Here is a 230,686-nt window from a genome sequence, read left to right as displayed (position 1 = left end):
GTCACCAAGCCGTTCCGGCTCGCCGAGCTGCTCGCCCGGGTCCGGGCCCTGCTCCGCCGCGGCTCCACCGCCGAGCCGCAGCAGCCGCCGGCCACCCACGGCGTGCGGATCGACGTCGAGTCGCACCGCGCCTGGATGGGCGACGAGGAACTCCAGCTCACCGCGAAGGAGTTCGACCTGCTGCGGGTCCTGGTGCGGGACGCCGGCCGGGTCGTCACCCGCGACCAGCTGATGCGCGAGGTCTGGGACACCACCTGGTGGTCCTCCACCAAGACGCTGGACATGCACATCTCCTGGCTGCGCAAGAAGCTCGGCGACGACGCCGCCAACCCCCGGTACATCGCCACCGTCCGCGGCGTCGGCTTCCGCTTCGAAAAGAGCTAGGGGCCCGTGCGCCGCCGACTGATCAACTCCACGCTCGCCGTGGTGCTCGTCGTCATCGCCGTCTTCGGCGTCTCCCTGGTGATCGTCGAGACCCGCACGATCCAGTCCGGCGCGCAGGAGAGCGTGGCGTCCGAGGCGGTCCGGCTGGTCGGGATAGTGGAGAGCCGGCTGGGCAGCGGCGAGAAGATCACCCCGGAGATCCTGTCGGAGCAGATCACCGCGCACCGCTACGCCGAGATCAAGGTGCCCGGCAAGCCGAAGATCGAGATCGGGCAGCGGCCGGTCGGCGACGTGATCGAGTCCGAGGTGCACGGCGACCGCGGCGAGCGGGTCCGGGTCCAGGAGTCCCGCTCCACGGTCAGCGCGGAGATCGGCCGGACCCTGCTGGTGATCCTGGCCGTCGCGCTGCTGGCGATCCTGGCCGCCGTGGTGCTCGCCGTCCGGCAGGCCCGCCGGCTCACCGCCCCCCTCACCGACCTCGCCGAGACCGCCGAACGGCTCGGCTCCGGCGACCCCCGGCCCCGCCACCGCCGCTACGGCGTCCAGGAGCTCGACCGGGTCGCCGACGTGCTGGACGCCAGCGCCGAGCGGATCGCCCGGATGCTCACCGCCGAGCGGCGGCTGGCCGCCGACGCCTCCCACCAGTTGCGCACCCCGCTGACCGCGCTGTCCATGCGGCTGGAGGAGATCACCCTCACCGACGACCCGGACACCGTGAAGGAAGAGGCCACCATCGCGCTGGCCCAGGTGGAGCGGCTGACCGACGTGGTGCAGCGACTGCTGACCAACTCCCGGGACCCGCGCACCGGCTCGGCGGTCGCCTTCGACCTGGACGAGGTCGTCAAGCAGCAGATCGAGGAGTGGCGCCCGGCCTACCGCAGCGCCGGCCGGGCCATCGTCCGCTCCGGCAAGAAGGGCCTGCGGGCCGTCGGCACCCCGGGTGCGGTCGCCCAGGTGCTGGCCACCCTGATCGAGAACTCCCTGATGCACGGCGACGGCACGGTCGCGCTGCGCACCCGCGTCACCGGCAATCAGGCGGTCGTCGAGGTGACCGACGCCGGCCCCGGTGTTCCGACGGACCTCGGCTCGCGGGTCTTCGAACGGACCGTCTCCGGCCGCAACTCCACGGGTCTGGGGCTCGCCGTCGCCCGAGATCTGGCCGAGGCGGACGGCGGTCGTCTGGAACTCCTCCAGCAACACCCGCCGGTCTTCGCGCTCTTCCTGGCCCGGGAGGGCGAGCCCACCGAGGAGTGAGTCGGGTCCCTGTCGCGACGCCCTGCCGCGACGGCGGTGCCTACTTCCGGGAGGCGCCGCTCGGCAGGGGGGAGTCGTCCGTCAGGAACGACTCGGCGGTCTCCACCGCCTCCCGGGCGGGCAGTGCCCGGAAGACCCAGGTGCGGTACGACCAGAAGCGGAAGAGCGTGGCGATCCCGATGCCGAGGAACTTGAAGACGTTGCTCTGGAGCGGGCTGTCCCAGCCGAACCCGTAGGTCGCCGCGTAGAGGATGCCGTTCTCGATGACCAGGCCGACCACGCTGAAGAGCAGGAACAGCGTCAGCTCACGGGTCCGGCCGTGCTTGTCGCGGTCCCGGTAGGCGAAGTAGCGGTAGCCGACGTAGTTGGTGCCGGTGGCGACCACCGTCGCCACGATGCTCGCCCGGACGACGGGGAGCTCGGTCAGGTGCCGGACGAGGTTGAAGACCGCGAAGTTCACCACGACGCCGGCGCCGCCGACGGCACCGAACTTCACTATTTCCCGGGTGAGCGCCTCCAGTCGCGACCGCAGTGCGCTCGGTTCACTCATGGTGATCGTTCAGCTCCCCGTCGTGGGCAATGGGCGGGCCGGCGCCCCGGTAGGCCCCCTCATGCTAACCACGCCGGTTGAACGGCGGTGTACGGGCAGCCCAACGCGCACCGCCGCGCACATAAGCGGCCAGGGCCAGGGCCGGGGCCGCCTGTCAGCCGACCGTGACCCGGAAGTTGAGGACGCCGGCGCCCGGCTCGTCCGCCGCCCCCGTCGCGCACCGCAGGCAGCGCAGCAGCCGCAGGTCGGTACGGCCCGGGCGGACGGCCTCGAAGCCCAGTGCACGGGTGCCGCGGGTGGGGGTCAGGCGCCCGCCCGCGGCGGGGGCGCCGTTCCCCGACGCCCCGGGGGCGCCCGGGGGCTCCCATCCGGTGGTCCGCAGAACGGCCGGATCCGGTCGCGGGGCGGCGATGATCCAGTGGCGGCCGTCGCCGGGGTCGTCGGGCACCTCGATGGTGAAGCGGTCGCCGGCGGACACCACGATCTCGGTGTCGCCGGGGCCGTACACCTCCGGCCCGGTCAGTTGGTCGATCACCGAGTACAGGGCGATCAGCAGGGCGAGGACGGCCATCACGGTCACCAGCGCCCGGGAGTTCCTCGTTATGTCGCCGCTCTCCATGCGGCCTCCCCCTATCGCCGGGCCGGGGCCGGGCGCCTCCCCGGCCACTGCCGGGAGGGCCCTCGGTCCGGTCCGGTACCTCACCGCGGTTGTGGACTCTTCCGATCAACCTCGAACCCCAGCTCTCGGATGATCCTCCAAGCCGGGGTCGGGTGCACGACTATCGGGCGGCTACCCTGGGGGCGTGACGTTCCCGGTAGTCGGCATGGTCGGTGGCGGTCAGCTCGCCCGTATGACCCACGAGGCGGGTATCCCCCTCGGCATCAAGTTCAAGCTCCTCAGTGACACCCCGCAGGACTCGGCGGCTCAGGTGGTCAGCGATGTCGTCATCGGCGACTACCGCGATCTGGACACCCTGCGCGCGTTCGCCCGTGGCTGCGATGTGATCACCTTCGATCACGAGCACGTTCCCACCGAGCACTTGCGGGCGTTGGAGGCCGAGGGCATTCCCGTCCGGCCCGGCCCCGACGCGCTGGTGCACGCCCAGGACAAGGGGGTGATGCGGGCGAAGCTGGATGCCATCGGCGTGCCCTGCCCACGGCACCGCATCGTCTCCGACCCGGCCGACGTGGAGCGCTTCGCGAGCGAGGGCCAGGGCGACGGGTCGGACGGATTCCCCGTGATCCTCAAGACCGTCCGTGGGGGCTATGACGGCAAGGGCGTCTGGCTCGTGCGATCCTCCAAGGAGGCGGCGGAACCGTTCCTCGCCGGTGTGCCCGTCCTGGCGGAGGAGAAGGTCCCCTTCGTCCGCGAGCTGGCCGCCAACGTGGTCCGCTCCCCGCACGGCCAGGCCGTCGCCTACCCGATCGTGGAGTCCGTCCAGGTCGACGGCGTCTGCGACACCGTGATCGCGCCGGCCCCCGACCTCTCCGACGAGCTCTCCACCCACGCCCAGCAGCTCGCCCTGCGGATCGCCGACGAGCTCGGCGTCGTCGGCCACCTCGCGGTCGAGCTGTTCGAGGTCCGGGACGCCGACGGCGCGCCCGCGGTCCTCGTCAACGAGCTGGCCATGCGTCCGCACAACTCCGGCCACTGGACCCAGGACGGCGCGATCACCTCGCAGTTCGCCAACCACGTCCGGGCCGTCCTCGACCTCCCGCTCGGCGACCCGCGCCCGCGCGCCCGCTGGACGGTGATGGCCAACGTCCTCGGGGGTGACTACCCCGACATGTATGCGGCGTACCTGCATTGCATGGCCCGCGATCCGCAGTTGAAGATTCACATGTACGGAAAGGACGTGAAGCCGGGCCGCAAGGTCGGGCACGTCAACACCTACGGCGACGACCTGGCGGATGTGCGTGAGCGCGCCGCACACGCCGCCGGCTATCTGCGAGGAACGATCACCGAATGAGCTCTTCCGCGGCCCGCCCGTCGCCCGACCGCCGCCCCTCAACGACCGCTGACGCGCACCCCTCTTGTCTCGTCGGCATCGTCATGGGCTCCGATTCCGACTGGCCCGTCATGGAGGCCGCCGCCCAGGCCCTGGACGAGTTCGAGATCGGCTATGAGGTCGACGTGGTCTCGGCCCACCGCATGCCGCACGAGATGATCGCCTACGGCGAGCAGGCGGCCGGCCGCGGCCTGAAGGCGATCATCGCCGGCGCCGGGGGAGCCGCCCACCTGCCCGGCATGCTGGCCTCCGTCACCCCGCTGCCGGTCATCGGCGTCCCGGTCCCGCTGAAGTACCTGGACGGCATGGACTCCCTGCTCTCCATCGTGCAGATGCCGGCCGGCGTGCCGGTCGCCACGGTCTCGGTCGGCGGCGCCCGCAACGCCGGACTGCTCGCCGCCCGGATGCTCGCCGCCCACGACGCCGAACTCCTCGCCCGCATGCGGGAGTTCCAGCAGGACCTCAACGACCAGGCCACCGAGAAGGGCAAGCGGCTGCGCAACAAGGTCGCCGGGTCCGCCGGCTTCGGCTTCGGGAGCGGCAAGTGACCACCGGGCGGGAGGCCGCGCTGGAACTGCTCGCCCGCTGGCCGGTCGTCGACGGCCACAACGACCTCCCCTGGGCGCTGCGCGAACAGGTCCGCTACGACCTCGACCGGCGCGACGTCGCCACCGACCAGAGCGCCCACCTGCACACCGACATCCCCCGGCTGCGGGCCGGCGGCGTCGGCGCACAGTTCTGGTCGGTGTACGTACGCTCCGACTACACCGGCGACCACGCCGTCAGCGCCACCCTGGAACAGATCGACGCAGTACGTCAGCTGACCGCGCGCTACGCAGCCGATCTGCGCCCGGCGGCCACCGCCGACGACATGGAGGCGGCCCGCGCCGAGGGCCGCATCGCCTCCCTCATGGGGGCCGAGGGCGGCCACTCGATCAACAACTCGCTGGCCACCCTCCGGGCCTTCCACGCCCTGGGCGTCCGCTACATGACGCTCACCCACAACGACAACAACGACTGGGCGGACTCGGCGACCGACGCACCGCGCCACCACGGCCTGTCGGCCTTCGGCGAAGAGGTCGTCCGCGAGATGAACCGCTGCGGGATGCTCGTCGACCTCTCGCACGTCTCGCCCGACACCATGCGCGACGCCCTCCGGGTCAGCACCGCGCCGGTGCTCTTCTCGCACTCCTCGGCCCGCGCGGTCTGCGACCACCCGCGCAACATCCCCGACGACGTGCTGGCCCAACTGCCCGCCAACGGCGGCGTCGCCATGGCCACCTTCGTCCCGAAGTTCGTGCTGCCGGCCGCGGTCGCATGGACGCTGCGCGCCGACGAGAACATGCGCGCCCACGGCCTGCACCACCTCGACACCACCGAGCGGGGCATGGCCGTCCAGCGCGCCTTCGAGGCCGCCAACCCGCGGCCGATGGCCACCGCGGCCACCGTCGCCGACCACCTCGACCACATGCGCGAGGTCGCCGGCATCGACCACATCGGCATCGGCGGGGACTACGACGGCACCGCCTTCACCCCCTCCGACCTGGCCGACGTCGCGAGCTACCCGAATCTCCTCGCCGAACTCCTGGACCGCAGGTGGTCGGCGGCCGACCTGGCGAAGCTGACGTGGCAGAACGCGGTACGGGTGCTCCGCGGGGCGGAGGACGTCGCCCGGGACGAGCAGGGCCGCCGGGGACCGTCGAACATGACGCTCGGCTAGGACTTTCCGGGTTCTCGGTCGCCCCTCCGGCCCGTCCCCGCCCGTTGCGGGGTGGGAAGCGGGCCGGTGGGGCCGGCCGCGTGGCCGGTCGGCCGGCCGTGGTGGTTATGCGTTCGGGCGGCCCAGGGCCCGGTACGTCCAGCCGGCCTTGCGCCACAGGGCCGGGTCGAGGGCGTTGCGGCCGTCGAGGACGCGGCGTTCGGTGGCGACCTCGGCCAGCACCGCCGGGTCCAGCTCGCGGAACTCGCGCCACTCCGTCAGGTGCAGGACGACATGCGCGCCGCGCACCGCCTCCAGGGCGCTCTCCGCGTACCCCAGGGTCGGGAAGAGGCGCTGGGCGTTCACCATGCCCTTGGGGTCGTAGACGGTGACCTGGCCGCCCTGGAGGTGGATCTGGCCGGCGACGTTGAGGGCGGGCGAGTCGCGGACGTCGTCGGAGTCCGGCTTGAAGGTCGCACCGAGGACGGCGACCCGCATGCCGAGGAAACTGCCGCCGACCGCGTCCCGGGCCAGCTCGACCATGTGGCCGCGGCGCCGCATGTTGATCGAGTCGACCTCGCGCAGGAACGTCAGTGCCTGGTCGGCGCCGAGTTCGCCGGCGCGGGCCATGAAGGCCCGGATGTCCTTGGGCAGACAGCCGCCGCCGAAGCCGATGCCGGCCCGCAGGAACTTCTTGCCGATCCGCTCGTCGTGGCCGATCGCCTCGGCCAGCTTCACCACGTCGCCGTCGGCGGCCTCGCACACCTCGGCCATGGCGTTGATGAACGAGATCTTGGTGGCGAGGAAGGAGTTGGCGGAGGTCTTGACCAGCTCGGCGGTGGGGTAGTCCATCACGACGAACGGGGAGCCCTCGGCGATCGGGGCGGCGTACACCTCGCGGAGCAGCGCCTCGGCCCTCCCCCAGTTGTCGCTGGGAGGTGCCCCCACGCCGGCCACGCCGACCACGATCCGGTCCGGGTGGAGGGTGTCCTGGACGGCGAGGCCCTCGCGCAGGAACTCCGGGTTCCAGGCCAGCTCGGCGTCGGCGCCGGCGGGGGCGGCGGCGGTCAGCCGCTGCGCGAGCCGGGCCGCGCTGCCCACCGGCACCGTCGACTTGCCGACCACCAGCGCGGGCCGGGTCAGGTGCGGTGCCAGCGCGTCGAAGGCGGCCTCGACGTAGGACATGTCGCAGGCGTACTCGCCGTGCTTCTGCGGGGTGTTCACGCAGACGAAGTGGATGTCGCCGAAGGCCCCGACCTCCTCGTAGGAGGTGGTGAAGCGCAGCCGGCCGGTGGAGCCCTCGATGCCGGCGACATGGCGGCGCAGCAGCTCCTCCAGGCCCGGCTCGTACATCGGGACCTCGCCCCGGCGGAGCATTTCGATCTTCTCCGGCTGCACGTCCAGGCCCAGCACCTCGAAACCCAGCTCGGCCATGGCGGCGGCGTGGGTGGCACCGAGGTAGCCGGTGCCGATCACGGTGATCTTGAGGGCCATGTGCGGGGCTCCAGACGTCTGGCGGTTTGCGGTGCTGACCGAGCATATCCGCGCGTGGAACGCGCCCTTCCCGACCGCGGTACGCCCCAAGGGGGGACTGTCGGCAACCTCACCTACCCGAGGCACCGGGATCGCCCTAGAATCCCTTCTCAGTAAGGGTTACTTAACGGTAGTTAGCACTGCCGGCACCTCTGGGGAGTGAGAGACCTTGGCGGGAACCGCTGATTTCGATCTGTACCGGCCGTCCGAGGAGCACGACATGCTCCGCGAGTCGGTGCGCTCGCTCGCCGAGGCGAAGATCGCGCCGTTCGCCGCCGCGGTGGACGAGGAGGCCCGCTTCCCGCAGGAGGCGCTGGACGCACTGGTCGCCAACGACCTGCACGCCGTCCACGTGCCGGAGTCCTACGGCGGCGCCGGCGCCGACGCGCTGGCGACCGTGATCGTCATCGAGGAGGTCGCCCGGGTCTGCGCCTCGTCGTCCCTGATCCCGGCGGTCAACAAGCTCGGCTCGCTCCCGGTGATCCTCTCCGGCGGCGAGGAGCTGAAGAAGAAGTACCTGGCGCCGCTCGCCAAGGGCGACGCGATGTTCTCGTACTGCCTCAGCGAGCCGGACGCCGGTTCCGACGCGGCGGGGATGAAGACCAAGGCGGTCCGCGACGGCGACCACTACGTCCTCAACGGCGTGAAGCGGTGGATCACCAACGCCGGGGTGTCGGACTACTACACGGTCATGGCCGTCACCGACCCCGAGAAGCGCTCCAAGGGCATATCGGCGTTCGTCGTCGAGAAGGGCGACGAGGGCGTCTCCTTCGGCGCACCGGAGAAGAAGCTCGGCATCAAGGGCTCCCCGACCCGCGAGGTCTACCTCGACAACGTCCGCATCCCCGCCGACCGCATGATCGGCGCGGAGGGCACCGGCTTCGCCACCGCCATGAAGACCCTGGACCACACCCGCATCACCATCGCGGCCCAGGCGCTCGGCATCGCCCAGGGCGCGCTGGACTACGCCAAGGGCTACGTCCAGGAGCGCAAGCAGTTCGGCAAGCCGATCGGCGACTTCCAGGGCGTCCAGTTCATGCTCGCCGACATGGCGATGAAGCTGGAGGCGGCCCGCCAGCTCACCTACGCCGCGGCGGCCCGCTCCGAGCGCGTCTCGGCCGGCAGCAAGGGCGAGGACCTGACCTTCTTCGGCGCCGCGGCCAAGTGCTACGCCTCGGACGCGGCCATGGAGATCACCACCGACGCCGTGCAGCTGCTCGGCGGCTACGGCTACACCCGCGACTACCCGCTGGAGCGGATGATGCGGGACGCCAAGATCACGCAAATTTATGAAGGCACGAACCAGGTGCAGCGGATCGTCATGGCGAGGAACCTGCCGTAAGGCCGATCGCTCCCACGAGGAAGGGGCCCCGACCGCACCGCGGTCGGGGCCCCTTCCCGTAGGGCGTCGGTCCGGTCAGTTGCCGGAGACGGTGACCGGCTCGTCGTTGTTGAGCTGCTGGACGAGCTGCTTGAGCTTGGCCTGGTCCCAGACCAGGTTGCCGCCGACGCTGCCGGAGATCGGCATGTTCATGGACTTGCCGTTGCCGCCGGTGACGTCCTTCATCGCGAAGAACATCTGGCCCAGGTCCCACAGGCTCATGTCCTTGTCCACCTTCAGCGTGTCCAGGCCGGCGCCGAGCGTCGGATAGAACTTGAAGGGGTTGAGCAGGGTGCCCGGCGTGGCGGCCTGCTTGGCGACGGCGGCCAGGAACTTCTGCTGGTTCTTGGTGCGCTGGAGGTCCTGCGAGGCGAAGGCGTGCCGGGTCCGGACGAAGGCGAGCGCCTGCGCGCCGGTGAGGGTCTGGGTGCCGGCCTTGAAGTCGGCGCCGGAGTCCTTGTCCTTGAACGCCTGGGGGATGTCCATCTCCACGCCGCCGAGCGCGTCGACGATGTTGGCGAAGCCGGCGAACCCGATCTCGACGTAGTGGTCGATGTGCAGGTGGGTGTTGTACTCGATGGTGCGGACCAGCAGGGCCGGGCCGTCCTCGGCGTAGGTCGCGTTCAGCTTGGTGTGCCGCCCGCGCGCCGGGTACTGCTTGCCGGACTTCGAGCCGACGTACGAGGGGATCTCGACGTTGGAGTCGCGCGGCAGGGATATCAGCGTCGGGCCGTTGCTGCCGTCGTGCAGGATCAGCATCGAGTCGGTGCGCCCGCCGTCGGTGGGGCCGCCGGTGTGCAACTTCTGCTTCATGTCGTCGGTCATGCCTTCACGGCTGTCCGTCCCGACGATGAGGTAGTTGGTGCCGTCGCCGGCCTGGGGGCGCTCGATGACCTTGCTGAGGTCCACCTCGCGGCGCAGCTTGCCGTCCGCCCAGAAGTAGGTGCCGATCGAGGCGACCAGCACCACCACGACCACGGTGATCAGCGTCCACTTGATGCGGCGGCCCCAGCGCGGGCGCGGCCGGGCGTAGCCGTCGTCGCCGTACCCGTCGCTGCCGCGGCCCCGGCCGCCGCCTCCGCCGCCGTAGACCTGCCCGGTGTTGTAGCCGCTGTCGTAGTGGTCGTCGTAGCCCTGGGACTGCTGCGGCGGCACGCTCCCGCCGCGGCGCGGGGAGAGCGACGACGGGAGCGGGGGCTCGTTCCGTCCGTAGCCGGGGCCTGCGTCGCGCCGTACGTGCGGCATGGCGCGCGCACCCTCCGGCTCGCTGCTGCCGCTGCCGCGTCCGTACCGGTTGCCGCTCTGGTCGCCGGACCGTCCTTGGGGCCACTCATTCATACGGGGAAGTGTGCACGCCGCGGGGGCAGCTCCATAGGGCGGGTACCGGATCGGGCCGTGGCTGTTGCAGACCTGATGCAAAGCGGCGGAGCGCTAACGGGCCATACCGCGCAGGGGCCGGCGATTCCGGGCGCCACCAGCGGAATCAGGTATTCCGGATGGTTTCCGGCGGGGGCGGGAGAGCCATCTCACGCCGGCGCCGAGACCCGTGTCACACCGCCCGGGCCCGCTCCCGCCGCCCGCGCCGTACGGTCCCGTACGGCACCGGCTTACGCTGTTCTGCATGACCGACCTCGTCGCCCACGCCCCGGAGGACGCCCCTGCGGGCAAGCCCACCTCCGTCTCCCGCACCACGCTGTCGCACATCATGACCGCCAACGACACCAACCTCCTCGGGACGGTGCACGGCGGCGTGATCATGAAACTGGTCGACGACGCCGCCGGGGCGGTCGCGGGCCGGCACTCCGGCGGCCCGGCGGTGACCGCGTCCATGGACGAGATGGTCTTCCTGGAGCCGGTCCGGGTCGGCGACCTCGTCCACGTCAAGGCACAGGTCAACTGGACCGGCCGGTCCTCCATGGAGATCGGCGTCCGGGTCCTGGCCGAGCGCTGGAACGAGTCCACCCCCGCCCAGCAGGTCGGCTCCGCCTACCTCGTCTTCGCCGCCGTCGACGAGCACGGCAAGCCCCGCACGGTGCCGCCGGTCGTCCCCGAGAGCGAACGCGACAGGCGGCGCTACCAGGAGGCCCAGATCCGCCGGACGCACCGGCTGGCCCGCCGCCGCGCCATCAAGGAGCTGCGGGAGCGGCGCGCCGCCGAGGGGCTCGACGACACCTGAGGGGTCGCCCGCCCGGTCCGCGGCGGGCTGCTCCACGCCGACCCATCGGACAGGTCCTACGCCTCCTCGGGCGCGGGCGCCGCGGCGGCCCGGACCGCCCGGCCGGACCGCGCCCGGCGGTGGAGCGCCACCGCCGCCCCCTTCGCCAGCAGCGCCAGCGCCGCCCCGACGACGGTCCCGGCCGCCGCGCACAGCACATCGTCGATGTCGGCCACCCGCCCCGCCCGCATCAGCAGCTGCGCCACCTCGATGGCGACGCTCAGGCCCACCCCGAGCAGGAACGCGCCGGCCGTCGACCACCGGGGCGCGGCGAACCGCAGCAGCAGCGGCACCGGCAGGAACAGCGCGGTGCCGGCGATCTGCCGCCGCACCAGCAGCGCCACCTCCCCGGGCTCCAGCTGCGCGCCCAGCTCCAGCAGCCCCCCGCCCGGACGCCACCAGAACGTCGCGTCGGCGGAGCCGATCGGCTGGGTGGGGGTGAGGGTCACCACCAGCATCAGCAGCACCCAGGCCGCCAACAGGAACCGGGCCGCGGCGTGCGGGGCGTGCCGGTGCGGGGCCCGCAGCGACCACAGCGCCAGCCCCAGGGCCAGCGCCAGCCAACCGAGCACGAAGAGCACCACCACGGCCGGGGTGAGGGCCAGGACGATCTGCCACATGCTCCGCACACACCTTTCCGGACGCCGGACGGCCCGGCGTCAGTCGCAGCTCCACTTGGTGACGAAGACCGTCGTGGTGTGCTCCATCACGCCCCGGATGCACTCGTCCGGCAGCATCTCCACCCGGCCGCTCAGCCGGAGCGTGCCGCCGTGCGTCCGCCCGGTGCCGAACCAGCCGGGGAACGCGGTGATCCGGGAGTTCTTGCGCTGGTAGCCGAGCCGGATGGTGAGCTCGCCGAGCATCGGTTCGTCCCGCTGGTAGACGGCGGTGTAGCGGCCCGTCGCGCCGACCGGGCCGCGCAGACACAGCCGGCCGCGGACCAGGACGCCGCAGCCGGCCGGCGCGGTCGGGGCCGCCGGGGCCGCCGCCGCGGTCGCCGCGAGCAGCGCCAGCAGCGCGACCGCCGCCGCGGTCCGGCCCGCGCGCAGCCGGCGGTCCGGTCCGGCCGGCGGCGGCCCCGCGGCCGTGCGGCGGGGCGCGGGCACGGTCATCGGCACACCGCCTGGTCGCCGGTGATCGCCGCGAGGGTGCCGGGGGCCAGGGTCGGCTCCTCGGCGCGTACCGGCCGCACCGCCCGGAAGTCCGTCCCGACGGTCACCTGCAGCATCGGCCCGAGTCCGGCCGCCGGGCGCAGCCGGGCACCGGGCAGCGCGGCGGCCAGCGAGCGCGCCGAGCGGTTCCAGTGCGGGTCGTAGTTGATCACCGTGTGCGGTACCGCGCCCGGCGTGGAGCCGCCGGGTGCGCCGGTGGTGGCGAAGCCGGTGGCGTGCAGCTCCCGGGTGACCCGGGCGGCCAGCCCGTGCCGCCCGGTGCCGTTGTTCACCTGCACCTGGACCCGCCCGGGCGGGACGTCGACGAGCGTGGCGGGCGGCGCCGCGCGCTCCGGGCGGGCCGCGAACGGCCGGTCCTCGCGCAGCGCCCGGAACAGCTTCGGCGCCTGTACCGGGTCCCAGCGCACCGTCGAGCCCAGCCCCGGCACGTTCTCGGCCTCGCCCCGCAGCGGCACCGAGGCGAACTCCGACGACGCCGGACTGAAGCCGCGCATCGCCTGCGCCAGATCGGCCAGATCGCCCGCGCCGAAGCCGTCGTCGGCCCGCACGGACCGGAGCATGGCGTCCGCGACCGCCTTGAAGCGGACCGGGTTCATCAGCACCCCGGACGAGGTGATCCGGTCCAACAGCGCGGCCAGGAAACGCTGCTGGCGCTGCATCCGGCCCAGGTCCGCGGAGGCGTCGACGTGCCGCGAGCGGACGTACTGGAGCGCCTGGCCGCCGTTGAGCCGCGAGGTCCCGGCCGGCAGGTCCAGCCCCGAGTAGCGGTCCCGGAGCGGGCGCACCGTGCAGACCTCCACCCCGCCGACCGCGTCCACGGTCCGCATGAAGCTGGTGAAGTCGACCTCCAGGTAGTGGTCGATATGCACCCCGGTCATGTGCTCGACGGTGCGCACGGTCAGGTTGGCGCCGCCCTCGGCGTAGGCCGCGTTCAGCTTGAGCGCGTGCCGGGGGTGGCGCCGGCCGTCGGCGTCCTGGTGGGCGGGCACCTCGGCGTACGAGTCGCGGGGGAGGCTGACGACGCTGGCCCGGCTCCGGTCGGCGGAGAGGTGCACCAGCATCAGGGTGTCGGTGCAGTGGCAGGGCTCGCCGCCCAGGTGGTAGCGCTGCTTCTCCTCGTCGGTCAGCTTCTCCCGGCCGTCGGTGCCGACGACCAGGAAGGTCAGCCCGGCGCCGCCCCCGGGCCGGTCGCTGATCCCCTGGAAGGCGTCCACCCGGCCGATCCCGGTCTCCACGTCGGTGACCATGGCGTGCCCCACACCGCTCGCGGACAGCAGCAGGGCGGTCGCCGCGGCGCTGATCCGCAGCCCCCAGCGCGGCCCCGGGCGACGCCGGCGCTCCCGGCGTCGCAGGGGCCGCCGGGGACGCCGGCCCGGGACGGTGCGGGAGGAGGGGGACGGCGCGGTCACGGGCCACCTCCGCGGTGGACGGGGACAGGGCGGCGGAGCCGGGTGGGACGGGCCCGGGCGGTGCCCGACGGCTGCGGCGCGGGGCCTGTCACGGAACGGACCGGGTCACCGTAATCCCATATGATCTGCATCAAAACGTCACACACCGGGCGAATGTTGCCCGGCCACCCGGTTGCCGTCCGAGGCCGTCCCCCGTTCGCGGTACCGTGAGGCGGAATACCGCAGTCTCCCGGCGGGCGCTGCCGCCCTCCCCATGGCGGCTCGCCGCGGGCCGTACCCCCGAGGAACCATGCCCCAGCAGCAGCTCCCGGCCGTCTCCGTGATCATGCCGGTGCTCAACGAGGAACGTCACCTGCGCAATGCGGTCCGGCACATCCTGGCGCAGGAGTACGCCGGCGAGATGGAGGTGGTGATCGCCCTCGGCCCGTCCACGGACCGCACCGACGAGATCGCCGCGGAACTGGTCCGCGAGGACCCCCGGGTGCACACCGTGCCCAACCCCACGGGCCGCACCCCCGCCGCGCTGAACGCCGCCATCAAGGCGTCCCGGCACCCCATCGTCGTCCGCGTCGACGGCCACGGCATGCTCTCGCCGAACTACATCGCCACCGCCGTGCGCCTCCTGGAGGAGACCGGCGCGGCCAACGTCGGCGGCATCATGCACGCCGAGGGCGAGAACGCCTGGGAGGAGGCGGTGGCCGCCGCCATGACCTCCAAGATCGGCGTGGGCAACGCCGCCTTCCACACCGGCGGCGCGGCCGGCCCCGCCGAGACGGTCTACCTCGGCGTCTTCCGGCGCGAGGTGCTGGAGCAGCAGGGCGGCTACAACGAGGAGTTCATCCGCGCCCAGGACTGGGAGCTGAACTTCCGCATCCGGGAGGCCGGCGGCGGAGTCTGGTTCTCGCCGGAGCTGAAGGTCCAGTACCGGCCGCGCCCCAGCATCAAGGCGCTGGCCAAGCAGTACAAGGACTACGGGAAGTGGCGGCATGTCGTCGCCCGCTACCACTCCGGGTCGATCAACCTGCGCTACCTCGCCCCGCCGACCGCGGTCTGCGCCATCGCGGCGGGCCTGGTCGTCGGCGCGGCCGTCACCCCCTGGGGCCTGGTCGTCCCGGCCGGCTATCTGGCCGCGATCACCGCGGGCTCGCTGCCGGCCGGCAAGGGGCTCCCGCTCAAGGCCCGCGCCCAGATCCCGGTCGCCCTGGCGACCATGCACATGTCGTGGGGCGTCGGCTTCCTCACCAGCCCGCGTGCCCTCGCGCGCAAGGTCATCGCCAGCCGGCGGCCGGCCGTGCAGACCCCGGCCCCGGTCGCGGAGTAGTCGCCACGGGGTGCGCGCCCGGCGGCGCGCACCCATACCGCAGGGCCCGGCGCGTCAGAACGTGTACTGCGGGTTGACCGTCATGCAGGCCGAGGAGTCCTTCTCGGCGTTCAGCGGGTCCGCGCTCTTGGGGGCCTGGTGCGCGGACGCTGCGCCGGACGCCGCGGGGAACTCCGTGCCGGTCCGCCAGTCCTCGCCGACCACCAGCCGCATCGTGCTGACCGAGGACGACTCCCGCACCGAACTGCCGGGCAGCCCCAGCGCCTTGGCGAGCGCCAGCGCGTCGCCCCGCTGGGCGGCGCCCTTGTAGAGCAGGGCGGTGTCGGCCTGACTGGTCAGCCGGGAGTCGGTGCGCGCGCCGGCGTAGCCGAGCGCGACCAGCCGCTCCTGGATGTCGTTCGCCCGGCCGCCGGCCGGTCCGTGCGCGCCGTCGGTGCCGTTCTGGACGACAACGGCCAGCTTGTCCTTGGGAGTTGACGGCGAGGGGGCCGGCTCGGGCTTCTTCTTGGTGTCCTTGCCGTCCAGTGCCACGTCGCTGCGCAGCATCCCGAAGGTGGCCTCCGCGTCACCGGGCTTGGGGACGACGTACCGCTCCCCGGGGCCGTACTGCCAGGGCATGGTGATCATTGTGATCCGCTTGGTGGGCACCCGCTGGAGGTCGCCGCCCAGGTCGTAGAGCTTCTTGACCGAGCCCAGCCCCTCGTCGACGGTGAGCGCGCTGGTCGCGGCCTCCGCCAGGTCCCGCAGTTGCACCGGGTCGGTGAGCTTGGTGCCCTGCTTGAGCTGACGGATCATCGAGTTCATGTACATGTGCTGGGCCTTGGCCCGGCCGATGTCGGTGTTGTCCTCGAAGCCGTACCGGGTGCGCAGCCACTGGAGCGCCTGGACGCCCTGGACGGAGTGGGTGCCCTTGGTCAGCTTCAGCCCGCTGCCGTGGCCCCGGCTGTCGTGCGAGTAGACGTTCCGGTCGACGCAGACCGGCACTCCGCCGACCGCGTCGGCCATGTCCACCACCCCGGCGAAGTCGACCATCATGAAATGGTCGATGTAGATGCCGGTCAGCGCCTTCCAGGTGGCGACCGTGCAGCCCGGACCGCCGTGCTGGAGCGACTCGTTGATGGGGGCGGTGGTCTCCGGGTAGGTGTGGCCGTCCTTGGGGTCGGTGCACCGCGGGATCGCCACCCGGGTGTCCCGGGGTATGGAGATCACCGACATGTTGCTGCGGTCGGCGCTGACGTGCACCAACATCTGGACGTCGGCCAGCGGTTTGCGGTCCGCGTCCTGGCGGGCCCCGCCCAGCTCGATGTTCTTCTCGGTGTTCCGGCCGTCCGACCCCAGCAGCAGGATGTTCATCGGCGTCTGCCCGAACGCGTTGGGCTCCGGCTTCTTCAGCCCGCCCGGGCCGAGGTCCAGCGCCTCCTTGCGGAGGTTGGCGTTCAGGTGCTGGTAGTAGAGGTAGCCGCCGCCGGCCCCGGCCACCAGGAGCACGCCCAGGCCCAGCGCCGTCCAGCGCAGCACCCGTCGGCCCTTGCCGCCCTTGCCGGAACCGTCGGCCCTGGCGCCCTTGTTGGCCTTGTCGGCCTTGCGGCGCCGGGCGCGGCCGCCAGTCGGCTCGTCGTCGGGCGGGCCGCCGTCCGCGCCGGACGCGAGGCTGCCGACGGCTCCGTCGGCGGCCCAGTCCGGCGCGTCCGGCGGCAGCCCCTTGTCCGCGAAGCCGCCGGCCTTCCAGCCCAGCCGTTGCGGCTCCGGCTCCTGGCGCTGCCCGTCACCGCGCACACCGCTCTGCGGCATTCGGCAATCCCCCCGTGTCCGTTCCGGTGCGCTCGGCGCCCGGTGCAAGCAACCGGCTCCACTGGAGCGCCCGGTGCAAGCACCGGCTCCAGTGGAGCGGCTGACGCCGCGCCACTGTTGGCGCCCCTGTTGGCGTTGTGCCTGCTGGCGTTCCCTGTTGAGCGGCCCGCCGGGTTACTTCGCGCAGATGTTCTTGTCATCTGCATTGACGTGCTGAACCCCCTCCGGGGTTTCGGTCGGCGCCTCGATCGGTGAACCCGGTGCGGTGAAGTCCTTGCCGAGCACCAGCTTCATCGGGACCCGCGGACCGGCGTCCGCGCCGGTCTTCTTCAACGCGCTCTTGGGCAGGCCCATCCACTCGGCCAACGTGGCGGCCTGGTCGGCCTGGTTGGGCGCGTACTCCAGCCGGGTCGCGGACAGCTTCTCCGGGGCGTTGCCGGCGTTCGTGGACAGCCGGGCGCCCTTGGTGTTCTGCAGCCAGTCGACGGTCTCCTGGGCCGCGCCGAACGGCCCGCCCCCGTTGGTGACATCGACCCGGACCAGCTCCGGCGGGGCCTTCTTGACCGGCGCGCTCTTGCCGCCCTTGTCCTTGCCGGCGCCCTTGGCCAGCGTGTGGTCCTGCTGCACCATCTTGAACAGCGGGTCGGCCTTGGCCGTGTCCAGGACGACGGTGGCCTTGTCCCGCGGGTTGTCCAACACCGGGACGGTGGCGAAGGTGATCTTGTTGAGGTCGACCTTCTTCAGGTCGTTGCCGAAGTCCAGCAGCTTGCTCGCGGTGCCGATACCGGTGTCCACCGTCAGCGCCTTGGTCGCCGCCTGCGCGACGTCCAGCAGCTTGCTCGGGCTGCCGAACGCACTGGACTTCAGCTTGCGGATCAGCGACCCGATGAACTGCTGCTGGAGCTGAATCCGGCTCAGATCGCTGCCGGTGCCCACCGAGTGCCGGGTCCGGACGAACGCCAGCGCCTGCTCGCCCTTGACGACGTGGCGGCCGGCCGTCAGCTTCAGGTGCGACTTCGGGTCGTTGATGTCCTTGGCCGCGCACACCTCGACGCCGTCCACCGCGTCGGACAGGTCCTTGACGGCGTTGAAGTCCGCCATCGTGAAGTGGTTGATCTTCACCCCGGTCAGCTTCTCGACGGTCCGCCAGGTGCAGCCCGGGTCCCGGCCCTCCTGGCCCAGGCTGGTGTTGAACCGCACGTGCTGCTGGCCCGGGATGACCTTCGTCGAGCCGTCCGGCTGCTTCGTCGGGCAGTCCGGGATGTCGGTGATCAGGTCGCGCGGGATGCTCAGCGCGGTGGCGTTGGTCCGGTCCTTGGACACGTGCATCAGGATCGTGGTGTCCGCGTGCCCGACACTGCCCGAGTCGCCGTAGCCGGTGTCGCCCTTGCCGGTGCGCGCGTCGGTGCCGATGATCAGGAGGTTCACCGGACCGTCGGTGACCGCTGAGTTCTCCTCACCGACGTCGACCTTCTTGATGTTGCCGTCCAGCTGCTGGTAGATCACGAACGCGGTGCCGCAGCCGGCCACCAGGACGAAGCCCACCACACCGGCCGTCCAGTACAGGAACTTCCGCTTGCCCGACTTCTTCGGCTTGGGCTTGCGGCGGCTCGCCGCGGCCCCGGCCGCCACCGCGGTCGCGGCCCGGCCGGCCGCCCGGCGCGCCGCCCGGCCGCCCTCGGTGGGCTCGGCGGGCTCGTCGTCATCCGCGCCCCGGCCACGCTGGACCGGCAGCGGACGGGTGTCCGTGTCACCGCCCCCCGCACGGGGGTTGCGCGCGGAACGTCTGCCGGGCGCCTTGCGGTCGGCGGGCCGAGCCGGGCCCTGACCCGCCGGGTCAAGCCGCAACTCGTAGTTGCCGGTGTTCGGATTGAACACCCACTGATCGGCGGGATCGACGTTGTTGTCGTCCGCCTGCCCACGGCCTTGCGCGTCCACGGTGCCTTGAGTCCTCCGTCGGTACCACGCGGCGCCATCCCCTCAAGGCGCTCGGTCGGTCGATCGTGTCTTAGCTGGTTCGGTGCTTGGTCAACAGTCAATGGACAAGGGTCATCGGTCGGCTGGTCGAGCGGACCGGATCGCTCACACTATCCGTCCAGTTCAACGTCGGGCGACGCCCGTGACAAATTCCACTTCCCTACAACTGGGCAATCCGCCCATTCCCTTCACGGGGCGCCGGCGCCCTTTGCGGCTTTTTTATTGGCAGGCGCCGTGTTCCGCGGTGCTCCCGGGAAAGGCCGGCGGCGAACTCGCGGTGGGCGCCGCCCGGCCGCCCCGCCGGTCACCGGCCGCCTTGTCGTCCGCGGCCCGGGCGGGTGGCTGCGGCACCACCGCCACCGGCTGATCATTGCGCAGCCGCTCGAAGAGCCGGTCCGCGTCGGGCTGCACCAGCTGATCGCGATTCGGGTCGTAGCGGTACTCGGTACGCGGCACGGTCAGGAACTGCACATGTGCGGTGGGAATGCCGCGCATACTGCGGACCAATTCGTACAAACCCCGGAGCGAAGCCAGCCCGGCATCGGTGGTCAGCGAACTCGTCGCGGCATCCATCACCGGATACAGCCGCATCGGATTGAGCAGCACACCATTACTCTGCACTTTCTTCACCAGGGCGCCCAGGAACTGCTGTTGGCGCGCCATCCGCTGGGTGTCGCTGCCGTCGCCCAGGCTCTTGCGGGCCCGCACGTAGCCCAGCGCCGCCTCGCCGTCCAACGTCTGCCACCCGGCCGGCAGCGACACGTGCGCCTCGTCGTCCTCGATCGGCCGGGCCAGGCAGAGCTGCACGCCGTGCACCGCGTCCACCATGTTCTTGAAACCCATGAAGTCCACGATGATGTGGTGGTCGATCCGGATCCGGCTCATCTTCTCCACCGTGCGGATCGCACAGGCCGCCCCGCCGAACGCGAACGCCCAGTTGAACTGCATCGTCTGCGGCGCGGACTCCGACCCGTCGGCGCGCTTGCAGTGCGGCACCTGCACCATCAGGTCGCGCGGGATGCTGACCGCGGTGGCGCTGCTCCGGTCGGCCGCCAGGTGCAGCAGGATCGTGGTGTCCGAACGCTGGGTGCCGGTGTCCGCCCCGTACTCCTCGTTGCCGCCGCCCCGGTTGTCGGAGCCGATCAACAGGATGTTCTGCGCGTTCGGCGGGCCCGCCGGCGGGCGCTCCGACTCGTATTTCTCCAGCTCCCGCTCGGTGGCGCTGTCCGAGCGGATGTTGTGGTTGAGCCGGGTCCACACGGCCCATCCCCACCCCGCCGACGCCAGCACGGCGACGGTCAGCGCCAGTGCCGCGGCCCGCAGCCAGCGGCGGTGGCGCGGCGTCGGGGTCCGCGGCGGCCCCGGCCGGTCGGTCGCCAGCAGCCCTTCGGGCCGCTCCGGCCAGCCCCGGAACCGTGCCCGCCGATCGCGGCCCGGCGTCCCCCGCCCGCGGCCCCCGGAGGGGCGTCGACGGTCGGGCGGGATGTCGGGGCGCTCGGTCACGTGGGCGACCTCCCTCACGGAGTCGGCGGCACGCCCCCGCGCCGGGCACCGCGGGGAGAAGACCACCGGATCCCGCGCCGGGGAGTCCGTACGCGGGCGGCGTACGTACACCGAGCATGGCCCCGGGCCGGCGAACCGGCCCGCCCGGCGGGAATCCCCCTCCGCCGGACGGGGGAGCCGGCGCCCTCCGGGCCCGTCCCGGCCGTGTCAGGACCCCGGCCGCGTCAGGACCCCGGCCGTCTCAGGACCCTGGCCGTCTCAGGAGCGTGGCACGGTGAACGTGACCTTCTCGGTGGCCTCCCGGGCGGCCAGCGCGTCCCCGTCCAGCCGGTCCTGATGCCGGCACAGCACCACCGAGCCGCCCGCCGCCAGCGGCGCGTACAGCCCCAGCGACAGGCCCCGCCAGGTGTCGTAGCCGAGCCCCGACAGCACCCGCGGCGCCGGCGGCAGCCCGGCGGCCGCGGCATCCGCCAGCGCCCGCTCCCCGATCCCGGCGCCGGTCAGCTCCTCGCCGCCGACCGCCAGCGCCGGCGCGCCCGGATCCACCGGGACGAACGGTGCGAACCGGTCGCCCTGGCCCGGCACCTCGACCGCGTAGTCCGCGAAGCCGGCCGGCGGCTGCGGGAACCGGCCGCCCAACGGGCGCAGCGCCAACGCCACCCGCTCCCCGGAGCAGGCCCGTGCCGCGTCGAGGGAATCCGGGCCGCTGACGACGAGATCGGCCGCGGCCGGATCACCGCCCACCTCGGCGACCACGCCCACCGAGGAGCAGGCCACCAGCCAGACGGCGGTCTGCCAGTGCGCGGGCAGCAGCAGCGCGAGCCGGTCGCCGGGCTCGGCGGCCAGGTCGCCCTGGAGGTAGTTGGCGGTCTTCGCCACCCAATTGGCGAAGGTCGCGACGGAGAGTTCCACGCGCTCGCCGGTGGCGTCGTCGTAGAAGGTCACCAGGGGGCGGCCCGGGTCCGCGGCGAGCGCGGAACCCAGCAGGTCGGCGGGGGTGCGATCGGTGGCGTTCATCGCGGCCAGAGTACGCGCGCGGGCCACTGACGGTCAGTCGGGTACGGTCCGCGCCGGCCACCGGTTCGGCCGATGCCCCGTCAGGCCAGCATTGGCGGGCCGCTCCCGGCCGTGTCCAGGATTTCCCATGCGCTCCTTCCTCGCGACCTGCCTCGGCGCCGCGTGCACGGCCGCCCTCGCCCTGCCCCTCGCCCCGGTCTTTGCGGCAAGCGCCGGCGGCGCGCGAGCGTCCGGTGCAGGCACCGGCTCCACCGGAGCGGCGGCTGCCGCGCGTCCCGTCGCCCATGCCCCAGCCGCCGGGCCCGGCACGGCGGGCGCCCGCGACCTGCCGGGCGCCACCCAGTCCCTGCCCCTGCAGGGCCTCGCCCCGACCGCCCGGCGCGGCCCCGTCCAGGACACCGCCCCGCCACAGGCGCAGGTCGTCCGTGAACTGCCGCCCCGCACGGTCCGGCCGTTCTCCCTCGTCGGCGTCGTCTGGGACGACGCCGCGGTCCCCCTCCGCGGCCGGGCCCAGATCCGCACCCGGGCCCGCGGCAGCGGCCTGTGGTCCGGCTGGCAGGACATCCAGACCGACAGCGACGACGCCCCCGACCTCGGTGCCGGGGAGGGCCGAGGCGGCGGCGCACGCGGCAGCACGGCGCCCCTGTGGGTCGGCGCCAGCGACGCCGTCCAACTGCGCCTGACCCCCGCCGACCCGCACCGCGCCCCCAGCGTGCTCCCGCACGGCCTCCGCCTGGAACTCGTCGACCCCGGCCCGGAGACCCCCGCCGTGCGCGGCGGCGGCCCGCCCGGCACCCCCGAGGCCGCCAGCTCCGCCGCCAACGCGCCCCTCGCGCCGGCCGGCGCCACCGAGATCCCCGCCGCCGACCAGGCCGCGACCCAGGCCGACGTCTCCGTCGCCGGCGGCCCCGCCGGCGGAGCGGTGCACATCGGCGCCCGCCCGCGCATCGTCACCCGGGCCGGCTGGGGCGCCGACGAGAGGCTGCGGGAGAACCGCTTCGTCTACACCCACGCCGTCCGCGCCGTCTTCGTCCACCACAGCGCCACCGGCAACAACTACACCTGCGCACAGGCCCCTTCGGTGATCCGCGGCCTGTACCGCTACCACGTCAGGAGCAGCCACTGGCGGGACATCGGCTACAACTTCCTGATCGACAAGTGCGGCACCATCTACGAGGGCCGCGCCGGCGGCGTCGCCAAAGCCGTACTCGGCGCCCACACCCTCGGCTTCAACAACGACAGCACCGGCATCGCCCTGCTCGGCTCCTTCGGCAAGGCCGCGCCGTCGCGCCCCGCCGTCCAGGCGCTGGGCCGCCTCGCGGCCTGGAAGCTCGGCCTCTCCGGCACCGATCCGCGCGCCCGGACCCCGATGATCTCCACCGGCGGCAACCTCTACCGGAAGGGCCTGACCGTCCGACAACACGTCATCTCCGGTCACCGCGACGGCTTCAAGACGGAATGCCCGGGCACCCTCCTGTACGCCGACCTGCCCGCGGTGCGGCAGGCGGCGGCCCGCTTCCAGGGCCGTTGAGCCGATCCCCGCGGGCCGCCGTGAAACATCTCACCCCACCGTTGCGCGGCAGGCGCTCCGGACACTAAGCCGATCCCTAGTTCCGCACGTCCTACAGTCCGCGATACCACCCGTCACCCCGTCACCAAGACCCACCCCGTCCCGGTTCGTCCCGGCGTCCCACCGAAGGAGACCGACGCACCATCTGCCTACACTGGTCCGCCGACCGGCCGACCCCAGCAGGAAGCAGACAAGACCCGTGAGCGTCGCACGTGCAGCCGCCGGGCCACAGTCGACGACGATGGCCGCGCCGCTGTGCTGCGGGGCGGAGAAGCGAACACAGAGGACACAGTGACTGAAGCGATCCTCCTGGTCGGCGGCAAGGGCACCCGACTGCGCCCGCTGACGGTGCACACGCCCAAGCCCATGGTCCCGGCCGCCGGCGTGCCCTTCCTGACCCATCAGCTGGCCCGCGCCCGCGCCGCCGGCGTCGAGCACATCGTCCTGGCCACGTCCTACCTCGCCGAGGTCTTCGAGCCGTACTTCGGCGACGGTTCCGCGCTCGGCCTGCACCTGGAATACGTCACCGAGGTGGAGCCGCTGGGCACCGGCGGCGCCATCCGCAACGTCGCCTCCCGGCTGCACTCGGGCCCCGACGACCCGGTGCTGATCTTCAACGGCGACATCCTCACCGGCCTGGACATCCGCGCCCTGGTCGACACCCACCGCACCAGCGGCGCCGACGTCTCGCTGCACCTCACCCGGGTCGAGGACCCGCGCGCCTTCGGGCTCGTCCCCACCGACGACACCGGCCGGGTCACCGCCTTCCTGGAGAAGCCGCAGACCCCCGAGGAGATCGTCACCGACCAGATCAACGCCGGCGCCTACGTCTTCAACCGGTCGGTCATCGACACCATCCCCGCCGGCCGCCCGGTCTCCGTCGAACGCGAGACCTTCCCCGGCCTGCTCGCCGACGGCGCGCACCTCCAGGGCATGGTCGACTCCACCTACTGGCTCGACCTCGGCACCCCGCAGGCGTTCGTCCGCGGCTCCGCCGACCTGGTCCAGGGCCGCGCCCCGTCCCCGGCCGTCCCCGGCCGCCGCGGCGACCGCCTCGTCCTGGACGGCGCCGAGGTCGCCCCGGACGCCAAGCTCGGCGGCGGCACCGTCGTCGGCCCCGCGGCCCGGGTCGGCGCCGGCGCCCAGGTGGACGGCAGCACGGTCCTCGACGGCGCGGTGATCGAACCCGGAGCCGTGGTCCGCGACTCGCTGATCGGCGCCGGCGCCCGGATCGGGGCCCGCACGGTGCTGGACGGCGCGGTGATCGGCGACGGCGCGGTGGTCGGCGCCGACAACGAACTGCGCGGCGGCATCCGCATCTGGTGCGGCGCCGACATCCCCGCGGGCGCGGTCCGCTTCTCCTCCGACCAGTGACGGCCGGCGGCCGGGCCCGCGGGACGCTCCCGCAGGCCCGCGGCCGCGCCCGCCTCCGGCCCGGCCGCATCGCCTAACCTGGCCGCATGCCCGCCCGCACCTGGGTTCCGCCCGGCCCCTACGACCTGCACCGCACCCTCGGGGTGCTGCGCCGCGGTCCGGGCGACCCGGCGTTCGCGGTGCGCGGCGACGAGATCTGGCGGGCCTGCCGCACGCCGGAGGGCCCCGGCACCCTGTGCCTGGCGGCCCGCGCCGCCGAGGGCCACGTCGCGGCGACGGCGTGGGGCCCGGGCGCCCCGTGGCTGCTGGAACGGCTGCCGGAGCTGCTGGGGGAGTCCGACGACCCGGCGGCGCTGACCGCCCGGCACCGCGTCGTCCACGAGGCGCGCCGCCGCCACCCCGGCGTCCGGCTCGCCCGCACCGGACTCGTCCTGGAGTCGCTGATCCCCTCGATCCTGGAGCAGAAGGTCACCAGCGACGAGGCGTACCGCGCCTGGCGGCTGCTGCTCCAGCGGCACGGCACGCCCGCGCCCGGCCCCTGGGACCGGCTGCGGGTGATGCCCGAGCCGCGCGGCTGGGCGCTGGTCCCGTCCTGGGAGTGGCACCGCGCCGGCGTCGACGCCAAGCGGTCGTCGACGATCCTGCGCGCGGTGCGGGCGGCGGCCCGGATGGAGGAGGCCGCGGAGATGGACCTCGGCGACGCCACCCGCCGGCTGACCGCGATCCCGGGCATCGGCCCCTGGACGGCCGCCGAGACCCTCCAGCGCGCCCTGGGCGCCCCCGACGCGATCACCGTCGGCGACCTGCACCTGCCGAAGATCATCGGCTATGCGCTCACCGGCCGGCGCGGCACGACCGACGAGGAGATGCTCCAGCTCCTGGCGCCCTACGCGGGGCAGCGGCACCGCGCGGCCCGGCTGATCCTGCTCTCCGGCCTGGTCCCGCCGCGCCGCGCCCCGCGCTTCCCGGTGGGCGACATCGCCCGGCTGTGAACCGGGCGGCGCCGCCCACCGTGGGCCTCGGCCGACGACACGACCGGGGATCCGTCAGCGGACGCGGACGAAGTCGTCCACGGCTCGCGCCGGCCGCTCCCGCGGCGCCGACGCCGGCCGTCCGATGGCCACCGCCCCCATCGGCTCCCACTCCGCGGGCAGTTCCAGCACCTCGCGGACCACGTCCCGGCAGAACATCGTCGAGGAGATCCACGCCGACCCCAGCCGCTCGCCGGCCAGCGCCACCAGGAAGTTCTCGATGCCCGCGCCGTGCGCGACGACGAACATCTCGCGCTCGGCGGCGGCCCGCCGGGCGTCCGGGTAGGCGTGCGCGCCGTCCAGCACCATGCACGGCACCGCCAGATACGGCGCGTTGCGCAGCACGTCGCCGCGCCGCACCCGCTTGGCGATGGCCTCCTCCGACCTGCCGTCCGCCCGCAGATCGGCCACCCAGGCGTCCCGCATCGCGTCCAGCAGCCGGGTCCGGGACTGCGCCGACTCCAGCAGGACGAACCGCCACGGAGTGGTGTGGTGCGGCGCCGGCGCGGTCAGCGCCGCGGCCACCGCGCGCCGCACCGCGCCCGGGTCCACCGGGTCGTCGGTGAACTCCCGGACGGTGCGCCGCAGCGTCACCGCCTCCCGCACGGCCTCGGAGGTGCCCAGCCGGAACATGTCGTCCGCGGCGTTCCGCACCAGCGCCCGCGCCCCGGGGTCCACGTCGTCGTCCCCGCTCCCGGGCCCGTCGGCTCCCGCCCGTGCGGACGCGGACGTCACGACGTGCGGCAGCCCGCGCACCACCGCCACCGGCAGCCCGGTCGCCTTGCCCTTCACCAGGTCGCCCGCGGCGGCGAGTTCGTCCGCGGTGGCCACGACGGTGGCGACCAGCGGATTGCCGTACGCGTCGGTGCCGCCGCGCAGGTCGTCCAGCACCCGCACCCCGGCCGCCCCGATGGCGACGTCGGTCAGGCCGCTGCGCCACGGGCGCCCGAAGGTGTCGCTGATGACGACGCCGACGTCGACACCGAGCGTCTCGCGCAGCCCGGTGCGCAGGGCGCGGGCCGAGGCGTCCGGGTCCTCGGGCAGCAACAGGATCGTGCCCGAGGGGGTGTTGGAGGCGTCCACCCCGGCCGCGGCCATCACCAGGCCCCGGTGGTCCTCCACGATCCGCAGGGTGCCGCGGCGGGCCACCACCCGCACCATCTCGGTGTCGATGGCCGCCTCGCGGTCGGCCGCCTCGACGATCCGGCCCTCCGCCTTGCTGACGATCTTCGAGGTGACCAACACCACATCGCCGTCGGCCAGTTGGGGTGCCCCGTCGGCGGTCGCCGCGGCCGCGATCAGCTTGACGAGGTCGTCGCCGGGCCGCACCTCGGGGATGCCCGGCAGCGCCCACACCCGGTACCCGGGTGCCCCGGTCGGTCCGGTCATGCCCGCACCTCCTCGGCGAGCGCCAGCGCCTCGCGGGCCATCGCCGCGGTCGCGTCCACGTCCGTCATCATCAGCGGCACCGCCCGGCAGCGGATCCCCGCCGACTCGACGTCGGCCACCGCGCCCGCGTCCACGTCGTCGACCAGCCAGCCGTCCAGCAGGCCCGCCCCGTAGTGCCGGGCCACCGCCGCCGCGGTGGACTCCACGCCGACCGCCTCCAGCACCTTGTCGGCCATCCCGCGCACCGGGGCGTCCCCGACGATCGGCGAGAGCCCGACCACCGGCGCCGCGGCCTCCGCGACGGCCTCCCGGATGCCCGGCACGGCCAGGATCGTGCCGACGCTGACGACCGGGTTGGACGGCGGGAAGAGGATCACGTCGGCCTCGGCGAGGGCCTCCAGCACGCCGGGCGCCGGCTTGGCCTGCTCGGCGCCGACCGGCACCACGGCCAGCGCCGGCACCGAGGCCCGCAGCCGCACCCAGTACTCCTGGAAGTGCACCGCCTTGCGCTCGCCGCTCTCGTCCTCGACGGCGACGTGCGTCTCGACCCGGTCGTCGGACATCGGCAGCAGCCGCACGCCGGGCTGCCAGCGGTCGCAGAGCGCCTCGGTGACGGCGCTCAGGGGATAGCCGGCGCCCAGCATCTGGGTCCGGACGATGTGGGTGGCGAAGTCCCGGTCGCCCAGTCCGAACCACTCCGGCCCGACGCCGTACGCGGCCAGTTCCTCCTTCACCCGGAACGTCTCGTCCGTCCGGCCCCAGCCCTGGTCCTCGTTGATGCCGCCGCCGAGCGTGTACATCACGGTGTCGAGGTCGGGACACACCTTCAGCCCGAACAGATGGATGTCGTCACCGGTGTTGCCGATGACGGTGATGTCCGCGTCCGGAGCCGCTGCCTTCAGTCCCCGCAGAAAGCGGGCGCCGCCGATACCGCCGGCCAGAACCACAATGCGCATGCCCATCAGTCTGTCAGCCGAAGGCTGATCCTTGAGGGGCGGTGGCCGGGTGACGGGTGGGCTGTCAGCCGAAGGCTGATCCTTGAGGGGCGGTGGCCGGGTGGGGTCAGTGCGGCGCGGTCTCCCGGACGGGTGCGGCGCACCGGGCGCTGTGCGGTGCGACGGGGGCGGCGGCCCCGGTCACGGGCGTCCCCCCGCTCGAAGGGAGTTGAGAGTGGGGGAGCAGCTGGCCCTGCGGGAGCATCGGCATCTCGGTCAGGCCGGGGAAGTACACGTGCAGGCTGACGGCCGGCGCCAGTGCGTCGTTGACGACCTCGTGGGCGTAGCCGGGGGCGAACACCCGCTGGGTGCCGGCGGCCAGGGTGCGCGGCCCGCCCGCGGCGTGTTCGGTCAACTCGCCTTCCAGGACGGTCAGTACGCCCGAGGACGGGCCGTGGTCGTGCCGGCCGCTGCCCTGCCCGGGGACCCAGCTCAACAGCCACACCTCGTACCCGGGCCCGGTGCACAGGCGGTGGTACCAGCGGGTGGTGGCGTCGTAGCGGACCAGCGGGGCCCAGGCGGCGCGGTCGGCGGCGATCGAGCGGGCCAGGCCGACGAAGCCGGCGACGGTGGTGGGGTGGGCGGGGACGGGCGGCAGCAGGTGGGGGATGGCGAGCGGGTCGCCGGCGATCTGGACGTCGCTGTTCATGCGGGTTCCTCGGCGGAAGTGCGGGTGGCGCGCTGGGGGTCCCTCCCGGCGGTGGCCGGGAAAAGGGGTGCGGCACGGCGCGGGCCGTTCCTCGTGGGGGCGCGGCGCGGTGGTCGCGGTGGAGCGGAGCGCTGGCGGGATGCGGCGAGCGCGGGGGGCTGGAGCTCAGTGGCTACGACAGCTGGAACAGCGACAGCGGGCCTGCACAGCGCAGAGCGACCCGTAGGAACGGGTCAGTCGGTGCGCGGAGGTCGCTGGCATGCGGTCAAGGAGACACGGGGCGGCGGTGCGCTGTCAAACGGGGAGCGATGTGGCGGGCGTCGTTCACCTCATCCGGTTACCCCGTCCGGAGAAAGGTTTGTGCAGCCCACGGCGGGGAGAAGCGGTCATCAGTCGCACCCGGGGCCGCCGTTGCGGTCCTGTGATCCGGTTGTGATCTTCCCCGCTCCGGTGCGTGCGGTGCAACGCGCAACCCATGAGTTGACGTCTCACTCGCTGAGAACAGAGCCGCGGGTCAACGGCCCGAGGAAGTGTCCTGGTTTTGGATGATTTGAACACTTTCCGCATACGCTTGGTTCCGCAGAGTGAATAAGAGGCCCAATAGCAGATCTCGGCTTGACTGGCCCGGATCAGCACACTTGTAATTTCACTCGTGTCGTTCAGCCGGATTCGATCACGGCTTGATCACGGGGACGTAAAGACAGACGAGGGGCGCACATGACCGAGCTGTTCCAGGAATTGCTGGTCGAGGAGGCGGACGAGGAGCTCGGCTGGCAGGAGCGCGCACTGTGCGCCCAGACCGACCCCGAGTCCTTCTTCCCGGAGAAGGGTGGCTCCACCCGCGAGGCCAAGAAGGTCTGCCTCGCCTGCGAAGTCCGCTCCGAGTGCCTCGAATACGCCCTCGCCAACGACGAGCGCTTCGGCATTTGGGGCGGTCTGTCCGAACGCGAGCGGCGTCGACTCAAGAAGGCCGCTGTCTGACCGTGACCGGCCAGCCTCCCGCACCAGCCCCCCGCGGTGGCACCGAGCGCGCCGCCGCACCACCCCAACTCCCCATATCCCCCTATAGCGAACACACCGCCTCCAGCGCACTGCCCGCCGGAGGCGGTCTGCTGTGTACGGAGCCGACCGGTGCCCCGGCGCGAACCATTAGTGTGGGGCCCCGTCCGAGACACACCCGCACCGCCGCTACGGCGTGCGCGTGTCCCTCGTAGTCCGTCGCAGTGTTTCCGGGGGCGGGGGCCGTGAGCGACTTCGCCGCGGGCCCTCCAACTCCCGGGTCCGGAGGGCCCGTACCTCGATGTCCGTGCACAGCCAGTCGGCGGCCCAGGCCGCCTCGTATGAAGCCGCCACCCCGGAGTTCCCGCGGCATGTCGTCACGGCCGTGATCGTCTCGCACGACGGCGGCCGCTGGCTGCCCGACGCCCTCGCCGGACTGCTCGGCCAGGAGCGCCCGGTGCAGAACGTCATCGGCGCCGACACCGGCAGCGCGGACGACTCCGCCCAGCTGCTCGCGGAGGCGATCGGCGACGACCGGGTGCTCCACCTCGCCCGCCGCTCCGGATTCGGCACCGCCGTCGAGGAGGCGGTCCGCACCGCCCCCGTCCTCGGCCCCGACGACCTGGCCTATCTGCGCCGCCCCAGCGGCTGGGATCCGGTCAGCCGCACCTGGCACGACGAGGCGTACGACATGCCGGAACTCCCGCACGGGGAACCGGTCCAGTGGCTGTGGCTGCTGCACGACGACTGCGCGCCGGCCCCCGACGCCCTCGCCGAACTGCTGCGGGTCGCCGACGCCAGCCCGTCCACCGCCATCGTCGGCCCCAAGCTCCGCAGCTGGTACGACCGCCGTCAACTCCTTGAGGCCGGCGTCAGCATCGCCCGCAGCGGACGCCGTTGGACCGGCCTGGACCGCCGCGAACAGGACCAGGGCCAGCACGACCAGGTCCGCCCGGTGCTGTCCGTCTCCACCGCCGGCATGCTCATCCGCCGCGACGTCTACGAGCAGCTGGGCGGCTTCGACCGCCGGCTGCCGCTGATGCGCGACGACGTCGACCTGTGCTGGCGCGCCCAGGCCGCCGGCCACCAGGTCCTGGTCGCCCCCGACGCCGTCCTGCGGCACGCCGAGGCATCCGCCCGCGAGCGCCGCCCCATCGACTGCGTCGGCCGCAGTGTGGCCAACCCGCACCGTGTCGACAAGGCCGGCGCCGTCTACACCCTGCTCGCCAACACCCGTGGCGCGCTGGTCCCGTACACCCTGCTGCGGCTGCTGATCGGCACCCTGCTGCGGGTCGTCGCCTACCTCGTCGGCAAGGTCCCCGGCCAGGCCCTGGACGAACTCGCCGGCCTCTTCGGCACCCTGCTCCGCCCCGGCAAGATCCTCGCCGCCCGCAAACGCCGGGGGAGGCCGACGACCGACGCGAGCGAGCTGCGGGCACTGTTCCCGCCGCCCGGTGCCACCGTCCGGGCCACCGTCGAACAGGTCGCCGGCAACCTCGCCGGCCGCGCCGCCCCCGACGTCGCCTCCTCCGGCCGGCACGGCGCCGTGGAGTCCGGACCCGGCGGCGACGACGCCGACTACCTGGAGATCGAGCAGTTCGCGCGGCTCAAGCGGATCGCCCGCCGCCCCGCACCGGTGCTCTTCCTCGTCCTGCTGCTGGTCTCGCTGATCGCCTGCCGCGGGCTGCTCGGCAGCGGCTCGCTCGTCGGCGGCGCCCTGCTGCCCGCGCCCGACGGCCTCGGCGCCCTGTGGTCGTCGTACACCACCAGCTGGCACCCGGTCGGCGTCGGCGACACCGCCGCCGCACCGCCCTACCTCGCGGTGCTCGCCGCGCTCTCCACCGTCTTCCTCGGCAGCACCGGCTTCACCCTCACCCTGCTGCTGGTCTGCTCCGTGCCGCTGGCCGGCCTCACCGCCTACTTCGCCTCCCGCCCGCTGGTCGCCTCCCGGCTGCTGCGGGCCTGGGGCAGCATCGCCTACGCCTTCCTGCCCGCCGCCACCGGCGCGCTCGCCGGCGGTCGCCTGGGCACCGCCGTACTGGCCGTCCTGCTGCCGCTGATGGCCCGCGCCGCGGTCGCCGCCGGCGGACTGCGGCTGGCGCCCGGCACCCGGCCCAGCTGGCGCGCCGCCTGGGCGTACGCGCTGCTGGTCACCGTCACCACCGCCTTCACCCCGATCGTCTGGCCGATCGCGGTGCTGCTCGGCGTGGCACTGCTCGTGCTGCGCCTGCTCGGCTCCGCATCCGCAGACCCGGCAACGGGCGGCGGAGCGAAGCGGGGCGGCAGCGGTGGGCTGATCGTGGCGTACGTGCTGCGCTTCCTGGCCGTGGCGCTCGCCCCGCTGGTGGTGCTGGCGCCTTGGTCGCTGTCGCTGCTCGGCCACCCGTCGCGGTTCTTCCGCGAGGCCGGCCTGGACTACGGCGCCGGCTCGGCCTCCGTCCTCGACCTCGTCGGGCTCAGCCCGGGCGGTCCCAAGGCCGTCGGCGGGCTGCTGCTCCTCGGTATCGTCCTGGCCGCCCTCGGCGCGACCCTGCGCGACACCCGGCAGACCGCGATCCGCGCCGCCTGGGTGGTGGCCCTGGTCGGGCTGCTGTGCGCGGCGCTCGGCAACGGCTCCGGCTGGACCGGCCCGGCGATGCTCGTCTACGGCCTGGCGCTGCTGTGCGCGGCCGCGCTCGGCGCCGAGGGCATCCGCACCCGGATGACCGCGCTCGGCTTCGGCTGGAAGCAGCCGGCCGCCGTGCTGATCGCACTGGCCGCTCTGATCGCCCCCCTGTACGCCGCGGTCAGCTGGATGATCACCGGCGCGGCCGGCCCGGTCCAGCGGCGCGACGCCACCCAGGTCCCGGCGTTCGTCGCCGAGGAGGCCACCACCACCGACCGGGCCCGCACGCTCGTCCTGGACGGCACCCCCGGCCACGTCACCTACTCCCTCGTCCGCGGTTCCGGGGCCCGGCTCGGGGACGCCGACCTGGCCGCCGAGGCCGGCCCGGACAGCCGCCTGGACGACGTCGTCGCCCACCTCGTCGCCGGCTCCGGCGCCGACCAGACCGACCGGCTCGGCGGCTACGCGGTCCGCTACGTCCTGGTCCGCAAGGGCGCCCCGCGCGAGATGGGCCGCGTCCTGGACGCCACCCCGGGTCTGACCCGGCTCAGCCAGGAGGACGGCAGCGCCCTGTGGCGCGTCGACCAGCGGGTCTCCCGGATCACGATCGTGCCCGCCCAGACCAAGGAGGGCACCGCCACCGGCGACGCCGCGGCGCCCGTCCCGGTGGCGGCCGGCCCGGTCGAGGCACACGGAGCCAAGGTGCCCGCCGGCACCGCCGGCCGGACCCTGCGGCTCGCCGACGCCGCCGACGACGGCTGGCACGCCACCCTCGACGGCACCCCGCTCAAGCCCGTCACCGTCGACGGCTGGGCCCAGGGCTTCCAGCTCCCGTCCGACGGCGGCCGGCTCGACCTCAGCCACGACAACCCCGTGGGCCACACCGTCTGGCTGTGGGCCCAGGGCCTGCTCGCCCTCGTGCTGGTCGTGATGGCGCTGCCCGGCCGCCGCCGGGAGATCGACGACGACCTGCCCGAGGAGGCCGCGCCGACCGTCGCCGCGCAGTCCGCGGGCGAGGGCCGCCGGGCCCGCCGGCTGCGCGCCCAGGCCGAGGCCGCCGCCCCGGCCGGCGACGGCGCCGCCGTCCCGGACGCCCGCACCGTCGAGGAGCCGCCGGCCGACGCCCCGGCCCCGGACCCCGTCCCGGTCGCCGACCCGTATGCCGCGGTCCCCGCACAGCCCTCCTACGAGGACTGGCAGACCGCCGGGGAACCGGCCGCCGCGCACGACCCGGCGGCAGCCGACCAGCAGCCCTACCCGCAGGTCGCCGACCCGTACCAGGCCGGCCAGTACGGCGACCAGCAGCCCTACCAGCCGGTCGACCCCTACCAGGACGGCGGCTACCCGCCGGGCACCTACACGCCCGACACCTATCCGCCCGCCGGCTACCCGACCGACCCCTACCAAGCGGGCGCCTACGACCCGTACGGCTACGGCGGGCAGCAGCAGCCCTACCCCGACGCCGGGGCTGACCAGCACCCGCAGCACCCGCAGCCCTACGACGGCACGACGTACCCCGGCGCCTTCCCCGAGCCGCGCCGTGACGGGAGCGAGCAGCAGTGAAGCGCACCATCTTGTCCCTGACCGCCGCGGCCGCCGCGCTGGCCGCGGTCACCGGTGTCGCCGCGGTCGCCGCCCCCGGCGGCACCGGCCCGACGGCCCCCGCGAGCGCCACCCGGCTGCCGGTCCAGCGGTCCACGCTGGTGTGCCCGGCGCCCAGCTCGTCGGAGGTCGCCGAGACCACCTACACCGCCTTCGCGCCCCCGGGCGCCCCGGCCGGCACGGACACCAAGAAGGGCACCGCCCAGCTCCTGCCCACCGGCACCGTCGCCGACAGCCACGGCAACCCCGCCGGCAAGGGCGGCAAGGACGCCAAGGGGGGCAAGGACGGCAAGGGAGCCAAGGACAAGCGCGGCACGGACGCCGGCGGGACGCAGACCGTACCGCCGCCCGACACCAAGCCCGTGGTGCCCCTCCAGGAGGCCGGGAAGCCGGTCCTCGGGACCACCGACAGCGCCGACGCGCCCGCCCTGACCGGCTCCGCCGACGGCGTGCTGGCCCCCGGCTGGACCGTCCAGCAGACCACCGCCATCGCCGCCGGCCTGGGCCGCGGTCTGCAGGGGCTGAGCTGCACCGCCCCCGACACCCAGTTCTGGTTCCCCGGCGTCAGCACCGCCACCGGCCGCACCGACTACGTCCACCTCACCAACCCCGACCCGGTGCCGGCCGTCGTGGACCTCGAAATGCGCGGCAAGGACGGCGCGTTGACGGACAGCGGCGGCGGCGAGGACATCACCGTGCCGCCGCACACCACCGTCCCGGTGCTGCTCTCCACCCTCACCACCAGCCCCGCCGACGGCGCCGCGCTGCACGTCAGCGTCCGCTCCGGCCGGATCGGCGCGGCCGTCCAGGCCGCCGACGCCAAGACCGGCGGCGACTGGCTGCCGCCGGCCGCCGACCCGTCCCCCGGCGCCGTCCTCCCGGGCATCCCGGCCGACGCCACCGACGTCCAGCTGGTCGCCGTCGCGCCCGGCGACGCCGACGCCGACCTCAAGGTCCAACTGGCCACCCCGACCGGCCTGATCACCCCGGCCGGACTCGACACCCTGCACGTCAAGAGCGGGATGACCGCCACCGTCGACCTCAAGGACATCACCAAGGGCGAGCCTGGCTCGCTGGTCCTCACACCCGGCGACGGCAGCTCCACCGCCCCGATCGCCGCGGCCCTGCGGGTCGTCCGCGGCAAGGGCGACAACCAGGAGATGGCCTTCATCCCCGCGACCCGGCCGATCGAGGCCCGCGGCACCGTCGCCGACAACCGCGCCAAGGGCAGCACCCTCACCCTGGTCGCCCCCCAGAAGGGCAAGGACGCCAAGGTCAAGATCACCGCGTCTGCCGGCAGCGGCGGCGGCACCCCGGTCTCGAAGACGTACACGGTCAAGGGCGGCACCAGCCTCGCCGTCCAACCGCCGCAGCCGTCCGGCCTCAAGGGCTCCTACGCGCTGACCGTCGAGCCCGAGCCCGGCAGCGGCCCGGTCCACGCCGCCCGGATGCTGGCGCTGCCGCAGGGCGGGGTGCCCGCCTTCACCGTCCAGCCGCTGCCCGACGACCGCGGCTCCGTGCTCGTGCCGACCGCCGGCCAGGACCTGTCCCTGCTGACCCGCTGACGCCCGCCGCGGGTGCCGCCGCCCGGCGACACCCGCGCATGACCCGCGCTACCGGCTCACTCCTGGCCGTAGCGCGGGTCCACCGACTCCGGGGCGAGCCCCAGCAGCTCGGCGACCTGCTCGACGACGACCTCGTGGACCAGCAGCGCGCGCTCGTCGCGGTTCTTCGTCCGGATCTCCACCGGCCTGCGGTAGATCACGATCCGGTCGCGATATCCGCCGCCGGAGGGCAGCACCCGGCCGAGCGGCACGCCCTCCTCCTCCGCGAGCGGATCCGGATCGCCGTCCAGCCCGAACCCCGGCACCTCCAGCACCAGGAAATCGACCTGCGTCAGCTGCGGCCAGCGCCGCTCCAGCCGGTCCCGGGAGTCGTAGACGAGATCCGTGAACGCGTCGGCGCGGCTCACCGACAGCGGTACCTGGGGAGGCGCGATCGGGCCGCGCATGCCACGGCCGTGGCGGTCGCGGCGGCGGGGCCGCGGTTCCGCGGGACGGGGAGGTACGGGGCTGTCCATCGGATCGAGCGTAGTCCTCCGGGCGCGCCCCGGTCGGCGTTGTGCGACAACTCGCCACTTGTCGTCGGGTGACCGGACCGGCCCGGGTTCGGTTCGTTTGCGACCCCGCATCCGATCGCCCCGCTCCCGCCCAGCACCGCAGAATGACATGAATTGCCCCACCTGAGGGTGGGATTCCGCTCCCGGCGCGGCGCCGCCTATCCCGCCCCCGAGCAGTCCCGGCCGACGGGTGCAGGTCAGACGCATCGGACGAAGCGGGACGACACGGTTGGGTGAGCCGAGGGAGAGTCGTCGCGGCCCGCTCAAGAGTGCGGTACCGTCCAACGTCGTGAGCCCTGTACGTCGCTGTTCGCGCACTGCGTGCGGCCGCCCCGCCGTCGCAACGCTGACGTACGTCTATGCGGATTCGACCGCCGTGCTCGGACCGCTCGCCACCTACGCCGAGCCGCACTGCTACGACCTGTGCGCCCAGCACTCCGAGCGCCTGACCGCACCCCGCGGCTGGGAAGTCGTCCGCCTCGCCATCGACCCCGGTCCCGCCCGCCCCAGCGGCGACGACCTCGAAGCGCTGGCCAACGCCGTCCGCGAGGCCGCCCGCCCCCAGGAGCGCGCCGCCGGCGGCGCCGGCACCCCCGCGCCCAGCGGCCGCGACGGCCACCCCATGGAGGTCGCCCGCCGCGGCCACCTGCGGGTCCTGCGCTCACCCGACTCCTGACCCGTCGCCGCCCGGCCCGCTGCCGTTCACGGCTGGTTCACGGCCCCCCTACGGACCGTACGGGTAGGTTTGTGGCCCCGTAGCGACTCCAGGAGGGCTGGCTGTGACTGATCTGGCGCAGATCGTGAAGGCGTACGACGTGCGCGGCGTGGTCCCCGACCAATGGGACGAGACCCTGGCCGAACTCTTCGGCGCGGCCTTCGTCGAGGTCACCGGCGCCGACGCGATCGTCATCGGGCACGACATGCGGCCCTCCTCGCCCGGCCTGGCCCGCGCCTTCGGCCGCGGCGCCGCCGCCCGCGGCGCCGACGTCACCGAGATCGGCCTCTGCTCCACCGACGAGCTCTACTACGCCAGCGGCGCCCTGAACCTGCCCGGCGCGATGTTCACCGCCTCGCACAACCCGGCCCAGTACAACGGCATCAAGATGTGCCGGGCCGGCGCCGCCCCCGTGGGCCAGGACACCGGGCTCGCCGACATCCGCGCCCTGGCCGAGCGCTGGACCGCCGACGGCGCCCCCGAACCGGCCGCCACCCCCGGCACCGTCACCCGGCGCGACGTGCTCCAGGACTACGCCGCCCACCTGCGCTCCCTCGTGGACCTCCGCACCATCCGCCCCCTGAAGGTCGTGGTGGACGCCGGCAACGGCATGGGCGGCCACACCGTCCCCACCGTCTTCGACGGCCTGCCGATCGACCTCGACGCGCTCTACTTCGAGCTCGACGGGTCCTTCCCCCACCATGAGGCCAACCCGCTCGACCCGAAGAACATCGTCGACCTCCAGGAAAGGGTCCGCGAGGTCGGCGCCGACCTCGGCCTGGCCTTCGACGGCGACGCCGACCGCTGCTTCGTCGTCGACGAGAACGGCGACCCGGTCTCCCCGTCCGCGATCACCGCCCTGGTCGCCGCCCGCGAACTGGCCAAGCACCCCGGCGGCACGGTCATCCACAACTGCATCACCTCCTGGTCCGTCCCGGAGGTCGTCAAGGAGCACGGCGGCGCCCCCGTCCGCACCCGCGTCGGCCACTCCTTCATCAAGGCCGAAATGGCCCACACCGGCGCCATCTTCGGCGGCGAGCACTCCGCCCACTACTACTTCCGCGACTTCTGGAACGCCGACACCGGCATGCTCGCCGCGCTCCACGTCCTGGCCGCCCTCGGCGAACAGGACGGGCCGCTCTCCGGGCTCGTCGCCGCCTACGACCGCTACGCCGCCTCCGGCGAGATCAACAGCACCGTCGACGACCAGGCCGGCCGACTCGCCGCCATCAAGGCCACCTACGAGAGCCGCGACGGCATCACCCTCGACGACCTCGACGGCCTGACCGTCACCGCCGCCGACTGGTGGTTCAACGTCCGCCCCTCCAACACCGAGCCGCTGCTCCGCCTCAACGCCGAGGCCCGCGACCGGGCCACCGTCGAGCGGATCCGCGACGAGGTCCTGGAGATCATCCGCGGCTGATCGCCCGCAGGCCGGGGGAGGGCCGCCCACAGCGCCCCTCCCACCTGCCGAAATCCCCTCCGGGCAGGCCCCGTCCCCCACACCGGCGGTACGCTGGCCACGCCGTAACCACGCCGAAGGAGCACCCCGATGCCGGTCGAAGCCAGCCTGATCCAGATCCTCGCCTGCCCGGCCTGCCACGCCTCGCTGGAGGACCGCACCGCGGCGGACCCGGCCGCGCTGATCTGCACCTCCGCCGACTGCGGCCTGGCCTACCCGGTCCAGGACGGCATCCCGGTCCTCCTCGTCGACGAAGCCCTCCCCCATGGCCCGAAGGGCATGGGCGGTACCCCCACCCCCGCCTGACCGGCCCACCGGGCCCGTCCCGGTACTGCCTGGCACCACCCCGCCCGTACCGGCGATCGGAGGCCGCGCCACCATGCTCGACGAGTCACTGCTCGACGCTCCCGAGGCGCTGGCCGGCGCCGACCGCTTCGGCCTGCTGCGCGCCGTCGCCGAATCCGGCGCCCGGGTCCGCACCGCCGCCCGCGGCGCCGCCGAATCCGGCATCCCCGAGCTGACCCCCGACGGGCGCCCGCGCGCCGTCCTCGTCGCCGGCCCCGGCCCGGCCGCGGCCGGTGTCGCCGACCTGCTGCGCGCCCTCAGCGGCGGCAGCTGCCCGGTCAGCCTCATCCAGCCCACCGGCGTCGCCCCCGTACCCGGCGCGCTCCGCTGGATCCTGCCCGGCTGGGCCGGCCCCCTCGACCTCCTCCTCGTCGCCGGCCCCGACGCCGCCGACCCCGGCCTCGCCGAACTCGTCGAACAGTCCTACCGCCGCGGCTGCGCGGTCGTCGCCGTCACCCCCGCCGGCGGCCCGCTCGCCGACGCCGTCGTCCAGGCCCGCGGCCTGCCCGTCCCCCTCGCCACCACCGCCTACGACGCCGAATTCGACGTCGAGGGCGCCCCGCCCGCCGCCCCCGGCACCCTCTGGTCCGTCCTCATCCCGCTGCTGGTGCTCGCCGACCGGATCGGCCTGATCAACGCCCCCGCGGACGCCGTCGGCAAGCTCGCCGACCGCCTGGACCAGATCGCCGAACGCTGCGGACCGGCCATCCCCACCTACACCAACCCCGGCAAGACCCTCGCCGCCGACCTCGCCGACGCGCTCCCGCTGATCTGGACCGAGGGCCCGATCGCCGGCGCCGTCGGCCGCCACTTCGCCACCGAACTCGCCGGACTGGCCGGCCGTCCCGGCCTCGCCGCCGAGCTCCCCGAGGCGCTCACCACCCACCGCCCCCTGCTCGCCGGGGCACTGGCCGCCGGCGCCGACCCGGACGACTTCTTCCGCGACCGCGTCGAGCAGCCCGCCGCCCTGCACGCCAGGATCATCCTGCTGCGCGAGGCCGAGGCCGGCCCGCTCTCCGCCACCCGCGCCGCCCAGCAGCTCGCCGACGAGCGCGACACCCCGCTCAGCGAACTGCACCCCGGCGCCGGCAGCGACCTGGAACGCGCCGCTGAACTCCTTGCCATCGCCGATTTCGGCGCCGTTTACCTGGCGCTCGCCGGCACCGAGTGATCATGCCTTCGGGGCAGTCGCCACCGCCCCCCGCCGGACCACCCACGCCACGTCAGGAAGCAGCCGCCCGATGGACCGCCTCGTCAACGCCGTGCGCCCCTACGCCTGGGGCTCCACCACCGCCATCCCCGACCTCCTCGGCGTCCCGCCCACCGGCGAACCGCAGGCCGAGATGTGGCTCGGCGCGCACCCCGGCGCCCCCTCCCGCCTCGACCGCGGCCACGGCCCGGTCTCCCTCGCCGACGTGATCGACGCCGACCCCGAGGCCGCACTGGGCGCCGACGCCGTCCGCGCCTTCGGCCCCCGGCTGCCGTTCCTGTTCAAGGTCCTCGCCGCCGGCGCCCCGCTCTCCCTCCAGGTCCATCCCGACCGCGCCCAGGCCGAAACGGGCTTCGCCGACGAGGAGGCCCGCGGTATCCCCCTCGACGCCCCGCACCGCAACTACAAGGACGCCCACCACAAGCCCGAACTGATCTGCGCCCTCACCCCCTTCGAGGGCCTCTGCGGCTTCCGGCACCCCGCCGAGGCCGCCGAACTCCTGGAGGGCCTGGACGTCGCCGACCTCAAGCCGTACGTCGACATCCTGCGTGCCAGCCCCGAGGAGTCCGCGCTGCGCGAGGTGCTCACCGCCGTCCTCGTCGCCGAACCCCACGCCATCGCCGAGACCGTCGAACGCGCCGCCACCGCCGCCGGCCACCTCGCCCCCAAGGGAGGTCCGCACGCCGACGCCTACGCCGCCTACGCCGGCCTCGCCCACCACTACCCGGGCGACCCCGGCGTCCTCGCCGCGATGCTCCTCAACCACGTCCGCCTCCAGCCCGGCGAAGCGCTCTACCTCGGCGCCGGCATACCGCACGCCTACCTCAGCGGCCTCGGCGTCGAGCTGATGGCCAACTCCGACAACGTGCTCCGCTGCGGCCTCACCCCCAAGCACGTCGACGTCCCCGAACTCCTGCGCGTGGTCCGCTTCACGCCCCGCGACGCCGGCGTCCTGCGCCCCGAGGAGGTCGACGGCGAGGAGGTCTACGACACCCCCATCGACGAGTTCCGGCTCTCCCGCTTCGTCCTGGCCCCCGGCTCCGCACCCCGCCCGCTGCCCGCCCGCACCCCGCAGATCCTGCTCTGCACCGCCGGCACCGTGCACCTGACCAGCGACGCCGGCACCACCCGGGAACTCACCCTCACCCCCGGCGGCGCCGCCTTCGTCCCCGCCGGCGAACACCTCACCCTCGCCGGCGCCGGCACCCTCTTCCGCGCCACCGTCGTCGCCTGACGCCGTCCGCGACCCAGCCACCCCGCGCCTTCCCCGGGCCGGGCTGCAACAATGACCGCCGCACGGCATTAAAGGGGCGGTAAAGCCCGGTCTACGGAAGGGACACGGCGCACTCATGAGCGCATCTGGCGGTACCAAGGCGATCGTTGCGGCGCTGGGCGCCAACCTGGCGATCGCCGTGGCCAAGTTCGTCGCCTTCGCCTTCAGCGGCTCGTCCTCGATGCTGGCCGAAGGCGTGCACTCCATCGCGGACTCCGGCAACCAGGGCCTGCTGCTGCTCGGCGGCAAGAAGGCCAAGCGCGCCGCCACCGCCGAACACCCCTTCGGCTACGGCCGCGAGCGCTACATCTACGGCTTCCTGGTCTCCATCGTCCTGTTCACCATCGGCGGCGTCTTCGCCCTCTACGAGGGCTGGGAGAAGATCCAGAACCCGCACCCCCTGGACAACTGGTACTGGCCGGTCGGCGTCCTGGTCTTCGCCGTCATCGCCGAGGGCTTCTCCTTCCGCACCGCCGTCAAGGAGTCCAACGAACTGCGCGGCAAGCAGTCCTGGATACAGTTCATCCGCCGCGCCAAGGCCCCCGAACTCCCCGTCGTCCTGCTGGAGGACTTCGGCGCCCTGATCGGCCTGGTCCTCGCCCTGGTCGGCGTCGGCCTCACCCTCGCCACCGGCAGCGGCGTCTGGGACGGCGTCGGCACCATGGCCATCGGCGCCCTGCTGGTGCTGATCGCCCTCGTCCTCGCCGCCGAGACCAAGTCCCTGCTGCTCGGCGAGGCCGCCGGCCCCGACCAGGTCGCCAAGATCCGCGCCGCCCTCGTCGACGGCGACGTCGTCACCCGCGTCATCCACATGCGCACCCTCCACCTCGGCCCCGAGGAACTCCTCGTCGCCGCCAAGATCGCCGTCCAGCACGACGACACCGCCGCCGAAGTAGCCCGCGCCATCGACGCCGCCGAGGCCCGCATCCGGGAAGCCGTCCCGATCGCCCGCGTCATCTACCTCGAACCCGACATCTACGACGAGAAGGCCGCCGCGACCCAGGCCCCCAGCGGCAGCTGACCGACCACCCACCGCGGGCCCCGCCACCTCCGTGGAAGGCGGGGCCCCCGCATGCCGCCACCCCGCCCACCGGCCCGCCGCACCCCCGCGGCGCACAGAACAAGCCAATGAACAGGCCCCTGCGGGCTGGGGCCGCAGAGCCGATCGGTGTAGATTCGGGGGAAGTGCCAGACGTCGCTGCTGATGGCGGTCGGGCGGCCCGCACCGCGGACCGGCCGAGGGAGAGAGGGCCTCCGACGGACTGCGCTGCGGCAAGGGGAGAGGTGTAACGGCCTCCGCGTAGGCTCGCGTACGCCCGGTCACCACCGGGCCCCCGACCCGCGCCGCAGACTGCCCGAATTGCCCGACCGACCTCGACACCCGAGGAGCAGCCCGTAATGACGACAGCAGCCACCGGCCAGGACTTCAAGGTCGCCGACCTGTCCCTCGCCGCCTTCGGCCGCAAGGAGATCACCCTCGCCGAGCACGAGATGCCCGGCCTGATGGCGATCCGCAAGGAGTACGCCGCCCAGCAGCCCCTCAAGGGCGCGCGGGTCACCGGCTCGCTGCACATGACCGTGCAGACCGCCGTGCTGATCGAGACCCTGGTGGCCCTGGGCGCGCAGGTCCGCTGGGCCTCCTGCAACATCTTCTCCACCCAGGACCACGCCGCCGCGGCCATCGCCGTCGGCCCCACCGGCACCCCCGAGGACCCCCAGGGCGTCCCGGTCTTCGCCTGGAAGGGCGAGACCCTGGAGGAGTACTGGTGGTGCACGGAGCAGGCGCTGACCTGGCCGGGCACCCCCACCGGCGGCCCGAACATGATCCTCGACGACGGTGGCGACGCCACCCTCCTCGTCCACAAGGGCGTCGAGTACGAGAAGGCCGGCAAGGCCCCGGCGGTGGAGACCGCGGAGAACGAGGAACACCACGCCATCCTGGAGCTCCTCAACCGCACCCTCGCCGAGAACCCGCAGAAGTGGACCCGGCTGGCGTCCGAGATCCGCGGCGTGACGGAGGAGACCACCACCGGTGTCCACCGCCTCTACGAGATGCAGCGCGACGGCGACCTGCTCTTCCCCGCGATCAACGTCAACGACGCGGTGACCAAGTCCAAGTTCGACAACAAGTACGGCTGCCGCCACTCGCTCATCGACGGCATCAACCGCGCCACCGACGTCCTGATCGGCGGCAAGACCGCCGTCGTCTGCGGCTACGGCGACGTCGGCAAGGGCTGCGCGGAGTCCCTGCGCGGCCAGGGCGCCCGCGTCATCATCACCGAGATCGACCCGATCTGTGCGCTCCAGGCGGCCATGGACGGCTACCAGGTCACCACCCTCGATGAGGTCGTGGAGACCGCCGACATCTTCATCACCACCACCGGCAACAAGGACATCATCCTTGCCTCCGACATGGCGCGGATGAAGCACCAGGCGATCGTCGGCAACATCGGCCACTTCGACAACGAGATCGACATGGCCGGTCTGGCGAAGCTGCCGGGCATCGTCAAGGACGAGGTCAAGCCGCAGGTCCACACCTGGACCCACCCGGACGGCAAGGTCCTGATCGTGCTCTCCGAGGGCCGCCTGCTCAACCTCGGCAACGCCACCGGTCACCCCTCGTTCGTGATGTCCAACTCCTTCGCGGACCAGACGCTGGCCCAGATCGAGCTGTTCACCAAGCCCGAGCAGTACCCGACCGACGTGTACGTCCTGCCCAAGCACCTGGACGAGAAGGTCGCCCGCCTCCACCTGGACGCGCTGGGCGTCAAGCTCACCACCCTGCGCCAGGAGCAGGCCGACTACATCGGCGTCAAGGTCGAGGGCCCCTTCAAGCCCGACCACTACCGCTACTGAGCCACCCCCGGCCCGCCCGCGGACCGGACACCCGCTCACCCAGCAGCCGCTGGCACCAGGCCCTCGCCCACCCGGCGGGGGCCTGGCCCGCAGAATCCCCGGAAACCCCCGCGCCCCCGGCGCACCGCCCCACCCCCCAAGGACTGCACCACCATGCCCCGCGGCCACTACTCCCTGTACGACCCGCACGACCGCACCCCCCTCGGCGAGGAACACTTCCACTGCGCCACCGGCCCCTCCGGCTGGCGCTACGTCTCCCAGATCCTCAACACCGCCGGCGAGCACACCGGCTCCGTCGACCTCACCCTCGACGAGCTCGGCCGCCCGATCCGCCTGGAACTGCACGCCGCCGCATGGCAGGTGCGCGGCGCCGCCCTGGACGGCGTCACCTGGGTACGCACCGACCCCACCGGCACCCACGCCACCGAGGGCAACGTCCCCGCCCACGCCTTCACCGGCGCCTCCCCGGCCTTCCTCGTCGCCACCGCGCGCCTGCTCCGCCCCGTCCTCGGCGCCGGCGCGACCCGCGTCCGCCTCGTCGCCTTCACACCCCCCGTCCTCGCCCCCCGCACCCTCGACCAGTCCTGGGCGCTGCTCTCCAGCACACCACACGCCACTGACACCGCCCCGCTCGTCGCCGACGCGTACCAGGTCACCGACCTCGAAACCGGCGAACAGCACGCCGTGCACCTCGCCGGCGACGTCGTCCTCGCCGCCCCCGGCATCGAACTCGAATCCCTCGACACACCACCCTCGACCTTCAACTGACCGCCGACGAATCCCCGTTGGCAGGGGTGCGTCGGCAGAGGGGCGGGGATCGCGAGGCGTGATCCGCTCGCTCCCCGTCCCGCCTCACACGGGCGGCGCGAACCCGGTGCTCGGCCGGGCCGGCTGCCCGCCCCCGTCCGCGTCCCGAGCCCCCGGCACCGTCCCCGCAGTCCAGGCAGCACCGCCGCGCCCAGGGGCACCGCCCGCCGCCGCAGACCCGGCCGTCACGGCACCCCCGGGCACCACCCACGTCCCGCCGGCAGCGGTCGTACCGCCCCCGGGAACCCCACCCGAGGACTCCTCCGGCACCGCCCCGGAAGCCGAGGCCGACCCCGCCCCCGGATACACCCCCGCCGCACCGCTCTCCCCGAACGCCCGCCGGGACTCCCGCTCCTGCCGCTCACCCATCACCGCGGCCAAATACACCGCCGGGTCCACGCCCGCCGGCACCGCCGCCCCCGTGAAGCCCCACAGATCACCGGCGAGCCGCCCGGCCATCGCCGCGCCCGCCTGCGGATCCAACTCGCCCAGCCGCCCCAGGTACTGCCGCACGGCCAGCCACCACCCGTCCGGCACCCGGGACAGATCGAGCCCCCCGATCTCCCCGGCCAGCCACGGAGGCGGTGCCGGCAGCACCACGCCCCCGCCCTCCGCCTCGGGCACCCGCTCCCGGATCACCAGCGTCCCGGCGAACACATCGCCCAGCCGCCGTCCCCGGGCCGACACCAGCGACGCGATCGACGCCAGCACCCCCATCGTCATCACGATCTCGATGGCCCCCATGGCACCCCGCACCAGCGCATGCCGGAACCGGATCGGCCCGCCGTCCTCCCGCACCACCCGCAACCCGCAGATCAGCTTCCCCAACGACCGCCCGTGGCTCAGCGTCTCTACCGCGATCGGTATCCCCACCTGCACCAGCACCAGCGTCGCCACCTGCAGGGCCGCCAGCACCGCACCGTCCAACGAGGACGCGGTGCTCACCATCACCAACGTCACCGCGATGTACGTCCCCCAGGCCACCGCCAGATCGACCACGACCGCCAGCCCCCGGCTCGCCAGCCTGGCCGGCCGCAGCCCCAGCACCACGGCCTCGCCCGTCACCAGCTGACTCACACGCCCACTCCCTCTCGACCCCTGTTTCCCGGCCCGCCACCACGGCCGCCCGTCCCACCGCGGTTCCGCCCCGGAGGTCCGGGGCCCCGCGCCCGGCCAGTCTGCCAAGCTGGCCCGGCACCCACCCACCGCGCTGCGAGGAGCGACCCCGTATGGACCTCGATGTCTTCGTCACGGCCCACGGCGCCGAATGGGACCGCCTGGAGACCTTGCTGCGCCGCAAGCGCCGCCTCACCGGCGCCGAGGCCGACGAACTCGTCGCCCTCTACCAACGCACCACCACCCACCTCTCCCTCCTCCTCTCCAGCGCCCCCGACCCGGCCCTGACCGGCCGCCTCACCTCCCTGGTGGCCCGCGCCCGCAGCAAGGTCACCGGCGCCCGCAGGTCTTCCTGGCGCGACGCCGCCGGCTTCTTCACCACCTCGTTCCCCGCCGCCGTCTACCGCCTGCGCCACTGGTGGATCCCCACGGCGGTGCTCTCCCTCACCGTCGCCGCCCTCCTGGCCTGGTGGATAGCCGCCCACCCGGAGGTCCAGTCCACCCTCGGCGCCCCCCAGGACCTCCGCGAGATGACCCGCCCCGGCGGCGAGTACGAGACCTACTACTCCAACCACCCCGCCGCGGCCTTCGCCGCCCAGGTATGGACGAACAACGCCCAGGCCGTGGCCCTCTGCCTGGTCCTCGGAGCCTTCCTCGGCGTCCCCGTCCTGTGGGTCCTCTTCGAGAACATGCTCAACCTGGGCGCCGGCCTGGGCCTGATGTCCTCGGCGGGCCGCCTCGACACCTTCCTGGGCCTGCTCCTCCCACACGGACTCCTCGAACTGACCGCCGTCTTCGTCGCCGCCGGCATCGGCCTCCGCCTGGGGTGGACCGTCATCGACCCCGGCCCCCGCACCCGCCGCATCGCCCTGGCCGAGGAAGGCCGCACCGCACTGGGCGTCGCCGTCGGCCTGGCCGCCGTCCTCTTCGTCTCCGGCCTCCTCGAAGGCTTCGTCACCCCCTCCGGCCTCCCCACCTGGGCCCGCATCACCATCGGCATCGTCGCCGAGCTGGCTTTCCTCACCTACGTCTATGTACTGGGCGGACGCGCCGCACGCGCCGGCGAGACCGGCGACGTCACCGCCACCGACCGCGCCGCCCTCCTCCCCACCGCCGCCTGATGTGCGTACACCCCTCCTGACCTGCTAATCTCCTCTTCGCCCCAGAAACCCGTTGACATGGGTGGCAGGGGGAGGTAGATTCAAACGGTTGCAACGAACTGGACAAGTTCGATCGCGACAGATAGTCTCTCTCCGCTCCAGCCGCACATTCGCAATGGCGGGGCGCACCGATCACTTATCAGAAGCTTCGCTCCGCCATTTGGATCGAATACCTTCTGATAAAGTCGGAAAAGTCGAAAGACATCCCCCTCCGACGGGTAATTCAGAACGGAATTCGAACCAGCCGCCCAGCGGCCTGGAACGGAAAGAAGATCTGATAAAGTCGGAAAGGCCGAAAAGCGAAAGCGAAGCGGCCGGACCCCGCTCCAGCAGGGGGCCAGAGACGGAAACGGATCTGGTAAGGTTGGAACCGCGAGGAAGCCGAAAGGCCGAATCGCACCGGCGAAAATCGGAGCCGAAAGGATCTGATAGAGTCGGAGACGCAAGACCGAAGGGAAGCGCCCGGAGGAAGCCCGAGAGGGTGGCCGAAGGAAGCGTCCGTTCCTTGAGAACTCAACAGCGTGCCAAAAGTCAACGCCAGATATGTTGATACCCCGTCTCCATCTTGGAGATGAGGTTCCTTTGAAAAGTCCTTCCAATAGCTTTGGGAGGCGCACAGCGAGGACGCTGTGAACCGCGAGGATTATTCCTCCTTGTGGTTCCGCTCAACGCGAGTGTTGATACCGGATTACCGGTAAGCATTCACGGAGAGTTTGATCCTGGCTCAGGACGAACGCTGGCGGCGTGCTTAACACATGCAAGTCGAACGATGAACCGGCTTCGGTCGGGGATTAGTGGCGAACGGGTGAGTAACACGTGGGCAATCTGCCCTTCACTCTGGGACAAGCCCTGGAAACGGGGTCTAATACCGGATATGACACGGGGTCGCATGATCTCCGTGTGGAAAGCTCCGGCGGTGAAGGATGAGCCCGCGGCCTATCAGCTTGTTGGTGAGGTAGTGGCTCACCAAGGCGACGACGGGTAGCCGGCCTGAGAGGGCGACCGGCCACACTGGGACTGAGACACGGCCCAGACTCCTACGGGAGGCAGCAGTGGGGAATATTGCACAATGGGCGAAAGCCTGATGCAGCGACGCCGCGTGAGGGATGACGGCCTTCGGGTTGTAAACCTCTTTCAGCAGGGAAGAAGCGAGAGTGACGGTACCTGCAGAAGAAGCGCCGGCTAACTACGTGCCAGCAGCCGCGGTAATACGTAGGGCGCGAGCGTTGTCCGGAATTATTGGGCGTAAAGAGCTCGTAGGCGGCTTGTCACGTCGGATGTGAAAGCCCGGGGCTTAACCCCGGGTCTGCATTCGATACGGGCAGGCTAGAGTTCGGTAGGGGAGATCGGAATTCCTGGTGTAGCGGTGAAATGCGCAGATATCAGGAGGAACACCGGTGGCGAAGGCGGATCTCTGGGCCGATACTGACGCTGAGGAGCGAAAGCGTGGGGAGCGAACAGGATTAGATACCCTGGTAGTCCACGCCGTAAACGTTGGGAACTAGGTGTGGGCGACATTCCACGTCGTCCGTGCCGCAGCTAACGCATTAAGTTCCCCGCCTGGGGAGTACGGCCGCAAGGCTAAAACTCAAAGGAATTGACGGGGGCCCGCACAAGCAGCGGAGCATGTGGCTTAATTCGACGCAACGCGAAGAACCTTACCAAGGCTTGACATACACCGGAAAGCATTAGAGATAGTGCCCCCCTTGTGGTCGGTGTACAGGTGGTGCATGGCTGTCGTCAGCTCGTGTCGTGAGATGTTGGGTTAAGTCCCGCAACGAGCGCAACCCTTGTTCTGTGTTGCCAGCATGCCTTTCGGGGTGATGGGGACTCACAGGAGACTGCCGGGGTCAACTCGGAGGAAGGTGGGGACGACGTCAAGTCATCATGCCCCTTATGTCTTGGGCTGCACACGTGCTACAATGGCCGGTACAATGAGCTGCGATGCCGTGAGGTGGAGCGAATCTCAAAAAGCCGGTCTCAGTTCGGATTGGGGTCTGCAACTCGACCCCATGAAGTCGGAGTTGCTAGTAATCGCAGATCAGCATTGCTGCGGTGAATACGTTCCCGGGCCTTGTACACACCGCCCGTCACGTCACGAAAGTCGGTAACACCCGAAGCCGGTGGCCCAACCCCTTGTGGGAGGGAATCGTCGAAGGTGGGACTGGCGATTGGGACGAAGTCGTAACAAGGTAGCCGTACCGGAAGGTGCGGCTGGATCACCTCCTTTCTAAGGAGCATTTCTTACCGAGCTTTGTGCTTGGTCAGAGGCCAGTACATCAGCGAGTGTCTGATGCTGGTTGCTCATGGGTGGAACGTTGACTACTCGGCCTGTTCGGGTTCATGGCTCGTTAGTACTGCTTCGGCGTGGAACACGGGACTGTGGGTTGAGCTGGTCGGGCACGCTGTTGGGTATCTGAGGGTGCGGACTATGGTCTGAGCCTTCGGGATGCCGGTCCCAGTGAACTCAGCCTTCGGGTTGGGGTGGTGGGTGGCTGGTCGTTGTTTGAGAACTGCACAGTGGACGCGAGCATCTGTGGCCAAGTTTTTAAGGGCGCACGGTGGATGCCTTGGCACCAGGAACCGATGAAGGACGTGGGAGGCCGCGATAGGCCCCGGGGAGCTGTCAACCGAGCTTTGATCCGGGGGTGTCCGAATGGGGAAACCCGGCAGTCGTCATGGGCTGTCACCCGCTGCTGAACACATAGGCAGTGTGGAGGGAACGCGGGGAAGTGAAACATCTCAGTACCCGCAGGAAGAGAAAACAACCGTGATTCCGGGAGTAGTGGCGAGCGAAACTGGATGAGGCCAAACCAGTCACGTGTGATACCCGGCAGGGGTTGCGTGGTTGGGGTTGTGGGATCTCTCTTCTGTCGTCTGCCGGCGGCAGGGCGAGTTAGAAACCGTTGATGTAGGCGAAGGACATGCGAAAGGTCCGGCGTAGAGGGTAAGACCCCCGTAGCTGAAACGTTAGCGGCTTGCTTGAGAGACACCCAAGTAGCACGGGGCCCGAGAAATCCCGTGTGAATCTGGCGGGACCACCCGTTAAGCCTAAATATTCCCTGGTGACCGATAGCGGATAGTACCGTGAGGGAATGGTGAAAAGTACCGCGGGAGCGGAGTGAAATAGTACCTGAAACCGTGTGCCTACAAGCCGTGGGAGCGTCGCGCAGAGACTTGTTCTTTGCGTCGTGACTGCGTGCCTTTTGAAGAATGAGCCTGCGAGTTTGCGGTATGTTGCGAGGTTAACCCGTGTGGGGAAGCCGTAGCGAAAGCGAGTCCGAATAGGGCGTTGGAGTAGCATGCTCAAGACCCGAAGCGGAGTGATCTAGCCATGGGCAGGTTGAAGCGGAGGTAAGACTTCGTGGAGGACCGAACCCACCAGGGTTGAAAACCTGGGGGATGACCTGTGGTTAGGGGTGAAAGGCCAATCAAACTCCGTGATAGCTGGTTCTCCCCGAAATGCATTTAGGTGCAGCGTCGTGTGTTTCTTGCCGGAGGTAGAGCACTGGATAGGCGATGGGCCCTACCGGGTTACTGACCTTAGCCAAACTCCGAATGCCGGTAAGTGAGAGCGCGGCAGTGAGACTGTGGGGGATAAGCTCCATGGTCGAGAGGGAAACAGCCCAGAGCATCGACTAAGGCCCCTAAGCGTGTGCTAAGTGGGAAAGGATGTGGAGTCGCAGAGACAACCAGGAGGTTGGCTTAGAAGCAGCCACCCTTGAAAGAGTGCGTAATAGCTCACTGGTCAAGTGATTCCGCGCCGACAATGTAGCGGGGCTCAAGTACACCGCCGAAGTCGTGTCATTGCAGCATGAGGGCTAACGCCTGTTGTGATGGGTAGGGGAGCGTCGTGTGCCGGGTGAAGCAGCCGTGGAAACGAGTTGTGGACGGTTCACGAGTGAGAATGCAGGCATGAGTAGCGATACAAGAGTGGGAAACTCTTGCGCCGATTGACTAAGGGTTCCTGGGTCAAGCTGATCTGCCCAGGGTAAGTCGGGACCTAAGGCGAGGCCGACAGGCGTAGTCGATGGACAACCGGTTGATATTCCGGTACCCGCTTTGAAGCGCCCAATACTGAATCAGGCGATGCTAAGTCCGTGAAGCCGCCCTGATCTCTTCGGAGTTGAGGGGAGTGGTGGAGCCGACGGACCAGACTTGTAGTAGGTAAGCGATGGGGTGACGCAGGAAGGTAGTCCAGCCCGGGCGGTGGTTGTCCCGGGGTAAGGGTGTAGGCCGTGTGGTAGGTAAATCCGTCGCACGTTAAGGCTGAGACCTGATGCCGAGCCGATTGTGGTGAAGTGGATGATCCTATGCTGTCGAGAAAAGCCTCTAGTGAGTTTCAAGGCGGCCCGTACCCTAAACCGACTCAGGTGGTCAGGTAGAGAATACCGAGGCGTTCGGGTGAACTATGGTTAAGGAACTCGGCAAAATGCCCCCGTAACTTCGGGAGAAGGGGGGCCATTTCTGGTGATCCGTTTTACACGGTGAGCTGGGGGTGGCCGCAGAGACCAGCGAGAAGCGACTGTTTACTAAAAACACAGGTCCGTGCGAAGCCGTAAGGCGATGTATACGGACTGACGCCTGCCCGGTGCTGGAACGTTAAGGGGACCGGTTAGCTCCATTTCGGTGGGGCGAAGCTGAGAACTTAAGCGCCAGTAAACGGCGGTGGTAACTATAACCATCCTAAGGTAGCGAAATTCCTTGTCGGGTAAGTTCCGACCTGCACGAATGGCGTAACGACTTCTCGACTGTCTCAACCATAGGCCCGGTGAAATTGCATTACGAGTAAAGATGCTCGTTTCGCGCAGCAGGACGGAAAGACCCCGGGACCTTTACTATAGCTTGATATTGGTGTTCGGTTCGGCTTGTGTAGGATAGGTGGGAGACTTTGAAGCGCCAACGCCAGTTGGTGTGGAGTCGTTGTTGAAATACCACTCTGGTCGTGCTGGATGTCTAACCTGGGTCCGTGATCCGGATCAGGGACAGTGTCTGGTGGGTAGTTTAACTGGGGCGGTTGCCTCCTAAAGGGTAACGGAGGCGCCCAAAGGTTCCCTCAGCCTGGTTGGTAATCAGGTGTTGAGTGTAAGTGCACAAGGGAGCTTGACTGTGAGACTGACGGGTCGAGCAGGTACGAAAGTAGGGACTAGTGATCCGGCGGTGGCTTGTGGAAGCGCCGTCGCTCAACGGATAAAAGGTACCCCGGGGATAACAGGCTGATCTTCCCCAAGAGTCCATATCGACGGGATGGTTTGGCACCTCGATGTCGGCTCGTCGCATCCTGGGGCTGGAGTCGGTCCCAAGGGTTGGGCTGTTCGCCCATTAAAGCGGTACGCGAGCTGGGTTTAGAACGTCGTGAGACAGTTCGGTCCCTATCCGCTGCGCGCGTAGGAGTCTTGAGAAGGGCTGTCCCTAGTACGAGAGGACCGGGACGGACGGACCTCTGGTGTGCCAGTTGTTCTGCCAAGGGCATGGCTGGTTGGCTACGTTCGGAAAGGATAACCGCTGAAAGCATCTAAGCGGGAAGCCTGCTTCGAGATGAGGGCTCCCACCCACTTGATGGGGTAAGGCTCCCAGTAGATGACTGGGTTGATAGGCCAGATATGGAAGCGCCGTAAGGTGTGGAGTTGACTGGTACTAATAGGCCGAGGGCTTGTCCTCAGTTGCTCGCGTCCACTGTGTTGGTTCTGAAGCCACGAACAGACCAACGGTTGTTCATAGTTTCATAGTGTTTCGGTGGTTATAGCGTTAGGGAAACGCCCGGTTACATTCCGAACCCGGAAGCTAAGCCTTTCAGCGCCGATGGTACTGCAGGGGGGACCCTGTGGGAGAGTAGGACGCCGCCGAACTAAATTTGAGATAGACCCCGTACCGGGATGGTGCGGGGTCTATCTGTTTTGGGCCCGTTCCCAAGTCAAAGCGAGAGCTGCTTTGACTTGGGAACGGGCCCTTTTTGTTTGGTATCGGGGCCGGTTGTCTCCATAGGCAAGGCGGAGGGGGCGGTGGAGATGGACGAGGGCGGACGTTGCTGGGGTGCTCTGGTGCTCTGGTGCGGTGGGGTCTTGGGCTGGTTCGGGGACGGTGGGTGCTTGTGCCGTTGGCTGTTGAGGGTGAGGAGAGGGTGTAGCGAAGCCGACGCCTTTGGGGTGTCGGCTTCGCTGGGCATGTGGGGTCTGTTTGCGGGGAGATGGAGACGGGGCCTGGCATGTTGGTGGGGGATGGTCTTGCTTCTGGGCAGGGCGGAGGGGAGCTTATAGGCGGCCGGCGGCCTTCAGGGAGAGGTAGGCGTCGGCGAGGTCGGGGGCCAGGTGGGTCGGGGTGGAGTCGATGACGGTGATGCCGTGGCGGCGGAGGCGGTCGGCGGTGTGGCGGCGGGCGGCGCGGGTCTGTTCCGCGGCGGCCGCTGCGTAGACGGCCTGCGGGGTGTGGCGGCCGGCGGCCATCTCTTCGATGCGGGGGTCCGCGACGGCCACGACGATCACTTCGTTGCGCTGGGTGAGGGTGGGGAGGACGGGCAGCAGGGCCTCCTCCATGGGGGCCGTGTCGAGGCCGGTGAAGAGCACGATCAACGAACGGCGTGGGGTGTGGCGGTGGATGGTCGCCGCCAGGCCGCGGGCATCCGCTTCGATGAGTTCGGGTTCGAGGGGGGCGAGGGCGTCGGTGAGTGCCGGGAGGAGATCGCGGGCGGTGCGGCCCTGTACGGAGGCGCGTACCCGGCGGTCGTAGGCGAGCAGGTCGACGTGGTCGCCGGCACGGGAGGCGAGAGCGGCGAGCAGCAGGGCGGCGTCCATGGAGGCGTCGAGGCGGGGGGTGTCGCCGATGCGGCCGGCTGAGGTGCGGCCGGTTTCCAGGACGAGCAGGATGCGGCGGTCGCGTTCGGGGCGCCAGGTGCGGACGGCGACGGTTTGACGGCGGGCGGTGGCGCGCCAGTCGATGGAGCGAGTGTCGTCGCCGGGGGTGTAGTCGCGGAGGCTGTCGAATTCGGTGCCCTCGCCGCGGGTCAGGATGCTGGTGCGGCCGTCGAGTTCGCGGAGCCGGGCGAGTTTGGCGGGAAGGTGCTTGCGGCTGGTGAAAGGGGGCAGGACGCGGAGGGTCCAGGGGATGTGGTGGCTCCCCTGGCGGGCGGCCAGGCCGAGGGGGCCGTAGGAGCGGACCGTGACGCGGACGGCGTGGTGGTCTCCGCGGCGGGTGGGATGGAGCGTGGTGGTCAGGCGGCGGCGTTCGCCGCCGGGGATGCGGAGAGTGTGTCGGGACGCGGGGATGTCGTCGCCGGGGCGGAACGAGCTCGGGGGCCAGGCGTCGCGGAGTTGGGCGCGCAGGGGGCGGCGGTCCGGGTTGGTGATGGTGAGGTGGATGTGGGCTTCGCCTGTTAGGCGAACGTTTGTATCACCGGTTCGGGTGAAATGGAGCTTTCGCACTGGCGCGGCGAGCGCGAGGTCGCACAAAATTGCTATCAGCAGGGCGAGTTGGACAGTCAGGATCCCGAGCCAGCTGGGGAGCACGAAGCCCACGACCAGGGCTCCGAGCGCCGAGAGGAGAGCAGTGCGTCCGGTGAGGGCCACGGTCTCGCCTCAGCGGGGGACGGGGAGATGAGCGAGCACGGCGTTGATGACGGAGTCGGCGGTGACTCCTTCCATCTCGGCCTCGGGGCGGAGGTGCACGCGGTGCCGGAGTGTGGGGAGCGCCAGGGCCTTGACGTCGTCGGGCGTGACGTAGTCGCGGCCGGTCAGCCAAGCCCAGGCGCGTGAGGTGGAGAGCAGGGCGGTGGCTCCCCGGGGGGAGACGCCGAGCGACAGCGAGGGGGATTCACGAGTGGCACGGCAGATATCGACGATGTAGCCGGTGACTTCGGGCGAGACAGTGGTCTTGGCGACCGCGTCGCGGGCGGCTTCGAGGTCGGCGGCGGAGGCGACGGGGCGGAGCCCTGCGGCGTTGAGGTCGCGTGGGCTGAAGCCGGACGCGTGCCGGGTGAGGATGTCGATCTCGTCCTGGCGGGCGGGCAGCGACACCGTGAGCTTGAGCAGGAAGCGGTCGAGCTGGGCCTCGGGGAGAGGGTAAGTGCCCTCGTACTCCATGGGGTTCTGCGTCGCGGCGACGAGGAACGGTTCGGGGAGCGGACGGGGCGTGCCGTCGACGGTCACCTGGCGTTCTTCCATCGCTTCGAGCAGGGACGCCTGGGTCTTGGGCGGCGTGCGGTTGATTTCGTCGGCGAGCAGGAGGTTGGTGAAGACGGGGCCGGGCTGGAAGGAGAACTCGGCGCTCCGGGTGTCGTAGACCAGCGAGCCGGTGACGTCGCTGGGCATCAGATCGGGGGTGAACTGGACGCGCTTGGTGTCGAGTTCAAGGGCTGTCGACAGGGCGCGTACGAGCAGGGTCTTGGCGACGCCGGGAACGCCTTCGAGGAGCACGTGACCGCGGCAGAGCAGCGCGACGACGAGACCGGTGACGGCGGGGTCCTGGCCTACCACGGCCTTGGCTATCTCGGTGCGCAGCTCCTCAAGTGAGGCTCGGGCGCTGTCAGCGGTCGGGGTGCTCACGGGGGGCGTGCCTCTCTTGGGAAACGATCGAGTTTTCAAGTGTGTCGAGTTGGTCGGCCAAGTGCACCAGGGCCTTGTCGTCGGCCGGGGCGGGGCCGAAGAGCAGGGCTTGCAGGTCGGGCGAGGCCAGGTCGGAGGTGCCCAGGTGGGTGCGGATGGCCGGAAGCAGGAGGTCGGGGGTGTGGGCGTGCGCGGGAGGCACGCCGATGAGGGGGGCGAGCCGGGTGCGGGTCGCGGAGCGCAGGACGGCTGAGGCGCGGTCGCGGGCGTGGGCCTGTTCGTAGAGGCGGGCGTGGCCCTCGGTGGTTTCGGCGGCAGGCACGGTGACCGGGAGCCGCTCGGGCACCAGGGGGCCGAGCCGGCGGGCACGCCAGAGGGCCGCACAGGCGGCGGCGAGGGCGAGTTGGAGCAGGGCCCAGCGCCAGCCGGAGGGGATGAGGTCGAGGAGGCCGGGCTGGGTGGCCGGTGCGGTGGACGTCGGATCGCTGATGGAGGGGAGGTACCAGACCAGATGCTTGTGCGCACCGAGGAGTTGGAGGGCCAGCGCGGCGTTGCCCTGCTCGGCGAGGTGGTGGTTGTAGAGGAGGTCGGCGGAGCCGAGGAGGACGGTGTCGCGGGCGGCGTCGGTGGCCGGGAGACGCAGCAGGGTGGGGGAGCCGCCGGCGTTGTAGCAGCGGTCGGCCGTGGTGGCGGACGTGGCGTAGCGGATGCCGCCCAGGAGAACGTCGCCCGCGTCGCGGGCGGCGGGGAGCGAACAGCCGGGCGGGCGCGGGGTGTTGCCGATTCGGGGGTCGGCCTGGACACCGGGCGCGAAGATCTGGAGGGGCGCGGTGCCGGGGGCGAGCAGGACGGTGCGGCCGGGGGTGTGGTGTGTCGCGGTGTGGAGGTCGGCGAGCTGACCGGAGGTCAGGACGTCGGGTGTGGTGACGAGGAGCGTGGAGTCCGGGCCGGCCGCGGCGGCGGCCTCCTCGGTGGTGGTCACGACATCGGTGGTGACGCCGCGGGAGGCGAGGAGCTGGGCGAGAGCACGGCTGCCGGTCCGGTCCGCGGAGCGGGGGTCGAGCCGGCCGTGCTGTTCGCCGGACTGCAGGGCGGCGAGGGTCAGCCCTCCGATGACGAGCAGCAGCAGCCCGAGCAGCACGCCCCGGGAGCGCGTCCACAGGCGGTGTGCGGTGCGGCCGGGAGCGGAGGTGGCGGTGGCCGTGGTCATCCGCGGCTCCTGGTCGGTGCGGTGGCCAGATGGGGCTTGGTGCGCTGCAGCTCGCTGTCGAGTTCGGCAAGGAGGGCGTATGCCCGTTGCGTGCCGGGGCGGCCGCCGTATGCGACGTCGTCGAAGGTGCGGGCCGCGGTGTGGAGTTGGTCGGCATGTGAGGGGAGGACCAGGCCGGCTTCGGTGGCGGCCTCGTCGGCGGTGCGGCCGGGACCGGGAGTGAGCAGGGCGCGCTCTTCGAGGGCGAGGACGATGGCACGCATGCGGTCCTGGATCGCCTCGTTCCAGCGCCCGTCGGCCGCGTGCCGGTCGGCGGTCGCGCGGTGCTCGGCAGCCGTCCGGGGGGTATCGGAGAAGAGGGCACCGGTTGTGGTCGGGGTGCGGCGTACCGCACCGAGCCGCAGCCGGAGGGCGATGACCAGCAGCAGGACGAACACGGCGATGGCGATGAGTCCGACCCAGCCGCCCGGAGTGGCGCCGGCGGCCGTGCTGAAGAGCTCGCCGAGGCGGTCCGAGAGCCAATTCAGGGCGCGTTGGAGCAGGTTCGGGTCGTGCTGGTGGTACCGGGGGTCGGACAGCTCGCGTTCCGCCGCCTCACGGGCGGGGACGCGAGAGATCCGGACCGGTATGTCGTCGTCGAGTCGCGCGGTCAGGTGTGCGAGCGCGGCGATCTTCCCCCCTGTGGTCACCGCATCAGCTTCCCGGAGCGTTGTCGGTCGTGCGTGGCCCGGGGATGTCGGGGGAGGCATCTGTGGGTGTGCCGGGGGCGTCGGGCGTCTCGGCGGTGGCCGGCTCGGCCTTCTCCGTCGCCGCGTTCTCCGCCTCGTCGGCCTGAGTCTTCGCCAGTTGAACCTTCGCCGGTTGACGGTCCGTTGGCTGAGTGCCTGTCGGGTCGGTCGGCGCGGCGGCCGACTGGGCGGAGGGGGCCTCAGCGGCGGGGCGGGCGGCGGGCGTTGCACCAGGCGCGGTCCCGGGCGCCGGGGTGCCGCCGGTTGCCGGGGGCGCGGCAGGGGCCTCGGGGCCGTAGCCGGGGAGGCCGGCGGCGCGGGCGAGTTCCAGGTCGAGTGCCTCGCGGCGGATGCGCTGGTCGACGTAGAGGAGCGAGGTGACCCCGGCGCTGATCGGGAAGGTGATCGCCGAGCTGATGATCGCGCCGATGCCCAGCGCGATCAGGAACGGCCAGCCGGTGGAGTTGCTGGTGCCGTCCGCCCAGTCCATGAGGCTCTCACCGCCTATCAGGAAGGCGACGAAGGTGGCCGGGATCTGGATGATGAACTGGATGATGGAGATCAACAGGTAGGCGAGGAGCTGGACGCCCAGCACCCGCCACCAGGAGCCGCGGACGAGCTTGGCGGAGCGGCGCATGGACGCGATGACGCCCTGCTTCTCCAGCATCAGTGCCGGGGAGGCGAGGCTGAAGCGGACCCACAGCCAGATGCTCACGACGCCGGCGGCGAACAGGCCGAGCAGCATGAGTCCGAGTCCGAGGCCGAGCGATCCGGAGCTGGTGATGATGATGCCCGGGGTCATCCCGGCCATGAAGACGGCGCTGATGATCAGGGGCAGCAGGACGAGCAGACCGAGCAGGCGCGGGAGCTGGCCGCGGGCGTCGCTCCAGGCACCCCCGGCGGTCACCGGGCGGCCCAGGACCGCCCGACTGATGACCATGGTCAGCATCCCGGTGGCGATGATCGTGCCGAGCAGCCCGATGAGGGCGCTGATGGCGGAGCCGGTGAGGGAGTTGCCCATCTCGCTCAGGACCTGCCGCAGCGGCGGCCGGGTGCCGTCGTCACGGACGGTGCCAAGACCGGAACTGGGGAACCACAGCCCGGTGACGACCGTGACGGCGGTCTGCGAGATGACCGCGACGATCAGCGAGATGCCGAGCACGGTGCGCCAGTGGGCGCGCATGGTGGCGACCGCGCCGTCGAGGATCTCGCCGACGCCGAGCGGACGCAGCGGGATCACGCCCGGCTTGGCGACGGGCGGCATCGCGCTCCAGCCGCCGCCCCAGCCGGGACCGCCGCCCCAGGCGCCCTGGCCGCCGGGGCCCGGCGGAGCGGTCCAGCCGGCCTGGGCCGATCCGGACGAGGCACGGGTGCGTTCCTCGGCGCCGTGGGTGCTCCGGCCGCCGGGTCCGCTCTGGCCGGGGATGCCGGCCGGGGTCGTCCACTGGCCGGGAGGCGGCTGGTTGCTGGACCAGTTCGGTGGGGTCGGCTGCTGGGCGGCGTCGGAACGGTCTTCCGGAACCGGCGGCTGGATGGGCTGCTCCGGGGTGCCGCGGCCCGGCTCGTCGGAGGGGGAAGATCCGGGCGAGGCCCAGCCCGGAGAGTTGTTCATCGTCGCTCCTTCTTGCTGCCCGTCCGCCGGGGCGGGCGGGGTCCGGGGTCCGCGGTGTCAGTCATCGTGTCATGGCCGGTGGCGCTCTGTACCCGGGCCCTTCGAGGAAGGGGACCTTCTATTCGGCCCGGGATCGGCGGCAGACTGAGGGAATGGCTGATCAATACGAGGTGTCGGAGACGGGCGCTGGGACGCTCGCGATCCCGTCGTTGCGCTGGGAGGAGTTCCCCGAGAGCCCGGCCGTGGTCCTGCTCGACCAGACGCGGCTGCCGGCGGAGGAGGTCGAGCTGGTCTGCACGGACGTTCCGGCTCTGGTGCAGGCGATCCAGACGCTGGCCGTGCGCGGGGCGCCGCTGCTGGGCATCGCGGGCGCGTACGGCGTTGCGTTGGCCGCGGTGCGCGGATTCGACGTCGAGGAGGCGGCGGAGGCACTGGCGTCCGCCCGGCCGACCGCGGTCAATCTCGGGTACGGCGTCCGGCGGGCGGTCACGGCGTACCGCCGGGCGGCGGCCGGAGGCGATGGTGCGGAGGCTGCGGGGGCGGCCGCGCTGGCCGAGGCGCGGGCCGTCCACGCGGAGGACGTCGAGGCGAGCGCGCGCATGGCGCAGCACGGGCTGGACCTGCTGGGCGAGCTGCTGCCGGGCGGCGGGCACCGGATTCTCACGCACTGCAACACGGGTGCCCTGGTCTCCGGTGGGGAGGGGACCGCCCTGGCCGTGGCGTTGGCGGCGCACCGGGCCGGCGAGCTGCGGCGGCTGTGGGTGGACGAGACGCGGCCGCTGCTGCAGGGGGCGCGGCTGACCGCCTACGAGGCGGCGCGTGCCGGGATGGCGTACACGGTGCTGGCCGATGGCGCCGCAGGCTCGCTGTTCGCGGCCGGTGAGGTGGACGCGGTGCTCATAGGTGCCGACCGGATCGCCGCCGACGGCGCGGTGGCCAACAAGATCGGCAGTTATCCGCTGGCGGTGCTCGCCCGCCACCACCACGTTCCGTTCGTAGTGGTGGCGCCGACCAGCACGGTGGATCTGGAGACGAAGGAGGGAGCCGCCATCGAGGTGGAGCAGCGGCCCGGCAAGGAAGTGACGGAGTTCTCCCTGCCGCACATCCAAGGCGGTGGGGTGGTGGGCGGCACCGGGATTCCGGTGGCGCCGCTGGGGGCACTGGCCTACAACCCGGCCTTCGACGTCACGCCCGCCGAGCTGGTCACGGCGATCGTGACGGAGGCCGGGGTGGTGTCGCCGGTGACCCGCGAGCGGCTGGCGGACGTGTGTTCCGTCTCACGATGGAGAAAGTCACGATCAGGTAATGGGATGATGGCCGAATGAAGGGACGCGTCCTGGTCGTCGACGACGACACCGCACTGGCAGAGATGCTCGGCATCGTGCTGCGCGGCGAGGGCTTTGAACCGTCGTTCGTGTCGGACGGCGACAAGGCGCTCGCTGCGTTCCGCGAGACCAAGCCCGACCTTGTGCTGCTCGACCTGATGCTGCCCGGACGGGACGGCATCGAGGTCTGCCGGCTGATCCGGGCCGAGTCGGGCGTGCCGATCGTCATGCTGACCGCCAAGAGCGACACGGTGGATGTGGTGGTCGGACTCGAATCGGGTGCGGACGACTACGTCGTCAAGCCGTTCAAGCCCAAGGAGCTGGTGGCCCGGATCCGGGCGCGGCTGCGCCGCTCGGAGGAGCCGGCGCCCGAGCAGCTGGCCATCGGGGACCTGGTCATCGACGTGGCGGGGCACTCCGTGAAGCGGGACGGTCAGTCGATCGCGCTGACGCCGCTGGAGTTCGATCTGCTGGTGGCGTTGGCGCGCAAGCCGTGGCAGGTGTTCACGCGCGAGGTGCTGCTGGAGCAGGTCTGGGGCTACCGGCACGCCGCGGACACCCGGCTCGTCAACGTCCATGTGCAGCGGCTGCGCTCCAAGGTCGAGCGGGACCCGGAGCGGCCGGAGATCGTGGTGACCGTACGCGGCGTCGGCTACAAGGCCGGGCCCAGCTGAGATGACCCGGGACGGTTCGACCCCGGAGGGACAGCGGGGGCGCACCGTCGACCCGGCAGGCGATATGTCCTTTTCTGATCGGTTGGCGGCGCGGTTGCTGCGCGGCGGGCAGTTGCTGCCCGACGGCGCGGTGAGCGGCCCCGTCCACCCGCTGCTACGGCTCTTCAGCCGGTGGGTGCGCCGGCCCCTGCTGCCCGCGCTGCGCCTGTGGCGGCGCAACATCCAGCTGCGGGTCGTCGCCACCACCCTGCTGATGTCGCTGGCCGTGGTGCTGCTGCTCGGCGTGGTGGTCGTCGGACAGGTCCGCAACGGCCTGCTCACCGCCAAGGCACAGGCCGCCCAGAGCCAGGCCGTCGGCGGCTTCGAGGTCGCCCGGAAGCTGGCTGACGGCGGCGACGACAACCACTCCGACGACAACAGCCGCACCGCCAGCCGCGGCACCCAGGACTCCGCGACCTGGCTGACCAGCCTGGTCGAGCAGCTCGCCAGCGGCGGCCAGGGCGTCTTCTCGGTCGTCGCGCTGAGCTCCGACTCCGACGAGCCGTTCGGCGACTCCACCCCCGGCACCCGGGGACCCCGCGCCTCCGGCGACGTCGACCCCGAGCGCAGCGTGCCCGTCGAACTGCGACGGAAGCTGGACAGCAAGTCCGGGACGTTCCGCCAGTACACCCAGATCAAACGCATCGGGTCCAACGACGGGGTGCCGGCGCTGATCATCGGCAAGCGCCTCAACGACGTCAACGGCAACCAGTACCAGCTCTACTACCTCTTCCCGTTCAGCCAGGAAGCGGAGTCCCTCAAGCTCGTCACCGGGACACTGGCGACCGCCGGCGTCTTCGTCGTCATCCTGCTCGGCGCGATTGCCTGGCTGGTCGTGCGGCAGGTCGTCACGCCCGTGCGGATGGCCGCCGGGATCTCCGAGCGGCTGGCCGCCGGCCTCCTCCAGGAGCGGATGAAGGTCACCGGCGAGGACGACATCGCCCGGCTCGGCGAGTCCTTCAACAAGATGGCGCAGAACCTCCAGCTCAAGATCCAGCAGCTGGAGGAGCTGTCCCGGATGCAGCGGCGGTTCGTCTCCGACGTCTCGCACGAGCTGCGCACCCCGCTGACGACCGTACGGATGGCCGCCGACGTCATCCACGAGGTCCGGGACGAGTTCGACCCGGCCACCGCGCGCTCCGCGGAGCTGCTGCGCGGCCAGCTCGACCGCTTCGAGTCGCTGCTCGCCGAACTGCTGGAGATCAGCCGGTTCGACGCGGGCGCGGCGGCCCTGGAAGCCGAACCGGTCGACCTGCGCGACGTGGTCAACCGCGTCATCGAGGGCGCCGAACCGCTCGCCGAACGCAAGGGCAGCCGCATCGTGGTGCGCGGCGCCGAGCACCCCGTCATGGCCGAGGCGGACCCCCGGCGGGTCGAGCGCATCCTGCGCAACCTCGTCGTCAACGCCGTCGAGCACGGCGAGGGCCGCAACGTCGTGGTGCGGCTCGCCTCCGCCGGCGGACGCAGCGACGGCGCGGTGGCCGTCGCGGTCCGGGACTACGGCGTCGGCCTCAAACCCGGGGAGGCGACCCGGGTCTTCAACCGCTTCTGGCGCGCGGACCCGGCCCGGGCCCGTACGACCGGCGGCACCGGACTCGGCCTGTCCATCGCCATCGAGGACGCCCGGCTGCACGGCGGCTGGCTGCAGGCGTGGGGCGAGCCGGGCGGCGGCTCCCAGTTCCGGCTGACGCTGCCCCGTACGGCCGGCGAGAAGCTGCGCGGCTCCCCGATCCCCCTGGAGCCGGAGGACTCCCGGCGCAACCGCGGCCTGGACGAGCAGGGGCGCCCCCGCCCCGCCGCCGGCCGCGGGGCGTCCACCATCCCCGCGCAGCCCCGCCCCGGCGCACAGCACGCCGCGGCCCGGCCCGCCGCGGCCCCGGCGGTGCTGCCTCCCGGCGGCAGTACCCGCGTGGTGCCGCAGCACACCCCCGCACGGAAGGGCGACGGCGCCCGCGACGACGGCACCGGCGAGGACGCCCGGCCGGACACGGTGACCAACGGCGACCCGGTCACGACCGACGGTCCGGGGGCACGCGGCGGTGCGGCCGCCACCGGCAGCACGCAGCAGGAGACCGGACGCGACGTGGAGCGGGAAGGCGGACGGCGTGGGCACTGAGCACGAGGACGAGCACACGGCGCGCACCCCTCGGTTCCGCGGGCGCGCGCTCCGGAGCACCGGGGCCGTGCGGAGGGGCCGGAAGGCCGTCCTGCTGGGCTGCGCGGGGACGCTGCTGGCCGGCTGCGCATCGATGCCGGACAGCGGCGACGTCACCGCGGTCGACCAGCCCCCGCGCGCCGACGGGGACTCCCAGGTGCGGGTCTACGGCGTGCCCCCGCAGGACGGCGCCCAGCCCACCAACATCGTGCGCAGCTTCCTCGACGCGACCACCAGTGACGAGGCGGACTTCCGCACGGCCCGGATGTATCTGGCCAAGTCGGCGAAGCAGACCTGGCGGCCGTTCCTGGTCACCAACGTGCTCCAGGAGCGGCCCAAGTCCGAGCCGGAGGCCCAGCCCGGCCGCGAGGACGCCGACGGTTACACCGTCACGCTCGCCGGCAGCCAGGTGGCCACGGTAGACGCCAACCACGCCTACACCCCCGAGGAGCGGCCGTACCGCGAGACGATCCACCTCATCAAGGAGGGGGACCAGTGGCGCATCGACCGGCTGCCCGACGGACTGGTGCTGGGGCAGTCCGACTTCCAGCGCATCTACCGCTCCGTCAACAAGTACTACTTCGCGTCCTACAAGTCCGAGTCGGACGACCCCAAGGCGGGCAAGAACGTGCTCGTCGCCGACCCGGTCTATCTGCGACAGCGGATAAAGCCGATCACGTCCAGTGTCGAGGCGCTGCTCGGCGGGCCCACCGACTGGTTGGACCGGGTGACGACGTCGGCGTTCCCGCCCGGCACCCGGCTCGCCGCCCGTGACCTGTCGCTCGACGACTCCAACGCCCTCCAGGTCAAGCTCAGCAAGCAGGCGGTCAACACCGACACCGCCCAGTGCAAGCGGATGGCGGCTCAGCTGTTCTTCACCGTCCAGGACATGACGCGCGCTTCGAAGATCAGCGAGGTGGAGCTCCAGGATCCGAACGGCAACTCGCTGTGCGCGCTGACCCAGGATCAGGCCCAGCGGGACTTCGCCGCACCGGGCCATTCCGGACGCCCCGGCCAGGAGTACTTCATCGACGCCGAGCACCGCGTCGTCACGATGTCGGACTCGGCCACCGAACCGATGCCGGTGCGCGGGCCGTTCGGCACCGGCAAGACCCCGCTGCGCTCGGTCGCCATCTCCCGCGGGGAGACCACCGCGGCCGGGGTGTCGGGCGACGGCCGGTATCTGTACGTGGCCGGCCTGGAGGGCGGCGGCGAACGCGGTGGGCCGCTGCTGACGAGTGCCGGCGCGGCGAAGAACGCCGACGAGGGGCTCACCGCACCGAGTTGGGACGGGCTGGGTGACCTGTGGATCGCCGACCGTGACGCGCACCGGTCGCGGTTGCTGCGGATGCGGGAGGGGAAGGGCGACCCGGAGGAGGTCACGGTGCCCGGCCTCGGCCAGCGGCGGATCAAGGCGATCAAGGTGGCCGCGGACGGCATCCGGATCGCGATCCTGGTGGAGGACAAGGGACGTACGACGCTCCAACTCGGCCGGGTCGAGCGGGACGGCACCTCCGCGCACCCGACGCTGTCGGTGCAGGAACTCCGGCCGATCGCGCCCCAGTTGGAGGACGTGGTGGCGGCGTCCTGGGCGGGCGGCAGCCGGTTGGTGGTCGTCGGCCGGGAGGCCGGCGGGGTGCAGCAGATGCAGTTCATGGAGACCGACGGCTCGGCGTCGGACGCGCAGACGCTGCCCGGCGTCAACGGCGTCAAGGCGGTGGCGGCCTCGGAGGACGAAACCCGCCCGCTGATCGCCGACGCCAGCGAGGGCATAGTGCGGCTGCCCCCGGACGCGAACTGGAAGACGGTGGCGAAGGACGGCACGGCGCCGGTCTATCCGGGGTGACGGCGCCGGGCATCGGTGAAGTGCCGTTGCCGTTGCTGTCGACGGGTGCCTTTGCCGGGTGCCCTTGCCGGGTGGTGGTCGGCGGCCGTGGACGGCGCTTCGAGGCATGGGGCGTTGGTCCGCTGTCCGCTGTCCGCTGTCCGCTGTCCGCTGTCCGCTGTCCGCTGTCCGCTGTCCGCTGTCCGCTGTCCGCTGGGCGTCGTCCGTGTTCGTTGACTGTCTGTGCTTTCTGACACGGCTGTCTGAATCTGCCGTCCGGGCTCGTCAGCTGGGCTGTCCGCGGCGTCCGGGTCCGCTCCGCTGTCTGTCATCCGTGAGGTGTGCGGGGCCCGCCTCGGCGGAGTTATCCACAGGGGTGGTGACGGTGCCGCCCCGGCCGCGACAGTGGAGTCATGCGGGGGGTGTGGCAGGAGCTGGCGGGCCTGGTGCTGCCGGTCGACTGTGCGGGGTGTGGCCGGCCGCGTACGGAGCTGTGCGGGGCGTGCCGGCGGGCGCTGTGGCGGGGCGGACGCGGTGCCGGGCGGGTGCGGCCCTGGCCGGTGCCGGCGGGGTTGCCGCGGGTCTGGGCCGGGGCGCCGTACGCCGACGAGGTGCGTGCGGTGTTGCTGGCCCACAAGGAGCGCGGCGCACTGCGGCTGGCCGCGCCGCTGGGGGCAGTGCTGGCGGGGGCGGTGCGGGGGGTAGGGGGAGGGGGCGGCCCCCTCCTCCTGGTGCCAGTGCCGTCCGCGCGGAAGGCGGTGGCCGGTCGTGGCCATGATCCGGTGCGCCGGATCGCGTTGGCGGCCTCCGCCGAGCTGCGGCGGGTGGGCGTCGGCGCGCGGGTGCTGGCGGTGTTGCGGCAGCGTCGCGCGATGATCGATCAGGCGGGGCTGGATGCCCGGCAGCGGTTGGCGAACGTCGAGGGTGCGCTGGAGGTGCCGGGGGCTGCCGGGAGGCTGCTGGCGGGGGTGCCAGTGGTGCTGGTGGACGATCTGGTGACGACGGGCGCCACGCTCGCCGAGGCGGCACGGGCGGTCAGGGCCGTCGGTGGGCGGGTGATGGGGGCCGCGGTGGTGGCCGCGCCCCGCAGTTCTTTCCTCTTCAACGGAAAGTGAGGGCCACCAGGCCACCGAGGCACCAGGCCGCCAGGCCACCGGGCCACCGAGCCACAGGACAGTGGGAAGGCAGAGGCGGGGCGGGGGCGTGCCCGACCCCGGCAGGGCCGGTCGCGGCCCCGGCCGTGTCACCTGATGGGAGTAGGGGCGGGTGTGTCAGGGGTGTGCCCGGCTGCTGTGGTTCCGGAGGGGTGTCGCGGCCGGGCGTCGGAACGCTCGGTGAGCGTCAGGGGTAAAGGGAACTGGCCGGGACGGGGCGTCGTTGCTGGTAGTGACCGCCGATTTTCACTCAAACGGAGCTGGTCGTGGCGAGGGGGTGCCGACACCCGTCCAGTAGAGCTATGTTCGGTTGTGAGGACTTGGCGGACGCTTTGCCTCGGATGTCGTGTTGCATGCTTTTCGGGGTTTTTCGGCGATCCTGAAAACGTGGGAATGGAGATCTCGTCCCTGGGGGAGGAGGAGGTGAAAGTCGCCAGTCCGAGGCTCCGGTACCCACCGGGGCCTGGTGCAAGAAGGAGCTGCTCCGCTTGCTGAGCGGGGCGATCCGGGAACGGAGTTCTGCGTGGACATCGTCGTCAAGGGCCGCAAGACAGAGGTGCCCGAGCGGTTCCGCAAGCACGTGGCCGAGAAGCTGAAGCTGGACAAAGTCCAGAAGCTCGATGGCAAGGCAATCAGCCTGGACGTCGAGGTGTCCAAGGAGCCCAACCCGCGGCAGGCCGACCGTTCCGACCGAGTGGAGATCACGCTCCGCTCCCGTGGCCCGGTGGTCCGGGCCGAGGCGGCCGCAGCCGACCCGTACGCCGCGCTGGATCTGGCAACAGCCAAGCTGGAGGCGCGCCTGCGGAAACAGAACGACAAGCGCCACTCGCGTCGCGGCAACGGACGCATCCCGGCGAGCGAAGTCGCGATCACCGTCCCCGACGCGGCACGGCTGAACGGCCACGGCCTGACGGCCGCCGAGGAAGCCGCGGAGCGGGAGAAGGTGCCGACCACCCGGATGGGGTCGCTGGAGATCCAGGGCGAAGGGCCCGTGGTCGTCCGCGAGAAGACCCATTCGGCGGCGCCGATGGCGCTCGACCAGGCGCTCTACGAGATGGAGTTGGTCGGACACGACTTCTATCTCTTCGTCGACGCCGAGACCAAGCAGCCGAGTGTCGTTTATCGGCGGCACGCTTACGACTACGGCGTCATCCACTTGAATTCCGACGCGTTCGGAGAGGAATCGCCCGGCGGCGCAGGCGGCGCGCTGGGTGGCTGACCCCCATCTGTTCGGTGCCCCCGGCGCACGCCCGGGGGCACCATCGTGCCTGCGGAGGGCTGGAGTTGAAGCCGTATAGTGTTTGTGCCAGCCGGGGAGTATGTGGGCACGAAACGGCGACATGCCGGGGAGACGGTCGTATGGCATTGATCGGGCCGGCCGCAAAGGGCTGTTGTCAACCAGCCTTATATCCAAGCTCTGGCCCTCGGCCGAGTAGTTGACGGGGAGGAACCATGGGGGAGAGTTTCGGGCCCGCGCGGAATGATGCGGACGGCGACGCGTGCGGTGTGGGGGCCGGCGACGGGGACGGGGCCGCGCGGGTGCCGCGCAAGGAACCGATCCGCGTCCTCGTCGTGGATGATCATGCGCTGTTCCGTCGCGGCCTGGAGATCGTGCTGGCGCAGGAGGAGGACATCCAGGTCGTCGGTGAGGCGGGCGACGGCGCGGAGGCGGTCGACAAGGCCGCCGACCTGCTGCCCGACATCGTGCTGATGGACGTGCGGATGCCCCGGCGCGGTGGGATCGAGGCGTGCACCTCCATCAAGGAGGTGGCGCCCAGCGCGAAGATCATCATGCTGACGATCAGCGACGAAGAGGCCGATCTCTACGACGCGATCAAGGCGGGCGCCACCGGGTACCTCCTCAAGGAGATCTCCACCGACGAGGTGGCCACCGCGATCCGGGCGGTCGCCGACGGCCAGTCGCAGATCAGCCCGTCGATGGCGTCCAAGCTCCTGACGGAGTTCAAATCGATGATCCAGCGCACCGACGAACGTCGTCTGGTGCCGGCGCCCCGGCTCACCGACCGCGAGCTGGAGGTCCTCAAACTCGTCGCCACCGGCATGAACAACCGGGATATCGCCAAGGAGTTGTTCATCTCCGAGAACACCGTCAAGAACCACGTGCGCAACATCCTGGAGAAGCTCCAGCTGCATTCCCGGATGGAAGCCGTGGTCTATGCGATGCGGGAGAAGATCCTCGAAATCCGGTGACGTCGGGGGCGGGCAGCCCCCGGGGTGCCGCCGGTGCCGGGCCGGGTGGGTCAGTCCGTGGTGCCCTCGCCGGCGCGGGTGTCGTCCTCGTCGGTTCGGGTGAGTTCGGTGCGCAGGGCGGCGGCCAGCTGTGCGTCGTCGCAGCGCTCGATGCGGACGGTGTCGCAGTCCACCCATGTTGCGGCCTCGCGGAGGGCCTGGGCCATGGGGCGGACGGCCTTGGGGCCCTGGAGCGAGAGCTGGCGGGCGACCAGGGTGCGGCCCTCGCGGGCCGGGTCGACGCGGCCCACCAGTTTGCCGCCGGCCAGCAGCGGCATCGCGAAATAGCCGTGTATTCGCTTGGGCCTGGGGACGTACGCCTCCAGGCGGTGGGTGAAGTCGAAGATCCGTTCCGTGCGGGGGCGGTCCCAGATGAGGGAGTCGAACGGGGAGAGCAGGGTCGTGCGGTGCCGGCCGCGGGGCGCTGCGGCGAGCGCTTCGGGGTCCGCCCAGGCGGGCTTGGCCCAGCCCTCGACGGTCACCGGCACCAGCCCGGTGCCCTCGATGACGGAGTCCACCTGCTCGCCCTTGAGGCGGTGGTAGTCGGCGAGGTCCGCTCGGGTGGCCACGCCCATCGCGGCGCCGGCCTGGGCGACCAGGCGCCGGATGCACTCCGCGTCGTCGAGGTCGTCGTGCAGCAGCGGCTCGGGGACGGCGCGCTCGGCGAGGTCGTAGATCCGCTTCCAGCCGCGGCGCTCCGTGCAGACCACGTCGCCGGTGTCCAGTAGCCACTCCACGGCGATCTTGGTCTCGGACCAGTCCCACCACTCGCCGCCGTTCCGACCGCCGCCCAGCTGGGAGGTGGTGAGCGGGCCGTCGGCCTTGAGGCGGTCCAGGACGGCGGCGCAGGAGCGCGCGGAGTCCTTCATGACGTGCCAGCGGTGGCCCTTGGCCCGCCGGGCGCGGCGGCGGAAGGCGAAGTGCGGCCACTCCTCGATGGGCAGGATGCAGGCCGCGTGCGACCAGTACTCGAAGCTGTGCGGCCGGGCCGGGGGCTCGCCCTCGGGGCTCGACGACCAGTACGCGGACTCGACGGCGGAGCGGCCGACCGCGCCGAGGCGGGCGTAGGGGACCAGCTCGTGGGAGCGGGCGAGCACGGAGATCGTGTCGAGCTGGACCGCGCCGAGGCGACGCAGCATCCCGCGGACGCCCTCCCGCCGCCCACCACCACCCTGAGTGGAAGCGCTTCGCGCTGCTGTGACATCCCGCCGCCCACCACCACCCTGAGTGGAAGCGCTTCGCGCTGCTGTGACATCCCGCCGCCCACCACCACCCTGAGTGGAAGCGCTTCGCGCCGGGGCGCCGAGCAGGCCCTGGGCCCGCAGTGCCATCCGCCGGGCGTCGTCCGCGGACAGGGTGGTGACGGGGCGCGGGGCGGGCTGTCGCTGCGTGGCTGCGGTCATGTCGCACAGCGTAGGGGCGGCCACTGACAACGCTCCGGACTTCGGGTGTTTGTGCAGGTCAGCGTGGGTGCGGGAGGTAGGGCGTGGGGTCCTGGGCCGGGGCGGTGGCGCAGCCGGCGGGGGCGGGCTCGCGGGGCAGGTCGGACGGGAGCAGGGAGCCGATCCACAGGTCCCGGCGGATGTCGCCGTGCACCAGTTTGGCGCGCAGGGTGCCCTCCCGCCGGAAGCCGACCTTGCGGGCGACGGCCCAGGAGCCCTCGTTGCCGGCCTCGGCGAGCCACTCCATGCGCTCCACGCCCAGTTCGCGGAAGGCCCAGCGCACCACCGCGCCGGCCGCTTCCGCGGTGTATCCCTTGCCGCGGTGTTCCTTCGCGGTCCAGTAGCCGAGCTCCGCCTGCCGCTCCACGGTGCGCAGCCGGTCGAGTCGGACCAGGCCCATGGAGCCGACGAGGGTTCCCCCGTCCCGGGTGGCCACGGCGAAGGTGTAGGCGGTGTCGTTCCGCCAGCCCTCGGGGACGGCCGTGCCGACGAACCGTTCCGCGTCGTCGAGGCCGTACGGCGTGGGGACGGCGGTCCAGCGGGGAATGGCGGGGTCCTGACAAGCGGTGTGGACGGCGGGCACGTCGGAGGGCTCGAAGGGGCGCAGCAGCAGGCGGTCGGTGGTGAGGGTGACGGGTTTCATGCGGTGAGTCTGCGGCGCCGCGCGGTGGGCCGCGAGCCGTTTTCGCCGGGGTGCCGGGAGCGGCGGCGCACGGGCCGCGGGGCCGTTGCCGGGGCTGGTTTCCCGGAACTTCGCCCGAAGGTTCAGGGGAATGTGTGAGGGATCTTTCGGAACCGTTCGAGCAGTACGGCGGAAAGTTTTCCGGCACCTTCTCGCGGGCTCGTGCGTTGACGAGGCGAGGGGTCTGCGGGCTCGACTGCGGCGGACCTCCCGGCCGGACAGCGTCCTCCTTTACGATGGCCGTTGCGGCGGGGCCTGCCCCCTTGGAAACATGCCGCGCCCGCGCACTCGACCGTGCAGGCCCGACCGGCAAGGAGACCAGCCCAAGTGTCCGTCTTGACGAAGATCATGCGTGCAGGCGAAGGAAAGATCCTGCGCAAGCTGCACCGCATCGCGGGCCAGGTGAACTCCGTCGAAGAGGACTTCGCGGCCCTCTCCGACGCCGAGCTGCGGGCGCTCACCGACGAGTACAAGCAGCGCTACGCCGACGGCGAGAGCCTCGACGACCTGCTGCCCGAGGCGTTCGCCACTGTGCGCGAGGCCGCCAAGCGGGTGCTCGGCCAGCGCCACTACGACGTCCAGCTGATGGGCGGTGCGGCCCTGCACCTCGGCTATGTCGCGGAGATGAAGACCGGTGAGGGCAAGACCCTGGTCGGTACCCTCCCGGCGTATCTGAACGCGCTGTCCGGCAAGGGCGTCCACCTGATCACGGTCAACGACTACCTCGCCGAGCGCGACTCCGAGATGATGGGCCGGGTCCACAAGTTCCTGGGCCTGACCGTCGGCTGCATCCTGGCCGACATGACGCCGGCTCAGCGCCGCGAGCAGTACGGCTGTGACATCACCTACGGCACCAACAACGAGTTCGGCTTCGACTACCTGCGCGACAACATGGCGTGGTCGAAGGACGAACTGGTCCAGCGCGGCCACAACTTCGCGATCGTCGACGAGGTCGACTCGATCCTGGTGGACGAGGCCCGTACGCCGCTGATCATCTCCGGTCCGGCGGACTCGGCCACCAAGTGGTACGGCGACTTCGCCAAGTTGGTGCAGCGCCTCAAGCGGGGCGAGCCGGCCAACCCGCAGCGCGGTGTCGAGGAGACCGGCGACTACGACGTCGACGAGAAGAAGCGCACCGTCGGCATCCACGAGTCCGGTGTCGGCAAGGTCGAGGACTGGCTGGGCATCGACAACCTCTACGAGTCGGTCAACACGCCGCTGGTCGGGTACCTCAACAACGCGATCAAGGCCAAGGAGCTGTTCAAGCTCGACAAGGACTACGTCGTCATCGACGGCGAGGTCATGATCGTCGACGAGCACACCGGCCGTATCCTCGCCGGCCGCCGCTACAACGAGGGCATGCACCAGGCCATCGAGGCGAAGGAGGGCGTGGAGATCAAGGACGAGAACCAGACGCTCGCCACGATCACCCTGCAGAACTTCTTCCGCCTCTACGACAAGCTCTCCGGCATGACCGGTACGGCCATGACCGAGGCCGCCGAGTTCCACCAGATCTACAAGCTCGGCGTGGTCCCGATCCCGACCAACCGGCCGATGGTCCGCAAGGACCAGGCGGACCTGATCTACCGCACCGAGCCCGCGAAGTTCGACGCGGTCGTCGAGGACATCGCCGAGAAGCACGAGAAGGGCCAGCCGATCCTGGTCGGCACCACCTCGGTCGAGAAGTCCGAGTACCTCTCGCAGCAGCTCCGCAAGCGCGGCATCGTGCACGAGGTGCTCAACGCCAAGCAGCACGAGCGGGAGGCGTCGATCGTCGCCCAGGCCGGCCGCAAGGGCGCGGTGACGGTCGCCACCAACATGGCCGGCCGTGGTACGGACATCAAGCTCGGCGGCAACCCCGACGACCTCGCCGAGACCGAGCTGCGCCGGATGGGGCTGGACCCGGTCGACCACGTCGAGGAGTGGGCGGCCGCGCTGCCCGCCGCGCTGGAGCGCGCCGAGGCGGCCGTGAAGGCGGAGTTCGAGGAGGTCAAGGAGCTCGGCGGGCTCTACGTCCTGGGCACCGAGCGGCACGAGTCGCGGCGCATCGACAACCAGCTGCGCGGTCGTTCCGGCCGTCAGGGCGACCCGGGCGAGTCGCGGTTCTACCTCTCCCTGGGCGACGACCTGATGCGGCTGTTCAAGGCGCAGATGGTCGAGCGGGTCATGGCGATGGCCAATGTGCCCGACGACGTGCCGATCGAGAACAAGATGGTGACGCGGGCGATCGCCTCCGCCCAGTCGCAGGTCGAGCAGCAGAACTTCGAGACCCGCAAGAACGTCCTGAAGTACGACGAGGTCCTCAACCGCCAGCGCGAGGTCATCTACGGTGAGCGGCGTCGCGTCCTGGAGGGCGAGGACCTCCAGGAGCAGATCAAGCACTTCATGGACGGCACGATCGACGCCTACATCCAGGCGGAGACCGTCGAGGGCTTCGCCGAGGAGTGGGACCTGGACCGCCTGTGGGGCGCGTTCAAGCAGCTCTACCCGGTCAAGGCGACCATCGACGAGCTGGAGGAGGAGGTCGGCGACCGCGCGGGCCTGACCGCCGAGTTCATCGCCGACGCCATCAAGGACGACATCCACGAGCAGTACGCCGCCCGCGAGGAGCAGCTGGGCTCGGAGATCATGCGGGAGCTGGAGCGCCGCGTGGTGCTGTCCGTCCTGGACCGCAAGTGGCGCGAGCACCTCTACGAGATGGACTACCTCCAGGAGGGCATCGGTCTGCGGGCGATGGCCCAGAAGGACCCGCTGGTGGAGTACCAGCGCGAGGGCTTCGACATGTTCACCGCGATGATGGACGGCATCAAGGAGGAGTCCGTCGGCTATCTGTTCAACCTGGAGGTCCAGGTGGAGCAGCAGGTCGAGGAGGTCCCGGTGGAGCAGGCCGCGGACGCCGCCCAGGTGGAGCAGGGTGGTGGGGAGGCCGTTCCGGCGGCGGCCGGCGCGGGGCGTCCGGAGATCCACGCCAAGGGCCTGGAGGCGCCGCAGCGGCCCGACCGGCTGCACTTCACCGCGCCGAAGGTCGACGGTGACGGCAGCGTCATCGAGGGCGACTTCGTCAGCGACGTGGACGGCGACGGCCCGGCCCGTTCGGAGGCCGACGGGCTGACCCGCGCCGAGCGGCGCAAGGCGCAGAAGAGCGCCGGGCGGCGCCGCAAGAAGTGAGCCGCATGACGTGAGCGGTCCGCCGCGCGGCGGAGACGACAGCGCAGGGCGCCCTGGCCATGGCCGGCCGGGGCGCCCTGCGCTGTCGTCCGGGCCCGCTGCGCGCTCTTCAGGGTCGGCCCGGGGCCGGTCCGCCGGGCGGGCCCTGGGGGAGCGGTCCGACGTCGAGGGCGGCGCAGCGCCAGCGGGTGTCGGTGCCCCGTTCCAGGCGGAACGCCAGGGCGCGCAGGCGGACGCCGGTGGTGATGCGCGCGAACGCCTCGATGACGCCGTCGCGGGGGCGGCACAGGCCGCATTCGTGCAGGGCCGGGACGGGGGCGCGCAGGCCCGGGGCGACGTAGGGGCGCAGCGGCGACAGCGGGGCGAGCTCGGCGAGCCGGTCGTAGGCGGTGGGCAGGGCGTGCCCGAGGAGGACGTGGACGGGGCGTTGGCCGCTCAGGGTGAGCAGGAGCTGGTGGGCGAACCAGAGGTGGGGGCGGCTCTCCTGGGCGCGGCGCCGGGCGCCGGGGCTGGGGAGCGGGGTGTCCGGGTGGGTGGTGGGGCGGCGCTGCACGGTGGTGCGGGTGAGGTGTGGGGTGTGGGTGGGGCCGCGGTTGCCGGACGAGCCGGGGCCGCGTCCTGCGGGGCCCGTGGGGCGGCGGGTGCCGCGGTGGGCCGGGGGCGCGGTACGCCGCGGGGCGGCCGGCGTCGGTGCCGGCTCGGCGCGGGTGTCGGCGCCGTGGGGCGTGCGGTCGGTGGGGGAGCTGCGGGGGCGGGGGACGGTCGGGGCGGGTGCCGGGGCGTCGGCGGCGGGCGCGTCCGGTGCGGTGCGGCCGGGGCGCGGGCGCTGCGGTGGCGGGGTGGCCCAGGCCGGGCGGGCGCCCGTCGTGGCGCCGGTCGCGGCGGTGTTGTCGCTGGTCGTGTCGGTCATCGCAGTGCCCCCTCGGCCGGGCCCGGCGTGCTTACCGGGCGGTAGCTTGTGGTCCGGGATCTTGTCGGTGGGGCGCCGGCGGCGGCAAGGCGTCCGGCCGGCCCGGGCGGGGCGGACGAATTTCACCCGTCCGTGGTGCGGGCCCGGGATCACGGGGCGGGGCAGGGCCGGCGGACGCCCCGGAGGCCGGCGGGCCGGGCGGCGCAGCGGCGGCACGAAGGGGGACGCACGGCCGTATGCTGGCTGGGCATTGTTCTGGATCTAGCGAGAGCGGCTGTTATGCGTGTCTACGTCCCCCTGACGCTTTCCGGGCTCGCTGAGGCACACAAGGGCGGCGAGCTGGGGGCCGGCCCGCTGCTCGCGTACGCCGTCACGCCCGCGCTGCGGGAGTGGTACGTCTCGGACGACATCGAGGAGCTGGAGTACGCGGCGCTCAACCGCGCGGCGCAGGCGTCGCTGCGGCTGCTGGCCGGGCACCCGGAGGTGCCCCGGCGGCGGGTCGTGGTGGCGGTGGACGTGCCGGACCGCGGCGCGGCCGTGGACCCGGACCGCGGGCTGGACCCGTCGTCGCTGGGCGAGGTGCGGATCACCGGGCCGGTGCCGCTGTCGAAGGCGGCGGCGGTGCATGTGGACTCCGCGGACGCGGAGGAGGACGTGGCGGCGGCCGCGGCGGCGCTGGGCGCGGCCGATCTCGGCGACGACGACGCCCAGTTCACGGTGGACGGCGCCGAGGACCACGACCTGATGTGGTTCGGGGTGCAGGAGATTCCGCAGCTGCTGGGGTGACCCCGGCGCGGTGGCCCGGCCACCGGCTCGGAGCCGTTGTCAGTGGCGGCGGGTACGGTTTTCCCCATGGCAACCGCACGGGGGAAGGACCGGGGGGACGACATGATGAAGCCCGTCGCACACATCGTGTGGGACTGGAACGGCACCCTGTTCCACGACACCGACGCCGTGATCGCGGCGACCAACTCCGCCTTCGCGGAGATCGGCCTGGAGCCGATCACGCTGGAGCAGTACCGCGAGCTGTACTGCGTGCCGGTGCCGCGGTTCTACGAGCGGCTGATGGGGCGGCTGCCGACCGAGGCCGAGTGGCTGCTGATGGACGCGACCTTCCACCGGTACTACACCGAGCACCGGGCGGGCTGCGGCCTCGCCGACGGCGCGGACGGGCTGCTGGCGACGTGGCAGGCGGCCGGGCGGAGCCAGTCGATCCTCAGCATGTTCGGCCACGACGAGCTGATACCCCTGGTGCGCGGCCTCGGCATAGCCTCGCGCTTCGTGCGGGTCGAGGGCCGCACGGGCCCGTCCGGGGGCTCGAAGAGCGCACACATGGTGCGTCATCTGGCGGCCCTGGAGCGCGTCGACCCGGGGCGTACGGTGGTGATCGGGGACGCCGTCGACGACGCGGTGGCCGCCCGCGACGCGGGAGCCCACGCCGTGCTGTACACCGGCGGTTCGCACAGTCGGAGCAGTCTGACGGCCGCCGGGGTGCCGGTGGTGGACAGCCTCACCGAGGCCGTGCAGATCGCGGAGGACCTCGCCGCCTAGGCGACGGGGACCGGCGCCCGAGCCGCCACGCATACGCCACCCCGGCGCCCCATTGTCCAGAAGGGCCAAGTTAAGGGTGTGGTTTTACGTGCACGGCGCATAACGGGGCACTTGCCGGGAGAGATAGCCTTGCACCGTGATCAGCGCGATAGCCCGCGGGGGTGGCAAGGCCCCCGCCGTGCGCCCGGGACACCACCGTGACCGGGCGAGCGCTGACCGTTGCGGCCGCCAATCCATGTCGACGTCATCACAACTCGTCGACAACGGCACGGCCTCCCCCCATCGCGGCATAGCGTCGACAGCGACAGGACACCTCGCGTCGCGGGGGCGTTGTGCGGCTTCAGCAGCCCTTCCCACCTTTTTCCACAACGTCACGCAACGGCGCGCGACAGGAGCCAGAGGACATGCAGACCAAGCTGGACGAAGCCAAAAACGAGCTGCTCGCGAGGGCCGCCCGGGTAGGTGAGAGCAGCCCGGCCGGGGGGAAGTCCCCGGTCCGCGGACTGGACCCGGACACCCTTGCGGGATACCTCCAGCGCTACTACCTGCACACCGCCCCCGAGGACCTCGCCGACCGCGACCCGGTCGATGTCTTCGGTGCCGCACTCTCCCACTTCCGCCTCGCCGAGCACCGGCCCCAGGGCACCGCGAATGTGCGGGTGCACACCCCGACCGTCGAGGAGAACGGCTGGATGTGCAGCCACTCCGTGGTCGAGGTGGTCACCGACGACATGCCCTTCCTGGTCGACTCGGTCACCAACGAGCTCTCGCGGCAGGGGCGCGGCATCCATGTCGTGATCCACCCGCAGGTCACCGTCCGCCGGGACGTCACCGGCAAGCTGATCGAGATCCTCGGCGCCAACGGCGACGGGCGCGGCGCCAACGGCGGCGGCAAGGCCGCCGAGCTGCCGCACGACGCGGTCACCGAGTCCTGGATCCACGTCGAGACCGACCGGGAGACCGACAAGGAGGACCTCAAGCAGATCACGGCGGATCTGCTGCGGGTGCTCTCCGACGTCCGCGAGGCCGTCGAGGACTGGGACAAGATGCGCTCCGCCGCGCTGCGGATCGCCGAGGAGCTGCCCACCGAGCCGATCGCCGACGACATCCGCGAGGAGGATGTCGAGGAGGCCCGGGAGCTGCTGCGCTGGCTCTCCGACGACCACTTCACCTTCCTCGGCTACCGCGAGTACGAGCTCGCCTCCGCGCCCTGCGAGGACGGCTCCGAGGAGGACGTCCTCACCGCGATCCCCGGCACCGGCCTGGGCATCCTGCGCTCCGACCCCGCGCACCGCGAGAGCGACGCCGGCCACCCCGTCTCGCCGTCCTTCAACCGGCTGCCCGCGGACGCCCGCGCCAAGGCCCGCGAGCACAAGCTGCTGATCCTGACCAAGGCCAACAGCCGCGCCACCGTCCACCGGCCCTCCTACCTCGACTACGTCGGCGTGAAGAAGTTCGACAAGGAGGGCAACGTCATCGGGGAGCGGCGCTTCCTGGGCCTGTTCTCCTCGGCCGCGTACACCGAGTCCGTCCGCCGGGTGCCGGTGATCCGCCGCAAGGTTGCCGAGGTCCTGGAGGGCGCCGGCTTCAGCCCGAACAGCCACGACGGCCGCGACCTGCTCCAGATCCTGGAGACCTACCCCCGCGACGAGCTGTTCCAGACCCCGCCCGACCAGCTGCGGTCCATCGCGACCAGCGTGCTCTACCTCCAAGAGCGCCGCCGCCTGCGGCTCTACCTCCGCCAGGACGAGTACGGCCGCTACTACTCCGCCCTCGTCTACCTCCCGCGGGACCGCTACACCACCGCCGTCCGGCTGCGGCTGATCGACATCCTCAAGGAGGAACTGGGCGGCACCAGCGTCGACTTCACCGCCTGGAACACCGAATCGGTGCTCTCCCGGCTGCACTTCCTCATCCGCGTCGAGCCCGGCACCGCGCTGTCCGAGCTCACCGACACGGACGTGGACCGCATCGAGAGCCGGCTGGTGGAGGCCGCCCGCTCCTGGGCCGACGGCTTCGCCGAGGCGCTGACCGCCGAGGTCGGCGAGGAGCGCGCCGCCGAGCTGCTGCGCCGCTACGCCCACGCCTTCCCCGAGGGCTACAAGGCCGAGAACAACCCGCGCGCCGCGGTCGCCGACCTCCAGCACCTGGAGAAGCTCACCGAGGAGCCGGGCCACGACTTCGCGGTCAGCCTCTACGAGCCGGTCAACGCCGGCCCCGGTGAGCGCCGCTTCAAGATCTACCGCCGGGGCGAGCCGGTCTCCCTGTCGAAGGTGCTGCCCGGCCTCAACCGCCTGGGCGTCGAGGTGATCGACGAGCGCCCGCACGAGCTGCGCTGCGCGGACTCCGCGCTCGCCTGGATCTACGACTTCGGTCTGCGGATGCCCGCGTACGTCTCGGGCGACGACGCCCGCGAGCGCTTCCAGGAGGCGTTCACCGCGGTGTGGACGGGCGCCGCCGAGAGCGACGACTTCAACCAGCTGGTGCTGCGGGCCGGCCTCGACTGGCGGCAGGCGATGGTGCTCCGCGCCTACGCCAAGTACCTGCGGCAGGCCGGCTCGACCTTCAGCCAGACGTACATGGAGGACACCCTCTCCAACAACGTCCACACCACCCGGCTGCTGGTCTCGCTCTTCGAGGCGCGGATGTCCCCGGAGCGGCAGAGCGCCGGCACCGAGCTGATCGACGGGCTGATGGAGGAGCTGGACGGCGCCCTGGACCAGGTCGCCTCCCTCGACGAGGACCGCATCCTGCGCTCCTTCCTCACCGTCATCAAGGCGACCCTGCGCACCAACCACTACCAGCGCGACAGCACGGGCCGGCCGCACTCCTACCTGTCCATGAAGCTGGACCCGCAGGCCATCCCCGATCTGCCGGCGCCCCGCCCGGCCTACGAGATCTGGGTGTACTCGCCCCGCGTCGAGGGCGTCCACCTGCGGTTCGGCAAGGTGGCGCGCGGTGGTCTGCGCTGGTCGGACCGGCGGGAGGACTTCCGCACCGAGATCCTCGGCCTGGTCAAGGCGCAGATGGTCAAGAACACCGTCATCGTGCCGGTCGGCGCCAAGGGCGGCTTCGTCGGCAAGCAGCTGCCGGATCCGTCGCTGGACCGCGACGCGTGGCTGGCCGAGGGCATCGCCTGCTACAAGACCTTCATCTCGGGTCTGCTGGACATCACCGACAACCTCGTCGCCGGCGAGGTCGTGCCGCCCAAGGGCGTCGTCCGGCACGACGAGGACGACACCTACCTGGTGGTCGCCGCCGACAAGGGCACCGCGACGTTCTCCGACATCGCCAACGAGGTCGCCGAGTCCTACGGCTTCTGGCTGGGCGACGCGTTCGCCTCCGGCGGCAGCGCCGGCTACGACCACAAGGGCATGGGCATCACCGCCCGCGGCGCCTGGGAGTCGGTCAAGCGGCACTTCCGCGAGCTGGGCCACGACACCCAGACCGAGGACTTCACCGTCGTCGGCGTCGGCGACATGTCCGGTGACGTCTTCGGCAACGGCATGCTGCTCAGCGAGCACATCCGGCTGGTCGCCGCCTTCGACCACCGGCACATCTTCCTCGACCCCAAGCCGGACGCGGCGACCTCGTACGCCGAGCGCCGCCGGCTGTTCGAGCTGCCGCGCTCCTCGTGGGCGGACTACAACACCGAACTGCTCTCGCAGGGCGGCGGCATCCACCCGCGGTCGGCGAAGTCCATCCCGATCAACGCCCAGGTGCGGGCCGCGCTCGGCATCGAGGCCGGCGTGAAGAAGATGACGCCGGCCGACCTGATGCAGACCATCCTCAAGGCCCCGGTGGACCTGCTGTGGAACGGCGGCATCGGCACGTACGTGAAGGCGTCGACGGAGTCGCACGCCGACGTCGGCGACAAGTCCAACGACGCGATCCGGGTCAACGGCGAGGACCTGCGGGTCAAGGTCGTCGGCGAGGGCGGCAACCTCGGCCTGACCCAGCTGGGCCGGATCGAGTTCGCCTCGGCAGGCGGGAAGATCAACACCGACGCGATCGACAACAGCGCCGGTGTGGACACCTCCGACCACGAGGTCAACATCAAGATCCTGCTCAACTCCGTCGTCGCCAACGGCGACATGACGGTCAAGCAGCGCAACAAGCTGCTGGCGCAGATGACCGACGAGGTCGGCTCGCTGGTGCTGCGCAACAACTACGCACAGAACACCGCGCTGGCGCTGGCCCTCGCCCAGTCCTCCAGCATGCTCCACGCCCAGCAGCGCTTCATGCGCCGCCTGGTGCGCGACGGCCACCTGGACCGGGCGCTGGAGTTCCTGCCCACCGACCGGCAGATCCGGGAGCGGCTGAGCGCCGGGCGCGGCCTGACCCAGCCGGAGACCGCGGTCCTGCTCGCCTACACCAAGATCACGGTGGCCGACGAGCTGATCCAGACGGCACTGCCGGACGACCCCTACCTCCAGCACCTGCTGCACGCCTACTTCCCGACCGCGCTGCGGGAGAAGTTCACCGAGCAGGTCGACGGGCACGCGCTGCGTCGCGAGATCGTCACCACGGTGATGGTCAACGACACCGTCAACACCGGCGGTACGAGCTTCCTGCACCGGATGCGGGAGGAGACCGGGGCGTCGCTGGAGGAGGTCGTCCGGGCGCACACCGCGGCCCGCGCGATCTTCCGGCTCAACCAGGTCTGGGACGACGTCGAGGCGCTGGACAACACCGTCGGGGCCGACGTCCAGACCCGGATCCGGCTGCACTCGCGCCGGCTGGTCGAGCGCGGCACCCGCTGGCTGCTCAACAACCGCCGCCAGCCGCTGGAGCTGTCCGGGACGATCGACTTCTTCTCGGAGCGGGTGGCGCAGGTCTGGGCGGAGCTGCCCAAGTTGCTCCAGGGCAGCGACCTGGAGTGGTACCAGACGATCCTGGAGGAGCTGACCGACGCCGGGGTGCCCGAGCCGCTGGCCGTCCAGGTGTCCGGCTTCTCCTCGGTCTTCCCGACGCTGGACATCGTCGCCATCGCGGACCGGACCGGCAAGGAGCCGCTGGCCGTCGCCGAGGTGTACTACGACCTGGGCGACCGGCTGCGGATCAACCAGCTCCTGGACCGCATCCTGGAGCTGCCGCGGAACGACCGCTGGCAGTCGATGGCCCGCGCCTCGATCCGCGAGGACCTCTTCGCCGCGCACGCCGCGCTCACCTCGGACGTGCTCGCGGTGGGCAACGGGTCCGCGACGCCGGAGGAGCGGTTCAAGGCGTGGGAGGAGGCCAACGTCGCGATCCTGACGCGGGCCCGGGCCACGCTGGAGGAGATCCACGGGTCCGAGGGGTTCGATCTGGCGAACCTTTCGGTGGCCATGCGGACGATGCGTACGTTGCTGCGTACGCATAGCTGAGCCGGGTGGGGCGGCGCCGTGCGGCGCCTGCCCCCCTTGTCCTCAAGCGCCGGACGGGCTGGTGATGCCCGTCCGGCGCTTGTGCGTGGTGTGCCGGTCCGGCGTGTCGCCGTGGGCCGTGGGGGGGCGGGTGGTGGGCCCGTGCGGGCCGGGGTATCGCTGCGCTCGTCCTCAAACGCCGGACGGGCTGGGATGTGCGGGCCGGGGAATTGCCGGGCCCGGAATGGGGGAGCGCCGGTCGGCTGGGCCGTCCGGCGCTCGTGCGTCCATGCGGGGGTGGGGAAGGGGGAGGGGCTGCTAGGCGTGGGTGAATTCCTCGTAGGCCGCGAGGACTTCGTCGGTGGGGCCGTCCATGCGGAGGACGCCCCTTTCGAGCCAGAGGACGCGGTCGCAGGTGTCGCGGATGGAGTTGTTGTTGTGGCTGACGAGGAAGACCGAGCCGGCCTCCTCGCGCAGTTCGCGGATGCGGGCCTCGGAGCGCTTCTGGAAGGCCCGGTCGCCGGTGGCCAGTGCCTCGTCGATCAGCAGCACGTCGTGGTCCTTGGCGGCGGCGATGGAGAACCGCAGTCGGGCCGCCATGCCGGAGGAGTAGGTGCGCATCGGCAGCGAGATGAAGTCGCCCTTCTCGTTGATGCCGGAGAAGTCGACGATGTCGTCGTAGCGGGCGCGGACCTGTTCGCGGCTCATGCCCATCGCCAGGCCGCCGAGGAGGACGTTCTTCTCGCCGGTGAGGTCGTTCATCAGGGCGGCGTTGACGCCCAGCAGCGAGGGCTGGCCGTGGGTGTAGACCTTGCCGCGCTCGGCGGGCAGCAGTCCGGCGACGGCCTTGAGGAGGGTCGACTTGCCGGAGCCGTTCGAGCCGATCAGGCCGATCGACTCGCCGCGGTAGGCGGTGAAGGAGACGCCCTTGACCGCGTGCACCTCGCGCACGCCCACCGAGGGGCGGCGCCGGACGATGCGGTTGAGCGCGGCGGTCGCGCTGCCCTTGCCGGCACCGGTGCCGTAGACCCGGTAGACGATGTGGAGATCGTCCGCGATCACGGTCGGGATGCGGGCCTCGTCCGCTGCCGTCGGGCGGGTGCCGCCCTGGTCTTCCGTCATGTGCTCAGCCACGTCCGTACCGCTCCTCGGCCTTCCAGAAGTACACATAGCCGACGACGCCCGCGAGCAGCGCCCAGCCGGCCGCGAACGCCCATACGTGCGGCGGGAGTTGGTGTCGGGTGAAGCTGTCGATCAGGGCGAAGCGCATCAGGTCGATGTAGACCGCGGCGGGGTTGCCGTTCAGCAGCACCACCACGATCTGCGGGAGGTGCTTGCCCTTGAGGATCACGCTGATGCTGAACATCACGCCGGACGCGTACATCCAGGTCCGCATGATGAAGGGCATCAGCTGCGCCAGGTCCGGGGTCCGCGCGCCGAGCCGTGCCATGACCATCGCCAGGCCGGTGTTGAAGACGAACTGGAGGGCCAGCGCCGGGACGACCAGCAGCCAGGACCAGGTCGGCAGCTGCCCGAAGGCCAGCAGGATGACCATCAGCACGCCCATGGAGTACAGCAGCTGCTGCAGCTGTGCCAGGCAGAACGAGATCGGCAGGCAGGCGCGCGGGAAGTGCAGGGCGCGCACCAGGCCGAGGTTGCCGGAGATCGCCCGGGTGCCGGCCATCACCGAGTTCTGCAGGAAGGTGAAGACGAAGACGCCGGTCACCAGGTACGGGATGTAGTCCGGGACGCCCTTCCGGGTGCCGATCAGCACACCGAAGATCAAGTAGTAGACGCCGGCGTTGAGCAGCGGGGTGATCACCTGCCACAGCTGGCCGAGCTTGGCGGTGGTGTACATCGCGGTGAGCCTGGCGGTGGCGAACGAGGTGATGAAGTGCCGTCGGTGCCACAGCTGGCGGGTGTACTCGGCCAGTGAGGGGCGGGCGCCGCTCACCGTGAGGCCGTGGCGTTCGGCCAGGGCGCTCAGCTCCGCGTCGGGCGCGGTGCCGGAGCCGGACGGTCGGACGGCGGCCGGTTCGGGGGCCGGGGGCGCGAGGGTCTGGGGCATGCGGCCATTCGCTTTCGTACGGAGGCTTCGGAGTGCGGTCGCGGGGACGGCAGGATCCGGACGACGACGGAACGGGTCCGTATCGTCGCGACGCCGAGACTAGAGCGAGGTCACGTCGAAACGCAACCGTAGCGTCGTGCCGCTAGGATCAAGGCATGGCAAAGAACGGCACCGAGAGCGAGAGAGGCCCGGCGGCATCCGGGGCGCGCCGGGCCCCGGCCGGCGCCGCCGTGCTGCGGGAGGACAAGACCGCCGCGATCCGCGCGGCGGTCTTCGAGGAGCTGGCCGCGGTCGGCTTCGCCCGGATGTCCATCGAGGGCATCGCCCGCCGGGCCGGGGTCGGCAAGACCGCCGTCTACCGGCGCTGGCGCTCCAAACTGCACCTGGTCCTGGACGTGGTCTCGGCGGTCGCCGCGGCGGGGCTGCCGGCCCCGGACACCGGGTCGCTCCGCGGCGATGTGCGGATGGTGCTGGAGGTCGCGGCCCGGGCGCTGGGACACCCGATGGCCTCGCAGATCATCCCGGACCTGCTCGCCGAGGCGGCGCGCAGCCCGGAGCTGGCCGAGGCGCTCAAGGCCGCCCTGCACGACAGCCAGGAGGGTGTCGCGGCGGCGGTGGTGGCGCGGGCGGTGGAGCGCGGCGAGCTGCCGGCGGACGTGGATCCCCGGCTGGCGCTCGACCTGCTGACCGGGCCGCTGTACTGGCGGCTGCTGGTGGTCCGCGACGAGGTGCCCGCGGGGTACCTCGACGCGCTCGCCGGGTCGGTGACGGCGGCGCTGGGCGCGGAGTAGGCGGAGTAGGCGGAGCGGACGGGGCGGACGGGGCGGGGTGGCTGGATCCCTTCCGGCCGCCCCGCCCCGTTTCAGGTGACTAAGCGGTCTTGGTGAAGTGTGGTGCTGTTTGGGTATGTGCCATACCAGGAGGGGGGTTTGGAATGGCAGGACCGTTGTGGGTGGAGCTCTCGTCGGAGGATGAGGCGGAGTTGGGGCGGCGGTTGAGGGCTCGGGACTTGCCGGTGAATGAGCGGGTGCGGTTGGAATGCGTGCGGCTGTCGGCCCAGGGCCGCAACGCTCCCGAGATCGCGTCCATTGTCGACCGGCATGTGGTCACCGTGCGCAAAGCTCTGCGCCGGTTCCTTGACGGAAGTTTCGAGGCCCTGGCCGACGCGCCCCGGTCGGGTCGGCCGCCACGGTGGACGCGCGAGGACCTGGACGCGCTGGAGGCGATGCTGGATACCGCGGCGGCTGAGGGGACCACGTGGACGCTGCCCGCTTTGGCGGAGTGGCTGCGCCGAGAGCGTGGGGTAAATGTCGATTCTTCCTGGCTGTCGGTGCTGCTGCACCGGGACGGTTTCCGCTGGAAACGTACCCGCGACAGTCTGCGGCACAAGGCCGGCCCGGCCCTCCAGGCCGCCGCGTGGGAGCGGCTGGAGGGCCTACGGCTGTACGGCTGAGGGCCGAAGCCGGTACCGAGGATCTGTACTACCTGGACGAGTCCGGGTTCTCTCCGACCCTGCCCACCGGTTTCACCTGGGCCCGCACCGGTGTCCGCGCTGTCGTCAAGCGGGAGGACACCAAGAACCGGCGGGTCAACGTCCTGGGAGCACTGAGCGAGAGCGGGCCAGGCCCCGAACTGGTGTGGAGGGCCGTCGACCACAAAATTGACGCTTCGATGGTTCTCGACTTCGTCTGCACGCACATCGCACGCCTGCCCAAAGGAACGGACAGTCTCACTGACCCGCCGCCTGGTTGGCGGCGGGTCAGACCGTGCACGATCGTCATGGACAACGCCCAGATCCACCACGCCAGACTCTTCAAGGGACGGCGTGAAGAACTGGAGGCCATCGGCGTCCACCTGTTCTACCTCCCACCGCGATCGCCGGAGCTGAACCTCATCGAGCGCATATGGCGCTCAGTGAAGTACCAGGACATGCCCGTCCGTGCCTACACCAGCACCACCGCACTACACACCGCCGTCGACCAGGCAATGACCCGACGGGCAACAGCACTGACACCAACCACAGAAGACTTGCTCAAGACCGCTTAGTCCTTCTTCCAGAGGGTCACCTTCGTCGCGAAGTCCGGCATGTTGCTCTCGTGGTTCGGGCTCATGCCGGTGATCTCGACCATCGCGAGGTTGCGGTCCGTGGTCTCCGTGCACAGCAGGGTGCCCACGTGGATCGTCTGCGCCTTGTCCAGCTCCTCGCGGCGCACCTGCTTCGGGAGGACGTCCGTGTGCGAGCCGTCCAGGCACGCCTGGGCGGTGCGGCCGGTGCTGCGGCCCATGGGGGTGCGGAACTCCAGCCCGATCCCGGACACCCCGTTGTAGGTGATCTCGTAGGGGGCTTCGTTGATCTGGGCGCCGGGGACGGCCTTGGGGACGTCCAGGTCGATGTAGTTGAAGTCCGCCGCCGCGGGGGCGCGCAGCGCGAACGGGCGGTCCTTGAAGACGACCTGGTAGCCGGCGTTCTGGTCGGCGGCGGGCGTCTGCTCGGCAGGGGGACTGGAGGTGTCGCCGCCCTTCTTGTGCCGGTCGGAGGACGGGGTGGTGGACGGGGAGGCGGTGGACCGGTGGTCGGGGGTGTCCGCGCCCGAGCTGCCGGCGCGCGCCACCGTCCAGGTGACGCCGACCACGGCGATCAGTGCCACCGCGCCGACCGCGGCCCGCAGCACGGGGCTGCGCCGCTTGCCGGCCGCGGGCGCGCCGGGGCCGACCGTGGGCATCGCGTGCGGGCCGTCCGGCGTCGGGGGCACCGGGCCGGTGGCGTCCTGCGTCGGGGCGGCGTGCGGGCCCGTGCCCCGGGTGGGGGTGGGGCCGGCGGGGCCCTGGGTCGGGGCGTAGCCGGGCGGCGGCGGGGCCGCGGCCGGCGGCGGCCCCGGCAGCTCCTTGGCGGCGCGCTCCCGGCGGGCGATCTCGGCGGCCACCGCGTCCGGCAGCCAGCCGTCGAAGTCCCGCGGCCCGCGCCCGGACGCCGCCCGGCACAGCTCCGCCAACTCGGCGGGTGTCGGCCGCAGTCGGGCGTCGGCGGACAGGCAGCGGTTCAGCAGCGGGCGCAGCGCGTCCGGGTAGCCGTCGAGGTCCGGGGCGACCTGCGCGGTGTTGGCGATCCGGGCGGCGACGGTGATCGCCGCGCCGTCCCCGTACGGGTGCCGGCCGGTGGCGGCGACCGCCGCGATCAGGCCCAGCGAGAAGACGTCGGCGGCGGGCGTGACCTGCGCGCCGTTCGCGTGCTCGGGGGACATGTACTGCGGGGTGCCGATGAAGCCGCCGCTGCGGGTGAGCTGGGTGGCGTCGGCGGCCCGGGCGATGCCGAAGTCGATGACGTAGGGGCCCTGCGGGCCGAGCAGCACGTTGCTGGGCTTGAGGTCGCGGTGGACGACCCCGGCGGCGTGCACCGAGCCCAGCGCGCCGGCCGCCGCGCCGATCAGCTGGAAGACCGCCGGCAGCGGCAGCGGGCCGTCCCGCAGTGCCTCGTCGAGCGGCAGGCCGGGGATGAACGCCGTGGCCAGCCAGGGGAGTTCGCCGCCGGTGTCGTGGTCGAGGACCGGCACGATGTGGTAGCCCTGCACCCGGCGGGCGGCCCTGACCTCCTGCTCGAAGCGGCTGCGGAAGTCCGGGTCCTGGCCGAACTCCCGGCGGATGACCTTCAGGGCGGCGGGCTGGTTGCCGCGGGTGCGGGTGAGGTACACCGACCCCATGCCGCCCTCGCCGAGCCGCGCCAGCAGCCGGTAGCCGGCCACCTCCCGCGGATCCTCGGCGCGCAGGGGTTTGAAGACGTCGTCGTGCGTGCTGATGTGGAGCCACCCCCCGATCGAGAACTACCGGGGGATGTTATCCGTACACCTGTCCGGCGGAATGACCAGGACGCCAACTCCGGGGCCGGCGCGGGCAGTCCGCCGGCCGGTTCGGCGGGGGCGCGGGGATGCGCGGCGGCCCGCCGGCGCCGCGCCCGTCGGTCGACTGACGGGCATTCACCCGAAAGGGTTGTCGTGCGGGGTGGGTGAGCCCCGGTGTCCGGTGCGCGGGGGCGCCGCCGCGGGCACCGCGGGCGCGCGGGATCGCCGGGGCCCGCAAATACTTGAGGATGTGCCCCGGTCAGGACCGCTCGTCTCCCGCCGCCGGTTGCTTCAGGCCACCGGCGGTGGCGTTCTCGCGGGCACCGCCGGCACCGGCGTCTGGGCCTGGCTGTCCCCGGACGGCACCCGCCCGGCCCCGCCGGCCCGTTCGCAGGAGTCCGTCGAGGAACCGGCCGAGCAGGTGTTCCTGCACGTCATCGCGCACCCCGACGACGGCCTGTTCTTCATGAACCCGGGCCTGGCACAGGCCATCCGCAGCGGCGCGCGGACCGTCACGGTGTGTCTGACGGGCGGTGAGTCCGACGGCCGGAACGCGCCCCGCAGCAGCACCCTGCACGACCATGTGGTGCCCGACCGGTCGGCCTTCGCCCGGGCCCGGGTCAACGGTCTGCTGGCCGCGCACGCCCAGATGGCCACCGGCGACGAGGAGAGCGTGTGGGACGCCGAGGCCCGCACCCTGCTGTCCGGCTTCCAGGTGGAGGTCCAGACGCTGCGCGCCGCCCCCCAGCACCAGCTGGTCTTCGTGGAGCTGGTGGAGGCCCGCGCGGTCTACCTGCCGCGCGCCACCAGCCTGCGCGGGCTCTGGCTCGGGGTGATCGACGCACTGCCCACGCTGCGCCCCGAGGGCAGCCCCGTCCAGCGGCAGTTCCGCTACACCCGCGACCAGGTCACCGACACCCTGGCCGAGGTCCTCGACTGGGTCCGGCCCACCGTCGTGCGCACCCTGGACCCCAACGCGGTGCACTCCGACAAGCCGCCGCTGCCCACCCGCGACCCGCGGCTGGCCGGGCTGCGCTACCTCGACCACCAGGACCACACCGCCTCCGCCCACTTCACCCAGGCGGCGCTTGCCCGCTACTGGCGACGCGGCGCCCCCGCCCCGACCCTCGTGGAGAACTACCTCGGCTACGAACTCGGCGTCCTGCCGAACGACCTCGACCTGTCCACCGCCCGCCGCAAGGCCGGCACGCTGAACATCTACGGCTGGGCCGACCACCGCCCTTGCGCCGATCCGGCCGGCTGCGGCGACCGCAAGGTCGGCGACACCGCCCTCAACGGCAGCCCGCGGAACTGGACCCGCAGCACCCGGCTGCGCGCCCCCGGCTCCAACGCCTGGGTGCGGCCGGCCCGGGACGGGCGGCTGACCGCCTTCGCGGTGCTCGGCGGGGCCGCGTACTGCTGGGCGGAGACGGCGCCGGGCAGCGGCCGGTTCGGCGCCCCGGCGCTCGTCGGCGGGGAGTCGCTGGAGAGTCAGATCCACGCGGTGCGCCACCCGGACGGCACGCTCCAGCTGTTCGCGTCCCGGACGGCCCTGCCGGGGCCGGACACCGAGCACCACCGCGAGCTGGTCACCGCGCGGCAGACCGGCACCGGTCGGGGCGGGGTGCCCGCCTTCGGGGACTGGGCGTCGCTGGGGTCCCCGGAACCGGACCCGGTCCGGTCGCTGGAGGTCGGCTACCCGGCCGCGGTGGCGGCGCCGGACGGCACCGTGCACGTCTTCGTCCGGACCTGGGACGGCGGGATCGGCCACCGCAGCGGGCCGGACGGTGCGCAGTGGTCGCCCTGGGACCGGCTGGAGGGGCCGGCCGGGGTCGGCACCCTCAGGGCGTCCCCGCAGGTCGTCGACGGGATCGACGCGTGTGTGGACACCGGGGGGCTGATCCATCTGGTGGCGCCCAGCGTCCGGACGGTGCAGCACTGGGTGTCCAAGCAGCCGGGGGAGAAGCCCCGGCCCGGCGCGGCCACCGGGCTGCCGGAGCCGGGCGGTCCGGTCAGCGTCGTCCCCCTGGCCGGCGGCGTGGTGCGGATCGCCTACCGACAGTCGATGACCGCCCGGGTGCTGATCGCCGAGCGGCGGCGGGCGCTCGGCACCTGGCGGGTCGCCGGGCAGTGCGAACGGGCCGGCGGCTACGGGCGGGTGGCGCTGGCGCCGGCCGGCCGCGGCGACCGGATGGTGCTGGCCGCCCGGGACGACGCCGGCGACGTCCGGGTGGCGATGGCGCAGGCCGCGCCCAAGCCCTGGCAGCGGTGCGCACTGGCGCACTCGGCGGCGGCCGGGGTGGCCCAGGACACGGCCGGGCGGGCGGTGCTGGTCGCCCTCGGCAACGACGGCCGGCTGTACGCGGCCCGGCAGCAAAAGGCCGGCCAGACCGCGCCGTTCCTGGCCTGGCGGGCCGCGGGCAGCCCCTAGCTACGGCCTGTCCGATGGGTCAGGTTCGGACAGACCCTAGGCCGGTCGGCCGGAGCGCACCGGCGGCGACTCGGGCTGGTCACAGGCGCCGTCCGGGCGGCGCGGTGGCCGCAGGATCCGCCGGGAGACGACGAAGGTGACCGGCAGCGCCAGCAGGGCCGCGGCCAGCGGCGCGGCCACGCTGTTCATCCCCAGCCAGCTCACCAGCGCCACCAGACCGGCGCTCTGCACCGCGTAGTTGGTGACCTGGGTCAGCGGGAAGAGCAGGAACTTCTTCCAGGTGGGGCGGGTGCGGTAGGTGAAGTAGGTGTTGAGGAAGAAGGAGCCGACCAGGCTGAGCACGAAGCCGGCCGTGTAGGCCGCGAAGTACGGCAGCAGTCGGTGCAGCGGCAGGTAACAGGCGTAGAACGTCGCGGTGTTGACGCCGCCGACCACCGTGAACCGGGCCACCTGTCCCCAGGGGACCGCCGCGGCCGGGCCGCGCATCAGGGGGACCGCGGGCCCACGGCGGCGGTCCCGGAGGGGGTGGGCGCGCGCACCGGGGCGGCCGCGGGCGTGGCGCCGTCGCTCTCCTTGACCAGGAAGTGCGGTCGGCGCTTGGTCTCGTAGTAGATCCGCCCGATGTACTCGCCGATCAGCCCGAGCATCACCATCTGCAGGCCGCCCAGCCCCACGATGATGGCCACCAGCGTCACATAGCCGGGCGCGGTGACCCCGCCGACGACGGCCACGCCGATGACCCACAGGGCGTAGAGGGTGGCGAGGGACGCCAGGCTCAGCCCGGTGTAGATGGCGGCGCGCAGCGGACGGCAGTTGAACGAGATCATCCCGTCGATGCCGTAGTTGACCAGCGAGCCGAAGCGCCACTTGGTCTCCCCGGCCTCCCGGGCGGCGTTGCGGTAGTCGAAGCTGACGGTGTCGAAGCCGATCCAGGAGAACAGCCCCTTGGAGAAGCGGTTGTACTCGGGCAGCGAGACCAGCGCGTCCACCGCCTTGCGGGACAGCAGCCGGAAGTCGCCCGCGCCGTCGACCAGTTCGACGTCGATCCAGGTGTTGACGGCGCGGTAGTACAGGCGGCTGAGGACGGTGCGCAGCCGCCGGTCGCCGTCCCGGCTGCGCCGGGCGATGACCTGGTCGTGGCCGAGCTGGTAGAGGTCGAGCATCTTCTCGATCAGCTCCGGCGGGTGCTGGAGGTCGGCGTCCATGATGATCACCGCGTCGCCGGTGGCGGTCCGCAGCCCGGCCAGCATCGCCGGCTCCTTGCCGAAGTTGCGGCTGAAGGAGAGGTAGCGGGTGGTGCCGCGGTGCTGGTGGGCCAGGGCGCGGAGCCGGGGCAGCGTCCCGTCGTGGCTGCCGTCGTCCACGTAGCACAGCTCGTACTCGACCGCGAGCGGGTCGAGCACCGCGCGCAGCTGTTCGTCGAAACGGCCTATGACGGCCTCTTCGTTGTAGCAGGGCACGACGATGGAGAGCTTCATGAGCGGGCCGTTTCGCCGGGGGTTCGCCGGGTTTCAGGGGGCGGTCGACGTGGCCGTCCCCTGAAAGGCAATTCTACGAATTTGGGCGAAATGCACTATTTGGGAAGGGGGGTGGAGTGGTGCGCCACCGGCCGCGGCGGACGCGCGCCGCACCGGCCACCGCGCCCACCACCAGCACCCCCGCCCCGCTCGTCGCCAGCCCCGCGGCCAGGCCCGGAGGGGTGTAGGCACAGCTCAGCCGGGTCGCCCCGCGCGCCAGCGGAACGGCCAGCAGCCCGCCGAACGCGCCGGGCGCCCGGTCCGGACCGCCGTCCACCGAACAGCCCCATCCGGGCACCGCCGGCAGGGCGAGCACCGCGGTCCCCGCGGCCCCCGGGCGCAGCGTCGCGGTCAGCTCGTGACCGCCCGCGGTGAGCCGGACCGGCCCCTCCAGGGCCCGCACCGCCGCGTCCAGCCGCCCCGGGGAGAGACAGCCGACGGCCCGCTCCGGCACGTACGGGCGGCCCTGCCCGGCGAACCACACCCGCACCACGCCGTCGGCCGGTACGGTGCCCAGCCGCCCCAGCGGATTGGCGGTGACGTCCCACCGGCCCACCGCCCGGGCGGTCCCGCCCGGCCCGCCGACCTCGCCCCCGAACCACGGCGCGTACCAGAGCGCCACGCTGCCGGGGGTGCACCGCGCGGTGAAGGCCGTCCCGGCATTCGGCGCGGCCAGCGCCCCGGCGTCCGCGGCGGGCAGCGGGCGGTCCGGCAGCAGCCAGCCGCCGGGCGCGCGCTCCGGGGCGGGGCCGGGGGCCGCGCCGGCGGCCGGCACCAGCCGCGGCACCTCGTAGACCCGGGCGCCCAGCACCCGCTCCTGGCGGGCGAAGACGGTGTCCGGGCCTCTGCCCGGGCCCGGCAGCGGCCCGCGGCGCACGGTCACCAGCGGCGCCGGCCGGTCGCGCACCACGGTGTACCGGCCGCGCGGCCCGCCCGCCGGCGGCATCGACTGCGCGCTGCTCACCCCCATCAGCGCCCGGCCCACCGGGTCCTCGAAGCTGAGCGTGTGCCGGCCCCGGATGTACCAGCCGGCGCCCAGACCGTGCAGCGCCCGGGCGGTCGCCACGGGCACATAGCTGCTGTAGTACGCGCCGCCCTCGCCGCCGAGCAGCAGCGGATCGTTGTTCGCGTACTCGTGCGGGCCCGGGTCGGTACGGGAGCGCGGCCAGTCGTCACGGGCGATCAGCCCCCGCCGGGTGGCCAGCGACCCCTCGGTCATCGTCAGCTTCGGCCGGAACCACGGGATCCCGTCCCGCACGGCCGCCACCGAGAACGCCGTGTACGCCGCGGTGAGCGTGGCGGCGCCGGCCAGCACCGCGGTGGCCGCCAGCCGCGCCCGCGGCCGCCCACCGAGGCGGGCCAGCGCCACCAGCGCCGCCAGGACCACCGCCCCGCCGCCCATCACCACGAGCCAGGTCGCGTCGCCCACCGCGCTCCGGTTCCGGCAGCAGCCCAACAGCACCGCGACCAGCGCCGCCCCCGCGGCCAGCTCGCGCGCCCGCGGGCGGTGCGCCAGCGCCAGCCACGCGATCATCACCAGCACCCCGCTGAGCACGAAAGCGGCCCGGTACGGGCTCCCGTTGGGCAGTGCCAGCCCGTGCCACAGCAGGATCGTCGGCTTCCACACGAACGAGGCGCCGATCCCCACCGCGAGCAGCGACCATCCGATCCGGACCCGCGCCGGCACCGCCCGGACGAACGGGAAGGCGGCCACCAGCAGCAGCGCCGGCACCCCGACGAAGACGTTGGGCGCCGGCACGTCGCCGTGCCCGCCGGGCAGCAACTGCGCCAGCTGGTCCAGCAGCGGCGGCCGGCCCCCGTACACCGCCGTGGGCGGCGGCTGGGCGACCCGGCTGGCCCGCAGCGACACCGTCAGCACCGGCGCGGCCAGCGCGACCCCGGCCGCCGTCATACCGGCCGCCCGGCCCACCACCCGCAGCCGCCCGCCATCGTCGGCGCCATCGTCGGCGTTTGTCGTCAGCCGCACCGCCAGCACCAGCCCCGTCGCCAGCGTGGCCATCGCCGCGGTGTAGAAGTTCCCGGCGAAGGCGACCGCCACCAGCAGCGTCCCGGTCACCCAGCGCACCCGCCGCAGGCACCAGTCCGCCGCGATCCCGAGCAGCGGCAGCGAGACCAGCCCCCACATCCACATCGGATCGGCGTACCCGTCGTTCAGCACCCAGGCGCACAGCCCGTACCCCACCGCCAGCAGCGCCCGCAGCACCCCCGGCCCGGGCCGCAGCCGCCCCAGCAGGACGGTCATCAGCGCCGCGCCCAGCCCGATGCTCAGCAGCGTCACCAGGAACACCGGCAGATCCACCAGGGCCCGCGGGAACACCCCCACCAGCAGTGAGAACGGGTTCATCAGATACGTGACGAAGTCCGCCAGGAACGGGACGCCGTACCCGCTGCCCCAGTTGAAGAACAGGTCCCCGTGGGCGCCGCCGTGCAGCAGGTCCCACAGTCGGGCGTGGAAGGGCACGAACTGGTTGCCCAGATCGTTCACCGAACGGGGCCGCGGCCCGAACGGATAGCTGCCGTGGACGGTCAGCGCCAGGCAGTACGCGCCCATGGACAGCAACGCCGCAAGCCCGGGCGCGGCCGGCCACCGCCGGATCCCGGCCGGGGTTGTGGCGCACGTCGCGCCGGGCGGCGTCCGGGCAACCTCCTGGGCCCGCACCCCCTCTTGCGGTGCGGAAGGTGTCGGGTTCACCGGCGCTCCTCCGAGGTCGGCGCGGTGCTCCGCGCGCAGACAGGCAGCGAACGATTTATATGGCTTGATGTCTTGATAGTCCGTTTTACCCCGGAGGGGGCGGGGTAGGGCGAGGACCCGCAGAGAAGGAACGGAGGCCACTGTTCCCGTGTCCCGCAACTCCGCTCATCCCGACCACGCCGAGAACCCCGAGCGCCCCGAGAAGCCCACGGGCCTCGAAAGCGCCGACGGCCGTGACGACCGGGCCCGCCCCGACCCGACCGTCACCGTGATCGTGCCGGTCCACAACACCCGCCGCTACCTCGACCGCAGCCTCGGCTCGGTCTTCGCGCAGACCCTCGACCCGCACCGGATCGAGATCATCGCCGTCGACGACGGCTCCACCGACGGCAGCGGCGCCTGGCTCGACGAGGCCGCCGCCGCCCACCCCCGCCTCACCGTCGTCCACCAGCCCGCCTCCGGCGGCGCCGGCCGGCCCCGCAACGTCGGCCTGGACCGCGCCACCGGCGACTACGTCTTCTTCCTCGACTCCGACGACCACCTCGGCCCCGAGGCGCTGGCCCGCCTCGTCCGGATGGCCCAGGAGCACGACTCCGACATCGTCTACGGCCGCATCGTCGGCGTGGACGGCCGCGGCGCCCCCGTGGACCTGCGCACCACCAGCCCCCGCGTCTCGGTCTTCGACTCGCCCGTCTACTGGACCCTCGCCGCCTACAAGCTCTTCCGCCGCTCCTTCGTCGAGCGCCACCGCCTGCGCTTCGTCGAGGGCCGCCTGCTCGGCGAGGACCTCCCCTTCGGCATCACCGCCCTGCTGCGCGCCGGGACCGTCTCCGTCCTCGCCGACTACGACTGCTACTACCTGCACGGCCGCGACGACGACAGCAACGCCTCCCGCCAGGACATGGACTGGCCCGGCTACCTCGCCTACATCGACACCGTCCTGGCCGTCCTGGCCGCCGAGGTCCCGCCCGGCCCGGACCGCGACAAGCTGATGGTCCGCCACTTCCACGGCGAGATACTCATGCCGTTCGCGGCCTCCTATCTCGCCCGGGACGAGGCCGGCCGCCGCGCGATGCGCGAGGCCGCCCGCCCCCTGGTCGACCGCCACCTCACCGACCGGGTGCTCGCCGCCCTTCCGCCCGGCCTCCGCCTCCGCGCCCACTGCCTGCACGCCGGCCTCGCCGCCGAACTGGACGCCGTCGTCCGGGCCGACTCCGGCCCCGGCCCGGCACCCGGCCCGCCCTTCGTCGAGGACGGTCGCGCCTACGCCGCCTACCCCCACTTCCGCGACCCGGACCACCCGCTGCCGGACGCCCTCTACGACCTCACCGACCGCGTCGCGGTACGCCAGCGCCTGACCGACCTCCAGTGGGTCGGCGGCGTCCTCCACCTCCACGGCACCGCGGCCCTCCGCGCCGCCGGCGACGTCGGCACCGACCAGGTGGATCTCATCCTGCACCGCAGCGGCGCCCACCTCCGCGTCCCCGCCGCATACGGCCCCGACGGCGCCTGGCACGCCGCCCTCGACCCGGCCGCCGCGGCCCACGGCGCACCGCTGGCGGAGGGCATCTGGGGCCTGAAGATCGCGGTCGCGGCGGGCGGCGCGGACGCCGCGGACGCCGCGGACGCCGCGGCCGCCGAGCCGACCGCCGCCCTCCGCCGGGAGGTCTGGCTGGTCCCCGAAGGCGGCGCGCAGGCCACCGACACCACCCCCCGCGTCGTCGGCCACGGCCCCGACGGCCCCACCGTCGCCGCGCTCTTCCTCTCCTCCCCGCACGGCCACCTCCACCTCGACCTGGACCACGACGGCGCCCGCCGCCCGCTCGGCGCCGACCTGTGGGGCGAGGCGGCCTGCACCCGCGCCGGCCGTGCCACGGTCGCCGCCCGCCTCACCCTCCCCGGCTGCCCCGTGGACGCCGGCCTCCAGTTCGTGCTGCGCGACGCCACCCGCTGCGTGGCCCTGCGCACCACGGTCGAACGCGCCGCCGGCGACCGCTACCGCGCCCGCTCCCGTCTGCGCAGCGGCCCCCCGGGCACCTGGCGGGTCGCCCTCCGCCTCACCGCGGGCGGCCTCCGGCGCGAACTCCCGGTCCGATCCGCCGACGGCGCGGGACCGCTGACGCTCACCGTGCCGGCGCCGGGACGCTGACGCCCCGCGCGGCGCCGTCGTTCAGCGCGGGTCGCCCTCGCGTCGCAGCTCGGCCCAGACGCGTTTGCCCCAGGGGAGCCGTTCGCAGCCCCAGCGGTCGGAGAGCGCGTCGATGAGGGGCAGGCCCCTCCCGTACTCGTCGCCGATGCCCGTCACGCGGACCTCGGGGATGCGCCGGGAGGTGTCCACGACCGCGATGCGGACCACCGTCCCGGCGGGGCGTGTGACGGTGACCCGTACGGCGCAGGCGCGGGTGTGCCGGGCGGCGTTCGCGACGAGTTCGGTGACGACCAGGGCTCCGCTGTCCATGACGGAGTGCAGGCCCCAGGCGGTCAGGGCCGTGCGGACCAGGATGCGGGCGGGGGCGGCGCTTTCGGCCGCGCACGGCAGGGTCTGGGTGTATTCAGGGTGTCCGGTGGGACGAACGGTGACGGCCATCAGGACCTCGGTTCACTGGTTCGCTCGCTGCGTTCCGCGCGGGGGAGCAGGCGCGATGCAACATCTCTAGACATATTTATTAGAGCGCTCCTCTCTAGAGACGTCAATGGGCTCTCTAGAGAGGATGGGAGGCGAGTTCTGCAATCGCACGCGCGGTGCTGGGGGCGCACCCATGGCCTAGGGTGTCTAGAGAGGAAGAGGAGGGCTCCCGCATGGCCAGCACCGAGGGCGACCGCCGGCCGAAGTACCAGCGGATCGCGGACTCGCTGCGCGAGGCGATCCGGGCGGGCACCTACGGCCCCGGCGACCGGCTCCCGGGCGAGAACGACCTGATGACCGCGCACGGCGTGGCGCGCATGACCGCGCGTCAGGCACTGGGCGTCCTCCAGAACGAAGGGCTGGCCGAGTCCCGCAAGGGCGCCGGCGTCTTCGTGCGGGCCTTCCGCCCGCTGCGGCGTCAGGGCATCCAGCGGCTGGCGCGCGAGCAGTGGGGCGCGGGCCGCTCGATCTGGTCCGCCGACGCCGAGAACCGCCGGGTGGTCGTGGACCAGGTGGCGGTGTCGGAGGAGGTCGCCCCGGAGGCGGTCAGGAAGGTCCTGGACCTGGGCGGCGAGGACACCGTCTGCGTGCGCCGCCGCCGCTACGTGCTGGAGGAGAAGCCCGTCCTGCTCGCGACGAGCTACCTCCCGGCGTCGCTGGCCGCGGGATCGGCCATCGCCCACGAGGACACCGGACCGGGCGGCATATACGCCCGGCTCGCCGAACTCGGTTCCAGGCCGGTGCACTTCCGCGAGGAGATCCGCTCCCGGATGCCCACGAAGGAGGAGGCGGAGCAGCTGAGCATCTCCCCGGGCACACCGGTGATCCTCATCCACCGGACGGCCTTCGCGGACGAGGGGCGCCCCGTGGAGTTCAACGAGATGACGCTCGACGCCGCGTCGTACGTGTTGGAGTACGGCTTCGACGCGTGAGACCGCCGCCGGCGGCGCTGTCGGTGCTGCCGGTGCTCCCCGCGGTACCAGCGTTCCCCGCGCTCTCGGTGCCGGGTGCTCAACACCCCTTCCTTGTCGCGTTCTTGGCGTATTTCCCGTAGCCCCGCGATGCCAAGTTGTTCTATAAAAGCTAGAACAACCCGACGGGGGGCTCCGTGGACCGTCCTCGGTCCTGCACCGCTCCCCGTCTCCTCACACCGCCTCAACCCACAGGGAGATCCCATGCGTTCGCGCACCCCTAGGCGCGGCAGGATGCTCACCGCGCTCGCGGCGGCGGTCGCCGTCGCCGCCGGGCCGGTATTAGGCGCGGCCGGGGCGTCCGCGGCCCCCCGGGCCGCCGCCCTCGTCCCCGCACAGGACCGCGAGGTCCAGTTCACCGTGGACGGCACCACGGCCCACGGCACCGTGCACGTCCCCGCCCACCGGCCGGGTCGCAGGCTCGCCGCGGCGCTGCTGATCCCCGGCAGCGGCCCGACCGACCGCAACGGCGACGTGCCGCCCACGTTCACCCCGCACACCCTCTCCCTCTTCGCGGACACCCTCGGCGAGGACGGCGTGATGAGCCTGCGGTTCGACAAGTACGGCTCCGGGCGGACGGGCCTGGGCGGCGGGCCCGGCGCCCCCGACATGGCCGCCTACACCCGCCAGGCCGTGGCCGCGTACGACACCCTGCGCCATCAGCCGGAAGCCGATCCCCGCGCGCTGCTGGTGGTCGGGCACAGCGAGGGCGGCCTGCGGGCGCTGCTCGTGGACCGCGCGGTGGGCGTCAAGCCCGCCGGGCTCGCGCTCATCGCCCCGCAGGACATGCACCTGCTGGACATGGTCGACTTCCAGCTGGCGGGCGCCCTGGACCGGGCGGTCGCGGCGGGACAACTCGACGCCGCCCGGGCGGCGTCGAACAAGAGGGGCGTGACCAGCGCCGTCGCGGACTTCCGGGCCGGGCGTCCGGTGGACACCGCGGGGCTGCTGCCCGACGTCGCCGCCACCCTCGACGGCATGTTCGGCCCGGTCAACGCGGACTTCGTCCGCAGCGACGACGCCCTCTACCCGCCGTCCGTGGCCCGCGGCGTCGCGCCCGGCACCCGCACCCTGGTCACCTGCGGCACGGAGGACACCAACGTGCCGTGCCGGACCACGCCGGCCCTGCTGTCCGCCCTCGCCGCCGCCCGCACCACCGGCCCCGGGCTGCGGGTCCTGCCCGGCCTCGACCATCTGCTGCACCCCGCCGGGACCCCGGCCGACGACGCGGTGATCGCCCCGGCCGCGCGACGGGCCCTGCACGCGTTCGTCCGCCCCTGGCGCCAGGACGCGGGGAACTGAGGCCCCCTCCGTGCGCCGACCCGTGCACACCGCCGCCCCGCCGGATCCCGTCCGGCGGGGCGGACGCGTCGCTCACCCGCCCGGCCGCGCCGCCTCCGGCCCCGGCCGGGTGTCCAGCCCGTCCACCAGCCGGTCCAGGAAGCGCGTGAAGGTGGCCTCGGGGGTGAGGGGGCGGCCGGGGGCGGCCAGCGCCCGGGCGAGTTCGGGGTGGTGGCCGTCGGCGGCGACGGTGGCGAGGTAGTCCGCCTCGGCGGCGGCGCGGTCGACGGAGTCGACGGTGGCGGCGCGGGCGAGCTCGTGGCCGACGTGGGAGGTCACGAAGCCGGTGAGGAGGCTGAAGACCTCCAGCTTCGCGGCGCCGTCCAGGGGGAGCGGGCGGAGCGCGGCGAGGGCGTGCTCCAGGAACGCCAGGGTGTGCGGTCCGAGGGTCCGGCGGGCGGTCAGGGCGGCCGGCAGCCAGGGGTGACGCAGCATCAGGGCGCGCTGGTGGCGGGCGACGGCCTTGAGGTCGGCGCGCCAGTCGCCGCAGAGCGGGGCGGGCGGCAGGAGTTCGCCGCTGACGTGGTCGACCATCAGCTCCAGCAGCGTCTCCTTGTCGGGGGCGTAGCTGTAGAGGGACATCACGCCGGCGCCGACCCGCGCGGCGACCGCGCGCATGGTGACCGCGTCGAGCCCTTCGGCGTCGGCGAGGGCGACGGCCGCGGCGGTGATCGCCTCGCGGCTGAAGGCGGGGCGGCGACCGCGGCGGGGGCGGTCGGGGGTCAGCCAGAGCCGCCGGGGGTCGGCGCCCGGGGCGCCGGGCCGGTCGCCAGGCCGGTCGCCGGGGGATGCGGGCACGGTGCGGCGCTCCTCTCACGGACGTGGGTGGTGGGCGGGTTGCGGGGACACCATCCAAGCATCCGCTATTCTCGTACGACGTACGAGAATGTGGTCGAGGTGGGAGGGTGGCGATGGCGGAGGGGTGGACCGCGCCGGAGGGACGGCCGGCGCGCGGCGCGCGATGGCTGCGGGCGACCTGGCGGAAGGTGCCGACGGGGCCCTACCGGGTCGGATGCGAGGCGGGGCTGGTGGTGCCGGGCGCGGACGGCACCCCCCTGCTGACGGATCACTACTTCCCACGGACGGGAGGGCAGTCCCGGGCGGGCGCGGCGCGACCGGACGGAACGAGGGCGCCGGGGGAGTTCCCCACGCTGCTGGTGCGCTCGCCGTACGGGCGAGGGGCGCCGTGGGCGCCGCTCTACGGCATCCTCTTCGCCGAGCACGGGTTCCATGTGGTGGTGCAGAGCTGCCGCGGCACGGGCGGGTCGGGCGGCGCCTTCCACCTGTGGCGCAACGAGGCCGGGGACGGCCGGGCCACGGTGGCCTGGCTGCGGCAACAGCCGTGGTTCGACGGGACGTTGGGGACGATCGGAGCCAGCTACCTGGGATACACCCAGTGGGCGCTCGCCGCCGACCCCCCGCCGGAGCTGCGGGCGATGGTGACACAGGTCGGGCTCAACGACCCGCACGCCTACTTCCACGCGGGCGGCGCGGTCCATCTGGAGAACGCGCTGGTGTCGGGCATCGGGATGGCCCACCAGCACCAGGGGTGGCGGCCGTTCCTGCGGGCGGCGCTGCGGCTGCGCCGGTGGCTGCGCGGGGCGCACCGCGAGCCGGCTCCGCACACGTCCGGACCGGCCGCCGAACTGCCCTGGCTGGCCGAGGCGTTGGAGCGAGCGGACGGCGCCGACCCGTACTGGCGGGACGCATCGCCGGCGGTGGCCGCGGAACTGCCGACGGTGCCCACCTGCCTGATCGCCGGATGGCAGGACGTCTTCCTCGACCAGAACCTCGCGCAGTACCGGCGGCTGCGCCGGGCCGGGTGCGCGACCACGCTGCTCGTCGGGCCCTGGACGCACAACGCGGCGCTCCAGGAGGGCTGGCCCGAGGTGTTCGCGACGAGCCTGGCCTGGCTGCGGGCGCACCTGTGCGGCGATCGGGCCGGGCTGCCGCCCACCCGCGTGCGGGTGCACGTCGGCGGGGACGGCCCCGGGGGCGGCTGGCGGGACCTCGCGCAGTGGCCGCCGGCGGCGGGCGCGGCGGACCGCTGGTACCTCGGCCCCGGCGGCCGGCTCGGGCCGCGGGCGCCCGCCGCCGCGGCGGCCCCGGCCGACACCGCGCCGGTGGGGGAGTTCCGCCACGACTCGGCCGACCCCACCCCGTCCCTCGGCGGGCCGGTGCTCTCCCCGGGCGCCGGGCGCCGCGACAACCGGTCGCTGGAGGCCCGGGCGGACGTGCTGATCTTCACCGGGCCGGTGCTGGCCGAGCCCCTGGAGGTGCTGGGGCCGGTCGCCGCGCGGCTGCGGGTCACGGCGGCCGGCGCGGACGGCGCCCCCGCCGGCCGGCCCTTCGACGTCTTCGCGCGGCTGTGCGACGTGGACGCCCGGGGCCGGTCGGTGAACGTGTGCGACGGGCTGGTGCGGGTGGCCCCGCGGGCCGGGGCAGCGGACCCGGCGGGGGCGCCGACGGCCGTGGTGGCGGTGGTGCCGATGACCGCGGCGGCGCACCGGTTCGCCGCCGGGCACCGGGTGCGGCTGCAGATCAGCGGCGGCGCGTTCCCGCGGTACGCGCCGCCGACCGGCCACGCCGGCGCCGGCCCCGTACGGGTCGAACTCCACCCCGGGTCGGCGCTGGAGCTGCCCCCGACCGCGGAACCCCCGACCGCCGGGCGCTGAAACGCCGGGCCGCCCGCCCCCGGCGACGGGGAGCAGGCGGCCCGGACGGAGCACGCGCGGCCGGGGCCGTCAGCCCTGGCGGGACTCCGGGTGGTGGTGCTGCCAGCCCGCCCACGCCGACGTGATCATGTCGCGGACGTCGTGGCGGGCCTCCCAGCCCAGCTCCTTGCTGATGCGGTCGGCGGCGGCCACCACCCGGGCCGGGTCGCCGGCACGGCGCGGGGTGACCTCGGGGACCACGCCCCGGTGATCGGTGATCTCGGCGATCAGATCGACCATCTCGCGGACCGAGACGCCCTCGCCCCGGCCGATGTTGAGGGTCAGGTCGCGCACCGGGCCCGGCTCGGCCAGCTTGCGGGCCGCCGCGACATGGGCGTCGGCGAGGTCCGCGACGTGGATGTAGTCGCGGATGCAGGTGCCGTCGGGGGTGTCGTAGTCGTCACCGAAGATGCGCGGCGCGGCGCCCTGGGTGAGCCGCTCGAAGACCATCGGGACGATGTTGAAGACCCCGGTGTCGGCCAGCTCGGGGGTGGCGGTGCCGGCCACGTTGAAGTAGCGCAGGCAGGCGGTGCTGATGCCGTGGGCCTTGCCCGCGGCGCGCGCCATCCACTCGCCGACGAGCTTGGTCTCGCCGTACGGGTTGATCGGGACGCAGGGCGTGTCCTCGGTGACCAGGTCCACGTCCGGCATGCCGTAGACGGCGGCGGAGGAGGAGAAGACGAAGCGTGGGACGCCGCCCGCGGCCATCGCCTCCAGGAGGGTCTGCAGGCCGTGGACGTTCTCGCGGTAGTAGTGCAGCGGCATCTCCACCGACTCGCCGACCTGCTTCTTGGCGGCCAGGTGGACGACGTCGGTGACGCCGTGCTCGGCGATCGTGGCGTCCAGCACCGCACGGTCCAGCGTCGAGCCGACGACCAGCGGCACCTCCTCGGGGACCCGGGCGCGCACGCCCGTCGTCAGATCATCGAGGACGACGACCGTCTCGCCGGCCTGCCGAAGGGCTCGTACGACATGGGCGCCGATGTAACCGGCACCACCGGTGATCAGGTAAGACATAGCGCCCATCCTAGGCAGAGGGACAAACGGACGGGGGCGTGCGGGTCAGCGACGCAGCCGCCGGGCGGCGATCCGCCACACACTGCGCGGTCCGGACGCCACCCGGAACGCCAGCGCACCGCCGGTGGTCGTGTAGGGCTGGGCCAGCAGCACCAGCCGGCGCCGGCTGGGCAGCACCCGGCGCCGCAGCCCGGCGCCCACGGCACGCAGCCCGGCCCCGATGACGGTGCCGTCCGCGCAGGTCACCCGGGCCGTCACGTCCCACGGCTCGGGTTCGTCGGGCCGGGACCCGGGCAGCTCGGTCAGCGGCGCGAGGTCCAGCATCACCGTGCCCGTCCAGGCGGTGCCGTCGGTGGCGGGCGCCAGGGCCGCGGTGAGCACCGGGCCGGGCCGCTCGTCGCGGCGGCGCTGCAGCGCCAGGTCGACGCTGACCGGGCCGGCCGCGGCCAGCCGGCCGTACAGGTCGTGGACGCGGAGCCGGAGCACCCCGCGGGCGGTGCCCAGCACCGGATCGGCGTCGATCGTCACCGGCAGCACGGGGGTGGCCCCGATACCGGGCACGTCCTCGTCGGCGGCGTCCACCGTGTCCCCCGGGGACAGGCCGTCCAGCCGCACCTCGGGCAGGTCCGCCGACCAGACCGGGGCACCGTCCGGACCCGTCGCATACGGGGGCAGCAGCCGGCCGGGCCGGGCCGCCAGCTGCGTCAGCCGGTCCAGGTCGCGGGGGGCGGAGGAGGCCAGGACGACGCGGGCCAGCCAGCGCGCCGGGGCGTGCGCGGCGCGCAGCTCGGCCTCCTCGAAGGACGCCAGGTGGTCCCGGGTCAGCTGCCACCACTCGGTGCGGTAGTCGATGCCGCGGGTGTGCAACTCGCGCACGTACATCCGCAGATCGTGGTCGAGGAACTTGGTGGCCGCGGCCTGCACCAGCGTCTTCCGCCCGGCGTCGCCGAGGATCCGCAGCACGGTGCGGTGCGCCTCGATGCGCTGCCGCCAGTTGGCGACGTCCTTGCGGTCCAGGGAGATCGACTGCTGGGCGGCGGCGCGCCGGACGTGCCAGATGTAGACCGTGTCGGGGACGGTGACGATCTTCGGCGCGGCGGCCAGCACCCGGGCGGTGAAGACGAAGTCCTCGTAGTGGTAACGGCCCTCGGGGAAGGCGATGCGGTGGCCGGTGAGGAACTCCCGGGCGTAGAGCTTGTTCACGCAGAGGGTGTCGCGGACCAACTGCGGTGCCGTGTCGGGGCTGTCGTACACGGCCGGCTCGCGGTACAGGGCGGGCTGCCAGGGCACGTCGCGCCGCGCCGGCAGCTCCCGGCGCACACAGGCGCCCGCGGCGACCGGCGCCCGGTGCTGCCGCGCGGCGGCCAGCAGGGCCGGCACCGCGCCCGGCGGCAGCACGTCGTCGCTGTCGAGGAACATCACGTACTGGCCGGTGGCGGCCCGCAGCCCGTCGTTGCGCGGGGACCCGCAGCCACCGCTGTTCTCGCCGCGGTGCAGGACCCGCAGCCGCGGCTCGGTGCGGGCCAGGGCGTCCAGGGCGGCGCCGGTGCCATCGGTGGAGGCGTCGTCCACCGCGATCACCTCGGTGACCGCGTCTCCCTGGTCTCCCTGCGCCAGCGCCGAACGCACCGCGTCGGCGACGTGCCGGGCGTCGTTGAACGCGATGACGACGACACTGACCTGCGCGGCGGACGAGAGGGCAGGCCCAGGCTGTGGCTCAAGGGCGTCATTCACAGTCACTAAATCTACATTTCGTGTCGACAGCAGCTCTTGGCGCGAGCGGGTTCGGACCCCTGCCTCTCCAGGGTCAGAGGCCGAAAACCGTCGAGCGGTTGCACCGGCCGCCCGCCATTCTTCGCCTCATTGCCGTCTCATGACCAGCCGGCCCCCGCAACGGGGCCGTCGGCCAACCCGCGCGGACACCCCGCTAGGGCGCCCGCACATGCTGTAACGACGCGGGCGCCGGGAGATGCCGATCCGGCCACCGCGCACCGGACCGCCCCGCGCCCCACCGGACCGGGCCCGCCACCCGCACCCCGCGGCCCGCCTGCTCACTCCATGACCAGGTCCGCGACCCGCCCCGCCGCCCCACCGTCGTCCAGATGGCAAAACGCCCCCCGGAACTCCGCATACGCCTCCGCGCTCGCCCGCACCACCGCCGGCAGATCCCCCAGCGCCTCCACCAACTCGCCCGTGGACGACAGCAACGGACCCGGCACCCGCGCCTCGAAATCCAGGCTGAAACCGCGCAACGTGTCGCGGTAGTGCGCGAGATCAGGTGTGAGGAACAGCATCGGACGACCGGTGTTGGCGAAGTCCACCGCCAACGACGAGTAGTCGGTCACCAGCACGTCCGCGGCCAACAGCAACTCAGTCGCGTCCGGGTACGACGACACGTCCACCGCGAACGGCGCATGGTGCGCCGGCAGCCGGTCGGGCACCTGCGGATGACTGCGCACCAGCAGCACATGGCTCTCGTCCAGCGCCGCCCGCGCCGCCGCCAGGTCCAACGGCAGGTGCAGCCGGTGGTGCGAGGCGTCGTACGCCACGTCGTCGCGCGGCGTCGGCGCGTACAACACCGCCCGCTGGTCCGGCCGGACACCCAGGTGGGCGCGGACCGCGGCGGCCACCTCGTCCCGGTTCGCGGCGTGCAGCGCATCGGTCCGCGGCAGCCCGGTCTCCAGCAGCTTCCCCGCATAGCCGAGCGCCGACCGCAGCACCGGGGTGCTCACCGCATTCGGCGAGAGCAGCACGCTCCACTGCCGGCCCAGCCGCGGGCGCGGCGCCAGATGCACCAGCCCCCCGCACAGCGTCCCCGCCAGGTCCGCGCCGATCCGTTTCAGCGGCGTCCCGTGCCAGGTCTGGATCACCCGCTGCCCGGCCCGCCGCACGAACCAGCGCGGCAGATGGGTGTTGGTCACGATCCAGTGGCTGTGCGCCAGCGCCCCGTGCCAGGCCGCGCTGCCCACCACCACCGGCCGGGCCGACGGCGGCACCGCGGTCTGCGCGTCCCGCACCGCCCACAGGTGCTCCACGTCCATCCCCCGCCGCACCAGCTCCTCGTGCACCGCCCGCGGCGAATCCCCGTACGCCCGGCCGCCGAAGCTGCTGTAGAGCACCGTGTCGCGCAGCGGCCGGGAACGGTGCAGCGGATAGTGCTGCTCCCGCAGCACCCGCCGCCGGTACGGGCCCCGATCCACCGGCGGCAGCGCCGGCCCGGCCACCACGAACACCTCGTCGTGCCGCATCCGGTCCAACGTGAACGGCTTGCCGCGCACCGTCCGCGACACCGGCAACCCGTCGAACACCGACGGCACGCACCGCACCGGCGCGTCCGACGACGACCCCACCGCCCCCCGCTCCCGCAGGTGCACCGTCCAGCGGCCCTCCCGCAACGGCACCTCCCCGGCCAACGACGGCAGCGCGGCCAGCGGCAGCGCGCAGTGGAACCGCCCGTCGTCGTGCACGGCCGGGAAGACCACCTCGGCCGCGTGCGCGGCGTGCTTGAGGACCAGCTCCGGAACGGGCGGCGCGACATCCGGCAGCGCCCCCGCCAACAGCAGCGTCCCGTCCGTCCGCCACACCACCCGGTCCACGTACGCCTGCGGCACCCGGTCGTGCAGCACCAGCTCCCCGGCCGGGGACGCCGCCGCCACCAACTCCCGCCCGTGCGACAGCGGATGGACCACCGGCGCCATCTCCGGGGGAGCGCCCACCGGATCGGTGCCGCCGCCGGGCAGCACCAGCTCCGGCAGCCACGTCTCGGTGTGCGGCGGCGGGATCGCGGCCGGCGCACCGTCCCGCCCCGGCCGGGCCGCGTCCCACGCGTCCAGCCGCACCCGGACGACGCACCGCGCGGCACCGTCCACCGCCGGCGCCCCGCCGTCCGTCCCGGCGTCGCCCCCGTCAGCCCCCTCCACCGGGAACGACACCACCGTCCCCGTCCCCTCGTGCGTCAGCCGCAGCGCCACCGGTGCCGGACCGGGCGCGGTCACCGCCAGCTCCAACGCCCCGCCCGCCACCACCGGCGGCGCCGCCAGCCGCCGCGCCCGCCGGGCCACCGCGATCCGCAGCCGCCCGTCCACATACCGCGGCGTCACCCACATCCCGTCCGTGCCCTCGTACGCCCCCGGCGCCGCCCCCGAACCGCACTCCGCCGCGCCCAACTCCCCGGACCGCACCACCCCTGCCGACGCCAGCAGCACCTCCACCCGCCACTCGCCCGGCACCAGCCGCCCGCCGCGCCGCAGCCGCGCCGGATCCAGCCGCAGCTCGAACCCCGACCAGTCGTAGCAGTGCAGCTCCTGCCCGGACGCCGCGGTCGCCTCCGGCATCGCCACCGTCCGCAGCGGCAGCACGATCCGCCGCCGCCCGCACGACAGCACCGCCGTCCGCAGATAGCCGTGCCGCGTCCCGGCCGGCAGGTTCCGCACATAGGCCCAGCCCCGCAACAGCAGCACCCCGCCCCGCCACACCGCCTCCCGGACCTCCGCCCGCACCGGGAAGTCCGCCCGCTCCAGCCGCGCCACCCCCGCCGGCAACGCGACCGGCGGCGCCACCGGCAGCACCGCCCGCCGCCGCAGCGGCGGCCCGGCCACCGCGAAACCCCCCGGATTGCGCGCCTCGTGCGCCAGCAGCGCCACCAGATCCGTCAGCCGCCCGGCCCGGATCAGATACCACTGCATCCGCAGCTCCACCGGCAGCGCCCGCAACAACCGCGGATCGGTCCGCGACAGAAAGTCCCGGGCACAGTCCAAGAACGCCGTCCGCACCTCCGGCGCCGCCCCCGGCAACCCCGCCACCAGGTCCACCAACCCCCCGGTCAACTGCGCCCGGTCGTAGTCCGCCCGCAGCCGGCCCCACTCCGGACGCGCCGGATCGGCCAGCAGCGCCCGCATCCGCGCCACCGCCGCAAACCGGTCCCGCACCCCCTGCGCGGACGGCCGCCGATGCCGACCGGCGCCCTCCGGCAGCCGCCAGTAACAGACGTGCTCGTGCAGCACGTCCACCGCCTCCGCCAGCACGTGCGCCGGCAGCGCCACCGCCGCCCCGTCGCACCACTCCCCGTCGGGAAAGGTGAAGCCGTGCCGCTCCCAGAAGGAGCGCCGGAACACCTTGTTCCGCACGAAGTGGTCGCGGAGCAGCGAAGGATCCTCGCTGACATGCGTGCGCAGCACCGTCTCCCGCGCCGCCGGATGGTCCACCGACTGGCTCCGGCCCGCCGCCCCCAGCCGGTAGACGTTGCCGGTCGCCAGATCCGCCCCCGACTTGTCCAACAACCCCGTCAGATCCTCGTACGCCCGCGGCAGCAGCACATCGTCCGGCGCCAGGAACGCCACGTACTCGGTGTGCGGAAAGGCGTGCCGGGCACCCGCGTTCCACGCCCCGCCCCGACCCCCACCGCCGTCGTGCACCACCCGGAACCGCGGATCCCGCTCCGGCAGCCCCCGCCACGGCCCCGCCGGCGGCCCGTCCGCCTCCTCCGCCGGCCCGTCGTCCACCAGCACCACATCCAGCTCCGGCAGCGTCTGGGCCGCCACCGACTCCAGACACTCCTCCACATGGCGCGCATACCCCGCACCGCGCGGGACCGGGACGACGACGGTGAGTCGAGGCTTCATGGGCGGAGGAGCCTTTCCGGACTTGCGGACCACGGGGCCAACCCCGGGACACACACGGGACGATGCGGCCGACTCGTCCCTCAACTCGTCCATCGGCGGCCCGGTCACCGGCGCTGCGCTGAAAGGGTGAGGCGAAGGTGCGGCGGAACGGCCCGGACCGCGCGATGGCGTAGACCGTGGGACAGCGTGCCCGGTGCCCCACGCGCCGGACACCGGCAACCGTCCGCAGCCCAGGAAGGTGACCGTCCCGCGATGCCCGGCCGAACCGACAGCTCCGCCGCCACCGACCGCCCCGACACCGCGGCCCCCGCCCACGGCACCCCCGCCGCCCGCACCCCCCACCCCACCGGCACCGCCCCGGCCGCCTCCACCGTCCGCCTCCCCGCCCTCTGCGAACGCGCCGGCCTGGCCCGGCTCCTGCCCGCCCGGCCCCCCTTCGCCCGGCAACTGCGCCGGATCGGCCCCGGCCGCGTCCTGGAGATCGGCTGCGGCGACGGCGACACCCTCGCCGCCTGCGCCCCCGGCAGCGTCGGCATCGACCACGACCCGCGCGCCGTCGCCCACTGCCGCGCCCGCGGCCTGACCGCCTACACCGCCGACGCCTTCCTGGCCGGCCCGCACGCCCGCCCCGGCGCCTTCGACGCGCTGCTCACCGCCCACGTCCTGCAACACCTCGACGACGAACAGGTCGAGGAACTGCTGCACGCCTACGTCCGCTACGTCCGGCCCGGCGGCGGCGTCCTGCTGATCACCGCGCAGGAAGCCGGCCACCGCGCCGGCCCCGAACCCGTCCGCTTCACCGACTTCCCCCTGCTGCGGGCCTTCGCGGAATCCGCCGGACTGGCCGTCCGACGCACCTACTCCCACCCCCTGCCGCGCACCGCCGGCCGCGTCCTGCGGTCGAACTCCTTCGTGCTCGTCGGACAGGTACCCCGGGGCTGAACCGGACGGGCCCGGCACACCCGCGCCGGCCCGCCCGCCCCACGGCCCGGCGCCCCTCCCCGACTACCGCCCCGAGGAGCCCTTGCGGGCCCGCACGATCGCCCGGGTCACGATCGGCGGCAGCACGTCCAGCGCCACCCGGCGCAGCGCACCGCCCGCCGGGCGCGGCGCCGGCCGCCCCGCCGCCGGCCCGGCCTCCGCCGGCCGCGCCTCCGGCTGCCGCTCAGCCGGCCGCTGCGGCACCGCCCGGTGGCGGGACACCGGATGCGCCGGCTCCTTCGCGCCCTTGGCGCTCAACCGGATCAGCGGCGCACCGTTGACCTCCTGCACCTCGTGCCAGACGTCACCGCGCGCCGCCAGCCACTCCCGCAACGCACCCTGATACCGCTCCGGATCACCCCACGTGCCGTAGAACTTGGTGCCGGTCACACAGATCGGCCGCAGCCCGTGGTTCGTCACCGCCTGCCAGGTGGCGGCGGCCACCCCCGGGCAGTGCTCGGCACGGTAGTCGTCCATCACCACCACCCCGCGGTCGGACAGCAGCTCCCGCACCGCCAGGATGTCGCCGTGCACGTGCTCGTACAGATGCGACGCGTCGATGTGCGCGAACCGCACGCTGTCCGCCTCGACGTGCTCGCTCACCAGCGAGCTCAACCCCTGCACGATGACCGGCAACTCGTCGTGGAACGCGAGGTAGTTGGCCTCGAACACGCGGCGCGTCAGGGTCGCGTACGACTTCGCCATCTCCTTGGAGTTGGAGTCGTCCGCCGCCGGCGAGTCGAACAGGTCGCAGACCGTGAAGCGCTCGCCCGGACGCAGCCGCGCCCCCAGGAAGATCGCGCTCTTGCCCATGTAGGCGCCCAGCTCCAGCAGGTCACCCGCCACCGACCGGTCCTGCTGATGCTCCAGGAACCAGTCGAAGAGCAGCTGATCGGCGGTGAAGAACCAGCCCTTGACCTCGGACAGCCGGGTCGGGCGCGGCAGCTGGTCGGCACTCTGGTCTGCGGTAACGGCAGTCATGTGCGGTCCGTCTCCAGACGGTCGGGAATCGATGACGACATACGACACGAGGGCGCGGCACCACGCCGGGGTCCGGCGGACGCCCGCCGACCACCCCGTCGCACCACGCGCTTCACGGAGCGGCGCCATCGTGGGGCAGCAACATGAACGGAAGGTGAGCGCCACCCCCCGCTCCGGTCATCTCCCGCGCACCGCTCCCACCCGGCGCCCGACCGCGCCCCGCCGCCCGCGCCCGCCGACCGGGGCTCCCTCCCGGCCTGCCGGGGGAGGTCACTTCACCGCGCCCGCCATCACGCCCGACACGAACTGCCGCTGGAAGGCGAAGAAGACCACCAACGGCACCACCATCGACAGGAACGCCCCCGGCGCCAGCACATCGATGTTGTTGCCGAACTGCCGCACCTCCTGCTGCAGCGCCACCGTGATCGGCGGATGCCCGCTGTCCGCGAAGATCAACGCGATCAGCATGTCGTTCCACACCCACAGGAACTGGAAGATCCCCAGCGACGCGATCGCCGGCCCGCCCAGCGGCATCACCACCCGCGTGAACAGCCGCAGCTCACCCGCCCCGTCCAGCCGCGCCGCCTCCAGCAGCTCCCGCGGGATCTCCGCGAAGAAGTTCCGCAGCAGGAACACCGCGAACGGCAGCCCGAACGCCGTGTGGAACAGCACCACCCCGGCCGTCGTCTCGAACAACCCCACCGCACCGAACAGCTTCGCCACCGGGATCAGCGCCACCTGCACCGGCACCACCAGCAGCCCCACCACCACCATGAACCAGGCGTCCCGCCCCGGGAACTCCAGCCACGCGAAGGCATAACCCGCCAGCGACCCGATCACCACCACCAGCACCGTCGACGGCACCGTGATCGCCGCCGTCGTCACCAGCGACCCCATCACCTTCCCGTTCGACAGCAGATGGCCGTAATTGTCGAACGTCAACTGCGCGGGCCGGGTGAACACCTGCCACCAACCCGACTCGGCGATCTGCGCCGGACTGCGCAGCGACGACAGCAGCAACCCCACCGACGGCATCAGCCAGAACAACGCCACCAGCACCAGGAAGACCCGCACCGCGCCGCCCCCGGCGCGCGCCGCGAGCCGCGCGGCCACCGACGGCCCACCGCCCGCCCGCCGCCCCCGCCCGCGACCCCCACGTCCGGCCGGCACCGCGGCCCCCTCCACGGCCGACATCGGCGACGTCATCGGCGGCGCTCCTTCCGTATCCGGCGCAGATTCACGTACATCACCGGCAACACCAACACCAGCAAGAACACCGCGATCGCACTCCCCAGCCCCTCGTCCACATCCGTGCCGAACGACGACTGGAACAGCTGCAACGCCAGCACATTCGCCGACCGCAGACTGGAACCCGGCGCGATGATGTACACCAGGTCGAAGATCTTCAGCACGTTGATCATCAGCGTGACCAGCACCACCACCAGCACCGGCGCCAGCAGCGGCACCGTGATCCGGCGGAACACCTGCCACTCACCGGCCCCGTCCACCCGCGCCGCCTCCAACAGCTCCCGCGGCACCCCCGCCAACCCCGCCGCGATCAACACCATCGCGAAACCAGCCCACATCCACACATAACTGCCGATGATGGCCGGCGTGACCAACGCCGGACCCAGCCAGTCCACCCCGTTGTACGCCGCCGCGAAGTTCGCCGCCGGCAACCGCAGCCGCGCCCCCGCCGCCTCCGCCGGCAACACATACGTCCCGTCCGCCGCCGTCACCGCCGACGCCACCACCCGGCCGCCCTTGACCGCCTCCACCGTCAGACCGGCCAACGCCTTCTCACCCGGATCGATCACACCCGGCCGCCCCCCGCCCCCACGCGTGAAGTCCAGCCACGCCGTACCGGTGACCTTCCCCGGCCGCGGCCGCGCGGCCGCCGCCGGACCCGCTCTCTGCACGTCCCGCGGCTGCACCGCCACCAACGGCAGCCGCACCGACGACCCCGCCCGCACCACCGACCGCGTCGTGAACGACCCGCCCCCCGACGGCCGCAGATCCGCGTTCGGCCGAGGCTTGGCCCCCGGGAACGGCGCCGGCTCCGCGAACGTGTCATGCACCGCCACCCACACCGCATCGGCCACCCCGCGCTGCGGATCCTGGTCGTAGACCAGCCGGAAGATGATCCCGGCCGCCAGCATCGAGATCGCCATCGGCATGAAGACGACCAACTTGAACGCGGTACCCCACCGCACCCGCTCGGTCAGCACCGCGAAGATCAACCCCAGCGCGGTGGACACCGTCGGCGCCACCACGACCCACACCACGTTGTTCTTCAACGCCGTCCGGATGCCCTCGTCCGAGAACATCGCCCCGTAATTACCCAGCCCCACAAAGCCGTTGCCCGACGCATCGAACAGACTCCGGTACACCGAGAACCCGATGGGATACACCACCAGCGCCCCCAGCAACACCAACGCCGGCAACAGGAACACCGCGGCGACCCACCACCGCGACCCGGCCACCGACCGCCGCCGCGCCCCGGCCCGCCCGCCCGCACCCGTGCCCGCACCGCTCATCGTGACGATCCCCCCGCTCCCGATCGCATCGACATGGCTCCCTCGCGTGGCCGCACCGGGGCCCGGGCCGCGGCACCCGGACCCCGACGCCCCGGACTCAGTGCTTGAACGCCTTGGCCGCGTCCTGCTCCAGCCGCTGCTGAACGCCCGCGACGTCCTTGGGGCTCTTCAGGAAGTCCTGCAGGTCCTTCCACTCGCCCTGCCCCGGCTTCCCCCCGAACGACGCCGGCGCCTGGTCGGACATGTCGAACCGGAAGTCGTCCCCCGCCGCGACCAACGCCTTGGCGATCTTCCGCATCACGTCGTCCGCGTACGCCGCCTGGTCCAGCTCCTTGTTGGGCGAGAGGAAACCGCCCGCCTGCGCCCAGATCTTCGCCGCGTCCGTCGACGCCAGGAACGTCAGCAGCGCCTGCGCCGCCCTGCCGTCCTTGAGCGCCACCGCCACGTCCCCACCGGTCACCACCGGCGACCTGGCCCCCACCGCAGGGAACGGGAACACCTTCGCGTCCGTCCCCACCTTCGCCTTCGTCTGCGCGATGTTCGCCGCCGCGAAATCGGCCGACGACACCATCGCCGCCTTCGGCGTGTCACCCCCGCTGAACGTCTGCGTCACCGACGTCGGGAAATCCGTCTGCAACGCCCCCGCATTGCCGCCCGCCAACAACTCCTTGCGGCCGAACAACTGCCCCAACGTGGTCAGCGCCCGCGTCACCGACGGATCCGTCCACTTCAGGTCGTGCTTCGCCAACTGGTCGTACTTCCGCGGCCCGGCCTGCGACAGATACACGTTCTCGAACCAGTCGGTCAGCGTCCACCCGTCCGACCCGCCCACCGACACCGGCTCCACACCCGACTCGGAAACCGTCTGCGCCGCCTTCAGGAACTCCGGCCACGTCTTCGGCTCGGAAACCCCGGCATTCTCGAAAACCTTCGCGTTGTACCAGACCAACGACTTGTTGCTGGCCTTGAAATACACCCCGTACTCGGTGCCCTTGTGCGCCCCGAGATCCCGCCAGCCCTTGCTGAAGTTCTTCGCCAACTGCGCCTTTGCGTCCGCCCCGAGCGGCTTGAGCCACCCTTTCTCCGCGAACTCGTTCAACACCCCGACCTGCTGCAGCAGCGCCACGTCCGGCGGCCCGCCACCGGCGATCTTGGACCCGATGAAACCGGCCATGTCGTCGCCGCTCGGCACGAAGTCGACCTTCGCCCCGGTGCGCTTCTCGAACTCCGCCAGCACCTTGGTGAAGTTGTCCCGCTCGGCCCCCGTCCAGACCGCCGTCACCTGCAGCCGCTGCCCGCTCAGCTTCGGCAGGGTCACCGTCGGCGCGGTACCCCCACCCCCGCCTCCCGTGCCCCCACTCCCACCACTCCCCCCACTCCCACTCCCGCACCCCGCCATCCCCAGCGCCACCACCGCGACACCGGCCACCACCCACACACCCCGCCGCGCCCTCCCGCCTCCGGTGCCGTTGCTGGCGCCGTTGCTGGTGCCCGTCCGCCCCATGCGGTCGACTCGTCCGCGCATCCCCGTAGCCCCTCCGTAGCCCTTGCCGCGGCTCCATGAACCCGTGCCCGCCGAGCGGTCCCCGTCCCGTGCGGGCCGCCTCCGTGCGAGTGCGCCGGTGCCGCGGCGCCGTCCCCTTCCGAACACGCCGACGCCACGCCGCCGTGCCGTACTGCCGTCGAGCGCCGTACTGCCGTACTGCCGTGCCGGGTACGTGACACCGAGTACGTGACTTCCGTGCCGAGTACGTGTGCGTGCTGTGGCGCCGTTCCGCGTCGCTGCGTGCCGAGTGCCGTGCTGCCGTACGGGGCGCGCTGCTGCCGATGCGCTGCTGCCGTACGTGGTGCCCTGGTGCCGGTGTGCTGAAGCCGTGCCCTGGTGCCGGTGCGGGGCGGTGCCCTGCATGATCCCGGTGCGGTGGTGCGGTGGTGCGGTGGTGCGGTGGTGCGGTGGTGCGGTGGTGCTCCGCCCGCTCCGTGCCCACGGCACGTGCGACAGTCCTACGCCCCCACCACCGGCTCCGCAATACCGCCACCCACGCCAACTCCCCTTTCGTGATGGGCCCGTTACGGCCGCCACGGGTTACGGCAGCCACGGGCCCACTGCCGCCATGGGCCCGCTACGGCCGCCGCGGGCCGACGGGTACGGCCGCCGCAGGTCGACGGGCCCGTCGACATCGCGCCCTCAGGCCGGCGGGGGCCCCGCCCCGTGGCGATGGCCCCCGCGTCTCACCTGCTCACACCAACGGTGGCCCGGCCGGCGCGCCCGAGGACTGGGCGGCCCGTTGCAGCGCGCTGGCCAGCAGTGCCAGGTCCGTCGGGCCGTTGCCCAGTTCGCGCAGCGGGCGCCGGGCCGGCGGGTCGCCCATCCGCGACCACTCCAGGGGCACCACGGTCGGCCGCAGCGTGGACGTACGGGGTATCCGCCCGGTCACCCGACCCGCCTGGAACGGCGTGGACGCGCCGTCCCCCGCGCGGTGCAGCCACCCGCGGCCGGGCGGCACCGGCTCGGAGCCGCCCGGCGTCGGCTCGGCCGGGTCGGTGGCGGCGCCCAACTGGATCCGCAGGGCGGCCCGTTCGGCGGTGGCGGTGCCTTCGGTGCGGTCCGGGTGGCCGGTGGCGGCTATCAGGTGCACGCCCAGTGCCACGCCGTCCCGGGCCACTGCCTCCAGGGCGCGCACCACGGAACCGGCGGCCGGGCGGCCCGTGCTGCCCAGGGCCGGGGAGACCAGGGCGTCGAAGTCGTCGACCAGGATGAAGAGGCGGGGCATCGGGGCGGCCGCCGGGGCTCCTGCCTGGGCCGGGGCTCCTGCCTGGTGGGCCGCCTGGTGGGCCGTCTGGGCCGTCTGAGGGGTCGGCGTCTCGTCGGGGCGGACGTGGTCCTGGGGTGGGGCGCCGCGGCGGGTGCGTAGGCGCAGGGTGCCCGTGGGGGAGTGGTCCGCGGGGCCGGCCGGGGTGCCGCTGCCTCCTTCCTTGTTTCGGCAACGATTACTGAGAGTAGTTTGTTCCTGGGATTGGTTACTCGTTGTGAAAGTGGGGGGTGGGGTGGAGGTGGTGGAGGAGAGAGACGAGGTGGATGAGGTGGGTGGGGCGTTGACGGTGTTGGGGGTGTGAGGGGAGGGGGCGTCGGGGTGGGGTGGTGTGGCGGGGGAGGCGCCGGACGCCATGGCGGCACGGGAGGTGTGAGAGGTGCTGGAGGGGTGGGAACCGCTGGACGTGCCGGAGGGGTGGGACGTGCTGGAGGACGTGGGGGTGCCTTCGGCGGAGCGGCGCGGAGCGATGATGCGCGGGGCCGGGAGGTGCTTGCTGCGCCACTCGGAGAAGGGGGTGCCGGCCAGTATTTCGGCGCGCCGCTTGAGTTCGGAGGAGAGCGCCTGGGCGAACTCCCGCATCCGCAGCGGGTCGGAGGCGGCCAGGTGCGTCGTGACGTGCGGCAGGTCGGTGCAGACCCGCAGGCCCTCGCCGCGCTCGGTGCCGGCGCCGTCCACCAGCACCAGCGACAGGCGGTCCGGACGGTCGGCGGCGGCCAGCGACGCGGCGAGGGACCGCAGCAGCTCGGTCTTGCCGGTGGCCGCCGCGCCCTCGACGAGCAGATGCGCGCCGTCGGCCGCGAGATCGGCGACCACGGGGCCGTGCGGCCCGGCGCCCAGTACTGCGGCGGCGTTGGGCCGGTCGGTGTCCTGTACCGCCGCCCAACGGGCCATCAGGGATGCGGGGGTGGCGCGGGCCAGCCCCAGTTCGTCCAGCAGGCGTGCCGACTCCGGCAGCGGTATGGCGGCGCGCGGTGCCGCCGGCCCCGGGCCGCCGCCCGCCTCGACCTCGCGCAGCGGCGCCAGCGCCCGGGCGAAACGCTCCGCCCAGGCGACCGAGACGGCGTCCACGGTCGCGACCGTGCCGTTCGGCCCCGAGCCCGGCTGGACCACCCGCAGGGCCGTGGCGACATCGCCGCTGAGCACCGCCACCGCCCCGCACTCGCCGAACGCCGGCGAGGCGACCCGCGCCGCCTCGTACGTCGCGGCCAGCGGGAAGGCGGGGGAGGCGGCCGGAGTCTCGGCCAGGCAGAGCACGTGAATGCCGGCCGCCGCGCCGCCCGCCGCGAGCCGCGCGGTGGTCTCGCGCAGCGCGGACGAGCCGGGGTCGCCGTCCACGATCAGCAGGGTGTACGGCCCCTGGTGGCGGGCGGCGGCGGAGGCCACCTCGGCGCGCTCGGCGCTGGGCCAGCCGGGGCCCAGGGGGCCGTCGTCCAGCCGTCGCACCAGCTCGGCCGTACGGGCCGCGGCCTGCTCCTTGTCGTAGGCGAGCAGCAGCCGGCAGTCCTGGCCGCGGGTCGGGCGGACGTGCGGCAGCCAGCCCAGCCAGGACCAGTCGGCCACCCGCTCCTCCAGGGTGTGCGCCCGGTCGGTGCTGACCAGCACGACCTCCAGCGTCCCGGGGGAGTGCAGCGCGACCAGTTGGGCGGTGGCGGACCGGGCCAGCCCGACGAGCCGTCCGCGCGGCCCGGCCAGCCCGAGGGCGCCGGCCCGGCGCAGCTCGACGGAGACGGGTGCGACGGACCGGCCGCCGTCCCGCTCGGCCGTGCCCAGGCGGACGGTGAGCGCGTCCGGGTGCTCCGGGCCGCGCTCCCAGAGCCGGGGGCCCGGGCCGAGCGCGGTGAGCAGGATCGCGGCGGCGTCCGGCCAGCGTTCGTCGGTGGGCGGACCGGCGGGGGCGCTGCCGGCGGGTGCGCGGGACGCGCCGTCGACCGGGGCGGGGGCGTCGTCGTAGGTGTCGTACGCGTCGTTCGGGGTCGGGTCCGACGGCTCCGTCACGGGGCGTCCGCCGGCCAGCCGCCGCGCCCAGGCGCCGATGCCGCCGCGGCGGCCCGCCTTACGGGTCATCGATTCGGCCGGGGCCAGCGACTGTTGTCCGCCGTGGGTCTGCCCGCCCGTGGGCGGGGCGCCGTGGCCGGACAGCGCTTCGTGTCCGTGCGCGGTCGTCGCGTCGTGGCCGGCCGCCCGGGGCCCGTGTTGCGCCGCGTATTCCGCTCCGGGGTGTCCCGGTGTGTGTGCGGTGTGCGGGGGGTGGCCGGGGGGCGAGCCGGGTGCCTCGGCGCTGGTTGCTGCGGTGCCGGCTGTGCCCGGCCGGTGGGCGGTGGGGTCGGGGGCGGGCTCCGGGAAGGGTGTGGCGGGGGCGGCGGGCGGGAACAGGCCGTCCGCCGCCGGGCCGCCCGGGCCCCGGGTCGGGATTCCGGGCGTGCCGGGGTCTCCCTCGGGGCCGGTCGCCGTGCCGTGGGGCGCCCCGGTGGCCGGGGCGGGAACGCCGCGCAGCGGGGTGTCCCGGCGGCGGCCGGGCCCGTCGCCGGACGTGGTCTCCGCGCCGGGCGCCCATCGGACGGCCGGCGGCGGGGTGCCGTCGGCCCCCGCGGTGGTGGGGGCCGGGCCGGCGTACAGGGCGCCGGACGTGGTCGCCCCGCTGGCCGTCGCTCCGGGGGCGATCCGCCCGGAGGCGACCCGGAGGTGGCCCTCCCCGTCGGGGGTGGCGCTCAGGGCCGGGTCCGGGGTGCGCGGCGGGGACTGGAGGCGGAGCGCCGATTCGCCGATGCGCAGCAGGGCGCCGGGCGGCAGGGGGACGGCGAGGTCGCCGAGCTCGGTGCCGTCGACGAGGGTGCCGTTGGTGGAGCGCAGGTCGGCGATGTACACCGAGCCGTCGGGCTCGACGGTGACGGCGCAGTGCAGGCGGGAGACGTCCGGGTCGTCCAGGGGGACGTCGGCGTCGGCGGAGCGGCCGATGCGGACCTGGCCGCCGTGCAGGAGGTGGACGCCGCCGGCGTCGGGGCCGGAGACGACGCGGAGCCGGGCGGAGCCGTGGGGCAGGCCGTGTGCGGGGGCCGGGCCGGGGCCCTGGAGGGAGAGCACCGCGCCGTCGATCAGCGGCGGCTCGCCGAGCGCCGCGCGCTGCGGGTCGAGCCGTTCGGTGCCGGCGTAGAGCACGACGGGGGCGCTGCTGCCGCCGGTGCCGACGTCCGCGCCGGAGCCCGCCACGGCCGCCGCGAGCGAGCCGGCGACCGTCGCCAGGGCGGTCCCGGCGGGGGCCGTCACGAGGACGTCGCAGGCCCGTGTGGTGTGGCCGCTGCGCGGCCCGAGGACGGTCAGCCGGATCTGCATCGCCGTCAACGGTCCCTTCTGCCGGGTATCCGGCCGGGGCTCCGCTCGCTCCCCCACCGCACCCCGGGCACGTCGGCACGGACATGTCCCATGCACGTCGCGACAGTGACCGCGCGCCCCTACCGCGTGCGTGCTGGGATGCATCCTCGCACCTGCCGCTGACAACACGCCCGCCGACCGCCCATTAATGATCTTGATTGGTCGGCGCCCGGCGGAAAACTGCCTGCTTGCACGCACCGAACCGGCCGTTTTCGATCAACGGGTGCCGGGGAAGCGGTCAGGGGCGGACGGCACCCGGACCGCTGACGCGGGTTCCGGTCGTGTTGACGCGAAGGTCCCCTGCCCTTGTGTGGAGCGGCCCCGGAGGCGTCCGGAATCCGGGCAACCAACGGCTCGGAACGCGCGTCTTCCCGAGGAACCCCGCCCCGTCCGGCGCACCGAAATGTTTGTGCGACGGCACTACAGTGGGGCGACGGGCCGCGGGCTGACCCAGCGGGCCAGGCAAGGATCCACCACGAACCAGGGAGCGCATGACGTGCGGCCGGTAGGCAGCAAGTACCTGCTTGAGGAGCCTCTGGGGCGCGGCGCCACGGGCACCGTCTGGCGTGCCCGCCAGAGGGAGACGGCGGGTGCCGAGGCGGCCGTCCCCGGGGAGCCCGGCGAGACGGTCGCGATCAAGGTCCTCAAGGAGGAGCTGGCGTCCGACGCGGACGTGGTGATGCGCTTCCTGCGCGAGCGCTCGGTCCTGCTGCGGCTGACCCACCCCAACATCGTCCGGACCCGCGACCTGGTCGTCGAGGGCGACCTGCTGGCGCTCGTCATGGACCTGGTCGACGGCCCCGACCTGCACCGCTACCTGCGCGACAACGGCCCGTTCAGCCCGGTGGCGGCGGCGCTGCTCACCGCGCAGATCGCCGACGCGCTGGCCGCCAGCCACGCCGACGGCGTCGTCCACCGCGACCTCAAGCCCGCCAACGTCCTGCTCGCCGGCTCCGACGGCGCCGAGCAGATGCACCCGATGCTGACCGACTTCGGCATCGCCCGGCTCGCCGACTCCCCGGGGCTGACCCGTACGCACGAGTTCGTCGGCACCCCCGCCTATGTGGCGCCGGAGTCCGCCGAGGGCCGTCCGCAGACCTCCGCCGTGGACATCTACGGCGCCGGCATCCTGCTCTACGAGCTGCTCACCGGCCGCCCGCCGTTCGCCGGGGCGACCGCCCTGGAGGTGCTGCACCGGCACCTCGCCGAGGAGCCGCAGCGCCCCGCCTCGGTTCCCGAACCGCTGTGGACGGTCGTCGAGCGCTGCCTGCGCAAGCGTCCCGAGGAGCGCCCCAGCGCCGAGAACCTCGCGCGCGGGCTGCGCACCGTCGCCGCCGGCATCGGCGCGCACGCCACCCCGCAGCAGGCCGAGGCGGCGCTGGGCGTCGCCGCGCTGCTCGCCCCCGACCCGGAGCCGGCCACGGTCCCGGGCACCGAGGGCTCCCAGGGGACGGACGCCGCGGCCCCCACCCAGGTGCTGCCGACCAACGCGCCCTCCCCCTACGACCCGGGCGCACCGACCAGCGTGCTGCCCTCCACGGGTGCCCCGGGGCAGGGGCCGGCCCCGACGCGGGCCATGCCGCCGGTGCCCCCGATGCCGGCCGCCGCGCCCATGGCCGGTCCGCCGGAGCCCGAGGGTCCGCACCCGTGGCAGTCCCAGCTGCGGGCCGCCCGGGACCGCAACGAGCAGACCCAGGTGCAGTACCTGGACCCGCAGGACGACCCGCTGCGCCGCCGTCCGCAGCGCCGCCCGGCGCCCGCCCAGGCCCCGCAGCAGCCCCCGTACGGCGGCCAGCAGGCCGGCTACGCCCCGCAGCGGCCGCCGGCCCCGCAGCGCCGCCAGGAGCCGCCGCCGCAGCGCTATGAGCCGGCCCCGCCGCCCGCCCGGGAGCCCCGCCCCCGGCGCGAGCCGCGGCCGCGCAGCGCCAACCCGATGCGGATCCCGGGTCTGGGCTGCCTGAAGGGCTGTCTCTTCACGGTGCTGCTGCTGTTCGTGGCGGCCTGGTTGATCTGGGAGTTCACCCCGCTCCAGGAGTGGATCGGGACGACCAAGGGCTTCTTCCAGCAGATCGGGGACGTCTTCGCCAGCGTGCAGCACTTCGTACAGAAGATCGGCGGCTGACGGTCCGTACGGACCGGATGTCGACGGCATCGTCTATTTGTCGACATCCGGCCGGTGAATTCCCGTACAGAAGTGACGGTTGCCGCCATTGGGGGCACTGAACCCTCTGGCGCCCGCGTAGCTTTGACGCCAACCTCAGCCCCCGAGGACGCCCGGGGGCCCGACACGTCGGAGCAGTCTTGGCACGGAAGATCGGCAGCCGGTACACCGCCCACCAGATCCTGGGGCGCGGCAGTGCCGGCACGGTATGGCTGGGCGAGGGCCCCGAAGGGGCCGTGGCCATCAAGCTGTTGCGTGAGGACCTCGCCTCCGACCAGGAGCTCGTCGGCCGCTTCGTGCAGGAGCGGGCGGCACTGCTGAGTCTGGAGCACCCGCGCGTCGTCGGCGTCCGCGACCTCGTCGTCGACGGCGCCGACCTCGCGCTCGTCATGGACCTGGTCCGCGGCACCGACCTGCGCACCCGTCTGGAGCGCGAGCGGCGGCTCGCCCCGGAGGCCGCGGTCGCCATCGCCGCCGACGTCGCCGACGGCCTCGTCGCCGCGCACGCCGCGCGGATCGTGCACCGCGACGTCAAGCCGGAGAACGTCCTGCTGGACATGCAGGGGCCGCTCGGCCCCGGTGGCGCGCACCCCGCGTTGCTCACCGACTTCGGCATCGCGCGCCTGGTGGACTCCCCCCGCAGGACCCTCTCCCAGCCGCAGGGCGGGGGGTCCACCCTCTCGCTCCGCTCCGCGAAGGTCATCGGCACCCCCGACTACCTCGCCCCGGAGATCATCGAGGGCCTGCCGCCGCGCGCCTCCGTGGACGTCTATGCGCTGGCGACGGTCCTGTACGAGATGCTCGCCGGCTTCACGCCCTTCGGGGGCGGTCACCCCGGTGCGGTGCTGCGCCGCCACGTCACCGAGAGCGTCGCCCCGCTGCCCGGCATCCCGGACGAGCTGTGGCAGCTGCTCCTCCAGTGCCTGGCCAAGGCGCCCGCCTCCCGGCTGCGCGCCCCGGAGCTGGCCGCCCGACTGCGGGAGATCCTGCCCGGCCTAGCCGGCATCCCGCCGCTGGACATCGACGAGCCTGACGACGAGCAGCCGGCGGACGACCCGGAGGGCGCCCCCGCCGGGTCCCGCCAGGAGGCCCGCTATCCGGCGTCGGCACCCGAGGGCCCGCCGCGCGGCGCGGTCCCCCTGGTCCAGGGGGCGAAGCCGGACTCCAGCCGGGAGACGCACACCAGCATGCGGGTCCCCGGGCCGGACGAGCTGGCCGGCGGCGCGCACGGCACGGCTCGCGCCCCGCGGGCCGCGGGGGAGCGCCGGGCGGGCTCGGCCCGGCACCGCTCCTCCCCGGAGGCGGTGCGCCGCCGTCGGATCAAGGTGGGCGTGGTGGCCGCCGTGGTCGTGGTGGCGGGCGCGATCGGCGGCCTGCTGGCCTCGGGCGGCGGTGACGAGCCGGGCGGTGCCCGGCCGGGCGTGCACCATCCGCGATAGGGCCTGTGACCTGCGCCTAAGGGTGTCGGGGCCTGCGCGGGCACCTCGGCGCGGGCCCCGGCGGGCGGCTCGCGCGCCCCGTTTTCATCCGGCCCGGCCAGGACGGGCAGGGGACACGCCGGGACAGATTGTCGGTGGCAGCCGTTAGGCTGGGTGCGTGGCAGTCGTCGATGTATCCGAAGAGCTGAAGTCCCTCTCCTCGACCATGGGGTCGATCGAGGCCGTCCTGGACCTCGACAAGATGAGGGCCGATGTCGCCGTGCTTGAGGAGCAGGCCGCGGAGCCGTCCCTGTGGGACGACCCGGCGAACGCGCAGAAGATCACCAGCCAGCTGTCCTACCTCCAGGGCCAGCTGCGTCGGGCCGAGGCGCTGCGCGGTCGTGTCGACGACCTTGAGGTGCTCTTCGAGCTCGCCGAGGCCGAGGGCGACGAGGAGACCCGCGCCGAGGCCGAGCGGGAGCTGATCGACGTCCGCAAGGCGGTGGACGAGATGGAGGTCCGCACCCTGCTGTCCGGCGAGTACGACGCCCGCGAGGCCGTGGTGAGCGTCCGTGCCGAGGCCGGCGGCGTGGACGCCGCGGACTTCGCCGAGAAGCTCCAGCGGATGTACCTGCGCTGGGCCGAGCGGCACGGCTACAAGACCGAGCTGTACGAGACCTCGTACGCAGAAGAGGCCGGCATCAAGTCGACCACCTTCGCCGTCCAGGTGCCCTACGCCTACGGCACGCTCTCGGTGGAGCAGGGCACGCACCGCCTGGTGCGCATCTCGCCGTTCGACAACCAGGGCCGCCGTCAGACGTCCTTCGCGGGCGTCGAGGTGCTGCCGGTCGTCGAGCAGACCGACCACATCGAGATCGACGAGAGCGATCTGCGGGTGGATGTCTACCGCTCCTCCGGCCCCGGTGGCCAGGGCGTCAACACCACCGACTCCGCGGTCCGGTTGACGCACATCCCCACCGGCATCGTCGTCTCCTGCCAGAACGAGCGCTCGCAGATCCAGAACAAGGCCACCGCCATGAACGTCCTCCAGGCGAAGCTGCTGGAGCGGCGCCGCCAGGAGGAGCGGGCCAAGATGGACGCCCTCAAGGGCGACGGCGGCAACTCCTGGGGCAACCAGATGCGTTCGTACGTCCTGCACCCGTACCAGATGGTCAAGGACCTGCGGACGGAGTTCGAGGTCGGCAACCCGCAGGCCGTGCTGGACGGGGACATCGACGGTTTCCTGGAGGCCGGCATCCGCTGGCGCAAGCAGCAGGAGAAGTAACCGCGGACGCAAGCGGACAAACGCCTTCAGAAGGTTCGGACAACTGCCTCCCCAAGGGGGGCAGTTGTTTTTTGCGGTGGCGGTTAGGTCACAGTCGTACGTCCATGTATCGCCCAACTCATGGCAATTCGGTCATCAAGCCTTTATTCGGCCTTGACGATGTTCCGAGAACTGGGAAGGCTGAGCGCGGCATGCGTGTGTCATGGGGCGCGTGTAGGAACGGGGAGGCGAACGGCCCGCCGGCAGTGCCGGGCCGTGGTGTGCACACCCCCATCGGTCGTTGCCCCGTGCGGCGGTGCTCCAATGACGAGTTCAGCTACTGGGGGTAGCAGTACATGACGAAGAAGACGCGGCTGCGCGTGGCGCGCATTGCGGCCGGTGCGGTGATTGCGGCCGGTGCGTCGCTCACCGCGGCCGGTGCGGCATCCGCCGCCGGCACGGACGGCACGCCGGCGAAGCAGAGTGACGGCATCATCGGCGGCATTATCGGTGGCATCTTCGGCGGCGGCGACAGCACCGGCGGCGACAGCACCGGTGGCCAGACGACCGGCGGCCAGACGACCGGCGGCGACAGCACCGGCGGTGAGATCGGCAGCCAGACCTCCGGCGGCCAGACCTCCGGTGGCGAGATCGGCGGCACCGGAGGCGAGACCTCCGGTGGTCAGACCTCCGGCGGTCAGACCACGGGTGGCGAGACCACCGGTGGCCAGAACTCCGGTGGCCAGACCACGGGTGGCGAGACCACCGGTGGCCAGAACTCCGGCGGTCAGACCACGGGTGGCGAGACCACCGGTGGCGAGACCTCTGGTGGCCAGAACTCTGGCGGTCAGACCACGGGTGGCGAGACCACCGGTGGCCAGAACTCCGGTGGCCAGACTTCCGGTGGTCAGACCTCCGGCGGCCAGACCGGCGGCAGCAGCACCGGCGGCAGCAGCACCGGTGGTCACTCCGGTGGCAGCACCGGCGGCAGCCACTCCGGTGGCACCAGCACGGGCGGCACCACCACCGGCGGCGACAGCACCGGTACCGGTACCGACAACGAGGGCTCCAAGCCGATCGAGCAGCCCGGCCAGGGCAAGGAGCAGGTCATCGACACCCCGGGCCAGGCCAAGCAGCAGGCCAAGGGTGGTCAGCAGCTGGCGGAGACCGGTTCGTCCGGCACCACCGTCCTGCTGATCGGTGCCGCCACGATGATCGCCGGCGGTGTGGGCTTCCGGGTCCTGCCGCGCCTGATCAACAAGAGCGGCGGCGCGGCGGCTGCCTGACGCTGACGCGGCACACGACGAGGGGCCCGGGACGCATGCGTCCCGGGCCCCTCGGGCGTCCGCGGGTGATGGTGGGCGGTCCGGGCACCCTGCGCGGCGGGATCGTCACTCTGCGGCGCCGCGGGGCGGGCCCGGCGCGTTTCAGACGGCCTGGCGGAGCAGCACCGCGACCGCGAGCAGCGCGATCAGCAGGGCCGCCAGCACCACGGGATTGAGCTGGCCGAAAAAGCCCGCTTGCCGCTGGAGCCGTTCCCTGCTGGCCCGGCACACAGGGCAGCGGCCCTCGCTCACAGGGGCCGCGCAGTTGGCGCACACCAATCGGTCGTACGTCATGCGACCTCCTTACTTACCGCATCAACGCACCGGGCGGCGCATTGGTTCCCTCTACCACTGTGCCAGTTCCGCCGCCGGACGGCGCGCCCCGGGGTTCGCCCCCTCTTTCCGGCCCGGCAGCGCCTTTCCCGCCTACCCGGCGGGGTCCCTCGCTCCCACCCGGCAGTCCCTTTCCTCCCACCGGGCAGCCCCTTTCTTGCCCACCCGCCCGGCATTGTGTGCTTTTTGTCCCGTAGGCACCGTGAAGAACCACACCAACCTCCCCCGCCGGCTGGGCCCCCACACCAGGTTCGCGTAGGGTCACGCACACCGACGGGAGCCGTGACCGGCAACCCGTGCCCCTATCCAGGTCGACCGTGGTGCATCTGTGATCCGATTCGACAACGTCTCCAAGACCTACCCGAAGCAGAACCGCCCCGCCCTCAGGGACGTCTCCCTGGAGATCGAGCGCGGCGAGTTCGTCTTCCTGGTGGGATCCTCGGGCTCCGGTAAGTCCACCTTCCTGCGGCTGCTCCTGCGTGAGGAGCGCGCCAGCCATGGCGCCGTGCACGTACTGGGGAAGGATCTGGCCAAGCTGTCCAACTGGAAGGTGCCGCAGATGCGCCGCCAGGTGGGCACGGTCTTCCAGGACTTCCGGTTGCTCCCCAACAAGACTGTGGGGCAGAACGTCGCCTTCGCCCTGGAAGTCATCGGCAGGCCGCGCGGGCAGATCCGCAAGACGGTGCCCGAAGTCCTCGAACTCGTCGGCCTCGGCGGCAAGGAGGACCGCATGCCGGGCGAGCTCTCCGGTGGCGAGCAGCAGCGCGTCGCCATCGCGCGGGCCTTCGTCAACCGCCCGTTGCTGCTCATCGCCGACGAGCCCACCGGCAACCTCGACCCGCAGACCTCCGTCGGCATCATGAAGCTGCTGGACCGGATCAACCGCACCGGGACGACGGTGGTCATGGCCACCCACGACCAGCAGATCGTCGACCAGATGCGCAAGCGGGTCATGGAACTCGAGAAGGGCCGGCTCGTACGCGACCAGTCGCGCGGCGTGTACGGCTACCAGCACTGAAAGGACGCCATGCGCGCCCAGTTCGTCCTGTCGGAGATCGGCGTCGGTCTCCGCCGAAATCTCACGATGACTTTCGCCGTCATCGTCTCGGTAGCCCTCTCGCTCGGCCTGTTCGGCGCCTCGCTGTTGATGCGCGACCAGGTCAACACGATGAAGGGGTACTGGTACGACAAGGTCAACGTCTCCATCTTCTTCTGCAACAAGAACGACGCCGAGACGGCCGCCAACTGCGCCAAGGGCGCGGCGACCGAGCAGCAGAAGAACGACATCCTGGCCGAGCTGCACCGGCTGCCGCTGGTGCAGAACGTGGAGCACGAGACCAGCGACCAGGCGTACAAGCACTACAAGGAGCAGTTCGGCGACACGCCCGTGGCCGGTCTGGTCACGCCCGACCAGCTGCCGGAGTCCTTCCGGGTCAAGCTCAAGGACCCGACCAAGTTCGACGTGATCAAGTCGGCGTTCTCCGAGCGCCCCGGCGTCGAGCAGGTCCAGGACCAACGGGACACCGTCGAACCGCTGTTCCGCCTCCTGGACGGCATGCGGTACGCGGCCCTGGGCGTCATGGGCCTGATGCTGGTGGTGGCGCTGATGCTGATCGTCAACACCGTGCGGGTCTCCGCGTTCAGCCGCCGCCGGGAGACCGGCATCATGCGGCTGGTGGGCGCCTCCAGCTTCTACATCCAGCTGCCGTTCATCATGGAGGCCGCGATCGCCGGCCTCATCGGTGCCGTGTTCGCCTGCGTCCTGCTCGTCGGCGGCAAGTACTTCATGATCAACCAGTGGCTGGCGAAGCAGATCCAGGTGGTCAACTTCATCGGCTGGGACGCCGTCCTGGCGGTGCTTCCGCTGGTCCTGCTCATCGGGTTGCTGATGCCCGCGCTCGCCGCGTTCTTCGCGCTGCGCAAGTACCTCAAGGTGTGAGCTTCGCCAAGGGCGCCGTACGGTCAACTCCCCGTACGGCGCCCTTTCGTCGCCTAGACTCACCGGCATGCTGGGCCCGTGTTGGTACGACCGGCCCCGCCGCATCCGCCGCGGGGCGGCCCTGACGTTGTTCCTCGCCGGGGTGCTCGCCGCGGGCGCGGCCACCGGCACCTGGGACGACGCCGGGGACGCCGCGGAGTCCGCCGCCCACGGCCGGCCCGCCGAGGGCGCGGCCGCCGACCGGCCCGCCATCGAGCGGGCCGCACGGGCCGCGGCGCAGGCCGCCGGGGACGGCAAGTCCGGCGCGCAGGCCGCCGCGGACGTCGTCAGTCGCAGCGGCGACCGGTGGTCGACGGTCTACACCGCCGGCGAATTCGAGGATTTCCAGGCCCAGTTGGACGGCACATACGTCGGCGTCGGGCTGTGGGTGCGGGAGCAGGGCGGTGGCCGGATAACGGTGTCCCGGGTGCGGCCCGACGGGCCCGCCGCCCGCTCCGGCATCGCCGTCGGCGACCGCCTCGACGCGGTCGACGGCCGGCCCGCCCGGGGGTGCCCGGTCACCGACGTCGTCGCCCGGCTGCGCGGCGACGGGCCCGGGGGCTCCGGTGCCCCCGGCACGTCCGTCCGGCTGGACCTCGGGCGCGGTGCCCGCCACTGGAGCGTGACCCTGCGCCGGACCCGCCTGCACACCCGGAACGTCACCGTGGACCGCCCGTACGGCGCCGACGGCCCGACCCGCATCAAGATCACCGCATTCGCCAAGGGCACCGGCGCCGCGGTCCGCCGCGCGGTGCGCGCCGCCGACCGGCGGGGCGGGCTGTTACTGGACCTGCGCGGCAATACCGGCGGCCTGGTCACCGAGGCGGTCGCCACCGCGTCGGTCTTCCTCGACGGCGGCCTGGTCGCCACCTACGACGTGGACGGCAGCCAGCGCGCCCTGTACGCCGAGCGCGCCGGGGACACCCGGATCCCGCTGGTCGTGCTGGTGGACGGCGGCACGATGAGCGCCGCGGAGCTGCTGTCCGGCGCGCTCCAGGACCGCGGTCGGGCGGTCGTGGTGGGCTCACCGACGTTCGGCAAGGGTTCGGTGCAGATGCCCAGCGAGCTGCCGGACGGCTCGGTCGCGGAGCTGACCGTCGGCCACTACCGCACTCCGGCCGGCCGGGCCGTGGACGGCGCCGGCATCGCCCCGGACCTGCTCGTCGAGGATCATGCCGAGAAACGGGCCCGCACAGTATTGAGTGGCCTCGGCACCGGTGCGTAGTGCGAAAATGGCCGCACTATGGCTACCAAGGGCAAGGGCAAGGACAAGAACGACGGGCGCAAGCTCGTCGCGCAGCACAAGAAGGCGCGGCACGACTACCACATTCTGGACACCTATGAGTGCGGTCTGGTGTTGACCGGCACAGAGGTGAAGTCGCTGCGCCAGGGCCGGGCGTCGCTCGTGGACGGATTTGTCCAGATCGACGGCGGGGAAGCCTGGCTGCACAACGTCCATATCCCCGAATACGCGCAGGGCACCTGGACGAATCACAGCGCGCGGCGGAAGCGGAAGCTGCTGCTGCACCGCGTCGAGATCGACAAGTTGGAGGTCAAGTCCCAGGACTCGGGTCACACGATCGTGCCGCTGTCCCTGTACTTCAAGGACGGCCGGGCCAAGGTCGAGATCGCGCTGGCCAAGGGCAAGAAGGAGTGGGACAAGCGGCAGACGCTGCGCGAGCAGCAGGACCGCCGTGAGACGGATCGGGCGATCTCGGCGGCCCGACGCCGGCAGCGGGCCTGAGAAACCGGCGGCCGGGCCGGGGTCCGCGACGGCCGCCGGGAATATGCTGGCACCCGCGTGCGTTGGTCACGTACGATGGGGACACACCCCGCGAGGGTGTGGCACCACCTTGAAAAGAAAACATGGGGATGATCGGTTTCGACAGCGGATGTCGAAGCAGGGGAAGCGAGTCGAGGAAGCGGCAATGATCTCGTTAACCATATGCCGAAACCAATAATCGCCAACACCAAGCGCGATTCCTTCGCCCTCGCTGCCTAAGTAGCGACTTGCGAAGTGTCAGCCCGGGGCTGTTCCCGACCCGGATCCTGGCATCAGCTAGGGGACTAAACCTTGATCCCGGTCACGGGGTGAAGAGGGAAATCAAACAGTGACTGGGCCCGTCGGAGACTTGTCCGCGTGATCTCCGGGGCCGAGAAAATCGCAGCGGACTGCACTCGGAGAAGCCCTGATTCCACACCGTTGGACGCGGGTTCGATTCCCGCCATCTCCACAATTCCCATGTGAGCGAAGGCCCTGGTGTTCCGAAAGGAACGCCGGGGCCTTCGTTTTTTCGGGTCGGGGCCGGGGCTCGGCGGTCAGGCTCGGCGGGCGGCGGTTGCCGTGGCCGTCGCGGTCGCCGCCAGGGACAGGGCCGCCGCCGCGGCCGGTACGGCGCATCCGGCGGCGGGGAACGGCAGGTGCTCGGCGGTCCAGCCGCCGGTCGCCGAGCCGGCCGCGATCCCGGTCAGCAGCGTGGTCACCGCCAGTGTCAGCCCTTCGTTCAGCCGGCCCGCGGGGGTGCGGGACTGGACCAGACCCATGCCGGTGACCATCGTCGGGGCGGTGGCCGGGACGGCGATCCGGGCCTGGCCGTGGCGGTCGACGAGCCGGGCGGTCCAGGGTCCGACCAGCGCGGTCGCGGCGGGCGCTGAGGGGCCGTAGGATCCCGCCGGGTGCCGGGCGGACGACGGGCCGCGCGCGACCGTCACGTGATCGACGTCTCTTCACACGATGCATATCCGTGTCCGGGTGCAGGCAACCAACGACGCCGAAAATCCTTCCTTACGGAAGGACATCGCGTGCGAACGATGTGTGCGAACAGGACAAACGGATGGAACAGGGGGGAGTCGTGCAGCGACGTTCCGTACTCGCGACGACGATGGCCGCGCTCGCCTTCACCGTCGCCGCCGGGCTGACCGTGACCGGCTGCGGCTCGGGGCGGATGGCGGCGCTGCACGCCAACTGCAGGACCAAGGGCCTGAGCTGGAAGGTCACCGTCCTGAAGGCGGCGCCGCACAGCGCCCATCGCGAGGCCAAGTTGTCGGTCGTCAACAAGGGGTCACAGCCGTGCGTCTTCGACGGCTTCCCCACCTTCGCGGTCCACGTCGGCAAGGGGCCGGAGTCGGACGGCAAGGGGCAGGGCCGCACCATGCCGATAGACCTCCGGCGCGGTGGCATGGTCACCACTCACCTGCGCTACAAGGACCACGGGCCCGGTATGACGCCCGCCGACTGCCTGGTGAGCAACGACGAGGCGATCGTGGGCGCGCCCCGTGATCGCCACCAGAAGCTGATAAAGGTCCGGGACGAGAAGGGCAAGAAGACCCGGATGAACATCTGCGAGCAGACGATCTGGATGGGCCCGCCCATCGAGCAGAACGGCTGAACCGACCGGCTGAACCGACCGGCTGGGTAACTCGGCCGGGGCGATCGGCTGGTCCGCCGGCTGGGTCAGTCGGCTGGGCGGACCGGTCGGGCCGACCGCCGGTGGGCCCGCGCCGGGCCGGGTCAGTCGCCTTCCGCTGCCGGGGCGGAGATCCGGGCGGCGGGTGCCGGGGCGGCGTCGTGGTCCGGCGCCGCCGGCCGCGCCCGCAGCCAGAACTCGGCGGCCAGGGTCGGGTCCAGCGGCCGCAGCGCGCCGGTGTCCGGCTGGAGGGACGTCAGGACCGGGCGCAGCGCCTCCGGCCGGATCAGGCCCAGCGCCGCCAACCGGGAGTCCTCGCACAGCGCGGCCAGCGCCCGGCGGTTCCGGCGCAGCCCGGCGTGCAGCTCCGCGCTGTGCGCGCGCCGACTGCCGCGGCCCAGGACCGGTCCGGGCACCAGGCCGCGCATCGCCGCGGCCAGCACGGGCTCGCCGCCGCCCGGTACGCGGTCCGCCAGCCGCACGGCCAGCGCCGCCTCGATCACCGCGTCGTCCAGGAACGGCGCCTCGTAGACCACACCGTGCGCCGAGGTCAGGGCGTCGATGCCGCGCACCCGCTCGCCGGCCCGGACCGCGGCGGCGGCCACCTCGTGCTGGGCGCGCAGCGGGTCGAGCGGCTCGGGCGCCGCGGCGGCGGCCTCGCGCAGCAGCCGGCGCACCGTGGCGACCGCGTCCGGATGGGCCCAGGGCGGCATCGCCGGGACGTCCTCCCAGTCCGTGCCGTCGGGCCGGCGGCGGGCGCCGGGGACGATCCGGTCGGCGCCGGCGGCCAGCCACCGCGGGTAGCAGCGGCCGCCGAGCAGGGTGCGCACGGTGGCCCGCAGCGTCCAGGGGGCGAGCCGCCGGGCCCGGCGGGCCAGTCGTAACGCCTCGCGGAAGTCGCCGCGGGCGAGGGAGTTGAGCGCCACCGGCCGGGGCGCGAAGAGCTCGTCGCCGCCGATGCCGGTCAGGTGCATCCGGGACCCGAACTTGGCGACCAGCCGCGCCTGGTGCAGCAGCCGGGCCGCGTCCCGTACGGCGGCCAGCGGGCCGGCCGGGTCGGTGTGCGCGGGCTGCGCGGGCGGGGTGTACCAGGTGGGGGCGTCGGTATACGGGAGGGAGAGGTGGCGGCCCTCCTGGCGGACCTGGCTGAGGCGGTAGGCGCTGTGCGCGCTCCACAGGGGGTCGTCGTCGGCCGGGTCGCGGCCCTCCCAGGCGGTGGTGATCAGCTCGGTACCGTCGCGGGCGGCCAGGAAACACAGGCTGGTGGAGTCCAGGCAGCCGGAGAGGTCGGCGCTGAGCGTGGCCCGGTGGGTCCGGGCGTGCACGGCCGCGCTGAGGGCCTCCCGTACCGCCTCGGCGGCGTCCGGAAGCGGGAGGTCCGGCTCCGGTGGGTGCCACCAGCGGACCTCGCGGTACCGGCCGGCCGGGTCGTGCGCGGCGCAGTGGCCGGGCGGTACGGCGTGCACCGCGCGCCAGCAGGTGCGCAGTGTGAGCGGTAACGGGGCGCCGGGCGCGAGCAGATGGGCGGCGAGCGCCTCCTCGTCGACCGTGCCGGTGCGGGGCGCGCCGGGCAGTCCGGCGGCGGCCGCCGTGTGGGCCAGCGCGGCCAGGTCCTGGGGGCGGCTGCCCAGCACGGTGAGGCCGCCGAGGTCCGTGCGGTGCAGCCGGCGGACCGCGGAGAGACTGCCCTGGGCGCGCACCTCGGCGCCCATGCAGGCCAACAGGAAGTAGCTGCCGGGGAGTTCGTGGCGGAGCTCCGCGAGGTCGTCGAGGCCGCGCAGCCGGGGCAGGAGTCGGGCCAGCGCGTCCTGCGTGGCTGAGGTTGTGCCGAGCAGCACCGCGCAGCGTGTGCCGACCCGGGCGGTCACCAACTCCTCGCGCCGCCAGTGGCCGACGATCCAGGGGCGGCCGGAGAGGTGGGCGATGGTGCGGGTGGCGGAGGTCCGGGGCAGGCGGGCGGCGAGCCGGTCGGTGACGGGGTGGTCGGGGAACACCAGGAAATCCACGGGCGGTTACCGTTCCTTGGCCTCGGGGCGCAACGATCGCTGCCGCCGCGTAGTGGCGTCGTCGAGGGGTGGTTGGTCGGGCGACGGGAGGGCGGTGCCGCCGCGGGGCGTCGTCGGGGGGTGAGCCCGGGCCCGTCCGGCCGCGGCCGGACGGGCCGGCCTCGATGCTGCCGGGGCGGGGAGGTGCCCCGGCAGGGGGATCGCGCGGCGGGCGGGGGACGTCAGGAACCGTGCAGTCCGCCCGTGATCCGCTGCGGTGGTCGGTGCATGGCATCCCTTTCCTTCCGCTGTCCTGGGGAGCCCGGCATCCCTGCGGGGGTGGGTGTGGCGCCCTGGCAGGGGCGAACGGCCGTCGCCGGACGGGAGGCACCTCCCGCGGTCGGCGACGGTGCGTGGTGGGCTCATCACTCCGTGCGTCCGATAAGAAGGCTGGCAGTGTTCGGCGGCACGTGCCATTACCCCGTTCGGGTGAAGGTGGGGGCGCGTGGTGCACGGTGGCGCACCGTCCCCGCGCCGTACGCCGCGGATGTGCCGCGGCGGCTCACCGCATGCATCCGCGCCGCGTGAGCGCAAGGTTTCGTGCAGGTCACGTGCTGCCACAGGGCGGTAACCCGCCGTCCCTAGCGTCGAGGACGGACCCGGTCCGCGGACCGAACCGACCCTTGGAGGCGCCATGACGGCCGAGACCGCGGCAGCGACCGCGACAGCGACTGACGGCACCCGCAGTACGGGTGGCCGGGCGAGGAAGGGGCGGCGCTGGATCGAGCGCTGGGACCCGGAGGACGAGACGTTCTGGCGGGAGTCCGGGGAGCGGACCGCCCGGCGCAACCTGGTCCTGTCGGTGCTGACCGAGCACATCGGCTTCTCCGTGTGGAGCCTGTGGTCGGTGATGGTGCTGTTCATGGGCCCGGAGTACGGGATCGCCCCGGCCGGGAAGTTCTTCCTGGTGGCGGTCCCGACGGCGGTGGGCGCGGTGCTGCGGGTGCCGTACACCTTCGCCGTGGCGCGGTTCGGCGGGCGCAACTGGACGGTCTTCAGCGCGCTGTTGCTGGTGGTGCCGACGGTCGCCGCGGCGGTGGTGATGGTGCCGGGCACGCCCTACGGGGTGTTCCTGGCGGTGGCCGCGCTGGCCGGCGTCGGCGGCGGGAACTTCGCCTCGTCCATGACCAACATCAACGCCTTCTACCCGCTGCGGAAGAAGGGCTGGGCGCTGGGGCTGAACGCCGGCGGCGGCAACCTCGGGGTGCCGGTGGTGCAACTGCTGGGGCTGCTGGTGATCGGCACGGCGGGCGCCGCCCAGCCGCGGATCGTGCTGGCCGTGTACGTGCCGCTGACCGTGCTCGCGGCGGTGCTGGCCGCGCGGTTCATGGACAACCTCGCGCCGGTGGCCAACGACACCGGGGCGGCCGTGGCGGCGGCCCGGGAGCGGCACACCTGGGTGATGGCGCTGCTCTACGTCGGCACCTTCGGGTCGTTCATCGGCTACAGCTTCGCCTTCGGCCTCGTGCTGCAGAGCCAGTTCGCGCGCACGCCCCTCCAGGCGGCGTCGCTGACCTTCCTCGGGCCGCTGTTGGGGTCGCTGGCCCGGCCGGTCGGCGGGTGGCTGGCGGACCGCTACGGCGGCGCGCGGATCACCCTGGCGAACTTCGTGGCGATGGGCCTGGCCACCGGGGTGGTGCTGGCGGCCTCGGCGGTGCGCTCGCTGCCGCTCTTCCTCGCCGGGTTCACCGCGCTGTTCCTGCTGACGGGCCTGGGCAACGGCGCCACCTACAAGATGATTCCGGGCATCTTCCTGGCCCGCGCGGTGCGCCGGGGACTGGTCGGCGAGGCGGCCGCGGCGGCCGGGCGGCGGCTGTCGGGGGCCGCGATGGGGCTGATCGGTGCGGTGGGCGCACTGGGTGGGCTGGGCATCAACCTCGCCTTCCGGGAGGCGTTCGCCGCCACCGGCTCCGGGGCCGCGGCGTTCGCCGCGTTCCTGGTGTTCTACGTGGTGTGCGGGGCGGTCACCTGGGCGGTGTACGTGCGCCGGCCGCAGGACGGGGCATCCGGCGCGGAGGTGGACGGGGCGGCGCCCCGGCCCGTGTACGCCGACGTCTGAAAGCCGTGCCCCGGGAGGCGCGTCCGTAACAGGGGGGAAATACTGGCGCACTGGGCCTGTCATGTGCCGTTGGCAGGCTCGAAACCTGGCGCGGTGCGCCGGAGTCGTGGCACCCGGGTGTTCCCCGGACGGGAGCGCCCGGCGCAACAGACCACTCGGGGCGGAGCGGAACGGACCGATGCACGATCAGCTGGAGCCTGCCGGGCAGGAGCGGCCCGGGGAGCCGGAGCGGGCGCTGCGCCCGTTGGACGGCTTCACCGTCGGGGTGACCGCGGCCCGCCGGGCGGAGGAGCTGGGCGCGTTGCTGGAGCGCCGGGGCGCCCACGTGGTGCACGCCCCGGCGCTGCGCATCGTGCCGCTGCCGGACGACGCCGAACTGCTCGACGTCACCCGTGCACTGACCGAGGACCCGCCGGACGTGGTGGTGGCCACCACCGCCATCGGGTTCCGCGGCTGGATCGAGGCGGCGGAGGGCTGGGGGCTGGGCGAGGCGCTGCTGGGCCGGCTGGCCGGTGCGGAGCTGCTGGCCCGCGGCCCGAAGGTGCGCGGCGCGATCCGGGCCGCCGGGCTGACCGAGAAGTGGTCGCCGGCCTCGGAGTCGATGGCCGAGGTCCTCGACCGGCTGCTGGCGCAGGGCGTCGCCGGGCGGCGGGTCGCCGTCCAGCTGCACGGCGAGCCGCTGCCGGGGTTCGTCGAGGCGCTGCGGGCCGGTGGCGCGGAGGTGATCGGGGTGCCGGTGTACCGGTGGATGCCGCCGGTCGACCTCGGGCCGGTGGACCGGCTGTTGGACGCGGTGCTGGCGCGCGGCCTGGACGCGGTGACCTTCACCAGCGCGCCGGCCGCCGCGTCGCTGCTGCGCCGGGCCGCCGAGCGCGGCATCCAGCCGGAGCTGCTGGCCGCGCTCCGGCAGGACGTGCTGGTGGCGTGCGTGGGCCCGGTGACGGCGCTGCCGCTGGAGGCGCTGGACGTGCCCACCCGGCAGCCGGAGCGCTTCCGGCTGGGGCCGCTGGTGCAGCTGCTGTGCCGGGAACTCCCGGGCCGGGTACCGCCGTTGCCGGTCGCCGGGCGGCGGCTGGAGATCCGCGGCCGGGCCGCGGTGGTGGACGGCGGGCTGCGGCCGGTGCCGCCCGCCGGGATGGCGCTGCTGCGCGCCCTGGCCCGCCGCCCCGGCTGGGTGGTGGCCCGCGGCGAGCTGCTGCGGGCGCTGCCGGGCACGGGCCGGGACGAGCACGCGGTGGAGACCGCGATGGCGCGGCTGCGGACGGCGCTGGGCGAGCCCCGGCTGATCCAGACGGTGGTCAAGCGCGGCTACCGGCTGGCGCTGGACGCCCCGGCGGACACCGAGAAGTACGGCGACGGCACGCCCTGGTAGGACCCGTCGTCACCGTCCCGTCCTCCGTCCCGTCCTCCGTTCCGCGGTCCGTCCCGGCTCTCTCAGGCCGGGTTGGTCACCCGGATCTTGGACTGGCCGTGCGGCCGGGACTCCCAGTCCTCCATGAACCGGGCCTGGAGCCCGTGCTTACGGGCCAGCCGCAGCAGGGTCTCGGTCCGGTAGTAGAAGTCCTCCCGCAGCACCTGGTGTTCGGTGCCCTCGGTGCGGTCGAAGGTGAAGTCGAAGAACCCGCCGGGCGCCAGGATCCGGCCGACGTGCGCCAGGCACTCGTCGATGACGTGGATCGGCGAGTGGGAGAAGACGCTGTGCGCGTGGACGACGTCGAAGTGCGCGGACGGCAGGAACTCCAGCTTCAGGTCCTGGGTGATCGTCAGGTGCGGGAGCTTGTCCTGGAGCTCGTAGGTCGTCAGGGTCTGCTTGGCGGCTATCAGGATGTCGGGCGAGATGTCGATGCCGTAGTAGTTGCCGGCGTCGAGGTGGGCGATGAAGCGCCAGCCGGCGCGCAGGTTGCCGCAGCCGATGTCGAGCATCCGGTGCCCGGGGCGCAGCCCGTGCTCCACCAGGTAGTCGAACTGCATCTCGCCCAGCGCCAGCCAGCGCTGGTGGCTGCGGCTGCCGACCGCGGCCTCCGGGTTGCGGCTGGTGTCGGAGGCCATCACCGCGCGGTAGTACGCGACGTGGTCGGGGTGCTTGAGGCGCAGCCAGGTGTCGCGGGCGGTGCGCTTGACGTACGGGGCGATCCGGGCGGGGTTGCGGACCGCGTAACCGAGCTTGTGGGTCAGGCTGGCGCGGTTCTTGAGCAGCGGAGAGGGCGACATGCGGCGGACTATACAGCAGATGTATACGCACGATATCTACATGAGGTGTCTACGCGGGGTGTGTACATGGAGTGTGTGCGTGGGTCGCGTACGTGGGGCAGCGCGTGGGGCGTGCGCGTGGGCCGTGTCCGTGGGTGCCGGTGCCCGCCGTCCCGTCCCGACCCGCGGCCGGCCCGGATGGGTCGCGCGCCGTCCGTGGGGTTCCGGGGAGCGGCGCGGCCGGGCACCCTGGGAGCGCTCCCGTACGCCCCCTCCGCCCCCTTTCCCGTGTACTCCACGTCCCCCGTGCTCGTTCCCGAGGAGTGACAGGCACATGGCAGCCCTCTACGGCCTCCGGTTCGACTGCGGGCGGATCTGCCTGGACCTGTTGGCCACCGCCGCCGGTGCCCCGGTCGCCGTCGAACGGCTCACCGGCCCCGGGCCGTTGGCCGCCTGGCTGGCCGGTGCGGGGGTGGTGCCGCCCGGCGCCGCGCTGGACGCCGTCGACGCCCGCTGGGTCGCCCGCTTCCGGGCGCTGCGCGAGGTGCTGGGCCGGGTCGTCCGCGCCGAACTGCGCGGCCGGGCCGCCGCCTGTGACCTGGCGCTGCTGAACGCCGCGGCCGGGGCCGCCCCGCCGCCCGCCGTGCAGGCCGTCCGCGGCCCGGACGGTGCGCTGGCCGGCGCCCTGGCCGGTCCGCCCGACTGCGCCGGGCTGTTGGCGGTGGTGGCCCGGGACGCCGTCGCGCTGCTCACCGACCCCGCGGTGCGCGGGCAGTTGCGGCAATGCGCCGGCGAGGGCTGCGGGCTGGTCTATCTGGACACCTCGCGCGGCCGGCGCCGCCGCTGGTGCTCCAGCGAGGTCTGCGGCAACCGCGCCCGGGTGGCCCGGCACCGGCAGCGGACCGGGCGGGCCGGGCGACCGGAGCCGCCCGTACGAACCGTGTTCTGAGGCAACATCCGACCGGCTCCGTCCAGTTTTGTCCGTCTCTCCAGGTGCGCACGGTGCCGGGTTCGCGTACGGTTGACGGCTGCCCTACGCACAGCAGAAGGGGGCTTGGGTGGCCGCGCACAACGCCACGCACGCACCGGACCACGCGCCGGACCACGCACCGGATTCCGTTCGGGACCGCGAGATCGAGGCCGAGCAGACGCATCTCGACCTCGTCTACCGGCGCCTTGAGGAGAAGATCCACGAGGCGGAGTTCCTGATGGACGACGCCGCCAAGCGCGGCCAGGTCGGCACGCCCGGCGCGCTCGCCGAACGCGACGCCCAGGTCTTCCAGGCCGGCGTCCATCTCCACCGGCTCAATTCCGAGTACGAGGACTTCCTCTTCGGCCGGATCGACCTGCTCCTGGGCAAGGACGGCAAGAAGGGCCCGGACGGCGCCTACACCTCCGTCGAGCCCGCCGACGGCGTGATCCAGGACGGTCGCGCCGCCATCGCCGAGACGCTGCACATCGGCCGCCTCGGGGTCCTGGACGCCGACTACTCGCCGCTGGTCATCGACTGGCGGGCGCCGGCCGCCGCGCCCTTCTACCGCGCCACCCCGGTCGCCCCCGGCCGGGTCGTCCGCCGCCGGGTGATCCGCTCCAAGGGCCGCCGGGTGCTGGGCGTCGAGGACGACCTGATGCGCCCGGAGGTCACCGCCACCCTGAACGGCGAGGAGCTGCCGGCGATCGGTGACGGCGCGCTGATGGCCGCGCTGGGCCGGGCCCGCAGCCACACCATGCGGGACATCGTCGCCTCCATCCAGGCCGAACAGGACATGGTGATCCGGGCCCCCGCCGCCTCCGTCACCGAGGTCGAGGGCGGGCCGGGCACCGGCAAGACCGCGGTCGCCCTGCACCGCGCCGCCTACCTCCTCTACCAGGACCGCCGCCGCTACGCCGGCGGCATCCTGATCGTCTCCCCGACCCCGCTGCTGGTCTCCTACACCGAGGGCGTGCTGCCGTCGCTCGGCGAGGAGGGGCAGGTCGCCATCCGGGCGCTCGGCTCGCTCGTCGACGGCGCCGAGGCGACCGCCTACGACCCGCCCGCGGTCTCCCGCGTCAAGGGCTCGGCGCGGATGCAGAAGCTGCTGCGCAAGGCCGCCCGCGGGGCGCTGGAGGCGGCGGCCCCGACCGCCCCGCCGCGCGCCCGCACCGCGGAGGACGCCCAGCTGTCCCTGGAGGACCTCGCCGCGGGGACGGACGCCCCGGCCGCCGCCCCGGTCCCGCCGACCCGCCTCCGGGTCGTCGCGTTCGGCGCCCGGCTCGAACTGGACGAGGCCGAGCTGCGCGCCATCCGGCAGTCCGCGCTGGGCGGCACCGCCCCGGTCAACCTGCTGCGCCCGCGCGCCCGCCGGCTGATCCTGGACGCCCTGTGGGCCAAGTCCGGCGCCGCCCGCCGCTATCCGGACCCGGAGCTGGCCGCCGAGGTCCGCCAGGGCTTCGACGAGGACCTCGTCACCGAGCCGGAGTTCCAGGAGTTCCTGGACGCCTGGTGGCCGGAACTCACCCCGCGCGGGGTGCTGGCCGCGATGGCCGACGAGCGCCGCCTGGGCCGCTGGGCGCGCCGTCTGCTCAACCCCCGCGAGGTGCGTCAACTCGCCCGCTCGCTGCGGCGGCTGGGCGGCGACGGCCAAGGCCCGCTGTCGGTGCACGACGTCGCGCTGCTGGACGAGCTCCAGCAGATCCTGGGCGCCCCGGCCAGACCGGCCCGCCCGCGCGAGGCCGACCCGCTGGACCAGCTGACCGGCCTGGAGGAGCTGACGACCTACGCGGACCGGCTCTCGGCCGGACGCTCCGGCCGCCGCGAGCGGCTGGAGGAGGAGCGCACCGACTACGCCCACATCATCGTCGACGAGGCCCAGGACCTGACGCCGATGCAGTGGCGGATGGTGGGCCGCCGCGGCCGGCACGCCACCTGGACCGTGGTCGGCGACCCGGCGCAGTCCTCCTGGTCGGACCCGGACGAGGCCGCCGAGGCCCGCGACGAGGCGCTCGGCACCCGCCCGCGCCGGCGCTTCACGCTCACCGTGAACTACCGCAACCCGGCCGAGATCGCGGAGCTGGCGTCCAAGGTGCTGGCGCTGGCCATGCCCGGCACCCCGTCGCCCAGGGCGGTCCGCTCCACCGGCCTGGAGCCGCGCTTCGGCGTCGTGGACGGGGCGCCCGCCACGCGCGGTGCCGCCGAAGCGGCGCTGGCCCGCGCCACGGTCGCCGAGGCCGAACGGCTGCTGGCCGAGGTCGAGGGCACGGTCGGCGTCGTGGTGGCGATGCACCGCCGCGAGCAGGCCCGCGCCTGGCTGGCCGGGCTCGGCGACCGCGTGGTGGCGCTGGGCTCCCTGGAGGCCAAGGGCCTGGAGTACGACGCCACCCTGGTGGTCTCGCCCGCCGAGATCGCCGACGAGTCCCCGGCCGGCCTGCGGGTGCTCTACGTCGCCCTGACCCGCGCCACCCAGCAGCTGACCGTGCTCTCCGCCGCCGCGGACGACCCGGACGCCGACGGCGTACCGGACCTGCTGCGCGACTAGTTCGGGTCCGACGGGCCCGGCGGTGCGCCCCTGCGCGGGCGTACCGCCGCACCGGCGGGCGTGCTGCCATCCGAGGGGTTGTGAAATCAGTCGCGCGGGACGGGATTCGCTTGCCGGGATGGTTTGTTAGCCTTGGTGGCGACACCGGCTCGATCCAAGCCCCCGGGCCCAACCATCGTCGCTACGAGCGACCACTTGCCGCGAGGCGAGCATGGCGGGTCGGTGTCATGAACCAACGGCGCGGGCGCCCCTCCTCCGGGAGGGGCGCCCGCGGTCGTTCTCCCACCGCATTCCCCCCGGCTTCTCCCGCCGGTCTCTCCTTGGCTTCCCCACTGATTCGCCCGCCCGTTTTCCCCTGCGCCGCTGCCGGGGGCGCGCCTTGGCCGGTTCACGACATCGAGGGGGGTTCCGCTCTCCGAGTCAACTCTCGTATGGTGGAAGAGTCTTTCCGGAATTTGTGGCTGGTTACCGTGTACCGGCTGGTAGGTGGGACGATCGAACAACGCGCTCCGGCTCGGGCACCCCTGAGACCCGGGGCCGCTTAGAGCCAAACCAGGGAAAGCAGAGGAAGTCGGCCATGGCAACGGCGCCTAGCGTCTCGTATTCGATGACGGTGCGACTGGAAGTCCCAGCGAGCGGCACCGCCGTCAGCCAGCTCACCACGGCCGTGGAGTCCTCCGGCGGGTCGGTCACCGGCCTCGACGTGACCGCGTCCGGCCACGAGAAACTCCGGATCGACGTCACGATCGCCGCGACCTCCACCGCGCACGCCCAGGAGATCGTCTCCCAGCTGCGCGGCATCGAGGGCGTCTCGCTCGGCAAGGTCTCCGACCGGACCTTCCTGATGCACCTCGGCGGCAAGATCGAGATGTCGTCCAAGCACCCCATCCGGAACCGCGACGACCTGTCCATGGTCTACACCCCCGGTGTCGCCCGGGTCTGCCAGGCCATCGCCGACAACCCCGAGGACGCCCGCCGGCTCACCATCAAGCGCAACAGCGTCGCCGTGGTCACCGACGGCTCCGCGGTCCTCGGCCTCGGCAACATCGGCCCCAAGGCCGCCCTGCCCGTCATGGAGGGCAAGGCGGCCCTCTTCAAGCGCTTCGCCGGCATCGACGCCTGGCCGATCTGCCTGGACACCCAGGACACCGACGCGATCGTCGAGATCGTCAAGGCCATCGCCCCCGGCTTCGCGGGCATCAACCTGGAGGACATCTCCGCGCCCCGCTGCTTCGAGATCGAGGCCCGGCTGCGCGAGGCCCTGGACATCCCGGTCTTCCACGACGACCAGCACGGCACCGCCATCGTGGTGCTCGCCGCGCTCACCAACGCGCTGCGGGTCGTCGGCAAGAAGATCGAGGACGTCCGGGTCGTGATGTCCGGCGCCGGCGCGGCCGGTACCGCCATCCTCAAGCTGCTGCTGGCCGCCGGTGTCGGGCACGCGGTGGTCGCCGACATCCACGGCGTGGTGCACGCCGGCCGTGCCGACCTGGTCGACGCCGACCCCGACTCGGCGCTGCGCTGGATCGCCGACAACACCAACCCCGACGGCATCACCGGCACCCTCAAGGAGGCCGTGGTCGGCGCCGACGTCTTCATCGGCGTCTCCGCCCCCAACGTCCTCGACGGTGACGACGTGGCGCGGATGGCCGACGGCGCGATCGTGTTCGCCCTCGCCAACCCCGACCCGGAGGTCGACCCGGCCCTCGCGCGGCAGACCGCCGCCGTCGTCGCCACCGGCCGTTCGGACTTCCCCAACCAGATCAACAACGTCCTGGTGTTCCCCGGGGTCTTCCGCGGCCTGCTCGACGCCGCCTCGCGTACCGTGAACACCGAGATGATGCTGGCTGCGGCCCGCGCTCTCGCCGATGTCGTGCTGGACGACGAGCTCAACGCGAACTACATCATCCCCAGCGTCTTCAACGAGAAGGTCGCGGGCGCGGTGGCCGGCGCGGTGCGCGACGCGGCGAAGGCCGCGGGCGACGCTGTGACGGCCGCCACGGGCGTCTGAGACGGCGCGTCGCAGGACCTGCCCTCACCGGGCCACCCATAGGGTGGCGGGTGACCCTCCAGGGTGCCGGATTGGCTTTACCGCCGCAGGTGGGGGCAGGATGCTCTCCCAAGGACATTGTCCAGGGGGACCTCAGGCGCGAGGGAGCTGAAGGACGGACCCGGTTCGGTGGGCCGTCCGAGGGCCCTGGCAGCATCGGCTTCGATCTCACGCCGCATTGGCAAGAAGAACACGGGAGTACATACATGAACCGCAGTGAGCTGGTGGCCGCTCTGGCCGATCGCGCCGAGGTGACCCGCAAGGACGCCGACGCCGTTCTGGCCGCGCTCGCCGAGACCGTCGGCGAGGTCGTCGCCAAGGGCGACGAGAAGGTCACCATCCCCGGCTTCCTGACCTTCGAGCGCACCCACCGTGCCGCTCGCACCGCTCGCAACCCGCAGACCGGTGAGCCGATCCAGATCGCGGCCGGCTACAGCGTGAAGGTCTCCGCGGGCTCGAAGCTCAAGGAAGCCGCCAAGGGCAAGTAAGGCCCTTGCCACGGCATGAAAGGCGGCCACCCCTCCCGGGGGTGGCCGCCTTTGCGTATGCCCGCGTACGGACTGTCCAGGGGCCTTCGGGGGGCCGCCCGCCCGGGGCCCGGCCCTCTGGGCGCTGCCGGGTACGGCGAAGGCGCCGCACGGTCGTCGTGACCGTACGGCGCCTTCGGGGACGAGCGGGGATCAGCCGCGCGGGTTGTGGTTCGGCAGCTCCACCTTCGCGCCCAGTTCCACGAGCTTCTCCATGAAGTTCTCGTAGCCGCGGTTGATCAGGTCGATGCCGTGCACCCGGGAGGTGCCCTGCGCCGCCAGCGCCGCGATCAGGTACGAGAAGCCGCCGCGCAGGTCGGGGATGACCAGGTCGGCGCCCTGCAGCTTGGTGGGGCCGGAGACGACCGCGGAGTGCAGGAAGTTGCGCTGGCCGAAGCGGCAGGCGGAGCCGCCCAGGCACTCGCGGTAGAGCTGGATGTGTGCGCCCATCTGGTTGAGCGCCTCGGTGAAGCCCAGCCGGGACTCGTAGACCGTCTCGTGCACGATCGACAGGCCCGACGCCTGGGTCAGCGCGACCACCAGGGGCTGCTGCCAGTCGGTCTGGAAACCGGGGTGGACGTCGGTCTCCAGGGCGATGGCGTTGAGCGAGCCGCCCGGGTGCCAGAAGCGGATGCCCTCGTCGTCGATCTCGAAGGCGCCGCCGACCTTACGGAAGGTGTTCAGGAACGTCATCATCGAGCGCTGGTGCGCGCCGCGGACGTAGATGTTGCCCTCGGTGGCCAGCGCCGCGGACGCCCAGGAGGCGGCCTCCAGGCGGTCCGGGAGGGCGCGGTGGGTGTAGCCGTCGAGCTTGTCCACACCGGTGATCCGGATCGTCCGGTCGGTGTCCATGGAGATGATCGCGCCCATCTTCTGCAGGACGCAGATCAGGTCCTCGATCTCCGGCTCCACGGCGGCGTTCGACAGCTCGGTGACGCCCTCGGCCAGTACGGCCGTCAGCAGCACCTGCTCGGTCGAGCCGACCGACGGGTACGGCAGCCGGATCTTGGTGCCGCGCAGCCGCTGCGGTGCCTCCAGGTACTGGCCGTCGGCGCGCTTCTCGATCTTCGCGCCGAACTGGCGGAGCACGTCGAAGTGGAAGTCCACCGGCCGGCCGCCGATGTCGCAGCCGCCCAGACCGGGGATGAAGGCGTGACCCAGCCGGTGCAGCAGCGGGCCGCAGAACAGGATCGGAATGCGCGAGGAACCGGCGTGCGCGTCGATGTCCGCGACGTTGGCGCTCTCCACGTGCGAGGGGTCGAGGACCAGCTCGCCGGGCTCGTCGCCCGGGCGCACCGTGACGCCGTGCAGCTGGAGCAGCCCGCGCACCACGCGGACGTCCCGGATGTCGGGAACGTTGCGCAGCCGGCTCGGACCACTGCCCAGCAGGGCGGCGACCATGGCCTTGGGCACAAGGTTCTTCGCGCCGCGAACCCGGATCTCGCCCTCCAGCGGGGTGCCGCCGTGGACAAGCAGTACGTCGTCAGTAGAGACGGTCATGGATCTCGCGTTCCTGGAGTCGGTCTGGGCCACGAGAAATGGTAAGGGCGCGAGAGGGGGTACCCGTGGCGGTGCCCCTGCTCCGGGCATGTAATGGCTTTGTCACAACACGCTCCGCTACGGTCCCCCTGTGATTCGTCATCACTCTTTATGCCTAATGCGGTGAATGTCGCGAATGGGTCATTCGGTGTGAAGTCCGTGCGCCGGGGCCTGCCGCCGTACGCCCACCCTGCTCTCCCAGCAGGTTCGGGCGTTGACTCCCCCTTCGGGCCGGAAGTGCGGGATCATGTGGCCATGACCGAGGTGTCCTCGCTCACAGGGCGGCTGCTCGTCGCCACACCCGCGCTCGCCGACCCGAACTTCGACCGCGCGGTGGTGCTCCTCCTCGACCACGACGAGGAGGGGTCCCTCGGCGTGATCCTCAACCGCCCCACACCGGTCGGCGTCGCCGACATCCTCGCCCCCTGGGCCGAGCTGGCAGGGGAGCCCGGGGTGGTCTTCCAGGGCGGCCCGGTCTCGCTGGACTCGGCGCTCGGGGTGGCCGTGGTCCCCGGCGGCGGGCCCTCCGGCGAGGGCGCCCCGTCCCCGGGGAGCGGCACCCGCACCGGTGGCGCGGACGGCGGGACGGCCGGCGCCCCGGTCACGGACACGGCGGACGGCGCCGGGCCCGGGGACGAGCCGCTGGGCTGGCGCCGGGTGCACGGCGCGATCGGCCTGGTGGACCTGGAGGCGCCGCCGGAGCTCCTCGCCGCGGTCCTCGGCAGCCTGCGGATCTTCGCCGGGTACGCGGGGTGGGGGCCCGGTCAGTTGGAGGACGAGCTGGTGGAGGGGGCCTGGTACGTCGTCGAGTCGGAGCCGGGCGACGTCTCCTCGCCCGATCCGGAGCAGCTGTGGCGGGCCGTGCTGCGCCGGCAGCGCAACGAACTGGCGATGGTGGCCACCTACCCCGACGACCCGTCGTTGAACTGAGCCGCCGCACCGCACCGGGCGTCACCGCGCCGCGCGTGCCAGGGGCTCGTACGCCGGGGAGTGCGCCCGGGCGCTCAACGGCGCATTTTGTGACGGCTTCGTCATGGGGAATTGTCAGACCCCGTCGCTATCGTTCGGAGTGCCAGGAACGCTGCGCGGGCGCAAGGGCGCGGTCGCGCCGATCGGACGGGGGAGAGCACCATGCACAGGCCGAGCGTGCCCGAGGACCTGGACCATCCCGAGCAGTTGTGGGCACGGGCCGCGACGCTGGCGGTGGTGGCCGCGGCCATGAACGACGGGGACGAGTACTCCTGGGGGCCGGGCGGGCTGGCCTGCTGGAACTGCGGCGGCTCGTACTGGTGGCGGCTGAAGCTGTACGACGACGGCCGGGCCCTGCTCTGCGGCCAGGACTCCGACGGGAGTTACACGCACAGCGGCGACAAGCAGATCGACTTCCTGGCCGGCGGCCCCGCATGGCTGCCCTGGGAGCAGCTGCGCGACGACGCTCAGGGCAACCTCCTCGGCTTCGCCTACTGGTACGAGGACGGCGTCTGGGCCCGCGCCCCGTATCCCGCGACGATGCCGGACGACGGCCTGGAGATGGCGCTGGGCTGGGCGGCGCCCGGTGACGCGGCGGTGCGGGAGATCACCGAGCACCTGGTGGCCCTCACGGAGACCGACGTCCACCCCGCCGAGACGGTCCGCGCCTTCATCGCGTCCGCCGCGGCCCGCACGGTCGGGGCGGCGGACGTCTCCGCGCTGCTGGACGCGGTCTGCGGCCCGGACTGCTGGTACGAGGTCCGCCCGGAGGCCGCGTTGGCGTTCGCCGCCGACCTGGGGCTGACCGGGGACCGCGGCGGAGTGCCGGCGGTCGCGTCGTAGCGCCGCTCCGGCGCGCGCCGGAGCGCCCCTGCGGGCGTCAGCGGCGGTGCTGCCCGCCCAGGGTGAAGAAGCGCTCGGCCAGCGGATGGGCGTCGCGGGCCGGCAGGGCCAGGCGCACGGGCACCGGCGGGGCGTTCTTCAGCCGGACGTAGCGGATCTGGGGGTGCGGGTGCCGTTCGGCCACGCTCTCCGGGGCCACCCCGACCCCGTGCCCGGCCGCGACCGCCTCCAGCCACTCGTCGAAGTTGTCCGCGGTGCAGGCGAGTTGGGGGCGCCGGTCGGCGGGCCACAGCTCGGGCCGGGTGGTGCCGGTGACGGTGTTGACCACCAGCGGCAGCTCCGCCAGCTCGGCCCAGTCCAGCACCCGCCGGTGGGCCAGGCACCCCGGGGCGCCGGCCCGTGGCACGGCGGCCACCCGCGGTTCCTGCAACAGCAGCGCGGTGCGCAGCCCGGCGTCCCGCGGCACCTCGCCGCGGAGCACCACGATGTCCGACTCCCCGGTCTCCAGCCCGGCCAGCGGGGTGTCCCGCCGGACGAGCCGGACCTTGGCGCCGGTCGCCGCCCTGAACTCCGTGACCAGCGTGCGGCAGGCGGCCGGCAGCAGCGAGGTGAAGCCCAGTCGCAGCACCCCCGGCCCGGCGGGGGAACGCAGCGCGGCGGCGAGCCGGGGGAGCAGCGGGGCGAGGTCGGCGTAGAGGCGGCGGCCGGCGTCGGTGAGGGCGACCCGGCGGGTCGTCCGGTCCAGCAGCCGGACGCCGAGCGTGGTCTCCAGGGCCCGGACGGCCCGGGTCAGCGTGGGCTGGCCGGTCCGCAGTCGGTCGGCGGCGTGGGTGAAGCTGCGCTCCTCGGCGACGGCGAGGAAGCCCCGCAGGTGCCGGAGTTCGACGCCGTCGAGGGCCGGGTCGGCGAGCCAGTCGGCGTCGACGGACGTGGGGTCGGTCGCGGTGGCGGGGGCGTCGTCGCGGGTCGGCCCCGCCGCGGCGCCCTCCTGGCCGTCGGCGTCGTCCTGGATACCGGCGTCGTCGTCCTGGTTATCGCGGGCACCATTCATGTTGTCCCAGCATAAGTGCTCCGTCCGGGCATTTCCCCGGCCATCCGGAGACTGCCTACGTTTCCCCGCGTCGGTCCGTCCCGGGGCCGGGGACGGTCCCCGGCGCCTCCCGGACCACCAGGGGAGATGAGCGCGGTGCGCAAGGTCTGGCTGCTGACGCTGGGGGCGTTCACCCTCGGCCTGGACGCCTATGTGATGGCGGGGCTGCTACCGGTCCTCGCCGCGGACATCGGCACCCGGGTGTCCCTCGCCGGCCAACTGGTGACGGTCTTCACGCTGGCCTACGCGATCTCCGCGCCGCTGGTCGCCGGACTGCTCTCCGGCGTGCGGCCCCGGCTGCTGATCCTGGCGGCGCTGGCGGTCTTCACCCTCGGCAACGGCCTGACCGCACTGGCCCCGTCGCTGGGCGCGCTGCTCGCCGCCCGGGTCGTCGCGGGCGCCGGCGCCGGCGTCTACTCCGCGCTGTCCACCGCGGCCGCCGCCGCGCTGGTCCCGGAGGAGAAGCGCGGCCGGGCGCTGGCGCTGGTCATGGGCGGGATGAGCGCGGGCACCGTGCTGGGCGTGCCGATCGGGGTGCTGCTGGCCGAGCACACCGGCTGGCGGGCCACGCTCTGGCTGGTCACCGCGCTGGGCGCGGTCGCGCTCGGTGGGTTGGCGGTGCTGCTGCCGCAGGTGCCCGCGGGGCCCGCCGTCCCGGTACGGGCCCGGCTGACGGCCATCGCCGACCGCGCGGTGGCGCCGGTGGTCGCGGTGTCCTTCCTCGCCGCGGTGGCCAGCCTCGGCCTCTACACCTACCTCGCGCCGGTGCTGGCCGCGGCCGGCGGCGTCCACGAGGTCGCCCCCTACCTGTGGGCCTGGGGCGCCGGTGGCGTCCTGGGGAGCGTGCTGGCCGGGCCGCTGGTGGACCGGACCGGACGGGTGCGGCTGCTGGCCGGCGTGATTCTGCTGGTGGTCGCCGCGGCCCAGGCCCTGCTGCCGACCCTGGCAGCGGTGGCGCTGCCCGGTGCGGTGGTCGCCCTGCTGGCCTGGGGTGCGGCGGGCTGGGCGTTCCAGGTGCCGCAGCAGCACCGGCTGCTCCGGGCCAGCGCGCAGCGCGGCACCGTCGCCCTCGCGCTGAACAATTCCGCGCTCTATCTGGGCAGCGCGGTCGGCTCGGCGCTCGGCGGGCTGGCCCTGGCCGCGGGACTGACGCCGGCCGCGCTGCCCTGGGCGGCGGCCGGGGTCGCGGCCCTGGGACTGTTGGTGCATCTGGTGGCGGGCCGACGCTCCCGACCCGCGCCGCGCGTGAGTACCCTTGGCAGTTATGAGCACTCTTGAGCCCGAGCGCGGGGCAGGTACGGGGACCCTCGTAGAGCCGACACCGCAGGTGTCGCACGGCGACGGCGACCACGAGCGCTTCGCCCACTACGTCCAGAAGGACAAGATCATGGCGAGCGCGCTCGACGGCACCCCCGTCGTGGCGCTCTGCGGCAAGGTCTGGGTCCCGGGTCGCGACCCGAAGAAGTACCCGGTCTGCCCGCTGTGCAAGGAGATCTTCGAATCCATGGGCGCCGGTGGCGACAAGGACAAGGACGGCGGCAAGAAGTAACCGCCGGCCGCGGCGCCCGCCCGCTGGGCCCGGCGCCCCGGCCCGCCGCTCCGCGCCCAGGGCCTGCACGGGCCCGGGTCCCTCGTGGGCCCGGGCCCGTCGCCGTGCCCGGCCCGTCCGCCGCCGTCCCGGTCCCCGGGCGGCGCGCTCGTCGGCACGGGCCGGCAGGCGCGGGTTTCTCCCCGCGGCGGCGCGGTGAAGACTGACGTCGTGACAGCTCTGGAGACCGTTCCCCACACGGGTCTGATCCCGGCACCGCTGAGCCGCGACCTGGGCGACGCCGGGGCCCGCCCCCGGACCGTACGGCTCGGTGCGCAGACCGCGCTGGCCGCGGCCCCCGGCACCGAGGACACCGCCCGCTGGCTGCGCAGCACCCTCGGCGCCGCCTTCGCCCTGCCGCTGCCGCCCGGCCCCGCCGACGCACCGGACACCCTGGCACTGGCCCTCGACCCGGCCCTCCCGGAGGAGGGCTATCGGCTCGACGCCGACGCCCGCTGGGGCGTGCGCGTCACCGGAGGCGGCCCGGCCGGCGTCTTCTGGGGCGCACAGACGCTCCGTCAGCTCCTCGGCCCCGCCGCCTTCCGGAGCGCGCCGCTCGACCCGGGGCGCACGCCCGGCCTGCCGGAGCAGACCGTCGAGGACGCCCCCCGTTTCCGCTGGCGCGGCCTGATGCTGGACGTCGCCCGGCACTTCCTGCCCAAGGACGGGGTGTTGCGCTACCTCGACCTGATGGCCGCCCACAAGCTGAACGTCCTGCACTTCCACCTCACCGACGACCAGGGCTGGCGGCTGGAGATCCGCCGCTATCCGAAGCTGACCGCGATCGGTGCCTGGCGCGAGCGCAGCAAGCTCGGCCACCGCGACTCGCCGCTGTGGGACCCGCGCCCGCACGGCGGCCACTACACCCAGGACGACATCCGCGAGATCGTCGCCTACGCCGCCGCGCGGCAGATCACCGTCGTCCCCGAGATCGATATCCCCGGGCACTCGCAGGCCGCCATCGCGGCGTACCCGGAGCTCGGCAACACCGACGTCATCGACACCACCTCCTTGAAGGTCTGGGACACCTGGGGCGTCAATCCCAACGTACTGGCGCCCACTGACACCACCCTGCGCTTCTACGAGCACGTGCTGGACGAGGTCCTCGAACTCTTCCCGTCGTCCTTCGTGCACCTTGGCGGCGACGAGTGCCCCAAGGACCAGTGGCGGGCCTCGCCCGCCGCGCAGGCCCGGATCGCCGCGCTGTCCCTGGACGGCGAGGACGGCCTCCAGAGCTGGTTCATCCGGCACTTCGACCGCTGGCTCACCGCCCGCGGCCGACGGCTCATCGGCTGGGACGAGATCCTCGAAGGGGGCCTGGCGGAGGGGGCCCGCCCGTTGCCCGCCACCGCCCTGCCCGACGCTCCCCCAGACTCCGTCCGGGGGGACCCCCATTGCGCGGCCCCTTTCGCTGTCTCCTCCTGGCGCGGGTACGCGGGCGGGGTCGCCGCGGCCAAGGCCGGGCACGACGTCGTCATGTGCCCCGAGCAGCAGGTGTATCTGGACCACCGTCAGCACGCCTCCGCCGACGAGCCGGTGCCGATCGGCTACGTGCGGACCCTGGAGGACGTCTACCGTTTCGAGCCGGTGCCACCGGAGCTGACGGGCGAACAGGCCGCGCGGATCCTCGGCACCCAGGCCAACGCCTGGAGCGAGGCGATGGACAGCCGGCAGCGCCTGGACTACCAGGTCTTCCCGCGGCTGGCCGCGTTCGCCGAGGTCGCCTGGTCCCGGTTGCCCGCCCCGGCCGCCCGCGACTACCCGGAGTTCACCCGGCGGATGGCCGACCACTACGCCCGCCTCGACGCCCTCGGCGTCGACTACCGCCCGCCCGGCGGCCCCCTCCCCTGGCAGCAGCGCCCCGGTATCCTCGGACGCCCCTTCGACGGGGCGCCCCCAAACGTGTGAGCCCGCGCCCAAGGAGGGCGCCCGTCCGGCCGGACCTGGAACGGTGGTGCACGGTCACCGGAATCGGCGGACGAAACCGGACCAGCGCCCTCTTCGAGGACGGAACACCGCTTCGCGGACCCTCGCGCGTACCGGGTCCGCGAAGATGTGCCAGAGTTGCCACGTCCGGGCCGTGAGCACGTACCGTACGGCGGAGCGGAACTGCCGGGACACCGGGGAAGGGGCAGCTGGGTTGACCACGCACGCACCGCACGCGTCGCAATCGGTGACGTTGCCGGCCTCGCTCGACGAGGCGGTGGCGGCACTCACCGCCATGCCCGCCGCCGTGCCCGTCGCGGGCGGCACGGATCTCATGGCGGCGGTCAACGCCGGACTCCTCAGACCCGCGGGCCTGGTGGGCCTCGGCCGGATCAGCGAGATCCGCGGCTGGCAGTACCTGGACGGTCATGCGCTGCTCGGCGCCGGCCTCACCCTCGCCCGTATGGGGCGCCCCGACTTCGCCGCCCTGATCCCGGGTCTGGCCGCCGCCGCGCGCGCGGCCGGCCCGCCGCAGATCCGCAACGCCGGGACCCTTGGCGGCAACATCGTCACCAGCGCCCCCACGGGTGACACCCTCCCGGTGCTGGCCGCCCTGGAGGCCACGGTGATCATCGCCGGCCCCGGGGGCGCCCGCCGCGAGATCCCGGTCAGCCACCTGCTCACCGGTCGCGAGATGTTGAGCCCCGGGGAACTCGTCGGCTTCGTACGGGTTCCGCTGCTGCACGCCCCGCAGACCTTCCTCAAGGCCACCGGGCGCACCGGCCCCGGCCGCGCCACCGCCTCCGTCGCGCTGGTCCTGGACCCGGCCCGGCGCTCGGTGCGCTGCGCGGTCGGCGCGGTCGCCGCCATGCCGCTGCGCCCCCTGGAGGCCGAGCAGTGGGTGGCCTCGCTCATCGACTGGGACGGCGAACGCGGCCTGGTCCCCGAGGCGCTGGCCGCCTTCGGCGACTACGTGGCCGCCGCCTGCATCCCCGACCCGGTGCCGCCGCAGGACGGCTCCGAACCGGCGGCCCTCCCGCCGGCCGCCCTGCACCTGCGCCGTACGGTGGCAGCCCTGGCCCGCCGCGCACTTGGGAGGGCGCTCTCGTGAGCAACGCAGACAACCGCCATCCGCAGCAGCCGCACCCCGAGCAGGGCTGGCAGCCGCTGCCGCCGGGCGGCGAGTACGAGTCGGAGGCCACCGCCTTCGTCCAGCTCCCCGAAGGCTTCACCACCGGCGCGTACGGCGCCGGTTACCGCGCGCCGGGCGCCGACCCGCTGGCCGCCCCCGGCCACGGCTACACCCCGCCGGCCTCGTTCCCCGCGCACTCCGCCGCGCCCCCGGTACCGGGCGCGGGCACCGACCCGGCGGCCACCGGGCAGTGGACGATGCCGTTCGCCGACCCGTCCACCGGCTACGCCGACCCCGCGGCGGGCTACGCCGACCACATGGGGAGGCAGGAGCCCGCACCGCACCACGACCCCGCCGCGGCCTACCAGGCCAACGCGCCCGAGGGCGCCCAGCCGTGGGGCGGCGAACAGGTGCACTGGCCGGTCGCCGGCAGCCCGGAGGCGGCCGGTGGCACGTGGGCCGTCCCGGTGGCCGACGACACCCTGGAGGAGTCCGGCGAGTACCTGGTCGGCGACGACCGCCGGTCGAACGGCCATGGCGCTGCCCCGACCTACCCGGACGGCGGCTATTCCGGCCTGCCCTACGAGGGCGGCCAGGCCGCGGGCCAGGGCGGCCCCGCGGAGGCCGGCGCCACCGGCCACTGGAACTTCACCGCCGGGCTCAACGCCACGGGCGGGACCGCCGGGACGGCCGGGGCGGTTGACGCCGGCCCTGTCGCCGGTGCTGCCGGTGCCACCGGTGTCGGGGAGGGCGGCGTCGCGGAGGAGCCGTTCGCGGCGCCGGTCGAGGACCCGTATGCGCAGGGCGCCGCGGCGGCCGGTACGGGCGGTGCCACCGGCCACTGGTCGCTGCCCGCCGACGCACTGGCCCAGTGGCCGCCGGCCGGGCAGACGGCCCACCGGCAGGACGGGGCCGCGGGCCGGGAAACCGCCGCCGAGGTGCCCGCCCCGAGCGGCGCCGAAGGCTGGTCGGTCCCGGTGGCGGAGGGCGAACAGCCCGACACCACGGGGGAGTTCATGATCGACGCCGCCCATGGTGCGGGCGTCGGTGCGCTCGTCGACCGCGGTGCCGCGCCCGGCACGCCGGTCGGCGAGGACTTCACCGGGCACGGTGCCCCCGCGGCGCCCGAGGCCCCCGCCGAGGCCCAGGACGCCCACCCGGTGCCGACGCCTCCGCCCGCCGCCGACGCCTTCGCGCCGGTCGCCCCCGCCGCTCCGGGCGCCGCGGACGCCGGCCCTGCGGTGGAGCCCGTCACGGACGCCGGCGCGCCCGCCGCCGAGCCGGTCCCCGCCGAGGTCGCGGCACCCGCCGGACCGGCCGCGCACGAGCCCGAGGACGCCCCGGCCGCCCCGGCCGTCGCGACGCACCCCGCGCCCGAGCCGGTCCCCGCCGCCCCCGAGGCTCCTGCCGTCCCTGAGGCCGCCGCCGTTCCCGAGACCCTGGATGTTCCGGACACCCCGGACGCCGCGGCGGTCCTCGACGGGCACGACGAACACCCCTCGGCGTCCTACATGCTGTGCGTCAACGGCATCGACCGGCCCGTCAAGGACGCCTGGATCGGCGAGTCGCTGCTGTACGTGCTGCGCGAACGGCTCGGCCTGGCCGGCGCCAAGGACGGCTGCTCCCAGGGGGAGTGCGGGGCCTGCTCGGTCCAGGTGGACGGGCGGCTGGTCGCCTCCTGCCTGGTGCCCGCCGTCACCGCGGCCGGCAGCGAGGTCCGCACCGTCGAGGGGCTCGCGCGCAACGGCGTGCCCTCCGACGTCCAGCAGGCGCTCGCCGCCTCCGGGGCCGTGCAGTGCGGCTTCTGCGTACCGGGCATGGCGATGACCGTGCACGACCTCCTGGAGGGCAACCACGCCCCCACGGAGCTGGAGACCCGCAAGGCGCTCTGCGGCAACCTCTGCCGCTGCTCGGGCTACCGCGGTGTCCTGGAGGCCGTCGCCGACGTCGTGAAGTCCCGCGCCGAGGCGGTCGACGTCGCCGACGAGGCGCCGGTCGAAACCGCCCGCATTCCCCACCAGGCGGGTCCCGCCGACCCGATGGACGGGACGCCGCACCACCCGGACGCGCAGCCGGGAGGCGCTGGGTGAGCAAGCGCAGCGAGCGATTCGTCACAAGGTGCGGGCCTCGCGGATGCGAGGGTGAGCGGAGCGAGGTCTTGGCATGAGCGGTACCACCGACGGCGCCGGTGCCGTCACCGCGACGCCCGCGGCGGGTGTCCAGGCCCCCGTGGAACCGTCGTCGCACGGGCTCGGCGTCTCCCTGATGTCCGCCGACGCGGCGGCCAAGGCGGAGGGCACCTTCCCGTACGCCGCCGACCTGTGGGCCGAGGGCCTGCTGTGGGCGGCCGTGTTGCGCTCCCCGCACCCGCGGGCCCGGATCCGGTCCGTGGACACCCGGCACGCCACGGAGATGCCGGGCGTGCGCGCCGTCGTCACCCACGAGGACGTACCCGGCGACAAGGGGTACGGCCGGGGCATCGCCGACCGGCCGGTGTTCGCCATGGACGAGGTCCGTCACCACGGTGAGCCGATCGCCGCGGTGGCCGCCGACCACCCCGATACGGCCCGGCTGGCCGCCGCCGCCATCGTGGTCGACTACGAGGTCCTGGAGGCCGTCACCGACCCCCAACTCGCCTTCGAGGCGGAGCCGTTGCATCCCGACGGCAACCTCATCCGGCACATCCCGCTCCGCTTCGGCGACGCCGAGGCGATGGGCGAGGTGATGGTCGAGGGCTTCTACCGGATCGGCCGCCAGGACCCGGCGCCCATCGGGGCCGAGGCCGGCCTCGCGGTGCCGCGCCCCGACGGCGGGGTGGAGATCTACACCGCCTCCACCGACCCGCACACCGACCGCGACCTGGCCGCCGCCTCCTTCGGCCTGGACCCGGAGCAGGTCAAGGTCGTGGTGACCGGCGTGCCCGGCGCCACCGCCGACCGCGAGGACCCCGGCATCCAGTTGTCGCTGGGGCTGCTGGCGCTCCGTACGGGCTGCCCGGTGAAGCTGGCCGCCACCCGGGAGGAGTCCTTCCTCGCCCACGCCCACCGCCACCCCACCCTGCTGCGCTACCGCCACCACGCCGACGCCGAGGGCAAGTTGGTCAAGGTGGAGGCGCAGATCCTGATGGACGCCGGGGCCTACGCGGACACCTCCGCCGAGGCACTGGCCGCCGCGGTCTCGTTCGCCTGTGGCCCGTACGTCGTCCCGCACGCCGTCGTCGAGGGCTGGGCGGTGCGCACCAACAACCCGCCGTCCGGCCATATGCGCGGCGAGGGTGCCCTCCAGGTCTGCGCCGCCTACGAGGGCCAGATGGACAAGCTCGCCGCCCACCTGGGTCTGGAGCCGGACGAGATCCGCCGGCGCAACGTCATGGCCACCGGCGACCTGCTGCCCACCGGGCAGACCGTCACCTGCCCCGCCCCGGTCGCCGAACTCCTGCGCGCCGTCACCGAGGCGCCGCTGCCCGAGCTGCCCAAGGACACCCCCGAGGCGGAGTGGCTGCTGCCGGGCGGCCCCGAGGGCGCGGGCGAGCCGGGCGCGGTCCGGCGCGGCGTCGGCTACGCCCTGGGCATGGTGCACATGCTCGGTGCGGAGGGCGCCGACGAGGTGTCCACCGCGACCGTCAAGGTCAGCGGCTCCGTCGCCACCGTCATCTGCGCCGCGGTCGAGACCGGTTCCGGTTTCTCCACGCTGGCCCGGCAGATCGTCCAGGAGACCCTGGGCGTCGACGAGGTGCACGTCGCGGGTGTGGACACCGATCAGCCCCCGGCCGGCCGGGCCTGCCACGGCCGGCACACCTGGGTCTCCGGCGGCGCCGTCGAGCGGGCCGCGAAGATGGTCCGCACCCAGCTCCTCCAGCCGCTGGCCCACAAGTTCGGGATGTCCACCGAGCTGCTGCAGATCGCCGACGGCAAGATCACCTCGTACGACGGGGTGCTCAGCACCACCGTTGCCGAGGCGCTGGACGGCAAGGAACTGTGGGCCACCGCCCAGTGCCGGCCGCACCCCACCGAACCGCTGGACGAGACCGGGCAGGGCGACGCCTTCGTCGGCCTGGCGTTCTGCGCCATCCGCTGCGTCGCCGACGTCGACATCGAGCTGGGCACCGTCCGGGTGGTGGAGATGACCGTGGCCCAGGACGTCGGCCGGGTGCTCAACCCGCGCCAGCTGCGGGCCCGGATCGAGGCCGGGGTCACCCAGGGCCTGGGCGCCGCGCTGATGGAGAACCTTCGCACCACCCGTGGTCAGGTCCGCCACCCCGACCTGACCGGGTATGCGCTGCCGACCGCGCTGGACGCGCCGGACATCCGGATCGTCAAGCTCGTCGAGGACCGCGATGTGGTCGCCCCGTTCGGCGCCAAGGCGGCCAGCGCGGTGCCGGTGGTGACCTCGCCGGCCGCGGTGGCGTCGGCGGTCCGTGCCGCCACCGGCCGCCCGATCGGCCGGCTGCCGATCCGGCCGCAGGCGGCGGTGGCACAGCCGGTGCAGACGCCGTAGCGAGGCCGCGACGCCGCCGCGGTGCCGCCGCGTCGTGCGGACCCGCGGCGGTCCGCGCGACGCGCCCGGTCGCGCCTTCCCGTCCCTGCTCCTACCTCTGCCCTTTCCGCGCGCGACCTGCGACTTCACTCTCCGTCACGGTCGTTGTCAGTGCCGTCACTTACGGTTTTTCCAGCGCGCGATGTCGTGCGTGGCGCCGGTCGGTGACCGGCGGACGGCCGACCGGCGGCGGACGCTGCCGAGCGAGGGGGCGAGCGGAATGCACGGGGGAACCGGAGTGCTCGGGGGAGTCGAAGCGCACGGGGGAAAAGGCGAGGGCGGCGCAGGCGCGGGAGCGGGGGCGGCCCGGAGGGCGTGGGCGCGCCGGACGGCGGTCCCCGCGCTCGTCGGGGCCGCCGTCGGGCGGCTGGGTCACAGCGCCCGCGCGCTGCCTGTCGCGGCGTTACACGCACAGGGCGCGGCGACGCGGGGCTGTCAGAGGCCGTGGCGGGATTCGAACCCACGTAACTCGCTTTGCAGGCGAGCCCCTAAACCACTCGGGCACACGGCCGGGGTGCGGTGTGCTCCCGACTCTAGGCCGCCGGGTGGGGGGCCGGACAAGGGCGGCGGGCGGGCTGCCACGAGGCTGCAACGCGCAGTTCACGAACGGGCGGTGGGCGGTGGCCCGGCGGCCTCGGTCGCCGGTGATCACCAGGGGCGGCAGCGATGAGTCGGCTGGCCCGAGCGCGCGGTAGTGCGGCGGGGCGTTGTCGCGGGGGCGGGGCGGACCCGCGGCGTAGGACGGACGGTGTAGGGAATCCCCGCCTCCGGACAGGGGTGCAACGGCCTTACGGCCCTTACGCTGGCTCGATGACCGCTGATCCTTCGAGCCCCGCGGACGCGGCCGCCCAGGTCGCGACGGGCAGCACCGCCGCACCCCCCGCCGCCACCACCCCCCGACGGACGGACATCCCGGAGCACGGCCCGGAGCGCGGCCCGCACCAGGCCCGCGACCGGGCCGTGCCCGCCGACCCGCCCGCCGACCCGCCCGCCGACCCGCCCGCCGACCCGCCCGCCGGTCCGCCTCCGGACGGCTCCGGCGGCGTCCTCGGCCGGCACTACCGCGCCCTGACCCTCGGCATCATCTCCGTCGTCTCCCTCATCGCCTTCGAGGCCAGCGCGGTGAACACCGCCATGCCGGTGGCCGCCCGGGCCCTCGACGGCATCGGGCTCTACGCCTTCGCCTTCTCGGCCTTCTTCACGGCCAGCCTGTTCGCGATGGCGCTCTCCGGCGTGTGGAGCGATCGACGCGGGCCGCTGGCACCGCTGTTCAGCGGTATCGCGGCGTTCGGCGCCGGGCTGGTGATCGCCGGCGGGGCGCAGAGCATGGGCATGTTCGTCGCCGGGCGGGGCGTCCAGGGCCTGGGCGGCGGCCTGGCGATGGTGTCGCTGTACGTCGTCGTCGGCCGCGGCTATCCCGAACGGCTGCGGCCCTCGGTCATGGCGTCGTTCTCGGCGGCCTGGGTGGTGCCGGTGATCGTCGGCCCGCTGGTCGCCGGGACGGTCACCGAACACCTCGGCTGGCGCTGGGTGTTCCTCTCCATACCCGTGCTGATACTCCTGCCGCTCGCGGTGATGCTGCCGGCGCTGCGCAAGCTGCCGCGCACCGCCCCCGGCCCGGACGGCGGCCTCCGGCACATCCTGGCCAGCCGCCGCAGCCTGTTGGCGCTGGCGGTCGCGGTGGGCGCGTCGCTGCTGCAGTACGCGGGTCAGCACCCGAGCTGGTTCGCGCTGCTGCCGGCCGTCGCCGGGTTGGCGCTGCTGGCCCCGGCCATCGTGCGGCTGCTGCCCCGGGGCACGTTCCGGGCGGGCCGCGGGCTGCCGACGGTGGTGCTGATGCGCGGGTTGGCCGCCGGGGCGCTGGTCGCCGCCGAGAGCTTCATCCCGCTGCTGTTGGTCACCCAGCGCGGGCTGTCCGCCACCCTGGCCGGGCTCTCGCTCACCGGCGGCGGCCTGACCTGGGCGCTCGGCTCGTACGTGCAGAGCCGCCCGCGCCTGGACGCCCACCGCGAGCGGCTGATGGGCCTGGGCATGGCGCTGCTGGCGACGGCGATCGTGCTGGTGCCGCTGGTCCTGATCGACGGGGTGCCGGTCTGGACGGTGGCCGTGGCGTGGACGATCGGCGGGTTCGGGATGGGGCTGAACATCTCCAGCGGCAGCGTGCTGTTGCTGAAGCTCTCCCGTCCGGAGGAGGCGGGCAGCAACTCCTCCTCGCTCCAGATGTCCGACGCGCTCGGCAACGTGGCCTTCGTCGGCGTCAGCGGGGTGCTGTTCGCGGCGTTCGGCGGCGGTTCGATCGCCGCGGCCGGTACCGCTTCGGCCGGCGCCGCGGATGCCGCGGGCGCCGCGACGACGAGCCATCCCGCGGCCTTCCTGGCGGTCTTCACGGCGATGGCGGTGGTCGCGGCCGCCGGTGCGGTGGTGGCCGGCCGGCTCCGCCCGAAGGCCGGCCGGCATCCGGCGACCGCGTGATGTGACCTCGCTCCCACCCCCGGGCGGGAGCGGGCGTTCCGCGCCGGGCGGCGAGCGGGGCACCGGTAGGCTGACGCGGTTGCCGATCGCCGACCTCAGCCGACGGAGACCGTGACTACCACCAGCGCCACCAACAGCCATCACCTGTCCCCGGCCTTCCCGGGCCGGGCCCCGTGGGGTACCGCGAACAAGCTGCGTGCCTGGCAGCAGGCGGCCATGGACCGGTACATCCAGACCCAGCCCAGGGACTTCCTCGCCGTGGCCACGCCCGGCGCCGGCAAGACCACCTTCGCGCTCACCCTCGCCTCGTGGCTGCTGCACCACCACGTCGTGCAGCAGGTCACGGTGGTCGCGCCGACCGAGCACCTGAAGAAGCAGTGGGCGGAGGCCGCGGCCCGGATCGGGATCAAGCTCGACCCGGAGTACAGCGCCGGCCCGCTGGGCCGCGAGTACCACGGCATCGCGATCACCTACGCCGGCGTCGGCGTCCGCCCGATGCTGCACCGCAACCGCATCGAGCAGCGCAAGACCCTGGTGATCCTGGACGAGATCCACCACGCCGGCGACTCGAAGTCGTGGGGCGAGGCGTGCCTGGAGGCGTTCGAGCCGGCGACCCGGCGGCTGGCGCTGACCGGCACCCCGTTCCGCTCCGACACCAACCCGATCCCGTTCGTGGCGTACGAGGAGGGCAACGACGGCATCCGCCGGTCGTCCGCCGACTACACCTACGGCTACGGCAACGCGCTGGCCGACGGCGTCGTCCGGCCGGTCATCTTCCTCTCCTACAGCGGCAACATGCGCTGGCGCACCAAGGCCGGCGACGAGATCGCGGCCCGGCTGGGCGAGCCGATGACCAAGGACGCCGTCTCCCAGGCGTGGCGCACCGCGCTGGACCCGCGCGGCGACTGGATGCCGAACGTGCTGCGGGCCGCCGACCGGCGGCTGACCGAGGTCCGCAAGGGCATCCCGGACGCCGGCGCCCTGGTCATCGCCTCCGACCAGGAGCAGGCCCGGGCGTACGCCAAGCTGATCCGGGAGATCACCGGGCAGGGCGCGACCCTGGTGCTCTCCGACGACGCGGGCGCCTCGCAGCGCATCGACGACTTCTCGCACTCCGACGACCGCTGGATGGTCGCGGTCCGGATGGTGTCCGAGGGCGTGGACGTGCCCCGGCTCGCGGTCGGCGTCTACGCCACCACGATCTCCACCCCGCTGTTCTTCGCGCAGGCGGTCGGCCGCTTCGTCCGGTCCCGCAAGCGCGGCGAGACCGCGTCCGTCTTCCTGCCCACCGTCCCGATGCTGCTCGGCTTCGCCAACGAGATGGAGGTCGAGCGCGACCACGTCCTGGACAAGCCGAAGAAGGACGGCGAGGAGGACCCGTACGCCGAGTCCGAGAAGGAGATGGACGAGGCGAACAAGGAGCAGGACGAGGACACCGGGGAGCAGGAGCAGTTCTCGTTCGAGGCGCTGGAGTCGGAGGCGGTCTTCGACCGGGTGCTCTACGACGGCGCCGAGTTCGGCATGCAGGCGCACGCGGGCAGCGAGGAGGAGCAGGACTACCTCGGCATTCCCGGGCTGCTGGAGCCCGACCAGGTGCAGCTGCTGCTCCAGAAGCGGCAGGCCCGACAGATAGCGCACAGCCGGAAGAAACCGGACTCCGAGGCGGACCTGCTGGAACTGCCCGCCGAGCGGCGGCCGGTGGTCTCGCACAAGGAAATGCTGGAGCTGCGCAAGCAGCTCAACACGCTGGTGGGTGCCTACGTCCACCAGAGCGGCAAGCCGCACGGGGTGATCCACACCGAGCTGCGCCGGGTGTGCGGCGGCCCGCCGAGCGCGGAGGCGACGGCCGGGCAGCTCAACGAGCGCATCAAGAAGGTGCGGGAGTGGGCCACGCGGATGCGCTGAGGAGGAGCCGTTCCGTGGCGGCCCGATGGGGGTTCTGTGAGGGTGCGGTGAGAGTGCGTGGCGCGGTGTCGCCGTAGGGGCTTGTGAGGCGTACTGCCACCCCGCCGCGGGGTGGCGCAAGATGGCCCCAACGGAGACGGACCGCGGTGCGGACGAGCCGGGATATTCCCGGCGGGAAAGCCCGGATTCTGGACGCGCTCTTCCGCTGACCGGAGTGGCTCGCTACTGTCCCGGTCACACACACGCCCCGTGGCAGCGCCGCCGCGGAGCGCAGCCGGTGCAAAGCGGCCGGCGGCTCTTGGGCGCTGTTCCGGGACGAACAGCACGCCGTGTACGGACGCCGCCACTCACCTCAGGAGGGGGCGTCGTGACTGCAGAGACCTCCCAGACGCTCGACCGGGGACTGCGCGTCCTCAAACTGCTCGCCGACACCGATCACGGGCTGACCGTCACCGAGCTCTCGCACAAGCTCGGCGTCAACCGCACCGTGGTCTACCGCCTGCTGGCGACGCTGGAGCAGCACGCACTGGTGCGCCGGGACGCCGGTGGTCGGGCCCGGGTGGGACTGGGCGTGCTGCGCCTGGGCCGTCAGGTCCATCCGCTGGTCAGGGAGGCCGCGCTGCCGGCCCTGCGCTCGCTGGCCGAGGACGTCGGCGCCACCGCGCACCTGACCCTCGTCGACGGCGCCGAGGCGCTGGCGGTCGCGGTCGTCGAACCGACCTGGACCGACTACCACGTCGCCTACCGGGCCGGTTTCCGTCACCCGCTGGACCGCGGCGCCGCCGGGCGGGCGATCCTCAAGGCCCGCCAGGGCCGCCTCCAGGACGGTGGACTCGCCCTGACGCACGGGGAGTTGGAGGCCGGGGCCAGCGGTGCCGCGGCGCCGCTGCTCGGCGTCAGCGGGATCGAGGGCAGCGTGGGCGTGGTGCTGCTCACCGACAACGTCGGGGAGCGGATCGGGGCGCGGGTGGTGGACGCGGCCCGGGAGGTCTCCGAGGCGCTGCGCTGAGGCCGCGGCGGCCGTCGACCGTCCGCGACCGGTGACGATCACGTATTCCGTGTGGTGACCCCGTGGCCCTGCCGTGTGCCCAGGGCGCCGCGCGGCGCGGATGGGGTGGGGGTCATTTAGGGTGGCGGGGTGTCCTCACGCGCCCGTGCCCTGCTGGTCTGCACCGCCCTCGTCCTCGCCGTCCTCGTGACCGCGGCCCTGGCGCCGCTGCCCTACTCGGTCGCGTATCCGGGTGTGACGGCCAACGTCCTCGGTGACGACAAGGGCAAGCCGGTGATCACCATCTCCGGTGTCCGCACCCGCGACACCAGCGGTCAGCTGCGGATGACCTCGATCACCGCCACCGGACCGGACGCCTCGGTCCACCTGCCGGACGTCGTCCGGGCGTGGTTCCGCACCGACGAGGCGGTGATGCCGCGGGACTCGGTCTACCCGGTGGGCAACAACACCGAGGAGATCGCCGAGCACAACGCGGAGCAGATGAAGCAGTCCCAGGAGACCGCCACCCACGCCGCGCTGAACCGACTGGGCAAGTCCGCCAAGGACGTCAAGGTCACCCTGAGCCTGGCGGACATCGGCGGGCCCAGCGCCGGCCTGATGTTCGCGCTGGGCATCGTCGACAAGCTGGACGGCGACGGCGCCGGACACGACCTCACCGGCGGCCGGACCATCGCGGGGACCGGCACCATCGACGCCGACGGCGCGGTCGGCGCGGTCGGCGGGGTGGCGCTCAAGACCCAGGCCGCGCGCCGCGACGGCGCGACGGTCTTCCTCGTCCCGCGCAAGGAGTGCACCGACGCCCGGGCCGAACTCCCCAAGGGGATGCGGCTGATCCCCGTCACCACCCTGGACGGCGCGGTGGACGCCCTCAAGGCCCTCAACTCCGGTGGTGCGGTGCCTAGTTGCACCGGCGCCTGAGTCCAGGGCCTCAAGGGCGGTCGGCGTCACGCTCAGACAGTGGCGGTGGCCGTCGTGTCGGCGTAGCGGAAGCCGTCCTCGTCGAAGTAGAAGACGGTGACCTTCACCTTGTCGCCCTTCTCGAAGCCCAGGGTGGCGGCGGGCTTGAGTCGGACCTGTGCGGTGTGGTCGGCGTAGTCGCAGACGAGCTTGTCGACCTTGATGGTGCCCGCGCCGTACCCCTTGAGCTTGGACGAGGTGATCTCCTCGGCGTTGGCGACCAGCTGGTGGTTCATGCCGGGGTCGCAGGAGTACGTGACGTTCACCCGCAGGCCCGGCCCGTCCAGCGCGACCTTGTTGATGGCGATCAGGTTGGCCTTGGCCGCGGCCATCGGCGCGGTGGCCAGGACGCCGGCCCCGGCCAGGGCGACGACGGTGGCGACACCGGCGACACCGCGCCGGATGCGGGATGCCTTCATGGCGTTCTTCCTTCCCCCTGTCGCGGTCGCGGTTGCGGCGACTGCGACACTTGTTCGTTTTCAGGTGGGGCACACCATACGTGATCTTGCGAGGGGGCCTGGGCCTTTTCCGCACACGCCCTTCACCGGCGGGGCCTCAGCCGCCGCCCTCCTTGATGAACCCCTTCTTCACCAGCCACGCCTTGGCGACCTGGTGCGGATCCCGGCCCTCGACGTCGACCTCGGCGTTGAGCTTGCGGGCGACGTCGTTGTCCAGGGCGGCGGTGACCGGGGCGAGGATCTCGGCGATCTGCGGGTGGCGGCGCAGCGCGGCGGCGTTGATCTCCGGCGCCGCGTTGTAGTTCGGGAAGAAGTGCTTGTCGTCGGCGAGGACGGTCAGCCCCATCGCCTTGATCCGGCCGTCGGTGGTGAACACCTCGCCGAACGTGCAGGACGTCCCCTTCGCCGTCTCGGTGTAGACCACGCCGCCGGTCATCCGCCGGACGTTCCCCGGCGGGATGTCCATGCCGTACGCCTTCGCCATCCCGGGCAGGCCGTCGTTGCGGGTGGCGAACTCGTTCTCCACGCACAGGGTGACCGCGCCGGGGTCCTTCTTCAGCAGCGCCGCGACGTCGGAGAGGGTGCGCACCCCGTACTTCTTCTCGTTGGCGGCGTTCAGCGCCAGCGCGTAGGTGTTGTTCAGCCGGGACGGCGGCAGCCAGACGATGCCGTTGCGGAGGTCGGCGTCCCGCACCGCCACCCACTGCTGGTGCGGGTCCGGGATCGGCTTCTCGTGGCCGAGGTGGGTGATCCAGCCGGTGCCGGTGTACTCGTACATCCCGTCCGCGGTGCCGGTGCGGACCGCCTCGCGGGCGCCGATGGTGCCCTGGATGTTGGTCTTGTCGATGACGGTGGCGCCGGCCGCCTTGAACATCAGCCCCATGATCTGGCCCAGGACGATGTTCTCGGTGAACTCCTTGGACGTGACGGTCAGGTCGGCCCCCTTGAGGGGCAGGCCGCGGCCCACCGTCCCCGGCCTGACGTCGTCGGACATCGGGCTGCCGCTGACCAGCCCGCAGCCACCGAGCAGCGCGGCGGCCAGCAGCGCCGCGCCGGCCGCCCCGCCCGCCCGCCGCGTCCCCCGCGTCCCTCGCGCCCCCCTCACGTCGCCACCTCCAACCCGCGCGGGCGCAGCAGCAGTTCGGCCAGCGAGGCCAGCCACTCCACCAGCAGCGCCAGCGCCACGGTCAGCACCGAGCCCAGGATCAGCACCGGCATCCGCTGGGTGATGATGCCCGCCGAGATCAGATCGCCGAGGCCGCCGCCCCCGCCGAACGTGGCCAGCGTCGCGGTGCCCACGTTCAGCACCAGCGCGGTGCGCACCCCGGCCAGGATCAGCGGGACGGCCAGCGGGAGCTCGACCTTGGACAGCACGCCCATCGGGGACATGCCGATGCCGCGCGCCGCCTCGGTCAGCGTCGGGTCGATGCCGCGCAGCCCGGCGAGGGTGTTGGCCAGCACCGGCAGGACGGCGTAGACCACCATGCCGACGATCGCCGAACGGGCGCCGATGCCCAGCCAGATGACCAGCAGCACCAGCAGGCCCAGCGCCGGGACGGCCTGCCCGAGGTTGGCGAAGGCCATCGCGACCGGGGTGGCCCGGCGCAGCCACGGCCGGGTCAGCGCGATGCCCAGCGGGATCGCGATCACCAGCACGAAGACGGTGGAGATCGCGGTCAGTTGGACGTGCTGGCGCAGCGCCAGCCACACCTTGCCGTGATCGACCGCCTGGTGGGCGATGGAGTCCAGGCGGGCGCCCCGGAACCACAGCCAGGTGGCCAGCAGCGCGGCGGCCAGGAACGCCGGCATGCACGTCCACTTCTGCCAGCTGATCCGCCGCCCGCCGGGGGCGAGGGACGCGGTGGGCGCCGTCCCGGCCGCCAGCTCCCGCTCCGCGGTCTCCGCGTCGTCCGGGAGGGCCGCCCCGGCGGGTCCGTCCGGCGGACGGCGGCGGCCTCCGCCGTCCGGGGACGCGCCGGGCGTCACGCCGGGCGTCACGCCCGGCCCCCCGCGCCGCCCTCGGGCCCGCCGGCGCCGTCCAGGCCCTCCTGGGCGAGCTGGGTCCGGTGGGCGCCCAGCGCCCGGAGCTCGTGCTGGTGCTCCAGGGCCTCCAGGCGGTCCGCCTCCAGCAGTTCGTGGACGTTGTTCATCAGCGTCTCCATGTCGACCACACCGAGGAACTCGCCGCGCCGGCCGGTGACCGGGACCCGGCCCGCGCTGTCGGTCAGCACCGCCTCCAGGGCGTCCCGCAGCGTCGCGTCCCGGGTCACCGTGTCGGTGACCAGCGTGCCGGCCCGGGCCAGCGACTGCTTGGCGCGCGAGAGGTCGCCGCGGCGCAGCCACTTGTACGGGCGGCGGTGGCGGTCCAGCAGCAGCACCTCGTTGGTGGGGCCGTCGCGCAGCAGGTCGAAGATCGACTGGAGCGGGTCGTCGAGCTGCGCGGTGGGGAAGTCCACCACCTCCACGTCCCGCACCCGGGTCAGGTTCAGCCGCTTGAGCGCCGCCCCGGCGCCCACGAAGCCGGAGACGAAGTCGTCCGCCGGGTTGGTGAGGATGGCCTCCGGGGTGTCGAACTGGGCGATGTGCGAGCGTTCGCGGAGCACCGCGATCCGGTCGCCGAGTTTGATCGCCTCGTCGAAGTCGTGGGTGACGAAGACGATCGTCTTGTGCAGCTCGTGCTGGAGCCGGATCAGCTCGTCCTGGAGGTGGTCGCGGGTGATCGGGTCCACGGCGCCGAACGGCTCGTCCATCAGCAGCACCGGCGGGTCGGCGGCGAGCGCGCGGGCCACCCCGACGCGCTGCTGCTGGCCGCCGGAGAGCTGCCGGGGGTAGCGGTGGTGGAACTCGCCCGGATCCAGGCCGACCAGGTCGAGCATCTCCTCGACCCGGGCCCGGGTCCGCGCCTTCGACCAGCCGGTCATCCGCGGCACCAGCGCGATGTTCTGCGCCACCGTCATGTGCGGGAAGAGCCCGGACGCCTGGATGGCGTAGCCGACCTTGCGGCGCAGCCCGACCGGGTCGATCGCGGTGACGTCCTCGTCGCCGATCCGGATCCGGCCCGAGGTCGGCTCGATCAGCCGGTTGATCATCTTGAGCGTGGTGGACTTGCCGCAGCCGGACGGCCCGACGAAGACCACCGTCTCGCCGGCCTTGATCTCCATGCTGACGTCGTCCACCGCCGGGGCGGGGTTGCCCGGGTAGATCTTCGTCAGGTGCTCCAGGCGGATGGCGGCGCCCGTCGAGCCGGCCGGCCGCGCGGCCGTCTGCGGGGCGTCGGTGTTGCTCCCGTAGCTCGCGTACGGCTCAGGCACGGATCCCCCTGGGAATGGTCAGGCGTCCGATCAGGACGTAGGCGGCGTCGAAGAGGAGGGCCAGGACGACGATCCCGAGGGTCCCGGAGAGCACCTGGTTGAGCGCGTTGGCGCTGCCCAGCGAGGCGATCCCGCGGAAGATCTCGTTGCCGAGGCCGGGGCCCGAGGCGAAGGCGGCGATGGCCGCGATGCCCATCAGCATCTGGGTGGCGACCCGGATGCCGGTGAGGATCGGCGGCCAGGCCAGCGGGAGTTCGACCCGGAAGAGCCGGGCGGTCCGCGACATCCCGATGCCCTTGGCCGCGTCGACCAGCGCCGGGTCCACCCCGCGCAGCCCCACGATGGCGTTGCGGACCACCGGCAGCAGCCCGTACAGGGTCAGCGCGACGACGGTCGGTGCCACGCCGAGGCCCACGACCGGGATCAGCAGGCCGATCATGGCCAGGGACGGGATGGTCAGGATCGTCGCGGTGGTCATCGTGGCGAGCGCGCCGGCCCATTCGCTGCGATAGGTGGCGACGGCGAGGACGACGCCCAGGACGGTGGCGATCACCATGCACTGGAAGACCGCGCTGGCGTGCTGGAACGTGTCGGTCAGCAGCTGGGCGTGCCGGCTGCCGACGTACTCCCAGAAGCTCACCCGTCGCCTCCCGTCGTCCGTCGCCCGCTCCCGGTGGTCCCGGTCGCTCCGGAAGCGGCCGGGACCGGCCGGGAGCGCCCGCCGCCGTCAGCCTCCCGCGGCCTGCTTCACCAACGGGATGATCCGCAGCGGAACCGGATTTTCCATGACAATCGCCGTCGATGCCCGCACGATGCCATCAAAGCCCACGACCCGGTCGATCACCCTCTGGAGATCGGCGTTCGACCGCGCGACGAGCCTGCAGAGCATGTCCCCGTGTCCGGTCGTTGTATGCAGCTCCAGTACTTCCGGAACGGACGCCAAGTGGGCCCGCACGTCGCTGCCTTGGCCCTGTTTGATCTCCAGGGTGGCGAACGCGGTCACCGGATAGCCCAGCGCCGCCGGGTCCACGTCCGGCCCGAAACCCCTGATCACTCCATTCGACTGAAGCCGGTCCAGGCGCGCCTGGACCGTCCCGCGGGCCACCCCCAGCCGGCGGGACGCCTCCAGCACGCCGATCCGCGGCTCCCGGGCGAGCAGTTCCAGCAACGCCCCGTCCAAATGATCGATCGCCATGGCCGCGCCCTCCGATTTCGATGGTCATCATGTACAGATCGCTCTGCAGTACCCGCCAGTCGCTATACAGAATGCCCAGTAAATGCACAAACTATTGCGCACCTTGTGGATCGGCGGGACTCTGCGGACATGGCAGACACCACGATGCACACCCAGCCCACCACCCCGGCCACGGCCCGGCAGGCGGACCCCTTCCCGGTCAAGGGGATGGACGCGGTCGTCTTCGCCGTCGGCAACGCCAAGCAGGCCGCGCACTACTACTCCACCGCCTTCGGCATGAAGCGCGTCGCCTACCAGGGCCCGGAGACCGGCAGCCGCGAGACGGCCAGTTACGTCCTCACCTCCGGCGGTGCCCGGTTCGTGTTCACCTCGGTGGTCAAGCCGACCACCGAGTGGGGCCGCTTCCTCGCCGACCACGTCGCCGCGCACGGTGACGGCGTCGTCGACCTGGCCATCGAGGTGCCGGACGCCCGCGCGGCGTACGCCTACGCCGTCGAACACGGCGCGACCGGCCTGGAGGAGCCCTACGAGACCAAGGACGAGCACGGCACGGTCGTCCGGGCCGCCATCGCCACCTACGGCCAGACCCGCCACACCCTGGTGGAGCGCACCGGCTACGACGGGCCGTACCTGCCGGGCTTCGTCGCCGCCGAGCCGCTCGTCGCCGCTCCGGAAAAACGTTTCTTCCAGGCCGTCGACCACTGCGTCGGCAACGTCGAACTCGGCAAGATGGACGAGTGGGTGGCCTTCTACAACAACGTCATGGGCTTCACCAACATGAAGGAGTTCGTCGGCGACGACATCGCCACCGAGTACTCGGCGCTGATGTCCAAGGTCGTCGCGGACGGCACCAAGAAGGTGAAGTTCCCGCTCAACGAGCCGGCCATCGCCAAGAAGAAGTCCCAGATCGACGAGTACCTGGAGTTCTACGGCGGCCCCGGCGTCCAGCACATCGCGCTGGCCACCAACGACATCGTCGCGTCGGTGCGCCAGATGCGGGCCGCGGGCGTGGAGTTCCTCGACGTGCCCGGCTCGTACTACGACACCCTCGGCGAGTGGGTCGGCGAGACCCGGGTCCCGATCGACGAGCTGCGCGAGCTGAAGATCCTCGCCGACCGCGACGAGGACGGCTACCTGCTGCAGATCTTCACCAAGCCGGTCCAGGACCGCCCGACGGTCTTCTTCGAGATGATCGAGCGACACGGCTCCCTCGGCTTCGGCAAGGGCAACTTCAAGGCCCTCTTCGAGGCCATCGAGCGCGAGCAGGACCGGCGCGGCAACCTCTGACCTGCCCGCCCGTCACCCGACCTCCGCCCCCAGAAGACAGCGCTGCGCGCTGGCTGCCCGCCCGGCGCCGTCCCGCCGGGCCCGGGCCTCCCCCCGTGTGCCGTACACGATCTTCCGTGTACGGCACACGGGTGCGAGGCTGAGGACATGGACCTCATCGAACGCCTGCGCGCCGGGCTCCCGGCGGAAGCGCTGCTCACCGACCCCGACGTCACCGGTTCCTACGCCCGGGACATGGCCAACTTCTGCGACGCGGGCGCCCCCGCCGTGGTCGTCCTGCCGCGCACCGTCGAGCAGGTCCAGCACGTGATGCGGACGGCGACCGAACTGCGCGTCCCGGTCGTCCCCCAGGGCGCGCGGACCGGGGTCTCCGGCGCCGCCAACGCCGTCGACGGCTGCATAGTGCTCTCCCTCGTCAAGATGGACCGCATCCTCGAAATCAACCCCGTCGACCGGATCGCGGTCGTCGAGCCGGGCGTCGTCAACGCCGTCCTCTCCCGCGCCGTCAACGAGCACGGCCTCTCCTACCCGCCGGACCCCTCCAGTTGGGAGTCGTGCACCATCGGCGGCAACATCGGCACCGCCGCCGGCGGCCTGTGCTGCGTGAAGTACGGCGTCACCGCCGAGTACGTGCTCGGCCTGGAGGTGGTGCTCGCCGACGGCCGGCTGATCAAAACCGGCCGCCGCACCGCCAAGGGCGTCGCCGGCTACGACCTCACCCGCCTCTTCGTGGGCTCCGAGGGCAGCCTCGGCGTCGTCGTCCGCGCCACCCTGGCCCTGAAGCCCGCGCCGCCCCGACAGCTCGCCCTGGTCGCGGAGTTCGACTCGGTGACGGCGGCCGGCGAGGCGGTCTGCCGGATCATGGCCGACGGCCACACCCCCTCCCTCCTGGAGCTCATGGACCGCACCAGCGTCCGCGCGGTCAACGCCATGGCCCAGATGGGCCTGCCGGAGACCACCGAGGTGCTGCTGCTGGCCGCCTTCGACACCCCCGACCCGGCGGCCGACCTCGCCGCGGTCGGCGCGCTGTGCGAGGCGTCCGGCGCCACCCAGGTCGTCCCCGCAGACGACGCCGCCGAGTCCGAACTCCTGCTCCAGGCCCGGCGATTGGCCTTCACCGCCCTGGAGCGGATCAAGCCCGCGATGCTCATCGACGACGTCTGCGTGCCGCGCTCCCAGCTCGCCATGATGCTGGCGGGCGCCGCCGCCATCGCCGAGAAGTACGACCTGACCATCGGCGTCTGCGCGCACGCCGGCGACGGCAACACCCACCCGCTGGTCTGCTTCGACCCGGCCGACCCGGACGAGGAGCGGCGCGCCCGCGAGTCCTTCGACGAGATCATGGCGCTCGGCCTCCACCTGGGCGGCACCATCACCGGCGAACACGGCGTCGGCGTCCTGAAGAAGGACTGGCTGGCCCGCGAACTCGGCCCCGACGGCGTGGCCCTGCACCGCGGCATCAAGCAGGTCTTCGACCCCCTGGGGATCCTCAACCCGGGCAAGTTGTTCTAGGGCTCGCTGGGCTCGCGCGCCTCGCTGGGCTCGACGGGGTCGTCATCGGGCACCGGCAGCCGGGCACCCCGGCTCTCCGCGACGCGATGGACGACGACGAGGGAGTCCTTCAACTGCACGGCGAGCAGCTGAAGTTCCCCCGCGGTCCAGGCCCGGCCGGACAGGACCCGCTCCGCCTCCTCGATGAGGACGGCGGCCGAGCCGAGCTGCTCGGCCTCCATGCGGTCGGCGAGACGGGAGACGTACCCGGTCCCGTCGCCGGGGAGCAGGAAACACGGGTTGCCGTCCGGGCTCGTCCAGGGCAGCAGCCGCGGCCCGGCGTTGACGTGGTCCGTCATGCGGCCACCGCCATCCCGCGGAGGTCGCGCGGACCGACGTCCACACCGTGCGCCGCGAGCCACAGTGCGCGGCGGGGGCCGCGCCGCAGCCGTCGCTCCTGGCGTTCCCGCCGTTCCCATCGCTCCTGAAGTTCCGACTTGGTGAGGACGTACGGGCGGACGAGGTGGCTGTCCTCGCCGCGCAGCGGTACCAGCGGTGGTCGGGAGCGCCCCCGGAGCGGCGCGACCGCCGCCGGCCCGGCCCCGCCGTACGGGGCGGCGGGCGTCGGGGCGACGGCCCGATGCCGCCCGACGGCCGGGAATAACAGCCGCAGCAGCAGCGTGAGCAGCCTCGCGATACGGTGCGTCATGTCGTCAACTCCCTTGAGGTTGATGGCCACGCCCCCGGACCGGTCGCACGGTCGCGGGGGTCTCTGGTGTGTGGCCTGCCGGCTTGGCGAGAAGCGCCCCGAAAGAGGGGCTTTCTGGTTCCACCATTGCCGATGGGAAGACCCGAGTACACGCTTGGCCTGTCACCAAACGTCCCTTGTGGACAAGCGAGTTGAAGGCGTGTTCGAGCAATGGAGCTGCACGAAGATGACGGCAAGGCCACCCCGCGCACGTTGCTGGGGCGCCGGTTGCGCCGTCTGCGGGAAACCGCGGAGCTCTCCCAACGGGCGCTTGCTGAACGGGTGGGGTACCCGCACACGTACCTCAGTCGTGTAGAGCGCGGGGAACAGCTGCCGTCAGAGGCGTTGGCGCAGGCGCTCGATGATTACTTCAGCACGGACGGCCTGCTCATGGAATTGCTGAACATGGCGCAGGACAGTCTGATCGCCAACTACAGCCGTGAGTTCGTTGCCAAAGAGCGTGACGCCATTCGGATCCAGGTATTTACGAGCAGCACCATGCCTGGGTTGCTCCAGACTGAGGACTACACCCGCGAGTGCTACCGCATGGATCCGACGGCCGAGACGCTAAATGAACTCGACGCGCGAGTGGCCGCTCGCATGAAGCGTCAACGGATTTTCAACACCAGCCCGTCGCCGCGTTATTGGGCGATCATGGATGAGGCGGTGCTTAAGCGGCCGACGAGCGATAGACGGATCATGTGTGAGCAGCTGCAGCATATACTGCAAATGGCAGAAAACCCGCACATTACCATCCAAGTTCTCCCGTTTGGACGGGCATTGCACACGATGATGGGTGGGAGCTTGACTCTCCTGACGCTCAAGGATGGCGCGACGGTGGCTCTCGTCGAGAGCTTTGCTTCCGGCGAGGCAGTAGACTCCCCAAACGGGGTTGTTGAGCTTGTCGAGCGTTTCGATATCGCCCGTTCAATGGCTCTGGTGGAAAGTGAATCTCTCGATCTGATCCGTCGCTACCTGAAAGAGTACGCCGATGAAAGCTAAGCGCATTCCTGACGCCGCAGTACTCACGGGGTGGCGTAAGTCTTCCTACAGCGGGGCTGAGAATCAGAACTGCGTCGAGGTCGCCGACGGGTTCTCCGGCGTCGTCCCCGTTCGTGACAGCAAGGTTGCGCATGGTCCGGCGGTGGTCTTCCCGGAGGACGGGTGGTCTTCGTTCGTCGCCGCCGTTAAGAGCGGGGAGTTCACTTCCTGAGCGGGTCATGGTGAGGCGCGGCCACGAGGAGGGCCCGGCCGTGTCGGCTGTCGTTGTCGGTGAAGCGATGGAAGGTACGAGCATCATGGACAGGCACGAACTCAGCGCGGCGACCTGGATCAAGAGCAGCTACAGCGGCGACAACGGTGGCAACTGCGTCGAGGTGGCCCCCGGTTTCCCCGGCGCCGTTCCCGTTCGTGACAGCAAGGTTCCGCATGGTCCGGCGGTGGTTTTCCGGGAGGCGGGTTGGGCTTTGTTCGTCGCGGCCGTCAAGGGCGGGGCGTTCGCTATCTGAGAGGGGCGTCGGGAGGCGCGGCCACGAGGGCGCCCGGTGACGAAGTCGAGGGCTCGATGTGTTTCTGCTGTACGGCGGTGAGTTCACGGATGACGAGGATGCCGGCCACAGCCGCGCCCAAGACGGCAGCGTCGGCCAGCAGCAGGAACTGTACGTCCGAGTAGGCACGCGCGATGACGTCGTTCGTGGAGCCGGTGTACATCAGCCCCACCCCGCTCAGCGTCCCGGCCAGCCACAGACCCCACCACCAGTTCACGGCGCGCGGCAGCCGCTCTCCCGGGGCGCTCTTCTGGTGGACGTCCACGATGATCCCGCGGGGCACCCACAGATTCGCGATGGGCACGATCCAGCCTGCGTAGATCCACGGCCAGGCGTAGCGCGGTGCCTGTCCCGAAAGGACACGCGCGTTCTCCCGCACGCGCGCCAGCCACAACAGGAAGGCGACCGCGCACAGCAGCGTGGCCGCATCCCCCAGGGCACTGACAACGTGGTAGGCGTTCTCCAGCCCGGTCAGCGTGCGGTGTCGGCCCTCGCCCTGGTCCGGCAGTCCGGAAGACGGCAGCCCCGCCGTGGCAAGCCGGACCTGCCACACGGCCCGGGCCACCCAGGCGGTGCCGACGAGGACGAAGGCGGCGACGGCGCTGCGGGCCGCTCCCCGGACCGGAAGCAGAGCCGGCTGAGTGATGTCATCGTTCACCCGGCAATCCTGACGTACCAGGAGCCCGGCTGCCACAGCCCCGTCGGGCAGGCTCCAGGGCGTACCCGGCTGTCGGGGGCGGCGGTCGGCTGTGGTGTGATCACGCCGTGAGTCGGGCCGTAGAGGACAGCAATCGCCGCATGCTGCGGGCGCGGGATGCCATGGACCGCGCCTATGCGCAGCCGTTGGACGTGCCGGCCCTGGCGCGGATCGCGCATGTGTCTCAGGCGCACTTCACGCGCACCTTCCGGGCCACGTTCGGCGAGACGCCGCACCGCTACCTCCAGCGTCGCCGGGTCGAGCGGGCGATGTTCCTGCTGCGGGAGACGGACCGCAGCGTGACGGACATCTGCTTCGAGGTGGGCTTCGGCAGTCCGGGGACCTTCAGTCGGACGTTCCGCGACATCGTGGGCCGGTCGCCGCGGACGTACCGCAAGGAGACTCCGGCCGCGGGCGTCCCCACCTGCTTCGCGATGGCATGGATGCGGCCGGGTTCCCGACTGTCCGGCGACTGAGCAGTTTCGGATAAGTATTCGTCCGGTGTGGTCAGTAGCGTGATCCCCATGTTCAACGCCATCACGCAATCGCAGATATACGTCCTGGACCAGGACGAGGCCCTCGACTTCTACGTGGGCAAGCTCGGCCTGGAGGTCGCCGCCGACGTCGAGTTGGGCTTCATGCGCTGGCTGACCGTCAGCGTCCCCGGGCACCCGGAGCGCCAGATCCTGCTGGAGAAGCCCGGCGCTCCGGCGATGTCCGAGGAAACGGCGGAGCAGGTCCGGGAGTTGGTGACCAAGGGCGCGATGGGCGGCTGGCTCATCTTCACCACGGACGACTGCCGCAAGACCTACGAGACGCTGCTGGGCCGGGGCGTCGAGTTCACCGAGGAGCCCACCGAGCGTCCGTACGGGACCGACTGCGGTCTGCGTGACCCGTTCGGCAACCGCATCCGGTTCACGCAGCCGCTGGCCTGACGCTGGCCTGAGGGGCCGTCAGTTGTAGTGCTCCAGCGCGGCCCGCAGATGGTTCTCCGGGCCGCGCAGCAGCAGTGCGCGCAGTTCGCCCGTCGGGTCGCAGATGTGGACGTAGTCCTCGTCCTCGTCGTCCTCGTCGTCTTCCCAGTCCTCGTCCTGGTCCTCGTCCGGGGCGGGTTCGGGGGCCTGCACCATCGGGACGTCGTGGAGGTCCTCGGGGTCCTCGGGGGGCTGCGGGCGACACCGCCACAGGGCGCCGCACTCCCTGACCTGGACCTCGCCGAAGTACCAGGCGGCGCCGACCAGGAAGGGATCGTTCCGCGCGGCCGCTATCTCCTCGTAGGTGGCGAAGCGGCCGCGCACCAGGTCTTCCAGCCGGTCCAGGGACGCGGGGGAGAAGTCCCAGGCCGCCGTTCCGCCGCCCGCCGCGTCGGCCCAGGCGGGGAAGGCGGCGCGGCGTTCGGCCAGCCAGGTGTGGAGCCGGTGGTTGTTGCACCAGTCCGGCCCCGCGAGGTCGTCGGCCGCGGTCAGTGCCGCCAGTTCGGCCTCGGTGAGGGGCGGCAGGGCGGGCGTCGCCAGGTGTTCCGGGCGGGCCTGCGGCCACAGGGCCTCGGGCCAGGGCGGTGCCTCGGCGTACTCGCCGTGCGGGCGGGGATCGGGGAAGCGGTCCACGATCTCGTGCAGGTCCTTGCCGGCGACGGCCTCGCGCAGCATCGCCCAGGGGTGTGCGGCGTGGCCGTCGTGGCGGAGCCGCTGGCTGACGAAGGCGCTGCCGGTCCAGTGGTCGTCCGCCGCGTGCGGTGTGCCGGGCGGGGCGTCGGGGTCGACCTCGCGGTACTGCCACAGCGCGTCCTTCTTCTCGACGACGTAGTGGCCCACGTACCAGGCGGCCATGATCCAGAACCGTTCGTCCGCGACCCGGTCGTAGTCCTCGACCGTCCGGAAGTGCTTGCGCAGCAGCGCCTGCAGGGCGTCCAGGGACGCGGGGGCGAAGAGCCAGTGCTCCCGGCCGCCGGCCTCCTCGGCCCACCAGTGCAGGTAGTCGACCATGCGCTGGTTGCGCCAGCGCTCCGCGGCGCGGCAGGACGAGATGATCGAGCCGGTGTGCACCCACGGGGTGCGGACCCGCCGCGGCCACCACTCCGGGTGCTCCCGCTGCCGGTCCCGGACCGCCGCGCGCAGCAGGCGCACCGCCGTGGCCAGGACCTGCCCCGACTTCTCGCGCAGCGCCTGGCCGACGACGAGCAGCGGCACGACCGGCGGCAGGGCGAGGGCCGGGTCCGGGCGGACGACGGGCAGCCCGTCGGTGCCCGCGGTCGCGTCCCAGTCCCAGCGCCCGCCCGCCTCCTCCAGCAGCGTCTCGCCCAGGTAGGCCGCGACGGCCTCGACGTACAGCGCGTTGCCGTCGTCCTTGCCGTCGTCGTGCGAGCAGAAGCCGAGCAGCGCCTCCTCCAGCTCCGGCAGCGAACCGGCGGTGTACTCGTGCTCCCAGCCCTCGTGCATGAACTGCTCGTAGAAGAGGGTCATGACGTCGTGCAGGCGCGCGATCCAGAGGTGGAGCCGGTGGGCGGGCGAGCCCTCCGGGGCGTGTCTGCCCGCCAGGTAGTCGTGGTCCGCGGCGTGGTCGTGGGCCGCCGCGTGGTCGTGGTCCGTCGTGCGGACGTCGTGCGTCGTGTGGTCGTCCATCCCTGGGTCCCCCGTTCGGACATCGGTGGGGAACGACCTTAGATCACCAAGTCCGTTGATTTTCACGGGTGTCGGGGTGCGACGGCGGCGGGGGAGAGGCGGGGGGTCCTTCGCCCAGGTCAGGGACCGTAGGCTTCCTGGCATGGACACTACTTTCAGCGCCCTCGCCGTCTTCGTGCTCGCCGTCGCGGTGCTCGCCTCCGCCACCGACCGCCGTACGAAGCCGCTGGAGCGACGGATGGCGCGACTGGAGCAGAAGGTCGACCTGCTGATGGCCCACCTCGGGGTCGAGGAGGTCGAGGACCCGCGGATGGCCGAGGTCGACGCCCTGCTGGCGAAGGGCAAGACGGTCCACGCGATCAAGGTCTACCGCGAGGTGACCGGCGCGGGGCTGGCGGAGGCGAAGGAAGCGGTCGAACGCCGGATGCGGTGAGCCCGCGCCGGGAAGAGGATGGCCGTTAGGGCCGTGGGACCCCGGCCCACCCCATGCGCGGCAGGGAGCGAGCGTCGATGTCAGCGAACCGAGCGAGCGAAGCGACCCGGGCGACCGACGGCACGGAGACGGCCGGTGGAGGGGGGCCGGCCGGCGGCGACCGGGCCGCGCCCGACACCTACGACGTCATCGTGCTGGGCGGCGGGCCGACCGGTGAGAACCTCGCCGACCGGGTGCACGCCGCCGGCCTGAGCGCGGTGCTGGTGGAGCACGAGCTCGTCGGCGGGGAGTGCTCCTACTGGGCGTGCATGCCCAGCAAGGCCCTGCTGCGCCCGGTCACCGCCCGCTCCGAGGCGAGCCGGGTGCCGGGGCTGACGGACGCGGTGGCCGGGCCGCTGGACGCCCCCGCCGTCCTCGCCCACCGCGACGCGTTCGCCTCCTACTGGAAGGACGACGGGCAGGTCCGCTGGCTGGACTCCGCCGGGATCGACCTCGTACGCGGCCGGGGACGGCTCGCCGGGCCGCGGCGGGTGACCGTCGACGGCGGGCGGACGCTGATCGCCCGGCACGCGGTCGCGGTGTGCACCGGCAGCCGCCCGGTACTGCCGGACGTCCCCGGGCTGGCCGAGGCCAAGCCGTGGACCAGCCGCGACGCCACCAGCTCCAAGACGGTGCCGGGTCGGCTGGTGATCGTCGGCGGCGGGGTGGTGGGCGTCGAGATGGCGACCGCCTGGCGCGCGCTGGGCGCCTCGGTGACGCTGCTGGTGCGCGGCGACGGGCTGCTGCCCCGGATGGAGCCGTTCGTCGGGCATCTGGTCGCCGAGTCGCTGGCCGAGGCCGGGGTGTTCCTGCGGACCGGGACGGAGGTGCGCGAGGTGCGCCGGGAGGCGCCGGGCGGGCCGGTCACCGTCGTCCTGGGCCCCGGGGACGAGATCGTCGCCGACGAGCTGCTGATCGCGACGGGCCGCGCGCCGCGCACCGAGGACCTGGGGCTGGAGACCGTCGGTCTGACGCCGGGCGGTTGGCTGGAGGTGGACGACACCCTGCGGGCGACCGGCGTGCCCGGCGGCTGGCTCTACGGCGCCGGCGACGTCAACCACCGTGCCCTCCTCACCCATCAGGGCAAATACCAGGCCCGGATCGCCGGCGCCGCGATCGCCGCCCGGGCCCGCGGGGTGCCGATCCTGGAGTCCGACCGCTGGGGCGCGCACAGCGCCTCCGCGGACCGGCACGCCGTCCCCCAGGTCGTCTTCAGCGACCCCGAGGCCGCGGCGGTGGGCCTGAGCGCCGCCGCGGCCGAGCGGGCCGGGCACCGGATCCGCGTCGTCGACTACGACCTGGGCGCGGTGGCCGGTGCGTCCCTGTACGCCGATGGCTATCGCGGGCGCGCCCGGATGGTCGTCGACCTGGACCGCGAGGTGCTGCTGGGCGTCACCTTCGTCGGGCCGGGCGTCGGCGAACTGCTGCACTCGGCCACCGTCGCGGTCGCCGCTGAGGTGCCCGTCGAACGCCTCTGGCACGCGGTCCCCGCCTATCCGACGATCAGCGAGATCTGGCTGCGGCTGCTGGAGACGTACCGCGGCGACTAGGTCGTGTCGACCCGTGCTGCCGGCCGCCGGGCGGGGCCGGCACCGGGAGGCGTACCGGGGGAAGTGCCGGGGGGAGTGCGACGCCACCGTCTACGCCCCTGGCTCCGGGGACTCGTCCGCCGGCCAGGGGCCGTTCGGCCCGGCGTCGTCCCGGGAGGCCAGCGCGAACAGGGCGCTCAGTCCTTTGTCGATGCCCAGGTGCGTGCTCTCCGAGCCCGGCGGCACGATCCGCAGGGTGCGCTCCAGCCAGGCCGACACCGCGGCGGCCGGCGCCTCCAGCAGCGCGTCGCCGTCCGGCGAGCTCAGCGCCATGCAGACCAGGCTGCGGCCGTCCAGCTTCGTCGGCCAGACCCGTACGTCGCCCTCGCCGGAGGGCCGGAACACGCCCTCGACGAGCAGTTCGCGGGCGAACGTCCAGTGGACGGGGGCGTCCGACCCGACGTGGAAGGTGACGTGGACGGCATAGGGGTCATCCGTCCGGTAGGTGAGTCGGGCCGGCACCGGAATGCTTCGCTCCGGCGACAGGACCATGTTCAGTTCCAACTCTCGTTCCACCACGGTGTGCATCGTTTTCCGCCTCTCTCCGGCTCCTTGCGCGCGACCCTGCGCGGGCCCGCACCGGGAGAGAGCGGCTGGCGGCCGGACTCTTACACGACTTCGGAGAACTTTTTTCCGGGAGTTCCCCGCGGTTGCCGGGGCAGGGGAGGAACACGGTTACGACCCGGGGTCTGATAGATGTGGACGCCGCGTTGCGGCAGACTGCACCCCGACACCCACCAGGCCGAGAACAGATACGGGACTTCGGACATGAGCGCCCCTACCTCAGGATCCGCCGGCGGCAGCCCCACGCCAGGCTTCTACCCGGACCCGTCCATCCCCGGCTACATCCGGTACTGGAACGGTGCCGCGTGGGTGCCGGGCACCAGCCGCCCGGCCCCCGCCGAGGGCGAGCCGATGCCGGCGCCGCCGCCCGGCACGAACTCGGCGTCCCCCGCGCCCGCCGCCGTCGAGGAGACCGGCCCGGTGTTCCTGGACGAGGCGGACCCGGCCGGCTCCGGGGCCCGGGCCGTCCGCCCGCACGGCGACGGCCAGGCCCCCGGCGCGAGTTGGGACGACCCGGCGCGGTTGCACGGCGCCGGCCCGGAAGGGGCGACGTCCTGGCACGCCGACGCCTCCCGGCAGTCCGGCTTCGGCGAGGACGCCCGGATCTCCTGGGGCGCGCCCGGCCAGGCCCCCGCCGGCACGCCGGCCGGCGGCGCCTCCTGGGCCAACCTCCCGCCGCAGCGCGCCGCGGAGGGCGACCCCGCCGCGGCCGGTGACGCCCCCGCCCCGGCGCCGGACGCCCCGGCCGACGGGACGGTCACCATCCGCGCCGTCAACCCGGCGGGCCGCCGCGGTTCCGGCGATCAGGGGACGACCGCGATCCGCGCGGTGCGGCCCGGGAACCCGCCCGGGAAGGCGCCTGCCGGAGACCAGGGCACCACCGCCTTCCGCGCCGTCCGGCCGGACGCCGGCGAGGGTGGCCGCCCCGCCCCCAAGAACGAGACGATGGCCTTCCGGCTGCCGGCGGACGACCGGCCCACGTCCGGCCCGGCCGGCGGCGCCCCCCAGTCCCTGCCCGCCACCGGGGCACCGGCCGCGCAGCAGCCGGCCCCGCAGGCGGCCCAGTCGCCGGCCGCGCAGCAGCCGCCCGTGGCGCCACAGCAGCCGGCCGCCCCGGCGCCCGCGACCGGTTTCCCGCCGCAGGGCGGTGCCGCCGGCGACGACGGCGTCATCCCCTGGAAGCCGCCGTCCTCCGACGTCTTCTTCGCCGCGGCGCAGGCCGCGCAGGGCCATCCGGCGCCGCTCGGCCGCCGGTTGGCCGCCCGGCTGATCGACACCGTGGTGCTGGCGCTGATCACCCTCGCGGTGGCGCTGCCGCTGTGGTCCACGGTCACCGGCCACATCGACGCCAAGGTCGAGGCGGCCAAGCAGTCCGGCCGCCAGGTGACGGTGTATCTGGTCGACGGCACCACCGCGCCGGTCTTCCTCGCGATCCTGGCGGTCGTCCTGATCGGCGGCGGCCTCTACGAGGTGCTGCCGACCCTCAAGTGGGGCCGCACGCTGGGCAAGAAGCTCTGCGGCGTCCGGGTGCTGGACATCGAGAGCCACGACACCCCGGTGCTGGCGCAGGCCATCAAGCGCTGGCTGGTCTACAGCGTGCTCGGGGTCCTGGCGATCGGCGTGGTCAACGCCCTGTGGTGCGTGTTCGACAAGCCGTGGCGGCAGTGCTGGCACGACAAGCTGGCCCGCACCTTCATCGCCTCGGACGCGGCGTCCGACTGACCGTCACCCGGTCGTTGCCCGGGTCGTCACCCGCCCTGACGGCCCGGGTACCCCGATCGGACGTCGCCGGATGCGGGGCCCGCCGGCAAGGGGTCGACTCGGGCCATGAGTACCGACCAGCCCCGGCCCGGCCCCGGTGAACCGCCGGAGAACGACCCGTTCCTGAAGCAGCCGCAGGAGCCCCCGGCGGGTGGCGCTCCGCGCAACGGCTCCCCGTACGGCGCCGGCCCGGGCGCGGGCGCCCCGCCCCCCGGCGGCCCCCCACCACCGGGCGGCCCCCCACCGGGCACCCCTCCGCCCCCTGGTGGTCCTCCGCCCCCGCCGCCCCCGGGTGCCGGGCCCCCGCCGTCCTACGGCGGCGGCCCGTACGGCGGTCCCCCTGCGGGCGGTCCCTATGGCGCGGGGGAGTACGGCGCCGACCCGCTGGCCGGGATGCCGCCGCTGGCCAACCGCGGCAAGCGGCTGCTGGCCCGGATCATCGACGCGCTCCTCATCGGCATCCCGGTCGGCCTGATCATGAACGCGATCGTCGGCTGGGTGGACTACTTCAGCACCAGCAGCGTGGAGACCAGCAAGCAGGCGACGGTGTCCGGCGTGACGATGCTGGCGTATCTGATCTACGAGGGGCTGATGCTGACCAGCCGCGGGCAGACGGTCGGCAAGATGGCGATGCGGATCCGGGTCGCGATGCTCTCCGACGGCTCGATCCCGACCGCGCAGGCCGGTTGGACCCGGGCCGCGGTCTACACCCTGCCGGAGATCGTCCCGTGCTGCGGCTTCATCTTCTGGCTGGTCAACGTGTTGTGGTGCACCTGGGACAAGCCCTATCAACAGTGCCTGCACGACAAGGCGGCCCGGACCGTGGTGGTCGCCACGGACTGACACCCGTTGCCGGCAAGGGAGTTGACGGGGGTCGGATTCCCGCCGGTCAGCGGGTGTGCTCGCCGACCCGGGCCCCGGTCCGCTGCCGCGGCAGCTGCTCGGCCGGGGTCGGCACGGCCCGCAGCGGCGCGGGGGCCTCGGGGGCCACGGGGCTCCCGCCGCCCCGCCGCACCACCCGCGACATCCCCGGAATGGGCGCGGTCATCGCGACCAGCAACCCGAGCCCGAGGCCGGCCAGGGCGATGACCGCGACCCCGATCCCGGTCTGGGTCTGCGAGAGCAACAGCATCGCGAGGGTGGAGAGAAAGACGGTTGCCGAACCGTAGACGAGCTGGGTGGCGGTCGGACGAGGCATGGCGGAATCCGTCCTCGGAGGGTCGGCAGGGGGAGCGGGCGATCGGCGGCGCGCCACCGAACGAGCCTACGATCCCTTGTGCCCGAGGGGAACGCTAGGTAAGCGTGACCTAACCCACCGGTCCGGAGCACGGGGGCGCACGGGCCGGTCGCGGATCCTTCCGACAAGGCGCCCCGGGGGACATCCGGCCTGCTGACGGCGGGGGCGCATGCCCCTGGGGCATATCCACCCGCGCGGAGCCCGGGGTCGTCGGGCGATCCGGAAGCTATGGGTCCGCTGTCCGATACCTGTGAAAAGCAAGCCGGATAACGTACTTGGGCGTGCACACACACGTCAAGATCTGTCTTTTCTTCCCCACATCCGGTCGAATGCCCTCCAGTATTGGCCAGTTACTGGGGAGGGCTTCGCCAAGTGAGACACCACCGAAGACTGTTCGCAACGGCCGCCCTGGCCACGGCAATCGCCGCGACCGGGGCGGCCGTTCTCTCGACCGGGGCGGCCGCGGCCGACACCCCGCCGTCCGTCCGCTCCGCCGCCTCCGCCGTCCGCCAGGACCCGGCGCCCGAGCGGGCCGACGCCCACGACCTCAAGGGCCCGTTCAGCGACCGCCAGCGGGCGCAACGCACCGAGGCGCTCCAGCAGGTCATATCCGGCGACGCCAAGGCGACCGAGCGCGGCGGCTCCAAGGTCGTCAAGCTCGGCAAGGGCAAGTACGTCGAACTGGCCCGGGAGAAGACCGACAAGATCTTCACCATCCTCGTGGACTTCGGCGACAAGGTCGACGACACCACGATGTACGACCCGGACGGCGACGGCCCGCTGCCCCCGGTCAAGAAGTACGGCGGCACTCCCGGCCCGGCGCACAACCAGATAGCCAAGCCGGACCGCGCCAACGACAACAGCACCGCCTGGCAGGCGGACTTCAACCGGCAGCACTACCAGGACCTCTACTTCTCGCACGACAAGAAGAAGGAGTCGCTGGCCAAGTACTACGAGAAGCAGTCCTCGGGCCGCTACTCCGTGAACGGCCAGGTCTCCGACTGGGTCCGGGTCCCGTGGAACGAGGCCCGCTACGGCTCCAACTACTGCGGCTCCACCAACTGCCCCAGCGCCTGGGACCTGATCCGCGACGCGGTCAACCAGTGGGTCGCCGACCAGAAGGCCCAGGGCCGCACCGACGCCCAGATCAAGGCCGACCTCGCCCAGTACGACCAGTGGGACCGCAACGACTACAACCACAACGGCAACTTCAACGAGCCGGACGGCTACCTCGACCACTTCCAGATCGTGCACGCCGGTGAGGACGAGTCGGCCGGCGGCGGCGCCCAGAAGACCGACGCCATCTGGGCGCACCGCTGGTACGCGTACGGCACCGACGCCGGCAAGACGGGCCCCGCGGGCAACAAGGCCGGCGGCACCCAGATCGGCGACACCGGCTTCTGGGTCGGCGACTACACCATGCAGCCGGAGAACGGCGGACTCGGCGTCTTCGCCCACGAGTACGGCCACGACCTGGGTCTGCCGGACGAGTACGACACCACCGGCAAGGGCGAATCCTCGGTGGACTTCTGGTCGTTGATGTCCGCCGGCTCCTGGCTCGGCCGCGGCAAGGACGCCATCGGCGACCTGCCCGGCGACATGAGCGCCTGGGACAAGCTCCAACTGGGCTGGCTCAACTACGCCACCGCCAAGGCCGCCACGCCGTCCCGGCACACCCTGGGCGTCGCCGAGTACAACACCAGGAACAAGCAGGCGCTGGTCGTCGACCTGCCCGCGAAGAAGGTCACCACCGAGATCGTCAAGCCCGCCGAGGGTGCCACGCAGTGGTGGAGCGGCATGGGCGACGACCTCTCCAACACCCTGACCCGGACGGTGGACCTCACCGGCAAGTCCCACGCGGCGCTCACCCTCAAGGGATGGTGGGACACTGAGAAGGACTACGACTACGCCTATGTCGAGGTCTCCACGGACGGCGGCGCCAACTGGACGCCCCTGGACGGCACCGCGAACGGCGCGGCCCTGCCGCGCGACGCGTCCGGCAAGCCCGCGCTGACCGGCACCGTCACCGCCCCGCAGGACCTGGCCTTCCCGCTGGACGCCTACGCCGGCAAGAAGATCGGCCTGCGCTTCCGCTACCAGACCGACGGCGGCGTCGCGCAGAAGGGCTTCACCGCCGACGCCCTGACCCTCACCGCCGACGGCGCCACGCTGTTCACCGACGACGCCGAGCACGGCGACAACGGCTGGACCAGCAAGGGCTTCTCGCGGATCGGCGCGTCCTTCACCAAGGACTACCCGCAGTACTACCTCGCCGAGAACCGCCAGTACGTCTCCTACGACAAGACCCTCAAGTCCGGCCCGTACAACTTCGGTTGGAAGACCACCCGGCCGGGCTGGGTCGAGCACTTCCCGTTCCAGAACGGTGTGCTGATCTGGCTCTGGGACACCTCGCAGCGGGACAACAACGTCGGCGTGCACCCCGGCGTCGGGCGGATCCTCCCGGTCGACGCGCACCCGCGAGCCGAGCGCTGGGCCGACGGCACGCTGATGCGCAACCGCTTCCAGACCTACGACGCGACCTTCACCGGCGCCCGGACGGACGCCCTCACCCTCCACAAGGACGGTGCCACGGTGAAGATCGCGGCCAAGCCCGGTGTGCGGGTCTTCGACGACCGCCACGGCGTCTACTACGACAAGGCGAACCCGACCGGCGGGGTGATCGTTCCTGACACCAACACCAAGATCGCGATCGCCAAGGAGGCCGGCGACGGCTCCACGGTGATCCTCACGGTGGGCCCCGCGAGTAAGTAGAAAGTAAAAATCGCAGGTCACAGCGTTTTCGACCGCCGCCCCCTAGCGGGCGGCGGTCGATAGGCGTTTAGATGCGTCCTACAGTTCCTTGTTGACGCCGAGTCTCACGGGGGAGATATGACGATGACCAGAGGCGGCTTCATCAGGCTTCCGGGCGGAAGCGTGGTGGTCGCCCTCTCGCTGCCCAGGCCGGACCACGGCCCGCTCTGCGGGCCGTACGACGGCGGCTGCCGCATCCGGGTCCTGGTTCACGCGGTGAACCGCCAGCGCGCCCTGACCAGGCTGCGCAACCTCGGACTGCGGGCCGTCTACCTGCGCGGCAACACCGAGCCGCCGACGCCCGACGAGATCACCGCGGTGCTGCACCACCCCGACGGCCTGGTCTGGCGCGAGGCCCCCGACGACGAGACCGAGTCCTGGCACCCGATACGCGCCCTGCTGCGCCAGGGCACTCCCAGCCCGTCCGGCGTGTGAGGACGAGCGGCCGCCAGGGCGCGATACGAGACCGTCAGCCGCCGGCGACCACCGGTTTGCCGGTCAGCTCCGCGCCGGCGGCGCGCAGCTCCGCCAGGGCCGCCTCGGTGGTCTCCGCGGCCACCCCGGCGGTCAGGTCCAGCAGGACCCGAGTGGCGAACCCCTCGTGGACGGCATCCAGCGCGGTGGCCCGAACGCAGTGATCCGTGGCGATCCCGACCACGTCGACCTCGGTGACGCCCCGCTCCCGCAGCCAGCGGGCGAGCGGGGTGCCGTGCTCGTCCGTGCCCTCGAAGCCGCTGTACGCGGCGGCGTGGGCGCCCTTGGAGAACACCGCGTCGATCGCGCCGGAGGTGATGGCCGGCGCGAAGTTCGGGTGGAAGCCGCTGCCCTCGGTGCCCGCCACGCAGTGCACGGGCCAGGACGCGCGGTAGTCGGGGTGGTCGGAGAAGTGGTCGCCCGGATCGACGTGGTGGTCGCGGGTGGCCACGACGTGGCGGTAGCCGCTGCCGGCCGCGGCGCCCACCAGATCGGTGATGGCCGCCGCGACGTCCGCGCCGCCCGCCACCGCGAGGCTGCCGCCCTCGCAGAAGTCGTTCTGTACATCGACGACGATCAGTGCCCGGTGCATGGTGCGTGCCTTCCGGCTGGGGTTCGAAGGGGCGCGTGGCGTGGTGTGACCGAGGGTAGCCACTGCGGGCGCGCGGCGGGAGGGGGAGCGCGGTCCCGCCGCACCCACCCGCCGGCCGCCGCCCGCGCGGGCCGCTCAGACGAACTCGGTGGGCAGCACCGGCTCGCCGCGGGACAGCTGGGTGGCCGACAGCGGCAGCCCGGCGCGGGCCGCGATGTGCCGGCTGCGGGCCGCGTCCAGCGGCTCCCGGGCCACCACCTGGCCGCCGCTGACCAGCGGCACCTGGAGCAGCTGGTCGGTCAACTCGGCCGGCACCGGGCCGGTGCCGACCACCTCGGCCTCGGCCACCCCCTCCTCGTCCAGCCGGCGGGCCGCCCACTTGCGGCCGCCGACCGAGGACTTGGCGCCCATCGACTTCTTCGCCACCGGCCGCAGCGGTGCGCCCGGCTCGTTGCTGTCCGCCCGCGCGACCAGCTTGTAGACCATCGAGCAGGTCGGGTGCCCGCTGCCGGTCACCAGCTGGGTGCCGACCCCGTACGCGTCCACCGGCGCGGCGGCCAGCGAGGCGATGGCGTACTCGTCCAGGTCGCTGGTGACCACGATCCTGGTCTTGGTCGCGCCCAGCTCGTCCAGCTGCTGGCGCACCCGGTGCGCGATCAGCAGCAGGTCGCCGGAGTCGATCCGCACCGCGCCCAGGCCCGGTCCTGCCACCTCCACGGCGGAGCGCACCGCCTCGGTGACGTCGAAGGTGTCCACCAGCAGCGTGGTCCCGCTGCCCAGGGTCTCCACCTGCGCGGTGAAGGCGTCCCGTTCGCTGTCGTGCAGCAGGGTGAAGGCGTGCGCGCTGGTGCCGACCGTGGGGATGTTGTAGCGGAAGCCGGCCGCCAGGTCCGAGGTGACGTGGAAGCCGCCGACGTACGCGGCGCGGGCCGCGGCCACCGCGGAGAGCTCGTGGGTGCGCCGGGCGCCCATCTCCATCAGCGGGCGGTCGCCGGCCGCCACCGCCATCCGGGAGGCGGCCGCGGCCACCGCCGAGTCGTGGTTGAGGATCGACAGGATCACCGTCTCCAGCACCACCGCCTCGGCGAAGGTGCCCTCGACGCGCATGATCGGCGAACCGGGGAAGTAGACCTCGCCCTCCGGGTAGCCCCAGATGTCGCCCCGGAAGCGGTAGTCGGCCAGCCAGTCCAGCGTCGGCCCGTCGAGGATGCCGCGCTCCCGCAGGAAGCCCAGGATGGTGTCGTCGAAGCGGAAGTTCTCCACCGCGTCCAGCACCCGCCCGGTGCCGGCCACCACGCCGTAGCGGCGGCCCTCGGGCAGTCGCCGGGTGAAGACCTCGAAGACCGACCGCCGGTCCGCGGTGCCGGACCGCAACGCGGCCTGCAGCATGGTGAGTTCGTACTGGTCGGTGAAGAGCGCAGTCGACGGCACGGCCACCGGCAGCCCCAGGTCTGCTGTGTTCATGAGGAAGATGCTACCCCCAATACTCGTCACTTTGACGATAGTGGGTCCGGGCGGCCCCCGGGGCCCGCGGCGCCGCGCCGGTGCGACCCACGTCAGGGCCGTTTGTGCGTCTGCCGTCCGCGGGTGGCAGCATGGGCCCTGTGAGCGCCCACCCGTCACCCATCAGCACCCTCCGGCCACACCGCGGCACCCTCAGCGTGCCGGTCGAGATCGAACGTCCGGAGACCAGTGAGGCCCCCTTCGCGGTGCCGGAGCCCGACGTCCCGTGGGTCACGATCGTTCACAACGACCCCGTGAATCTCATGAGCTATGTCTCCTACGTCTTCCAGACGTACTTCGGCTACTCCAAGGACAAGGCGCACCGGCTGATGCTCGACGTCCATCACAAAGGCCGCGCGGTCGTCTCCAGCGGCACCCGAGAAGAAATGGAACGCGACGTGCAGGCCATGCACGGCTACGGCCTGTGGGCGACCCTCCAGCAGGACCGCGGATGACCGGCCGGTTCGAACCGCTGCCCGGAGGCGGCGCGGCGGCCCCGCTCGACGAGGCCGAGATCTCCATCCTGCGCAGCCTCGCCGTCCAACTCCTGGAGCTGATCGGCCCGGGCGAGGAGCCCGCCGGCAGCGACGAGGACGCCATGCTGGCCGCGCTCTTCGCCGAGGGCCCCAGTGAGCCGCCGTCCGATCCGGTGCTCGCCCGCTTCTTCCCGGACGCCTACGGCGGCCCCGACCTCGTCCCGGACGACGACGTGCGCGCCGCCTCCGCCGAGTTCCGCCGCTACACCGAGAACGACCTGCGGGACCGCAAGCGCTCGGACGCCCTGGCGCTGGTCCATGCGCTGAACGCGCTGTCGGCCGAGGGGGGCGGGGCGGTGCTGCGGCTCAAGCCGGACGAGTGCCGGCAGTGGCTCGGCGCGCTCAACGACCTCCGGCTGGCCATCGGCACCCGGCTGGAGGTCACCGACGAGGACGACGGCGGGGAACTGCTGCGGCTGCCGGACAGCGATCCGCGCAAGCCGATGGTGCTGGCCTACTTCTGGCTGGGCGGGCTCCAGGAGACGCTCGTCGAGGCGCTGACGGGCTGACCGGCGGGCCGCCCGGCGGCTCCGGCGCGAACGGGGGCGCGGGGGCCGAGCCTTTACCCCGCGTTCGCTCAGCGGATGCTCAAATCCGGATAACGATCGCGTTACTGGACCCGTGTGGTGTGTTGTAGATTTCTCCCTTTGTCCTGATTTACCTGTGCGTTGGCTCACGGCATCCCTGGTCGATCTCCGTCAGGCCGTGATAAATGTTCTCGACCTGCCGTCAGCGACGCCACCCCTGTCGCTGCGGGAGCGCTGGGCCGGCCGACCGTCGGCGTGCAGGAACTCCATCCGGGGGGATCGGGACCCGATCCGGAAAGAACCGGGTCGGTATGGAGAAAGGCGCACCACTCATGACCTCTGTGCAGGTCGACAAGAATCACGACGGCAACGAGGCCGCTGGCAAAGCCCCCGAAGAGGGCTACCAGCGGGGTCTGGGCAATCGCCAGATCCAGATGATCGCCATTGGTGGCGCCATCGGTACCGGTCTGTTCCTCGGAGCAGGCAAGGCCATTTCCAAGGCCGGACCGAGCATCATCCTGGCGTACGCCATCGTCGGTCTGGTCATCTTCCTCATCATGCGGGCGCTGGGCGAACTGCTCATGTACCGGCCCGTCTCCGGCTCGTTCTCCGAGTACGGCCGGGAATTCCTCGGCCCGTTCATCGGATTCGTCACGGGCTGGACGTACTGGCTCTTCTGGGTCGTCACCGGCATCACCGAAGTGACCGCCGCGGCCACCTATGTCCAGTACTGGAACGAGGGCATACCTCAATGGGTGTCCGCACTGGTCTTCACCGTCGCGCTCTTCGGCATCAACCTGATCTCGGTGAAGATCTTCGGTGAACTCGAATTCTGGTTCTCGATGGTCAAGGTCACCGCGATCATCGGCATGATCCTGATCGGCCTCGGCGTCATCACCCTCGGCTTCTCCAAGGCCGGCGACACCGCGTCGTTCAGCCTCCTGTGGAGCCACGGCGGCTTCTTCCCCAAGGGCATCGGCGGCACGCTGATGACGCTGCAGATCGTGATGTTCGCCTTCCTCGCCGTCGAACTCGTCGGCGTCACCGCGGGCGAGGCGAACGAGCCGAAGAAGGTGCTCCCCAAGGCCATCAACACCGTGCCGTGGCGGATCGGCCTCTTCTACGTCGGCGCGCTCATCATCATCCTGTCCGTCGTCAGCTGGACGGCCTTCAAGCCGGGCGTCAGCCCGTTCGTCGCCGCCTTCCAGCAGATCGGCCTGCCGGCCGGCGCGGGCATCGTCAACTTCGTCGTGCTGACCGCGGCGCTGTCCTCGGCCAACTCCGGTATGTACTCCACCGGCCGGATGCTGCGCGACCTGGCGCTCAACGGCCAGGGCCCCAAGATCTTCACCCGGCTCAGCAAGACCGGCCTGCCCACCTGGGGCACCGGCATCTCGGTCGCGCTGATGCTGTTCGGCGTCTACATCAACTACCAGTGGCCCGGTGACGCGTTCAACTACGTCGTCTCCTTCGCCACCATCTCCGGTATGTGGGCCTGGATCGTCATCCTGCTCTCCCAGCTGCGCTACCGGGCCAAGGCGAACCGCGGCGAGCTGCCGCAGTCCGAGTTCAAGGCCCCCGGTGCCCCCTACACCTCGATCTTCGCGCTGGCCTTCATCGCCATGGTGATCGTGATGATGGGCATCGACCCGGACACCCGGATCTCGCTCTACGCGGCCCCCCTGTGGGCGCTCATCATGGCCGTGGGCTACCTGGCGATCAAGCGCCGGGACAGCGCGCAGCTGACCCCCGTGGAGCCGGCCGAGAAGGGCTGACCCCCGGGACGCCCGGCGGGAAAACCGCCGGCTGTCCAGCATTCGGGCCCGCGCGTACCACTTTTCGGTACGCGCGGGCCCGCCCACCGGTTTCCCACCACCACCCTTGCCTGAGTGCTCCGCACGCACCTCCTTATCCTTGGCCGCATGCTGACCCTCACCAAGGCCCTGCACGACCAGATCGTCGCGCACGCCCGCCAGGACCACCCCGACGAAGCCTGCGGCGTGGTCGCGGGCCCGGCCGGCAGCGGCCGGCCCGAGCGGTTCATCCCGATGCTCAACGCCGCCCGCTCGCCCACGTTCTACGAGTTCGACTCCGCCGATCTGCTCAAGCTCTACCGCGAGATGGACGACCGGGACGAGGAACCGGTGATCATCTACCACTCGCACACCGCCACCGAGGCGTACCCCTCGCGCACCGACATCTCCTACGCCAACGAGCCCGGCGCGCACTACGTCCTGGTCTCCACCGCCGACGCCGACGACGCCGGCCCCTTCCAGTTCCGCTCGTTCCGGATCGTGGACGGCGAGGTCACCGAGGAAGAGGTCCGGATAGTCGAGAGCTACGCCTGACCCGTGGCGGACCTCATGCCGGATCCGCTCTGCGGCCGTGACCTGGGCATTCGCCCCCGGGTGCGGCATGCGCGGCGGACCGGGCCGGTGCCCCGTCCCACCTGGTGTGCAGCGGCCGACCGGATCCTGAGACGGGGTTCCAGAACCCGGACCGGGAATCGATACGATGACCGCATGGTTGACCGTGTCGTGTGCGGAGTGAGCGAGCAGAGGCCGGGTGTGCTGTCGCACGCCCCGCTGGCCACGCGCCGCTCCGCCTCCGCCCTTCTGGGCGCCTTCGGCGGCGGAGCCGCGCGACTGCACGTCGACCTGTGCCGCCTCTCCAGCGCCATCTGTCCGCGCTGCGCCGCGCGCTGACCGTCGCCGGCCCGCGGCGCCACGCCGCTCCCCGCGGTGCCCCGCGCCGTTCCGGCGCGCCGCACCGCCCGCATCCCCGCACCGCCGCGGCGCGCCGCCGACGCACCGCCCGCACATCGCCCCGCCACCGCACCCCGAACTCCGACAGGAGCACTCCCATGGCCATCGAGGTCCGCATCCCGACCATCCTGCGCAGCTACACCGACGGCCAGAAGGCCGTCGAGGGCAGCGGCGAGACCCTCGGCGAGCTCTTCAGCGACCTGGAGAGCCGGCACACCGGCATCCGCGAGCGCCTGGTCGAAGGCGAGCAGCTGCGCCGCTTCGTCAACGTCTACCTCAACGACGAGGACGTGCGCTTCCTGGAGGGCATCTCCACCAAGCTCGCCGACGGCGACAACGTGACGATCCTGCCCGCCGTGGCCGGCGGAAAGAGCTGACGTGCGGTACGACTCCCCGCTGGCGGCGGTCGGGAACACCCCTCTCGTCCGCCTCCCGCGCCTCTCCCCCTCCGAGGACGTCCGCATCTGGGCGAAGCTGGAGGACCGCAACCCCACGGGCTCCGTCAAGGACCGGCCCGCGCTCCACATGATCGAGCAGGCCGAGAAGGACGGCCGGCTCACCCCCGGCTGCACGATCCTGGAGCCCACCAGCGGCAACACCGGCATCTCGCTCGCCATGGCGGCCAAGCTCAAGGGCTACCGCATCGTCTGCGTGATGCCCGAGAACACCTCCTCCGAACGGCGCGAACTGCTCGCCATGTGGGGCGCCGAGATCATCTCCTCGCCGGCCGCGGGCGGCTCCAACACCGCCGTGAAGGTCGCCAAGGAGCTCGCCGCCGAGCACCCCGACTGGGTGATGCTCTACCAGTACGGCAACCCGGACAACGCCGGCGCCCACTACGCCACCACCGGCCCCGAGATCCTCGCCGACCTGCCCTCGGTCACCCACTTCGTGGCGGGCCTGGGCACCACCGGCACCCTGATGGGCGTCGGCCGCTATCTGCGCGAGCACGTCCCCGGCGTGCAGATCGTCGCCGCCGAACCCCGCTACGACGACGTCGTCTACGGCCTGCGCAACCTCGACGAGGGCTTCATCCCCGAGCTCTACGACGAGTCCGTCCTCACCACCCGCTTCTCCGTCGGCTCCGAGGACGCGGTCCGCCGCACCCGCGAACTCCTCGCGACGGAAGGCATCTTCGCCGGCATCTCCACCGGCGCCGCGCTGCACGCCGCCCTCGGCGTCGCCCGCAAGGCGGTCCGCGCCGGCGAGTCGGCCGACATCGTCTTCGTGGTCGCCGACGGCGGTTGGAAGTACCTCTCCACCGGCGTCTACACCGCCGAGTCGACCGAGGCGGCGATCGCGACGCTGCACGGGCAGCTCTGGGCATAGGCCCGCCCCCCCGAAGGGGTGGCTTCCGGCGTCCGCCGGAGCCACCCCTTTGCGCTTCGCCGGGCCGCCGCCGGACACGCCCCGCGCGGCGCGGGCACGGCGGACTTTCCGCCCACCGGAAGCCCGGTGCACGGCCGCCCGCCGAACCCCCACCCGGACTGGTGATTCCGCCCACAGCTCGCCCCACCAAAGGCGTCACACGCCCCTTCGCGCCTTACGCTCGGGGGCACCGCACCGACTGCCAAGGACCCGGCAGCAGCCCGGCACGGCACCGCCGGGACCACCACCCCCAAGGGGAGCCGCCGGCTGCCGCCCTCCCCCAGCTACCGCTGGGAGGTGCCCCCAGCCCACGGAGGTTCACGCCCGCATGAAGCTCACCGTCGTCGGATGCTCGGGGTCGTTCCCCTCCATGGAATCGGCCTGTTCGAGCTACCTCCTGGAGGCCGACGGCTTCAGGCTGCTCCTCGACATGGGCAACGGCGCCCTCGGCGAGTTGCAGCGCCACTGCGGTCTCTACGACCTGGACGCCGTGCTCCTGTCGCACCTGCACGCCGATCACTGCATCGACCTGTGCGGCTACTTCGTCGTCCGCTACTACCGGCCGGACGGCGGCCGCTGCGCGCCGATGCCGGTCTACGGGCCGGCCGGCACCGAGCGCCGGCTGACCGCCGCGCACGCCGACCTGCCGCACGAGGCGGCGATGAGCGAGGTCTTCGACTTCCGCACGCTGACCCCCGGCACCATGACCATCGGCCCGTTCACCGTCCACACCGAACGGGTCAGCCACCCCGTCGAGGCGTACGGCTTCCGCATCGAACACGGCGGCCGCACCCTGACGTACTCCGGGGACACCGGCCCCTGCGCGGCGCTGGAGCGCCTCGCCGAGGGCGCCGACCTCTTCCTGTGCGAGGCGTCCTTCACCCACGGCAAGGAGGACATCCCCGACCTCCACCTCAACGGGCGGGAGGCCGGCGAGCACGCCCGGCGGGCCGGCGCCGGCCGACTGGTGCTCACCCACATCCCGCCGTGGACCGACCCGGACATCAGCCTCCGCGACGCCCAGAAGGTCTACGACGGGCCGGTCGAGGTCGCCAAGGCCGGCGCGGTCTACGAGATCTGACCCGGGCCCGGATCGAGGCGGGCCGGCAACTGCCGCAGGTGGCCTGCACCTCACCGGTCGGTCATCGAACCGCCGCGGGCGAACGGGTTGAGCGACGGGGCGTAGATCGCCTGGCACCGGTGCTTCGAGAGCCGCGGCTTGGTCCTGCCCTCGCCGGAAGCGGCGGCGGCTTCCTCGGTGGTGAGCGCGGTGCACTTCATGTCACGAAGTGCAAGCCGGGAAGTTGGTGTCGGCGGAGGAAAAAAACCGGGTTCCCCTTCCGATGCGGAAGGGGAACCCGGCGACGAACGGGCGGAGAGTACCGGTTACTTGGACTCGGCCTTCTGCAGTTCCGCCAGCTCCTCGTCGGACTCACGGCCCGGCGTGGGGATGTTGAATTTGGTGATCGCGAAGCGGAAGACCACGTAGTACACCGCGGCGAAGCACAGACCCACCAGGGCCAGGCCCCACGGGTTGGAGGCGATGCCCAGGTTGAGCAGGAAGTCGATCGCGCCGGCCGAGAAGCCGAAGCCGTCCTTCATGCCCAGCGCCCACGTCAGGGCCATCGAGACACCGGTGAGCACCGCGTGGATCGCGTACAGGACCGGGGCGATGAACATGAACGTGAACTCGATCGGCTCGGTCACGCCGGTGATGAACGCGGTGAGCGCGAGCGAGAGCATCATGCCGCCGACGACCTTGCGGCGCTCGGGGCGGGCGCAGTGCACGATCGCGAGGCAGGCGGCCGGCAGCGCGAACATCATGATCGGGAAGAAGCCGGTCATGAACTGGCCGGCCGACGGGTCGCCGGCGAGGAAGCGCGCGATGTCGCCGTGCTTGCCGTGGTAGTCGCCCGCCTGGAGCCACGGGAAGGAGTTCAGCAGGTGGTGCATGCCCACGGGGATCAGCGCGCGGTTGGCGACACCGAAGATGCCCGCGCCCGCGGCGCCCGAGCCGACGAGCCATTCGCCGAAGTTGTGCAGACCCGCGCCGAGCACCGGCCAGATGAGACCGAAGACGATGCCTATGCCCAGGCCCGCGAAGGCCGACAGGATCGGCACCAGCCGGCGGCCGCCGAAGAAGCCCAGCCACTCGGGCAGCTTGGTGCGGTAGAAGCGCTGGTAGAGCAGCGCCACGGCGAGGCCCATCACGACACCGCCGAGCACACCGGCGTTGACCGGCGCCTCGTTCATGACGATCTTGCCGTCCACGACGGCGGCGACCTTCGGCAGGTTCTTGTCGGTGAAGGTGGCGAGCACCTTCTGGAAGACGAGGTAACCCGTCACCGCGGCCAGGGCCGTCGAGCCGTCCGACTTCTTCGCGTAGCCGATCGCGATGCCGACGGCGAACAGCAGCGGCATGTTGTCGAGGATCGCGCCGCCGCCGGCGGCCATATAGCCGGCGATCTTGGTGATGACGGTCGGGAACGAGTCCCGGCCGAGCATGTCGTTGTTGCCGAGGCGGACGAGCAGGGCGGCTGCGGGCAGCACGGCGACCGGCAGCATCAGGCTGCGGCCGATGCGCTGCATGACAGCCATCGCGCCGGAACCCTTCTTTTTCTTCTCGGCCGCGGGGACGGCAGTGGCCGTGGACACAACTTCCTCCAGTGGACAAGGCGCCGCCTGGACGAAGTGGTGGGGGACGGCGGCGTCTCGGGGGGACACGGCCAGACCGGCCGCAGGTCTACACCACACACGAGGTGGTGTAGACCTGTTGTAGCACGGCGAAGGCACCGCAAGGAACCTGCGATCGGGCACCGACCGGGCCTCCCCGCACCGGATGCCGTGGAGCCGACCGGCCTCGCGCTTTCCGGGTGAGCGCTACTTCACGTTCTCCCGCTCCATCGCGTCCCCCACCTCGTCCGGCTCCCGCCCCGGGGTCTGAAGATCGAACCTCGTGATCACGAAACGGAAGACGACGTAGTAGACCGCCGCGAAACACAACCCGATCGGAATGAGCAACCAGGGCTTCGTCGCCAGCCCCCAGTTGATGACGAAGTCGATCAGACCGGCCGAGAAGCTGAAGCCGTCGTGCACCCCCAGCCCCCAGCTCACCGCCATCGACACCCCCGTCAGCACCGCGTGCATCACATACAGCGCCGGCGCCACGAACATGAACGCGTACTCGATCGGCTCGGTGATGCCGGTGACGAACGACGTCAGGCCGACCGACAGCATCATCCCCGCGATCTCCTTACGGCGATGCGGCTTCGCGCAGTGCGTGATCGCCAACGCCGCGGCCGGCAGGGCGAACATCATGATCGGGAAGAAACCGGTGGTGAACTGGCCCGCCGTCGGATCGCCCGCCATGAACCGGTTGATGTCGCCGTGCACCACCGTCCCGTCCGGCTTGGTGAAACTCCCGAACTGGAACCACAACGGAATGTTCAGGAACTGGTGCAGCCCCACCACCAGCAGCGCACGGTTCGCCACCCCGAAGATCCCCGCACCCCCCGCACTCAGCGCCGTCAGCCACTCGCTGAAACGCATCAGCCCGTCACCGATCGGCGGCCAGACGAACAGGCACAGCACCGCGAAGACCAGCCCGACGAAGGCCATGATGATGGGAACCAACCGGCGGCCGTTGAAGAAGCCCAGCCACGCCACCAGCTGCACCCGGTGGAAACGCTGCCAGAGCCAGGCCGACAGGAAGCCCATCACGATGCCGCCGAAGACCCCCGGATTCTGGAACGCCGCCTGGGTCACCTTCGCGGACGTGTCCACGCACACCCCGGTCCACTGACCGGCCTGGGTGTACTTCTGCCCGACGGCGCAGCTCGCCGGGAACGCGTGCAGCACCGAGTAGTAGACGAGGAAACCCGTCACCGCCGCCAGCGCCGTCGACCCGTCCGCCTTCTTCGCCATCCCGATCGCCACACCGATGCTGAACAGCAGCGGCAGCCCCAGCCCGGAATCCAGCAGCGCCCCGCCCGCCCCCGCGAACACCTTGGCGACGTTCCCCCAGTGCAGCCCCTTGTCGCCGAAGACGTCCGGCTGACCCAGCCGGTTCAAGATGCCCGCCGCCGGCAGCACCGCGATGGGCAACTGCAGGCTGCGGCCCATCTTCTGCAGCCCCTGGAAGAGGCCCGCCGCCCGGATCTTGATCGGCTTCGCCGGGCCCTTCCCCGGCGCCGTGCCCGCTGCGTCCGAACTCATCCGCGCCCTCCGCGCCCTGTGCGCACTCCACGGGGTCCCGGCGCCGACCCGGCGGCGCCCGGCCCGCCGCTTGCCGCATACTGGTGGTGTAGACCATTTGTCGGAGGGGGCCTTCCGGACACCCCCTCCGACGATCGCCATCCTTCGACAGATTGCGGTCAAACGCCCGCTGAAGTGGGCCAAACGTGCGTTACCGTGTGAAAACCGAGCGGCGGAACCGCCGACGGCCGAGACAAGCAGGAGTGGACATGGCCACCAAGGCTGAGAAGATCGTCGCCGGGCTCGGCGGACTCGACAACATCGAAGAGGTCGAGGGCTGCATCACCCGACTCCGCACCGAGGTCAACGACGCCTCCCTCGTCGACGACGCCGCCCTCAAGGCCGCCGGCGCCCACGGCGTCGTGAAGATGGGCACCGCCATCCAGGTCGTCATCGGCACCGACGCCGACCCGATCGCCGCCGAGATCGAAGACATGATGTGAGCCACCACTCATGACGCGCGCATGACCTGCGCACACGCGCACGCGAGGTGCCCCGCACCCGCGGCCACCCGAGGGCCCCGTCCCCGGCGAACCGGGCATCCCCGCCGCCGGAACGGGGCCCTCGGCACAGCCGATAGGGTCTGAGCCATGTCTCGCATCGACGGCCGCACCCCCGAACAGCTCCGCCCCGTCACCATCGAACGCGGCTGGAGCAAGCACGCCGAAGGCTCCGTCCTCGTCTCCTTCGGCGACACCAAGGTCTTCTGCACCGCCTCGGTCACCGAAGGCGTACCGCGCTGGCGCAAGGGCACCGGCGAAGGCTGGGTCACCGCCGAATACGCGATGCTGCCCCGCTCCACCAACACCCGCGGCGACCGCGAATCCGTCCGCGGCAAGATCGGCGGCCGCACCCACGAGATCTCCCGCCTCATCGGCCGCTCGCTGCGCGCCGTCATCGACTTCAAGGCCCTCGGCGAGAACACCATCGTCCTGGACTGCGACGTCCTCCAGGCCGACGGCGGCACCCGCACCGCCGCCATCACCGGCGCCTACGTCGCCCTCGCCGACGCGATCGGCTGGGCCCAGGGCAAGAAGCTCATCAAGCACGGCCGCCGCCCGCTCACCGGCACCGTCAGCGCAGTCAGCGTCGGCATCGTCGACGGCGTCCCGCTCCTGGACCTCTGCTACGAGGAGGACGTCCGCGCCGAGACCGACATGAACGTCGTCTGCACCGGCGACGGCCGCTTCGTCGAGGTCCAGGGCACCGCCGAGGCCGCGCCCTTCGACCGCACCGAACTCGACTCCCTGCTCGACCTCGCCGTCTCCGGCTGCCGCGCCCTCGACGCCGCGCAGCAGGAAGCCCTGGCCCGCACCCTCTGACCACCGCGGCCACCGGAAAGGGGCGGGACGCACCACGGCCCCCGCCCCCACCGCCCGGGCAACCCCCCTTCCCCGCCCTGCGTTTCCCCCAGTACCGAGCCCGCCGTACACCACCGCCGGAGGCCGACCCAGCCCCCGGCTCCCGTACGCATCCTCCGTACACCGCAAGGGAAGGAACGCCCCATGGCCCGTCCCCACCGCCGGCTCCGCCCGCGCCGCCCCGCCGCCACCGCGCTCGCCGCACTGGCCGCCGCCACCCTCGCGCTCCCGCTCCTGTCCGCCTGCAGTGCCGTCCAGAAGGCCATGGACTGCACCCACACCGCCACCGCCCTCGTCGACGGCGTCGACACCCTCCGCACCGCCGCCGACAAGGCCGTCGACGACCCCCAGGGAGCCAACAAGGCCCTCGACGCCCTCGACGCCGACCTCCGCAAGCTCAGCGCCTCCACCGACGACCCCGAGCTGTCCAAGGCCATCGACAAGATGAACGGCGGCATCAAGGACGCCCGCACGGCCCTGCGCGACCACAAGGCCCCCGACCTCACCCGCATCGGCCAGGCGACCAGCGACATCACCGCGGCCTGCACCCCCGGCGACAAGGAATAATCACGCTCCATGGAGTCACCCACCGGCGGCCGCCCGGCGGCCCACCGCCGCCTCGTCCTCGCCACCCGTAACAACGGCAAGATCGCCGAACTCCGCGCCATCCTCGACGCGGCCGACCTCGACGTCGAACTCGTCGGCGCCGACGCCTATCCCGACGTCCCCGACGTCAAGGAGACCGGCGTCACCTTCGCCGAGAACGCGCTCCTCAAGGCGCACGCCCTCGCCCAGGCCACCGGACACCCGGCCGTCGCCGACGACTCCGGCCTCTGCGTCGCGGTCCTCGGCGGCGCCCCCGGCATCTTCTCCGCCCGCTGGGCCGGCCGGCACGGCGACGACCAGGCCAACCTCGACCTGCTGCTCGCCCAGCTCTCCGACATCACCGACGAACACCGCGCCGCCCACTTCGCCTGCGCCGCGGCCCTCGCCCTCCCCGACGGCACCGAGCGCGTCGTCGAGGGCACCCTCGACGGAACCCTCCGCCACGCCCCCGCCGGCACCGGCGGCTTCGGCTACGACCCCATCCTCCAGCCGGAGGGGGAGACCCGTACCTGCGCCGAACTGACCCCCGCCGAGAAGAACGCCATCAGCCACCGCGGCAAGGCGTTCCGCGCGCTGGCACCGGTGGTGCGGGAGTTGTTGGGCTGATGTCGCAAAGCAGGCCCCGTACCTAAGAATCGAAGGTACGGGGCCTGCTTTTCCTGTGCGCCCGGTCGGATTCGAACCGACAAACACGACCACCTAAAGATCGCCGCTCAGCCGTTGGCGCACGGGCGCGTGTGCCGCCGTCTACTCTACTGGGCGAGGTCGCCCGTCGGTGAGGAGCCGTCGGTTACGACGTGCGCCGCCGACCTCCTCGACACCAGGTGCTGGTGATCGCATGGCAGTTGGGGCACAGCAACCGCAGGTTCTCCCTACGGTCGTCGCTCCAGTCCCCGCTGATGTGATCGACCTCCAGCGTCATGGGCTTGCCGAGCCATTCGGGGCCGACGCCGCACTCGGCGCACTCCTCTGGCACTCCGACGTCGCGGAGCGCGCGACGGAGAAGGCGGGTTCGCGTTCGGCGCCTGCCTTCGTGTCGGACCAGGATGTCTGCGGGGCACTTGGTGCGCACCGGGCCCGGCTTGCCGCGCTGGTGTGCCTGCCCCAGGAAGTGGGAGGTGTCGAGGCCGTCCTGGGCCACCCACGTGCGGAACAGAGCGCGGAACCGGCCGCTATAGGGTTCCTTCCCGAGTGCGCGCAGGGCGCCGGCGATGGAAGTCGACCCCTCGACTGCGCGGCGCAGCTCCTCGGTGGCCGGTTTCGAGGGTGTCCCATCGGCCCGCACCCGGCGTCGCATGTGCGAGACGTCGATCCCGAAGTGGTCGAACCGCCGGAAGAGATGCCGGCGGAGCTTGCCGTACGGCCGGGTGCCGAAGAACGCGACGACCTCGTCGATGTCGGAGCATTGCGTGGCGGCTTCGACCAACCGCTCGCGGGTGTATTGCACTCCGTGGCTCATACGGCGTCGCCCCTGGTGCGCGCCTTGCCCCGACCGCGGTAATTATCCGTCGTCGCGTGGCAGTTGGGGCAGAGCAGCCGAAGGTTCTCGATGCGGTTGTCCCGCCAGTTGCCATCGATGTGGTCGACCTCAAGAGGCAGCGGGCGCCCTCGCCAGATCGCTTCCGTACCGCAGCACGCGCATTGCTCGGGGACACCCTTCGCAGTCATTGCCCATGTGAGGCGGTCGCTCGGGATACGCCTGGCCTGGGCGGCAGGCTGCTCCACGAGTACGCCCTCTGGTGTTCGGGAGCGCCAGGGCTTGCCGCGCCGGGTGGGTAGCTGAAAGTGCGACGTATCGATCCCGTACGCCTTGATCCGGCGGCTGATGTGCGTGTGGTGTCCGCCCACGACCTCAAGACCGAGACGGCGGAGCACTTCGCACATGTTCGTCGAGGCGGACACCGCCGCCTGGAGCGCCTCCCTCGTCCACTTCACCCCCTCCCGCTCGAAGTGCGAGGTGTCCACCCCCAGCCTTCTCATCCGGTCCCGGAGGTAGTTCCGCTTCGAACTCCGCGGATCCACCCCCAACTTCACCAACGCCTCCGACAACGTCCGCGACGACGACGCCGCGGCCTCCAGTCGTTCCCGGGTGTACGGACTCACCGGCATGCTGCCCCCTTGGTGCCAGCGCACCGGGCCGCCAGGCCCACCCCGTGCGTGCTCTCGGTGCTCGAACTGAGCAACGAGCGAACGCAGGTGTGGTCACGGCGGGTGAGTAATCGGATACGCGAGTGCGGTCAGGAGTGTGGTTTCAGAACCGCGGTTCCGGGGTCTGGGACGCGATCAGTTCGAGGGCCTCTTCCTTGGTGGAGACCGAGGGCGGGGAGCCCTCCAGGGGCTGTTGGGCGGTCTCCTTCATGCAGGCGACGGCGATGACGCCGACGAGGGCCGCGCCCATCGTGTAGTAGGCGGGCACCATCACGTTCTTGTCGAAGGTGTCCATGAGGGCGGTGATGACCAGCGGGGTGGTGCCGCCGAAGAGGGAGACCGCGAGGTTGTAGCCGATGGACAGGGAGCCGTAGCGGACGTTGGTGGGGAAGAGGGCGGGCAGGGCGGCGGACATGGTGCCCAGGAGGCAGAGGAAGGAGAGGCCGAGGAGGGCCGTGCCGCAGCCGACGGTGAGCAGGGAGCCCTGTTTGACCAGGAGGAACGCTGGGATGGCGAGGACGAGGAAGCCGAGCATCCCGGCCATCAGGAGCGGCTTGCGGCCGTAGCGGTCGTTGAGTCTGCCGACAACGGGGAGCAGGCAGATGAGAACGGCCATGGTGGCCAGCAGGATCAGCAGGCCGTGGGTCTCGTCGTAGTCCAGGGTGTCCGTGAGGTAGGTCGGCATGTAGGAGAGGAGCATGTAGTCGGTGATGTTGTAGGCGCCGACCAGGGCGATGCACAGGACGAGGGTGGGCCAGTGCCGGGTGAGGATCTCGCCCAGCTTCTGCTTCGGGGTGTGGGCGGACGGGTGGGAGGGTTCCTCCTCGGTCCGGGCGGGGGAGTCGGTGGGGGCGTGGGTCTGGGTGGACTCCAGTTTCTGGAAGGCCGGGGTCTCGTCGAGCCGGAGGCGGAGGTAGAGGCCGACCAGGCCGAGTGGGCCGGCGACGAGGAACGGGATGCGCCAGCCCCAGGCGAGCATGGTGTCCGGGCCGAGCGTGGTGTTGAGCAGGAGGACGATGCCGGCGGCGCCCGTGTAGCCGATCAGGGTGCCCATCTCCAGGAAGCTGCCGAAGTAGCCGCGCTTCTTGTCGGGGGCGTATTCGGCGATGAACGTGGAGGTGCCGCCGTATTCGCCGCCGGTGGAGAAGCCCTGGACGAGGCGGAAGAGGATGAGGAGGGCGGGGGACCACAGGCCGATGCTGGCGTAGGAGGGGATGAGGCCGATGCCGAGGGTGCCCAGCGCCATCATGATCATGGTGAGGGCGAGGACCTTCTTGCGTCCAATGGGGTCTCCCCTGCTCGAACGAAGTTGAGAGCTTGGGGAAGGTCGCCGAGCGGGCCGAAGTAGGCGCCGCCCAGGGGGCGTACGAGGAAGGCCACGGCGAAGGTGGCGAAGGAGGACAGCAGGCTGGCGGTGGGGCTGCCGCCGGGGAAGGAGACCTTGCCGATGGTGAGGGCGAGGTAGCTGTAGATCCCGAAGTCGAACCACTCCATGGCGTTGCCGAGGGCGGCGGCCTTCACGGCGCGTCGGACGGTCGGTTCGTCGGTGACCGTGATGTCGGTGCGGCGGAGCCGTGGGTTGCGGCGCCGGTCGATGGCGCGGAAGAGCACCCGGTGGCGTCTGCGCGCGGCGCGGTCCGGTTCCGGTGCGGAGTGGCTGGCTTCGGTACTGAGGTGCGGCACGCGGCGGTCCTCCCGGTCGGTCGGCGCGCGGTACGGGGTGCGCGGTCGGGGGTTGGGGCTATGGCCGGTGCGCCTGCACGCTGGACGGCGGGTCAAAACACTGTGGGCGGTGATCGCGAGGTATGTCACCCGGAGTCGGCCGGGCGGCGCACGTCGCAGGGGCGGAGGGTTGTCGTGACGGGGGCTCTTGTTACAGGACTGGTACACAGCCGAGTGGTCGCCGCAGCATTCGGGCAATCAGCCTGTGTCGGGGGGAGAGGAGAGTGGCGGTGGCGAAATTGCCCCTTTCCGTCGCAGGCCCGTCGAAGGGGGCCCTTTTGTCGCGGGAAGTGGTGGCCGTGAGCCGTTGTGTGGTGCCGCGGTGCGGTGGCCCGGCTCGGGGGCCGGTGCGGGGCCGCCGTGGCGGTCGTTGTTTGCTGGTGGGGTTGACGGGGCGAAGGTGCCCCGGGAGGAGTGTGTGATGACCGACCGCGAAGGGGCCCGCTGGAGGCGCGGGCGCACCGCCCTGCTGGCCTTTCTCGTGGTGACCGCGTTGGCGGCCGGCGGGGTGTGGTTCAGCCAGGCGTCGCAGCCCGCGTCCGCGGTGGACGCCGCCCCGAAGACCTCGGCCGTCCAGGACGTGAAGTCGGACGGCCGGCCCACCGGCGGGCTCCCGGGCGTGCGTGACTGCGGGATCGGGGAGCCGGAGATCCGGCCCCAGGTGATCACGCTGACCTGCGCGGACGCCGGGATGGTGGCGACCGGGATCACCTGGGACCGCTACGACGCCGACGAGGCCGAGGGCCGTGGCGTGGTGCAGGTGGAGAAGACCGCGGCCGGGGTGGGCACGGACGCCGGGTACCGGGCGACGTTTCGGCTCTACGGTGCGAAGGAGGTCGACGGTGCACGGGCCTTCACGGGCCTGGAGGTGACCTACGAGGGTTCCACGCCGCTCGGCGACACGACGGAGATGTATAACCTCGCGTGATGGGCATTCGAGGCCGGATCGCCCTGGCCATTTCGGGTATGACGGCGCTTGCGGTGGTGGTGCTCGGCTTTGCCGTGCACCACATCGCCGACGCCGAGCGGGAGCGGTCGGCCCGGGCGTATCAGGACGAGCGGCTGAGTTCGGCGCTGCAGATCTATGAGCGGGACGGCACGTTGGCGCTGGGCGCCCAGCTGGACGACGCGACGTTGCCGCGGCCGCTGCGGGCGGCGGTGTTCCACAACCGCTCGGGGACGTATCTCAGCGGGGGCGACGACCCGCGGGTGTGGGCGGCGACCGGGGTCGGCGGCGAGGGTGACCGGCCGACGCGTTCGCTGTCGGTGTCCGCGGCGTATCCGGAGGACGATCCGGCGCAGGTGGCGCTGGACCGGGCGCTGCTGATCGCGGGGTGCGGCACGGTCGTGCTGATGGCGGTGGTGTCGTGGTTCGTGTCGCAGCGGCTGTCGCGGCGGCTGCGGCTGAGCGCGGCGGCGGCGCGGCGGATCGCGGCGGGGGAGCCGCCGGACGCGGACGCGCTGGCCAGCAACGGCCGGGACGAGGTGGCCGAGTTGGGCCGCAGTGTGCACCACATGGCGATGTCGTTGGCGGCGCGGGTGGAGGCGGAGCGGGAGTTCACCGCGGACGTGGCGCACGAGCTGCGCACGCCGGTGGCGGGGCTGGTGGCGGCGGCGGAGCTGTTGCCGGAGCCGCGGGCGGTGGAGCTGGTGCGGGACCGGGCGCAGGCGATGCGGCGGCTGGTGGAGGACCTGCTGGAGGTCTCGCGGTTGGACGCGGGGGTGGAGCGGGCCGATCTGGACGCCTGTGAGTTGCCGTCGCTGGTGCGCGGGATCGTGCAGCGGGCGGCGCGGCAGCGTGGGGTGGACGACCTCGCGGTGTCGGTGACGGTCGAGGGCGAGCCGGAGATCGTGGAGACGGACCGGCGGCGGGTGGAGCGGGTCCTGGTGAACCTGCTGGCGAACGCGGCCAAGCACGGCGAGCCGCCGATCGAGGTGGTGGTGGCCGGATCGCGGATCGTGGTGCGGGACCACGGGCCGGGGTATCCGGCGGAGCTGCGCGCGGAGGGGCCGCGGCGGTTCCGTACGGCGGCGCCGGAGCGCGGTACGGGGCACGGGCTGGGGTTGACGATCGCGGCAGGGCAGGCCGAGGTGCTGGGCGCGCGGCTGGAGTTCGGTGCCGCCGAGGGGGGCGGCGCCGAGGCGGTGTTGGAGCTGCCGGACCGGACCGTGGTGACGGTCCCGGAGGCGGTGCCGGCGCCGTAGCCGGTGGCCGCGGCCGGGCCGGCGGCGGTGCGGCGGCGTTGCCGCCGTGCGGCGCGCCGGCCCGGGTCCCGGTTACAGCCCCAGATCCTTGATGATCTTGGCGACGTGGCCGGTGGCCTTGACGTTGTACAGCGCGCGCTCGACCTTGCCGTCCTCGTCGACGACGACGGTGGAGCGGATCACCCCGGTGACCGTCTTGCCGTAGAGCTTCTTCTCGCCGAAGGCGCCGTAGGCGGTGAGCACCTCCTTGTCCGGGTCGCCGAGCAGGGTGACCTTGAGGTCCTCCTTCTCGCGGAACTTCGCGAGTTTCTCCGGCTTGTCGGGGGAGATGCCGATGACGTCGTAGCCGTGGCCGGCGAGGAAGTCGAGGTTGTCGGTGAAGTCGCACGCCTGCTTGGTGCAGCCGGGGGTCAGCGCGGCCGGGTAGAAGTAGACGATGACCTTGCGCCCCTTGTGGTCGGCGAGCGAGACCTGCTTGCCGTCGGCGTCGGGGAGCGTGAAGGCGGGTGCGGTGTCGCCGGGCTGGAGTCGCTCACTCATGGTGGGTCTCCGTCTCCTTGCGGTGGGTGCTGCGGATGGGTCGGTGGTACGCCCCCGACATTAGGCCCTGTCGGCGCGCCGGAACGGCGTCGGGGGCGTCGGGGCGGCGCGAAACGGGGGTGCTGTGGGGCGCCCGCGGGTGGGAGCTGACAGACTGTCCTTCACGAATCGGCACATGATCGGGTGGCCGGTTCCGCACGGGGCAGATCCGGAACGTGTCCGGCCCCTTGTACGCATCGGCACGAGATGACGGAGGCGGCGCGGTGTCGGAAGCCAGGACCCCTGCGCAGATCGAGGCGGACATCGTCCGCAGGCGGCAGGATCTCGCCGTGACGCTCGACGAGATCGGCGTCCGGCTCCATCCCAAGACGATCATGGACGATGCGAAGGCGAAGGCGTCGGCGGCCGTGGATCGCACGGCGGGCCGGGCCTATGTGGCCGTCAACCGCCTGGTCTCGGACGTACGCGGTCAGCTGGTGTCCGAGGAGGGGGCGCCGCGGCTGGAGCGCATCATTCCGGTGGCCATGATCGGCGTGGCCGTGGTGGGCCTGCTCGCGCTGGGTTCCAAGAAGCGCCACAAGTAGCGTCCCGCGGGGGCGTCGGGCGGGGCCGTCGGGCTCCTCGGATCCGGCCCGCGGTGCATGATCGTCGCCGTCGGGCAGGTACGGTCATGCCGTGAGCCCGAATAACACCAAGGACACCCACGACAAGCTGCCGATCCGGATGCTGCACGACCGCGTGCTGGTCCGGACGGACATCCCCGAGGGCGAGCGGCGCTCGTCCGGGGGCATCGTCATTCCCGCGACCGCGGCGGTCGGCCGCCGCCTGGCCTGGGCCGAGGTGGTCGCGGTGGGGCAGAACGTACGGACCGTCGAGGTGGGCGACCGGGTGCTGTACGACCCCGAGGACCGGGCCGAGGTCGAGGTGCGCGGGGTGGCGTACGTGCTGATGCGCGAGCGCGATCTGCATGCGGTGGCCGCGGAGCGCCTGGAGGGCGCGGAGGACTCGACCGGCCTGTACCTGTAGCGCCGCAGCTGTGCCGGAGGGGCTCCCTCACGGGTGGTGATCCGCGTCACCACCTGCGGGGGAGCCCTTTGCTAGCCTCGGTGGCAACCCGACGAGACGCGCCGTACCGGGTCAGGACAAGACGACGCACCCCTGTTGAAGTCCTTTCACGGAGGTGCCGTCATGGCATGGATCCTGCTCGTCGTCGCCGGCCTGCTGGAGGTCGGCTGGTCGATCGGCATGAAGTTCACCGACGGATTCACCCGGCTGTGGCCCAGTGTCGCCACCGGCGCGGGCATCGTCGTCAGCATGGTGCTGCTCTCCTACGCGGCCCGGACCCTGCCGATCGGCACCGCCTACGGCGTCTGGGTCGGCATCGGCGCGGCCGGCGCGGCGGTGGTCGGGATGCTGGTGCTCGGCGAGCCCGCGACCGCCGCCCGGATCTTCTTCATCTGTCTGCTGTTGGTCGCCGTCGTCGGCCTGAAGGCGACGTCCGGCCACTGAGGTTCACCGGCCGACCCGCTCGCCGGTGGCTAGCCGCCGGTCCACCGTTGCGCGTACTCGTCGGCGTCCGGCGGGCCCACGGTCGGGAACTCCTCGGTGGGTTCGGCGGTGGTCGGCACCTCGGTGGGGGTCGGCGGGAGGGTCGGTTGGCCGGTCGGGCCGGTGGGGGCGCCGGTGCCGGTCGGCGCCCCGCTGCCGGTGGGCGTGGCGCTGTCGGTCGGGCCGGTGCTGGGCGAGTCCGAATCGCTCGCCGACTCCGAGTCGTCGGCGGACGGCGCGGCGGACGGGCTCGGCTCGGCGCCGTCCTGGAGCCGGAGGTCGAAGTCGCGGGCGGGGCGGCCGGCCAGCGCCGCCGCGGTGTAGTCGGCCCAGATCTGGGCGGGGAAGTCGCCGCCGTTGAGGCGGTCCCGCCCGGCGGCTCCGTAGAGCGGTTCCTGGACGGCGGTCTCCGGGTGCTGGCCCAGGACGGCGACGACGGTGGCCAGGTCGGGGGTGTAGCCGGCGAACCAGGCGGCCTTGTCCTGCTCCGCGGTGCCGGTCTTGCCGGCCGCCGGGCGCCCGGCGGCCTGCGCGGCGGTGCCGGTGCCGCCCTCGACGACGCTGCGCAGGATCTGGGTGGTGGTGTCGGCGGCGGCCCGCTCGACGGCGGCGGTCTCCTCGCGCTCCGGCAGGTCGATGGCCTCGCCGGCCTTGGTGACGTGGTCGATCAGGGTGTACGGGCGCTGCCGGCCGTGGTGCGCCAGGGTCGCGTAGACCTGGGTCATGTCCAGCACGCTGGGCGTCGCGGTGCCCAGGGAGATGGCGCCCTGGGAGGTGGCGAGGCTGGGGGTGTCGGCGGGGATGCCGAGGGCCACCGCGGTCTTGCGGACGGTGTCCGGGCCGACGTCGATGCCCATCTGCGCGTAGACCGCGTTGACGGACTTGTCGGTGGCCTCGGTGACGGTGATCGGGCCGTAGGAGTGGTCGTCCTCGTTGCCGGGGGCGAAGCCGGTGGGGTGGCCGTGACTGAGGGTCATCCGCTTGTTGGTGCCGTCGTAGACGGTGTTGGGGGTGATCGGGGAGCCGTCCTGGGTGACGGATGCGTTCTGGACGGCGGAGGCGAAGACGAGCGGCTTGAAGGTGGAGCCGACCTGGTAGTCGCGGCGGGTGGCGCTGTTGACGAACTGCTTGGCGTAGTCGATGCCGCCGTAGAGGGCGACGACCCGGCCGGTGGCGGGGTCGATGGAGGCGCCGCCGGCCCGGACGTAGCCGTCCACCGTGCGGTGGCCGTCGAGTCGGTCCATCAGCCGGGTGCGGACGGCCTTGACGAAGGCGTTCTGCCGCTTGTGGTCGATGGTGGTGGTGATGCGGTAGCCGCCGGCCCGCAGGGTGCCGTCGTCGAGGATGTCGTGGCCGGTGAGGTAGTCCCGGACCGCTTCGACGAGGTAGCCGCGCTGGCCGGAGAGGCCGGCGGAGGCGGGGGCCCGGGTGAGGGCGGGGAAGGCCATCGCGGTGCGTTCGGCGCGGCCGAGCCACTTCTGCTTGACCATGCCGTCCAGGACGTAGTTCCAACGGGCCAGGGCGCGCGGTCGGTTCTCGGGGTGGGCGGTGATGTCGTAGGCGCTGGGGGCGTTGAGGAGAGCGGCGAGGTAGGCGCCCTCGGAGGTGGTGAGCGCGCCGACGTCCTTGCCGTAGTACGCCCGGGCGGCGGCCTGGATGCCGTAGGCGTTGCGGCCGTAGTAGCTGGTGTTGAGGTAGCCCTGCAGGATCTCGTCCTTGCTCTCCTCGCGGTCCAGCTTGATGGCGATGAAGAACTCCTTGGCCTTGCGGGTGAGGGTCTGTTCCTGGCCGAGGTAGTAGTTCTTGACGTACTGCTGGGTGATGGTGGAGCCGGACTGCTTCCCCTTGCCTGTAACGGTGTTCCAGGCGGCGCGCAGCATCGCGGCCGGGTCGACCGCGGACTCGGAGTAGAAGTCCCGGTCCTCGGCGGCCAGTACGGCCCGCTGGACGGTCCTGGGCACCTGGCCGAGCGGGACGTTCTCGCGGTTCACGTCGCCGTCGCGGGCCAGTTCCGTGCCGTCGGAGTAGAGGTAGACGTTGCTCTGCGCCTTCGCGGCGCTGTTGGCGGGCGGGATGCCGACGAGGAGGTAGCCGGCGGTCAGCCCGCCCACGATCAGCAGCAGGAAGAGCAGCACGCCCCCCACCACCATCCGCCAGGTCGGCAGGAGCCGGCGCCAGCCCGTGCGCCGGGGGCGGTCGGCGGCTGCCTCGCCGGTCTCGCCGGTCTCGCCGGTCTCGCCGGTCTCGCCGTGCTCGCTGCCCGTGCCGTCGTGCCGCGCGTCGTCGCTCATGTCTGTGTGACTCCTCGGCCACCGCCGGAGGTTGTACCGCGGCGGAGCGGTGTCGTGTCAGGACCGGTGGGGCGTCGGGACCGGCGTCGTACCGGGATGCGGCCGTACCGGTGCGGTTGCAGATGCCGTGCGGTGGTCCATGCGCTATGCCGGAAAAGGCAACTGACGCCCGGTAGGCAACTTTCGCATCATGTGTCCCGGTCGCCAGGGGTGGCGCGCACCCGCGTCCGCCCGGTGACAGGCCGAATGGCGCCCCCGCCTCACCCGAACGAGTGATAAATCGATGGTGCCCGCCGCGGGTGCACCTTAGGCTCCGGTGCTTCCCCGCCCGCACGCCCCCGGACGGGACCGACCAAGAGCGCGGGGAGCACGGCGTGTTGTACATGGCGGTGGCGGCCGGCAGCTTCCGGCGGTACGCCACCTATCGCGCCGCCACCGCCGCGGGCATCGTCACCAACACCGTCTTCGGCTTCATCATCGCCTACGCCTACCTCGCCCTGTGGGACCAGCGGCCGCACCTGGGCGGCTACGGCCCGGCGCAGGCGCTGACCTTCGTCTGGGCCGGGCAGGCGCTGCTGGCCGTCGCCATGATCGCCACCGGCGGCCTGTCCGAACTCCAGGAACGGATCCGCAGCGGCGACGTCGCGGTGGATCTCTACCGGCCGGCCGACCTCCAGCTGTGGTGGCTCGCCGCGGATCTGGGCCGAGCCGGCATCCAGCTGTTCGGCCGCGGCGTGGCGCCGATGGCGGTGGGCGCCCTGGCCTTCCCGCTGGCGCTCCCCGGCGACCCGCTGACCTGGGGCTGGTTCCTGCTGTCGGCACTGCTGGGCGTGGTGGTCAGCTTCGCACTGCGCTACCTCGTCGCGCTGTCGACGTTCTGGCTGCTGGACAGCTCGGGACTGGCCATGATCAGCGGCCTGTCCTGCATGTTCTTCTCCGGGATGGTGCTGCCGCTGCGGGTCTTCCCCGACGGGCTGTCCGACCTCGCCCAACTGCTGCCGTGGGCGGCGCTCCTGCAGGTGCCGGCCGACGTCCTGATCGGCGCGCGGACCGGCGGGGCGCTGCTGCGCGGGCTGGCGTTCCAGGCGGCCTGGGCGGTGGCGCTGCTGGCGCTGGGACGGCTGCTGCAGTCCGCCGCCACCCGCAAGGTGGTGGTCCACGGTGGCTAGGCGGCACGACGGGACGGCGGACGGCCGGCTGCGGACCCTGGGGGAGGGGGGCCGCGCCTACGGCCTGATCGCCTGGATGTGGGTGCGCTCCACGCTCGCCTACCGGACGTCGTTCGCCTTGATGACGCTCGGCAACTTCGCCTCCAGCGCACTGGACTTCGTCGCGCTGCTGCTGATGTTCTCCCGTGTCCACGCGCTCGGCGGCTTCGCCCTCCCCGAGGTCGCCTTCCTCTACGGCACCTGCAGTCTCTCGCTGGGCCTGGCGGACCTGGCGGTCGGCAACGCCGAGCGGCTCGGCGCCCGGATCCGCGACGGCACCCTCGACACCCTGCTGCTGCGCCCCGCCCCGGTCTACGCCCAGATCGCCGCGGACCGGTTCGCGCTGCGCCGCCTGGGCCGTACCTCCCAGGGGCTGTTGGTGCTGCTCTGGTCGACCGGCCGGATCGAGGTGGACTGGACGCCCGGCCGGATCCTGATGGTGCCGCTGATGGTGGTGTGCGGCGCGGTGATCTTCGGCGCGGTCTTCACCGCCGGGGCGGCCTTCCAGTTCTGGGCGCAGGACGCCGCCGAGCTGCAGAACTCCCTCACCTACGGCGGCAACGCGCTGCTCCAGTACCCGCCGACGGTGTTCGCCCGCGACCTGATCCGCGGGGTCACCTTCATCGTCCCGCTGGCCTTCGTCAACTGGCTGCCCGCACTGTGGCTGCTGGGCCGCCCCTACCCGCTCGGGCTGCCGCCCTGGACCGCCTTCCTGGGGCCCGCCGTGGCCGCCCTGATGGTCGCCGGCGCGGCGCTGGCCTGGCGGCACGGCGTCCGCGCCTACCGCAGCACCGGCAGCTGACGCCGGATATCCAACACCGCACACTGCACACCGAACGCCGGACACCAAATGCCGGACGCCACGCTCCGGATCAACGAAGCGCAGAGGAAAGGGAGTTGTCGCGATGGATGGGGTGGCCGCGGAGCCGCTGATCGAGCTGGACAGCGTCGAGAAGGTCTTCACCGTCCGCCGCCGGGCGGGCCGGCTGCGCCGCACCCGGCACGAGGTGCGGGCCGTCGACGGCCTCACCTTCCAGGTGCCGCGCGGCGAGATGGTCGGGTACATCGGCCCCAACGGCGCCGGGAAGTCCACCACCATCAAGATGCTGACCGGCATCCTGGTACCCAGCGGCGGCCGGCTGCGGGTCGCCGGCATCGACCCTTCCCTGCAACGCGCCCGCCTCGCCCGCCGGATCGGAGTGGTCTTCGGGCAGCGCACCACCCTGTGGTGGGACCTGCCGCTGAAGGACTCCTACGAGCTGGTCCGCCGGATGTACCGGGTCCCGGCCGCCGTCTTCCGCGCCAACCTCGACCGCTGCATCGAACTCCTCGACCTGGCACCGCTGTTGGACGTCCCGGTCCGTCAGCTCTCGCTCGGCCAGCGGATGCGCGGCGACATCACCGCGGCGCTGCTGCACGACCCCGACGTGCTCTACCTCGACGAGCCGACCATCGGCCTGGACGTCGTCAGCAAGGCCAAGGTCCGCTCGTTCCTGCGGGAGACCAACGCCGAGCGGGGCACCACGGTCCTGCTGACCACCCACGACCTCACCGACATCGAGCAGTTGTGCCACCGGGTGATGGTCATCGACCACGGCCGGCTGGTCTTTGACGGGGACCTGGCCGGGCTGCGCGCCGCCGCCGACGGCGAGCGCACCCTGGTGGTGGACCTGGCCGAGGAACTCCCGCCGATCGAGGGCGTTCCCGGGGCCCGCACGGTGAAGGTGGAGGGCCCGCGGCAGTGGCTGGCGTTCCCGGCCGAGCGGAGCGCGGCACCCCTGGTGACGGCGATCGCCGCGCGCTATCCGCTGGTGGACCTGGCGGTTCGCGAACCGGACATCGAGGCCCTGATCGCCGAGTTGTACGCGGGCGGGGGCGCCGCCCGCCGCGATCCGGGCGGGGCGGACCCGGCGGCGCCCGACCCGTTGCGCCCCTGATCCACCGGACAGGCCCTAATCTGTCCGTATGACTGACGAACGGCTCCCTCAGCTTCGTGCTTCCGACGCCGACCGCGACCGGGTAGTCGAGATCCTGCGGGACGCCCTCGCCGAGGGCCGGCTGGACATGGCGGAGTTCGACGAGCGGTTCGACGCCACCCACCAGGCCCGTACGTACGGGGAACTGGAGAAGATCACGGCCGACCTGCCGGTGGCCGCACAGCCCGCGCAGCCGCTGTCGCTCCGCAAGGACCCGGCGTCCGGCGGAGCGGTGACGGTCTGGTCCGAGCGGATCCGCGAGGACGCCAAGGGCTCCACGACGGGCATCGCGGTCATGGGCGGCTTCGAGCGCAAGGGCCGGTGGACGATCGGGCGCCGGTTTACCGCGCTGTGCCTGATGGGCGGCGGCGAACTCGATCTGCGCGAGGCCGACTTCGCCGGGTCGGAGGTCCATATCGACGTCTTTGCGGTGATGGGCGGGGTCAATGTCATCGTGCCGCCGGGCGTCGAGGTCGAGATGCGCGGCCTGGGCATCATGGGCGGCTTCGACTCCGAGGAGGACGGGATCCCGGGTCACCCCGGGGCGCCCCGGGTGATCGTCTCGGGGGTGGCCCTGATGGGCGGCGTCGGGGTGGAGCGCAAGCTGCCCAAGGACGAGGAACGGCGCCTGAAGGCCGAGCGCAAGGAGGAGCGGCGGCGGCTGAAGGGGGAGCGCCGGGGGCGCCGGGAACTGGACTGACCTGTTTCCGCACGGCACGGCACGGCACCGCACCGATCCGGGGGTACCGGGTCCACCGGGTCCATCGGGCCTGTCCGCCCTCCGCCCTCCGCCTTCCGCCCGTTCGGCCGGCCGGTCCGTGATGGTCAGAGCGCGGCGGGCGCGGCCTGCTGGAGCTGGTCGACGTCCACCGCGTCGGCCATCGCGCGGTAACCGGCGTCGCTGGGGTGCAGATGGTCGCCCGAGTCGTACGCCGGCAGCAGCCGCAGCGGGTGCGCCGGGTCGCGCAGCGCCCGGTCGAAGTCGACGACCTCGTCGTAGACGCCGCCGGAGCGGATCAGGTGGTTGACCCGTTCGCGTACCGCGTTGAGCTGGTGGGAGTACCCGCGGTGCCCACCGAACGGGGTGAGGGTGCTGCCGGTGACCCGCAGCCCGCGGGCGTGCGCCCGCTGCACCACCTCCCGCATGCCCGCGACGACCTTCTCCGGGTCGAGCTGGCGCGGGGTCTTGAACAGGTCGTTGATGCCGATCTCGACCACCACCGCCCGCACCCCCGTACGGGACAGCACATCGCGGTCCAGACGGGAGAGCAGGCTCGGACCGTTGGTGGGGGAGAGGCGGTTGCTGTCGGTGAGCAGGCGGTTGCCGCTGATGCCGGTGTTGAGGACGCCGTAGCGGGGGGCGCCCGGCTCGTCGCGCAGCCGGGCGGCGAGGAAGTCGGTCCAGCGGTGGTTGGCGCCCGGGGTGGAGGTGATGCCGTCGGTGATCGAGTCGCCGACCGCCACCACCGCGCCGCGCGCCCGGGTGCTCAGCACGTCCACGCCGGTCAGATAGCGCCAGTAGGGGCTCTGCTCGGTGTAGGCGGTGCCGGCGGCGTCCTCGGTGCGGTCGCCGCGCGCCAGATAGGACGTCTGGCGGGCGTAGGGGTGGTAGGTCGCCGGTCCCGAGGGGGCCGGGGAGTACATGGTGACCAGCAGGTCGGCGTTGCCGGGCACGGCCAGGCGGACCGGGTCGCTGGTGATCTCGCCGCCGACCGGGATGGTCACCGACGGCTTGCCCTCGAAGGTGAGCCGGCGCATGCTCCCGGCCGTCGCCATCGGGCCGCCGCTGCCGGCCGACAGGGCGAGCGAGGCATGGCTGAACGGCAGCGGGCGGGTGCCGTAGAGGTTGGACAGCCGGATCCGGGCACTGGACCCACCGACGCTGGTGTGGACGACGTTCCTGATCGACATCTGCGCGTAGCCGTCCTGGGTGCCGGGCTCGGCCGCGGCCACGGCCGCCGACCAGGTGCCGACCCACTGGCCGGAAACCGCCGGTGCGGCCGAGGTCTGCGGCTCGCGCGGGGCGCCGCCCCGGGTGCCGGGGGTGCCGTCGAAGCCGACGAATATCGCCGCCGAGATCAGCACCACCACTGCCACCAGGCCGGCGAGCAGGGTGTAACCCACACGTCTGGTCATGCCGCAGGCGTCTCCTGGGGGCTGGCGGAGCTGCACGCTCCGGGCGGACTGGGGGCGGGCGGCGGGCCGAGGACGCCCGGTGAACAGCGGCGCCGTCGCGTTCCGGCCGGTGGTCAATGATCCCACGTACCCCCCGGAGGCCGCCCGGTGCCCTGCTCCGCACCGGGTGTCCCGGGCGCGGGGAACTCGTGCCGGGTTCCGGGAGTAGGGCACTGTGGGACACATACGGGCGTACGGCCGGGTATGGACGGAACTCGACGGCACGGGCGCCGCGGACCCGACGGCGTACGCAGGACGGGGGAGACGGTGGGAGTGGTGGAACGGATGGAACGCACCCATACGGAGGGGAGCGAGGGGACGCGGGCCGCGCGGCCGGTGCCCGCGCCGGGCGGCCGGCCGGCGCCCGGCGGCTTCCGCTACAGCGCCGCCGACGAGGAGAAGCGGCAGGGCGTCCGCCGGATGAAGGCCCTGGCGACCGGCCTGCTGCTGGCCGTCGCCGCGGTGTACGCCCTGGCGAAGTGGGCCGGCGCGGCGGGCGCGGGTGGCTGGACCGGCTTCGTGGCGGCGGCTGCCGAGGCCGGCATGGTCGGCGCGCTGGCCGACTGGTTCGCGGTCACCGCGCTGTTCAAGCGGCCGATGGGTCTGCCGATCCCGCACACCGCGATCATCCCCACCAAGAAGGACCAACTCGGGCGGAGCCTGGGCGACTTCGTGGGGGAGAACTTCCTCTCCGGCGAGGTGATCCGCCGCCGGCTGCGGTCGGTCGGCATCGCCGCCCGGCTCGGCCACTGGCTCGCCGAGCCGCGGAACGCCGACCGAGTCACCGCCGAGCTGTCCACCGCGCTGCGCGGCGCGCTGACGGTGCTGCGCGACTCCGACGTCCAGGCGGTGGTCGGCGAGGCCATCACCCGGCGCGCCGACGCCCAGGAGATCGCGCCCGGCATCGGCTCCCTGCTGGAGAAGATCGTCGCCGAGGGCGGCCACACCCGGGTGGTCGATCTGGTCTGCGCCCGCGCCCACGACTGGCTGGTCGACCACGGGGATTCGGTGGTCGCCGCGGTCTCCGGCGGCGCCCCCGGATGGACCCCCCGGTTCGTCGACCGGAAGGTGGGCGACCGGGTCTACAAGGAGCTCCTCCGCTTCGTCACCGAGATGCGGGACATGCCCGAGCACCCGGCGCGCGGCGCGGTGGACCGCTTCCTGACCGACTTCGCCGCCGACCTGCGGTCCGACCCGGGCACCCGGGAGAAGGTCGAACGGCTCAAGTCCGAGGTGCTGGGCCGCGGCGAGGTGCAGGACCTGATCGCCTCCGCCTGGGGCGCGGTCCGCGCGATGATCGTGGCCGCCGCCGAGGACGAGCGCAGCGAACTGCGGCTGCGGGTGCGCGCGGCGCTGCTGTCCCTGGGCGGCCGGCTGGCCGCCGACGGGCGGCTGCGCGACAAGGTCGACGGCTGGCTGGAGGGCGCCGCCGTCTACGTGGTGACGACGTACCGGAGCGAGATCACCGCCCTGATCACCGAAACCGTCGCGAGCTGGGACGCCGAGCACACCTCCCGGAAGATCGAGGCGCACATCGGCCGCGACCTGCAGTTCATCCGCATCAACGGCACGGTCGTGGGCGCCCTCGCGGGGCTGTGCATCTACACGGTGTCCCAGGTACTGGGCGGCTAGGGCGCATCCCCGGCTCTCATCCCCACCGGGCGGGACCGCCCCCCCCGGCCCCCACCACCCACCAGGCGTCCCCGGCCCGACGAACCCCTCCGCCGAAGGCGGAGAACAGCGGCCCCGGCGGAAAGCCGACAACGTGGGATGCCGGCCCAGCGCAGCGGATAGGCTCTTCCCACGTGCGAAACCAGTCCCCCGGCGGCCCGCCCCCGGGAACCCGAAAGCGCCCCGCGCTGCTCTGGCTGCTGCTGCCGTATGTGCTGTTCCTGGTGGTGCTGCCGCTCGTCAACCGGGTCACCCCGACCGTCCTCGGCCTGCCGTTCCTCTTCTTCTGGATGATGCTCGCCACCCTGCTGACCCCGGTGTCGGTGTGGCTGGCACGCCGCGGCGACCACAAGCGGGGCCGCGGCCGGGACGACGGGCTGACCGGGGGGCGCGCGTGAACGCCACCGTCGCCACCGCGATCTTCGCCGCGTTCATGGTGCTGACCGTCGTCCTGGGACTGCTCGCGGTCCGCGGCCGGGGATCCGGCGGCGGCCTCACCGAGTGGTCGGTGGGCGGCCGCAGCCTGGGCACCGTCTTCATCTGGGTGCTGATGGCCGGCGAGAGCTACACCAGCTTCAGCTACCTCGGCGCGGCCGGCTGGGGCTACAACTTCGGCGCCCCCGTGCTCTACGTCCTGGCCTACATGTCCTGCGGCTACGCCATCGGTTACGTCGTCGGCCCGATGCTGTGGGCCTACGCCCGCCGGCACGGCCTGGTCGGCATCACCGACATCGTCGCCCACCGCTACCGCCGGCCGTGGCTCGGCGCCGCCGTCGCCGTCCTCGCCACCGTCTGTCTGCTGCCCTACATCCAGCTCCAGATCACCGGCATGGGCGTGGTCGTCTCGACCATCTCCTACGGCACGATCAGCCTCAACTGGGCCTATTTCATCGGCTTCGCGGTGACCACCGGCTTCGTGGTCGTCAGCGGACTGCGCGGCAGCGCCTGGGTGTCGGTCCTCAAGGACGTGCTGGTCATCGCCACGCTCGGGTTTCTCGCGCTCTACGTCCCGCTGCACTACTTCGGCGGCTACGGCCCGTTCCTGGACCGGATCGTCGCCGAGAAGCCGCAGTGGCTGACCTTCCCCGGCCACGCCTCCGGCGGCCTGGGCCAGTCGTGGTTCCTCACCACCACCCTGATCAACTCCCTGACCGTGGTGATCTTCCCGACGACCGTGGCCGGCTATCTGGGCGCCCGCAACGCCGACGTGCTCCGCCGCAACGCCATGTACCTGCCGTTCTACAACGTGCTGCTGTTCGTGCCGATGCTGCTGGGGCTGGCGGCGCTGTTCGTCGTCCCGGGGCTGACCGGCGCCAGGTCCAACCTGGCGCTGTTCAAACTGGTCGTGGACTCCCTGCCGGCCTGGGCGGTGGGGGTGATCGGGGTGGCCGCGGCGCTCTCCTCGATCGTGCCGATGGCGGTGTTCATGCTGGTCATCGGCACGATGTGGGGGCGCAGCGTACTGGGCGCGGTGCCTCGGCTGACGTCCCGTCAGAAGCTCTGGTCACAGGTGGTCGTGGTGGTCGCCGGGGCGCTCGCCCTGGTGCTCACCTATGTCGCGCCCAACACCCTCGTCCGGCTCTCCCTGATCTCGTACGAGGGCATGGCGCAGCTGGTGCCGATGCTGCTGTTGGGGCTGGTGTGGCGGCGGTTGACGATGTATGCGGCGGTGAGCGGCCTGGTGGCGGGCTTCACCCTGGTGTGCGTCCTGGTCTTCGGCGGCCACGACCCGGTGTGGGGGGTGAACGCCGGGATCGTCGGGCTCGCGGTGAATGTGGCGGTGGCCCTGGCGGTGACCTGGCTCGGCCCGCGGGAGCGCGGCGACGACCGGCCGGACACCGAAGTCCTGGCGCTGGAGGACGAGTTCCCCCGGGCCGGGGCCGCCGTGTCCGGCCGCGACTGAGGGCGGCCCCCGGAGGCGGGCACGCGTTGCGGGCCGGTCGTCGTGGTGGTGTGCCGCGGCGGCCGGCCTCGTGGGCAGTCACCGACCGTTGGTGCGCCCCCGGTTGCCGACGGCGTACCGTTCACCGGCAGGGGTGAATTCTCGAACTGGCTGTCGCAGCGGCTCGGGGGTGCGGTTACCCTGGAACGGACGGTCGGACCGACGACCGGGAGCACCGAGAGCGACGCGCGGGGGAGCGCGGGAGGGGGACGCCGGATGTACCGCATCATCGATGCCTGGCGGCTCTACACCAGCGCACTGTTCTTCCTGCTCGCCGAGCTCCTGCTCGAACAGAGCGGTCTGACGACGTCGCTGGCCGCCGCCGCGACCACCGCAGCGGTGCTGCTGCTGTTGTGCAGCGCGCTCGCCCTGGCCGTCGCCGCCCGCCCGGTCCCACCGGGCCGGATACGCACGGCCATCCGCGACCGCGAGCGCCGTACGGCCTTCCTGCCACAGCGCGACCCCGACGCCGCCGGCCGTCCGCGCCCGCGAGCACCCGGCCGCGCCCTCCCGGCGGCCGCGTAGCCGCTCCGGCGCACTCCCCTCGACGTCCGACCGTTCTGCGGCACTGGCCCGGGACGACCGTGAACGTGACCCGAGCCGATCAGCTGTGACCTGATGCGGCTCGACCCGATCTGCCTTGCCGCTGCGCCGGTGCGTGCCCGCGCGGCTCGTCACGCCGTCTCTCCATTCCGGCACGACGAGACCCGTGGAGGGCTCACCCATGTCCGTTTTCGACATCCTCGGTGCCGCGCTGGCGCGCGGTGCCCATGCCATCGAACCGCTCTTCGGCGCCGCGGCCACCGCCGCCGCCATCGTCCTGTTCACCCTCGGCGTCCGCGCCGCGCTGCACCCGCTCGCCCGCGCCGCGGCCCGCGGCGAGAAGGCCCGCTCCGCCCTCGCCCCGCAGATCGCCGCCCTCCAGCGCAAGTACGGCAACGACCGGGAGCGGCTCCAGCAGGCGATCAGCGACCTCTACGCCAAGACCGGCTCCTCGCCGCTGGCCGGCTGCCTGCCGAGCCTGCTCCAGCTCCCGGTCTTCTTCGTGACGTACCACCTGTTCACCAGCGGGAACGACACCCTGCTGAACCACACACTGCTGGGCGCGCCGCTCGGCGGGACGTGGCGGCAGGCCCTCGCCGACGGCGGCGTGACCGGGCCTCAGGGGCTGGTCTACCTCGCGCTGTTCGCCCTGATCGCGGCGGTCGCCACCTGGAACTACCGGCGCGCCCGGGCGGCGGCGGCCGCGGCCCCGGCGCCCGCCGCGGGCACCGCGACCCCGGGCCTGGGCGCCCTGGGCAAGCTGATGCCGCTGCTGTCCTTCGGCACGCTGCTCACCGTGGCCGTGGTGCCGCTGGCGGCCGGCCTCTACATGGTGACGACCACGACCTGGACGGCCTGCGAGCGGGCCCTGCTGCACCGCGACCGCAAGCCGGTGGCCGACCGTGAGGCGGCCGGGGAAGGGAAGCCGGCGGGGGACCGTAAGGCGGAGAAGGGCCGTGGGCCGGTGGTGGAGGGGGAGCGGACCCCTGCGGGGGGGCCGGCGGCGTCGGTGGACGGCGCACCGCAGCCCCCGTCCCCGCGACCGGTGCGGCGGGGCGGGCCCAGGACCCGGGCCGCGCGGCAGAAGGCGGCGCGGGCCAGGGCCAACACCGCGGCGCGGGCGGGCGCATCGGCCCGGCAGGCCGACGCCGAGCGCCGTCCGGCCGACGCCGACACCGACCCGATCGTTACTACCCCTCAGTAACGGTCCAGTCCGTGAACGGGGTCTTGCGGAGTGGACCCCGTTCTTGGAGGATCGGCCAAATCGCTCGATGGCCGTCCCCCATCGGCCGGCCGGGGAGGACCCTCCCGGGCCGACCCTTCGACCACGGGAGTTGTGACGATGAAGCTGCTGCGTGTCGGACCGGTGGGGGCGGAACGCCCGGCGCTGCTCGACGAGGCCGGCCTGCTGCGCGACCTGTCGGGCCTGGTCACGGACATCGACGGCGCGCTGCTCGCGGACGACGCCACGCTGGCCGCCGTCCGGGCCGCCGCGACCGCCGGCGACCTGCCCGTACGGGACACCGCCGGTCTGCGGATCGGCCCGCCGGTCGCCCGGATCGGCAAGGTCGTGTGCATCGGGCTGAACTACCACGACCACGCGCGGGAGACCGGGGCCGCCACCCCCGAGGAACCGATCCTCTTCATGAAGGCGCCGGACACCGTCGTCGGCCCCGACGACACGGTCCTCATCCCGCGCGGCAGCGTGAAGACCGACTGGGAGGTGGAGCTGGCCGTCGTCATCGGCCGGACCGCCCGCTACCTGGCGGACGACGAGCAGGCGCTGGCGGCCGTGGCCGGCTACGCGGTGGCGCACGACGTGTCCGAGCGGGCCTTCCAGATCGAGCGCGGCGGCCAGTGGGACAAGGGCAAGAACTGCGAGACGTTCAACCCGCTGGGCCCGTGGCTGGTGACCGCCGACGAGGTACCGGACCCGCAGGCGCTGGGCATCCGGCTGTGGGTCAACGGGGAGCTGAAGCAGGACGGTACCACCGCCGAGCAGATCTTCCCGGTGGCCGAAGTGGTCCGCTACGTCAGCCAGTTCATGACCCTCTACCCGGGCGACGTGATCAACACCGGTACCCCGGCGGGGGTGGCGATGGGGCAGCCCGAGCCCAAGCCGTACCTGCGGGCGGGCGATGTGGTGGAGCTGGAGATCGACGGGTTGGGGCGTCAGCGGCAGGCGTTGCGGTTGGCTTGATCCGCGGGTTGTCGGCTCCCCCGCCGTGGGCCTGCGGCCGGCTGCTTCCCACGTTGTCGGCCTTCCCGCCGTGGGGGTTGCTCGCCTGCGCCTGCGGCGCGGGGGTTGTCGGGTGCGGTGACGGGCCTGCGGGGCAGGGGGTGTCCGGACGTACAGCGCAGCAGTCCGGACACCCCCTGCCCCTCCGGCCCGTCACCTCCCGTTGTGGGGTGGGAAGCGGGCCGGTGGCGGCTGGTGTGAGTGGGGCGGTGCGGGTGTCAGCCCGTTGTCAGATAGCGCTCCAGGGCCTCGACCACCAGGGCGTGGTCGTCGGCCTGGGGCAGGCCGGACACCGCGACCACGCCGATCACACCCGTCCCGCGCAGGCGGATCGGGAAGGCACCGCCGTGTGCGGCGTACCGGTCGGGGTCGAGGCGCGAGGAGTCCTCGAAGGTGCGGCCCTTGGCGCGGAAGCGGGCGCCGACCAGGTAGGAGGACTCCCCGTACCGTTCGACGACGGCGGACTTGCGGTCGATCCAGGCGTCGTTGTCGGCGGAGGTGCCCGGGAGCGCGCAGTGGAAGAGCAGTTGGGCGCCGCGCCGGATCCCGATCGTCACCGCGGCGCCGCGCTCCCGGGCCAGTCCGACCAGGAGGGAGCCCAGTTCCCACGCCTCGTCGTTGCCGAAGGCGTCCAGGACCAGCCGTTCCTCCTGGGCGGTCAGTTCGCGGATCTCATCGGGTCCGTGGGTGGTGCCGGGGGTCGTCATGCACCGGCTCCGATCCGGACCGTGACGCCCTCCGCGGCCGAGCGTTTGGCGGCCTCCAGGACGCGCAGCGCCGCCGCGGCCTCGGTGGCGGTCACGGGCGGCGCGCCGCCCTCGCGCAGGGCCCGCGCGATCGCCGCGTAGTAGGCCGGGTAGGCGCCGGGCAGGGTCGCGACGGGCTGCCCGCCGCCGGTCACCGGGGATTCTCCCCCAGCTACCGCCGGGGGGACCCCCACGGCGCCGAGCCGGCCCCAGTCGGACTCGGGTTCCACGCCCCAGGCGGCGCCCTCGGTGTCCGGGCGCCGGCCGGCCCGCAGGGCGGCCTCCTGCGGGTCCAGGCCGTACTTCACATAGCCCGCGCGACTGCCCAACACCCGAAAGCGCGGCCCGAGTTGGGCGGTGGTGGCGCTCACCCACAGGTGGGAGCGGACGCCGCCGGCGTGGGTGACGGCGAGGAAGGTGTCGTCGTCGGCCTCGGCGCCCGGGCGGCGGATGTCGGCCTCGGCGTAGACCGAGACCGCGGGGCCGAAGAGGGTCAGGGCCTGGTCGACGAGGTGGCTGCCGAGGTCGTAGAGCAGTCCGCCGAGCTCCGCCGGGTCGCCGGACTCGCGCCAGCCGCCCTTGGGCCGGGGCCGCCAGCGCTCGAAGCGGGACTCGAAGCGCTGGACCTCGCCCAGCGCGTCGTCCGCGAGCAGCTTGCGCACGGTGCGGAAGTCGTTGTCCCAGCGGCGGTTCTGGAAGACCGAGAGCAGCAGCCCGCGGCGGTCGGCGAGCGCGGCGAGCCGCTCGGCCTCGGCTGCGGTGGCGGCCAGCGGCTTGTCGACGACGACCGCGACGCCGGCCTCCAGGGCGGCGGTGGCGAGCGGGACGTGCGTCTTGTTCGGCGACGCCAGCACGATCAGGTCGAGGTCGCCGGCGGCGGCCCGGTCCAGGACCTCCTCGGCGGTGGCCACCGTGCGGACCTGCGGGTGCTCGGCGCGGGCCTGCGCCTGCCGGTCGGGGCTGCGGGTCGAGACGGTGTCGAGCACCAGCCCGTCGGTGGCGGCGATCAGCGGGGCGTGGAAGACCGAGCCCGCCAGGCCGTAGCCGATCAGGCCGACGCGGTGGGGGGCGGTGCGTGCTTCGGGGTCGCTCATGCCCTCCACTTTCGCAACGCTGTTGCCAAAGTGCAAGCAGTGCGGAGAATGGAGGGGTGAGCAGCGACCACGACCTCGACCGCCCGGACATCGGCGCCCGCCCGGACGGCGCCGCCGCGCCCGGCGCCAACCTCCTCGCCCTGCGCGGGCACAACGCCGCCCTGCTGCTGGGGCTGCTGCGCGCGGCGGGGGAGGAGGGCGCGAGCCGGCTGGAGCTGGCCGAGCGGACCGGGCTCACCCCGCAGGCGGTCAGCAAGATCACCGCGCGGCTGCGGGCCGACGGCCTGGTCGTCGAGGCGGGCCGCCGGGCCTCCACGGGCGGCAAGCCCCGCACCGTGCTGCGGCTGGTCCCCGGCGCCCGGCACGCCGTCGGCGTCCACCTGGACCGCGACGAGATCGTCTGCGTGCTGGCCGACCTCACCGGCCGGCCGACCGCGGTCCGCCGCGCGCCGCTGGACTTCGGCGCCGGCGCCGAGGCCGTCCTGGCCACCACCGCCGGCGAGGTCGCGGCGCTGCGGGAGGCGGCGGGCGGGCCACCGGTGCTCGGCGCGGGAGTGGCCTGCCCCGGGCCGCTGGACCACGCCACGGGCGTCCTGCGCCAGGTCACCGGCGCCCCCCAGTGGGACGGCTTCCCCCTGCGGGAGGCGCTCGCCGCGCGCCTGGGCCTGCCCGTCGTCGTCGACAAGGACACCAACGCGGCGGCCCTCGGCCTCAGCCGGGCGTCGGAGGAGGTGGGCGGCGCCTCGTTCGCCTACCTCCACCTGGGGACCGGGCTCGGCGCCGGGCTGGTCCTCGGCGGCAGCCTCTACCGCGGACCGCACACCGGCGCCGGCGAGTTCGGCCACCAGGTGCTGCAGCTGGACGGGCCGCGGTGCGACTGCGGGCGGCGCGGCTGCGTCGAGGCGCTGTGCCTGGCGGCGGTGGCCCGCGGCGATCTGCCGGCGGCGGCCCGGGTGCTGGGCGTGGCCGCGGCCAACCTCGTCGAACTCCTCGACATCGACCGGGTGTTGCTCGGCGGCCGCACCGTCCTGGCGCACCCGGAGGTCTTCCGGGACGGCGTGGCCCGGGAGCTGGCCGACCACGCGGCCCTGCGCGGCCGGCCGCCGGCGCCCGGGAGCGACCCCGGGGCGGCGCCCGCGGTGCCGGTGGCGCGGGCCCGCGGCGGGGCCCGGACCGTCGCGGACGGCGCCGCGGAGCTGGTGCTGACCGGACTGTTCCGCTAGGAAGCGCCCCAGGCGGTGTCCGCCACGCGGAAGAGGGACGCCGAGGGTGCCGGCCCCCCGGCCCGCCGCTGGTGCGAAGATCGCCGGGTGGAGTTTCCGTACGGCCAGGATCCTGGCGCACCCATCCGGTCCGGCATTCCCGAGCACGGACGCATTCCCAAGTACTACGCGGCGAAGGTCGACATCGCCGCCCTGCTGGAGGAGCTGGGCGAGGGCGAACCGCTGCCCACCGAGCGCGAGTTGGCGCTGCGGTTCGAGGTGTCCCGCGAGACGCTGCGCCAGGCCCTGCGGGAACTGGTGCTGGAGGGGCGACTGCGCCGGATGGGTCGCGGCACGGTCGTCGCCGGACCCAAGATGGAGCAGCCGCTCTCCCTCGCCAGCTACACCGAGGGCGTCCGCCGCCAGGGCCGCACGCCCGGCCGACACCTGGTCTCGCTGGACCGCTTCCCCAGCCCGCCGGCGCTCGCCCGCGACCTCGGCCTCCGTGCCGGCGACGCGGTCTGGCACATGGAGCGGGTGCTGCTCGCCGACGACGAGCGGGTCGGCCTGGAGAGCACCTATGTCGCGGTGTCCCGAGTCCCGGACCTGGCCGCCGACTTCGAGCCGGACTCGTCCTTCTACGGCTACCTCCACGAGCGGCTCGGCATCGGCTTCGGGGACGCCGACGAACGCCTGGAGACGGTCCTGGCCACCCCGCGCGAGGCACTGCTGATCGGGACGCCCGGCGCGCTGCCGATGCTGCTCATCCACCGGCTGTCCCGGGACACCGAGGGCCGCCCGCTGGAACGGGTGCGCTCCCTCTACCGGGGCGACCGGTTCTCGTTCACCACGCACCTGGGCGGCGCCCGGGACTCCTGACGGGCCCACCGCGGGCCGGACGACGGCGAAATCCCGCCCCTTGTGTCACGAGACGATAACGGGTCTAGGCCAAGTTTGAGCCCGTGTTAACCAACGCGTCGGCAAATCGTCCCCCGCGGGCCACCCGCCGACGCGACCGTCTGGGGCATGCGAGTCATAGTCGTCGGAGCCGGCGTGCTGGGAACCCTGCACGCCTGGCACGCAGTCGAACGAGGCCACCAAGTCCTCCACATCGAACGGGAAGCCGAGGCCCGCGGCGCCTCGGTCCGCAACTTCGGACAGATCTGGGTCAGCGGCCGGGCCGGCGGCGCCGAACTGGACACCGCCCTGCGCGCCCGCGAACTCTGGGAGGGCATCGGCGCCCGCGTCCCCGGCATCGGCTTCCGCGCCATCGGCTCACTGACCGTCGTCCGCAACGACACCGAGTACGCCGTCGCCGAGGCCGCCACCCGTCGCCCCGACGCCACCGCCCGCGGCTACCGACTCCTCGACGCCGACCGGGCCCGCGCCCTCAACCCCGCACTGCGCGGCGACTTCACCGCCGCCCTGTGGTGCGAACGGGACGCCGCCGTCGAACCCCGCGTCGCCCAACGCGCCCTCAAGGAAGCCCTGTCGGCATCCGGCCGCTACACCTATCTCGGCGGCCGCGAGGTCCGCGACGTGGTCGGCGAACGCGCGGTCCGCGACGACCACGGCGCCACCCACCACGGCGACGCGGTGATCCTGTGCACCGGCGCCTGGCTCGGCGGCCTGGTCCGGGAACTCGTCCCCGACCTGCCGGTGCGCCGGGTGCGCCTGCAGATGATGCAGACCGACCCGCTCGGCGAACCGCTGACCACCTCCGTCGCCGACGCCGACAGCTTCCGCTACTACCCCGCCTACCGCGGCGACGCCCTGGACGCCCTCAACGCCGACCAGGCACAGACCCCGACCGCCGCCGCCCACAAAATGCAACTGCTGATGGTCCAGCGCGCCGACGGCGGCCTGACCATCGGCGACACCCACGAATACGACACCCCGTTCGCCTTCGACACCGTCGAGGAGCCCTACGAGCACCTCGCCGGAGTCGTCGAGACGATCCTGGGCCGCCCGCTGCCCCGCATCCGCCACCGCTGGGCCGGCGTCTACGCCCAGTGCACCGACACCAGCCGCGTCGTCCACCGCCAGCAGGTCCGCGACGGCGTCTGGCTGATCACCGGACCCGGCGGACGCGGCATGACCTGCTCCCCGGCCATCGCCGAAACCACCGCGAACGCACTGGGATGGTGAGCCCCTTGACACACCCCGCTCCGCACACCGACGCGATCCGGCTCGTCGTCCTGGACATGGCCGGCACCACCGTCGCCGACGACGGCCTCGTCGAGCGCGCCTTCGACACCGCCGCCCGCCGGATGGGCGTTGAACCCGGCACCCCCCGGCACGCCGAGCAACTCGCCTACGTACGCGCCACCATGGGCGAATCCAAGATCTCCGTCTTCCGGCACCTGTTCGCCGCGCCCGACGGCGACCCCCGGGCCACCGAAGAAGCCGCCCAGCGCGCCAACCACGCCTTCGAGACGGCCTACGGCACCCTCGTCGACGCCGGCCGCATCGCCCCCGTCCCCGGCGCCCGCGAAGCCATCGAGGCCCTCCAGGCCGCCGGCCGCACCGTCGTCCTCACCACCGGATTCGCCCGGGTCACCCAGGACGCCATCCTCGACGCCCTCGGCTGGCGCGACCTCGTCGCCCGCACCCTCTGCCCGGCCGACGCCGGCGGACGCGGCCGCCCCTACCCCGACATGGTGCTGACCGCCCTGCTGCACACCGGCGCCGCCGACGACGTCCGGCAGATCGCGGTCGCCGGCGACACCTCCTACGACATGATCGCCGGACGCCGCAGCGGCGCCGCGGTGGTCGCCGGAGTACGCACCGGCGCCCACGACACCGCGCAACTCCAGGCCGCCGGCGCCACCCACGTCCTGGACTCGGTCGCCGAACTGCCCGCCCTGCTGGGAGTGGTGTGACATGCCCGCCCCCGTCGCCCACCCGTCGCCCGGCCACCACCCCGCAAAGGCGCCGCTACCCGGCGACACCTTCCGTCACGCTCCCGCCCGACCCGGCGCGCCGGCCACCGCGGCCGGGTCGGCCGGGTCCTCCACGGATTCCGGCATCCGCTTCGACCGCGTCACCGTCACCCACGGCCGCACCACCGCCCTGGACTCCCTCGACCTCACCGTCGAACCGGGCGAGGTGATGGCCCTGCTCGGCCCGTCCGGCTCCGGCAAGACCACCGCCCTGCGCGCCGTCGCCGGATTCGTCCGCCCGACCTCCGGCCGCGTCCTGATCGGCGGCCACGACGTCACCGACCTGCCGCCCTACAAGCGCGGTATCGGCATGGTCGTCCAGCAGTACGCGCTCTTCCCGCACATGAAGGTCGCCGAGAACGTCGCCTTCGGCCTCAAAGCACAAAAGGCCCCGCGCGCCGAGATCCCCGGCCGCGTCGCCGAAGCCCTGGACCTGGTCGGCATGGCCGGCTACGCCGACCGGCACCCCCGGGAACTGTCCGGCGGCCAGCAGCAGCGCGTCGCCATCGCCCGGGCCCTCGCCATCCGCCCCCGCGTCCTCCTCCTCGACGAGCCGCTGTCCGCACTCGACGCCCAGCTGCGTTCCGACATGCTCGCCGAACTCGCCCGCCTGCACCGCGAGTTGCCGCACGTCTCCCTCCTCTACGTCACCCACGACCAGGTGGAGGCACTCACCCTCGCCGACCGGATCGCCGTCCTGGAATCGGCCCGGCTCCGCGAGTGCGGCACTCCGCACCAGCTCTACCGCAGCCCGCGCACCGCCTTCACCGCATCCTTCGTCGGCACCGCCAACCTGCTGCCGGTGACCGTGCGCGCCGACGGCGTCGAGTTCGCCGGCCGCCACCTGACCGTCCCCACCGGGGACGCGACCCCCGGCGCCACCGCCACCCTCTGCGTCCGCCCGCACCTCCTCGGCCTCGGCACCGCCCCCGACCCACAGGGCAACACCCTGCGCGGCACCGTCACCGAGGTCCAGTGGCGCGGCGCCACCCACCGACTCCACCTCGCGGTGGACGGCCACCGCCTCATGGCCGACCTGCGGGAACTGCGCGAGACCCCACCACTGGGCACCGAACTCACCCTGCACTTCGCCCCCCAGGACGCCGCCCTCATCCCCGCGGACATCCAGCCCGCAGCCCCGGCCGACACTCCGGCGAACACCCCGACCGACCCGGCGGACGGCGGGCCGCGCCATGCCTGACCGCACCACACCGGACACCGGGCCCCGCCGCACCCGGACCACCGCCCTGTGGGCCCTGCCACCCGTCGCCGCCCTCGCGCTGGTGTTCCTCTACCCGCTCGCCCTGGTGGTCCGGCAGTCCCTCACCCCCGAGAGCGGCGGCGGGCCGTCCACCACCCCCTACACCACCGTCCTCGCCGCCACCTCCTTCCAGGACGCGCTGACCAACACCGTGCTGATCGCGGCCGGCGCCACCCTCGGCGCGCTCCTCCTCGGCCTGCTGCTCTCCCTGGTCATCGCCTTCGTCCCGTTCCCCGGCGGTCGGGCACTGGCCCGCTTCATCGACATCTTCCTGGCCTTCCCCTCCTTCCTGATCACCCTCGCCCTGCTGTTCCTCTACGGCACCGTCGGCATCGCCAACGGCCTGTGGACGGACCTCACCGGCGCCACCCACGGCCCCCTGGACTTCCTGCACACCCCATGGGGCGTCCTGCTGGCCGAGGTCACCTACTTCACCCCGTTCGTGATGCGCCCCCTGCTCGCCGCGTTCGCGCAGGTGGAGACCGCACAACTGGAAGTCGCCGGCTCGCTCGGCGCCCGCCCGGGACGCATCGTGCGGACCGTGATCCTGCCCGAGGCACTGCCCTCGCTCGCCGCCGGCGGCGCCCTGGTGCTCGTCATGTGCCTCAACGAATTCGGGATCGTGCTGTTCACCGGCGCCAAGAACGTTGTCACCCTGCCGATGCTCGTCTACACCAAGGCGATCCTCGACGGCGACTACACCGGCGCCTGCGTCGTCGCGGTCATCAACATCGCACTGTCCGCCGCCCTCTACGCCCTCTACCGGACGGTCATGGCCCGCACCGCAGGCACCGCCACCCGCCGCAGGCCCGCCCGGCAACCGGCCGCTGCCCACCACACCACCGCACCGAACACCCCCGCCCCTGCCCCCGCCCTCGCCACCGGAGGCGCCGACCGTGCTCGTCCATAGCGCAGCCGCCCGCCGGACCATCTGGGCGGTGTTCCTCCTCCTCTTCGTCCCCGTCTTCGCCCTCCCCCTGCTGGTCATCGTCGCCGCCTCCTTCGCCGACGGCTGGAGCGGCGCCCTCCCCTCCGGCCCGACCCTGACGCACTATCAGGACATCGCGCACGGCGACGCCCTGACCGCCCTGACCACCAGCGTCCTCACCGCCCTCGCCGCCAGCCTCGCCGCCCTGACCACCGGCACCTGGGCCGCCCTGGCCGCCGAAAAACTCGGCCGGCGCGCCCGGCGGACCCTCGACGCCCTCTTCCTCCTGCCCCTCGCCGTCCCCTCCGTCGTCGTCGGCCTCGCCCTCCTCGTCGCCTTCTCCCAACCCCCGTTCCTCCTCAACGGCACCCCACAGATCGTGATCGTCGCCCACACCGTGCTGGTCACCGCCTTCGCCTACCAGTCCGTGACCGCCGCGCTCGCCCGCCTCGACCCCGCCTACGAGCAGAGCGCCGCCGGCCTCGGCGCCCGACCCGCCTACGTCCTGTGGCGCGTCAAACTCCCCCTGCTGCTGCCGTCCCTGACCGCCGCCGCCGGCCTGTGCTTCGCCCTGTCCATGGGCGAACTGAGCGCCACGATGATGCTCTACCCCCCGGACTGGATGCCGCTGCCCGTCCAGATCTTCGCCGCCACCGACCGCGGCGCCCTCTTCACCGGCGCCGCCCTCGCCGTGGCCCTCATGGCCACCACCCTCCTCGTCCTCCTCGGCGTCTCCCGCATCCGCACCAGAGCCACCTACCGCTGACCCCCACGCCCCCCCGACTCCGCCCCGCCCGCGCACCGTCCCCCAGGAGCACCCACCATGCCCAGCCGCCCGCACCGCCCCCTCGCCGCCGGCGCCGCCGTCCTCGCCCTCGCCGGCTCCGTCACCGCTTGCGGCACCCCCGCCGACGACGCCCAGGCCAAGGAGATCACCGTCTACAGCGCCGACGGCCTCAAGAGCGAACAGGGCGACGGCTTCTACGACAAGGTCTTCAAGGACTTCGAGAAGCAGACCGGCATCAAGGTCAACTACGTGGAGTCCGGCTCCGGCGCCGCCGTCCAGCGCCTGGCCCGCGAACGCGCCAACACCAAGGCCGACGTCCTCGTCACCCTGCCCCCGTTCATCCAACAGGCCGACGACAAGGGCCTGCTGGACATCTACCGCCCGCACGGCTCCGAACAGGTCGCCGCCGCCGACAAGGACCCCAACGGCAAGTGGGTCTCCATCGTCAACAACTACTTCTGCTTCATCTACAACAAGAAGGAACTCCAGCAGCCCCCGGCCACCTGGCAGGACCTCGCCGACCACCGCTTCGCCGGCAAGCTCCAGTACTCCACCCCCGGTGTCGCCGGCGACGGCACCGCCGTCCTCATCAAGGCCCTGCACGACTTCGGCGGCCAGGGCCCGGCCATGGACTTCCTCAAGAAACTCCAGGCCAACAACGTCGGCCCGTCCTCCTCCACCGGCCAACTCGCCCCCAAGACCGACAAGGGCGAACTCCTGATCGCCAACGGCGACGTCCAGATGAACTACGCCAACATGAAGTCCATGCCCCACCAGGGCATCTTCTTCCCCGCCCCCAGGCCCGGCGCACGACCCACCACCTTCGCCCTCCCCTACGCCGCCGGCCTGGTCAAGGACGCCCCGCAC

General features: G+C 72.7%; 186 protein-coding genes, 2 tRNA genes, 3 rRNA genes, 1 other RNA gene, 3 pseudogenes and 1 riboswitch (2 of these 196 running past the window's edge). Of the genes and pseudogenes, 122 read left to right on the top strand and 73 right to left on the bottom strand.

Going from position 1 to position 230,686, the window contains the following annotated elements; genetic code table 11:
* Together JNO44_RS18760 and JNO44_RS18755 are read left to right on the top strand one after the other, a co-directional pair.
* On the top strand, positions 1 to 384 hold the 3' portion of the coding sequence (locus JNO44_RS18760) for a response regulator transcription factor (protein ID WP_016575659.1). It extends 297 nt beyond the left edge of the window; the window shows 384 of its 681 coding nt (coding positions 298-681); its start codon lies beyond the left edge, outside the window; its stop codon occupies positions 382 to 384.
* Between the two features lie 6 nt (positions 385 to 390).
* Positions 391 to 1,638 carry an ATP-binding protein gene (locus JNO44_RS18755; RefSeq protein WP_205365356.1) on the top strand — a complete coding sequence of 416 codons (1,248 nt, stop codon included), beginning with the start codon at positions 391 to 393 and terminating at the stop codon, positions 1,636 to 1,638.
* Positions 1,639 to 1,678: 40 nt separating this feature from the next.
* Here JNO44_RS18755 and JNO44_RS18750 read toward each other — a convergent pair whose 3' ends face one another.
* Together JNO44_RS18750 and JNO44_RS18745 are read right to left on the bottom strand one after the other, a co-directional pair.
* Positions 1,679 to 2,188, bottom strand: coding sequence for a GtrA family protein (locus JNO44_RS18750; protein WP_039635840.1), 510 nt, complete (start codon positions 2,186 to 2,188; stop codon positions 1,679 to 1,681).
* Between the two features lie 154 nt (positions 2,189 to 2,342).
* Positions 2,343 to 2,807 carry a protease inhibitor I42 family protein gene (locus tag JNO44_RS18745; protein ID WP_240167583.1) on the bottom strand — a complete coding sequence of 155 codons (465 nt, stop codon included), beginning with the start codon at positions 2,805 to 2,807 and terminating at the stop codon, positions 2,343 to 2,345.
* A gap of 184 nt (positions 2,808 to 2,991) precedes the next feature.
* On the opposite strand from JNO44_RS18745, the gene JNO44_RS18740 reads away from it, so the two are divergent.
* The 3 genes from JNO44_RS18740 (at position 2,992) to JNO44_RS18730 (ending at position 5,917) form a co-directional block, all read left to right on the top strand.
* Entirely contained in the window at positions 2,992 to 4,158 is a 1,167-nt protein-coding gene (locus tag JNO44_RS18740) for a 5-(carboxyamino)imidazole ribonucleotide synthase (RefSeq protein ID WP_258017893.1), read from the top strand.
* Positions 4,159 to 4,241: 83 nt separating this feature from the next.
* On the top strand, positions 4,242 to 4,745 hold the full coding sequence (purE, locus tag JNO44_RS18735) for a 5-(carboxyamino)imidazole ribonucleotide mutase (RefSeq protein ID WP_073443144.1): 504 nt from the start codon (positions 4,242 to 4,244) through the stop codon (positions 4,743 to 4,745).
* Positions 4,742 to 5,917 (top strand): dipeptidase, encoded by a 1,176-nt coding sequence (locus JNO44_RS18730; RefSeq protein WP_205365355.1) that lies wholly within the window; start codon positions 4,742 to 4,744, stop codon positions 5,915 to 5,917. Before purE ends, JNO44_RS18730 begins: the two co-directional genes overlap by 4 nt.
* Before the next feature lie 105 nt (positions 5,918 to 6,022).
* On the opposite strand, the gene JNO44_RS18725 is transcribed toward JNO44_RS18730, so the two are convergent.
* Positions 6,023 to 7,390: a UDP-glucose dehydrogenase family protein gene (locus JNO44_RS18725; protein ID WP_205365354.1), complete on the bottom strand. Its 1,368-nt coding sequence runs from the start codon at positions 7,388 to 7,390 to the stop codon at positions 6,023 to 6,025.
* A 208-nt stretch (positions 7,391 to 7,598) separates the two neighbouring features.
* Between JNO44_RS18725 and JNO44_RS18720 the strand changes: the two genes are divergently transcribed.
* Positions 7,599 to 8,771 carry an acyl-CoA dehydrogenase gene (locus JNO44_RS18720; protein WP_205365353.1) on the top strand — a complete coding sequence of 391 codons (1,173 nt, stop codon included), beginning with the start codon at positions 7,599 to 7,601 and terminating at the stop codon, positions 8,769 to 8,771.
* A 75-nt stretch (positions 8,772 to 8,846) separates the two neighbouring features.
* On the opposite strand, the gene JNO44_RS18715 is transcribed toward JNO44_RS18720, so the two are convergent.
* Complete coding sequence (locus JNO44_RS18715; RefSeq protein ID WP_205365352.1) at positions 8,847 to 10,148, bottom strand: LCP family protein; 1,302 nt, start codon at positions 10,146 to 10,148, stop codon at positions 8,847 to 8,849.
* Between the two features lie 283 nt (positions 10,149 to 10,431).
* Here JNO44_RS18715 and JNO44_RS18710 point away from each other — a divergent pair, with 283 nt between their 5' ends.
* On the top strand, positions 10,432 to 10,986 hold the full coding sequence (locus JNO44_RS18710) for an acyl-CoA thioesterase (RefSeq protein ID WP_039635857.1): 555 nt from the start codon (positions 10,432 to 10,434) through the stop codon (positions 10,984 to 10,986).
* 56 nt (positions 10,987 to 11,042) lie between these two features.
* Here JNO44_RS18710 and JNO44_RS18705 read toward each other — a convergent pair whose 3' ends face one another.
* The 3 genes from JNO44_RS18705 to JNO44_RS18695 are packed head-to-tail and all read right to left on the bottom strand — an operon-like array spanning position 11,043 to position 13,606.
* Positions 11,043 to 11,645, bottom strand: a complete 603-nt coding sequence (locus JNO44_RS18705) for a VanZ family protein (protein ID WP_205365351.1) — start codon at positions 11,643 to 11,645, stop codon at positions 11,043 to 11,045.
* Between the two features lie 39 nt (positions 11,646 to 11,684).
* Positions 11,685 to 12,137, bottom strand: coding sequence for a hypothetical protein (locus JNO44_RS18700; RefSeq protein ID WP_205365350.1), 453 nt, complete (start codon positions 12,135 to 12,137; stop codon positions 11,685 to 11,687).
* A complete protein-coding gene (locus JNO44_RS18695; protein ID WP_205365349.1) occupies positions 12,134 to 13,606 on the bottom strand; it encodes an LCP family protein in 1,473 nt (490 codons plus the stop codon). Before JNO44_RS18695 ends, JNO44_RS18700 begins: the two co-directional genes overlap by 4 nt.
* Before the next feature lie 289 nt (positions 13,607 to 13,895).
* On the opposite strand from JNO44_RS18695, the gene JNO44_RS18690 reads away from it, so the two are divergent.
* The gene (locus JNO44_RS18690) at positions 13,896 to 14,927 is read left to right on the top strand and encodes a glycosyltransferase family 2 protein (protein ID WP_205365348.1); all 1,032 of its coding nucleotides are present in this window, start codon (positions 13,896 to 13,898) and stop codon (positions 14,925 to 14,927) included.
* A 54-nt stretch (positions 14,928 to 14,981) separates the two neighbouring features.
* Here the strand turns inward: JNO44_RS18690 and JNO44_RS18685 are convergent, their stop codons facing one another.
* The 4 genes from JNO44_RS18685 to JNO44_RS18670 form a co-directional block, all read right to left on the bottom strand.
* Complete coding sequence (locus tag JNO44_RS18685) at positions 14,982 to 16,718, bottom strand: LCP family protein (protein WP_205365347.1); 1,737 nt, start codon at positions 16,716 to 16,718, stop codon at positions 14,982 to 14,984.
* Between the two features lie 174 nt (positions 16,719 to 16,892).
* Positions 16,893 to 18,656: an LCP family protein gene (locus JNO44_RS18680; RefSeq protein WP_205365346.1), complete on the bottom strand. Its 1,764-nt coding sequence runs from the start codon at positions 18,654 to 18,656 to the stop codon at positions 16,893 to 16,895.
* A 258-nt stretch (positions 18,657 to 18,914) separates the two neighbouring features.
* Positions 18,915 to 20,198, bottom strand: a complete 1,284-nt coding sequence (locus tag JNO44_RS18675; protein ID WP_205365345.1) for an LCP family protein — start codon at positions 20,196 to 20,198, stop codon at positions 18,915 to 18,917.
* 258 nt (positions 20,199 to 20,456) lie between these two features.
* Positions 20,457 to 21,215, bottom strand: a complete 759-nt coding sequence (locus JNO44_RS18670; protein ID WP_067350820.1) for a TIGR03089 family protein — start codon at positions 21,213 to 21,215, stop codon at positions 20,457 to 20,459.
* A 127-nt stretch (positions 21,216 to 21,342) separates the two neighbouring features.
* On the opposite strand from JNO44_RS18670, the gene JNO44_RS18665 reads away from it, so the two are divergent.
* The 3 genes from JNO44_RS18665 (at position 21,343) to JNO44_RS18655 (ending at position 25,151) form a co-directional block, all read left to right on the top strand.
* Positions 21,343 to 22,746 carry a peptidoglycan recognition protein family protein gene (locus JNO44_RS18665; RefSeq protein WP_205365344.1) on the top strand — a complete coding sequence of 468 codons (1,404 nt, stop codon included), beginning with the start codon at positions 21,343 to 21,345 and terminating at the stop codon, positions 22,744 to 22,746.
* A 330-nt stretch (positions 22,747 to 23,076) separates the two neighbouring features.
* A complete protein-coding gene (manB, locus tag JNO44_RS18660) occupies positions 23,077 to 24,159 on the top strand; it encodes a mannose-1-phosphate guanylyltransferase (protein ID WP_039635872.1) in 1,083 nt (360 codons plus the stop codon).
* An 86-nt stretch (positions 24,160 to 24,245) separates the two neighbouring features.
* Complete coding sequence (locus JNO44_RS18655) at positions 24,246 to 25,151, top strand: DNA-3-methyladenine glycosylase family protein (RefSeq protein WP_205365343.1); 906 nt, start codon at positions 24,246 to 24,248, stop codon at positions 25,149 to 25,151.
* Between the two features lie 54 nt (positions 25,152 to 25,205).
* Here JNO44_RS18655 and JNO44_RS18650 read toward each other — a convergent pair whose 3' ends face one another.
* From JNO44_RS18650 to JNO44_RS18640, 3 genes are all read right to left on the bottom strand, one after another.
* Complete coding sequence (locus tag JNO44_RS18650) at positions 25,206 to 26,579, bottom strand: coenzyme F420-0:L-glutamate ligase (RefSeq protein ID WP_205365342.1); 1,374 nt, start codon at positions 26,577 to 26,579, stop codon at positions 25,206 to 25,208.
* Entirely contained in the window at positions 26,576 to 27,535 is a 960-nt protein-coding gene (gene cofD / locus JNO44_RS18645; RefSeq protein ID WP_073443171.1) for a 2-phospho-L-lactate transferase, read from the bottom strand. Before cofD ends, JNO44_RS18650 begins: the two co-directional genes overlap by 4 nt.
* A 106-nt stretch (positions 27,536 to 27,641) precedes the next feature.
* Positions 27,642 to 28,223 (bottom strand): cysteine dioxygenase, encoded by a 582-nt coding sequence (locus JNO44_RS18640; RefSeq protein WP_205365341.1) that lies wholly within the window; start codon positions 28,221 to 28,223, stop codon positions 27,642 to 27,644.
* Between the two features lie 717 nt (positions 28,224 to 28,940).
* Between JNO44_RS18640 and JNO44_RS18635 the strand changes: the two genes are divergently transcribed.
* From JNO44_RS18635 to JNO44_RS18625, 3 genes are all read left to right on the top strand, one after another.
* Positions 28,941 to 29,204, top strand: a complete 264-nt coding sequence (locus JNO44_RS18635; protein WP_003983763.1) for a WhiB family transcriptional regulator — start codon at positions 28,941 to 28,943, stop codon at positions 29,202 to 29,204.
* A 319-nt stretch (positions 29,205 to 29,523) separates the two neighbouring features.
* Positions 29,524 to 33,390, top strand: coding sequence for a glycosyltransferase family 2 protein (locus JNO44_RS18630; RefSeq protein ID WP_205365340.1), 3,867 nt, complete (start codon positions 29,524 to 29,526; stop codon positions 33,388 to 33,390).
* A complete protein-coding gene (locus JNO44_RS18625; protein WP_205365339.1) occupies positions 33,387 to 34,994 on the top strand; it encodes a DUF5719 family protein in 1,608 nt (535 codons plus the stop codon). The genes JNO44_RS18630 and JNO44_RS18625 overlap by 4 nt, the downstream gene beginning before the upstream one ends.
* 56 nt (positions 34,995 to 35,050) lie before the next feature.
* Here the strand turns inward: JNO44_RS18625 and JNO44_RS18620 are convergent, their stop codons facing one another.
* Positions 35,051 to 35,509: a metallopeptidase family protein gene (locus JNO44_RS18620; RefSeq protein WP_205365338.1), complete on the bottom strand. Its 459-nt coding sequence runs from the start codon at positions 35,507 to 35,509 to the stop codon at positions 35,051 to 35,053.
* A gap of 268 nt (positions 35,510 to 35,777) precedes the next feature.
* Here JNO44_RS18620 and JNO44_RS18615 point away from each other — a divergent pair, with 268 nt between their 5' ends.
* The 8 genes from JNO44_RS18615 to JNO44_RS18580 all read left to right on the top strand — a co-directional run bounded on the left by JNO44_RS18615 (position 35,778) and on the right by JNO44_RS18580 (position 44,177).
* Positions 35,778 to 36,224 carry a DUF3499 domain-containing protein gene (locus tag JNO44_RS18615; RefSeq protein WP_205365337.1) on the top strand — a complete coding sequence of 149 codons (447 nt, stop codon included), beginning with the start codon at positions 35,778 to 35,780 and terminating at the stop codon, positions 36,222 to 36,224.
* Positions 36,225 to 36,327: 103 nt separating this feature from the next.
* Entirely contained in the window at positions 36,328 to 37,686 is a 1,359-nt protein-coding gene (locus JNO44_RS18610; RefSeq protein WP_205365336.1) for a phosphomannomutase/phosphoglucomutase, read from the top strand.
* 129 nt (positions 37,687 to 37,815) lie between these two features.
* On the top strand, positions 37,816 to 38,031 hold the full coding sequence (locus JNO44_RS18605; RefSeq protein WP_073443184.1) for a Trm112 family protein: 216 nt from the start codon (positions 37,816 to 37,818) through the stop codon (positions 38,029 to 38,031).
* A gap of 73 nt (positions 38,032 to 38,104) precedes the next feature.
* Positions 38,105 to 39,241: an SIS domain-containing protein gene (locus JNO44_RS18600; RefSeq protein WP_205365335.1), complete on the top strand. Its 1,137-nt coding sequence runs from the start codon at positions 38,105 to 38,107 to the stop codon at positions 39,239 to 39,241.
* Between the two features lie 70 nt (positions 39,242 to 39,311).
* A complete protein-coding gene (manA, locus tag JNO44_RS18595; RefSeq protein WP_205365334.1) occupies positions 39,312 to 40,514 on the top strand; it encodes a mannose-6-phosphate isomerase, class I in 1,203 nt (400 codons plus the stop codon).
* Positions 40,515 to 40,629: 115 nt separating this feature from the next.
* Positions 40,630 to 41,574 carry a cation diffusion facilitator family transporter gene (locus tag JNO44_RS18590; RefSeq protein ID WP_205365333.1) on the top strand — a complete coding sequence of 315 codons (945 nt, stop codon included), beginning with the start codon at positions 40,630 to 40,632 and terminating at the stop codon, positions 41,572 to 41,574.
* A 377-nt stretch (positions 41,575 to 41,951) separates the two neighbouring features.
* Positions 41,952 to 43,409 (top strand): adenosylhomocysteinase, encoded by a 1,458-nt coding sequence (gene ahcY, locus JNO44_RS18585; RefSeq protein WP_067350862.1) that lies wholly within the window; start codon positions 41,952 to 41,954, stop codon positions 43,407 to 43,409.
* Positions 43,410 to 43,562: 153 nt separating this feature from the next.
* Positions 43,563 to 44,177: a hypothetical protein gene (locus JNO44_RS18580; protein ID WP_205365332.1), complete on the top strand. Its 615-nt coding sequence runs from the start codon at positions 43,563 to 43,565 to the stop codon at positions 44,175 to 44,177.
* A gap of 84 nt (positions 44,178 to 44,261) precedes the next feature.
* Here JNO44_RS18580 and JNO44_RS18575 read toward each other — a convergent pair whose 3' ends face one another.
* Positions 44,262 to 45,293 carry an RDD family protein gene (locus JNO44_RS18575; RefSeq protein WP_205365331.1) on the bottom strand — a complete coding sequence of 344 codons (1,032 nt, stop codon included), beginning with the start codon at positions 45,291 to 45,293 and terminating at the stop codon, positions 44,262 to 44,264.
* A gap of 152 nt (positions 45,294 to 45,445) precedes the next feature.
* Here JNO44_RS18575 and JNO44_RS18570 point away from each other — a divergent pair, with 152 nt between their 5' ends.
* The 4 genes from JNO44_RS18570 to rrf all read left to right on the top strand — a co-directional run bounded on the left by JNO44_RS18570 (position 45,446) and on the right by rrf (position 52,341).
* Complete coding sequence (locus tag JNO44_RS18570; protein ID WP_205365330.1) at positions 45,446 to 46,453, top strand: stage II sporulation protein M; 1,008 nt, start codon at positions 45,446 to 45,448, stop codon at positions 46,451 to 46,453.
* Positions 46,454 to 47,193: 740 nt separating this feature from the next.
* Positions 47,194 to 48,722, top strand: a 16S ribosomal RNA gene (locus JNO44_RS18565).
* A 308-nt stretch (positions 48,723 to 49,030) separates the two neighbouring features.
* Positions 49,031 to 52,153 (top strand): 23S ribosomal RNA (locus JNO44_RS18560).
* A gap of 71 nt (positions 52,154 to 52,224) precedes the next feature.
* Positions 52,225 to 52,341, top strand: a 5S ribosomal RNA gene (gene rrf / locus JNO44_RS18555).
* The 16S, 23S and 5S rRNA genes sit together here, the layout of an rRNA operon.
* 402 nt (positions 52,342 to 52,743) lie before the next feature.
* Here the strand turns inward: rrf and JNO44_RS18550 are convergent.
* The 5 genes from JNO44_RS18550 to JNO44_RS18530 are packed head-to-tail and all read right to left on the bottom strand — an operon-like array spanning position 52,744 to position 58,579.
* Positions 52,744 to 54,054, bottom strand: coding sequence for a DUF58 domain-containing protein (locus tag JNO44_RS18550; protein ID WP_205365329.1), 1,311 nt, complete (start codon positions 54,052 to 54,054; stop codon positions 52,744 to 52,746).
* A gap of 9 nt (positions 54,055 to 54,063) precedes the next feature.
* Entirely contained in the window at positions 54,064 to 55,029 is a 966-nt protein-coding gene (locus tag JNO44_RS18545) for an AAA family ATPase (RefSeq protein ID WP_039635909.1), read from the bottom strand.
* Complete coding sequence (locus tag JNO44_RS18540; protein WP_205365328.1) at positions 55,010 to 56,239, bottom strand: DUF4350 domain-containing protein; 1,230 nt, start codon at positions 56,237 to 56,239, stop codon at positions 55,010 to 55,012. The genes JNO44_RS18545 and JNO44_RS18540 overlap by 20 nt, the downstream gene beginning before the upstream one ends.
* Positions 56,236 to 56,928, bottom strand: coding sequence for a DUF4129 domain-containing protein (locus JNO44_RS18535; protein ID WP_205365327.1), 693 nt, complete (start codon positions 56,926 to 56,928; stop codon positions 56,236 to 56,238). The genes JNO44_RS18540 and JNO44_RS18535 overlap by 4 nt, the downstream gene beginning before the upstream one ends.
* Before the next feature lie 4 nt (positions 56,929 to 56,932).
* A complete protein-coding gene (locus tag JNO44_RS18530) occupies positions 56,933 to 58,579 on the bottom strand; it encodes a DUF7847 domain-containing protein (RefSeq protein ID WP_205365326.1) in 1,647 nt (548 codons plus the stop codon).
* Positions 58,580 to 58,731: 152 nt separating this feature from the next.
* Between JNO44_RS18530 and mtnA the strand changes: the two genes are divergently transcribed.
* The 7 genes from mtnA to JNO44_RS18495 all read left to right on the top strand — a co-directional run bounded on the left by mtnA (position 58,732) and on the right by JNO44_RS18495 (position 67,962).
* Positions 58,732 to 59,904 (top strand): S-methyl-5-thioribose-1-phosphate isomerase, encoded by a 1,173-nt coding sequence (mtnA, locus tag JNO44_RS18525; protein WP_205365325.1) that lies wholly within the window; start codon positions 58,732 to 58,734, stop codon positions 59,902 to 59,904.
* Positions 59,901 to 60,578, top strand: a complete 678-nt coding sequence (gene mtrA, locus JNO44_RS18520) for a two-component system response regulator MtrA (RefSeq protein WP_018542117.1) — start codon at positions 59,901 to 59,903, stop codon at positions 60,576 to 60,578. The genes mtnA and mtrA overlap by 4 nt, the downstream gene beginning before the upstream one ends.
* A 1-nt stretch (position 60,579) precedes the next feature.
* The gene (gene mtrB / locus JNO44_RS18515) at positions 60,580 to 62,733 is read left to right on the top strand and encodes an MtrAB system histidine kinase MtrB (RefSeq protein ID WP_420882659.1); all 2,154 of its coding nucleotides are present in this window, start codon (positions 60,580 to 60,582) and stop codon (positions 62,731 to 62,733) included.
* Positions 62,723 to 64,618: an LpqB family beta-propeller domain-containing protein gene (locus tag JNO44_RS18510; RefSeq protein WP_205365324.1), complete on the top strand. Its 1,896-nt coding sequence runs from the start codon at positions 62,723 to 62,725 to the stop codon at positions 64,616 to 64,618. The genes mtrB and JNO44_RS18510 overlap by 11 nt, the downstream gene beginning before the upstream one ends.
* 392 nt (positions 64,619 to 65,010) lie before the next feature.
* Positions 65,011 to 65,712, top strand: coding sequence for a ComF family protein (locus JNO44_RS18505; RefSeq protein WP_205365323.1), 702 nt, complete (start codon positions 65,011 to 65,013; stop codon positions 65,710 to 65,712).
* A 562-nt stretch (positions 65,713 to 66,274) separates the two neighbouring features.
* Positions 66,275 to 66,970, top strand: coding sequence for a ribosome hibernation-promoting factor, HPF/YfiA family (gene hpf / locus JNO44_RS18500; RefSeq protein ID WP_039635918.1), 696 nt, complete (start codon positions 66,275 to 66,277; stop codon positions 66,968 to 66,970).
* A gap of 233 nt (positions 66,971 to 67,203) precedes the next feature.
* Entirely contained in the window at positions 67,204 to 67,962 is a 759-nt protein-coding gene (locus tag JNO44_RS18495; RefSeq protein WP_073442484.1) for a response regulator, read from the top strand.
* A gap of 50 nt (positions 67,963 to 68,012) precedes the next feature.
* Here JNO44_RS18495 and JNO44_RS18490 read toward each other — a convergent pair.
* Both JNO44_RS18490 and JNO44_RS18485 read right to left on the bottom strand, forming a co-directional pair.
* Positions 68,013 to 69,164, bottom strand: a pseudogene (locus tag JNO44_RS18490) (winged helix-turn-helix domain-containing protein); the annotation flags it as partial.
* A 298-nt stretch (positions 69,165 to 69,462) separates the two neighbouring features.
* Positions 69,463 to 70,086: a GNAT family N-acetyltransferase gene (locus JNO44_RS18485; protein ID WP_205365322.1), complete on the bottom strand. Its 624-nt coding sequence runs from the start codon at positions 70,084 to 70,086 to the stop codon at positions 69,463 to 69,465.
* A gap of 366 nt (positions 70,087 to 70,452) precedes the next feature.
* Between JNO44_RS18485 and secA the strand changes: the two genes are divergently transcribed.
* On the top strand, positions 70,453 to 73,293 hold the full coding sequence (secA, locus tag JNO44_RS18480) for a preprotein translocase subunit SecA (protein ID WP_205365321.1): 2,841 nt from the start codon (positions 70,453 to 70,455) through the stop codon (positions 73,291 to 73,293).
* 109 nt (positions 73,294 to 73,402) lie between these two features.
* Here the strand turns inward: secA and JNO44_RS18475 are convergent, their stop codons facing one another.
* On the bottom strand, positions 73,403 to 74,203 hold the full coding sequence (locus JNO44_RS18475) for an Rv3235 family protein (RefSeq protein WP_205365320.1): 801 nt from the start codon (positions 74,201 to 74,203) through the stop codon (positions 73,403 to 73,405).
* Positions 74,204 to 74,482: 279 nt separating this feature from the next.
* On the opposite strand from JNO44_RS18475, the gene JNO44_RS18470 reads away from it, so the two are divergent.
* The 3 genes from JNO44_RS18470 to JNO44_RS18460 all read left to right on the top strand — a co-directional run bounded on the left by JNO44_RS18470 (position 74,483) and on the right by JNO44_RS18460 (position 81,120).
* A complete protein-coding gene (locus tag JNO44_RS18470) occupies positions 74,483 to 74,989 on the top strand; it encodes a DUF6912 family protein (protein WP_067350900.1) in 507 nt (168 codons plus the stop codon).
* A 102-nt stretch (positions 74,990 to 75,091) separates the two neighbouring features.
* A complete protein-coding gene (locus JNO44_RS18465; protein WP_205370040.1) occupies positions 75,092 to 75,754 on the top strand; it encodes an HAD family hydrolase in 663 nt (220 codons plus the stop codon).
* A gap of 404 nt (positions 75,755 to 76,158) precedes the next feature.
* Positions 76,159 to 81,120: an NAD-glutamate dehydrogenase gene (locus JNO44_RS18460; RefSeq protein WP_205365319.1), complete on the top strand. Its 4,962-nt coding sequence runs from the start codon at positions 76,159 to 76,161 to the stop codon at positions 81,118 to 81,120.
* A 297-nt stretch (positions 81,121 to 81,417) separates the two neighbouring features.
* Here JNO44_RS18460 and JNO44_RS18455 read toward each other — a convergent pair whose 3' ends face one another.
* Positions 81,418 to 82,221, bottom strand: coding sequence for an ABC transporter ATP-binding protein (locus JNO44_RS18455; RefSeq protein WP_205370038.1), 804 nt, complete (start codon positions 82,219 to 82,221; stop codon positions 81,418 to 81,420).
* Positions 82,222 to 82,225: 4 nt separating this feature from the next.
* Positions 82,226 to 83,167: an ABC transporter permease gene (locus JNO44_RS18450; RefSeq protein ID WP_102924205.1), complete on the bottom strand. Its 942-nt coding sequence runs from the start codon at positions 83,165 to 83,167 to the stop codon at positions 82,226 to 82,228.
* 155 nt (positions 83,168 to 83,322) lie between these two features.
* Here JNO44_RS18450 and JNO44_RS18445 point away from each other — a divergent pair, with 155 nt between their 5' ends.
* From JNO44_RS18445 to JNO44_RS18435, 3 genes are all read left to right on the top strand, one after another.
* Positions 83,323 to 83,958 carry a TetR/AcrR family transcriptional regulator gene (locus JNO44_RS18445; RefSeq protein ID WP_039635937.1) on the top strand — a complete coding sequence of 212 codons (636 nt, stop codon included), beginning with the start codon at positions 83,323 to 83,325 and terminating at the stop codon, positions 83,956 to 83,958.
* A 143-nt stretch (positions 83,959 to 84,101) separates the two neighbouring features.
* Positions 84,102 to 84,620, top strand: coding sequence for a helix-turn-helix domain-containing protein (locus tag JNO44_RS18440; protein ID WP_205360206.1), 519 nt, complete (start codon positions 84,102 to 84,104; stop codon positions 84,618 to 84,620).
* Positions 84,584 to 85,213: a transposase gene (locus JNO44_RS18435; protein WP_205360203.1), complete on the top strand. Its 630-nt coding sequence runs from the start codon at positions 84,584 to 84,586 to the stop codon at positions 85,211 to 85,213. Before JNO44_RS18440 ends, JNO44_RS18435 begins: the two co-directional genes overlap by 37 nt.
* On the opposite strand, the gene JNO44_RS18430 is transcribed toward JNO44_RS18435, so the two are convergent.
* Entirely contained in the window at positions 85,210 to 86,907 is a 1,698-nt protein-coding gene (locus JNO44_RS18430) for a serine/threonine-protein kinase (protein ID WP_240167581.1), read from the bottom strand. The genes JNO44_RS18435 and JNO44_RS18430 overlap by 4 nt on opposite strands.
* A gap of 346 nt (positions 86,908 to 87,253) precedes the next feature.
* Between JNO44_RS18430 and JNO44_RS18425 the strand changes: the two genes are divergently transcribed.
* Positions 87,254 to 89,434 (top strand): PIG-L family deacetylase, encoded by a 2,181-nt coding sequence (locus JNO44_RS18425; RefSeq protein ID WP_205365318.1) that lies wholly within the window; start codon positions 87,254 to 87,256, stop codon positions 89,432 to 89,434.
* 36 nt (positions 89,435 to 89,470) lie between these two features.
* On the opposite strand, the gene JNO44_RS18420 is transcribed toward JNO44_RS18425, so the two are convergent.
* The 3 genes from JNO44_RS18420 to JNO44_RS18410 form a co-directional block, all read right to left on the bottom strand.
* Positions 89,471 to 89,920, bottom strand: a complete 450-nt coding sequence (locus JNO44_RS18420; RefSeq protein ID WP_205365317.1) for a GtrA family protein — start codon at positions 89,918 to 89,920, stop codon at positions 89,471 to 89,473.
* On the bottom strand, positions 89,920 to 90,912 hold the full coding sequence (locus JNO44_RS18415; RefSeq protein WP_205365316.1) for a glycosyltransferase family 2 protein: 993 nt from the start codon (positions 90,910 to 90,912) through the stop codon (positions 89,920 to 89,922). Before JNO44_RS18415 ends, JNO44_RS18420 begins: the two co-directional genes overlap by 1 nt.
* 73 nt (positions 90,913 to 90,985) lie before the next feature.
* The gene (locus tag JNO44_RS18410) at positions 90,986 to 93,664 is read right to left on the bottom strand and encodes a YfhO family protein (protein WP_205365315.1); all 2,679 of its coding nucleotides are present in this window, start codon (positions 93,662 to 93,664) and stop codon (positions 90,986 to 90,988) included.
* Positions 93,665 to 93,812: 148 nt separating this feature from the next.
* Here JNO44_RS18410 and JNO44_RS18405 point away from each other — a divergent pair, with 148 nt between their 5' ends.
* Positions 93,813 to 95,813: a glycosyltransferase family 2 protein gene (locus JNO44_RS18405; protein WP_205365314.1), complete on the top strand. Its 2,001-nt coding sequence runs from the start codon at positions 93,813 to 93,815 to the stop codon at positions 95,811 to 95,813.
* Between the two features lie 21 nt (positions 95,814 to 95,834).
* Here JNO44_RS18405 and JNO44_RS18400 read toward each other — a convergent pair whose 3' ends face one another.
* Positions 95,835 to 96,251, bottom strand: coding sequence for an ATP-binding protein (locus JNO44_RS18400; protein WP_205365313.1), 417 nt, complete (start codon positions 96,249 to 96,251; stop codon positions 95,835 to 95,837).
* Between the two features lie 212 nt (positions 96,252 to 96,463).
* Here JNO44_RS18400 and JNO44_RS18395 point away from each other — a divergent pair, with 212 nt between their 5' ends.
* Entirely contained in the window at positions 96,464 to 97,222 is a 759-nt protein-coding gene (locus tag JNO44_RS18395; protein ID WP_205365312.1) for a GntR family transcriptional regulator, read from the top strand.
* A gap of 243 nt (positions 97,223 to 97,465) precedes the next feature.
* Entirely contained in the window at positions 97,466 to 98,563 is a 1,098-nt protein-coding gene (locus JNO44_RS44455; RefSeq protein ID WP_275695754.1) for a dienelactone hydrolase family protein, read from the top strand.
* A gap of 72 nt (positions 98,564 to 98,635) precedes the next feature.
* Here JNO44_RS44455 and JNO44_RS18385 read toward each other — a convergent pair whose 3' ends face one another.
* On the bottom strand, positions 98,636 to 99,400 hold the full coding sequence (locus JNO44_RS18385; RefSeq protein ID WP_205365311.1) for a TetR/AcrR family transcriptional regulator: 765 nt from the start codon (positions 99,398 to 99,400) through the stop codon (positions 98,636 to 98,638).
* A gap of 113 nt (positions 99,401 to 99,513) precedes the next feature.
* On the opposite strand from JNO44_RS18385, the gene JNO44_RS18380 reads away from it, so the two are divergent.
* Positions 99,514 to 101,277 (top strand): CocE/NonD family hydrolase, encoded by a 1,764-nt coding sequence (locus JNO44_RS18380; protein ID WP_205365310.1) that lies wholly within the window; start codon positions 99,514 to 99,516, stop codon positions 101,275 to 101,277.
* A gap of 69 nt (positions 101,278 to 101,346) precedes the next feature.
* Here JNO44_RS18380 and galE read toward each other — a convergent pair whose 3' ends face one another.
* From galE to JNO44_RS18365, 3 genes are all read right to left on the bottom strand, one after another.
* Positions 101,347 to 102,333 (bottom strand): UDP-glucose 4-epimerase GalE, encoded by a 987-nt coding sequence (galE, locus tag JNO44_RS18375; protein ID WP_039635951.1) that lies wholly within the window; start codon positions 102,331 to 102,333, stop codon positions 101,347 to 101,349.
* 45 nt (positions 102,334 to 102,378) lie between these two features.
* Complete coding sequence (locus tag JNO44_RS18370; protein ID WP_205365309.1) at positions 102,379 to 104,067, bottom strand: glycosyltransferase family 2 protein; 1,689 nt, start codon at positions 104,065 to 104,067, stop codon at positions 102,379 to 102,381.
* A gap of 317 nt (positions 104,068 to 104,384) precedes the next feature.
* Positions 104,385 to 107,954 (bottom strand): bifunctional glycosyltransferase/CDP-glycerol:glycerophosphate glycerophosphotransferase, encoded by a 3,570-nt coding sequence (locus JNO44_RS18365; protein WP_205365308.1) that lies wholly within the window; start codon positions 107,952 to 107,954, stop codon positions 104,385 to 104,387.
* A gap of 252 nt (positions 107,955 to 108,206) precedes the next feature.
* Between JNO44_RS18365 and JNO44_RS18360 the strand changes: the two genes are divergently transcribed.
* The gene (locus JNO44_RS18360; protein WP_205365307.1) at positions 108,207 to 108,896 is read left to right on the top strand and encodes a class I SAM-dependent methyltransferase; all 690 of its coding nucleotides are present in this window, start codon (positions 108,207 to 108,209) and stop codon (positions 108,894 to 108,896) included.
* A 63-nt stretch (positions 108,897 to 108,959) separates the two neighbouring features.
* On the opposite strand, the gene JNO44_RS18355 is transcribed toward JNO44_RS18360, so the two are convergent.
* The 5 genes from JNO44_RS18355 to JNO44_RS18335 form a co-directional block, all read right to left on the bottom strand.
* On the bottom strand, positions 108,960 to 109,916 hold the full coding sequence (locus JNO44_RS18355; RefSeq protein ID WP_205365306.1) for a class I SAM-dependent methyltransferase: 957 nt from the start codon (positions 109,914 to 109,916) through the stop codon (positions 108,960 to 108,962).
* 270 nt (positions 109,917 to 110,186) lie between these two features.
* Positions 110,187 to 111,122 (bottom strand): carbohydrate ABC transporter permease, encoded by a 936-nt coding sequence (locus JNO44_RS18350; protein ID WP_376738543.1) that lies wholly within the window; start codon positions 111,120 to 111,122, stop codon positions 110,187 to 110,189.
* The gene (locus JNO44_RS18345; protein WP_240167580.1) at positions 111,119 to 112,453 is read right to left on the bottom strand and encodes a carbohydrate ABC transporter permease; all 1,335 of its coding nucleotides are present in this window, start codon (positions 112,451 to 112,453) and stop codon (positions 111,119 to 111,121) included. The genes JNO44_RS18350 and JNO44_RS18345 overlap by 4 nt, the downstream gene beginning before the upstream one ends.
* Before the next feature lie 97 nt (positions 112,454 to 112,550).
* On the bottom strand, positions 112,551 to 113,852 hold the full coding sequence (locus JNO44_RS18340; protein WP_240167975.1) for an ABC transporter substrate-binding protein: 1,302 nt from the start codon (positions 113,850 to 113,852) through the stop codon (positions 112,551 to 112,553).
* Positions 113,853 to 114,693: 841 nt separating this feature from the next.
* Complete coding sequence (locus JNO44_RS18335) at positions 114,694 to 118,599, bottom strand: FtsK/SpoIIIE domain-containing protein (RefSeq protein WP_205370022.1); 3,906 nt, start codon at positions 118,597 to 118,599, stop codon at positions 114,694 to 114,696.
* Positions 118,600 to 119,134: 535 nt separating this feature from the next.
* Between JNO44_RS18335 and JNO44_RS18330 the strand changes: the two genes are divergently transcribed.
* From JNO44_RS18330 to JNO44_RS18315, 4 genes are all read left to right on the top strand, one after another.
* Positions 119,135 to 120,760, top strand: a complete 1,626-nt coding sequence (locus JNO44_RS18330; protein WP_205365305.1) for a serine/threonine-protein kinase — start codon at positions 119,135 to 119,137, stop codon at positions 120,758 to 120,760.
* A 179-nt stretch (positions 120,761 to 120,939) separates the two neighbouring features.
* Entirely contained in the window at positions 120,940 to 122,238 is a 1,299-nt protein-coding gene (locus JNO44_RS18325; RefSeq protein ID WP_205365304.1) for a serine/threonine-protein kinase, read from the top strand.
* A gap of 157 nt (positions 122,239 to 122,395) precedes the next feature.
* Complete coding sequence (gene prfB, locus JNO44_RS18320) at positions 122,396 to 123,502, top strand: peptide chain release factor 2 (RefSeq protein ID WP_205365303.1); 1,107 nt, start codon at positions 122,396 to 122,398, stop codon at positions 123,500 to 123,502.
* Between the two features lie 335 nt (positions 123,503 to 123,837).
* The gene (locus tag JNO44_RS18315; protein ID WP_205365302.1) at positions 123,838 to 124,767 is read left to right on the top strand and encodes a hypothetical protein; all 930 of its coding nucleotides are present in this window, start codon (positions 123,838 to 123,840) and stop codon (positions 124,765 to 124,767) included.
* 141 nt (positions 124,768 to 124,908) lie between these two features.
* Here JNO44_RS18315 and JNO44_RS18310 read toward each other — a convergent pair whose 3' ends face one another.
* Entirely contained in the window at positions 124,909 to 125,100 is a 192-nt protein-coding gene (locus tag JNO44_RS18310; RefSeq protein ID WP_039635971.1) for a hypothetical protein, read from the bottom strand.
* A gap of 367 nt (positions 125,101 to 125,467) precedes the next feature.
* On the opposite strand from JNO44_RS18310, the gene ftsE reads away from it, so the two are divergent.
* From ftsE to ssrA, 5 genes are all read left to right on the top strand, one after another.
* A complete protein-coding gene (gene ftsE, locus JNO44_RS18305; protein ID WP_039635973.1) occupies positions 125,468 to 126,157 on the top strand; it encodes a cell division ATP-binding protein FtsE in 690 nt (229 codons plus the stop codon).
* A gap of 9 nt (positions 126,158 to 126,166) precedes the next feature.
* Complete coding sequence (gene ftsX / locus JNO44_RS18300) at positions 126,167 to 127,078, top strand: permease-like cell division protein FtsX (protein ID WP_039635975.1); 912 nt, start codon at positions 126,167 to 126,169, stop codon at positions 127,076 to 127,078.
* Positions 127,079 to 127,145: 67 nt separating this feature from the next.
* Entirely contained in the window at positions 127,146 to 128,342 is a 1,197-nt protein-coding gene (locus JNO44_RS18295; RefSeq protein WP_205365301.1) for a S41 family peptidase, read from the top strand.
* Between the two features lie 18 nt (positions 128,343 to 128,360).
* Entirely contained in the window at positions 128,361 to 128,861 is a 501-nt protein-coding gene (smpB, locus tag JNO44_RS18290; protein WP_039635984.1) for an SsrA-binding protein SmpB, read from the top strand.
* A gap of 124 nt (positions 128,862 to 128,985) precedes the next feature.
* Positions 128,986 to 129,354, top strand: a transfer-messenger RNA (tmRNA) gene (ssrA, locus tag JNO44_RS18285).
* Between the two features lie 82 nt (positions 129,355 to 129,436).
* Here ssrA and JNO44_RS18280 read toward each other — a convergent pair.
* A pseudogene (locus JNO44_RS18280) lies at positions 129,437 to 129,688 on the bottom strand (MFS transporter); the annotation flags it as partial.
* Between the two features lie 281 nt (positions 129,689 to 129,969).
* Here JNO44_RS18280 and JNO44_RS18275 point away from each other — a divergent pair.
* Positions 129,970 to 130,506: a DUF4232 domain-containing protein gene (locus tag JNO44_RS18275; protein ID WP_235093454.1), complete on the top strand. Its 537-nt coding sequence runs from the start codon at positions 129,970 to 129,972 to the stop codon at positions 130,504 to 130,506.
* Between the two features lie 122 nt (positions 130,507 to 130,628).
* On the opposite strand, the gene JNO44_RS18270 is transcribed toward JNO44_RS18275, so the two are convergent.
* Positions 130,629 to 132,530, bottom strand: coding sequence for an asparagine synthase-related protein (locus tag JNO44_RS18270; RefSeq protein ID WP_205365300.1), 1,902 nt, complete (start codon positions 132,528 to 132,530; stop codon positions 130,629 to 130,631).
* 673 nt (positions 132,531 to 133,203) lie between these two features.
* Between JNO44_RS18270 and JNO44_RS18265 the strand changes: the two genes are divergently transcribed.
* Both JNO44_RS18265 and JNO44_RS18260 read left to right on the top strand, forming a co-directional pair.
* Positions 133,204 to 134,628, top strand: a complete 1,425-nt coding sequence (locus tag JNO44_RS18265) for a nitrate/nitrite transporter (protein WP_240167579.1) — start codon at positions 133,204 to 133,206, stop codon at positions 134,626 to 134,628.
* 178 nt (positions 134,629 to 134,806) lie between these two features.
* Positions 134,807 to 136,000 carry a uroporphyrinogen-III synthase gene (locus JNO44_RS18260; RefSeq protein WP_205365299.1) on the top strand — a complete coding sequence of 398 codons (1,194 nt, stop codon included), beginning with the start codon at positions 134,807 to 134,809 and terminating at the stop codon, positions 135,998 to 136,000.
* A gap of 62 nt (positions 136,001 to 136,062) precedes the next feature.
* On the opposite strand, the gene JNO44_RS18255 is transcribed toward JNO44_RS18260, so the two are convergent.
* Positions 136,063 to 136,839, bottom strand: coding sequence for a class I SAM-dependent methyltransferase (locus tag JNO44_RS18255; RefSeq protein WP_205365298.1), 777 nt, complete (start codon positions 136,837 to 136,839; stop codon positions 136,063 to 136,065).
* A 313-nt stretch (positions 136,840 to 137,152) separates the two neighbouring features.
* Between JNO44_RS18255 and JNO44_RS18250 the strand changes: the two genes are divergently transcribed.
* The 4 genes from JNO44_RS18250 (at position 137,153) to JNO44_RS18235 (ending at position 142,871) form a co-directional block, all read left to right on the top strand.
* A complete protein-coding gene (locus tag JNO44_RS18250; RefSeq protein WP_205365297.1) occupies positions 137,153 to 137,767 on the top strand; it encodes a CGNR zinc finger domain-containing protein in 615 nt (204 codons plus the stop codon).
* Positions 137,768 to 137,876: 109 nt separating this feature from the next.
* Positions 137,877 to 140,333 (top strand): HelD family protein, encoded by a 2,457-nt coding sequence (locus JNO44_RS18245; protein WP_205365296.1) that lies wholly within the window; start codon positions 137,877 to 137,879, stop codon positions 140,331 to 140,333.
* A 577-nt stretch (positions 140,334 to 140,910) separates the two neighbouring features.
* Positions 140,911 to 142,344, top strand: coding sequence for an NAD-dependent malic enzyme (locus JNO44_RS18240; protein ID WP_039636006.1), 1,434 nt, complete (start codon positions 140,911 to 140,913; stop codon positions 142,342 to 142,344).
* 245 nt (positions 142,345 to 142,589) lie between these two features.
* Positions 142,590 to 142,871, top strand: a complete 282-nt coding sequence (locus JNO44_RS18235) for an HU family DNA-binding protein (RefSeq protein WP_004951951.1) — start codon at positions 142,590 to 142,592, stop codon at positions 142,869 to 142,871.
* A gap of 192 nt (positions 142,872 to 143,063) precedes the next feature.
* Here JNO44_RS18235 and murA read toward each other — a convergent pair whose 3' ends face one another.
* Positions 143,064 to 144,410 (bottom strand): UDP-N-acetylglucosamine 1-carboxyvinyltransferase, encoded by a 1,347-nt coding sequence (gene murA / locus JNO44_RS18230; RefSeq protein WP_067350990.1) that lies wholly within the window; start codon positions 144,408 to 144,410, stop codon positions 143,064 to 143,066.
* A gap of 294 nt (positions 144,411 to 144,704) precedes the next feature.
* On the opposite strand from murA, the gene JNO44_RS18225 reads away from it, so the two are divergent.
* Positions 144,705 to 145,379: a YqgE/AlgH family protein gene (locus JNO44_RS18225; RefSeq protein ID WP_039636014.1), complete on the top strand. Its 675-nt coding sequence runs from the start codon at positions 144,705 to 144,707 to the stop codon at positions 145,377 to 145,379.
* A 201-nt stretch (positions 145,380 to 145,580) separates the two neighbouring features.
* Positions 145,581 to 146,261, top strand: a complete 681-nt coding sequence (locus JNO44_RS18220) for a hypothetical protein (RefSeq protein WP_205365295.1) — start codon at positions 145,581 to 145,583, stop codon at positions 146,259 to 146,261.
* 37 nt (positions 146,262 to 146,298) lie between these two features.
* Here JNO44_RS18220 and JNO44_RS18215 read toward each other — a convergent pair whose 3' ends face one another.
* Positions 146,299 to 147,312 (bottom strand): LysR family transcriptional regulator, encoded by a 1,014-nt coding sequence (locus JNO44_RS18215; RefSeq protein ID WP_205365294.1) that lies wholly within the window; start codon positions 147,310 to 147,312, stop codon positions 146,299 to 146,301.
* Between the two features lie 126 nt (positions 147,313 to 147,438).
* Here JNO44_RS18215 and JNO44_RS18210 point away from each other — a divergent pair, with 126 nt between their 5' ends.
* The 6 genes from JNO44_RS18210 to JNO44_RS18185 all read left to right on the top strand — a co-directional run bounded on the left by JNO44_RS18210 (position 147,439) and on the right by JNO44_RS18185 (position 156,494).
* On the top strand, positions 147,439 to 148,629 hold the full coding sequence (locus JNO44_RS18210) for an MFS transporter (RefSeq protein WP_240167578.1): 1,191 nt from the start codon (positions 147,439 to 147,441) through the stop codon (positions 148,627 to 148,629).
* Complete coding sequence (locus tag JNO44_RS18205) at positions 148,616 to 148,900, top strand: DUF3039 domain-containing protein (protein WP_026247947.1); 285 nt, start codon at positions 148,616 to 148,618, stop codon at positions 148,898 to 148,900. The genes JNO44_RS18210 and JNO44_RS18205 overlap by 14 nt, the downstream gene beginning before the upstream one ends.
* Positions 148,901 to 149,110: 210 nt before the next feature.
* Positions 149,111 to 150,847 (top strand): beta-N-acetylhexosaminidase, encoded by a 1,737-nt coding sequence (locus JNO44_RS18200; RefSeq protein ID WP_205365293.1) that lies wholly within the window; start codon positions 149,111 to 149,113, stop codon positions 150,845 to 150,847.
* Between the two features lie 232 nt (positions 150,848 to 151,079).
* Positions 151,080 to 151,976, top strand: coding sequence for an FAD binding domain-containing protein (locus JNO44_RS18195; RefSeq protein ID WP_039636027.1), 897 nt, complete (start codon positions 151,080 to 151,082; stop codon positions 151,974 to 151,976).
* Positions 151,973 to 154,087 (top strand): 2Fe-2S iron-sulfur cluster-binding protein, encoded by a 2,115-nt coding sequence (locus tag JNO44_RS18190; protein WP_205365292.1) that lies wholly within the window; start codon positions 151,973 to 151,975, stop codon positions 154,085 to 154,087. Before JNO44_RS18195 ends, JNO44_RS18190 begins: the two co-directional genes overlap by 4 nt.
* 73 nt (positions 154,088 to 154,160) lie before the next feature.
* On the top strand, positions 154,161 to 156,494 hold the full coding sequence (locus tag JNO44_RS18185) for a xanthine dehydrogenase family protein molybdopterin-binding subunit (RefSeq protein WP_205365291.1): 2,334 nt from the start codon (positions 154,161 to 154,163) through the stop codon (positions 156,492 to 156,494).
* Between the two features lie 478 nt (positions 156,495 to 156,972).
* Here the strand turns inward: JNO44_RS18185 and JNO44_RS18180 are convergent.
* Positions 156,973 to 157,044, bottom strand: a tRNA-Cys gene (locus tag JNO44_RS18180).
* A 299-nt stretch (positions 157,045 to 157,343) separates the two neighbouring features.
* Here JNO44_RS18180 and JNO44_RS18175 point away from each other — a divergent pair.
* From JNO44_RS18175 to JNO44_RS18160, 4 genes are all read left to right on the top strand, one after another.
* Positions 157,344 to 159,005 carry an MFS transporter gene (locus JNO44_RS18175; RefSeq protein WP_240167577.1) on the top strand — a complete coding sequence of 554 codons (1,662 nt, stop codon included), beginning with the start codon at positions 157,344 to 157,346 and terminating at the stop codon, positions 159,003 to 159,005.
* 111 nt (positions 159,006 to 159,116) lie between these two features.
* A complete protein-coding gene (locus JNO44_RS18170) occupies positions 159,117 to 160,910 on the top strand; it encodes a DEAD/DEAH box helicase (RefSeq protein ID WP_205365290.1) in 1,794 nt (597 codons plus the stop codon).
* Between the two features lie 367 nt (positions 160,911 to 161,277).
* Positions 161,278 to 161,919, top strand: coding sequence for an IclR family transcriptional regulator (locus JNO44_RS18165; protein ID WP_205365289.1), 642 nt, complete (start codon positions 161,278 to 161,280; stop codon positions 161,917 to 161,919).
* Positions 161,920 to 162,048: 129 nt separating this feature from the next.
* Positions 162,049 to 162,837 (top strand): S16 family serine protease, encoded by a 789-nt coding sequence (locus JNO44_RS18160; protein ID WP_205365288.1) that lies wholly within the window; start codon positions 162,049 to 162,051, stop codon positions 162,835 to 162,837.
* A 32-nt stretch (positions 162,838 to 162,869) separates the two neighbouring features.
* On the opposite strand, the gene JNO44_RS18155 is transcribed toward JNO44_RS18160, so the two are convergent.
* From JNO44_RS18155 to JNO44_RS18130, 6 genes are all read right to left on the bottom strand, one after another.
* Positions 162,870 to 163,295: a hypothetical protein gene (locus tag JNO44_RS18155; RefSeq protein ID WP_073442438.1), complete on the bottom strand. Its 426-nt coding sequence runs from the start codon at positions 163,293 to 163,295 to the stop codon at positions 162,870 to 162,872.
* Positions 163,296 to 163,431: 136 nt separating this feature from the next.
* On the bottom strand, positions 163,432 to 164,439 hold the full coding sequence (locus JNO44_RS18150) for a glycine betaine ABC transporter substrate-binding protein (RefSeq protein WP_420882658.1): 1,008 nt from the start codon (positions 164,437 to 164,439) through the stop codon (positions 163,432 to 163,434).
* Positions 164,436 to 165,332 carry an ABC transporter permease gene (locus JNO44_RS18145; protein ID WP_420882657.1) on the bottom strand — a complete coding sequence of 299 codons (897 nt, stop codon included), beginning with the start codon at positions 165,330 to 165,332 and terminating at the stop codon, positions 164,436 to 164,438. Before JNO44_RS18145 ends, JNO44_RS18150 begins: the two co-directional genes overlap by 4 nt.
* The gene (locus tag JNO44_RS18140) at positions 165,329 to 166,561 is read right to left on the bottom strand and encodes a betaine/proline/choline family ABC transporter ATP-binding protein (protein WP_235096003.1); all 1,233 of its coding nucleotides are present in this window, start codon (positions 166,559 to 166,561) and stop codon (positions 165,329 to 165,331) included. Before JNO44_RS18140 ends, JNO44_RS18145 begins: the two co-directional genes overlap by 4 nt.
* Positions 166,562 to 166,637: 76 nt before the next feature.
* Positions 166,638 to 167,285: an ABC transporter permease gene (locus JNO44_RS18135; protein WP_205365287.1), complete on the bottom strand. Its 648-nt coding sequence runs from the start codon at positions 167,283 to 167,285 to the stop codon at positions 166,638 to 166,640.
* Positions 167,286 to 167,372: 87 nt separating this feature from the next.
* Positions 167,373 to 167,840, bottom strand: a complete 468-nt coding sequence (locus JNO44_RS18130) for an Lrp/AsnC family transcriptional regulator (RefSeq protein ID WP_039636050.1) — start codon at positions 167,838 to 167,840, stop codon at positions 167,373 to 167,375.
* A gap of 129 nt (positions 167,841 to 167,969) precedes the next feature.
* On the opposite strand from JNO44_RS18130, the gene hppD reads away from it, so the two are divergent.
* Both hppD and JNO44_RS18120 read left to right on the top strand, forming a co-directional pair.
* The gene (gene hppD, locus JNO44_RS18125) at positions 167,970 to 169,127 is read left to right on the top strand and encodes a 4-hydroxyphenylpyruvate dioxygenase (RefSeq protein ID WP_235093445.1); all 1,158 of its coding nucleotides are present in this window, start codon (positions 167,970 to 167,972) and stop codon (positions 169,125 to 169,127) included.
* A gap of 147 nt (positions 169,128 to 169,274) precedes the next feature.
* The gene (locus JNO44_RS18120; RefSeq protein ID WP_205365286.1) at positions 169,275 to 170,639 is read left to right on the top strand and encodes an FAD-binding oxidoreductase; all 1,365 of its coding nucleotides are present in this window, start codon (positions 169,275 to 169,277) and stop codon (positions 170,637 to 170,639) included.
* On the opposite strand, the gene JNO44_RS18115 is transcribed toward JNO44_RS18120, so the two are convergent.
* A complete protein-coding gene (locus JNO44_RS18115; RefSeq protein WP_205365285.1) occupies positions 170,636 to 170,977 on the bottom strand; it encodes a hypothetical protein in 342 nt (113 codons plus the stop codon). The genes JNO44_RS18120 and JNO44_RS18115 overlap by 4 nt on opposite strands.
* Positions 170,974 to 171,327 (bottom strand): hypothetical protein, encoded by a 354-nt coding sequence (locus JNO44_RS18110; RefSeq protein ID WP_205365284.1) that lies wholly within the window; start codon positions 171,325 to 171,327, stop codon positions 170,974 to 170,976. Before JNO44_RS18110 ends, JNO44_RS18115 begins: the two co-directional genes overlap by 4 nt.
* A 210-nt stretch (positions 171,328 to 171,537) precedes the next feature.
* Between JNO44_RS18110 and JNO44_RS18105 the strand changes: the two genes are divergently transcribed.
* The 3 genes from JNO44_RS18105 to JNO44_RS18095 are packed head-to-tail and all read left to right on the top strand — an operon-like array spanning position 171,538 to position 172,874.
* Positions 171,538 to 172,368, top strand: a complete 831-nt coding sequence (locus tag JNO44_RS18105; RefSeq protein ID WP_205365283.1) for a helix-turn-helix domain-containing protein — start codon at positions 171,538 to 171,540, stop codon at positions 172,366 to 172,368.
* The gene (locus JNO44_RS18100) at positions 172,358 to 172,579 is read left to right on the top strand and encodes a DUF397 domain-containing protein (protein ID WP_205365282.1); all 222 of its coding nucleotides are present in this window, start codon (positions 172,358 to 172,360) and stop codon (positions 172,577 to 172,579) included. The genes JNO44_RS18105 and JNO44_RS18100 overlap by 11 nt, the downstream gene beginning before the upstream one ends.
* A gap of 40 nt (positions 172,580 to 172,619) precedes the next feature.
* Positions 172,620 to 172,874, top strand: a complete 255-nt coding sequence (locus JNO44_RS18095; RefSeq protein ID WP_338058571.1) for a DUF397 domain-containing protein — start codon at positions 172,620 to 172,622, stop codon at positions 172,872 to 172,874.
* Here JNO44_RS18095 and JNO44_RS18090 read toward each other — a convergent pair.
* Entirely contained in the window at positions 172,867 to 173,571 is a 705-nt protein-coding gene (locus JNO44_RS18090) for a DUF4328 domain-containing protein (protein ID WP_205365281.1), read from the bottom strand. The genes JNO44_RS18095 and JNO44_RS18090 overlap by 8 nt on opposite strands.
* Positions 173,572 to 173,678: 107 nt before the next feature.
* Here JNO44_RS18090 and JNO44_RS18085 point away from each other — a divergent pair, with 107 nt between their 5' ends.
* Both JNO44_RS18085 and JNO44_RS18080 read left to right on the top strand, forming a co-directional pair.
* Entirely contained in the window at positions 173,679 to 174,086 is a 408-nt protein-coding gene (locus JNO44_RS18085) for a helix-turn-helix domain-containing protein (RefSeq protein ID WP_205365280.1), read from the top strand.
* A gap of 48 nt (positions 174,087 to 174,134) precedes the next feature.
* Positions 174,135 to 174,545: a VOC family protein gene (locus JNO44_RS18080; RefSeq protein WP_039641541.1), complete on the top strand. Its 411-nt coding sequence runs from the start codon at positions 174,135 to 174,137 to the stop codon at positions 174,543 to 174,545.
* An 18-nt stretch (positions 174,546 to 174,563) separates the two neighbouring features.
* Here the strand turns inward: JNO44_RS18080 and JNO44_RS18075 are convergent, their stop codons facing one another.
* On the bottom strand, positions 174,564 to 176,231 hold the full coding sequence (locus JNO44_RS18075; protein ID WP_205365279.1) for a hypothetical protein: 1,668 nt from the start codon (positions 176,229 to 176,231) through the stop codon (positions 174,564 to 174,566).
* A 142-nt stretch (positions 176,232 to 176,373) separates the two neighbouring features.
* On the opposite strand from JNO44_RS18075, the gene JNO44_RS18070 reads away from it, so the two are divergent.
* Together JNO44_RS18070 and JNO44_RS18065 are read left to right on the top strand one after the other, a co-directional pair.
* Complete coding sequence (locus JNO44_RS18070; RefSeq protein WP_205365278.1) at positions 176,374 to 176,664, top strand: hypothetical protein; 291 nt, start codon at positions 176,374 to 176,376, stop codon at positions 176,662 to 176,664.
* A 77-nt stretch (positions 176,665 to 176,741) separates the two neighbouring features.
* On the top strand, positions 176,742 to 178,253 hold the full coding sequence (locus JNO44_RS18065; RefSeq protein WP_240167576.1) for a dihydrolipoyl dehydrogenase family protein: 1,512 nt from the start codon (positions 176,742 to 176,744) through the stop codon (positions 178,251 to 178,253).
* Between the two features lie 90 nt (positions 178,254 to 178,343).
* Here the strand turns inward: JNO44_RS18065 and JNO44_RS18060 are convergent, their stop codons facing one another.
* On the bottom strand, positions 178,344 to 178,820 hold the full coding sequence (locus JNO44_RS18060; protein WP_073442424.1) for an SsgA family sporulation/cell division regulator: 477 nt from the start codon (positions 178,818 to 178,820) through the stop codon (positions 178,344 to 178,346).
* Between the two features lie 240 nt (positions 178,821 to 179,060).
* Here JNO44_RS18060 and JNO44_RS18055 point away from each other — a divergent pair, with 240 nt between their 5' ends.
* Together JNO44_RS18055 and JNO44_RS18050 are read left to right on the top strand one after the other, a co-directional pair.
* The gene (locus tag JNO44_RS18055) at positions 179,061 to 180,578 is read left to right on the top strand and encodes an RDD family protein (protein WP_205365277.1); all 1,518 of its coding nucleotides are present in this window, start codon (positions 179,061 to 179,063) and stop codon (positions 180,576 to 180,578) included.
* 105 nt (positions 180,579 to 180,683) lie between these two features.
* Entirely contained in the window at positions 180,684 to 181,460 is a 777-nt protein-coding gene (locus JNO44_RS18050; RefSeq protein WP_205365276.1) for an RDD family protein, read from the top strand.
* Positions 181,461 to 181,506: 46 nt separating this feature from the next.
* Here the strand turns inward: JNO44_RS18050 and JNO44_RS18045 are convergent, their stop codons facing one another.
* A complete protein-coding gene (locus tag JNO44_RS18045) occupies positions 181,507 to 181,815 on the bottom strand; it encodes a hypothetical protein (protein ID WP_205365275.1) in 309 nt (102 codons plus the stop codon).
* A gap of 411 nt (positions 181,816 to 182,226) precedes the next feature.
* Between JNO44_RS18045 and JNO44_RS18040 the strand changes: the two genes are divergently transcribed.
* Both JNO44_RS18040 and JNO44_RS18035 read left to right on the top strand, forming a co-directional pair.
* Positions 182,227 to 184,626 carry an immune inhibitor A domain-containing protein gene (locus JNO44_RS18040; RefSeq protein WP_205365274.1) on the top strand — a complete coding sequence of 800 codons (2,400 nt, stop codon included), beginning with the start codon at positions 182,227 to 182,229 and terminating at the stop codon, positions 184,624 to 184,626.
* Between the two features lie 117 nt (positions 184,627 to 184,743).
* Entirely contained in the window at positions 184,744 to 185,100 is a 357-nt protein-coding gene (locus JNO44_RS18035; RefSeq protein WP_102924184.1) for a hypothetical protein, read from the top strand.
* A gap of 34 nt (positions 185,101 to 185,134) precedes the next feature.
* Here the strand turns inward: JNO44_RS18035 and JNO44_RS18030 are convergent, their stop codons facing one another.
* A complete protein-coding gene (locus JNO44_RS18030) occupies positions 185,135 to 185,731 on the bottom strand; it encodes an isochorismatase family protein (RefSeq protein ID WP_073442419.1) in 597 nt (198 codons plus the stop codon).
* A gap of 135 nt (positions 185,732 to 185,866) precedes the next feature.
* Positions 185,867 to 187,195 carry a nicotinate phosphoribosyltransferase gene (locus JNO44_RS18025; protein ID WP_205365273.1) on the bottom strand — a complete coding sequence of 443 codons (1,329 nt, stop codon included), beginning with the start codon at positions 187,193 to 187,195 and terminating at the stop codon, positions 185,867 to 185,869.
* A 161-nt stretch (positions 187,196 to 187,356) separates the two neighbouring features.
* Between JNO44_RS18025 and clpS the strand changes: the two genes are divergently transcribed.
* The 8 genes from clpS (at position 187,357) to JNO44_RS17985 (ending at position 193,511) form a co-directional block, all read left to right on the top strand.
* On the top strand, positions 187,357 to 187,689 hold the full coding sequence (gene clpS, locus JNO44_RS18020) for an ATP-dependent Clp protease adapter ClpS (protein ID WP_205369997.1): 333 nt from the start codon (positions 187,357 to 187,359) through the stop codon (positions 187,687 to 187,689).
* Entirely contained in the window at positions 187,686 to 188,279 is a 594-nt protein-coding gene (locus tag JNO44_RS18015; protein ID WP_073442417.1) for a DUF2017 domain-containing protein, read from the top strand. The genes clpS and JNO44_RS18015 overlap by 4 nt, the downstream gene beginning before the upstream one ends.
* Positions 188,280 to 188,629: 350 nt before the next feature.
* Positions 188,630 to 190,072, top strand: coding sequence for an amino acid permease (locus JNO44_RS18010; protein ID WP_205365272.1), 1,443 nt, complete (start codon positions 188,630 to 188,632; stop codon positions 190,070 to 190,072).
* 147 nt (positions 190,073 to 190,219) lie between these two features.
* Complete coding sequence (locus JNO44_RS18005; RefSeq protein WP_205365271.1) at positions 190,220 to 190,645, top strand: M67 family metallopeptidase; 426 nt, start codon at positions 190,220 to 190,222, stop codon at positions 190,643 to 190,645.
* A gap of 174 nt (positions 190,646 to 190,819) precedes the next feature.
* A complete protein-coding gene (locus JNO44_RS18000; RefSeq protein WP_189855820.1) occupies positions 190,820 to 191,002 on the top strand; it encodes a putative leader peptide in 183 nt (60 codons plus the stop codon).
* 158 nt (positions 191,003 to 191,160) lie between these two features.
* Positions 191,161 to 191,439, top strand: coding sequence for a MoaD/ThiS family protein (locus tag JNO44_RS17995; RefSeq protein WP_205365269.1), 279 nt, complete (start codon positions 191,161 to 191,163; stop codon positions 191,437 to 191,439).
* 1 nt (position 191,440) lies between these two features.
* Entirely contained in the window at positions 191,441 to 192,391 is a 951-nt protein-coding gene (locus tag JNO44_RS17990; protein WP_067351082.1) for a PLP-dependent cysteine synthase family protein, read from the top strand.
* A gap of 367 nt (positions 192,392 to 192,758) precedes the next feature.
* A complete protein-coding gene (locus tag JNO44_RS17985; RefSeq protein ID WP_205365267.1) occupies positions 192,759 to 193,511 on the top strand; it encodes an MBL fold metallo-hydrolase in 753 nt (250 codons plus the stop codon).
* A 50-nt stretch (positions 193,512 to 193,561) separates the two neighbouring features.
* Here JNO44_RS17985 and JNO44_RS17980 read toward each other — a convergent pair whose 3' ends face one another.
* The 3 genes from JNO44_RS17980 to JNO44_RS17970 form a co-directional block, all read right to left on the bottom strand.
* Positions 193,562 to 193,711 (bottom strand): hypothetical protein, encoded by a 150-nt coding sequence (locus JNO44_RS17980; protein WP_205365265.1) that lies wholly within the window; start codon positions 193,709 to 193,711, stop codon positions 193,562 to 193,564.
* A 105-nt stretch (positions 193,712 to 193,816) separates the two neighbouring features.
* On the bottom strand, positions 193,817 to 195,028 hold the full coding sequence (locus JNO44_RS17975; protein ID WP_272596647.1) for a PTS transporter subunit EIIC: 1,212 nt from the start codon (positions 195,026 to 195,028) through the stop codon (positions 193,817 to 193,819).
* Between the two features lie 282 nt (positions 195,029 to 195,310).
* Positions 195,311 to 196,645 carry a PTS transporter subunit EIIC gene (locus JNO44_RS17970; RefSeq protein ID WP_205365263.1) on the bottom strand — a complete coding sequence of 445 codons (1,335 nt, stop codon included), beginning with the start codon at positions 196,643 to 196,645 and terminating at the stop codon, positions 195,311 to 195,313.
* Positions 196,646 to 196,887: 242 nt separating this feature from the next.
* Here JNO44_RS17970 and JNO44_RS17965 point away from each other — a divergent pair, with 242 nt between their 5' ends.
* From JNO44_RS17965 to rdgB, 4 genes are all read left to right on the top strand, one after another.
* Positions 196,888 to 197,127, top strand: a complete 240-nt coding sequence (locus JNO44_RS17965) for a PTS sugar transporter subunit IIB (RefSeq protein ID WP_073442409.1) — start codon at positions 196,888 to 196,890, stop codon at positions 197,125 to 197,127.
* A gap of 147 nt (positions 197,128 to 197,274) precedes the next feature.
* A complete protein-coding gene (gene rph / locus JNO44_RS17960) occupies positions 197,275 to 198,006 on the top strand; it encodes a ribonuclease PH (protein WP_205365261.1) in 732 nt (243 codons plus the stop codon).
* A 183-nt stretch (positions 198,007 to 198,189) separates the two neighbouring features.
* Positions 198,190 to 198,612 (top strand): hypothetical protein, encoded by a 423-nt coding sequence (locus tag JNO44_RS17955; RefSeq protein ID WP_205365259.1) that lies wholly within the window; start codon positions 198,190 to 198,192, stop codon positions 198,610 to 198,612.
* A gap of 9 nt (positions 198,613 to 198,621) precedes the next feature.
* Positions 198,622 to 199,257, top strand: a complete 636-nt coding sequence (rdgB, locus tag JNO44_RS17950) for an RdgB/HAM1 family non-canonical purine NTP pyrophosphatase (protein ID WP_205365257.1) — start codon at positions 198,622 to 198,624, stop codon at positions 199,255 to 199,257.
* A gap of 56 nt (positions 199,258 to 199,313) precedes the next feature.
* Here rdgB and JNO44_RS17945 read toward each other — a convergent pair.
* From JNO44_RS17945 to JNO44_RS17930, 4 genes and pseudogenes are all read right to left on the bottom strand, one after another.
* Positions 199,314 to 199,386 (bottom strand) — tRNA-Leu (locus tag JNO44_RS17945).
* 55 nt (positions 199,387 to 199,441) lie between these two features.
* Positions 199,442 to 200,110 carry an HNH endonuclease gene (locus tag JNO44_RS17940; protein ID WP_205365255.1) on the bottom strand — a complete coding sequence of 223 codons (669 nt, stop codon included), beginning with the start codon at positions 200,108 to 200,110 and terminating at the stop codon, positions 199,442 to 199,444.
* Positions 200,107 to 200,760 carry an HNH endonuclease signature motif containing protein gene (locus JNO44_RS17935; RefSeq protein ID WP_205365253.1) on the bottom strand — a complete coding sequence of 218 codons (654 nt, stop codon included), beginning with the start codon at positions 200,758 to 200,760 and terminating at the stop codon, positions 200,107 to 200,109. The genes JNO44_RS17940 and JNO44_RS17935 overlap by 4 nt, the downstream gene beginning before the upstream one ends.
* 142 nt (positions 200,761 to 200,902) lie before the next feature.
* Positions 200,903 to 202,482, bottom strand: a pseudogene (locus JNO44_RS17930) (MFS transporter).
* A 460-nt stretch (positions 202,483 to 202,942) separates the two neighbouring features.
* On the opposite strand from JNO44_RS17930, the gene JNO44_RS17925 reads away from it, so the two are divergent.
* Together JNO44_RS17925 and JNO44_RS17920 are read left to right on the top strand one after the other, a co-directional pair.
* Positions 202,943 to 203,449, top strand: a complete 507-nt coding sequence (locus JNO44_RS17925) for a hypothetical protein (RefSeq protein ID WP_039636109.1) — start codon at positions 202,943 to 202,945, stop codon at positions 203,447 to 203,449.
* Positions 203,449 to 204,726: a sensor histidine kinase gene (locus tag JNO44_RS17920; protein ID WP_205365251.1), complete on the top strand. Its 1,278-nt coding sequence runs from the start codon at positions 203,449 to 203,451 to the stop codon at positions 204,724 to 204,726. The genes JNO44_RS17925 and JNO44_RS17920 overlap by 1 nt, the downstream gene beginning before the upstream one ends.
* A gap of 72 nt (positions 204,727 to 204,798) precedes the next feature.
* Here JNO44_RS17920 and bcp read toward each other — a convergent pair whose 3' ends face one another.
* Positions 204,799 to 205,266: a thioredoxin-dependent thiol peroxidase gene (gene bcp / locus JNO44_RS17915; RefSeq protein ID WP_039636112.1), complete on the bottom strand. Its 468-nt coding sequence runs from the start codon at positions 205,264 to 205,266 to the stop codon at positions 204,799 to 204,801.
* Between the two features lie 263 nt (positions 205,267 to 205,529).
* On the opposite strand from bcp, the gene JNO44_RS17910 reads away from it, so the two are divergent.
* From JNO44_RS17910 to JNO44_RS17900, 3 genes are all read left to right on the top strand, one after another.
* Positions 205,530 to 205,850 carry a DUF3618 domain-containing protein gene (locus JNO44_RS17910; protein WP_073442404.1) on the top strand — a complete coding sequence of 107 codons (321 nt, stop codon included), beginning with the start codon at positions 205,530 to 205,532 and terminating at the stop codon, positions 205,848 to 205,850.
* A gap of 139 nt (positions 205,851 to 205,989) precedes the next feature.
* Positions 205,990 to 206,292 (top strand): GroES family chaperonin, encoded by a 303-nt coding sequence (locus JNO44_RS17905; RefSeq protein ID WP_052287519.1) that lies wholly within the window; start codon positions 205,990 to 205,992, stop codon positions 206,290 to 206,292.
* Positions 206,293 to 206,361: 69 nt separating this feature from the next.
* A riboswitch (guanidine-III (ykkC-III) riboswitch) is annotated at positions 206,362 to 206,423 on the top strand.
* A 31-nt stretch (positions 206,424 to 206,454) separates the two neighbouring features.
* On the top strand, positions 206,455 to 206,775 hold the full coding sequence (locus JNO44_RS17900; protein WP_039636118.1) for a DMT family transporter: 321 nt from the start codon (positions 206,455 to 206,457) through the stop codon (positions 206,773 to 206,775).
* 29 nt (positions 206,776 to 206,804) lie between these two features.
* Here the strand turns inward: JNO44_RS17900 and JNO44_RS17895 are convergent, their stop codons facing one another.
* Positions 206,805 to 209,105, bottom strand: coding sequence for a transglycosylase domain-containing protein (locus JNO44_RS17895; RefSeq protein WP_205365249.1), 2,301 nt, complete (start codon positions 209,103 to 209,105; stop codon positions 206,805 to 206,807).
* 374 nt (positions 209,106 to 209,479) lie between these two features.
* Between JNO44_RS17895 and JNO44_RS17890 the strand changes: the two genes are divergently transcribed.
* The 4 genes from JNO44_RS17890 (at position 209,480) to JNO44_RS17875 (ending at position 212,989) form a co-directional block, all read left to right on the top strand.
* Entirely contained in the window at positions 209,480 to 210,274 is a 795-nt protein-coding gene (locus JNO44_RS17890; RefSeq protein WP_205365247.1) for an ABC transporter permease, read from the top strand.
* 76 nt (positions 210,275 to 210,350) lie between these two features.
* Positions 210,351 to 211,115 carry an ABC transporter permease gene (locus JNO44_RS17885; protein ID WP_420882749.1) on the top strand — a complete coding sequence of 255 codons (765 nt, stop codon included), beginning with the start codon at positions 210,351 to 210,353 and terminating at the stop codon, positions 211,113 to 211,115.
* 103 nt (positions 211,116 to 211,218) lie between these two features.
* Positions 211,219 to 212,250, top strand: a complete 1,032-nt coding sequence (locus JNO44_RS17880; protein WP_205365244.1) for an ABC transporter ATP-binding protein — start codon at positions 211,219 to 211,221, stop codon at positions 212,248 to 212,250.
* Between the two features lie 28 nt (positions 212,251 to 212,278).
* Positions 212,279 to 212,989: a DUF1707 SHOCT-like domain-containing protein gene (locus JNO44_RS17875; protein WP_205365242.1), complete on the top strand. Its 711-nt coding sequence runs from the start codon at positions 212,279 to 212,281 to the stop codon at positions 212,987 to 212,989.
* Positions 212,990 to 213,114: 125 nt separating this feature from the next.
* On the opposite strand, the gene JNO44_RS17870 is transcribed toward JNO44_RS17875, so the two are convergent.
* The gene (locus tag JNO44_RS17870) at positions 213,115 to 214,425 is read right to left on the bottom strand and encodes an SGNH/GDSL hydrolase family protein (protein WP_205365240.1); all 1,311 of its coding nucleotides are present in this window, start codon (positions 214,423 to 214,425) and stop codon (positions 213,115 to 213,117) included.
* A 324-nt stretch (positions 214,426 to 214,749) separates the two neighbouring features.
* On the opposite strand from JNO44_RS17870, the gene JNO44_RS17865 reads away from it, so the two are divergent.
* From JNO44_RS17865 to JNO44_RS17840, 6 genes are all read left to right on the top strand, one after another.
* Positions 214,750 to 216,096, top strand: a complete 1,347-nt coding sequence (locus JNO44_RS17865) for a DUF445 domain-containing protein (RefSeq protein WP_205365238.1) — start codon at positions 214,750 to 214,752, stop codon at positions 216,094 to 216,096.
* A 173-nt stretch (positions 216,097 to 216,269) separates the two neighbouring features.
* Positions 216,270 to 216,533: a DUF3311 domain-containing protein gene (locus JNO44_RS17860; RefSeq protein ID WP_205365236.1), complete on the top strand. Its 264-nt coding sequence runs from the start codon at positions 216,270 to 216,272 to the stop codon at positions 216,531 to 216,533.
* A complete protein-coding gene (locus tag JNO44_RS17855) occupies positions 216,530 to 218,038 on the top strand; it encodes a sodium:solute symporter family protein (RefSeq protein ID WP_205365234.1) in 1,509 nt (502 codons plus the stop codon). The genes JNO44_RS17860 and JNO44_RS17855 overlap by 4 nt, the downstream gene beginning before the upstream one ends.
* Positions 218,039 to 218,293: 255 nt before the next feature.
* Positions 218,294 to 218,602: a DUF6412 domain-containing protein gene (locus tag JNO44_RS17850; RefSeq protein ID WP_073442396.1), complete on the top strand. Its 309-nt coding sequence runs from the start codon at positions 218,294 to 218,296 to the stop codon at positions 218,600 to 218,602.
* Positions 218,603 to 218,801: 199 nt separating this feature from the next.
* A complete protein-coding gene (locus tag JNO44_RS17845) occupies positions 218,802 to 219,824 on the top strand; it encodes a YidC/Oxa1 family membrane protein insertase (RefSeq protein ID WP_205365232.1) in 1,023 nt (340 codons plus the stop codon).
* Positions 219,825 to 219,962: 138 nt separating this feature from the next.
* On the top strand, positions 219,963 to 220,820 hold the full coding sequence (locus tag JNO44_RS17840; RefSeq protein ID WP_205365230.1) for a fumarylacetoacetate hydrolase family protein: 858 nt from the start codon (positions 219,963 to 219,965) through the stop codon (positions 220,818 to 220,820).
* Positions 220,821 to 221,077: 257 nt separating this feature from the next.
* Here the strand turns inward: JNO44_RS17840 and JNO44_RS17835 are convergent, their stop codons facing one another.
* On the bottom strand, positions 221,078 to 221,566 hold the full coding sequence (locus tag JNO44_RS17835) for a heme-degrading domain-containing protein (protein WP_205365228.1): 489 nt from the start codon (positions 221,564 to 221,566) through the stop codon (positions 221,078 to 221,080).
* Positions 221,563 to 222,699 carry a Gfo/Idh/MocA family oxidoreductase gene (locus tag JNO44_RS17830; protein ID WP_205365226.1) on the bottom strand — a complete coding sequence of 379 codons (1,137 nt, stop codon included), beginning with the start codon at positions 222,697 to 222,699 and terminating at the stop codon, positions 221,563 to 221,565. Before JNO44_RS17830 ends, JNO44_RS17835 begins: the two co-directional genes overlap by 4 nt.
* A gap of 89 nt (positions 222,700 to 222,788) precedes the next feature.
* Here JNO44_RS17830 and JNO44_RS17825 point away from each other — a divergent pair, with 89 nt between their 5' ends.
* The 8 genes from JNO44_RS17825 to JNO44_RS17790 all read left to right on the top strand — a co-directional run.
* Positions 222,789 to 223,922, top strand: coding sequence for an ROK family transcriptional regulator (locus tag JNO44_RS17825; RefSeq protein ID WP_240167973.1), 1,134 nt, complete (start codon positions 222,789 to 222,791; stop codon positions 223,920 to 223,922).
* Positions 223,923 to 224,009: 87 nt separating this feature from the next.
* Entirely contained in the window at positions 224,010 to 224,780 is a 771-nt protein-coding gene (locus tag JNO44_RS17820; protein WP_205365222.1) for a GntR family transcriptional regulator, read from the top strand.
* A 147-nt stretch (positions 224,781 to 224,927) separates the two neighbouring features.
* Positions 224,928 to 226,049, top strand: a complete 1,122-nt coding sequence (locus JNO44_RS17815; RefSeq protein ID WP_205365220.1) for a TIGR03364 family FAD-dependent oxidoreductase — start codon at positions 224,928 to 224,930, stop codon at positions 226,047 to 226,049.
* The gene (locus JNO44_RS17810; protein ID WP_205365218.1) at positions 226,043 to 226,783 is read left to right on the top strand and encodes a phosphonatase-like hydrolase; all 741 of its coding nucleotides are present in this window, start codon (positions 226,043 to 226,045) and stop codon (positions 226,781 to 226,783) included. The genes JNO44_RS17815 and JNO44_RS17810 overlap by 7 nt, the downstream gene beginning before the upstream one ends.
* A 1-nt stretch (position 226,784) precedes the next feature.
* On the top strand, positions 226,785 to 228,044 hold the full coding sequence (locus JNO44_RS17805; RefSeq protein ID WP_205365215.1) for an ABC transporter ATP-binding protein: 1,260 nt from the start codon (positions 226,785 to 226,787) through the stop codon (positions 228,042 to 228,044).
* Entirely contained in the window at positions 228,037 to 229,014 is a 978-nt protein-coding gene (locus JNO44_RS17800) for a 2-aminoethylphosphonate ABC transporter permease subunit (RefSeq protein WP_205365213.1), read from the top strand. Before JNO44_RS17805 ends, JNO44_RS17800 begins: the two co-directional genes overlap by 8 nt.
* Complete coding sequence (locus JNO44_RS17795) at positions 229,001 to 229,798, top strand: ABC transporter permease (RefSeq protein ID WP_205365211.1); 798 nt, start codon at positions 229,001 to 229,003, stop codon at positions 229,796 to 229,798. Before JNO44_RS17800 ends, JNO44_RS17795 begins: the two co-directional genes overlap by 14 nt.
* A 57-nt stretch (positions 229,799 to 229,855) precedes the next feature.
* Positions 229,856 to 230,686 carry the 5' portion of a 2-aminoethylphosphonate ABC transporter substrate-binding protein gene (locus JNO44_RS17790; RefSeq protein ID WP_205365209.1) on the top strand. 234 nt of this gene lie beyond the right edge of the window, so the window shows 831 of its 1,065 coding nt (coding positions 1-831); it begins with the start codon at positions 229,856 to 229,858; the stop codon falls past the right edge of the window.

The organism is Streptomyces noursei (assembly GCF_016917755.1).
In the GTDB taxonomy this organism is placed as follows: domain Bacteria; phylum Actinomycetota; class Actinomycetes; order Streptomycetales; family Streptomycetaceae; genus Streptomyces; species Streptomyces yunnanensis.
The sequence above is the reverse complement of the archived record's forward strand: the minus strand, read 5'-3'. Positions and strand labels throughout refer to the sequence as shown.

Bases quoted from the DNA above. Each gene is read 5' to 3' on its own strand.
- JNO44_RS18750 (WP_039635840.1), bottom strand. From the start codon at position 2,188: ATGAGTGAACCGAGCGCACTGCGGTCGCGACTGGAGGCGCTCACCCGG.
- JNO44_RS18745 (WP_240167583.1), bottom strand. From the start codon at position 2,807: ATGGAGAGCGGCGACATAACGAGGAACTCCCGGGCGCTGGTGACCGTG.
- purE (WP_073443144.1), top strand. From the start codon at position 4,242: ATGGGCTCCGATTCCGACTGGCCCGTCATGGAGGCCGCCGCCCAGGCC.
- JNO44_RS18725 (WP_205365354.1), bottom strand. From the start codon at position 7,390: ATGGCCCTCAAGATCACCGTGATCGGCACCGGCTACCTCGGTGCCACC.
- JNO44_RS18715 (WP_205365352.1), bottom strand. From the start codon at position 10,148: ATGAATGAGTGGCCCCAAGGACGGTCCGGCGACCAGAGCGGCAACCGG.
- JNO44_RS18710 (WP_039635857.1), top strand. From the start codon at position 10,432: ATGACCGACCTCGTCGCCCACGCCCCGGAGGACGCCCCTGCGGGCAAG.
- JNO44_RS18705 (WP_205365351.1), bottom strand. From the start codon at position 11,645: ATGTGGCAGATCGTCCTGGCCCTCACCCCGGCCGTGGTGGTGCTCTTC.
- JNO44_RS18700 (WP_205365350.1), bottom strand. From the start codon at position 12,137: ATGACCGTGCCCGCGCCCCGCCGCACGGCCGCGGGGCCGCCGCCGGCC.
- JNO44_RS18690 (WP_205365348.1), top strand. From the start codon at position 13,896: ATGCCCCAGCAGCAGCTCCCGGCCGTCTCCGTGATCATGCCGGTGCTC.
- JNO44_RS18685 (WP_205365347.1), bottom strand. From the start codon at position 16,718: ATGCCGCAGAGCGGTGTGCGCGGTGACGGGCAGCGCCAGGAGCCGGAG.
- JNO44_RS18670 (WP_067350820.1), bottom strand. From the start codon at position 21,215: ATGAACGCCACCGATCGCACCCCCGCCGACCTGCTGGGTTCCGCGCTC.
- JNO44_RS18665 (WP_205365344.1), top strand. From the start codon at position 21,343: ATGCGCTCCTTCCTCGCGACCTGCCTCGGCGCCGCGTGCACGGCCGCC.
- JNO44_RS18655 (WP_205365343.1), top strand. From the start codon at position 24,246: ATGCCCGCCCGCACCTGGGTTCCGCCCGGCCCCTACGACCTGCACCGC.
- JNO44_RS18650 (WP_205365342.1), bottom strand. From the start codon at position 26,579: ATGACCGGACCGACCGGGGCACCCGGGTACCGGGTGTGGGCGCTGCCG.
- cofD (WP_073443171.1), bottom strand. From the start codon at position 27,535: ATGCGCATTGTGGTTCTGGCCGGCGGTATCGGCGGCGCCCGCTTTCTG.
- JNO44_RS18640 (WP_205365341.1), bottom strand. From the start codon at position 28,223: ATGAACAGCGACGTCCAGATCGCCGGCGACCCGCTCGCCATCCCCCAC.
- JNO44_RS18635 (WP_003983763.1), top strand. From the start codon at position 28,941: ATGACCGAGCTGTTCCAGGAATTGCTGGTCGAGGAGGCGGACGAGGAG.
- JNO44_RS18630 (WP_205365340.1), top strand. From the start codon at position 29,524: ATGTCCGTGCACAGCCAGTCGGCGGCCCAGGCCGCCTCGTATGAAGCC.
- JNO44_RS18620 (WP_205365338.1), bottom strand. From the start codon at position 35,509: ATGGACAGCCCCGTACCTCCCCGTCCCGCGGAACCGCGGCCCCGCCGC.
- JNO44_RS18605 (WP_073443184.1), top strand. From the start codon at position 37,816: ATGCCGGTCGAAGCCAGCCTGATCCAGATCCTCGCCTGCCCGGCCTGC.
- JNO44_RS18600 (WP_205365335.1), top strand. From the start codon at position 38,105: ATGCTCGACGAGTCACTGCTCGACGCTCCCGAGGCGCTGGCCGGCGCC.
- manA (WP_205365334.1), top strand. From the start codon at position 39,312: ATGGACCGCCTCGTCAACGCCGTGCGCCCCTACGCCTGGGGCTCCACC.
- JNO44_RS18590 (WP_205365333.1), top strand. From the start codon at position 40,630: ATGAGCGCATCTGGCGGTACCAAGGCGATCGTTGCGGCGCTGGGCGCC.
- ahcY (WP_067350862.1), top strand. From the start codon at position 41,952: ATGACGACAGCAGCCACCGGCCAGGACTTCAAGGTCGCCGACCTGTCC.
- JNO44_RS18580 (WP_205365332.1), top strand. From the start codon at position 43,563: ATGCCCCGCGGCCACTACTCCCTGTACGACCCGCACGACCGCACCCCC.
- JNO44_RS18570 (WP_205365330.1), top strand. From the start codon at position 45,446: ATGGACCTCGATGTCTTCGTCACGGCCCACGGCGCCGAATGGGACCGC.
- JNO44_RS18540 (WP_205365328.1), bottom strand. From the start codon at position 56,239: ATGACCACGGCCACCGCCACCTCCGCTCCCGGCCGCACCGCACACCGC.
- JNO44_RS18530 (WP_205365326.1), bottom strand. From the start codon at position 58,579: ATGAACAACTCTCCGGGCTGGGCCTCGCCCGGATCTTCCCCCTCCGAC.
- mtnA (WP_205365325.1), top strand. From the start codon at position 58,732: ATGGCTGATCAATACGAGGTGTCGGAGACGGGCGCTGGGACGCTCGCG.
- mtrA (WP_018542117.1), top strand. From the start codon at position 59,901: ATGAAGGGACGCGTCCTGGTCGTCGACGACGACACCGCACTGGCAGAG.
- mtrB (WP_420882659.1), top strand. From the start codon at position 60,580: ATGACCCGGGACGGTTCGACCCCGGAGGGACAGCGGGGGCGCACCGTC.
- JNO44_RS18505 (WP_205365323.1), top strand. From the start codon at position 65,011: ATGCGGGGGGTGTGGCAGGAGCTGGCGGGCCTGGTGCTGCCGGTCGAC.
- JNO44_RS18495 (WP_073442484.1), top strand. From the start codon at position 67,204: ATGGGGGAGAGTTTCGGGCCCGCGCGGAATGATGCGGACGGCGACGCG.
- JNO44_RS18485 (WP_205365322.1), bottom strand. From the start codon at position 70,086: ATGAAACCCGTCACCCTCACCACCGACCGCCTGCTGCTGCGCCCCTTC.
- JNO44_RS18475 (WP_205365320.1), bottom strand. From the start codon at position 74,203: ATGACCGACACGACCAGCGACAACACCGCCGCGACCGGCGCCACGACG.
- JNO44_RS18470 (WP_067350900.1), top strand. From the start codon at position 74,483: ATGCGTGTCTACGTCCCCCTGACGCTTTCCGGGCTCGCTGAGGCACAC.
- JNO44_RS18465 (WP_205370040.1), top strand. From the start codon at position 75,092: ATGATGAAGCCCGTCGCACACATCGTGTGGGACTGGAACGGCACCCTG.
- JNO44_RS18460 (WP_205365319.1), top strand. From the start codon at position 76,159: ATGCAGACCAAGCTGGACGAAGCCAAAAACGAGCTGCTCGCGAGGGCC.
- JNO44_RS18455 (WP_205370038.1), bottom strand. From the start codon at position 82,221: ATGACGGAAGACCAGGGCGGCACCCGCCCGACGGCAGCGGACGAGGCC.
- JNO44_RS18450 (WP_102924205.1), bottom strand. From the start codon at position 83,167: ATGCCCCAGACCCTCGCGCCCCCGGCCCCCGAACCGGCCGCCGTCCGA.
- JNO44_RS18445 (WP_039635937.1), top strand. From the start codon at position 83,323: ATGGCAAAGAACGGCACCGAGAGCGAGAGAGGCCCGGCGGCATCCGGG.
- JNO44_RS18440 (WP_205360206.1), top strand. From the start codon at position 84,102: ATGGCAGGACCGTTGTGGGTGGAGCTCTCGTCGGAGGATGAGGCGGAG.
- JNO44_RS18420 (WP_205365317.1), bottom strand. From the start codon at position 89,920: ATGCGCGGCCCGGCCGCGGCGGTCCCCTGGGGACAGGTGGCCCGGTTC.
- JNO44_RS18415 (WP_205365316.1), bottom strand. From the start codon at position 90,912: ATGAAGCTCTCCATCGTCGTGCCCTGCTACAACGAAGAGGCCGTCATA.
- JNO44_RS18400 (WP_205365313.1), bottom strand. From the start codon at position 96,251: ATGGCCGTCACCGTTCGTCCCACCGGACACCCTGAATACACCCAGACC.
- JNO44_RS18395 (WP_205365312.1), top strand. From the start codon at position 96,464: ATGGCCAGCACCGAGGGCGACCGCCGGCCGAAGTACCAGCGGATCGCG.
- JNO44_RS44455 (WP_275695754.1), top strand. From the start codon at position 97,466: ATGCGTTCGCGCACCCCTAGGCGCGGCAGGATGCTCACCGCGCTCGCG.
- JNO44_RS18380 (WP_205365310.1), top strand. From the start codon at position 99,514: ATGGCGGAGGGGTGGACCGCGCCGGAGGGACGGCCGGCGCGCGGCGCG.
- galE (WP_039635951.1), bottom strand. From the start codon at position 102,333: ATGTCTTACCTGATCACCGGTGGTGCCGGTTACATCGGCGCCCATGTC.
- JNO44_RS18365 (WP_205365308.1), bottom strand. From the start codon at position 107,954: ATGAAGCCTCGACTCACCGTCGTCGTCCCGGTCCCGCGCGGTGCGGGG.
- JNO44_RS18360 (WP_205365307.1), top strand. From the start codon at position 108,207: ATGCCCGGCCGAACCGACAGCTCCGCCGCCACCGACCGCCCCGACACC.
- JNO44_RS18355 (WP_205365306.1), bottom strand. From the start codon at position 109,916: ATGACTGCCGTTACCGCAGACCAGAGTGCCGACCAGCTGCCGCGCCCG.
- JNO44_RS18350 (WP_376738543.1), bottom strand. From the start codon at position 111,122: ATGACGTCGCCGATGTCGGCCGTGGAGGGGGCCGCGGTGCCGGCCGGA.
- JNO44_RS18345 (WP_240167580.1), bottom strand. From the start codon at position 112,453: ATGAGCGGTGCGGGCACGGGTGCGGGCGGGCGGGCCGGGGCGCGGCGG.
- JNO44_RS18340 (WP_240167975.1), bottom strand. From the start codon at position 113,852: ATGGCGGGGTGCGGGAGTGGGAGTGGGGGGAGTGGTGGGAGTGGGGGC.
- JNO44_RS18335 (WP_205370022.1), bottom strand. From the start codon at position 118,599: ATGCAGATCCGGCTGACCGTCCTCGGGCCGCGCAGCGGCCACACCACA.
- JNO44_RS18315 (WP_205365302.1), top strand. From the start codon at position 123,838: ATGACGAAGAAGACGCGGCTGCGCGTGGCGCGCATTGCGGCCGGTGCG.
- JNO44_RS18310 (WP_039635971.1), bottom strand. From the start codon at position 125,100: ATGACGTACGACCGATTGGTGTGCGCCAACTGCGCGGCCCCTGTGAGC.
- ftsX (WP_039635975.1), top strand. From the start codon at position 126,167: ATGCGCGCCCAGTTCGTCCTGTCGGAGATCGGCGTCGGTCTCCGCCGA.
- JNO44_RS18295 (WP_205365301.1), top strand. From the start codon at position 127,146: ATGCTGGGCCCGTGTTGGTACGACCGGCCCCGCCGCATCCGCCGCGGG.
- smpB (WP_039635984.1), top strand. From the start codon at position 128,361: ATGGCTACCAAGGGCAAGGGCAAGGACAAGAACGACGGGCGCAAGCTC.
- JNO44_RS18265 (WP_240167579.1), top strand. From the start codon at position 133,204: ATGACGGCCGAGACCGCGGCAGCGACCGCGACAGCGACTGACGGCACC.
- JNO44_RS18260 (WP_205365299.1), top strand. From the start codon at position 134,807: ATGCACGATCAGCTGGAGCCTGCCGGGCAGGAGCGGCCCGGGGAGCCG.
- JNO44_RS18255 (WP_205365298.1), bottom strand. From the start codon at position 136,839: ATGTCGCCCTCTCCGCTGCTCAAGAACCGCGCCAGCCTGACCCACAAG.
- JNO44_RS18250 (WP_205365297.1), top strand. From the start codon at position 137,153: ATGGCAGCCCTCTACGGCCTCCGGTTCGACTGCGGGCGGATCTGCCTG.
- JNO44_RS18240 (WP_039636006.1), top strand. From the start codon at position 140,911: ATGGCAACGGCGCCTAGCGTCTCGTATTCGATGACGGTGCGACTGGAA.
- JNO44_RS18235 (WP_004951951.1), top strand. From the start codon at position 142,590: ATGAACCGCAGTGAGCTGGTGGCCGCTCTGGCCGATCGCGCCGAGGTG.
- murA (WP_067350990.1), bottom strand. From the start codon at position 144,410: ATGACCGTCTCTACTGACGACGTACTGCTTGTCCACGGCGGCACCCCG.
- JNO44_RS18225 (WP_039636014.1), top strand. From the start codon at position 144,705: ATGACCGAGGTGTCCTCGCTCACAGGGCGGCTGCTCGTCGCCACACCC.
- JNO44_RS18220 (WP_205365295.1), top strand. From the start codon at position 145,581: ATGCACAGGCCGAGCGTGCCCGAGGACCTGGACCATCCCGAGCAGTTG.
- JNO44_RS18215 (WP_205365294.1), bottom strand. From the start codon at position 147,312: ATGAATGGTGCCCGCGATAACCAGGACGACGACGCCGGTATCCAGGAC.
- JNO44_RS18210 (WP_240167578.1), top strand. From the start codon at position 147,439: ATGAGCGCGGTGCGCAAGGTCTGGCTGCTGACGCTGGGGGCGTTCACC.
- JNO44_RS18205 (WP_026247947.1), top strand. From the start codon at position 148,616: ATGAGCACTCTTGAGCCCGAGCGCGGGGCAGGTACGGGGACCCTCGTA.
- JNO44_RS18185 (WP_205365291.1), top strand. From the start codon at position 154,161: ATGAGCGGTACCACCGACGGCGCCGGTGCCGTCACCGCGACGCCCGCG.
- JNO44_RS18175 (WP_240167577.1), top strand. From the start codon at position 157,344: ATGACCGCTGATCCTTCGAGCCCCGCGGACGCGGCCGCCCAGGTCGCG.
- JNO44_RS18155 (WP_073442438.1), bottom strand. From the start codon at position 163,295: ATGAAGGCATCCCGCATCCGGCGCGGTGTCGCCGGTGTCGCCACCGTC.
- JNO44_RS18130 (WP_039636050.1), bottom strand. From the start codon at position 167,840: ATGGCGATCGATCATTTGGACGGGGCGTTGCTGGAACTGCTCGCCCGG.
- hppD (WP_235093445.1), top strand. From the start codon at position 167,970: ATGGCAGACACCACGATGCACACCCAGCCCACCACCCCGGCCACGGCC.
- JNO44_RS18120 (WP_205365286.1), top strand. From the start codon at position 169,275: ATGGACCTCATCGAACGCCTGCGCGCCGGGCTCCCGGCGGAAGCGCTG.
- JNO44_RS18115 (WP_205365285.1), bottom strand. From the start codon at position 170,977: ATGACGGACCACGTCAACGCCGGGCCGCGGCTGCTGCCCTGGACGAGC.
- JNO44_RS18110 (WP_205365284.1), bottom strand. From the start codon at position 171,327: ATGACGCACCGTATCGCGAGGCTGCTCACGCTGCTGCTGCGGCTGTTA.
- JNO44_RS18105 (WP_205365283.1), top strand. From the start codon at position 171,538: ATGGAGCTGCACGAAGATGACGGCAAGGCCACCCCGCGCACGTTGCTG.
- JNO44_RS18100 (WP_205365282.1), top strand. From the start codon at position 172,358: ATGAAAGCTAAGCGCATTCCTGACGCCGCAGTACTCACGGGGTGGCGT.
- JNO44_RS18080 (WP_039641541.1), top strand. From the start codon at position 174,135: ATGTTCAACGCCATCACGCAATCGCAGATATACGTCCTGGACCAGGAC.
- JNO44_RS18075 (WP_205365279.1), bottom strand. From the start codon at position 176,231: ATGGACGACCACACGACGCACGACGTCCGCACGACGGACCACGACCAC.
- JNO44_RS18070 (WP_205365278.1), top strand. From the start codon at position 176,374: ATGGACACTACTTTCAGCGCCCTCGCCGTCTTCGTGCTCGCCGTCGCG.
- JNO44_RS18065 (WP_240167576.1), top strand. From the start codon at position 176,742: ATGTCAGCGAACCGAGCGAGCGAAGCGACCCGGGCGACCGACGGCACG.
- JNO44_RS18060 (WP_073442424.1), bottom strand. From the start codon at position 178,820: ATGCACACCGTGGTGGAACGAGAGTTGGAACTGAACATGGTCCTGTCG.
- JNO44_RS18055 (WP_205365277.1), top strand. From the start codon at position 179,061: ATGAGCGCCCCTACCTCAGGATCCGCCGGCGGCAGCCCCACGCCAGGC.
- JNO44_RS18050 (WP_205365276.1), top strand. From the start codon at position 180,684: ATGAGTACCGACCAGCCCCGGCCCGGCCCCGGTGAACCGCCGGAGAAC.
- JNO44_RS18045 (WP_205365275.1), bottom strand. From the start codon at position 181,815: ATGCCTCGTCCGACCGCCACCCAGCTCGTCTACGGTTCGGCAACCGTC.
- JNO44_RS18035 (WP_102924184.1), top strand. From the start codon at position 184,744: ATGACGATGACCAGAGGCGGCTTCATCAGGCTTCCGGGCGGAAGCGTG.
- JNO44_RS18030 (WP_073442419.1), bottom strand. From the start codon at position 185,731: ATGCACCGGGCACTGATCGTCGTCGATGTACAGAACGACTTCTGCGAG.
- JNO44_RS18025 (WP_205365273.1), bottom strand. From the start codon at position 187,195: ATGAACACAGCAGACCTGGGGCTGCCGGTGGCCGTGCCGTCGACTGCG.
- JNO44_RS18015 (WP_073442417.1), top strand. From the start codon at position 187,686: ATGACCGGCCGGTTCGAACCGCTGCCCGGAGGCGGCGCGGCGGCCCCG.
- JNO44_RS18010 (WP_205365272.1), top strand. From the start codon at position 188,630: ATGACCTCTGTGCAGGTCGACAAGAATCACGACGGCAACGAGGCCGCT.
- JNO44_RS18005 (WP_205365271.1), top strand. From the start codon at position 190,220: ATGCTGACCCTCACCAAGGCCCTGCACGACCAGATCGTCGCGCACGCC.
- JNO44_RS18000 (WP_189855820.1), top strand. From the start codon at position 190,820: ATGGTTGACCGTGTCGTGTGCGGAGTGAGCGAGCAGAGGCCGGGTGTG.
- JNO44_RS17995 (WP_205365269.1), top strand. From the start codon at position 191,161: ATGGCCATCGAGGTCCGCATCCCGACCATCCTGCGCAGCTACACCGAC.
- JNO44_RS17985 (WP_205365267.1), top strand. From the start codon at position 192,759: ATGAAGCTCACCGTCGTCGGATGCTCGGGGTCGTTCCCCTCCATGGAA.
- JNO44_RS17980 (WP_205365265.1), bottom strand. From the start codon at position 193,711: ATGAAGTGCACCGCGCTCACCACCGAGGAAGCCGCCGCCGCTTCCGGC.
- JNO44_RS17975 (WP_272596647.1), bottom strand. From the start codon at position 195,028: ATGGCTGTCATGCAGCGCATCGGCCGCAGCCTGATGCTGCCGGTCGCC.
- JNO44_RS17970 (WP_205365263.1), bottom strand. From the start codon at position 196,645: ATGAGTTCGGACGCAGCGGGCACGGCGCCGGGGAAGGGCCCGGCGAAG.
- rph (WP_205365261.1), top strand. From the start codon at position 197,275: ATGTCTCGCATCGACGGCCGCACCCCCGAACAGCTCCGCCCCGTCACC.
- JNO44_RS17955 (WP_205365259.1), top strand. From the start codon at position 198,190: ATGGCCCGTCCCCACCGCCGGCTCCGCCCGCGCCGCCCCGCCGCCACC.
- rdgB (WP_205365257.1), top strand. From the start codon at position 198,622: ATGGAGTCACCCACCGGCGGCCGCCCGGCGGCCCACCGCCGCCTCGTC.
- JNO44_RS17940 (WP_205365255.1), bottom strand. From the start codon at position 200,110: ATGAGCCACGGAGTGCAATACACCCGCGAGCGGTTGGTCGAAGCCGCC.
- JNO44_RS17935 (WP_205365253.1), bottom strand. From the start codon at position 200,760: ATGCCGGTGAGTCCGTACACCCGGGAACGACTGGAGGCCGCGGCGTCG.
- JNO44_RS17925 (WP_039636109.1), top strand. From the start codon at position 202,943: ATGACCGACCGCGAAGGGGCCCGCTGGAGGCGCGGGCGCACCGCCCTG.
- JNO44_RS17920 (WP_205365251.1), top strand. From the start codon at position 203,449: ATGGGCATTCGAGGCCGGATCGCCCTGGCCATTTCGGGTATGACGGCG.
- bcp (WP_039636112.1), bottom strand. From the start codon at position 205,266: ATGAGTGAGCGACTCCAGCCCGGCGACACCGCACCCGCCTTCACGCTC.
- JNO44_RS17905 (WP_052287519.1), top strand. From the start codon at position 205,990: ATGCTGCACGACCGCGTGCTGGTCCGGACGGACATCCCCGAGGGCGAG.
- JNO44_RS17900 (WP_039636118.1), top strand. From the start codon at position 206,455: ATGGCATGGATCCTGCTCGTCGTCGCCGGCCTGCTGGAGGTCGGCTGG.
- JNO44_RS17895 (WP_205365249.1), bottom strand. From the start codon at position 209,105: ATGAGCGACGACGCGCGGCACGACGGCACGGGCAGCGAGCACGGCGAG.
- JNO44_RS17885 (WP_420882749.1), top strand. From the start codon at position 210,351: ATGTGGGTGCGCTCCACGCTCGCCTACCGGACGTCGTTCGCCTTGATG.
- JNO44_RS17880 (WP_205365244.1), top strand. From the start codon at position 211,219: ATGGATGGGGTGGCCGCGGAGCCGCTGATCGAGCTGGACAGCGTCGAG.
- JNO44_RS17875 (WP_205365242.1), top strand. From the start codon at position 212,279: ATGACTGACGAACGGCTCCCTCAGCTTCGTGCTTCCGACGCCGACCGC.
- JNO44_RS17870 (WP_205365240.1), bottom strand. From the start codon at position 214,425: ATGACCAGACGTGTGGGTTACACCCTGCTCGCCGGCCTGGTGGCAGTG.
- JNO44_RS17865 (WP_205365238.1), top strand. From the start codon at position 214,750: ATGGAACGCACCCATACGGAGGGGAGCGAGGGGACGCGGGCCGCGCGG.
- JNO44_RS17850 (WP_073442396.1), top strand. From the start codon at position 218,294: ATGTACCGCATCATCGATGCCTGGCGGCTCTACACCAGCGCACTGTTC.
- JNO44_RS17845 (WP_205365232.1), top strand. From the start codon at position 218,802: ATGTCCGTTTTCGACATCCTCGGTGCCGCGCTGGCGCGCGGTGCCCAT.
- JNO44_RS17840 (WP_205365230.1), top strand. From the start codon at position 219,963: ATGAAGCTGCTGCGTGTCGGACCGGTGGGGGCGGAACGCCCGGCGCTG.
- JNO44_RS17835 (WP_205365228.1), bottom strand. From the start codon at position 221,566: ATGACGACCCCCGGCACCACCCACGGACCCGATGAGATCCGCGAACTG.
- JNO44_RS17830 (WP_205365226.1), bottom strand. From the start codon at position 222,699: ATGAGCGACCCCGAAGCACGCACCGCCCCCCACCGCGTCGGCCTGATC.
- JNO44_RS17815 (WP_205365220.1), top strand. From the start codon at position 224,928: ATGCGAGTCATAGTCGTCGGAGCCGGCGTGCTGGGAACCCTGCACGCC.
- JNO44_RS17810 (WP_205365218.1), top strand. From the start codon at position 226,043: ATGGTGAGCCCCTTGACACACCCCGCTCCGCACACCGACGCGATCCGG.
- JNO44_RS17805 (WP_205365215.1), top strand. From the start codon at position 226,785: ATGCCCGCCCCCGTCGCCCACCCGTCGCCCGGCCACCACCCCGCAAAG.
- JNO44_RS17800 (WP_205365213.1), top strand. From the start codon at position 228,037: ATGCCTGACCGCACCACACCGGACACCGGGCCCCGCCGCACCCGGACC.